General features: G+C 57.0%; 201 protein-coding genes, 8 tRNA genes, 5 pseudogenes and 1 riboswitch (1 of these 215 running past the window's edge). Of the genes and pseudogenes, 92 read left to right on the plus strand and 122 right to left on the minus strand.

Annotated elements, in window-relative coordinates; genetic code table 11:
* Window positions 1-125: 125 nt before the first annotated feature.
* The gene (locus tag DXX3274_RS15835; protein ID WP_042860593.1) at window positions 126-890 is read right to left on the minus strand and encodes a YkgJ family cysteine cluster protein; all 765 of its coding nucleotides are present in this window, start codon (window positions 888-890) and stop codon (window positions 126-128) included.
* 358 nt (window positions 891-1,248) lie between these two features.
* Window positions 1,249-1,923 (minus strand): ATP-dependent Clp protease proteolytic subunit, encoded by a 675-nt coding sequence (locus DXX3274_RS15840; protein ID WP_042860594.1) that lies wholly within the window; start codon window positions 1,921-1,923, stop codon window positions 1,249-1,251.
* Window positions 1,924-2,149: 226 nt separating this feature from the next.
* Between DXX3274_RS15840 and hutC the strand changes: the two genes are divergently transcribed.
* Window positions 2,150-2,899, plus strand: a complete 750-nt coding sequence (gene hutC / locus DXX3274_RS15845) for a histidine utilization repressor (RefSeq protein WP_042860595.1) — start codon at window positions 2,150-2,152, stop codon at window positions 2,897-2,899.
* Window positions 2,900-3,185: 286 nt separating this feature from the next.
* Here hutC and acnB read toward each other — a convergent pair whose 3' ends face one another.
* On the minus strand, window positions 3,186-5,750 hold the full coding sequence (acnB, locus tag DXX3274_RS15850) for a bifunctional aconitate hydratase 2/2-methylisocitrate dehydratase (RefSeq protein ID WP_042860596.1): 2,565 nt from the start codon (window positions 5,748-5,750) through the stop codon (window positions 3,186-3,188).
* 466 nt (window positions 5,751-6,216) lie between these two features.
* Between acnB and DXX3274_RS15855 the strand changes: the two genes are divergently transcribed.
* The 3 genes from DXX3274_RS15855 to DXX3274_RS15865 all read left to right on the plus strand — a co-directional run bounded on the left by DXX3274_RS15855 (window position 6,217) and on the right by DXX3274_RS15865 (window position 10,021).
* Window positions 6,217-7,473, plus strand: a complete 1,257-nt coding sequence (locus tag DXX3274_RS15855; RefSeq protein WP_238556131.1) for a PTS transporter subunit IIC — start codon at window positions 6,217-6,219, stop codon at window positions 7,471-7,473.
* A gap of 218 nt (window positions 7,474-7,691) precedes the next feature.
* Entirely contained in the window at window positions 7,692-9,305 is a 1,614-nt protein-coding gene (locus DXX3274_RS15860) for a sensor histidine kinase (RefSeq protein ID WP_042860598.1), read from the plus strand.
* 23 nt (window positions 9,306-9,328) lie between these two features.
* Window positions 9,329-10,021 carry a response regulator gene (locus DXX3274_RS15865; RefSeq protein WP_042860599.1) on the plus strand — a complete coding sequence of 231 codons (693 nt, stop codon included), beginning with the start codon at window positions 9,329-9,331 and terminating at the stop codon, window positions 10,019-10,021.
* Between the two features lie 87 nt (window positions 10,022-10,108).
* On the opposite strand, the gene hutH is transcribed toward DXX3274_RS15865, so the two are convergent.
* The 7 genes from hutH to DXX3274_RS15900 form a co-directional block, all read right to left on the minus strand.
* Complete coding sequence (hutH, locus tag DXX3274_RS15870) at window positions 10,109-11,611, minus strand: histidine ammonia-lyase (RefSeq protein WP_042860600.1); 1,503 nt, start codon at window positions 11,609-11,611, stop codon at window positions 10,109-10,111.
* Window positions 11,612-11,620: 9 nt separating this feature from the next.
* Window positions 11,621-12,403, minus strand: coding sequence for an ABC transporter ATP-binding protein (locus DXX3274_RS15875; protein WP_042860601.1), 783 nt, complete (start codon window positions 12,401-12,403; stop codon window positions 11,621-11,623).
* The gene (locus DXX3274_RS15880; RefSeq protein WP_042860602.1) at window positions 12,396-13,112 is read right to left on the minus strand and encodes an ABC transporter permease; all 717 of its coding nucleotides are present in this window, start codon (window positions 13,110-13,112) and stop codon (window positions 12,396-12,398) included. Before DXX3274_RS15880 ends, DXX3274_RS15875 begins: the two co-directional genes overlap by 8 nt.
* Complete coding sequence (locus DXX3274_RS15885; protein ID WP_042860603.1) at window positions 13,109-13,831, minus strand: ABC transporter permease; 723 nt, start codon at window positions 13,829-13,831, stop codon at window positions 13,109-13,111. Before DXX3274_RS15885 ends, DXX3274_RS15880 begins: the two co-directional genes overlap by 4 nt.
* 15 nt (window positions 13,832-13,846) lie before the next feature.
* The gene (locus DXX3274_RS15890; RefSeq protein ID WP_042860604.1) at window positions 13,847-14,704 is read right to left on the minus strand and encodes a transporter substrate-binding domain-containing protein; all 858 of its coding nucleotides are present in this window, start codon (window positions 14,702-14,704) and stop codon (window positions 13,847-13,849) included.
* Between the two features lie 255 nt (window positions 14,705-14,959).
* The gene (locus tag DXX3274_RS15895; RefSeq protein ID WP_042860605.1) at window positions 14,960-15,508 is read right to left on the minus strand and encodes a HutD family protein; all 549 of its coding nucleotides are present in this window, start codon (window positions 15,506-15,508) and stop codon (window positions 14,960-14,962) included.
* A complete protein-coding gene (locus DXX3274_RS15900; protein ID WP_042860606.1) occupies window positions 15,508-16,872 on the minus strand; it encodes a formimidoylglutamate deiminase in 1,365 nt (454 codons plus the stop codon). The genes DXX3274_RS15895 and DXX3274_RS15900 overlap by 1 nt, the downstream gene beginning before the upstream one ends.
* 296 nt (window positions 16,873-17,168) lie before the next feature.
* On the opposite strand from DXX3274_RS15900, the gene hutI reads away from it, so the two are divergent.
* A complete protein-coding gene (gene hutI / locus DXX3274_RS15905; RefSeq protein WP_050569892.1) occupies window positions 17,169-18,383 on the plus strand; it encodes an imidazolonepropionase in 1,215 nt (404 codons plus the stop codon).
* Window positions 18,380-19,180: an N-formylglutamate deformylase gene (gene hutG, locus DXX3274_RS15910; protein ID WP_042860608.1), complete on the plus strand. Its 801-nt coding sequence runs from the start codon at window positions 18,380-18,382 to the stop codon at window positions 19,178-19,180. The genes hutI and hutG overlap by 4 nt, the downstream gene beginning before the upstream one ends.
* A gap of 11 nt (window positions 19,181-19,191) precedes the next feature.
* Here the strand turns inward: hutG and DXX3274_RS15915 are convergent, their stop codons facing one another.
* On the minus strand, window positions 19,192-21,132 hold the full coding sequence (locus DXX3274_RS15915) for a methyl-accepting chemotaxis protein (RefSeq protein WP_042860609.1): 1,941 nt from the start codon (window positions 21,130-21,132) through the stop codon (window positions 19,192-19,194).
* Window positions 21,133-21,520: 388 nt separating this feature from the next.
* Here DXX3274_RS15915 and folD point away from each other — a divergent pair, with 388 nt between their 5' ends.
* Entirely contained in the window at window positions 21,521-22,390 is an 870-nt protein-coding gene (folD, locus tag DXX3274_RS15920) for a bifunctional methylenetetrahydrofolate dehydrogenase/methenyltetrahydrofolate cyclohydrolase FolD (RefSeq protein WP_038921072.1), read from the plus strand.
* Window positions 22,391-22,396: 6 nt separating this feature from the next.
* Complete coding sequence (ybcJ, locus tag DXX3274_RS15925; protein ID WP_042860610.1) at window positions 22,397-22,609, plus strand: ribosome-associated protein YbcJ; 213 nt, start codon at window positions 22,397-22,399, stop codon at window positions 22,607-22,609.
* Between the two features lie 125 nt (window positions 22,610-22,734).
* Here the strand turns inward: ybcJ and cysS are convergent, their stop codons facing one another.
* Entirely contained in the window at window positions 22,735-24,120 is a 1,386-nt protein-coding gene (gene cysS / locus DXX3274_RS15930) for a cysteine--tRNA ligase (RefSeq protein WP_042860611.1), read from the minus strand.
* A 408-nt stretch (window positions 24,121-24,528) separates the two neighbouring features.
* The gene (locus DXX3274_RS15935) at window positions 24,529-24,951 is read right to left on the minus strand and encodes a DoxX family protein (protein ID WP_042860612.1); all 423 of its coding nucleotides are present in this window, start codon (window positions 24,949-24,951) and stop codon (window positions 24,529-24,531) included.
* Between the two features lie 340 nt (window positions 24,952-25,291).
* Here DXX3274_RS15935 and ppiB point away from each other — a divergent pair, with 340 nt between their 5' ends.
* The 6 genes from ppiB (at window position 25,292) to DXX3274_RS15965 (ending at window position 31,503) form a co-directional block, all read left to right on the plus strand.
* Window positions 25,292-25,786 (plus strand): peptidylprolyl isomerase B, encoded by a 495-nt coding sequence (ppiB, locus tag DXX3274_RS15940; protein ID WP_038667053.1) that lies wholly within the window; start codon window positions 25,292-25,294, stop codon window positions 25,784-25,786.
* A gap of 10 nt (window positions 25,787-25,796) precedes the next feature.
* Window positions 25,797-26,519, plus strand: coding sequence for a UDP-2,3-diacylglucosamine diphosphatase (gene lpxH / locus DXX3274_RS15945; protein WP_042860613.1), 723 nt, complete (start codon window positions 25,797-25,799; stop codon window positions 26,517-26,519).
* A 222-nt stretch (window positions 26,520-26,741) separates the two neighbouring features.
* Window positions 26,742-27,251 carry a 5-(carboxyamino)imidazole ribonucleotide mutase gene (gene purE, locus DXX3274_RS15950; RefSeq protein ID WP_038919775.1) on the plus strand — a complete coding sequence of 170 codons (510 nt, stop codon included), beginning with the start codon at window positions 26,742-26,744 and terminating at the stop codon, window positions 27,249-27,251.
* Window positions 27,248-28,318, plus strand: coding sequence for a 5-(carboxyamino)imidazole ribonucleotide synthase (purK, locus tag DXX3274_RS15955; protein ID WP_042860615.1), 1,071 nt, complete (start codon window positions 27,248-27,250; stop codon window positions 28,316-28,318). Before purE ends, purK begins: the two co-directional genes overlap by 4 nt.
* Before the next feature lie 468 nt (window positions 28,319-28,786).
* Window positions 28,787-30,070, plus strand: a complete 1,284-nt coding sequence (locus DXX3274_RS15960; RefSeq protein ID WP_042860616.1) for an HAAAP family serine/threonine permease — start codon at window positions 28,787-28,789, stop codon at window positions 30,068-30,070.
* Between the two features lie 62 nt (window positions 30,071-30,132).
* Window positions 30,133-31,503 (plus strand): L-serine ammonia-lyase, encoded by a 1,371-nt coding sequence (locus DXX3274_RS15965; protein WP_042860617.1) that lies wholly within the window; start codon window positions 30,133-30,135, stop codon window positions 31,501-31,503.
* A 59-nt stretch (window positions 31,504-31,562) separates the two neighbouring features.
* Here DXX3274_RS15965 and DXX3274_RS15970 read toward each other — a convergent pair whose 3' ends face one another.
* The 6 genes from DXX3274_RS15970 to DXX3274_RS15995 all read right to left on the minus strand — a co-directional run bounded on the left by DXX3274_RS15970 (window position 31,563) and on the right by DXX3274_RS15995 (window position 38,714).
* Window positions 31,563-32,003: a helix-turn-helix domain-containing protein gene (locus tag DXX3274_RS15970; RefSeq protein WP_042860618.1), complete on the minus strand. Its 441-nt coding sequence runs from the start codon at window positions 32,001-32,003 to the stop codon at window positions 31,563-31,565.
* 254 nt (window positions 32,004-32,257) lie between these two features.
* Window positions 32,258-32,818: a YolA family protein gene (locus tag DXX3274_RS15975; RefSeq protein WP_193747039.1), complete on the minus strand. Its 561-nt coding sequence runs from the start codon at window positions 32,816-32,818 to the stop codon at window positions 32,258-32,260.
* A gap of 460 nt (window positions 32,819-33,278) precedes the next feature.
* A complete protein-coding gene (locus tag DXX3274_RS15980; RefSeq protein ID WP_050569893.1) occupies window positions 33,279-33,728 on the minus strand; it encodes a DUF4879 domain-containing protein in 450 nt (149 codons plus the stop codon).
* Between the two features lie 338 nt (window positions 33,729-34,066).
* Window positions 34,067-34,882 (minus strand): phosphate ABC transporter ATP-binding protein PstB, encoded by an 816-nt coding sequence (pstB, locus tag DXX3274_RS15985; RefSeq protein ID WP_038667030.1) that lies wholly within the window; start codon window positions 34,880-34,882, stop codon window positions 34,067-34,069.
* Between the two features lie 32 nt (window positions 34,883-34,914).
* Entirely contained in the window at window positions 34,915-36,561 is a 1,647-nt protein-coding gene (gene pstA, locus DXX3274_RS15990) for a phosphate ABC transporter permease PstA (protein WP_042860620.1), read from the minus strand.
* Window positions 36,558-38,714, minus strand: a complete 2,157-nt coding sequence (locus tag DXX3274_RS15995; protein WP_042860621.1) for an ABC transporter permease subunit — start codon at window positions 38,712-38,714, stop codon at window positions 36,558-36,560. The genes pstA and DXX3274_RS15995 overlap by 4 nt, the downstream gene beginning before the upstream one ends.
* A gap of 222 nt (window positions 38,715-38,936) precedes the next feature.
* On the opposite strand from DXX3274_RS15995, the gene ppk1 reads away from it, so the two are divergent.
* The 3 genes from ppk1 to DXX3274_RS16015 all read left to right on the plus strand — a co-directional run bounded on the left by ppk1 (window position 38,937) and on the right by DXX3274_RS16015 (window position 43,488).
* Window positions 38,937-41,006 carry a polyphosphate kinase 1 gene (gene ppk1 / locus DXX3274_RS16000; protein ID WP_042860623.1) on the plus strand — a complete coding sequence of 690 codons (2,070 nt, stop codon included), beginning with the start codon at window positions 38,937-38,939 and terminating at the stop codon, window positions 41,004-41,006.
* A 4-nt stretch (window positions 41,007-41,010) separates the two neighbouring features.
* Window positions 41,011-42,540 (plus strand): exopolyphosphatase, encoded by a 1,530-nt coding sequence (gene ppx, locus DXX3274_RS16005; protein ID WP_038667019.1) that lies wholly within the window; start codon window positions 41,011-41,013, stop codon window positions 42,538-42,540.
* A gap of 681 nt (window positions 42,541-43,221) precedes the next feature.
* Window positions 43,222-43,488, plus strand: coding sequence for a DksA/TraR family C4-type zinc finger protein (locus tag DXX3274_RS16015; protein ID WP_013318889.1), 267 nt, complete (start codon window positions 43,222-43,224; stop codon window positions 43,486-43,488).
* A gap of 48 nt (window positions 43,489-43,536) precedes the next feature.
* Here the strand turns inward: DXX3274_RS16015 and DXX3274_RS16020 are convergent, their stop codons facing one another.
* Complete coding sequence (locus tag DXX3274_RS16020; protein ID WP_038667013.1) at window positions 43,537-43,965, minus strand: universal stress protein; 429 nt, start codon at window positions 43,963-43,965, stop codon at window positions 43,537-43,539.
* Between the two features lie 209 nt (window positions 43,966-44,174).
* Here DXX3274_RS16020 and DXX3274_RS16025 point away from each other — a divergent pair, with 209 nt between their 5' ends.
* Entirely contained in the window at window positions 44,175-44,537 is a 363-nt protein-coding gene (locus tag DXX3274_RS16025) for a DUF4186 domain-containing protein (protein ID WP_038667010.1), read from the plus strand.
* Here the strand turns inward: DXX3274_RS16025 and DXX3274_RS16030 are convergent.
* Both DXX3274_RS16030 and DXX3274_RS16035 read right to left on the minus strand, forming a co-directional pair.
* A pseudogene (locus DXX3274_RS16030) lies at window positions 44,534-45,069 on the minus strand (isochorismatase family protein). The gene DXX3274_RS16025 and the pseudogene DXX3274_RS16030 overlap by 4 nt on opposite strands.
* A gap of 155 nt (window positions 45,070-45,224) precedes the next feature.
* Window positions 45,225-45,312 (minus strand) — tRNA-Ser (locus DXX3274_RS16035).
* 226 nt (window positions 45,313-45,538) lie between these two features.
* On the opposite strand from DXX3274_RS16035, the gene yccA reads away from it, so the two are divergent.
* Window positions 45,539-46,195, plus strand: coding sequence for an FtsH protease modulator YccA (yccA, locus tag DXX3274_RS16040; RefSeq protein ID WP_042860625.1), 657 nt, complete (start codon window positions 45,539-45,541; stop codon window positions 46,193-46,195).
* A 171-nt stretch (window positions 46,196-46,366) separates the two neighbouring features.
* Window positions 46,367-46,696 carry a sulfurtransferase TusE gene (gene tusE / locus DXX3274_RS16045; RefSeq protein ID WP_024106754.1) on the plus strand — a complete coding sequence of 110 codons (330 nt, stop codon included), beginning with the start codon at window positions 46,367-46,369 and terminating at the stop codon, window positions 46,694-46,696.
* A 16-nt stretch (window positions 46,697-46,712) separates the two neighbouring features.
* On the opposite strand, the gene yccX is transcribed toward tusE, so the two are convergent.
* Complete coding sequence (yccX, locus tag DXX3274_RS16050; protein ID WP_042860626.1) at window positions 46,713-46,991, minus strand: acylphosphatase; 279 nt, start codon at window positions 46,989-46,991, stop codon at window positions 46,713-46,715.
* Window positions 46,992-47,196: 205 nt separating this feature from the next.
* On the opposite strand from yccX, the gene hspQ reads away from it, so the two are divergent.
* Window positions 47,197-47,505, plus strand: a complete 309-nt coding sequence (hspQ, locus tag DXX3274_RS16055; RefSeq protein WP_013318896.1) for a heat shock protein HspQ — start codon at window positions 47,197-47,199, stop codon at window positions 47,503-47,505.
* Between the two features lie 105 nt (window positions 47,506-47,610).
* Here the strand turns inward: hspQ and DXX3274_RS16060 are convergent, their stop codons facing one another.
* The gene (locus DXX3274_RS16060) at window positions 47,611-48,024 is read right to left on the minus strand and encodes a CoA-binding protein (RefSeq protein ID WP_042860628.1); all 414 of its coding nucleotides are present in this window, start codon (window positions 48,022-48,024) and stop codon (window positions 47,611-47,613) included.
* A gap of 295 nt (window positions 48,025-48,319) precedes the next feature.
* On the opposite strand from DXX3274_RS16060, the gene DXX3274_RS16065 reads away from it, so the two are divergent.
* Both DXX3274_RS16065 and DXX3274_RS16070 read left to right on the plus strand, forming a co-directional pair.
* Window positions 48,320-48,967, plus strand: a complete 648-nt coding sequence (locus DXX3274_RS16065; RefSeq protein ID WP_042860629.1) for a DUF2057 family protein — start codon at window positions 48,320-48,322, stop codon at window positions 48,965-48,967.
* A gap of 127 nt (window positions 48,968-49,094) precedes the next feature.
* Window positions 49,095-49,553 carry a methylglyoxal synthase gene (locus DXX3274_RS16070; protein ID WP_042860630.1) on the plus strand — a complete coding sequence of 153 codons (459 nt, stop codon included), beginning with the start codon at window positions 49,095-49,097 and terminating at the stop codon, window positions 49,551-49,553.
* Between the two features lie 74 nt (window positions 49,554-49,627).
* Here the strand turns inward: DXX3274_RS16070 and helD are convergent, their stop codons facing one another.
* Complete coding sequence (gene helD / locus DXX3274_RS16075; RefSeq protein ID WP_042860632.1) at window positions 49,628-51,685, minus strand: DNA helicase IV; 2,058 nt, start codon at window positions 51,683-51,685, stop codon at window positions 49,628-49,630.
* Between the two features lie 153 nt (window positions 51,686-51,838).
* Here helD and DXX3274_RS16080 point away from each other — a divergent pair, with 153 nt between their 5' ends.
* The gene (locus DXX3274_RS16080) at window positions 51,839-52,285 is read left to right on the plus strand and encodes a YccF domain-containing protein (protein WP_042860633.1); all 447 of its coding nucleotides are present in this window, start codon (window positions 51,839-51,841) and stop codon (window positions 52,283-52,285) included.
* An 18-nt stretch (window positions 52,286-52,303) separates the two neighbouring features.
* Window positions 52,304-54,499, plus strand: a complete 2,196-nt coding sequence (yccS, locus tag DXX3274_RS16085) for a YccS family putative transporter (protein ID WP_042860634.1) — start codon at window positions 52,304-52,306, stop codon at window positions 54,497-54,499.
* Here the strand turns inward: yccS and DXX3274_RS16090 are convergent.
* Complete coding sequence (locus DXX3274_RS16090; protein WP_042860635.1) at window positions 54,496-55,125, minus strand: TfoX/Sxy family DNA transformation protein; 630 nt, start codon at window positions 55,123-55,125, stop codon at window positions 54,496-54,498. The genes yccS and DXX3274_RS16090 overlap by 4 nt on opposite strands.
* Window positions 55,126-55,344: 219 nt before the next feature.
* Here DXX3274_RS16090 and sulA point away from each other — a divergent pair, with 219 nt between their 5' ends.
* The 4 genes from sulA (at window position 55,345) to DXX3274_RS16110 (ending at window position 58,969) form a co-directional block, all read left to right on the plus strand.
* A complete protein-coding gene (gene sulA, locus DXX3274_RS16095) occupies window positions 55,345-55,839 on the plus strand; it encodes an SOS-induced cell division inhibitor SulA (protein ID WP_022634376.1) in 495 nt (164 codons plus the stop codon).
* A 363-nt stretch (window positions 55,840-56,202) separates the two neighbouring features.
* A complete protein-coding gene (gene ompA / locus DXX3274_RS16100) occupies window positions 56,203-57,267 on the plus strand; it encodes a porin OmpA (RefSeq protein WP_038666974.1) in 1,065 nt (354 codons plus the stop codon).
* 853 nt (window positions 57,268-58,120) lie between these two features.
* On the plus strand, window positions 58,121-58,420 hold the full coding sequence (locus tag DXX3274_RS23025) for a spore coat protein U domain-containing protein (RefSeq protein WP_193747040.1): 300 nt from the start codon (window positions 58,121-58,123) through the stop codon (window positions 58,418-58,420).
* A 345-nt stretch (window positions 58,421-58,765) separates the two neighbouring features.
* Window positions 58,766-58,969: a hypothetical protein gene (locus DXX3274_RS16110; protein ID WP_152495273.1), complete on the plus strand. Its 204-nt coding sequence runs from the start codon at window positions 58,766-58,768 to the stop codon at window positions 58,967-58,969.
* Window positions 58,970-59,052: 83 nt separating this feature from the next.
* Here DXX3274_RS16110 and DXX3274_RS16115 read toward each other — a convergent pair.
* Window positions 59,053-60,004 (minus strand): annotated as a pseudogene (locus DXX3274_RS16115) (aldo/keto reductase).
* Window positions 60,005-60,258: 254 nt separating this feature from the next.
* On the opposite strand from DXX3274_RS16115, the gene DXX3274_RS16120 reads away from it, so the two are divergent.
* The 9 genes from DXX3274_RS16120 to yegQ all read left to right on the plus strand — a co-directional run bounded on the left by DXX3274_RS16120 (window position 60,259) and on the right by yegQ (window position 75,375).
* A complete protein-coding gene (locus tag DXX3274_RS16120) occupies window positions 60,259-61,440 on the plus strand; it encodes a NupC/NupG family nucleoside CNT transporter (protein WP_042860638.1) in 1,182 nt (393 codons plus the stop codon).
* Between the two features lie 212 nt (window positions 61,441-61,652).
* Entirely contained in the window at window positions 61,653-62,903 is a 1,251-nt protein-coding gene (locus DXX3274_RS16125; protein ID WP_042860639.1) for an MdtA/MuxA family multidrug efflux RND transporter periplasmic adaptor subunit, read from the plus strand.
* Window positions 62,903-66,043, plus strand: coding sequence for an MdtB/MuxB family multidrug efflux RND transporter permease subunit (locus tag DXX3274_RS16130; RefSeq protein WP_042860641.1), 3,141 nt, complete (start codon window positions 62,903-62,905; stop codon window positions 66,041-66,043). The genes DXX3274_RS16125 and DXX3274_RS16130 overlap by 1 nt, the downstream gene beginning before the upstream one ends.
* Window positions 66,040-69,129 carry a multidrug efflux RND transporter permease subunit MdtC gene (gene mdtC, locus DXX3274_RS16135; protein ID WP_042860642.1) on the plus strand — a complete coding sequence of 1,030 codons (3,090 nt, stop codon included), beginning with the start codon at window positions 66,040-66,042 and terminating at the stop codon, window positions 69,127-69,129. The genes DXX3274_RS16130 and mdtC overlap by 4 nt, the downstream gene beginning before the upstream one ends.
* Window positions 69,130-69,216: 87 nt before the next feature.
* A complete protein-coding gene (mdtD, locus tag DXX3274_RS16140) occupies window positions 69,217-70,620 on the plus strand; it encodes a multidrug transporter subunit MdtD (protein WP_042860643.1) in 1,404 nt (467 codons plus the stop codon).
* A gap of 8 nt (window positions 70,621-70,628) precedes the next feature.
* A complete protein-coding gene (gene baeS, locus DXX3274_RS16145; RefSeq protein WP_042860645.1) occupies window positions 70,629-71,987 on the plus strand; it encodes a two-component system sensor histidine kinase BaeS in 1,359 nt (452 codons plus the stop codon).
* 18 nt (window positions 71,988-72,005) lie between these two features.
* On the plus strand, window positions 72,006-72,737 hold the full coding sequence (baeR, locus tag DXX3274_RS16150; protein WP_042860646.1) for a two-component system response regulator BaeR: 732 nt from the start codon (window positions 72,006-72,008) through the stop codon (window positions 72,735-72,737).
* Window positions 72,738-72,866: 129 nt separating this feature from the next.
* The gene (locus DXX3274_RS16155; protein WP_042860647.1) at window positions 72,867-73,829 is read left to right on the plus strand and encodes a glutathione S-transferase family protein; all 963 of its coding nucleotides are present in this window, start codon (window positions 72,867-72,869) and stop codon (window positions 73,827-73,829) included.
* A gap of 169 nt (window positions 73,830-73,998) precedes the next feature.
* The gene (yegQ, locus tag DXX3274_RS16160) at window positions 73,999-75,375 is read left to right on the plus strand and encodes a tRNA 5-hydroxyuridine modification protein YegQ (protein WP_042860649.1); all 1,377 of its coding nucleotides are present in this window, start codon (window positions 73,999-74,001) and stop codon (window positions 75,373-75,375) included.
* Between the two features lie 185 nt (window positions 75,376-75,560).
* Here the strand turns inward: yegQ and psiE are convergent, their stop codons facing one another.
* From psiE to DXX3274_RS16200, 8 genes are all read right to left on the minus strand, one after another.
* The gene (gene psiE, locus DXX3274_RS16165) at window positions 75,561-75,968 is read right to left on the minus strand and encodes a phosphate-starvation-inducible protein PsiE (protein ID WP_042860650.1); all 408 of its coding nucleotides are present in this window, start codon (window positions 75,966-75,968) and stop codon (window positions 75,561-75,563) included.
* A gap of 200 nt (window positions 75,969-76,168) precedes the next feature.
* Window positions 76,169-76,972: a bifunctional hydroxymethylpyrimidine kinase/phosphomethylpyrimidine kinase gene (gene thiD, locus DXX3274_RS16170; protein WP_042860651.1), complete on the minus strand. Its 804-nt coding sequence runs from the start codon at window positions 76,970-76,972 to the stop codon at window positions 76,169-76,171.
* Window positions 76,969-77,763, minus strand: coding sequence for a hydroxyethylthiazole kinase (thiM, locus tag DXX3274_RS16175; RefSeq protein WP_042860652.1), 795 nt, complete (start codon window positions 77,761-77,763; stop codon window positions 76,969-76,971). The genes thiD and thiM overlap by 4 nt, the downstream gene beginning before the upstream one ends.
* 34 nt (window positions 77,764-77,797) lie before the next feature.
* Window positions 77,798-77,902, minus strand: a riboswitch (TPP riboswitch).
* Window positions 77,903-77,993: 91 nt separating this feature from the next.
* The gene (locus tag DXX3274_RS16180) at window positions 77,994-79,196 is read right to left on the minus strand and encodes a MalY/PatB family protein (RefSeq protein ID WP_042860653.1); all 1,203 of its coding nucleotides are present in this window, start codon (window positions 79,194-79,196) and stop codon (window positions 77,994-77,996) included.
* Between the two features lie 72 nt (window positions 79,197-79,268).
* Entirely contained in the window at window positions 79,269-80,585 is a 1,317-nt protein-coding gene (locus DXX3274_RS16185) for a multidrug effflux MFS transporter (protein ID WP_042860655.1), read from the minus strand.
* A complete protein-coding gene (locus DXX3274_RS16190; protein ID WP_238556053.1) occupies window positions 80,585-81,979 on the minus strand; it encodes a Gfo/Idh/MocA family oxidoreductase in 1,395 nt (464 codons plus the stop codon). Before DXX3274_RS16190 ends, DXX3274_RS16185 begins: the two co-directional genes overlap by 1 nt.
* Window positions 81,980-82,126: 147 nt before the next feature.
* Window positions 82,127-83,833, minus strand: coding sequence for a carbamoyltransferase C-terminal domain-containing protein (locus tag DXX3274_RS16195; RefSeq protein WP_193747041.1), 1,707 nt, complete (start codon window positions 83,831-83,833; stop codon window positions 82,127-82,129).
* 14 nt (window positions 83,834-83,847) lie between these two features.
* The gene (locus DXX3274_RS16200) at window positions 83,848-84,669 is read right to left on the minus strand and encodes a bifunctional 2-polyprenyl-6-hydroxyphenol methylase/3-demethylubiquinol 3-O-methyltransferase UbiG (RefSeq protein WP_042860657.1); all 822 of its coding nucleotides are present in this window, start codon (window positions 84,667-84,669) and stop codon (window positions 83,848-83,850) included.
* Between the two features lie 571 nt (window positions 84,670-85,240).
* Here DXX3274_RS16200 and DXX3274_RS16205 point away from each other — a divergent pair.
* Entirely contained in the window at window positions 85,241-86,437 is a 1,197-nt protein-coding gene (locus DXX3274_RS16205; protein WP_050569895.1) for an MFS transporter, read from the plus strand.
* 9 nt (window positions 86,438-86,446) lie between these two features.
* Here the strand turns inward: DXX3274_RS16205 and DXX3274_RS16210 are convergent, their stop codons facing one another.
* Entirely contained in the window at window positions 86,447-87,343 is an 897-nt protein-coding gene (locus tag DXX3274_RS16210; protein WP_042860658.1) for a LysR family transcriptional regulator, read from the minus strand.
* A gap of 85 nt (window positions 87,344-87,428) precedes the next feature.
* On the opposite strand from DXX3274_RS16210, the gene DXX3274_RS16215 reads away from it, so the two are divergent.
* Window positions 87,429-88,211, plus strand: a complete 783-nt coding sequence (locus tag DXX3274_RS16215; protein ID WP_042860659.1) for an NAD(P)H-dependent oxidoreductase — start codon at window positions 87,429-87,431, stop codon at window positions 88,209-88,211.
* 114 nt (window positions 88,212-88,325) lie between these two features.
* On the opposite strand, the gene DXX3274_RS16220 is transcribed toward DXX3274_RS16215, so the two are convergent.
* Window positions 88,326-88,718: a VOC family protein gene (locus DXX3274_RS16220; RefSeq protein ID WP_042860660.1), complete on the minus strand. Its 393-nt coding sequence runs from the start codon at window positions 88,716-88,718 to the stop codon at window positions 88,326-88,328.
* A gap of 324 nt (window positions 88,719-89,042) precedes the next feature.
* On the opposite strand from DXX3274_RS16220, the gene DXX3274_RS16225 reads away from it, so the two are divergent.
* Complete coding sequence (locus DXX3274_RS16225; protein WP_042860661.1) at window positions 89,043-89,750, plus strand: hypothetical protein; 708 nt, start codon at window positions 89,043-89,045, stop codon at window positions 89,748-89,750.
* A 147-nt stretch (window positions 89,751-89,897) separates the two neighbouring features.
* Here DXX3274_RS16225 and DXX3274_RS16230 read toward each other — a convergent pair whose 3' ends face one another.
* The gene (locus DXX3274_RS16230) at window positions 89,898-90,671 is read right to left on the minus strand and encodes a DUF3750 domain-containing protein (RefSeq protein ID WP_042860662.1); all 774 of its coding nucleotides are present in this window, start codon (window positions 90,669-90,671) and stop codon (window positions 89,898-89,900) included.
* A gap of 244 nt (window positions 90,672-90,915) precedes the next feature.
* Here DXX3274_RS16230 and DXX3274_RS16235 point away from each other — a divergent pair, with 244 nt between their 5' ends.
* Window positions 90,916-91,140, plus strand: coding sequence for a TetR/AcrR family transcriptional regulator (locus tag DXX3274_RS16235; RefSeq protein ID WP_042860663.1), 225 nt, complete (start codon window positions 90,916-90,918; stop codon window positions 91,138-91,140).
* A gap of 65 nt (window positions 91,141-91,205) precedes the next feature.
* A complete protein-coding gene (gene fabV / locus DXX3274_RS16240) occupies window positions 91,206-92,402 on the plus strand; it encodes an enoyl-ACP reductase FabV (protein WP_042860665.1) in 1,197 nt (398 codons plus the stop codon).
* Between the two features lie 110 nt (window positions 92,403-92,512).
* On the opposite strand, the gene DXX3274_RS16245 is transcribed toward fabV, so the two are convergent.
* The 8 genes from DXX3274_RS16245 to DXX3274_RS16280 form a co-directional block, all read right to left on the minus strand.
* A complete protein-coding gene (locus DXX3274_RS16245; RefSeq protein ID WP_042860667.1) occupies window positions 92,513-93,529 on the minus strand; it encodes an AraC family transcriptional regulator in 1,017 nt (338 codons plus the stop codon).
* 26 nt (window positions 93,530-93,555) lie between these two features.
* Complete coding sequence (locus DXX3274_RS16250) at window positions 93,556-94,617, minus strand: NAD-dependent epimerase/dehydratase family protein (protein ID WP_042860668.1); 1,062 nt, start codon at window positions 94,615-94,617, stop codon at window positions 93,556-93,558.
* Between the two features lie 204 nt (window positions 94,618-94,821).
* A complete protein-coding gene (locus DXX3274_RS16255) occupies window positions 94,822-95,862 on the minus strand; it encodes a hypothetical protein (protein WP_042860669.1) in 1,041 nt (346 codons plus the stop codon).
* A gap of 75 nt (window positions 95,863-95,937) precedes the next feature.
* The gene (locus tag DXX3274_RS16260) at window positions 95,938-97,107 is read right to left on the minus strand and encodes an MFS transporter (RefSeq protein ID WP_042860671.1); all 1,170 of its coding nucleotides are present in this window, start codon (window positions 97,105-97,107) and stop codon (window positions 95,938-95,940) included.
* Between the two features lie 159 nt (window positions 97,108-97,266).
* Complete coding sequence (locus DXX3274_RS16265) at window positions 97,267-98,196, minus strand: LysR family transcriptional regulator (protein ID WP_042860672.1); 930 nt, start codon at window positions 98,194-98,196, stop codon at window positions 97,267-97,269.
* Window positions 98,197-98,254: 58 nt separating this feature from the next.
* Complete coding sequence (locus tag DXX3274_RS16270; RefSeq protein WP_042860673.1) at window positions 98,255-98,524, minus strand: hypothetical protein; 270 nt, start codon at window positions 98,522-98,524, stop codon at window positions 98,255-98,257.
* Window positions 98,514-99,521: an NAD(P)-dependent alcohol dehydrogenase gene (locus tag DXX3274_RS16275; RefSeq protein ID WP_042860674.1), complete on the minus strand. Its 1,008-nt coding sequence runs from the start codon at window positions 99,519-99,521 to the stop codon at window positions 98,514-98,516. The genes DXX3274_RS16270 and DXX3274_RS16275 overlap by 11 nt, the downstream gene beginning before the upstream one ends.
* Window position 99,522: 1 nt before the next feature.
* Window positions 99,523-99,729: a hypothetical protein gene (locus DXX3274_RS16280; protein ID WP_042860675.1), complete on the minus strand. Its 207-nt coding sequence runs from the start codon at window positions 99,727-99,729 to the stop codon at window positions 99,523-99,525.
* A gap of 87 nt (window positions 99,730-99,816) precedes the next feature.
* On the opposite strand from DXX3274_RS16280, the pseudogene DXX3274_RS23030 reads away from it, so the two are divergent.
* Window positions 99,817-100,234 (plus strand): annotated as a pseudogene (locus DXX3274_RS23030) (winged helix-turn-helix transcriptional regulator).
* Window positions 100,235-100,641: 407 nt separating this feature from the next.
* Here the strand turns inward: DXX3274_RS23030 and guaA are convergent.
* Complete coding sequence (guaA, locus tag DXX3274_RS16285; RefSeq protein ID WP_042860676.1) at window positions 100,642-102,219, minus strand: glutamine-hydrolyzing GMP synthase; 1,578 nt, start codon at window positions 102,217-102,219, stop codon at window positions 100,642-100,644.
* Between the two features lie 87 nt (window positions 102,220-102,306).
* Window positions 102,307-103,770, minus strand: coding sequence for an IMP dehydrogenase (gene guaB / locus DXX3274_RS16290; protein WP_042860677.1), 1,464 nt, complete (start codon window positions 103,768-103,770; stop codon window positions 102,307-102,309).
* Between the two features lie 171 nt (window positions 103,771-103,941).
* Between guaB and xseA the strand changes: the two genes are divergently transcribed.
* The 3 genes from xseA (at window position 103,942) to DXX3274_RS16305 (ending at window position 106,817) form a co-directional block, all read left to right on the plus strand.
* A complete protein-coding gene (gene xseA, locus DXX3274_RS16295; protein WP_042860678.1) occupies window positions 103,942-105,327 on the plus strand; it encodes an exodeoxyribonuclease VII large subunit in 1,386 nt (461 codons plus the stop codon).
* Between the two features lie 91 nt (window positions 105,328-105,418).
* Window positions 105,419-106,468, plus strand: a complete 1,050-nt coding sequence (locus DXX3274_RS16300) for a M4 family metallopeptidase (RefSeq protein WP_042860679.1) — start codon at window positions 105,419-105,421, stop codon at window positions 106,466-106,468.
* Window positions 106,449-106,817, plus strand: coding sequence for a protealysin inhibitor emfourin (locus tag DXX3274_RS16305; protein ID WP_042860680.1), 369 nt, complete (start codon window positions 106,449-106,451; stop codon window positions 106,815-106,817). Before DXX3274_RS16300 ends, DXX3274_RS16305 begins: the two co-directional genes overlap by 20 nt.
* A 138-nt stretch (window positions 106,818-106,955) precedes the next feature.
* On the opposite strand, the gene DXX3274_RS16310 is transcribed toward DXX3274_RS16305, so the two are convergent.
* The 10 genes from DXX3274_RS16310 to ndk all read right to left on the minus strand — a co-directional run bounded on the left by DXX3274_RS16310 (window position 106,956) and on the right by ndk (window position 117,051).
* Window positions 106,956-107,192 (minus strand): zinc ribbon domain-containing protein, encoded by a 237-nt coding sequence (locus tag DXX3274_RS16310; RefSeq protein WP_042860681.1) that lies wholly within the window; start codon window positions 107,190-107,192, stop codon window positions 106,956-106,958.
* A gap of 85 nt (window positions 107,193-107,277) precedes the next feature.
* Window positions 107,278-108,768, minus strand: coding sequence for a ribosome biogenesis GTPase Der (gene der / locus DXX3274_RS16315; RefSeq protein ID WP_042860682.1), 1,491 nt, complete (start codon window positions 108,766-108,768; stop codon window positions 107,278-107,280).
* A gap of 140 nt (window positions 108,769-108,908) precedes the next feature.
* Window positions 108,909-110,090 carry an outer membrane protein assembly factor BamB gene (bamB, locus tag DXX3274_RS16320; protein ID WP_042860683.1) on the minus strand — a complete coding sequence of 394 codons (1,182 nt, stop codon included), beginning with the start codon at window positions 110,088-110,090 and terminating at the stop codon, window positions 108,909-108,911.
* A 10-nt stretch (window positions 110,091-110,100) separates the two neighbouring features.
* Window positions 110,101-110,721, minus strand: coding sequence for a YfgM family protein (locus DXX3274_RS16325; RefSeq protein ID WP_038666844.1), 621 nt, complete (start codon window positions 110,719-110,721; stop codon window positions 110,101-110,103).
* A 13-nt stretch (window positions 110,722-110,734) separates the two neighbouring features.
* Entirely contained in the window at window positions 110,735-112,009 is a 1,275-nt protein-coding gene (gene hisS, locus DXX3274_RS16330) for a histidine--tRNA ligase (RefSeq protein WP_042860684.1), read from the minus strand.
* Window positions 112,010-112,160: 151 nt separating this feature from the next.
* Window positions 112,161-113,282: a flavodoxin-dependent (E)-4-hydroxy-3-methylbut-2-enyl-diphosphate synthase gene (ispG, locus tag DXX3274_RS16335; RefSeq protein WP_042860685.1), complete on the minus strand. Its 1,122-nt coding sequence runs from the start codon at window positions 113,280-113,282 to the stop codon at window positions 112,161-112,163.
* Window positions 113,283-113,318: 36 nt separating this feature from the next.
* On the minus strand, window positions 113,319-114,326 hold the full coding sequence (gene rodZ, locus DXX3274_RS16340) for a cytoskeleton protein RodZ (RefSeq protein ID WP_042860687.1): 1,008 nt from the start codon (window positions 114,324-114,326) through the stop codon (window positions 113,319-113,321).
* Window positions 114,316-115,071 (minus strand): type IV pilus biogenesis/stability protein PilW, encoded by a 756-nt coding sequence (gene pilW, locus DXX3274_RS16345; RefSeq protein ID WP_152495276.1) that lies wholly within the window; start codon window positions 115,069-115,071, stop codon window positions 114,316-114,318. The genes rodZ and pilW overlap by 11 nt, the downstream gene beginning before the upstream one ends.
* Before the next feature lie 200 nt (window positions 115,072-115,271).
* Window positions 115,272-116,450: a bifunctional tRNA (adenosine(37)-C2)-methyltransferase TrmG/ribosomal RNA large subunit methyltransferase RlmN gene (locus DXX3274_RS16350; protein ID WP_042860689.1), complete on the minus strand. Its 1,179-nt coding sequence runs from the start codon at window positions 116,448-116,450 to the stop codon at window positions 115,272-115,274.
* 169 nt (window positions 116,451-116,619) lie between these two features.
* Complete coding sequence (gene ndk / locus DXX3274_RS16355; protein ID WP_038669379.1) at window positions 116,620-117,051, minus strand: nucleoside-diphosphate kinase; 432 nt, start codon at window positions 117,049-117,051, stop codon at window positions 116,620-116,622.
* Between the two features lie 484 nt (window positions 117,052-117,535).
* Between ndk and sseA the strand changes: the two genes are divergently transcribed.
* On the plus strand, window positions 117,536-118,390 hold the full coding sequence (gene sseA / locus DXX3274_RS16360) for a 3-mercaptopyruvate sulfurtransferase (RefSeq protein ID WP_042860690.1): 855 nt from the start codon (window positions 117,536-117,538) through the stop codon (window positions 118,388-118,390).
* An 81-nt stretch (window positions 118,391-118,471) separates the two neighbouring features.
* On the opposite strand, the gene sseB is transcribed toward sseA, so the two are convergent.
* The 11 genes from sseB to trmJ form a co-directional block, all read right to left on the minus strand.
* A complete protein-coding gene (gene sseB, locus DXX3274_RS16365) occupies window positions 118,472-119,269 on the minus strand; it encodes an enhanced serine sensitivity protein SseB (protein WP_042860691.1) in 798 nt (265 codons plus the stop codon).
* A 432-nt stretch (window positions 119,270-119,701) separates the two neighbouring features.
* Window positions 119,702-120,997 (minus strand): aminopeptidase PepB, encoded by a 1,296-nt coding sequence (gene pepB, locus DXX3274_RS16370; RefSeq protein ID WP_042860692.1) that lies wholly within the window; start codon window positions 120,995-120,997, stop codon window positions 119,702-119,704.
* Between the two features lie 99 nt (window positions 120,998-121,096).
* A complete protein-coding gene (iscX, locus tag DXX3274_RS16375; RefSeq protein WP_013318961.1) occupies window positions 121,097-121,297 on the minus strand; it encodes a Fe-S cluster assembly protein IscX in 201 nt (66 codons plus the stop codon).
* 11 nt (window positions 121,298-121,308) lie between these two features.
* Window positions 121,309-121,644: an ISC system 2Fe-2S type ferredoxin gene (fdx, locus tag DXX3274_RS16380; RefSeq protein ID WP_042860694.1), complete on the minus strand. Its 336-nt coding sequence runs from the start codon at window positions 121,642-121,644 to the stop codon at window positions 121,309-121,311.
* 1 nt (window position 121,645) lies between these two features.
* Window positions 121,646-123,496 carry a Fe-S protein assembly chaperone HscA gene (gene hscA, locus DXX3274_RS16385; protein WP_042860695.1) on the minus strand — a complete coding sequence of 617 codons (1,851 nt, stop codon included), beginning with the start codon at window positions 123,494-123,496 and terminating at the stop codon, window positions 121,646-121,648.
* Window positions 123,497-123,574: 78 nt separating this feature from the next.
* Window positions 123,575-124,093, minus strand: a complete 519-nt coding sequence (gene hscB / locus DXX3274_RS16390) for a co-chaperone HscB (protein WP_042860696.1) — start codon at window positions 124,091-124,093, stop codon at window positions 123,575-123,577.
* 97 nt (window positions 124,094-124,190) lie between these two features.
* Window positions 124,191-124,514, minus strand: coding sequence for an iron-sulfur cluster assembly protein IscA (iscA, locus tag DXX3274_RS16395; RefSeq protein ID WP_033569586.1), 324 nt, complete (start codon window positions 124,512-124,514; stop codon window positions 124,191-124,193).
* A 25-nt stretch (window positions 124,515-124,539) separates the two neighbouring features.
* Complete coding sequence (gene iscU, locus DXX3274_RS16400) at window positions 124,540-124,923, minus strand: Fe-S cluster assembly scaffold IscU (protein ID WP_042860697.1); 384 nt, start codon at window positions 124,921-124,923, stop codon at window positions 124,540-124,542.
* Window positions 124,924-124,947: 24 nt separating this feature from the next.
* Complete coding sequence (gene iscS, locus DXX3274_RS16405; RefSeq protein WP_033569585.1) at window positions 124,948-126,162, minus strand: cysteine desulfurase; 1,215 nt, start codon at window positions 126,160-126,162, stop codon at window positions 124,948-124,950.
* Window positions 126,163-126,219: 57 nt separating this feature from the next.
* Window positions 126,220-126,714 (minus strand): Fe-S cluster assembly transcriptional regulator IscR, encoded by a 495-nt coding sequence (gene iscR, locus DXX3274_RS16410; RefSeq protein ID WP_013318968.1) that lies wholly within the window; start codon window positions 126,712-126,714, stop codon window positions 126,220-126,222.
* A gap of 125 nt (window positions 126,715-126,839) precedes the next feature.
* A complete protein-coding gene (trmJ, locus tag DXX3274_RS16415) occupies window positions 126,840-127,589 on the minus strand; it encodes a tRNA (cytosine(32)/uridine(32)-2'-O)-methyltransferase TrmJ (protein ID WP_042860698.1) in 750 nt (249 codons plus the stop codon).
* Between the two features lie 126 nt (window positions 127,590-127,715).
* Here trmJ and suhB point away from each other — a divergent pair, with 126 nt between their 5' ends.
* From suhB to DXX3274_RS16435, 4 genes are all read left to right on the plus strand, one after another.
* Window positions 127,716-128,519 (plus strand): inositol-1-monophosphatase, encoded by an 804-nt coding sequence (gene suhB, locus DXX3274_RS16420; protein ID WP_038666804.1) that lies wholly within the window; start codon window positions 127,716-127,718, stop codon window positions 128,517-128,519.
* Between the two features lie 163 nt (window positions 128,520-128,682).
* The gene (locus tag DXX3274_RS16425) at window positions 128,683-129,807 is read left to right on the plus strand and encodes an ABC transporter substrate-binding protein (RefSeq protein ID WP_042860700.1); all 1,125 of its coding nucleotides are present in this window, start codon (window positions 128,683-128,685) and stop codon (window positions 129,805-129,807) included.
* A gap of 102 nt (window positions 129,808-129,909) precedes the next feature.
* Complete coding sequence (locus DXX3274_RS16430) at window positions 129,910-130,893, plus strand: iron ABC transporter permease (RefSeq protein ID WP_238556132.1); 984 nt, start codon at window positions 129,910-129,912, stop codon at window positions 130,891-130,893.
* Window positions 130,890-131,681: an ABC transporter ATP-binding protein gene (locus tag DXX3274_RS16435; protein ID WP_042860702.1), complete on the plus strand. Its 792-nt coding sequence runs from the start codon at window positions 130,890-130,892 to the stop codon at window positions 131,679-131,681. The genes DXX3274_RS16430 and DXX3274_RS16435 overlap by 4 nt, the downstream gene beginning before the upstream one ends.
* 142 nt (window positions 131,682-131,823) lie before the next feature.
* Here DXX3274_RS16435 and DXX3274_RS16440 read toward each other — a convergent pair whose 3' ends face one another.
* The 5 genes from DXX3274_RS16440 to glyA all read right to left on the minus strand — a co-directional run bounded on the left by DXX3274_RS16440 (window position 131,824) and on the right by glyA (window position 137,413).
* Complete coding sequence (locus DXX3274_RS16440) at window positions 131,824-132,945, minus strand: ABC transporter substrate-binding protein (RefSeq protein WP_042860703.1); 1,122 nt, start codon at window positions 132,943-132,945, stop codon at window positions 131,824-131,826.
* Between the two features lie 192 nt (window positions 132,946-133,137).
* Window positions 133,138-134,178 carry a nickel/cobalt transporter gene (locus tag DXX3274_RS16445; protein WP_042860705.1) on the minus strand — a complete coding sequence of 347 codons (1,041 nt, stop codon included), beginning with the start codon at window positions 134,176-134,178 and terminating at the stop codon, window positions 133,138-133,140.
* The gene (locus tag DXX3274_RS16450) at window positions 134,169-134,831 is read right to left on the minus strand and encodes a DUF1007 family protein (protein ID WP_042860706.1); all 663 of its coding nucleotides are present in this window, start codon (window positions 134,829-134,831) and stop codon (window positions 134,169-134,171) included. The genes DXX3274_RS16445 and DXX3274_RS16450 overlap by 10 nt, the downstream gene beginning before the upstream one ends.
* A gap of 45 nt (window positions 134,832-134,876) precedes the next feature.
* The gene (locus tag DXX3274_RS16455; RefSeq protein ID WP_042860707.1) at window positions 134,877-136,025 is read right to left on the minus strand and encodes a 3-phenylpropionate MFS transporter; all 1,149 of its coding nucleotides are present in this window, start codon (window positions 136,023-136,025) and stop codon (window positions 134,877-134,879) included.
* Window positions 136,026-136,159: 134 nt separating this feature from the next.
* Complete coding sequence (gene glyA, locus DXX3274_RS16460) at window positions 136,160-137,413, minus strand: serine hydroxymethyltransferase (RefSeq protein WP_042860708.1); 1,254 nt, start codon at window positions 137,411-137,413, stop codon at window positions 136,160-136,162.
* Window positions 137,414-137,748: 335 nt separating this feature from the next.
* On the opposite strand from glyA, the gene hmpA reads away from it, so the two are divergent.
* The 6 genes from hmpA (at window position 137,749) to pemA (ending at window position 146,860) form a co-directional block, all read left to right on the plus strand.
* Window positions 137,749-138,936 carry an NO-inducible flavohemoprotein gene (gene hmpA, locus DXX3274_RS16465; RefSeq protein ID WP_042860709.1) on the plus strand — a complete coding sequence of 396 codons (1,188 nt, stop codon included), beginning with the start codon at window positions 137,749-137,751 and terminating at the stop codon, window positions 138,934-138,936.
* A 511-nt stretch (window positions 138,937-139,447) separates the two neighbouring features.
* Window positions 139,448-140,626: a pectate lyase PelA gene (gene pelA, locus DXX3274_RS16470; protein ID WP_042860710.1), complete on the plus strand. Its 1,179-nt coding sequence runs from the start codon at window positions 139,448-139,450 to the stop codon at window positions 140,624-140,626.
* A 416-nt stretch (window positions 140,627-141,042) separates the two neighbouring features.
* Entirely contained in the window at window positions 141,043-142,245 is a 1,203-nt protein-coding gene (gene pelE2, locus DXX3274_RS16475) for a pectate lyase PelE2 (RefSeq protein ID WP_042860711.1), read from the plus strand.
* Between the two features lie 520 nt (window positions 142,246-142,765).
* On the plus strand, window positions 142,766-143,944 hold the full coding sequence (locus DXX3274_RS16480) for a polysaccharide lyase (protein ID WP_042860712.1): 1,179 nt from the start codon (window positions 142,766-142,768) through the stop codon (window positions 143,942-143,944).
* Between the two features lie 77 nt (window positions 143,945-144,021).
* Window positions 144,022-145,677, plus strand: coding sequence for a pectin acetylesterase PaeY (gene paeY / locus DXX3274_RS16485; protein WP_042860713.1), 1,656 nt, complete (start codon window positions 144,022-144,024; stop codon window positions 145,675-145,677).
* Window positions 145,678-145,759: 82 nt separating this feature from the next.
* Window positions 145,760-146,860, plus strand: a complete 1,101-nt coding sequence (gene pemA / locus DXX3274_RS16490; protein ID WP_042860714.1) for a pectinesterase PemA — start codon at window positions 145,760-145,762, stop codon at window positions 146,858-146,860.
* Between the two features lie 124 nt (window positions 146,861-146,984).
* On the opposite strand, the gene glnB is transcribed toward pemA, so the two are convergent.
* From glnB to purL, 5 genes are all read right to left on the minus strand, one after another.
* Complete coding sequence (gene glnB, locus DXX3274_RS16495) at window positions 146,985-147,323, minus strand: nitrogen regulatory protein P-II (RefSeq protein ID WP_013318986.1); 339 nt, start codon at window positions 147,321-147,323, stop codon at window positions 146,985-146,987.
* An 85-nt stretch (window positions 147,324-147,408) separates the two neighbouring features.
* Window positions 147,409-148,746 carry a two-component system response regulator GlrR gene (glrR, locus tag DXX3274_RS16500; protein ID WP_038666757.1) on the minus strand — a complete coding sequence of 446 codons (1,338 nt, stop codon included), beginning with the start codon at window positions 148,744-148,746 and terminating at the stop codon, window positions 147,409-147,411.
* A complete protein-coding gene (qseG, locus tag DXX3274_RS16505) occupies window positions 148,743-149,540 on the minus strand; it encodes a two-component system QseEF-associated lipoprotein QseG (protein WP_042860715.1) in 798 nt (265 codons plus the stop codon). Before qseG ends, glrR begins: the two co-directional genes overlap by 4 nt.
* Before the next feature lie 2 nt (window positions 149,541-149,542).
* The gene (locus DXX3274_RS16510; RefSeq protein WP_042860716.1) at window positions 149,543-150,976 is read right to left on the minus strand and encodes a sensor histidine kinase KdpD; all 1,434 of its coding nucleotides are present in this window, start codon (window positions 150,974-150,976) and stop codon (window positions 149,543-149,545) included.
* A 721-nt stretch (window positions 150,977-151,697) separates the two neighbouring features.
* Window positions 151,698-155,582, minus strand: a complete 3,885-nt coding sequence (purL, locus tag DXX3274_RS16515; RefSeq protein WP_042862181.1) for a phosphoribosylformylglycinamidine synthase — start codon at window positions 155,580-155,582, stop codon at window positions 151,698-151,700.
* 277 nt (window positions 155,583-155,859) lie between these two features.
* Here purL and mltF point away from each other — a divergent pair, with 277 nt between their 5' ends.
* A complete protein-coding gene (gene mltF, locus DXX3274_RS16520; protein ID WP_038666748.1) occupies window positions 155,860-157,317 on the plus strand; it encodes a membrane-bound lytic murein transglycosylase MltF in 1,458 nt (485 codons plus the stop codon).
* Window positions 157,318-157,328: 11 nt separating this feature from the next.
* Here the strand turns inward: mltF and tadA are convergent, their stop codons facing one another.
* The 4 genes from tadA to DXX3274_RS16540 all read right to left on the minus strand — a co-directional run bounded on the left by tadA (window position 157,329) and on the right by DXX3274_RS16540 (window position 159,973).
* Window positions 157,329-157,832, minus strand: coding sequence for a tRNA adenosine(34) deaminase TadA (tadA, locus tag DXX3274_RS16525; protein ID WP_038919879.1), 504 nt, complete (start codon window positions 157,830-157,832; stop codon window positions 157,329-157,331).
* Between the two features lie 63 nt (window positions 157,833-157,895).
* Complete coding sequence (gene yfhb, locus DXX3274_RS16530; RefSeq protein ID WP_042860717.1) at window positions 157,896-158,540, minus strand: phosphatidylglycerophosphatase C; 645 nt, start codon at window positions 158,538-158,540, stop codon at window positions 157,896-157,898.
* 37 nt (window positions 158,541-158,577) lie between these two features.
* Window positions 158,578-159,501, minus strand: coding sequence for an N-acetylmuramic acid 6-phosphate etherase (gene murQ, locus DXX3274_RS16535; protein ID WP_042860718.1), 924 nt, complete (start codon window positions 159,499-159,501; stop codon window positions 158,578-158,580).
* Between the two features lie 130 nt (window positions 159,502-159,631).
* Complete coding sequence (locus DXX3274_RS16540; protein ID WP_038921083.1) at window positions 159,632-159,973, minus strand: tryptophan synthase subunit beta; 342 nt, start codon at window positions 159,971-159,973, stop codon at window positions 159,632-159,634.
* A gap of 738 nt (window positions 159,974-160,711) precedes the next feature.
* On the opposite strand from DXX3274_RS16540, the gene DXX3274_RS16545 reads away from it, so the two are divergent.
* Both DXX3274_RS16545 and DXX3274_RS16550 read left to right on the plus strand, forming a co-directional pair.
* The gene (locus DXX3274_RS16545; RefSeq protein ID WP_042860719.1) at window positions 160,712-162,898 is read left to right on the plus strand and encodes a type I secretion system permease/ATPase; all 2,187 of its coding nucleotides are present in this window, start codon (window positions 160,712-160,714) and stop codon (window positions 162,896-162,898) included.
* Entirely contained in the window at window positions 162,885-163,733 is an 849-nt protein-coding gene (locus tag DXX3274_RS16550; RefSeq protein WP_042860720.1) for an HlyD family efflux transporter periplasmic adaptor subunit, read from the plus strand. The genes DXX3274_RS16545 and DXX3274_RS16550 overlap by 14 nt, the downstream gene beginning before the upstream one ends.
* A 13-nt stretch (window positions 163,734-163,746) precedes the next feature.
* Here DXX3274_RS16550 and DXX3274_RS16555 read toward each other — a convergent pair whose 3' ends face one another.
* Both DXX3274_RS16555 and pdeH read right to left on the minus strand, forming a co-directional pair.
* Entirely contained in the window at window positions 163,747-165,264 is a 1,518-nt protein-coding gene (locus tag DXX3274_RS16555; protein ID WP_042860721.1) for a bifunctional diguanylate cyclase/phosphodiesterase, read from the minus strand.
* A 774-nt stretch (window positions 165,265-166,038) separates the two neighbouring features.
* Window positions 166,039-166,830, minus strand: a complete 792-nt coding sequence (pdeH, locus tag DXX3274_RS16560) for a cyclic-guanylate-specific phosphodiesterase (protein ID WP_071603976.1) — start codon at window positions 166,828-166,830, stop codon at window positions 166,039-166,041.
* A 348-nt stretch (window positions 166,831-167,178) separates the two neighbouring features.
* On the opposite strand from pdeH, the gene DXX3274_RS16565 reads away from it, so the two are divergent.
* On the plus strand, window positions 167,179-167,439 hold the full coding sequence (locus tag DXX3274_RS16565) for a YfhL family 4Fe-4S dicluster ferredoxin (protein WP_042860724.1): 261 nt from the start codon (window positions 167,179-167,181) through the stop codon (window positions 167,437-167,439).
* A gap of 59 nt (window positions 167,440-167,498) precedes the next feature.
* Here the strand turns inward: DXX3274_RS16565 and acpS are convergent, their stop codons facing one another.
* The 11 genes from acpS to rpoE all read right to left on the minus strand — a co-directional run bounded on the left by acpS (window position 167,499) and on the right by rpoE (window position 176,944).
* Window positions 167,499-167,879: a holo-ACP synthase gene (gene acpS, locus DXX3274_RS16570; RefSeq protein WP_038666722.1), complete on the minus strand. Its 381-nt coding sequence runs from the start codon at window positions 167,877-167,879 to the stop codon at window positions 167,499-167,501.
* The gene (pdxJ, locus tag DXX3274_RS16575) at window positions 167,879-168,610 is read right to left on the minus strand and encodes a pyridoxine 5'-phosphate synthase (protein WP_042860725.1); all 732 of its coding nucleotides are present in this window, start codon (window positions 168,608-168,610) and stop codon (window positions 167,879-167,881) included. The genes acpS and pdxJ overlap by 1 nt, the downstream gene beginning before the upstream one ends.
* 71 nt (window positions 168,611-168,681) lie before the next feature.
* Complete coding sequence (recO, locus tag DXX3274_RS16580) at window positions 168,682-169,416, minus strand: DNA repair protein RecO (RefSeq protein WP_039694066.1); 735 nt, start codon at window positions 169,414-169,416, stop codon at window positions 168,682-168,684.
* A gap of 11 nt (window positions 169,417-169,427) precedes the next feature.
* Complete coding sequence (gene era, locus DXX3274_RS16585) at window positions 169,428-170,333, minus strand: GTPase Era (protein ID WP_038666713.1); 906 nt, start codon at window positions 170,331-170,333, stop codon at window positions 169,428-169,430.
* Window positions 170,330-171,010 (minus strand): ribonuclease III, encoded by a 681-nt coding sequence (gene rnc, locus DXX3274_RS16590; protein ID WP_013319008.1) that lies wholly within the window; start codon window positions 171,008-171,010, stop codon window positions 170,330-170,332. Before rnc ends, era begins: the two co-directional genes overlap by 4 nt.
* 180 nt (window positions 171,011-171,190) lie before the next feature.
* The gene (gene lepB / locus DXX3274_RS16595) at window positions 171,191-172,159 is read right to left on the minus strand and encodes a signal peptidase I (protein ID WP_042860726.1); all 969 of its coding nucleotides are present in this window, start codon (window positions 172,157-172,159) and stop codon (window positions 171,191-171,193) included.
* A gap of 16 nt (window positions 172,160-172,175) precedes the next feature.
* Window positions 172,176-173,975 (minus strand): translation elongation factor 4, encoded by a 1,800-nt coding sequence (lepA, locus tag DXX3274_RS16600; protein WP_042860728.1) that lies wholly within the window; start codon window positions 173,973-173,975, stop codon window positions 172,176-172,178.
* 261 nt (window positions 173,976-174,236) lie between these two features.
* Window positions 174,237-174,707: a SoxR-reducing system protein RseC gene (gene rseC, locus DXX3274_RS16605; RefSeq protein ID WP_042860729.1), complete on the minus strand. Its 471-nt coding sequence runs from the start codon at window positions 174,705-174,707 to the stop codon at window positions 174,237-174,239.
* A complete protein-coding gene (rseB, locus tag DXX3274_RS16610) occupies window positions 174,704-175,654 on the minus strand; it encodes a sigma-E factor regulatory protein RseB (protein WP_042860730.1) in 951 nt (316 codons plus the stop codon). Before rseB ends, rseC begins: the two co-directional genes overlap by 4 nt.
* Window positions 175,654-176,319 carry an anti-sigma-E factor RseA gene (gene rseA / locus DXX3274_RS16615; protein ID WP_042860731.1) on the minus strand — a complete coding sequence of 222 codons (666 nt, stop codon included), beginning with the start codon at window positions 176,317-176,319 and terminating at the stop codon, window positions 175,654-175,656. Before rseA ends, rseB begins: the two co-directional genes overlap by 1 nt.
* Window positions 176,320-176,368: 49 nt before the next feature.
* The gene (rpoE, locus tag DXX3274_RS16620) at window positions 176,369-176,944 is read right to left on the minus strand and encodes an RNA polymerase sigma factor RpoE (protein ID WP_022634480.1); all 576 of its coding nucleotides are present in this window, start codon (window positions 176,942-176,944) and stop codon (window positions 176,369-176,371) included.
* Between the two features lie 358 nt (window positions 176,945-177,302).
* Here rpoE and nadB point away from each other — a divergent pair, with 358 nt between their 5' ends.
* A complete protein-coding gene (gene nadB / locus DXX3274_RS16625; protein ID WP_042860732.1) occupies window positions 177,303-178,904 on the plus strand; it encodes an L-aspartate oxidase in 1,602 nt (533 codons plus the stop codon).
* Between the two features lie 55 nt (window positions 178,905-178,959).
* On the opposite strand, the gene DXX3274_RS16630 is transcribed toward nadB, so the two are convergent.
* Window positions 178,960-179,703: a tRNA1(Val) (adenine(37)-N6)-methyltransferase gene (locus DXX3274_RS16630; protein ID WP_042860733.1), complete on the minus strand. Its 744-nt coding sequence runs from the start codon at window positions 179,701-179,703 to the stop codon at window positions 178,960-178,962.
* Window positions 179,704-179,837: 134 nt separating this feature from the next.
* On the opposite strand from DXX3274_RS16630, the gene srmB reads away from it, so the two are divergent.
* Window positions 179,838-181,190, plus strand: a complete 1,353-nt coding sequence (gene srmB, locus DXX3274_RS16635) for an ATP-dependent RNA helicase SrmB (protein ID WP_042860735.1) — start codon at window positions 179,838-179,840, stop codon at window positions 181,188-181,190.
* A gap of 253 nt (window positions 181,191-181,443) precedes the next feature.
* Here the strand turns inward: srmB and grcA are convergent, their stop codons facing one another.
* Entirely contained in the window at window positions 181,444-181,827 is a 384-nt protein-coding gene (gene grcA, locus DXX3274_RS16640) for an autonomous glycyl radical cofactor GrcA (RefSeq protein WP_033569543.1), read from the minus strand.
* A gap of 429 nt (window positions 181,828-182,256) precedes the next feature.
* Here grcA and ung point away from each other — a divergent pair, with 429 nt between their 5' ends.
* Window positions 182,257-182,943: a uracil-DNA glycosylase gene (ung, locus tag DXX3274_RS16645; protein WP_042860736.1), complete on the plus strand. Its 687-nt coding sequence runs from the start codon at window positions 182,257-182,259 to the stop codon at window positions 182,941-182,943.
* A 148-nt stretch (window positions 182,944-183,091) separates the two neighbouring features.
* Here the strand turns inward: ung and DXX3274_RS16650 are convergent.
* From DXX3274_RS16650 to gltX, 3 genes are all read right to left on the minus strand, one after another.
* Window positions 183,092-183,167, minus strand: a tRNA-Ala gene (locus tag DXX3274_RS16650).
* Between the two features lie 49 nt (window positions 183,168-183,216).
* Window positions 183,217-183,292: transfer RNA gene (locus tag DXX3274_RS16655), tRNA-Ala, on the minus strand.
* Between the two features lie 407 nt (window positions 183,293-183,699).
* On the minus strand, window positions 183,700-185,115 hold the full coding sequence (gene gltX, locus DXX3274_RS16660; protein ID WP_038666680.1) for a glutamate--tRNA ligase: 1,416 nt from the start codon (window positions 185,113-185,115) through the stop codon (window positions 183,700-183,702).
* A gap of 318 nt (window positions 185,116-185,433) precedes the next feature.
* Here gltX and DXX3274_RS16665 point away from each other — a divergent pair.
* The 5 genes from DXX3274_RS16665 to DXX3274_RS16685 all read left to right on the plus strand — a co-directional run bounded on the left by DXX3274_RS16665 (window position 185,434) and on the right by DXX3274_RS16685 (window position 186,603).
* Window positions 185,434-185,509: transfer RNA gene (locus DXX3274_RS16665), tRNA-Val, on the plus strand.
* A 44-nt stretch (window positions 185,510-185,553) separates the two neighbouring features.
* Window positions 185,554-185,629: transfer RNA gene (locus tag DXX3274_RS16670), tRNA-Val, on the plus strand.
* A gap of 53 nt (window positions 185,630-185,682) precedes the next feature.
* A tRNA-Val gene (locus tag DXX3274_RS16675) sits at window positions 185,683-185,758 on the plus strand.
* Between the two features lie 7 nt (window positions 185,759-185,765).
* Window positions 185,766-185,841: transfer RNA gene (locus DXX3274_RS16680), tRNA-Lys, on the plus strand.
* Between the two features lie 327 nt (window positions 185,842-186,168).
* Window positions 186,169-186,603, plus strand: coding sequence for a DoxX family protein (locus DXX3274_RS16685; protein WP_042860738.1), 435 nt, complete (start codon window positions 186,169-186,171; stop codon window positions 186,601-186,603).
* Window positions 186,604-186,690: 87 nt separating this feature from the next.
* Here DXX3274_RS16685 and DXX3274_RS16690 read toward each other — a convergent pair.
* From DXX3274_RS16690 to dgt, 7 genes and pseudogenes are all read right to left on the minus strand, one after another.
* Window positions 186,691-187,644: pseudogene (locus DXX3274_RS16690) on the minus strand (sulfate/molybdate ABC transporter ATP-binding protein); the annotation flags it as partial.
* Window positions 187,634-188,518: a sulfate ABC transporter permease subunit CysW gene (gene cysW, locus DXX3274_RS16695; RefSeq protein ID WP_042860740.1), complete on the minus strand. Its 885-nt coding sequence runs from the start codon at window positions 188,516-188,518 to the stop codon at window positions 187,634-187,636. The pseudogene DXX3274_RS16690 and the gene cysW, both read right to left, overlap by 11 nt.
* A gap of 9 nt (window positions 188,519-188,527) precedes the next feature.
* Window positions 188,528-189,340 carry a sulfate ABC transporter permease subunit CysT gene (gene cysT, locus DXX3274_RS16700; protein ID WP_042860741.1) on the minus strand — a complete coding sequence of 271 codons (813 nt, stop codon included), beginning with the start codon at window positions 189,338-189,340 and terminating at the stop codon, window positions 188,528-188,530.
* A gap of 97 nt (window positions 189,341-189,437) precedes the next feature.
* Entirely contained in the window at window positions 189,438-190,448 is a 1,011-nt protein-coding gene (locus DXX3274_RS16705; protein ID WP_042860742.1) for a sulfate ABC transporter substrate-binding protein, read from the minus strand.
* Between the two features lie 285 nt (window positions 190,449-190,733).
* Complete coding sequence (locus DXX3274_RS16710) at window positions 190,734-191,891, minus strand: CdaR family transcriptional regulator (RefSeq protein WP_038666661.1); 1,158 nt, start codon at window positions 191,889-191,891, stop codon at window positions 190,734-190,736.
* Between the two features lie 173 nt (window positions 191,892-192,064).
* Window positions 192,065-193,516 carry a serine endoprotease DegP gene (gene degP / locus DXX3274_RS16715; protein ID WP_042860743.1) on the minus strand — a complete coding sequence of 484 codons (1,452 nt, stop codon included), beginning with the start codon at window positions 193,514-193,516 and terminating at the stop codon, window positions 192,065-192,067.
* 164 nt (window positions 193,517-193,680) lie between these two features.
* A complete protein-coding gene (dgt, locus tag DXX3274_RS16720; RefSeq protein ID WP_042860744.1) occupies window positions 193,681-195,198 on the minus strand; it encodes a dGTPase in 1,518 nt (505 codons plus the stop codon).
* A 188-nt stretch (window positions 195,199-195,386) separates the two neighbouring features.
* Here dgt and mtnN point away from each other — a divergent pair, with 188 nt between their 5' ends.
* Entirely contained in the window at window positions 195,387-196,088 is a 702-nt protein-coding gene (gene mtnN, locus DXX3274_RS16725) for a 5'-methylthioadenosine/S-adenosylhomocysteine nucleosidase (protein WP_042860746.1), read from the plus strand.
* A 50-nt stretch (window positions 196,089-196,138) separates the two neighbouring features.
* Window positions 196,139-196,957, plus strand: a complete 819-nt coding sequence (gene btuF, locus DXX3274_RS16730) for a vitamin B12 ABC transporter substrate-binding protein BtuF (protein ID WP_042860747.1) — start codon at window positions 196,139-196,141, stop codon at window positions 196,955-196,957.
* Between the two features lie 72 nt (window positions 196,958-197,029).
* On the opposite strand, the gene erpA is transcribed toward btuF, so the two are convergent.
* Window positions 197,030-197,374: an iron-sulfur cluster insertion protein ErpA gene (gene erpA / locus DXX3274_RS16735; RefSeq protein WP_038666648.1), complete on the minus strand. Its 345-nt coding sequence runs from the start codon at window positions 197,372-197,374 to the stop codon at window positions 197,030-197,032.
* 80 nt (window positions 197,375-197,454) lie between these two features.
* Window positions 197,455-198,853, minus strand: a pseudogene (gene clcA / locus DXX3274_RS16740) (H(+)/Cl(-) exchange transporter ClcA).
* 177 nt (window positions 198,854-199,030) lie between these two features.
* On the opposite strand from clcA, the gene hemL reads away from it, so the two are divergent.
* Window positions 199,031-200,311, plus strand: coding sequence for a glutamate-1-semialdehyde 2,1-aminomutase (hemL, locus tag DXX3274_RS16745; protein WP_042860749.1), 1,281 nt, complete (start codon window positions 199,031-199,033; stop codon window positions 200,309-200,311).
* Between the two features lie 55 nt (window positions 200,312-200,366).
* Here the strand turns inward: hemL and fhuB are convergent, their stop codons facing one another.
* From fhuB to hrpB, 5 genes are all read right to left on the minus strand, one after another.
* Window positions 200,367-202,358 (minus strand): Fe(3+)-hydroxamate ABC transporter permease FhuB, encoded by a 1,992-nt coding sequence (gene fhuB / locus DXX3274_RS16750; protein ID WP_071604034.1) that lies wholly within the window; start codon window positions 202,356-202,358, stop codon window positions 200,367-200,369.
* A 20-nt stretch (window positions 202,359-202,378) separates the two neighbouring features.
* Window positions 202,379-203,290 carry a Fe(3+)-hydroxamate ABC transporter substrate-binding protein FhuD gene (gene fhuD / locus DXX3274_RS16755; RefSeq protein ID WP_042860751.1) on the minus strand — a complete coding sequence of 304 codons (912 nt, stop codon included), beginning with the start codon at window positions 203,288-203,290 and terminating at the stop codon, window positions 202,379-202,381.
* An 11-nt stretch (window positions 203,291-203,301) separates the two neighbouring features.
* Window positions 203,302-204,099 (minus strand): Fe3+-hydroxamate ABC transporter ATP-binding protein FhuC, encoded by a 798-nt coding sequence (gene fhuC, locus DXX3274_RS16760; protein WP_042862182.1) that lies wholly within the window; start codon window positions 204,097-204,099, stop codon window positions 203,302-203,304.
* 235 nt (window positions 204,100-204,334) lie between these two features.
* Entirely contained in the window at window positions 204,335-206,836 is a 2,502-nt protein-coding gene (gene mrcB, locus DXX3274_RS16765; protein WP_042860753.1) for a bifunctional glycosyl transferase/transpeptidase, read from the minus strand.
* 104 nt (window positions 206,837-206,940) lie between these two features.
* Window positions 206,941-209,382 carry an ATP-dependent helicase HrpB gene (hrpB, locus tag DXX3274_RS16770; protein WP_042860754.1) on the minus strand — a complete coding sequence of 814 codons (2,442 nt, stop codon included), beginning with the start codon at window positions 209,380-209,382 and terminating at the stop codon, window positions 206,941-206,943.
* Between the two features lie 213 nt (window positions 209,383-209,595).
* On the opposite strand from hrpB, the gene thpR reads away from it, so the two are divergent.
* The 9 genes from thpR to panD all read left to right on the plus strand — a co-directional run bounded on the left by thpR (window position 209,596) and on the right by panD (window position 216,676).
* Window positions 209,596-210,129 carry an RNA 2',3'-cyclic phosphodiesterase gene (thpR, locus tag DXX3274_RS16775; protein WP_038666628.1) on the plus strand — a complete coding sequence of 178 codons (534 nt, stop codon included), beginning with the start codon at window positions 209,596-209,598 and terminating at the stop codon, window positions 210,127-210,129.
* Window positions 210,130-210,141: 12 nt separating this feature from the next.
* Complete coding sequence (gene sfsA / locus DXX3274_RS16780; RefSeq protein WP_038919914.1) at window positions 210,142-210,843, plus strand: DNA/RNA nuclease SfsA; 702 nt, start codon at window positions 210,142-210,144, stop codon at window positions 210,841-210,843.
* A 189-nt stretch (window positions 210,844-211,032) separates the two neighbouring features.
* The gene (gene dksA, locus DXX3274_RS16785; protein WP_012768782.1) at window positions 211,033-211,488 is read left to right on the plus strand and encodes an RNA polymerase-binding protein DksA; all 456 of its coding nucleotides are present in this window, start codon (window positions 211,033-211,035) and stop codon (window positions 211,486-211,488) included.
* Between the two features lie 92 nt (window positions 211,489-211,580).
* Window positions 211,581-212,489 (plus strand): tRNA glutamyl-Q(34) synthetase GluQRS, encoded by a 909-nt coding sequence (gluQRS, locus tag DXX3274_RS16790; protein ID WP_042860755.1) that lies wholly within the window; start codon window positions 211,581-211,583, stop codon window positions 212,487-212,489.
* A 68-nt stretch (window positions 212,490-212,557) separates the two neighbouring features.
* Window positions 212,558-213,961, plus strand: coding sequence for a polynucleotide adenylyltransferase PcnB (gene pcnB, locus DXX3274_RS16795; RefSeq protein WP_071603977.1), 1,404 nt, complete (start codon window positions 212,558-212,560; stop codon window positions 213,959-213,961).
* Window positions 213,958-214,446 carry a 2-amino-4-hydroxy-6-hydroxymethyldihydropteridine diphosphokinase gene (gene folK / locus DXX3274_RS16800; RefSeq protein WP_042860757.1) on the plus strand — a complete coding sequence of 163 codons (489 nt, stop codon included), beginning with the start codon at window positions 213,958-213,960 and terminating at the stop codon, window positions 214,444-214,446. Before pcnB ends, folK begins: the two co-directional genes overlap by 4 nt.
* 159 nt (window positions 214,447-214,605) lie before the next feature.
* On the plus strand, window positions 214,606-215,400 hold the full coding sequence (gene panB / locus DXX3274_RS16805) for a 3-methyl-2-oxobutanoate hydroxymethyltransferase (RefSeq protein WP_040000108.1): 795 nt from the start codon (window positions 214,606-214,608) through the stop codon (window positions 215,398-215,400).
* Between the two features lie 15 nt (window positions 215,401-215,415).
* Window positions 215,416-216,270 carry a pantoate--beta-alanine ligase gene (gene panC, locus DXX3274_RS16810; RefSeq protein WP_042860759.1) on the plus strand — a complete coding sequence of 285 codons (855 nt, stop codon included), beginning with the start codon at window positions 215,416-215,418 and terminating at the stop codon, window positions 216,268-216,270.
* A gap of 25 nt (window positions 216,271-216,295) precedes the next feature.
* Window positions 216,296-216,676, plus strand: coding sequence for an aspartate 1-decarboxylase (panD, locus tag DXX3274_RS16815; protein ID WP_033569519.1), 381 nt, complete (start codon window positions 216,296-216,298; stop codon window positions 216,674-216,676).
* Window positions 216,677-216,748: 72 nt separating this feature from the next.
* Here the strand turns inward: panD and DXX3274_RS16820 are convergent, their stop codons facing one another.
* Window positions 216,749-217,519, minus strand: a complete 771-nt coding sequence (locus DXX3274_RS16820) for an ABC transporter permease (protein ID WP_038666605.1) — start codon at window positions 217,517-217,519, stop codon at window positions 216,749-216,751.
* The gene (locus tag DXX3274_RS16825) at window positions 217,516-218,439 is read right to left on the minus strand and encodes an ABC transporter ATP-binding protein (protein ID WP_038919921.1); all 924 of its coding nucleotides are present in this window, start codon (window positions 218,437-218,439) and stop codon (window positions 217,516-217,518) included. The genes DXX3274_RS16820 and DXX3274_RS16825 overlap by 4 nt, the downstream gene beginning before the upstream one ends.
* Before the next feature lie 127 nt (window positions 218,440-218,566).
* On the opposite strand from DXX3274_RS16825, the gene can reads away from it, so the two are divergent.
* Window positions 218,567-219,208 (plus strand): carbonate dehydratase, encoded by a 642-nt coding sequence (gene can / locus DXX3274_RS16830; RefSeq protein WP_038919922.1) that lies wholly within the window; start codon window positions 218,567-218,569, stop codon window positions 219,206-219,208.
* A gap of 44 nt (window positions 219,209-219,252) precedes the next feature.
* Here can and hpt read toward each other — a convergent pair whose 3' ends face one another.
* Window positions 219,253-219,783 (minus strand): hypoxanthine phosphoribosyltransferase, encoded by a 531-nt coding sequence (hpt, locus tag DXX3274_RS16835; protein WP_042862183.1) that lies wholly within the window; start codon window positions 219,781-219,783, stop codon window positions 219,253-219,255.
* Window positions 219,784-219,932: 149 nt separating this feature from the next.
* On the opposite strand from hpt, the gene DXX3274_RS16840 reads away from it, so the two are divergent.
* Complete coding sequence (locus DXX3274_RS16840) at window positions 219,933-220,385, plus strand: GNAT family N-acetyltransferase (RefSeq protein WP_042860760.1); 453 nt, start codon at window positions 219,933-219,935, stop codon at window positions 220,383-220,385.
* Window positions 220,386-220,541: 156 nt separating this feature from the next.
* Window positions 220,542-220,874 carry a hypothetical protein gene (locus DXX3274_RS16845; RefSeq protein ID WP_042860761.1) on the plus strand — a complete coding sequence of 111 codons (333 nt, stop codon included), beginning with the start codon at window positions 220,542-220,544 and terminating at the stop codon, window positions 220,872-220,874.
* 178 nt (window positions 220,875-221,052) lie between these two features.
* Here DXX3274_RS16845 and DXX3274_RS16850 read toward each other — a convergent pair whose 3' ends face one another.
* Window positions 221,053-222,117 carry an ABC transporter ATP-binding protein gene (locus DXX3274_RS16850; protein WP_042860763.1) on the minus strand — a complete coding sequence of 355 codons (1,065 nt, stop codon included), beginning with the start codon at window positions 222,115-222,117 and terminating at the stop codon, window positions 221,053-221,055.
* 7 nt (window positions 222,118-222,124) lie between these two features.
* On the minus strand, window positions 222,125-223,732 hold the full coding sequence (locus DXX3274_RS16855) for an iron ABC transporter permease (protein WP_042862184.1): 1,608 nt from the start codon (window positions 223,730-223,732) through the stop codon (window positions 222,125-222,127).
* Window positions 223,733-223,970: 238 nt separating this feature from the next.
* Between DXX3274_RS16855 and DXX3274_RS16865 the strand changes: the two genes are divergently transcribed.
* The 7 genes from DXX3274_RS16865 to nrdF all read left to right on the plus strand — a co-directional run bounded on the left by DXX3274_RS16865 (window position 223,971) and on the right by nrdF (window position 230,145).
* Complete coding sequence (locus DXX3274_RS16865; RefSeq protein WP_013319060.1) at window positions 223,971-224,318, plus strand: YacC family pilotin-like protein; 348 nt, start codon at window positions 223,971-223,973, stop codon at window positions 224,316-224,318.
* 108 nt (window positions 224,319-224,426) lie between these two features.
* Entirely contained in the window at window positions 224,427-225,290 is an 864-nt protein-coding gene (gene speE / locus DXX3274_RS16870; protein WP_042860765.1) for a polyamine aminopropyltransferase, read from the plus strand.
* A gap of 29 nt (window positions 225,291-225,319) precedes the next feature.
* Complete coding sequence (gene speD / locus DXX3274_RS16875; protein WP_038666580.1) at window positions 225,320-226,114, plus strand: adenosylmethionine decarboxylase; 795 nt, start codon at window positions 225,320-225,322, stop codon at window positions 226,112-226,114.
* Window positions 226,115-226,365: 251 nt separating this feature from the next.
* The gene (gene nrdH, locus DXX3274_RS16880) at window positions 226,366-226,599 is read left to right on the plus strand and encodes a glutaredoxin-like protein NrdH (RefSeq protein ID WP_042860766.1); all 234 of its coding nucleotides are present in this window, start codon (window positions 226,366-226,368) and stop codon (window positions 226,597-226,599) included.
* Window positions 226,600-226,609: 10 nt separating this feature from the next.
* On the plus strand, window positions 226,610-227,017 hold the full coding sequence (nrdI, locus tag DXX3274_RS16885; protein ID WP_042862185.1) for a class Ib ribonucleoside-diphosphate reductase assembly flavoprotein NrdI: 408 nt from the start codon (window positions 226,610-226,612) through the stop codon (window positions 227,015-227,017).
* Window positions 226,996-229,143, plus strand: a complete 2,148-nt coding sequence (nrdE, locus tag DXX3274_RS16890) for a class 1b ribonucleoside-diphosphate reductase subunit alpha (RefSeq protein WP_042860767.1) — start codon at window positions 226,996-226,998, stop codon at window positions 229,141-229,143. The genes nrdI and nrdE overlap by 22 nt, the downstream gene beginning before the upstream one ends.
* A 39-nt stretch (window positions 229,144-229,182) precedes the next feature.
* A complete protein-coding gene (nrdF, locus tag DXX3274_RS16895; RefSeq protein WP_042860769.1) occupies window positions 229,183-230,145 on the plus strand; it encodes a class 1b ribonucleoside-diphosphate reductase subunit beta in 963 nt (320 codons plus the stop codon).
* Between the two features lie 51 nt (window positions 230,146-230,196).
* Here the strand turns inward: nrdF and DXX3274_RS16900 are convergent.
* Window positions 230,197-230,273 (minus strand) — tRNA-Asp (locus DXX3274_RS16900).
* A gap of 130 nt (window positions 230,274-230,403) precedes the next feature.
* Window positions 230,404-230,686, minus strand: the end of a protein-coding gene (gene dnaQ / locus DXX3274_RS16905) for a DNA polymerase III subunit epsilon (protein WP_042860770.1). It continues 452 nt past the right edge of the window; 283 of the gene's 735 nt are visible here — the last part of the coding sequence; the start codon falls outside the window, past its right edge; the stop codon is at window positions 230,404-230,406.

Below are 230,686 nucleotides of genomic sequence, written 5' to 3' on the forward strand. Positions count from 1 at the left end.
GTGCGATGAAATAGCAAAGAAACGACACCGTTTATCCCGCACGAAATCATTCACTGGTCAAACAGGCATCACCATTCACAAAACACCCTGGCTGTTTGTCAACAGCTGTAAACGGCATTACGCCGTCAGGCGGCTCGCAAGCCGATAAAACCATAATACTGCGACTGCCCGGTGATGGCCTGGGCGCCGGCCTGCTGTAACGACGCCAGCACATCTTCGCCGGAAACATGGAACTGCCATGCCCGGCTGAGCGCCGCTTCGGCATGCTCTTCGGCGGTGAATTGCCCGGCCAGCTCCAGCGCCGACGTAAAGGCGCTCATATCCGGCAGGTAGGCCGTGAAACCATCGCCTTTCAATGCGCTGGTGGCGATCCCCAGCCAGTTGCAAATCGACGCCTTAATGTGAACATCTTCGCGATCCGCCTGACGGGAGCGTTCGATCAACGCCTGCGTCTCGTTGTCCACCAGCCGGTCCGAGACAATCAACGTGTCTCCCTGCAACCAGGCCTCCGGCGGGCAGTCTTTATTGACCTGCCGCAACGGAATATGCGGGTTAATCTCCATCGGGTAAATACGGCACACCAGCGGACGCCGATCATAAATCCGACAGCGCAGATCCTCATCCAGATGCCGGCAGGAATCAGGGTTGTAGGCCGCGAAAGTGATCGCGATAAACGCCCGGGTTTCGCCGCTGATCACGTCACAAGAGCGCGACTGGGCATGCTGGCGCTGTTCCGGCAGGATACCGACGCCATTTTGCAAAAACCCTTCGGCAAGAATAATGATTTGCCCACCGTCCGACGCCCATTCACGGGCTTCAGCCAGTGTCAGGGGTACATGATGCCCCATGCAGCATTTGCCGCATCCTACACAGGAAAACGATGTATCCATTGATGATTGACCCTTATTTAAAACCTACGCGCACAGAACAGGAAGAGACCTGACCGAGGCCGTTTCAGTGAACGGTTGAAACCGATGAAAACGACCTCTCTGATGATGCCTGAAGTCACTATTTAGGCTCAGGATTTCGTAAAGATAACGTCAATATAACGTTAAGGATCGATATTTTGATAAATTTACAAAATGTGGCGCGATACGGCGCAGCTCAGGTAAGTACTGGGCTGCGCCGTATTCGCCGACTCGTGAGAGGATCAGGCAATCGAACGATCGACTGCCTGTAAAATGAAGGGATGGGTAACGCCGCGCCTATCTTAAGCTAAGGCGAAAAACACCGGGCGCGGGCAGGCAATTACCCTTTATTCCTGTCCTGCCCATCACTGATAAAATAGGCAAATTCGGCGGCGTGAATCCGATCTTCGGTCGCGGTCGCTATTCCGATCTTCTCCGCTTCCTGATTGTTCAGAAACAGATGGGCGTCTTCGCTGTATAACGCTTTGTTCATCGCCTCATCGCTCAGGGTCGTGCACTGGCGGTAAACATTTTTCAGCATGCCGACGTAATGTTCGGACCACTGCCGCTTGAGTGCCAGGCTGTCTGGCGCACTGCTTTTCTCATTCTGATTGACGGTCGGCGGATGAATCAGGATAGCGGTATCGGTCAGCATGATCCTATTCCTGGCGCCGCAGAACAGCATGGTGGCGGCAGACGCCGTCATTGATACATCGACGGTGGTGACGGGAATACGCGAACTTTTGATCGCCAGATAGGCGGCGTGCCCGCTATCCAGATCGCCGCCCTCGCTGTTGATATATAGATAAAGATCATGAGCGTTTTTGAAACGCATATTGGCTTCGTCCAGCGCCATCGTCAGCTCGTTAATCTTTTCCTGATTGATATTTCCGTTGAAATACATTTTTACCGCGGTGACGGCATCTGGCGCGATGCCCGGCGTGGTTACCGTTTTCAGATTTGCCATCGCGGTCACAGGTAACAAAGCCAGCAGCAGGCAGAGGCGTTTATTCATGATCTTCTTCCTCGGTGGTTATCCAGGTTATCGCACGCAATACCGTGCCAGACAGCATGTAACTTACTGTGTTACAGGCCGTCTTTCCGTGGAAACGCCAAAACGTAACCGGATGTGATGGACATTTCACGTCAGCGGTTTTGTTGCCGAAGAGAACCGGTTGTCTATACAGGATTGGTCGTTGTTCGCTACACTGCGATCATCTGTTGCCTTTGAGGATGACGCCTTGACCGACCTGCAAACCGCCTCCCAACTTGCCGCCGCCATGAGTGATACCCCCGCGCCGATCTACCAGCGGGTAAAACAGGCGATTATCAGCCAGATTCGCAGCGGCGTCTGGCAGTCGCATCAGCGGGTGCCGTCGGAAAGCGAACTGGTGAATGAACTGGGCGTTAGCCGTATGACCATCAACCGGGCGTTGCGGGAACTGACCAGCGAAGGATTCCTGGTGCGGATGCAGGGCGTAGGCACGTTTGTGGCGGAGCAGAAGGCGCACACCGCCATGCTGGAAGTGCACAACATCGCCGATGAAATCGCCGCCCGCGGTCATCGCCACGGCAGCCGGGTGCTGGTGCTGGAAACCCTTAACGCCGATGGCGATCAGGCCGCGCAACTGGATATCGCCCCCGGCCAGCCGCTGTTTTACTCGCAAATCGTGCATTACGAAAACGACGTACCGGTACAGCTGGAAATTCGTTACGTCAACCCGCAGGTGGCGCCGGACTATCTACAGCAGGATTTCACCCGCGATACGCCGCACAGCTACCTGAGCCGCGTCGCGCCGCTGACCGCCGGCGAGCACCGGGTGGAAGCCGTCGCCGCCGAACCGCATCAGCGCGACCTGCTGGCGCTGGGCGAGCAGGAACCCTGTCTGCTAATCCGCCGCCGCACCTGGCACGGCTCGCGGGTCGTCACCGCCGCGCGTCTGTTTTATCCCGGTTCCCGCTATCAGCTATTCGGCCGTTTTGGCGGCTAGTCGGTATTCACTGATAGTTCTGACCGCTGCAACCCGCCGGTTAAAAAGACAAAAACCTGATTTGCGCCATGCCGTTATCAGCATGGTAAAAATCAGGTTCTGCAAGAAATACCACGAGCGGTAAATCGCGTGATCGATAGTCAGGAAAGCGGGCGGAATCGGCAATGTTGCATCACAAGGGGAGACAAGTTCCACATCAGAGCCAAAACCACCCGCTTTTATTCAGTACCTATTGGTTATCGCTAGCTATGTTATACCGCCGAAATGCAATGTCATGACAACGCCGTTAACGAATATAGCGGTCAATCAAATTGAAGTTCAGATAGCGGTAAGTGTCGTCCGCGGTCTTGTCCACCTGCGCCATGTACTGCTGGTATTCCTCCGGCGTCGGCAGACGCCCCAGCAGCGACGCGACCGCCGCCAGTTCCGCTGACGCCAGATACACATTCGCGCCCGCGCCCAGCCGGTTCGGGAAGTTACGGGTCGACGTCGACACCACCGTCGCGCCATCCGCCACCCGCGCCTGGTTGCCCATGCACAGCGAACAGCCGGGGATTTCGACCCGCGCGCCGCTCTTGCCGAATACGCTGTAGTAGCCTTCTTCGGTCAGTTGCGCCGCGTCCATCCGCGTCGGCGGCGCCACCCACAGCCGGGTCGGCAGCTGCCCTTTGTGCTGATCCAGCAGTTTGCCGGCGGCTCGGAAGTGACCGATGTTGGTCATGCACGAGCCGATGAACACTTCATCAATCTTGTCGCCCTGCACAGCGGACAGCAGACGCGCGTCGTCCGGATCGTTCGGCGCGCACAGGATCGGCTCCTTGATATCCGCCAGATCGATGTCGATCACCGCGGCGTATTCCGCATCGGCGTCGGCTTCCAGCAGTTGCGGGTCCGCCAGCCATTTTTCCATGCCCTGCACACGACGCTCCAGCGTACGGCGATCGCCGTAGCCTTCGGCAATCATCCACTTGAGCAGAATGATGTTGGAGTTCAGGTACTCGACGATCGGCGCCTGGTTGAGCTTGATGGTACAGCCCGCCGCCGAGCGCTCCGCCGAGGCGTCGGTCAGTTCGAACGCCTGCTCCACCTTCAGGTCCGGCAAGCCTTCGATTTCCAGAATGCGGCCGGAGAAGATGTTTTTCTTGCCCTTTTTCTCCACCGTCAGCAGACCCTGCTTGATCGCGTAGTACGGGATCGCATGCACCAGATCGCGCAGCGTGATGCCCGGCTGCATCTTACCCTTGAAACGCACCAGCACCGATTCCGGCATATCCAGCGGCATCACGCCGGTGGCGGCGGCAAACGCCACCAGACCGGAGCCGGCCGGGAAGGAAATCCCGATCGGGAAACGGGTGTGGGAGTCGCCGCCGGTGCCCACCGTATCCGGCAACAGCATGCGGTTCAGCCAGGAGTGGATCACGCCGTCGCCCGGACGCAGCGACACGCCGCCGCGGTTCATGATGAAATCCGGCAGCGTGTGGTGGGTGTTGACGTCCACCGGCTTCGGATAGGCGGCGGTATGGCAGAAGGACTGCATCACCAGATCGGCGGAGAAGCCCAGACAGGCCAGGTCTTTCAGCTCGTCGCGGGTCATCGGGCCGGTGGTGTCCTGCGAGCCGACCGAGGTCATCTTCGGCTCGCAATAAGCGCCGGGACGAATGCCGGCGACGCCGCAGGCGCGGCCGACCATCTTCTGCGCCAGCGAGAAGCCGCGGCTGCTCGGCGCCACGTCTTTAGCATGACGGAACACGTCGCTGTGCGGCAGGCCCAGCGACTCGCGCGCTTTGGACGTCAGACCGCGGCCGATAATCAGCGGAATACGGCCGCCCGCGCGCACTTCATCCAGCAGCACGTCGGTTTTCAGTTCGAAGCTGGCCAGCAATTCGTTGCTGTCGTGGTGACGCACTTCCCCCTGATACGGGTAGATATCAATCACGTCGCCCATGTTCAGCCGGGCGACATCCACCTCGATCGGCAGCGCGCCGGCGTCTTCCATGGTGTTGAAGAAAATCGGCGCGATCTTGCCGCCCAGCACCACGCCGCCCGCGCGTTTGTTCGGCACGTTCGGGATATCGTCGCCCATGAACCACAGCACCGAGTTGGTGGCGGATTTACGGGACGAGCCGGTGCCGACCACGTCGCCGACGTAGGCCAGCGGGAACCCTTTCCGGTTCAGCGCCTCGATTTGTTTGATCGGACCGACCACGCCGGGCTGATCCGGCTCGATGCCTTCGCGGGCGTTTTTCAGCATCGCCAGCGCGTGCAGCGGAATGTCCGGACGCGACCAGGCGTCCTGCGCCGGGGACAGGTCATCGGTGTTGGTTTCGCCGGTCACCTTGAACACGGTGACGGTAATCTTGTCCGCCAGTTTCGGGCGGGACAGGAACCACTCGGCGTCGGCCCAGGATTTGACCACCTGCCGGGCGTGGGCATTGCCGGCGTTGGCTTTTTCTTCCACGTCGTAGAAATTGTCGAACATCAGCAGGGTGTGAGATAACGCGTTGGCGGCGACCGGGGCCAGAGCGGGATTATCCAGCGCTTCAATCAGCGGCTGAATGTTGTAGCCGCCTTGCATGGTGCCCAGCAGCTCGGTGGCTTTTTCCGGGGTAATGAGCGGAGAAACGGTCTCGCCTTTGGTGATGGCAGCCAGGAAACCGGCTTTGACGTAGGCCGCCTCATCAACACCCGGCGGAACACGATTGACTAACAGATCGACTAAAAACTCTTCTTCTCCGGCGGGGGGGGTTTTCAACAATTCCACCAGTGCCGCCATTTGCGAAGCCTCTAGCGGTTTGGGTACGGTACCCTGTCGGGTACGTTCGGCGACATGCTCACGATATTCTTTCAACACAGCACGTTCCTCATAAGCTCAGATAATTCACTCGTAATCGGGTTAATCAGCACGATTCCTGCTGGCGGTTACTCACGTTTTTTAAATAGAAAACACTCAGTCCGTTCACAATAAACCAAAGAATTTTATTGGCTGGCGATTTAGCACTGCTGAAATAAATTAAATAATCATTTCACTTAACATTTTCAGTTATGTCACTTAACATGAAATAGATAAAAGCCGCCAAATTCGAATGCCGGATGACGGTAAATAAAGAAAAATAACAAATCAATGGAATAATAATTAAAAGCATAAAATTCATTTAATTCTTTTTATTTATCCATCAATGTGATCGCCGATCAACTTTCACTGACAGGATCGCAGTTACTTTACCCCGGTCAAAAGATTATGAATAAAGGGGAATCCTGTGTTTCAATTTCTTATCGAGCTACTAAAAGACGCCGCCATATTGGTTAGTCTTTTTACCATGCTGGGAAATATCATTCAAAAGAAGAATATTAACGATATTATTACTTCAACAATCAAAACCTATCTTGGTTTTGTCATTCTTTTCGCCAGTGCAAACCTGCTTATTTCTCCGTCACTGAATAATTTTTCAAAAATATTCCTGACAGCCTTTCACGTTCAGGGCATTGTGCCCAACAACGAAGTTGTTATCGTCGTCGCCATGGAAAAACTGGGCCAGCTCTATTCTTCGGCCATTGCCGCCGGGCTTATCGGCGCTATGTTTTTCAATATTTTGCTGGCTAAAATCACTCCGCTTAAATATATCGTCCTGTCCGGGCATCATGTTTTTTTCATGGTAAGCTGCCTGACGATCATTGCCATGCTGCACGGTATTTCCGTTTCCAACTCAGCTTTACTGGCGACCTTTATTACCGGGATATGGTGTGTTATTTCTCCGGCACTGCTGGTGCGTTATTGCCGTCAAATTGACAACTGCGACGCATTAAGACAATCCGGCGATTTCTCTATCGGCCAGTTCGGCTCCACCAGCTATATGCTGGCCGGCTGGTTAGGGGAAAAGCTGGGCAATAAAGAAAATGATGCGGAAAAACTGGCCATTCCAACCAGTATTGGTTTTTTAAAAGACAAACAGGTTTCGACTTTCTTTGTGATGCTGTTGTTCTTTGTTGTCTCCGCGCTGGTCGCCGGCGCCGATCATGTGCAGGCGATTGCGGACGCAGGCAATAAAGACCACAGCCATACCAATATATTTCTGTTCCTGCTGAAACAATCCGGGCTGTTTGCTGCGGGTGTCTACATGCTGACCCGCGGCGTGCACATGTTTATCGAAGAACTGATTCCGGCGTTTAAAGGCATCAGCGATAAAGTCATCAAGAAATCGATTCCGGCGATTGAAATCTATTCGCTGTTTCCCTATTCCAATAACGCCGTCTTTATCGGTTTCATCTGTTGCACCATCAGCGGCTTCCTGACCATGATTCTGTTGCCGGTGTTTGGTTATCCGGCGATGGTTCCCAGCCTGCTGTTTACGTTTGCCAGCGGCGGCGGCGCGGGCATCATCGGTAACGCCACCGGCGGTATCCGCGGCGCGATAATCGGCGCAGTGGCCTGCGGCATCATCTCCATTGCCGGCTCCGCATTCATTTTCCAGCCGATCCACGACGCCGGCGTCGATGCGCCGACCACCTACTCGACGACCGATTTTACGTTGCTGGGTCTTTCGCTGCACAGCGCGTTATCGTTGTTGAATCGCTAACAGCATTGCTGTTATCACTAAAAACATTGACGTGGCCTGGCGCAATCAGGCCACCTATCTGTTTCAATAGCATCGTGTGACACCCGCAGCGCGTAACACCGTTTTCCTGCGGTTCGCGATATCGGCAACCTTTCCGTCTGGCGATGGTATCTTTGCCCCCTAGCCCCACAGGGTGATGCGGTGTTTACCCCGTGCAACCATGACTGACGAAATCCACCATGTCCGAAGCCATAACCGCCGGCAGCGAGCCGAGCAGTTCTTATAAGTATCAGATAATACTTTACTATTTCATTACCTCGCTGGCCGTGGTGGTGGCGACCGGCTGCGCTGTTTTTCTCGTTATCAGCAACCTGCTCTATAACGACGTGGCGGATAAATCCAAAAACCTGGCGTTGATCCTCTCGCAAGACTCCGCGCTCAAACAGGCGGTCAACGGTCGGGATCAGGCGACGCTGCGTAGCCTGATCGATCAGCGCTACGCCCGCAGCGATGCGGATTTTATCGTCATCAGCGACCCGGATAACATCCGCCTCTACCATCCCGACCCCGCTCAGGTGAACCTGGCCATCAAGGATATCGGCAACATCGCCCTGCTGCGCGACGGGAAAAGCTATACGGTCAACAATACCGGCTACTCCGGCGCCTCGGTAAAAACGCGCGCGCCGTTTATTCTGGATGGCAAATATATCGGCTACGTGTCGGTCGGGTATACGGAAGCGCACCGCAGGGATCTGCTGGCGGACTATTTCTCCCCATTCTTCGGCCTGCTGATTTCCGTATTTATCCTGATCCTGCTGGGCGGCGTGTTTTCCTACCGCCTGCTGAAAAAGCAGATGTCCGGCCTGACGCCGGAAATGATCAACTATAAATATCAGGTGCGCAGGGCCATTCTGCACGCCATTTACGACGGCGTGATCGCCGTCAGCCCGGAAGGGCGCATCATCGCCATCAATAACGCCGCCAAAAAGATGCTCTCCATCGACCATCCTCACGGCCCGCTGACCGGACACAAGATTACTGATTATGTGGTACCGGCCGATTTCTTCTTAACCGCCGAGCGTCAGGAGCGCCACGATGTGGACGTCGCCTTTAACGGTTCGACGTTTATCGCCAACCGGACCATCATCCTCAATCAACAGGATGAGTTTGCCGGTTTTGTGATCAGTCTAAGGGAAAAGACCAATGAAACCCTGATGACCCAGCAGGTCAACCACATTAAACATGAAAGCGAAGAACTGCGAGTTATCAGTCACGAATTCAAAAACCGCCTGGCCGTTATCTACGGCCTGATTCAGTTGGGAGAATATGAGCGGGTCAGTCAGTACGTCGCACAGGAGAATGCCCAGCTACAACAGTTTTATGATGCGATCATCAAATCCTTTCACTGCCCGTGCGTTGCCGGGTTGATCCTCGGGAAAGTGGGGCGCGCGGGCGAACTGGGCATCGATCTGCGTATTGACCCGCTATCCTATTACACCGGCGCGGACGCGCCGCTGAGCGCCGAAGAGATGGCCTGCATCATCGGTAATCTGCTGGACAACGCGCTGGAAGCGACGGTGAAAATGCCCGCCCAGGCGCAATCGATCGAGCTGTATCTCAATGACTGTAGTGATGAAATCGTGTTGTCGGTTCAGGATAATGGTCCCGGTCTCAGCCAGATAGCGGCAGAAACGCTGTTTGAGAAGGGCGCGACCAGCAAACCGGGCCGTCATCACGGCGTCGGGTTGTATCTGGTACAGTCACTGGTGCAGAAAGCGCGGGGCGAGTGTCTGGTCGATGCGGCCGACGATAACGGCGGTGCGGTTTTTTCAGTTTACATCCCCAAGATTTAACAAAGAGTTAGAAGATTGACGCTATGGAAAACAAGATCAGCGTATTTTTGGTTGAAGATAATCACGACATGGCTTTCTTCATTGAAAGCTTCATCAAAAAACACCCAGAATTTTTGCTGTTAGGAAGCGCCGATACCCTTGCCGATGCCCGGATAGCCATCGCCGCCCAAAAACCCGATCTCGTGATGCTGGATAACTATCTGCCCGACGGCACGGGGATCGACATCATGAAACATCTGCGCACCACGCAGCCGGATATCGACGTCATTTTCATCACCGCCGCCAACGACATCGACACGATTAAAACGGCGATACGCCACGGCGCCTGTGACTATCTGGTCAAACCGTTCATGCTGGAAAGGCTGGAAGAAGCGTTAAAAAACTATCTGATGTTCAACAGAAAGGTACGCCAGAAATCGCATCTGCCGCAGGAAGAGATCGACCGGGTAATACGCCAGTCAATCCCCTATAGCGCGCCGACGGGATTCATCTATCCGAAAGGCATCGATGAACTGACGCTCAATCAGGTACGGGCGGCATTTTCCGGCGAAAACGTGCAGCACACCGCCGACAGCCTGAGCGATACGATCGGCATCAGCAAGTCTACCGCCCGGCGCTACCTCGAATACTGCAAAAACATCAAACTGCTGGAAGCGCACATTCAGCACGGCACCGTCGGGCGCCCCCAGCGCTTTTACCGTCTGACATTCAATTAACCGGCATCGCTTGCCGGTTGCCTGCCCTTTCCCTCGTTCCCGCTATCGATTATTCGGGCGTGTCTGCGCCTGCCCGTTCGGGTAGGGCTAGTCGTCCCAACAGAGATCCTGATGCCGCAGCACCTGCACCGCGCTGGCGATATCCGGCGCCAGCCAGCGATCGTCCTGCCAGACGGCGACCTGCTGACGCAACACCTGCCACGCCCGCTGAGTGCCGACGCCGGCATGATCCGGGCCGAGAAAATCCAGCGCCTGCGCCGCCAGCAGATACTCGATCGCCAGCACGTGCCAGACGTTTTCGGCTAGCTTCAATAACTTGAGCACCGCCGGGGTACCCATGCTGAGGTGATCTTCCTGCAGGCCGGAGGTGACAAAGTTATCCACCACCGCGGGCTGCGCCAGCAGGCGGTTCTCGCCGCAAAGCGAGGCGGCCACATACTGGGCGATCATCATGCCGGAATTTACCCCCGGCTGGGCGACCAGAAACGGCGGCAACCCGCTCACCAGCGGATTGATCAGCCGGTCCAGCCGACGCTCCGCCACGCCCGCCAGCTCGCATAACCCCAGCGCCAGACTGTCCGCCGCCAGCGCCACCGCTTCGCCGTGCGGATTTGCCTGCGACACCACCCGCCATTGTTCCGGCGTACCCAGCACCAGCGGGTTATCGGTGGCGGCATTCAGCTCCATCTCGATGCGCTGCGCCGCCGACGCAAACTGATCGCGACAAGCGCCGTGAATTTGGGGGATGGAGCGCAGACTCAGCGCATCCTGCGTGCGAATGCCTTCGCTTTGGGCGATGATCCGGCTCCCGGCCAGCAGAGCGCGCACCCGCTGCCCGACCTGTTGAATGCCTGCGCTCGGTTTTAACGCCAGGACTTCAGGGTCAAACGCCACGATCTGCCCGCGCAGCGCCTCAAAGCTCATCGCGCCGGTCACATCGGCCCAGTCCAGTTGCCGCGCGGCGTCATCCAGCGCCAGACAGGCGAGCCCGGTCATGCACGGCGTGCCGTTGACCAGCGACAACCCGTCTTTCGCCCCCAGCGTCACCGGCGTAACGCCAATGCGCTGCAACGCTTCCGGCGCGGGCAGCACCTGCCCTTGCAGTTCCACCTCGCCGACGCCGATCAGCGCCAGCCCGATATGCGCCATATGGGTGAGATAGCCGACCGAGCCTTGCGACGGCACGCACGGCGTGACGCCCTGATTCAGCAGCGCCAACAGCGCCTGCACGATATCAGGCTGAATCCCCGACTTACCGTGACTGTAATTGGCGATCGCCGCGCACATGATGGCGCGGGTCTGTTCAACGGACAGCCGCGGCCCCACGCCGCAGGCGTGGCTCAGCAAGGTATTGCGCGACAGCCGCGCCAGGTCCGCCGTCGGCAAGGTCACGTTGCATAACGCGCCCAGCCCGGTATTCACGCCATAGGCCAGCGTTTCGCTGTCCACAATCTGTTCGACGATACGCCGCGACTGGCGCATACGCCGCCAGGCTGCGTCGCTCAGGCTCAGGCGCGCGCCGTGGCGCGCTACCTGCACCAGTTCATGCCATGCCAGCGGCGCGTCCCCCCAGCAAACCTCAGTGTTCATGTTGCCCTCCTACACGGTCTGGTGACTGGCGATAAATTGCTGAAAACGCGGTGAGCTGTCGCCGCCGAACATGGCGTCGGGCGCGCCCTCGCAGTCAATCCGCCCCTGATGCATGAACACCACCCGGCTGGACACGTGGCGGGCAAACCCCATTTCATGGGTGACCACCAGCATCGTGCGCCCCTCTTCGGCCAGCCCGCGCATCACTTTCAGCACGTCGCCGACCAGTTCCGGGTCCAGCGCCGAGGTCGGCTCATCGAACAGCATGACCTCCGGCTCCATCGACAATGCGCGGGCAATCGCCACCCGCTGCTGCTGGCCGCCGGACAGTTGCGTCGGATAAAAGTGCCGCCGTTCATACAACCCGACTTTCGCCAGCAACGCCTCGGCCTGCCCGACGCATTCGGCGCGCGAACGCCTGAGGATATGCAACGGTCCTTCGATGACGTTTTGCAGCACCGTCATGTGGCTCCACAGGTTGAAATTCTGGAACACCATCCCCAGCCGGGTGCGCAGCCGTTCCACCTGACGCCGGTCGGCCGCGACCTGATGACCGAGTTTATGGCGCTTCATCAGGATCATTTCGCCGCTGACGGCGACCGTGCCGTCGTCCGGCGTTTCCAGCAGGTTGATGCAACGCAAAAAGGTGCTCTTGCCCGATCCGCTGGCGCCCAGCAGCGAAATCACTTCGCCTTTGCGCGCATCCAGCGAGATGCCTTTCAGCACGTCAAGCGCGCCGAATGATTTGCGGATATCGATCATCGATAAGGTTATGGGGGCGGTTTTATTCATGCTCTCTCCCGGAAGACGTCGGCACGGCGGCCAGATTCGGCGACAAGGCGCGTTCCAGCCAGGCAAACACCCTGACAATAATGAAGTTCAGCAACAGGTAAATCAGCGCGGCGCAGATAAACACCTCCAGCGTGCGGTAGGTGCGCTGGATTATCTGTTGCGCCACGCCGGTGACATCCCACACCGTGACCAGGCTGGCCAGCGCGGTGGATTTGATCAGCAAAATCGCCTCGGTCGACCAGGCGGGCAGCGCGTGACGCAACGCAACCGGCGCGATGATGCGGCGCAGCAGCAGCCAGCGCGACATACCGCACGCCAGACCGGCTTCAATCTGCCCGGCGGGAATGGACAGCAGCGCGCCGCGCAGAATTTCCGCGGTATAACCGGCGGTGCACAGCGCCAGCGCCAGCACGGCGCAGCTGAACGGGTCGCGCAGCACCGGCCAGAACAGGCTGTCGCGGACCGTGCTGAACTGCCCCAGCCCGTAATAGACCAGAAACAGCTGAATCAGCAGCGGCGTGCCGCGAAAGATCAGCATATACAGACGGGCAAACCCGCTCAGCGGCCAGACCGCGCTGACCCGCATCGCCACCAGCAGCACCGAGAGCACCGCGCCGACCGCGAACGAGGAAAAAAACAGCCCCAGCGTCACCGGCAGCGCCGACAGTAATCGCAGGAACGTCTGCGTCAGAAAGGCAATATCGATCATGACGGCTCCTGAATCGTCTTACGGCGATAAGGCTGGGACAAGATCCGCTCCAGACGGGCAAACGCGGTATTGGAAAACACCGTCAGGATCAGATAGATCGCCGCGCCGGAGAGGTAGAACAGAAAATAGTCGCGGGTCGATCCGGCGGCCATCTGGCTGGCGCGCATCAGCTCGACAATGCCGGTTACCGAAACCAGCGCCGAATCCTTCAGGCTCATCTGCCAGACATTGGATAATCCCGGCAGGGCAAAGCGGATCACCTGCGGCAGCAGAATCCGCCACCCGATGCGCCAGCGCGGCATGCCCATAGCACTGGCGGCCTCAAGTTCACCGCTATTCACGGCCAGACGCGCCGCGCGGTATACCTCGCCCTGATACGACGCGGAAATCAGGCCGATCGCCAGCGCGCCGATCAGGAAAGGCGGCAGTTCGATAAAGCCCTCGGCCCCGAACCAGCGCCCAACCTGCGTCAGCACGCCGGAACCGCCGAAATAGAACAGATAGATGATCAGCAGCTCCGGAATACCGCGAAACACGATGGAATAGGTCTCACCCGCCACGCGCCAGAGCCGGCGCGTGGACAGTTTGGCCGCGGCGACTGCGGCGCCGACCAAGGCGCCGATCAGCAACGCCGCCATCGTCAGGCACAACGTGGTCAGCGCGGCCATCGCCAGCAAGCCGCCCCACCCCTGATCGCTGAAATCTAACAGGGCCAACATAGCGTTTCCTCAGTCTCAGGGGGTGACGTCCGTTTTGAACCACTTCTCGCTGAGCGTTTTCACCGTTCCGTCCGCCAGTGCGGTCTTGATGGCCGCATCGAATTTGGCCTTCAGCTCCGGATCGCTTTTACGAAAGCCCAGCGCTTCCCCTTCTCCCCAGATAGGTCCGGTCAGTTGCGGGCCGCCCAGCGTCAGGTTGCTGTTTTCCGGCTTGCTGAGGATGGAGTTGGCGAAGGTGACATCATCAAACACCGCGTCAATGCGCCCGGCCTGCAAATCGAGAATGGCGTCGGCGGATGCGGTGTATTCGCGCACGGTGGCGACGTCCCGGAAGTAGGCGTCGATGAACGGCGTGTAGACGGTGCCGGAGGCGATGCCGATGGTTTTGCCCTGCAACGCGCCGCGCAGGCCGGCTACCGCCGGTTTAATCTGCTCAGGATCATTCGTCAGTTTAATCATCGCCTTATCCGCCTCGACAGGCAGCGCCAGCTTGCCTTTGACGGTAATAAAGCTGGCCGGCGTGGACGCATAGGGAAGGGAGAAATCCACCACCTGTTTGCGCTCCGGGGTAATCACGATGGCGTCCATCATCACATCGAACTTGCCGGCCTGCAGACCGGCGATCATGCCGTCCCAGTTTTGCACCACCAGCTTGCACTGGATGTTCATCCGCTGGCACAGAATCGTCATCAGTTCCGGCTCAAACCCGCCCAGCTTGCCGCCCGGCAAGGTCAGGTTCCAGGGTTCGTAACTGCCTTCCGTCGCGATGGTCACCGACTTCCACTCTTTAGCCTGCACACCCCCGCTGAAGGCGGCCGACGCGCTTACTACACATAAGGCAATTACAGATCGAACCAGTCCGCTCTTTTTCATGTCTTCCCCCTGGTGTTTAACCGTCAAAGTAATTACATGTATATACAACATCAATTAAGCAGCAAGATTCGGGCCATGATTGCAATCGGCAGGCAAATCTCAGCCGGCAAGTCCAGCCAATCCCGCCCGGCAGCGGCAGCCAGGGAATAACGGCACATGGAGAAAACACATTCGACATTGGGAAAACACATTCGAGGCGGCACCGCACAATGGCGGTGCCCAATTGTTGTGCATCAGGGTGATGCACAGAGCAGATTATCGTGCGTGGATCGTGGTCAGGAGCAAGACGGCGTTGTCGTCATCCGGCATCCAGTCCACGTCTGAAGACTGCCACCAGACGCCGTCTTCAGCAGCCAGCCGATGTGCGCCGGATCGCCAGTGACCCGCCAGTACGTACGCCACACCGTCCGCAACCGGCGCTTGTACCGCCGTACCGTTGACGACCGCTATCTCCGCCCGGTAGCGACGGCGATCGACCATGATATTGAAGTCCAGGCTAACGCCGCCGCACAGCCGCGCCGTGATCGCCTGCTCGCCGGCGAAGGCGAACGGCTGATGCAGCGTCAGCCGGTGTCGCCAGTCTTCGCCGCACAGATCCACGCCGTCGCCGGACAGCAGGGTAATCACCCGGTCCACGCCGGGAAAACAGGAAAAATCGCCGTCGCGCTCGATGGTGGCGATACTGGCGCGCCAGGCAAAATCGCCGCCGGGTTCGTCCGACGGTATCCGGCAGATTTCCCGGGTTTCGCCGCCGCCGTTTTTCCAGCGGCTGACCAGTAGGGTATTCAGGCTGAATGTTTGCATCACAGCACCGCCTGTAACGACTGCATCACCTCGACAAACCGGGCGTCATACTCCTCGTCCAGCGCGTGCCGCCCGTCTTCAATCACCGGCTTGCCCGCCACCCACACATCACGGATCTGCTGGCGATCGCCGGCAAATAGCCAGCGGTTGAGCAGGCTGTCGTCAGCCACTGCGCTCAACAGAGCGTCTTCGCGCAGCACCAGCCAGTCGGCGCGCCAGCCGGCGCTCAATTCGCCGACCGGCACCCGGCAGGCCTGGGCGCCGCCCTGCAACGCCTGCGTGTACAACAGGCTGCCCACCGCCGGTTGCTGCGGCGTCGCCACCCGGTTGCGACGACGATCGCGCAGGCGTTGACCGTATTCCAGCCAGCGCAGCTCCTCCAGCACATTCAGCGACACATGGCTGTCGGAGCCGATGCCCCAGCGCCCGCCCTGCGCCACGTAACGGTCGAGCGGGAAAATACCGTCGCCGAGATTGGCTTCGGTGGTCGGGCACAATCCCGCCACCGCCAGGCTGCCGGCCAGCCGGCTTAGTTCCTGTTCATCCAGATGGGTGGCATGCACCAGACACCAGCGGGCATCCACCGCGAAGCGGTTGAACAGCCACTGCACCGGGCGTTCGCCGCTCCAGCTCAGGCAATCGTCCACCTCTTTTTGCTGTTCGGCGATATGGATATGCACCGGCAGGCTGCTGTCGCTGGCCTCCAGCACATCCTCCATCTGGTTCTGGCTGACCGCGCGCAGCGAATGGAAACACAGCCCGTGATTGAGCAGCGGATAAGGCTGAATCAGCGCCGCCAGCGTTTCCTGCTGACTGAGGTAATGATCCACATCCTGAATAAAACGCGCCTGCCCCGGATGCGGCGGCTGCGCGCCGAATCCGCTGTAGCTGTAAAGCACCGGCAGCAGGGTCTGGCCGATGCCGACCCGCTGCGCCGCCGCCAGCAGATGACGCAGCATGTCGTGCTGGCGGTACGGCTTGCCGTGCGGGTCGTGGTGCAGGTAATGAAATTCAGCCACCTGACTGTAGCCGCCCTTGAGCATATCGATATACAGCCGGGTGGCGATCACCCCCACCTGTTCCGGCGTCAGGTTCGCGACCATGCGGTACATCAGGTCGCGCCAGGTCCAGAAGCTGTCCTGCGGGTTCCCCGCAACCTCCGCCAGCCCGGCCATCGCGCGCTGGAATGCGTGCGAATGCAGGTTAACCATCGTCGGCAGCACAATGCCCGGCAGGCGTTGTGCGCCTTCCGGCGCCGCATCCGGCGTCACGGACTGCAAGCAACCCAGTTCATCCACTTCCAGACGCACATTGCGCGCCATTCCCTGCGGCAACCAGGCGCGCGCGGCAAAATAAACGGACATAGCGAAATCCTGTCGGTGATGATCGTTGATGATACTGTTCGTAGAAATACTGCTCGTTGATAACACAGTTCGTTGATAACACAGTTCGTCGACAACAGATGTATAGACATATCTATACACCAAAGTCGACAACACATGGCATAAGGCTTTTTTATTTCGTCGCAGAAACGGGTTAACAGCCGATACTGTGACGGAGAAAGTGAATAAGAAATTCCTATTCCGTCACAGCTTGCTGAAATCCCATAGTGGGGCGTATAACTTGTCTATACAAGACTATAACAGCAAGAGGGAACAGGATGACGATAGCCTGTGACAGTCTGTGGCTGGGCGCCGATCTGGTCACCCTGCGCGGCGGCCGCTATCAGGTGATTGAAGATGGCGCGCTGGCCGTTACCGACGGCCGCATCGTCTGGCTGGGTGCGCGGCAAGCCTTGCCCGCTATCGCGCCGTCGCGCGTCACCGATTTTGGCGGCGGCATCATTACGCCCGGTTTTATCGACTGTCATACCCATCTGGTGTTTGGCGGCGATCGCAGCGGCGAATTCGAGCAGCGCCTCAACGGCGTCAGCTATGCCGATATCGCCGCGGCGGGCGGCGGCATTCTCGCCACCGTCAACGCTACCCGGCAGGCGGACCACGACAGCCTGTTCGCCTCGGCGCTCGCACGTTTGCGGCCGTTACTGGCCGAAGGCGTCACCACGCTGGAGATCAAATCCGGCTACGGGCTGGATGTGGACAGCGAACTGAAAATGCTGCGGGTGATCCGCGCGCTGGGCAGACAACAACCGGTGCAGATCGTCTCGACCTGTCTGGCCGCCCACGCCATCCCGCCGGAGTTCAGGCAGCAACCGGAGGCGTGGCTCGATCTCGTCTGCCGCGAACTGCTGCCGGCGGTGGTCAGCGAAGGGCTGGCCGACGCCGTCGATGCCTTCTGCGAACATCTGGCGTTCAGCCCGGCGCAGGTAGAGCGGCTGTTTCAGGCGGCGCAAACGCATAAGCTGCCGGTCAAGCTGCATGCCGAGCAGTTATCGTCGCTGCATGGCAGCGCGCTTGCCGCGCGTTTTCAGGCGTTGTCCGCCGATCATCTGGAATACGCCACCGAGCAGGATGTGGCGGCGATGGCGGCGGCAGGCACCGTCGCGGTGCTGTTGCCCGGCGCCTATTACCTGTTGCGGGAAACGCAATGCCCGCCGGTCGAGCTATTTCGCCGCTACGGCGTGCCGATGGCGATCGCCAGCGACTGCAACCCCGGCACCTCGCCCGCGCTGTCGCTGCGGCTGATGCTGAACATGGCCTGCACCCTGTTTCGGCTGACGCCGGAAGAAGCGCTGGCCGGCGTAACGTTGCACGCCGCCCGCGCGCTGGGGCTGGAGCAGAGCCACGGCTCGCTGGAAACCGGCAAGGTGGCGGATTTCGTGCACTGGCCGCTGGCGCGCCCGGCGGAACTGGTTTACTGGCTGGGCGGTCAACTGCCCTGCACCACGATTTTTCGCGGAGAACAACGTCCATGACCCCGTTTACCTTTATCGAGGGCGACAGCCCGCTGCTGCTCAGCATTCCCCACGCCGGCACCGACCTGACGCCGGAAGTGGCCGACGGACTCAGCCCGGCCGCGCGCCCGTTGTCGGACACCGACTGGCATATCCCGCAACTGTACGACTTCGCCCGCGGGCTGGGTGCCAGCGTGCTGGCGGCCAACTATTCGCGTTTTGTCATCGACCTGAACCGCCCGGCCGACGATCAGCCGCTGTATACCACCGCCACCACCGGCCTGTTTCCGGACGTGCTGTTCGACGGCACCCCGGCGTTCCTCGCCGACCGCGCGCCGTCGGAAACGGTACGCGCCGGTTATCTGCGCGATATCTGGCAGCCTTATCATCAGCAAATCCAGCAGCAACTGGCGCGCATCAAACAGCGCCACGGCTATGCGCTACTGTTCGATGCCCATTCCATCGCTTCGCGTATTCCACGTTTGTTTGACGGCCAGTTGCCGGACTTGAACCTCGGCACCAACGGCGGCCTCAGTTGCACGCCCGAAATCGAAGCCGCGCTGCGGGAGGCGTGCCAGTCACAGTACCGCTGGAGCTGGGTACTGAACGGTCGATTCCGCGGCGGCTATATCACCCGCGCTTACGGCCAGCCGGAGCAGCATCAGTACGCGCTGCAGCTGGAACTGGCGCAGTGCAACTATATGAGCGAACAGGCGCCGTTCGCCTGGCAACCGGCCAAAGCGCGGGAACTGCAACCCATGCTGGAACGCATCGTGCGCACCTTTATGGATACGGCGGCCAGGCTGCATCACGGCTGACCGCCGGTTTATCACAGAGGCAGACCCACCCGGACATTACCGTTATCGGCCACCACAAAGCGATCGACGGTTTCCTTCATGTCGCCGGCCTGCCTGTCGAGCAATTGGCTGGCGCTGGCCGCCTGCGACACCAGCGCCGCATTCTGTTGCGTCACCTGTTCCAGTTGATTCAGCGCCAGATGCACCTGATCCACGCCAAGCGACTGCTCCCGCGCCGCGGTGGCGATATCGCTGACAAAATCCCGCACCTGCGACGTACTGGTCATGATCTGCTTCATGGTTTCGCTGCTGCGCGTAACCAGCGTCACGCCTGCATGCACCTGGTCGATGCTGCCGGAAATCAGCTCCCTGATACGCTGCGACTCGTTGGCGCTGCGCTGCGCCAGATTGCGCACCTCGGTCGCCACCACGGCAAACCCACGCCCTTGCTCGCCTGCCCGGGCCGCTTCCACCGACGCATTGAGCGCCAGCAGGTTGGTCTGAAACGCGATGGCGTCAATCGCCGCGGTGATTTGCGACATCTGCTCGCTGGACTGGCGAATCAGCGCCATCGTTTCGCTGGCCTGCAGTGTGACCTGATCGGCCACGCCAATCTGTTCTTCCATGGTTTTCATCAGCTCCGACGCCTGGGCGGCGTAATCGGCGGTCTGTTTTACCGCCACGGTAATCTGTTCCATGCTGCTGGCGGTTTCCACCAGCGACGCCGCCTGTTCGTCGGTCCGCTGCGCCAGATCCTGATTACCCTGTGCGATTTCATTGCTGGCGCGCTCCACCAACCCGGCGCTCTGCTTAATGGTACACACCACATGTTCGATATTTTCCAGCGACCGGTTATAAGCCTGATTCAACTGCGACAGTTCATCCTTCCCCTGAACATCCAGTCGACACGTCAGGTCATTGCCCATTTCATCAATGGTTTTCAGCGTCGAGGTCAATTGCTGATAGACATTGCGCGCCACCAGCACCGCCAGCAGCAGCGCCAGCAATAACGCCGCCACCGCGCCGCCCAGATAACCGTACCCGCTCAGCCGGGCCTGTTTTTCCAGCGTGTCCGCCCAGCTCAGCAAATCCGTCGATGCCGCATCCTCGATGGCTTTCAGCTGGTCGATACGCTGTGTCTGCTGTGTGAACCACTCGTTGGCGTCAACCCCAAATCCTCCGGTCGCGGCTTTGGCAAACGCGGCATCGCGCATTTTCAGCGCCGGTTGCACCGCCGCACTGCTCATTGAGTCTTGCATGCGCTGGCTGAGCGCCGGCTGGGCAAACTGATTAAAAACATTGGTGTACGCGTTTTCCATGCCGACCAGTTGGCTGAAACGCTCGTACTGACCCGGCGCAAAACGATCCACAGCGAACACTTCGGACAACAATGCGCGCATGATGCCCGCCTGTTCCTTGATATTCAGCACGTTGTAATAGGCCGCCACGCGGGTTACCAGCCCGCCATTCGTCACCAGATGGCTCATATCTCCCACCAGTGCGATAAGATCGCTGATGTTGGCGGTGTACCACCCCACGACTTGCGACGTGGGCAGCGAGAAACCATCTACCTGAGCGCGCAGCGAAGACCGTGTTTGCAGGCGCTCCTGCAGGCGGCTCAGACGCTGCGCGATCCCCCCGGCGGAGCTGGATAGGGCCAGCGCGGATTGACCTTCCCACAATGCGGCTAATGCTTTATCGGTTTCAACGCGCTGGGTTCGCAGCGGGTCGGCGAATTTCTGCCCCTTGCTGCCGATGAAGCCGGAACTCATGCCGCGTTCGCGTTGCAGGGCGTGGGCGGCATTACCGGCCCGCTGCGCCAGCGACAGCAACTGGGAAAACTGCGCCATGTCCTGCTCCGCCTGACGGCGCTCCAACACGCCGCTGGCGGAAAACCACAGCAGAGCGACCAGTAGCGGCATTAGCGCCAGAGCAAACTTGTAACGAATAGAAAGAGAGGATAATCGAAGCATGTGCCGCCCCTTGTTTGATCCCGGGTGATAGCTTTATCCCGGGTAGTAGTTTGATCCCAGATATGCGTTGATTTCATCACGTCAGAAATAATCAACAAGAAAATTAATAATCCAATTTTCATCGACCTTCGACACTGAAACTTTACTCCTCCTAAAGTGGTACATCGGCCTGGGAGAAACATACCGCAATAATTTGTTCTTATAGTTATAGATTGATATAGCGCTGCTTTACGCCAGAAAACCGTTAAACCGCGCTCATTCCTGAAGCGCTAACGTCATTGACAAGCCAGACATCACAATTAATCACCATACAACGCCTGACAGCCCGCGCCGCTTCTGCCAAAATAGGCGCATTCCCCCCGCATTGAAAATGATGGATTTTCTGTACATGGTTGCAAAAATTATTGATGGTAAAACGATTGCGCAGCAGGTAAAAGACGAAGTAGCCGTGCGCGTGAAACAACGACTGGCCGAAGGTAAACGCGCGCCGGGGCTGGCAGTCGTGCTGGTGGGCGACAACCCCGCTTCGCAGATTTATGTCGCCAGCAAGCGTAAGGTCTGCGAGGAAGTCGGTTTCGTTTCCCGCTCTTACGACCTGCCGGCCACCACCACCGAGCCGGAACTGCTGGCGCTGATCGACGAACTGAACGCCGATGCCGCTATCGACGGTATTCTGGTTCAGTTGCCGTTGCCGGCGGGAATCGATAATACCAAGGTCATCGAGCGCATCGCGCCGGACAAAGATGTGGACGGTTTCCATCCGTATAACGTCGGCCGGCTGTGCCAGCGCGCGCCGCTGCTGCGCCCTTGCACCCCGCGCGGCATCGTCACGCTGCTCGAACGCTATGACGTCAACATGTTCGGCCTCAACGCCGTGGTGGTAGGCGCATCCAACATCGTCGGCCGTCCGATGAGCATGGAACTGCTGCTGGCAGGCTGCACTACCACCGTTACCCACCGCTTCACCAAAGACCTGCGTCATCACGTCGAACACGCCGACCTGCTGGTCGTGGCCGTAGGCAAACCGGGCTTTATTCCGGGCGAGTGGATCAAACCGGGCGCCATCGTGATTGACGTCGGCATCAACCGGCTGGAAAACGGCAAAGTGGTGGGCGACGTGAAGTTTGACGAAGCCGCAGAGCGCGCCGCGTACATCACGCCGGTGCCGGGCGGCGTGGGGCCGATGACGGTCGCAACGCTGATTCAGAACACCTTGCAGGCCTGCGAGGAATACCACGACACAACGGCACAGGCGTAATCACCCATGAACGTATTCCATCTGGATAAACACCCGCACGTGGAACTGTGCGACCTGCTGAAACTGCAAGGCTGGAGCGAAAGCGGCGCCGCCGCCAAACAGGCGATTGCCGCCGGTGAAGTGACCGTCGACGGCCAGACCGAAACCCGCAAGCGCTGCAAAATCGTCGCGGGTCAGGTTGTGAGTTTTGACGGAGAGTCCGTTACCGTTCAGGCATGACACGCCGGTTTTCGTAACGACACGACTTCGTAGCACCCCAATGATGAGAAAAGGCCCGGAAAAGCCGGGCCTTTTCTATTGGAGGAACGCCGTCCGGCGAGCCGCGATTATTTACGACGCCAGGATTACTTGCGACGCCAAATAGTGCCCTGCGGGCCGTCTTCCAGCACGATGCCCATTTCGGTCAGCCGGTTGCGCGCCGCATCGGCCAGCGCCCAGTCTTTGGACTGACGGGCATCGTTGCGCTGTTTGATCAGGGCTTCGATTTCCTGTACTTCGCCGTCGTCGGCCTGCGCGCCGCTTTGCAAAAACAGCTCCGGATCCTGCTCCAGCAGCCCCAGTACGCCGGCCAGCTTACGCAACGCCGCCGCCAGACCGTTGGCCGCCGCCGCATCTTCCGCTTTCAGGCGGTTAACCTCACGGGCCATGTCGAACAGCACCGAGTAGGCTTCCGGCGTATTAAAGTCATCGTCCATCGCGTCGCGGAAACGGCTTTCGAAGTCATCGCCCCCCGCCGCCGGCGCGGCGGCATCGGTACCGCGCAGCGCGGTGTACAGGCGCTCCAGCGAGGCACGCGCTTGCTTGAGGTTTTCTTCCGTGTAATTCAGTTGGCTGCGATAGTGGCCGGAGATCAGGAAATAGCGGATGGTTTCGGCATCGTAGTGCGTCAGCACATCGCGCATAGTGAAGAAGTTGTTCAGCGACTTGGACATCTTCTCCCGATCGACCATCACCATGCCAGTATGCAACCAGTAATTCACATAATCGCCGCCGTGCGCGCAGGTAGACTGGGCAATCTCGTTTTCGTGGTGCGGAAACATCAGGTCGGACCCGCCGCCATGAATGTCGAAATGCTCGCCCAACTGCTTGCAGTTCATCGCCGAACACTCAATGTGCCAGCCAGGACGGCCATTGCCCCACGGCGACGGCCAGCTCGGTTCGCCGGCTTTGGACATTTTCCACAGCACGAAGTCCATCGGGTTGCGTTTCACCTCGGTGATTTCCACCCGCGCCCCGGCTTTCAGTTGCTCCAGATCCTGACGGGACAGCGCGCCGTAACCCGGCGCGGTATCGACTGAAAACATCACGTCGCCGTTATTCGCTACGTAAGCGTGACGACGGGCGATCAATTTTTCCACCAGCTCAATGATTTCCGCCATGTAATGCGTTGCACGGGGCTCTTCATCCGGGCGCTGGATATTCAGCGCGTCGAAGTCGGTGTGCATTTCACCGATCATGCGATCGGTCAGTTGCGTGATGGTTTCACCGTTTTCCGTCGCACGTTTGATGATCTTGTCGTCAATGTCGGTGATATTGCGTACATATTTTACGTCGTACCCCAGATAGCGCAGGTAGCGCGCCACCACGTCAAATGCCACAAACGTCCGCCCATGACCGATATGACACAGGTCGTAAACGGTTATCCCGCACACATACATGCCAACCTTGCCAGCGTGGATGGGTTTGAATTCCTCTTTTTGACGACTCAGGGTATTAAAGATCTTTAGCATCAGGGCATTCCATGGTGTTCGCAGGAGATGTGCATCGTTGTCTGCGGTACGCGTAATAAAGTCGGTTTTTATCCGGTTTTCGGACGTAGAGCCTATCTCAATAGGCGTCATTGGCGCAGCCAGTTTGGACTCGGACAGCGCGGAGAACCCGGAGCGTACACGTAGTACGTGAGGATTTCGAGCACTGCCCAGGGCCAAAATGGCAAGTAAAATAGCCTTATTGGGATAGGCTTCTTAGCTGCGTATTGAAACCTGAACCCTGCCCTATTGCAAGCGGGTGCGCCTAATATTCGGCATCCCCTGTGGTTTCGCGTCCTGAGCTGCCTCTAAACGCACAAACCCGGCGATATCGCCGGGTTTGCATGGCTGCCAGTCGCAGCCGGATAAATCCGTTACCGTCTATCAAGCTTAGCGCCAGCGCGGGTCACTCATTACGGAATATTTACCACTGCCCAGCAACGCAATCACGATACCGGCAAAGAAGTAAACCGCCACGCCTTCCGCGCCCCATGCGCCGGTTTTTTCCAGCATGAACAGCGCCTGCGGTTCAGCCAGCAGCAACGCCGCGATCATGGTGACAGAGAAAATCAGCGCGGCCGGGCGAGTCAGGATGCCGAGAATCATCAGCACCGGCATCAACACTTCCCCCATGAACACGCCGTAGGCGATGAACCCGGGCAGACCATAAGCCGCCAGCATTCCCTGAATAGCGCCGACGCCGCCGATCAGCTTATGAACACCGTGGAACAGCATCAAAATACTGAATGACAGTCGCAAAACCAGCTTGCCGCAATCCGGTTTGTCCAACAGCTGATTAATCCGGTCCAACATAATTTACCTACCTGTATGATTATTGAGTGAGCAACGTGTTAACGAGAGTGACTATCAACTACAACAAGGATAAGTTTAGAAAGTAAAAAAACATATCAAAATGAAACCAGTTATTGATTTAGCGCAACAAAAATATATTTCAAATAAACTCAACTAAATATATCGAGAATCAATGAGTTTATTTGAAGTATTTTCCATACCCGTCTCCACATTTCTCCGCCAGCGTCGCCCCTGTGCTGACTCAGCCATTCACTTATGTTATAAGAGCGCTCTTGGCGACTTGGCGCCTCGGTGAATATCTCTCATCATTCTGTGTACTATGGCTAAGTAAGGTTCATCTATGATTACGTTTCATACCAACCACGGCGACATCGTCATCAATACCTTCCCGGAAAAAGCACCGGTTACCGTGGAAAACTTCCTGAACTACTGCCGCAGCGGTTTTTACGATAACACCATTTTCCACCGTGTGATCAACGGCTTCATGATCCAGGGCGGCGGCTTCGAACCCGGCATGAACCAGAAAGACACCAACGCGCCGATCAAGAACGAAGCCAACAACGGTCTGGGCAACAACCGCGGCACGCTGGCCATGGCCCGCACCAATGATCCGCATTCAGCGACCGCTCAGTTCTTCATCAACGTGGTGGACAACGACTTCCTGAACTTCAAATCTGAAAGCGTAAACGGCTGGGGTTACTGCGTGTTCGCCGAAGTGGCGGAAGGCATGGACGTGGTCGACAAGATCAAAGCCGTCTCCACCGGCCGCAGCGGTATGCATCAGGATGTGCCGAAAGAAGACGTGGTCGTCACCAGCGTAACCGTCAGCGAGTAACGCCTGCTGCATGACCACGCTGTTTATTAGCGATCTGCATCTGAGCGAACAGGAACCGGCGATCACCGCCGGTTTTCTGCGTTTTCTGCGTGAAGACGCGCCCGGCGCCGACGCACTCTACATCCTCGGCGATCTGTTCGACGCCTGGATTGGCGACGACGACCCGGCCCCGTTGCACGCCACGGTGGCGCAGGCGTTAAAGACGCTGGCCGACAGCGGCGTACCCTGCTATTTCGCCCACGGCAACCGCGATTTTCTGCTCGGCGCGCGCTTCGCCCGCCAGAGCGGCCTGCGGTTGCTCGCCACGGAAACGGTGCTTGACCTCTATGGCCGTCGCACGTTGCTGTTGCACGGCGATACCCTGTGTACCGACGATCACGCCTACCAGAACTTCCGCCGCAAAGTACATAACCCGCTCATCCAGCGGCTTTTCCTGTGGCTGCCGTTGTCCCTTCGTCTGCGCATCGCCGCCCGTATGCGCGCCGCCAGCCGGCAGGCCAACCAGCACAAATCCATGACCATTATGGACGTCAACGCCGATGAAGTGATGGCCCGCCTGCGGCACCATCAGGCCACGCTGATGATTCACGGTCATACCCACCGCCCGGCGATTCATCCGATCGATCAGACCGGCGTGCGCGCCGAGCGCGCGGTGTTGGGCGCCTGGCATCAGGAAGGTTCTATGCTGCGGGTGACCGCGGACGACGTCCGTCTGATTTCATTTCCGTTGTAACGCGACGTTTACACTGATTTTCCCCCTTAACGGCCCGTTTCATCGCCACGCAACCGTTTTCCTCCCCTCTGGCTCATGGTATGCTCTACGCCCTCGCGACCTGCGGCTACGGTTTCAGGTCGCCGTTGCACCGCGCAATGACCGCATCATGCACGATTACTGTCATGCACGATCATCGACATGAATCACCACCGTCATGCAAACCACAGGAGCATTACAGGCATGTCATCCAACGCTGCCCCGGCGAAAATCGCTATTGTCATGGGTTCAAAGAGTGACTGGGCCACCATGCAGTTTGCTGCAGAGATCCTCACCACGCTGAATCTGCCCTATCACGTTGAAGTCGTCTCCGCGCACCGCACGCCGGATAAACTGTTCAGCTTCGCCGAACAGGCGGACCAGAATGGCTTTGACGTTATTATCGCCGGCGCGGGCGGCGCCGCTCACCTGCCGGGTATGCTGGCGGCTAAAACCCTGGTGCCGGTGCTGGGCGTGCCGGTGCAGAGCGCCGCGTTAAGCGGTGTCGACAGCCTCTATTCGATTGTGCAGATGCCGCGCGGCATTCCGGTCGGCACCCTGGCCATCGGCAAAGCCGGCGCCGCTAACGCCGCCCTGCTGGCCGCGCAGATTCTGGCGCGTCACGACCGCGAGCTGGCTTCTCGTCTGGCCGCCTGGCGTCAGGCGCAGACCGACGAGGTGCTGAACCACCCGGATCCGCGGGAGGATGCATGAAACCGGTTTGCGTACTGGGTAACGGCCAACTGGGCCGTATGTTGCGCCAGGCCGGCGAGCCGCTGGGCATCGCCGTTTATCCGGTCGGGTTGGATGCGGAGCCGGAATCGGTGCCGGTGCAACACAGCGTCATCACCGCTGAAATCGAACGCTGGCCGGAAACGGCGTTGACCCGCCAGTTGGCGCAGCACCCGGCGTTCGTCAACCGTGATATTTTTCCGCGTCTGGCCGATCGCTACACCCAAAAACAGCTGCTGGACGAACTGAATCTGGCCACCGCGCCCTGGCAGTTGCTGGCCTCGGCGCAAGAGTGGCCGGCGGTATTCGCTGCGCTGGGCGAACTGGCGATCGTTAAACGCCGCGTCGGCGGTTATGACGGCCGCGGTCAGTGGCGTATTCGCCCCGGCGAAGAGCATAGCCTGCCTGCCGACTGCTACGGCGAGTGCATCGTTGAACAGGGCATCGCGTTTTCCGGCGAGGTATCGCTGGTCGGCGCGCGCAACGTAAAAGGCGACTGCGTATTCTACCCGTTGACCCGCAACCTGCATGAAGACGGCATCCTGCGCGCCAGCGTGGCATTGCCGCAACCGCAGCCGCACCTGCAACAGCAGGCGGAACAGATGCTGTCGGCCATTATGCATCGTCTCGGCTACGTGGGCGTGATGGCGATGGAATGCTTCGTGGTGGGCGATCGCCTGCTGATCAACGAGCTGGCGCCGCGCGTGCACAATAGCGGCCACTGGACGCAAAACGGCGCCTCCATCAGTCAGTTCGAACTGCACCTGCGCGCGATTCTCGACCTGCCGTTACCGGCCCCGGTCGTCGCCAGCCCGTCGGTGATGGTCAACCTGATCGGCACCGACGTGAATATCGATTGGCTGGCGCTGCCGTTGGTGCACCTGCACTGGTATGAGAAAGAGGTGCGCCCGGGCCGCAAGGTGGGTCACCTGAACCTCAATCACCCGGATGCCGCGCTGCTGAATCAGACGCTGCGCGCACTGGCGCCGTTGTTGCCGGACGCCTATCAGTCCGGGCTGGTATGGGCCCAGCAGCAACTGAGCTGCTGAGTCATTTAATGATACTGGCGGGCCGGCGTCGGCTCGCCGGTACCTGAAGCAAGATTTTTACGTGACATTATGATGATTGGGTTTATTATTTTCACCGTCTCCAAATTAAATATGTTTCATTGGTTATTTATTTCACCTGTCGCTATTTCTCATGAAATATATTTACGCTTTATTACCCCTCAATTAACCGCATTAACGCATCAAAAAAGATACCGTCGAAAATAAAAAATTTAACGCATCAATCCTGATATTTTATTTTTAATTAATTGAGGTTAAAATAATTGACCTTAATTCATTTGTGTGATCGCCTCACTATTATTCCTCAACGGTCAGGATATAGAATGCAGCCACAAAAAAGATTACCCCGATTCACATGATGTCTCGTGTGACACCTGCGAATTATCTCTGTATTGGCCTGCCGCCGGTACGGTATTTTTTATACTCTGTGTTCACCAAGGAGAAACACGCATGAGCACAATTCAAGACAGCAGTCAGGTACTGGAGCAAGCTTCAGGCTGGCGTAAAAGCGATACCGTCTGGATGCTGGGCCTGTACGGCACGGCAATTGGGGCGGGCGTGCTGTTTTTGCCCATCAATGCCGGTATTGGCGGTCTGATTCCGTTGATTATCATGGCAATTATTGCTTTTCCAATGACCTATTATTCTCATCGCGCATTATGCCGTTTTGTCTTATCCGGCAAAAAAAGCGGTGAAGATATTACCGAAGTGGTAGAAGAACATTTCGGCACCGGTGCGGGAAAATTAATCACCCTGCTCTATTTTTTCGCCATTTATCCGATTCTTCTGGTTTACAGCGTAGCCATTACCAATACCGTTGACAGCTTTATTACTCACCAGCTGCATTTACCGTCGCCGCCGCGGGCGATTCTGTCGCTGATATTGATTCTGGGGCTGATGTTTATTGTCCGTTTCGGCGAAGCCATGATTGTAAAAGCCATGAGCGTGCTGGTTTATCCGTTCGTAGCGGTATTAATGATGCTGGCGCTGTATTTAATTCCTCACTGGAATACCACGGTCTTCCACAATATTTCCCTGACCAACAGCACCACCGGCAACGGCATGCTGGCGACGCTGTGGCTGGCGATTCCGGTAATGGTGTTCTCCTTCAACCATTCGCCGATCATTTCATCTTTCGCGGTCGCCAAACGCCGCGAGTATGGCGACAACGCCGAGAGAAAATGCTCCCGCATTCTGGCCTGCAGCCACACCATGATGGTGCTGACCGTGATGTTCTTCGTGTTCAGCTGCGTACTGGCGCTCTCTCCGGCGGAGCTGATGGAAGCCAAGACGCAGAACATTTCGATTCTGTCCTACCTGGCTAACCATTTTAACAACCCGGTCATGGGGTATATGGCGCCGGTTATCGCCACCATCGCTATCTCCAAGTCGTTCCTCGGCCACTATCTGGGCGCCGGCGAAGGCCTTAACGGCATGATGGTGAAAATGCTGCGCAGCCGCGGCAAGACCGTCTCGACCACCAAACTGAACCGCATCACCGCATTGTTCATGCTGGTCACCACCTGGCTGGTCGCCACCCTTAACCCAAGCATTCTGGGTATGATTGAAACGATGGGCGGCCCGGTTATCGCCTGTCTGCTGTTCCTGATGCCGATGTACGCCATCCGTAAAGTGCCGGCTATGCGCCAGTACAGCGGCGCGCTGAGCAATGTGTTCGTCACCCTGCTGGGTCTGATCGCCATCACCGCCATCGTCTACACCCTGTTCGAGTAATACCTCCGTCCCCTCCCGACGCAGGCGGCCCGACTGCCTGCGTCAGCTGAAAGGAACCCCCTATGGTCAGCGTATTTGATATTTTCAAAATTGGTATCGGCCCTTCCAGTTCGCATACCGTTGGCCCGATGAAAGCTGGCAACATGTTCACGGACGATCTGGTCAGCCTGTCTCTGATTTCATCGGTTGACGCCATTATCGTTGATGTTTACGGCTCGCTGGCCCTGACCGGCAAGGGCCACCATACCGACATCGCCATCATTATGGGGCTGGCGGGCAACCTGCCGGACAGCGTGGATATCGACGCCATCCCGGCGTTTATTCAACAGGTGCAGCATAGCCGCCGCCTGCCGCTGCTCAACGGACAGTACGACGTCAGCTTCCCGCTGGACAGCGCGCTGCGCTTTCAGCCGGAGAACCTGCCGCTGCATGAAAACGGCATGACGATCCGCGCGCTCGACGCCAGCCAGAAGGTGCTGTACAGCAAAACCTACTACTCCATCGGCGGCGGTTTCGTGGTCGATCAGGAGCACTTCGGCCAGCCGATGACGCAGGAAGAGCGCGCGCCCTGGCCGTTCTATTCCGCCCGGCAATTGTTACAGCACTGCCACGACAACTGCCTGTCGCTGTCGGCGGTGGTGATGAAAAACGAAATCGCCATGCACGGCCGCGACGCGCTGGAAGCCTATTTCGCCAGCGTCTGGCAAACCATGCAGAACGCCATTCATCGCGGCATGAACACCGAAGGCGTCCTGCCCGGCCCGCTGCGGGTGCCGCGCCGCGCCTCGGCGTTGCACCGTCTGTTGTTCACCAACGGCCGTTTTTCCAACGACCCGATGGACGCGATGGATTGGGTAAACATGTTCGCCATGGCGGTGTCGGAAGAAAATGCCGCCGGCGGCCGGGTGGTGACGGCGCCGACCAACGGCGCGTGCGGCATCATTCCCGCCGTACTGGCGTATTATGACCGCTTCATCCAGCCGGTAACGCCGGACACCTGCCTGCGCTATTTTCTGGCGGCCGGCGCCATCGGCATTCTGTTCAAGATGAACGCATCTATTTCCGGAGCGGAAGTGGGTTGTCAGGGCGAAGTGGGCGTAGCCTGTTCAATGGCGGCGGCCGGTCTGGCGGAACTGCTGGGCGCCAACCCGGAGCAGGTATGCATCGCCGCTGAGATCGGTATGGAACACAATCTGGGGCTGACCTGCGACCCGGTAGCCGGTCAGGTTCAGGTGCCGTGCATCGAACGCAACGCCATCGCCTCCGTCAAGGCCATCAACGCCGCGCGCATGGCAATCCGCCGCGCCAGCGAACCCCGCGTCTCGCTGGATAAAGTGATTGAAACCATGTACGAGACCGGTAAAGACATGAACGCCAAATACCGCGAAACCTCCCGCGGCGGTCTGGCGATCAAAGTGGTGCAGTGCGAGTAAGCGTTCATTTACAGGCAGTTAAAACAGACTCACGCGCCGGGCTAATGCCCGGCGTTTTTTCAGGAAGGTTTTTTCTCGCTATCCGGCCAGGACCAGATCAGGTTGTTTTCAGCGGCGGAAACATACCAGTCAAGCGCGCTGGCGACCGGTTTGGGCATCGACTCCGGCGCGGCGACCGACGCAGGGGCGTTAGTGTTTTTCTTGCGTATGCGCAACGGCGTACGTGTTTGCCCGCCATTCAGGCGCGCATTGAAATTTTCGACTTCGGTATCAAACAGCACGCCTTCCAGCTGATGTAAGCGATTCAACCCGCGCAGAATCGCCAGCAGGCTGCTCAGGGTAATGGACTCGCCCATTTCCGCCCGCTTGATAGTGGCGATACCAAGCCCGGCCCGCTCGGCCAGATCCACCTGCGACAACCGTTGCTGAATACGCGCGTCTTTTATCCGCCGACAAAGCTCGGTGATGATGTCACCTTCGCTCATGGTGCTGAATCTCATAATGCCTACCGTTTAATACGCGTGAATGAAAACCGACGCTATTTTATCACCGCCGGGATCAATCACACGGATAATTAATGACGCGTATCAATTATTTTGATCCAACACATAAAATGCTGCTCAATACGCCCATTTATCCAACTCAGGTACGTTATTTCCGTCTGATGAATCACGCCTTAAAACAAAACTGTTTAAAACAACAGGCAGCGCATACGCCGCCTGTTGTATGGCACTTACTGAATGTTGCATGGCACTTACTGAATATTGAGCGACGTGCTCAGCGTGCGATTCGGGAAATTGGTCGATGTGGATTGATAACGGAATACCACCGACGACATATTGTCTGCATTGAAATACGCCATCCAACCCGCAACGGTGTAGCCAGCCGGGCAGCTTTCGGTATAACGACCATTAACAATACAAACGGGGTTAACCTGATACGGGCTGGTTTGCCCGCCGTTCAGCCAGCCAATGCGGTTACCGCCATACCCCACTTCCAGCACGGCGATGCGTAGCGTTCCGCCGGCATAACCTGACAGTGTAATGGTATTGGTCGGCACCGCCTGCCAGCCGCCTTTCAGCGAGGAATACACCGCGTACACCTGCACCGAACTCAACGCCGGCGCCGGCGCACGCAGCGCTTTATGTTCGGAAGAGGACACGTCCTGTTCTGAACCGGCCGACAGCGGATGATCGATAAATGGAGAATCGAGCGCGGTAATTACGGTTTGTACCGGCTCATCAGAGGTTTGAGCATAAACTGGCGATAGCGCCGCCACGACCATACCCAGCGTAAAACCTATTTTTATAGACATTCTCATCCTGAGTGGTTCCATTAAAATATGCAGCCCATTGCTGCCATGAAATACTAATCAGCACAAAAAATTGCCTCCAGTAAAAAAATGAGATAACCAACATCATTTAAGAAACAAATAAAAATAAAAGAAAAAATAAATAAAATAAAAATAAAAACCAAACGGGAAATATAAATCAAAACCAATTAGCCAGTAAATATTACCGTTAATTTATTTTTTGTACGACTTGCTATCTTTCATCTCAGGGTAAGATGGCATAATAACGCACGCCTGACACGGAACACGTAAGGATTTTGAATACTGTCTGCAAAAAATAGTCAGTGAGGCGGGCTGTCAGGATGTAAGCCTATCAGGATATAAGCTTGTCAGTACGGCTGTTATTACAACAGGCAGCGTATGTGCTGCCTGTAAGGTGTCGTCTTATCGATACGGTATTTTGAAAAAAATCACCGAATAAATATTACTTAATCGTGAGTGACGTGCTCAATGTTTTATAGGGGAAATTAGCCGACGTCGATTGATAGCGGAAAGTCACTGATGACTGATAGTTCGCACTAAAATACGCAATCCATCCCGCACCTGTCGCGCCTCTCGGGCAATTATCCGTCATCTCGCCTCTCACCAGACACGCCAGTTTCACTGAGTCAGGTTTCTTTTGTTCGCCGTTGATCCAGCCAATACGATTACCACCATACCCGGTTTCAACCACGGCAATCTGCAGTGTGCCGCCCGCGTAGCCCGGGCCTATCGAAACCGCGTTGACGGGTGCATATTGCCAGGTTCCGCCATATACCCCGGATAACACTTTAATACGTAATCCACTCAGTGCAGGCGCAGGCGCACTGTACGCAGAAGACGCCGTAGCCAGAAGTAATCCCAGAGCCAACCCCATTTTTATAGACTTTTTCATCCCTAGCAATTCCATTTAAATAGACAGCCAATTGCTGCGAAAGAAATAGTAATTCACCTAATCAATTCCATCCAGTCAAAAACAGACATAACCAATTTTGGTTAGGCAATAAATAAAATAAAGCTGACACAGATCAAATAAAGGAAATAAGTAAAACTGGCGCTACCGCCGCCACAGAAGAAAATATTTATTTATTGTGGTTTTTCTGCGCTACTTTTTATTTAATTGAAATGTAAGGTTATGAACCGATGAACTTATCGCAGCACAGAACTTATCGCTGCATAACGTAAAGTGAACAAACCGCCTCACGAAAATATCCCATTATCGTGAGGCGCAGCTTAACCGAAACGACCGGTAATATAGTCCTCGGTACGGCGTTCGGCCGGAGCGGTAAACAGCGCGTCGGTCTCGTTATATTCAATCAACCGGCCATGATGAATAAACGCCGTATAATCGGATACCCGCGCCGCCTGCTGCATGTTGTGGGTCACCAGCACCAGCGTAAAGCGGCGTTTCAGCGCGCCGATCAGCTCTTCGATCACCAGCGTCGAGATCGGATCGAGCGCCGAAGTGGGTTCATCCAGCAACAGCACCTCCGGTTCGATAGCGATGGCGCGGGCGATCACCAGCCGCTGCTGCTGGCCGCTGGAGAGCGTCAGCGCATTGTCGCCAAGCCGGTCTTTTACTTCATGCCACAAGGCCGCGGCCCGCAGCGCATTTTCCACCGCTTCATCCAGCATACGCCGGTCTTTCACGCCCTGCAGACGCAGGCCGTAAATCACGTTTTCATAGATGGATTTGGGGAATGGATTCGGGCGCTGAAATACCATGCCGACCCGGCGGCGCAGCGTCGACACATCCACCGCCGGATCGTTGATGGGCATGCCTTGCAGACGGATATCGCCTTCAATGCGGCACGTATCCATCAGGTCGTTCATGCGGTTAAAACAACGCAACAAGGTGGATTTACCGCACCCGGACGGCCCAATCAACGCGGTCACGCGGTGCTTCGGAATACGCAGGGATATATCGCTCAGCGCCTGCTTGTCGCCGTAATACAGATTCAGCCCGTCTACCGACAAGGCCGTTTGATCATCCGTCAACCGGTGGACGTCCATCACGGGGAGTCGTTCCAGCTGTTTAGGCATGCCCATCACTATTTCTCCCACCACGGTTCTCCCGCCACTCAGAGTGACATCGCTCGGTATTTTTCACGCAGCACATGGCGAATGCCGATCGCTGCCAGATTCAACGCCACCACAATCAGCACCAGCAACAGCGCGGTGGTGTACACCAGCGGACGGGCGGCCTCCACATCCGGGCTCTGAAACGCCAGATCATAAATCTGGAACCCCAGATGCATGAATTTCCGCTCCAGATGCAGGTAGGGGAAGATATCATCCACCGGCAGCGCCGGCACCGACTTCACTACGCCCACCAGCATCAGCGGCGCGGTTTCCCCCGCCGCTCGCGCCACCGCCAGAATCAGCCCGGTCATCATCGCCGGCACCGCCATCGGCAACACCACCCGCCACAGGGTTTCCGCCCGGGTCGCCCCCAGCGCCAGCGAGCCATGACGCACCGACACCGGAATACGCGACAACCCCTCTTCGGTGGACACAATCACCACCGGCAGCGTCAGCAGCGCCAGCGTGAGCGACGCCCACAACAGCCCCGGAGTGCCGAACGTCGGGTTAGGCAGCGACTCGGCGTAAAACAGGCTATCCAGCGTACCGCCTACCAGATAAACAAAAAATCCCAGCCCGAACACGCCGTAGACGATCGACGGCACCCCGGCCAGATTCGCCACGGCAATCCGTACCCAGCGCGTCAGGCTGTTGTTGTCGGCGTACTCGTGCAGATAGACCGCCGCCACCACCCCCAGCGGCATCACGATAACCGACATTAAAATAACCAGCAGCACGGTGCCGAAAATTGCCGGAAACAGCTGGCCGGGGCTGCTGTCGTCCGGCTCGAACCGGGTCAGCATGGTGCCCAGCACCTGCAGCGTCTGCTGCGCTTTCTCAGGGATTGTCATCGCATTCGGGTACCAGGCCCGGTCGATCATCCTAACCGGAATGGTATGCCGTTGTCCTTGCGCATCCCGCAGCAGCACGGCGCTCCGGTTGATGTCGACATTGAACGCTATCAGTTGCTGATTGAGCTCGTTGAAATGACGCTCCAGCTCGGTGCGTTCAGCTTTGAGGCGCGCCTGCGCCTGATCGCCCAACCGGTTTTCCCGGCGCAGTTTCTCTTCCTGCAGCCGCAGCGCGTCGAACTGCTGGTTAACCCGGTTCATCTCCCCCAGGCGCAGAGTCTGAGCGCGCGCCATCAATTGCCGCACCTGCAAAATGCGTTGTTGCAGCGTCGACGACAGATTGTCGGACACCAGCGGCTGCCCGTCCTCGGTCATGCCGTCAAGATAACCATAGGCCATACCGTTGGTGGTGCGGCGCACCGCCAGCACGTCAGCAGGCTGGCGGGCATCCGTCACCGACGTGGACAGCAATGTCTGAAAGCTCTGACCGTAAAACTCCCGCCACCCGGTCTTGAGCAGATAACGGGTAGCGCCTTCGGCGGGCGCATTCACCACGCCGGCATCCGTCAGCTGTTGCCGGGTCAGACGCTGCGCGTCGTAGCGCTCGCCGATCAATTGCCGCGCACTGCCCTGCGAATCCTGCAGGCTAAATAGCCACACCGGCTGCGGCCACAGATAGCGCGCGCTCTGCCCGACCAGCAGCACAAATACCGCGATCATGGCAATCAGGCTGAAGGTAATGGCGGACGCCGTCAGCCATACCCAGGGCGTTCCGGTGCCGAACCAGCGCTTCATGACAATTCTCCTTCATCGCGATAGCGGCGACGCAGACGCTGGCGAATCACCTCCGCCAGCGAATTGACCACAAAGGTAAACACAAACAGCACCAGCGCAGCCAAAAACAGCACCCGATAGTGCGCGCTGGACATCGCCGCTTCCGGCATTTCGATGGCGATATTGGCCGCCAGCGATCGTAACCCCTGAAACAGGCTGTTGTTCATAACCGGCGTGTTGCCGGTCGCCATCAGCACAATCATGGTTTCGCCCACTGCACGGCCGAAGCTGAGCATCAGGGCGGCGAAAATACCGGAACTGGCCGACGGCAGCACCACCCGCCACAGCGTTTGCCACGCCGTCGCCCCCAGCGCCAGCGAACCCTGACTCAGCCGTGTCGGCACGCTGAACAGCGCATCCTCCGCCAGCGAAAAAATCAGCGGGATCAGCGCAAACCCCAGCGCCACCCCTGCCACCAGCGTATTACGCTGGCTGAAATGATCGCCCATCCACTGCCAGAGCGGCTGCCCCAGCAGGCGCATTTCCAGCCACGGCCCCAGCCAGCAGGCCAGCGCCAGTATCAGCAACATCGCCGGTATCAACAGTAATGCATCCCAGCCCGCCGACACGCCGCGTCGCCAGCGCTCGGGCAGTTGCTCCAGCAACCAACCGCATCCCAGCACGGCCAGCGCCCACAGCGGCGGCAGCAACAGAATAGCGGCCAGATAGGCGGCCATGTGCGGCGCCAGCCAGAGCGCGGCAATCAACCCGATCACCACCGTCGGCAACGCGCCCATGATTTCCATCGCGGGTTTAACCCAGCGCCGTAGCGCCGGCGCCATGAAGCAGGCGGTGTAAATCGCGGCGGCCAGCGCCAGCGGCGCGGCGAACAACATGGCGTAGAGGGCGGCTTTGAAGGTGCCGGTCAACAACGGGACCAGACTGAATTTGGCCTGATAACTGTCGTCGGCGGCGGTCGGCTGCCAGACATAATCAGGATCGGGATAGTTTTCATACCAGAGTTTCTGCCATAGCCCGCGCCAGCCGATATCCGGGTAAGCGTTGTCCAACTGATAGGGTTGCCAGCCAGCGTCCGTTTCCACCAGCAGCGCCCGTCCGCGGGGAGAAAACGCCGCCAGCCTGGCCTGTGGCGTCAGCAAGGCGCTCATCAACTCACCGGATTGTTTGCTGGCGAACAGCGAGAAATGCCCCTGTGGGTCGAGGGTGGCGAAAACGCGGCGACGCGGTTCGATCACCAGTTGCAACTGCCGTCCTACCGTGGGGAAAGTACGAATCTCACTCAGGCGCGGCCCTTGTGCCGCCGGGGTATCGAACCACTGACTGACCCGCCCATCGGCGGACTTCACCAGCAACGAATGGCCGCCCGCCAGCAGCGATAACGACAACGGCGCCGTTCCCGGCAACGTCACCGTTTCGCGGGCGGTAAGCGCTTGCTCTCCACGTTGCCACACCGTCAGGCGATTGCCGTTCAGGGTATAGAGCTGCTGCCCGTCCGGCGTCAGCAGCAGTTGCTCTGCCGGCTCGTTCAACACGACCTGCCCGGCGGACTGAGCGCCAGCGGCCGTCAGCGAATAGAGTTGCAACCGGTTATCGCCGCCAATCATCGCCACCCGCAGCACATCGCCAGACTCAGCAACCGCCAGTTGCCGCAACGGCGCCGCCGCCCCGGCCGGCAGCAGCGGCCGCTCACCCAGCGGATATCGCCACTGCGGCGCACCAGCGCCGGACAGCGGCATTTCCGGACGCACCACGCTCAGCGCGCCGTCAGCCTGCCCCAGCACCAGTAGCGGGCGCTCACCTACGCTCATCGCCGCCAACGTTACCGACGGCGCTAATGGCACGCGTTCTACGGACTGGCCGCGCTCAAGCGCGATGAATTCGCCGTAACCGGCCGTATCCACCCGGAAAGCCCAACGGCCGTTGTCGCTGATGCCAAGCGCTATCGCCGGCTCGCGGGTATCAACCGCCACCGGCGCCAGCGGCCGAATCGACGCAGAGGAAAACAGCGGGATCACCACATACAGCAGATAGAAAAAGATCAGCAGCAGCGCCAGCAACACCAGCCACCCGCTCCCCACCACAATCCGGCGCGTCAGCCGGTCGATAAACGCCCGCTGTCTGTCCCGGTAAGGTAAATTGCCTGTGTCTGCCATGCGTCGCCGTTGTTCCTACCGTGTCGTGAATCTGTCTTTCCCCTTGCGTAAATGAAGAGGAAGTTAAATTCCCCGTCACTGACGGGGTAACATATGTTGCCTTTACGCCTGTAATATGACAATGGTAAGTCGATACGCGCATTCGCTTTTATCGTCATTTGCGCGCCATAATGAACGTGGATATTAGCTACACTTAAGTCAAAATAGTGTAACGGAGCGACAATGAGTCAGGACAAACTCTACATAGAAAAAGAGTTGAGTTGGTTATCCTTTAATGAGCGTGTGTTGCAGGAAGCTGCGGACAAATCCAATCCGTTAATCGAACGGATGCGGTTTCTCGGTATCTATTCCAACAATCTGGACGAGTTCTACAAAGTTCGCTTTGCCGACCTGAAGCGCCGCATCCTGATCAACGAAGAACAAGGCTCCGCCGGCGAACTGCGCCACCTGCTCGGTAAAATTCAGGCCCGGGTGCTGAAAACCGACCAACTGTTCGACAACCTGTACAACGAACTGCTGCTGGAAATGGCCCGCAACCAGATCTTTCTGGTGAACGAACGTCAGGTTTCCCCCAACCAGCAGATCTGGTTGCGCGAGTACTTCCGGCAAAATCTGCGCCCGCATATCACGCCGATTCTGATTCTGCCGGAAACCAATCTGGTGGAATTTCTGAAAGACGATTACACCTATCTGGCGGTGGAAATCATCCGGGGCGAGAAGACCGATTACGCGCTGCTGGAAATCCCGTCCGACAAAGTGCCGCGTTTCGTCGACCTGCCGCCGGAAGCGCCGCACCGCCGCAAGACCATGATTCTAATCGACAATATTCTGCGCTATTGTCTGGACGATATTTTCCGCGGCTTTTTCGATTTCGACGCGCTCAATGCCTATTCGATGAAAATGACCCGCGACGCCGAATACGATCTGGTCACCGAAATGGAATCGAGCCTGCTGGAACTGATGTCCTCCAGCCTGAAACAGCGTCTGACCGCCAAGCCGGTGCGCTTCGTCTATCAGCGCGACATGCCGGACGCGATGGTGGAGTGCCTGCTGAACAAGCTGGATATCTCCTCCTACGACTCGGTGATCCCCGGCGGCCGCTATCACAATTTCAAAGACTTCATCGGTTTCCCGAATATCGGTCGCGCCAATTTGGTCAACAAACCGCTGCCGCGCCTGCGTCATAGCTGGTTCAGCCAGTTCCGCAACGGCTTTGACGCCGTCCGCCACCGCGACGTGCTGCTTTACTATCCGTACCATACTTTCGAGCATGTACTGGAGCTGCTGCGTCAGGCCTCTTTCGACCCGAGCGTGCTATCGATCAGGATCAATATCTACCGCGTGGCGAAAGATTCCCGCATCATCAACTCGATGATCCACGCCGCCCACAACGGCAAAAAGGTCACGGTAGTGGTGGAATTGCAGGCGCGTTTTGACGAAGAAGCCAACATTCACTGGGCCAAACGGCTGACGGAAGCGGGCGTTCACGTTATCTTCTCGGTGCCGGGGTTGAAGATTCACGCCAAACTGTTCCTGATTTCCCGCAAGGAAGGGGACAACATCGTGCGCTATGCCCACATCGGCACCGGCAACTTCAACGAGAAAACCGCGCGCCTGTACACCGATTACTCGCTGCTCACCGCCGACGAACGCATCACCAACGAAGTGCGACGGGTGTTCAACTTCATTGAAAACCCGTACCGACCGGTCAGCTTCGACCATCTGCTGGTGTCGCCGCAAAATTCCCGCGCGCGTCTCTATCAGATGATCGATCAGGAAATCGCTAACGCACAATCGGGTCAGGAAGCCAAAATTACCCTGAAAGTCAACAACCTGGTGGATAAAGGACTGGTAGACCGTCTGTACGCCGCTTCCAGCGCCGGGGTAAAAATCAACCTGCTGGTTCGCGGCATGTGTTCGCTGATTCCAGAACTCCCCGGGATCAGCGATAATATTCGTGTCATCAGTATTCTGGACCGCTATCTGGAGCACGATCGCGTCTATGTGTTCCACAATGGCGGCGACCATAAGGTCTTCCTGTCGTCCGCCGACTGGATGACACGCAATATTGATTACCGTATCGAAGTCGCGGTGGAAGTGCTTGATCACAGGCTTAAGGGCCGGGTGCTGGACATTCTGGATATTTTGTTCAGCGATACGGTAAAAACCCGTGTGGTAGACAAGGAGCTGAGCAATCGCTACGTCACCCGCGGCAACCGGCGCAAGATACGCGCCCAGAATGCCATCTATGACTATATCAAGGCGCTTGAGCAACCCGGAGAACAGGCCTGACCCAATGCCTTTAACGAATCACAATACCGAACAACCCCAGGAATTCGCAGCTATCGACCTGGGGTCCAACAGTTTCCATATGGTGGTAGCCCGCGTCGTCAATGGCGCACTGCAGGTACTGAGCCGCCTGAAACAACGCGTGCATCTGGCCGACGGGCTGGACAGCCAGAACCGGCTGAGCGAGGAATCCATCCAGCGCGGGCTGAGCTGTCTGGCGCTGTTTGCCGAGCGACTGCAGGGCTTTCCCGCCACCAACGTGTCGATTGTTGGTACTCATGCCCTGCGGCAGGCGGTAAACGCGCAGGATTTTCTGCGCCGCGCCGCCAGGATTATCCCCTACCCGATCGAGATCATCTCCGGCCATGAAGAAGCCCGTCTGATCTTCATGGGGGTGGAACACACCCAGCCGGAAAAAGGCCGTAAGCTGGTGATCGACATCGGCGGCGGTTCCACCGAACTGGTGATCGGCGAGGACTTCGAACCCATGCTGGTGGAAAGCCGCCGCATGGGTTGCGTCAGCTTCGCCCAGCAGTTTTTCCCCAACGGCGAAATCAGCGAAGCCAACTTCCGGCGCGCCCGGCTGGCTGCGGCTCAGAAGCTGGAAACCCTGGCATGGGAATACCGTATTTACGGCTGGGACTATGCATTGGGCGCTTCCGGCACCATCAAGGCCACTTGCGAAATCCTGGTGGCGATGGGGGAAAAAGACGGGCTGATCACCCCGGAACGGCTGGAAATGCTGCGCGAACGCATCCTGCAATTCAAAAATTTCCGTGCGGTCAGCCTGCCCGGTCTGACCGAAGATCGTCAGAGCGTGCTGGTGCCGGGCTTCGCCATCCTGTGCGGCGTGTTTGACGCGCTCGCGATCAAGGAACTCCGCCTGTCGGACGGCGCTCTGCGCGAGGGGGTGCTGTACGAAATGGAGGGCCGCTTCCGCCATCAGGATATCCGTATCCGTACCGCGCAAAGTCTGGCCAGCCACTACAATATCGACCGGGAGCAGGCTAAACGCGTACGGGAAACCGCTGAACAGCTTTACGCCCAATGGGCGCAGCAGAACCCGTCGCTGGTGCATCCGCAACTGGAAGCGTTGCTGAAATGGTCGGCCATGCTGCATGAGGTAGGGTTGGGCATCAACCATAGCGGTATGCATCGTCATTCAGCCTATATTCTGCAAAACACCAACCTGCCGGGTTTCAATCAGGAGCAGCAGCAGTTGCTGGCCCTGACGGTTCGGCTGCATCGCAAAGCCGTCAAGCTGGAGGAGTTGCCGCGCTTCAACCTGTTCAAAAAGAAACAGTACCTGCCGATGGTGCAGCTGTTGCGCCTCGCGACTCTGCTGAACAACCAGCGCCAGGCAACCACCACGCCGAAAACGTTGCGCCTTATCGCCAGCGAAACGGCGTGGACGCTGATCTTCCCGAACGGGTTCTTCAACCAGAACATGCTGGTTCAGCTTGATCTGGAACGAGAACAGCAATACTGGGAAGACGTTAGCGGCTGGAAATTGCACATCGAAGAAGAACTGGTCTGATTGTTTTCCAGGCCGGCAGCGCCTCCGGGTTTGCTGTCCGGCCTGTTATTACGGTGTATTTGCTTTTTTCCGTGACATCAATCACAGAATCACCGTCAACTGCACGTCTGGCTACCCCACTCCGCGCTTTTCGCCCCACTCACATTGACCATCCCGCAGGCTTGTGCCTAAATAAAATACAGCGAATATCCGCGATAACAGGAAATCCAAGAGTCATGTCCACCATTATCCACAAACGGCGCATAGCCCTGCGTCAGCGACGACGATCCGGTACGCGCATAGCCCGTACTGTACTGATGATTAGTTTTATTATTCTGCTTGGTCGTTTTGCCTATTCCGCCATCGGCGCTTTTCTCCATCACCAGAACACACAGCAACCACGTGTCGAACAACCTGTCGCCTCAACGAGTGTGACTACTCCCCAACGCGAATAGCATCTCGTTGATGCTGTTGATGTCGTGACGAATGATAAAAGCTATTGCACCCTGTGCCGTAGCCTAGTGACGTTATGCTTTTTTACGCCCCCACGCCTTCCCCCGTCATTTCATGCCATACTCAGAATGTGGTTCCATGCTGCAGGTTTCATACTGGCAATAGGTTTCATACCGACAATCGGTTTCACACTGACAATCGGTTTCACACTGACAATAGGGTCACATACTGACTATATAGAGGTGCGTCATGGCCAGTGGTTGGTCTAATGACGGTGCAGTGCAGGAGCAAATCGACGCGACGGTGGATGATGCCATCGCCCGCGCCCGTAGCCTGCTGCATCAGGGCGACAGCGCAGAGTATTGCGAGGAATGCGGCGAAGCCATCCCGCAGGCGCGCCGTCTGGCGCTACCGGGTGTTCGCTTCTGCGTGCAGTGTCAGGAAAAGCTGGATAAGAAACAGGCCGTCAACAGCGGTTATAACCGCCGCGGCAGCAAAGACAGCCAGTTACGCTGAAAGACGAGGCCGCCAATGCCGGCGTGACACCGGGCCTCGCCAGCCGGTTTACCTCACCACCAACACCGATGTCTGGGCATGGCGGACAATCGCCGCGGCGTTCGACCCCAGCAAGTAGGTCTTCACATTCGGACGACGCGAACCAATCACAATCAGATCAGCTTCAATTTCCTGAGCCAGCTCCAGCACTTCATCGCGCGGAATACCGAAACTGATACTGTGAGACAGCTTATCCGCCGGCAAATCGATGGTTTTCATCAAGGTATGCAGCTTCTCATCCGCTTTGATCACCGCCTCATTCTCAAATTCCTTGATGCCAAACGAGTACGCCGACATGAACGCCGAAGCGTCAGGCAGCGCATGAAACAGGTGGACGGTAGCGCCGGAATGCCTGGCCAGAGCCACGGCGTGTGACAACGCCTTTTGGGTCAACGCTTCTTCGTCAATATCCACGGGTACTAAAATGGTCTTGTACATCATGCCCCCTTGAGTTAGCCACCGCTGTATTGAAAGCGTAGTCCCGTTTGCGGTCGCACGACGTCGTTTTTGAGGTATTTGTGAAGCGACGCCGGATTTACGCCGTAATATTACCAATACAATACAAACGGTTATCCTGCAGGTCTTGCCCTCATCAGGTGTCGGGAGTAGTCTTGGCCCACTCAGACCATTACCCACAGATTTCGGGCATGACAACACTTGATGAGCTGTTTTCCCGGCTGTCACGCTCCCGTTTCCGTCAGCGTTTTCATCTGGGCGCCAAAGAGCGCGACTATTGCTTCAGCAAAGGCAAGACGCTGATTGCGTCTCACGCCGCCGACTTTATCGCCCAACGGCTGGCGCCGGCGGAACCCGCCAACGACGGCAAGCAAACCCCGATGCGCGGCCATCCGGTGTTTATCGCTCAGCACGCCACCGCGACCTGCTGCCGGGGCTGTCTGGAGAAATGGCATCGCATCGAACAGCATCGCCCACTGAGTGATGACGAACAGCGCTATATCGTCGAGGTGATTCTGCGCTGGCTTGAAAACGATCTGCTCAGTTCGCCTTAAGCGCACGCATCAGGCCGAGCCCGCCACTCGCGCAGGATAACCTCGGTGTCTTCCACCCGTAGCGTATTGCCGGGAATGATGAAATCGCGCCAGACATCATTATGCTGGGCAATCAATTGTACCGCGCTAACCGTCCGACGGTCCGCCGTGGTATGGCATCGCCCGCTACCGTCTGGGCATAGCCGCGGCTGGCGGCGTTTTTGATGGTGGCATCGACGCAATAATCGGTAGCGCAGCCACAGACGGTGAAACATCGAACATCAAGACGGTTCAACGTATCTGCCAGTTCGGTGCGATAAAACGCATCACAGGCGGTTTTGGTGACAGATATCGCGTTCACGGGACGATGCAGCGAGGGCAACAACTGCCATGCTTCGCTGCCGGGCGGCATATCTGCGTCCGCATGCTGAATGAAAATGGTCTGATCCGCCGCGTCAATCAACCGATTGATGCGCTCAACCACGATATCCTGCTGATAACGCGGTGTGGCGAACACCCCGTTCTGCATATCAACAACGATTAGCACCTGCATGTTTTTCTCCAGAACCCATAGCGCAAGGCACTATCATACTGCGTCACCGGGCAGGCTGGCATAACGACATGAGCGGAAATTGGAAGCGGGATCGAAGACTGGAACATCGGCGCAAACGAAAACGGGCCAGCATAATGCTGACCCGTTAATAATTTTGGCGGAGGAGTAGAGATTCGAACTCTAGAACGCTTTCGCGTCGCCGGTTTTCAAGACCGGTGCCTTCAACCACTCGGCCACTCCTCCGCAACGACGCGAACTATAAACAGTGTGCCGGATATTGTAAAGCGACACATTGCTCAATCGACTGAAAAACAGGCAGCAACCGATTGAAAGCATACAAAATCGCCATCAGGCTCAAACTTTTATCGTCAACAGCGTAAAGAAGGGTAAAACGGCTTTAATAACACAATGCAACTACTTACTCTCTTTAAAGACAACAATGGCCCCCTTAACAGAGAGAGTCGTTATTATGGACCGCATTATTGCCTCCAGCACTCGCGAGCAGTCGCTGCTCAGTACCCACAAGGTACTTCGTAATACCTATTTCCTGCTGTCGCTGACGCTGGGTTTTTCCGCCGTCACCGCCACCCTTAGCACCGTACTGAACCTGCCATCGCCGGGTCTGATCCTGACGCTGGTCGGCTTTTACGGCCTGATGTTCCTGACATATCGTCTGGCGGACCGCCCGGCGGGTATTCTGGCCGCGTTCGCGTTGACCGGCTTTATGGGCTATACCCTCGGCCCATTGCTGAGCACGCTGATCGCTGCCGGCGCCAGCGACATTATCATGCTGGCGCTGGGCGGCACGGCACTGGTGTTCTTCTGCTGCTCCGCCTACGTGCTGACCACCCGCAAGGACATGTCATTCCTGTCCGGCATGCTGATGGCCGGCTTCGTGGTGCTGCTGGTGGCGACGATTGCCAACCTGTTCCTGAATCTGCCGGGGCTGCATCTGGCTATCAGCGCGATGTTTATCCTGTTCTCCGCCGGTGCGATTCTGTGGGAAACCAGCAACATCGTCCACGGCGGCGAAACCAACTACATTCGTGCGACAGTCAGCCTGTATGTCTCCATCTACAACCTGTTTGTCAGCCTGCTGAGCCTGTTGGGGATGTCACGCGAGTAATCGGACGTCAACACCAGACATCGTCAGACAAGGCGCCTTCGGGCGCCTTGTCGTTTTTCTGCGGCGCGCTCAAACAGCACGGTACGTTTCAAACAAGCGCCTTGCATCATCTTCTGTGTGCGCTGCAAAGTTTGCTAGACTAGGCGTGTTTTCACGTCATACCGAGGCAATATGTTAGTGTTTGAAGACCGGGTCATCGATACCGATGCCCAGGGATATCTGAAAGACAGCAGCGACTGGCAGGAAGGCATGGCCCCCATGCTGGCGGAACAGGAAGGCATCACGCTTACCGATGCGCACTGGGAAGTCGTACGCTTTGTCAGGGCGTTTTACATCGAATTCAATACCTCGCCCGCCATCCGTATGCTGGTTAAAGCAATGGCCCAGAAATACGGCGAGGAGAAAGGCAACAGCCGCTATCTCTACCGTCTGTTTCCCAAAGGTCCGGCCAAGCAGGCGACCAAAATTGCCGGGCTGCCGAAACCGGTGAAATGCATCTGAATATTCAGGCGCGGGTTCAATAGCGAATGGTAAAATCGCGCTCATCGGTGGCGGGGTGCGGTTCCATCAGCACCTTGTCCACCCGGGCATGTCTCGGCCCTCCTTGCTTCAGCCAGGCCGCCAGTTGCTCTACGGCATGCGCCTCGCCGCTGGCGACGATTTCCACGCTGCCGTCATCGCAATTTCTGACGTAGCCGCGTACCCCCAGCTGACGAGCCTGCAGTTGGGTGTGATAACGAAATCCCACCCCTTGCACCATTCCGTAGACCCAGGCAATTACGGATACCGTCGACATCGCTTTACCCCTCAATAGCCACCGCATGCTGTGTAAAAATGCATCAGAGTTAACGCATTTTTGCCATCGTTCAGCCTATTATTAATACAATAAAGAGACCGACTGACTAAGCCGTCCTGATGAAGATCGCCACCGCACCTGATGACTTGAAAACCACGCGCCATCCCCCCATTTAGGGTACGTAATACGTTTCTCGGGAGGTCATATGATTAACTGTAAATTCACCATCGGACAGCAGATTCGTCATAAACTACTGGGGTACCCCGGCGTCGTCATCGACATTGATCCTGAATACTCCCTTGAACAACCGAAGTGGGAGGAGCTTGCGGTCAATGACACCCTGCGAACGGCGCCCTGGTATCACGTGGTGATGGAAGATGAGCAGGGCCGTCCTATTCATACCTATCTGGCGGAAGAGCAACTGGTCAATGAAGACCCCAACCCTTCCGAGCATCCATCGCTGGATGAACTGGCCGCCACGATCCGACGCCGCGCCCCGCGCCTGCTGCACTGACATGTAATGATTGCGGCGCACGTTTGCCGCCAGCCGCGCGTTTACCAGTGTTGTTCCCTACCGGGAAACCAGTGTTGTTCCCTACCGGGAAACGAGGTATGCCGCTTATTTTTCCAGCCCCAACCGGGGAATTTCAATTTTCGGACAACGATCCATCACCACCGTCAGTCCCGCGTCATGCGCCAGTACCGCCGCGGCCTCGTTGATGACGCCAATTTGCAGCCACAGTACCCGCGCACCGATAGCTATCGCTTCCTGCGCGACTTCAAACGCGGCGTCCGGCTGGCGAAAAACATCAACCATATCAACCGGTTGTGTAATATCGCTCAGTGACGCATAAGCGGTTTGCCCCAGCAGGGTTTGCCCCGCCAGACGCGGGCTGACCGGAATTACCTGGTACCCTTGTCCAAGCAGATAAGCCATCACCCCGTAACTGGGGCGCGAAGGGTTCTCGCTGGCCCCGACCAGAGCAATGGTTTTCACCTGATTCAGCACCGCTTTAATATCGCTGTCTTGCATGATTGCCTCCATGACCGTTGACCCGACGAACGCCCGTTCTCAGACATGATGCCGGAAAGCCGAAGGCGCCGGAGCATTGCCTGCTATCAGTGTAACGCAGAATACCAGCGCCGATACGTCGTGCCGGCAAAATCCATCGGCAGGCTCATCACAAGCACGTCGTGCTGTCTTAGTACATATTAATAACGACGTATTAGTCACTACGCATTAATAACCAAATATTTCATTTTTAAAATTTTGACACATTCTGTTCATTACTGAACAATACGGCGATCAGATCCGTAATGAGGCATGTATGAAAACAATTCCCGCTATCGCCGCCACGCTGTGGTTGCTCACGCTCAGTTCTCTGGCGATGGCGACGACGCTGAAACTCAGGCCCGATATTGAGCTGATGATGGTCGACGGGAAAAAGGTCTCCGGTTCGCTGCTCAACGGCGCAGACAGCCTTGAACTGGAAAAGGGGTATCATCAAATCGTTTTCCAGGCGCTGCGAACGGTTGGGTCATCCACCGGGGCAAAACAGACTTATCGTTCGCCCGGTCTGATTGTCGTATTCGACGCACACAACCTCAACGAGGTTTCGATCCGCCTTCCAGATCTGGAAAGCCCGAATGCGCAGCGGGATTTCAGCCAGTCACCCGATTATCAGCTGGTGGACAGCAAAAATCTGCCCATCCCGATCCGCACCGATGTGTTGCGCGCCGGCGAAGCGGAACTGTCCGGTGAAATCGAAAAACGCATGGCTGACTACAACCGTTCGAGTCAACCGGCGGCTGTCATCACCTTCGCGCTTCAATCCCCTACGAAGGCCTCAGCCACTACCAACGCGTCAGCCAATCCGCTGGATCCGCTCGGCATCATGCAGTACTGGTTTCAGCAAGCCGACAAAGGAACGCGCCAGCGATTTCTGGAATGGGCGAGAGAAAGAGAAGCCCAATAAGTATGCTGATTTTACAGACAAAAAACGCTGTTTTTGGAAAGATGCTCGCATTTTTTCAGTCTGCCGCTTTCCACTGAAACCGTGTTTCCGTAATCTGTAAAAACTATACTGTTCGAAGGATGTCGTCATGGAGTACACCACCCGCACAATCGAGGTGCACAAGCACATTGCTCTGGTTGCGCATGATCACTGTAAAGAATCGCTGCTGGAATGGGTTACCGCCAACAAAACCCAACTGGCGGAACACCATTTGTATGCTACCGGCACCACCGGCAACCTGATTCAGCTGCATACCGGCCTGCCGGTCAGAAGCATGTTAAGTGGGCCGATGGGCGGTGATCAGCAGGTGGGCGCCCTGATCTCCGAGGAGAAAATCGACATGCTGATTTTTTTCTGGGATCCGCTGAACGCCGTGCCGCATGACCCCGATGTCAAAGCGCTGTTGCGCCTGGCAACGGTGTGGAATATTCCGGTCGCCACCAACCGCTCCACGGCAGACTTCCTGATTAACTCCAGCCTGTTCCGCCAGCCGGTTTCCGTCACGATTCCGGATTATCAGCGCTACCTTCAGGGCCGTCTGAAGTAACCGCCGTTTTTTCCTCAGGACTGGCCGGTTGCCGGCCAGTTTTTCCTCCCGAATGTAAACAGACGGCGTTGCCGTTAGCCCGGTTTGCGCTGCATCGGTACGCCCAACTGATGCAAATCGTCTACAAACACCGAGGGTTCATCACGATCGTACAGCAGCCACACCTGATGTTTCGCCCGGGTCAACGCCACGTATAACAATCGGCGCTCTTCCGCATCCGGGAAAGGCTCCGGCCGCGGCAACAGCACCGCTTCCAGCACCGACTCGCGCGGCGGCGCGGGGAAACCATCACGCCCTTCATGCAGCCCCAGCACAATCACATAGTCCGCCTGCTGCCCCTTGCTGGCATGAATAGTCATGAAATCAAGATGCAAATGCGGCCAGCGGGTCTGCGCCTTTTCCAGCGCATCAGGCCGCAAATGGTGGTAACGCGCCAGCACCAGAATGCGCGCTTCCGCTGTCACATACCCGCTCATTTTATCCAGCAAAGCATCAAGCTGTTCCTGCGGCAACAACACCACCGATTTTTTATTGCCGTCCCGCAGGCTATTGAGTGCTTTTTTCAGTTGGGCCGGGTTTTGTTGAATAAAACGGCTGGCGATATCCCCGATACGGTGATTAAAGCGGTAAGTGGTATCCAGCACGCACTGCGCGCCTTCGCCGAAGTGCTGTTCAAATGCCGTGGTGAGCGTCAGCTCAGCGCCGCTGAAACGATAGATCGCCTGCCAGTCATCGCCGACCGCAAACAGACTGCTATCGGGAGCCTGCCGTCGCAACGCATCCAGCAGACGGGCGCGCTGAGGAGAAATATCCTGAAATTCGTCAACCAGAATATGCCGCCACGGACTGACAAAACGGCCTTTGTCCAGGTAGTTGACCGCCTGATGGATCAGGCCGGAAAAATCCACCGCCCCTTCGTCTTTCAACGCTTTTTTCCAGGCTTTCAGCAATGGCGCCATTAGCCGCAACCGTTGCTGAAACAACGGGCGCGTTTCGTCATCGGCCAGCGCCAGCATTTCGCTCTGGGTGCCGCCTTGCATCCGCATCAGCCCCAGCCACCGCTCCAGCCGGCCGGCCAGCCGCGACGCAATCGCCGCATCCTGCCAGAAACTCCCCTCCGGCAGAGTCCACTCCAGTTCTTCGGTCAGCCACTGCCGCCATCCTTTCGCCTGGGTTTTCTTTTCGTCACACTGCTGCTGCCAGTGCTCAATCAGAAATGCGCGCCGGTGCGCACCGTCGGTTTCCAGTTGGCTGATCACCGGCGCCTTACGGCTGCACTGCTGAATGATGTGCAGCGCCAGCGCATGAAAGGTCTTGGCCTGAACCTCGTCGTTATGCAGCCGCTCACGGATACGACTGTTCATTTCATCCGCGGCCTGCCGCCCAAACGCCAGCAGCAGGATCTGTTGCGCCGACGCCTCAGCCCGATGCAGCAACCAGGCGGCACGCGCCACCAGCACCGACGTTTTACCGCTGCCGGCGCCGGCCAGCACCAGCACGGCGTTTTCGCCATTCACCACCGCCTGACACTGGCTGAGATTCAACGGCGAACTTTCCACCGTATCGAAAAACGTTTTCTGCTCCGTCAGGATCGTTTCCGTCCAGCGCTGGTTAGCTTGCTGGCGCAATGCGTCCCCCTGCTCCAGCCAGCGCAGACAACGCTGATAATTGTCCCGACAATGTTCAAATTCGTCCAGACGCGCCAGCGGCAACGGCAGCGCGGCGAACCTCGCCCGGATATCCTGCTGCACGCGCGTCAGCGTCTGACGGCTGAACCAGCCATCCGCCGTTTCCTGCTCCGCAATTGCGTCCACCAACTGTTGCAATACGTCTTTGCAGACCTCGCTCATCTCCTGGCTCCAGCTCTGCCAGGACTTGAACAGATGACGAAAAAACTGCTGGGTCTCCTGCCACTCCGTACCGTGCAGGCGCACCACCTTGTTTTCCGGCAACTCGAATTCCAGTTCGCCCCAGATCAACCCTTTCTTGCAGCGAATCGCCAGCAACTGATTAAACGGAATGAGATATTCATGCCGATCACCGCTGACATTGACGCCGGCATTCAGCAATTGCACACGGTTGTAGGGATGCTGCGCCAGATGCTTACCCAACGCGGTCGATTTCAGTTCCATGAGCCTTGCGCCATTTTCAGAAGAAATGTTCAAAGTTGTAGTGTAACCGCTATCCGACTTCGCGCTCTAGCCAGAAAAACACGTTAGAATAACCCGGCTAATAATGTGATAATTCGTTTCCCATCATAGGGTTTGACCGAGGGTAGTCATATCATGCGAGCCGTACTCAATATCCTGAATTTCGTACTGGGCGGTTTTTTCACGACGCTCGCCTGGCTGCTGGCCACCGCCGTCAGCATTGTGCTGGTATTTACCCTGCCGCTGACACGCTCATGCTGGGAAATTACCAAACTTTCTCTGCTGCCATACGGTAATGAAGCCATCCATGTCGATGAGCTGCGGCCGGAGCAAAAAAGTTCGCTGCTCAACGCCGGCGGCACCCTGCTGAATGTTTTCTGGCTGATCGTTTTCGGCTGGTGGCTGTGTCTATCGCACATCATCAGCGGCATCGCCCAGTGTCTGACGATCATCGGCATTCCGGTTGGGATCGCCAATTTCAAGATTGCCGCCATCGCTCTCTGGCCGGTGGGACGTCGCGTGGTGTCGGTGGAAGAAGCACAAGCCGCCAGAGAAGCCAACGCCCGCCGGCGTTATCAGTAATCGGAACGGACCAACATCGTGCAACTGAGCGTTTCGACCAACCTGCGTCGAGTCATCTACAACAGCAGTTGGCTGTATAACCTGCGGATCCTGATCGCACTCAGCGGCGTGGCGATCCTGCCCTGGTGGCTGGGGGTGCCCACCAGCACCATTCCCCTGACGCTAGGCGTGGTGGCCGCCGCCCTGACCGACCTCGATGACCGGTTGTCCGGCCGTCTGTTTAACCTGCTGATTACGCTCGCCTGCTTTCTGATCGCCTCGGTGTCGATAGAACTGCTCTACCCGTACCCCTGGTTATTTATCATCGGCCTGGCGATCTCGACCTGGAGCTTTATTCTGCTGGGCTCGCTGGGGCAACGCTACGCTACCATCGCTTTCGGCGCGCTGCTGATCGCCATCTATACCATGCTGGGCATTTCGCTTTACAGCGACTGGTATCAGCAACCGTTCCTGCTGTTGCTGGGCGCGTTGTGGTATAACCTGCTGACGTTGCTCGGCCACCTGCTGTTCCCTATCCGGCCGCTGCAGGACAATCTGGCCCGCTGCTACCAGCAACTGGCTCACTATCTGGAAACCAAATCCAACCTGTTCGACCCCGATATCGACGATAACGATCAGCCGCTGATCGACGTGGCGATAGCCAACGGTCAGTTGGTCGATACGCTCAATCAGGCCAAGGCGTCGCTGCTGACGCGGCTGCGCGGCGATCGCGGCCAGCGCGGCACCCGGCGCACGCTGCACTATTATTTTGTCGCGCAGGATATCCACGAACGAGCCAGCTCGGCGCACATCCAGTATGAGCAACTGCGCCACACGCTGCGCTACAGCGATGTGCCTTTTCGGTTCCAGCGTTTGCTGTTCATGTTGTCCCGCGCCTGCCTGCAAGTCTCGCAGTCCATTTTGCTGCAGCAGAAATACCTGCATGATTACCGTATCGAGCGTGCCTTCTCCCATCTGGACGCCGCTATCGACAGGCTGGCTTTTCAGGGCGCGGAAACCTTATCCATCAAGGCATTACGCCATCTGCTCAATAACCTGCGCGCGATTGACGCCCAGTTAATCAATATTCAGTCCGAACAGACGCTCGAACGCCATAATCACCATCTCCCGGCAGAAAACCGATTATCGGACGATAAAATCGCCGGCTGGAGCGATATCAGGCTGCGTCTCAACCGTCATCTTACGCCGCAGTCGTCGCTGTTCCGTCACGCGGTGCGCATGTCGCTGGTGCTGTGCGTCGGGTACGCCATTATTCAACTGGCCGGCTTGCACCACGGCTACTGGATTCTGCTGACCAGCCTGTTTGTCTGCCAGCCGAACTACAACGCCACTCGCCGGCGTCTGGCGCTGCGTATTGTCGGCACGCTGGGCGGCGTGCTTATCGGCGTGCCGCTGCTGTATATCGTTCCGTCACTGGAGGGGCAACTGGCGCTGATTGTCATCAGCGGCGTACTGTTTTTCGCGTTCCGCACCGTGCAATATGCGCAGGCTACGCTGTTTATCACCCTGCTGGTGTTGATGTGTTTCAATCTGCTGGGCGAAGGACTGGAAGTCGCCATTCCCAGAGTGGTCGATACGTTGCTGGGCTGCGGCATTGCCTGGGCAGCGGTCAGCTTTATCTGGCCGGACTGGAAATTTCGCGGTCTGCCTGCGGTGATCGACAAAGCCATGAACAATAATTGCCGTTATCTCGACGCCATCATGGTTCAGTATCATCAGGGCAAAGACAACGGGCTTCCTTATCGGATTGCCCGCCGCGACGCCCACAACAGCGATGCGGAGCTGGCTTCGGTGGTGTCCAATATGTCCGCTGAACCGCACGCCCGACCGAACACGCTGGAAAACGCCTTCAGATTGATGTGCCTCAATCACACCCTGTTGGGGTATATCTCCACTCTGGGCGCACACCGCGAGCACATCCGATCGGCCGAAACCCTGCAGTTGCTGAATGATGCCGTCTGTTACGTCGACGACGCCTTGCATCAGGACAATGGCGACCAGGCCGCGCTGGACAGAGAACTGGAGGCGCTGAAAAACCGCATCCATGCCCAGGCACCAGAGCAGGACAGTAAAGAACAGTTGGTATTACAACAGGTTAATCTAATCATTGGCCTGCTGCCGGAACTGACGCAGCTAAAAAACCAGATGATTGCCGACGAGAATCGACCACAGGAGCCGATGCATCGGAATCGACAACAGACCTCGATGCACTAATTGAGCCGGGGAGGCCTGAAAGCACGCGGGCTCGTGTTCTCGAACCATTCAATCAGTTCGCTGCGCATGCCCTGCGGCAGCGCGGCCTGATGGACGCCGCAGATGGCGCCGGCCAGCGCCAGCAACACATTAACGCTCAGATTCTGGCTGACGGAACGCAGTTTAAGGTAGCTGGTTTTTGCCCCGAGCCGGTGCAATTCATCGATATTTCTAATCCCTACTTTCCAGAGCAGCCGTTCCAGATCGTGATTGATATTCGGCAGGTCTTTCAGCCTGATGCAGCGTTTTTTGGCGGCTTTATCCTGCCGGGCGCCCTGAAGGGACTGCGATGCCAGCTCCAACAGTCCCGGCTCATCCCGCCAGAGCACCTCGCCCACTAAATAGTAATTAAGCGGCACCGGCAGGCCGCGCTTGGTATAAATCAGTTTGGGCGTCTGCCGGTCAAGGAAAAAGTCCTCGTTATGCTGCGCCGCGCGCAAATAGAGTTCTCCGCTGGAGACAAGCGCAAAAATCACGCCGTCCGCTGCAATGCTGTAACCGCCGAACTGCGATCGGGAGAGGATATTTCCCAGCGGAGCAAACACGGCTTTTGCCTGCAAAATCCTTTTTTCACATAGCCATTTCATTACTTCTTCCTTGTATTGAACGTTTTTTCCTGTTTACCAGAGACATCCGTAACTGGAACAATTAATTAAACACAGCAAAACTGCGTCTTCAAATACAAAAAATGTTATGCAGGCAACGACATACCGATTATGCGAAGCGCTTTCAGAAATTCCGGTTGATCTTTGCTCACACAAAAGATACTGTACACACATACAGTAATGCTGTGAGGTAAAGAAATCATGCGTACTCAAACCATCCGTTCCCGCCATGTCTGCCACTCGTCACACCTGGGCCATAACGCGATGCCGAAAACCGCCTCCAGCGGGTTCATCAGCGAAATTGTCTATGGTGATGATCATCCCATGCTGACGCCGCTGTTGCTTCCTCTGTTACAGCAACTGGGATCGCAGTCGCGCTGGTTGCTTTGGCTTTCCCCACAGCAGAAACTCAGCCGCTTGTGGCTGCAGCAGGCAGGATTGCCACTGGAGAAAATGATTGAACTGCATCGCATCAATCCGGTATCGACCGTTGACGCAATGGAGAAAGCATTACTGACGGGTAATTACAGCGCCGTATTGTGCTGGCTGCCAAATGAGCTGGATAATGAACAAAAAATGCGGTTGCAAAGAGCGGCACAGCATGGAAATACCTATGGATTTATTATGCGTCCAGAGGAAAAAACAATCACAAGACCATTTTCCACACTAAAAATTCACTCAAGATTGTATCATTAAATGAATATTAGGACTTTTCTTACAGGGATGTAGCAGGCTACCCGTAGCCCCCGGAAATACAGTGCCCGGAATGTTATTGCGAAGTGTTAATATCAAGAGAGATCGGGTTAATCTGACAAAATCGTCCATTATTTGTTAGTAATTATGTATGAACGACTGATTTTTTCATGGTGCCTGTCACATCATACTTGTAACTTTCTCACCACGTTGTAGACTTTAGCTCGCTGGAGTTGCCCTTTCATAACGTCAGTTCACTGGCAGCAAGTAATTAGACCAAGGGCAATATCTCCGAGAAAGGATTTTAACCAAAGGCTGATTAGCTTTCAGAGTTAATTGCCGATTTGGATGATAATGAGGCGTAAAATGAAAAAAACAGCTATCGCGATTGCAGTGGCACTGGCTGGCTTTGCTACCGTAGCACAAGCCGCACCGAACGATAACACCTGGTACGCGGGTGGTAAACTGGGTTGGTCCCAGTACCACGATACCGGCCTGACCGGCAATGGTTACAACGTGACCAACGCTGCGCAGAGCCAACTGGGTGCAGGCGCATTCGGTGGTTATCAGGCTAACCCGTACCTGGGTTTTGAAATGGGCTACGACTGGCTGGGCCGTATGAAGTATAACGGCGGCAACCAGGGCAGCTTCAAAGCTCAGGGCGTTCAGCTGGCAGCTAAACTGAGCTACCCGATCGTTGACGATCTGGACATCTACACCCGTCTGGGTGGTTTTGTATGGCGTGCAGACAGCCACGACAACTCCGGCCTGAACGACCACGACACTGGCGTTTCTCCGCTGGCAGCTGTGGGTGTTGAATACGCTATCACCAAAAACTGGGCAACCCGTCTGGATTACCAGTGGGTGAACAACATCGGCGACGCCTCCACCGTTGGCGGTCGTCCGGACAACGGCCTGCTGAGCGTGGGCGTTTCTTACCGTTTCGGTCAGGAAACTGCTGCTCCGGCTCCGGTGATTGCTCCAGCTCCGGCCCCGACTCCGGCTCCGGCTCCGGTTGTTCAGACCAAACGCTTCACCCTGAAGTCTGACGTACTGTTCAACTTCAACAAAGCGACTCTGAAACCGGAAGGTCAGCGTTCTCTGGACCAGCTGTACTCTCAGCTGAGCACCCTGGATCCGAAAGACGGTTCCGTAGTGGTTCTGGGCTTCACCGACCGTCTGGGTTCCGACCAGTACAACCAGACTCTGTCCACCAAACGTGCACAGACTGTTGTTGATTACCTGGTTCACAAAGGCATCCCGGCTAACAAGATCTCCGCTCGCGGTATGGGCAAAGCTAACCCGGTTAGCGGTTCTACCTGCACTAGCGTGAAAGCTCGCGCTGCACTGATCGATTGCCTGGCACCGGATCGTCGCGTAGAGATCGAAGTGAAAGGCATCAAAGACGTAGTGACTCAGCCTCAGGCTTAATCGCCGCTGAGATTGCGCTTACAAGAGGTACGGTAATCTTATAAGGTTGCTGTTACTTCCACAGAAAAACAGTCTCTGTTTTGCAGAGGCTGTTTTTTATTTCCGCAAATAAATACTCCCCAACAGTAACGTTATCCTACCCCGGGGATTTCGCTTTTCCCTCATAGAATAAATCAATGACATGAATGTCATTATGATACCAGGCGAGTGGTGTGTTACTCAGCAAATGCGTCTTCTTCATTCACGAAGGAATGCCGATAGATATAGCGTTGCCATGCTTAGATCAGATTATTTTGGCTAAAGCGAGATTTTATGCATGCTTACTTAAGCCAGATATAAAATTGACGCAAAATGATGTTTCCCGTCATCGAAAAACGGATTCTGTTCACTTTCTCCTCTCAGGATTGCAGACAGGCGGTCAGTCTCAATACTGAATTTTACAGACAATATTTTTCTATTGAAAAATAATAAATCGACTTTATCAGCACATCAGATAATTTCATCAATTACCGATTTTATACGTGCCCAGGTGAAATCATGAGGAGGTTAGTCATTAAGAGTGAAGACAATGGATAAAATACACAGCATATAAATATGCATATCATGCTGACGCCCGAATTTTAGGGTTAAGACGTCAGAAGGAAATAGTTCAATATTAAAAACCCGGTGTGCTCTGTGAATATGCGCAGATAAAAGCGCATCGAGGCATACCGATATTATTCAAATGAGGTCACAGTTAACATGAGAGAAAAGATATTACCCATACTCCTTTTTTCTTCTATTACTGTTATTCCAGGTCAGGCGCTGGCAGCCGGTACACTAACCAGCGATATTGGTGTGAAATTGGTGATTGGTGAAGGAGGTACCGTCTCCAGGCTCGTTTATCACCATCGCACTCGATTACCGCCAAAATGGCGGCAGCAGTTCCGCTCGCTATCTGAAAAACACGAATACCGCAGGTAAAATTGCCTACCAGCGTTATCAGCTCGCCAATTACTCCGCTATTGGGGGAGCCGGTGCGCTGGCATATAGCGTGAATTCACTCCCTGAAACAATACAGCGAAATACCGGTTATGCCCGGTTATTTTGGCAAACCCAGAAACCCGTCATAGGCACCTATACGGATAAGGTGACGGTAACCATTTCATATTGAATCAGAGAAAACATGAAATGAATGATAATAATATTATTACTTGTTTTGATGTTTATCCCCCACGCCAGTCTGGCAAGCAGCTCTATTCTGGTCTGGCCGATTTATCAAGCTATTAAGGCGAAGCAACGCGGCACCACCGTCTGGCTGGAAAATAAATCGCGTCAGGATGAAAAATTACAGATACAGGTTGTAGCCTGGAATCAGGAGAATAATCACGATGTTTATCGTGACCAGAATGACGTCATCGCCTACCGGCCAGCAAAAAACCTATCGCGTTATTATTGATGAAGTGCCGGATGATTCCCCCGCAGACGGCACGCTGGCGGTAAATTAAATATGGTGGTAATGAAGGACTGTTTGATCGTCAGCGCGCTGGATGTCGATTTCGGTTCGGCTGCCTTCCCGTCGGCATTCGCTTCCGTCAGCGGCAACATCATCGCCAGTCAGGTGCCGGCAAGAACGCATACCGATACCGTAACGATCACGCTGACTTACCAGGCTGTCCCCCATCAGTTCAGGGCAGCAGGGACACGCATTCCGATCGGATAAAGACCGAAACAAACAGGGCGGGGAACCGCTGCCGGCTCCCCGCCCTGTCATACCGCGCCGCCACAGCGGCGTATGCCCGTCGATCAAGCGCTGGCGGTATTCAGTTGTTCAATCTCCTGAGACGTCAGCGTCAGCCGGGTAGCGCTGGCCAGCTCCGCCACCTGTTCGACCGACGTGGCGCTGACTATCGGCGACGTCACGCCGGGCCGGGCAATCAGCCACGCCAGCGCTACCTGACCCGGCGTGGTGCGGTGCGCCTCGGCCACCTGATCCAGCGCCTCAAGAATCGCCAGACCGCGCGGGTTGAGATAAGCCCTGACCACGCGCGCTTTTCGCGGCATCGGCCGCCGAGCGGTATTTGCCGGACAAAAAGCCGCTCGCCAGCGAATAATACCCAATCACGCCCAGCCCGTTGGCCTTCACCACCGGTTCCAGCGTGGTTTCATAGTGCTGGCGATCGTACAAATTGTACTCCGGCTGCAGGGTTTCATAACGCGCCAGATGGTTATCCTTGCTGACCTGCAACGCCTGCGCCAGACGTTCGCCTTCATAATTGGATGCGCCGATGGCGCGCACCTTGCCTTCGCGGATCAGCGCATCGAACGCCGACAGCGTCTCTTCCAGCGGGGTGCTTTTATCATCATCATGGGATTGATACAGGTCGATATAGTCGGTCTGCAGGCGACGCAGCGAATCTTCCACCGCCCGACGGATGTAGGCCGCCGACAACCCGTGCCGGTCGCCGCCCATGTCCTTGCCCACTTTGGTGGCGATAATTACCCGATCGCGGTTTCCACGCTGTTTCAGCCAGTTGCCAATAATACTTTCCGACTCGCCGCCTTTATTGCCCGGCGCCCAGGTCGAATACACATCAGCGGTATCAATAAAGTGCAGCCCTTGATCCAGCAGGGCGTCCAGCACCCGAAACGAGGCTGACTCGTCAATGGTCCAGCCAAACACGTTGCCGCCAAAAGTCAGCAACGGCACCCGAATTCCTGAATGTCCCAGTTCTCGTAATGCGTCAGACGCAGGCATTGTCATCTCCTTGTGTTGTTTCCCAGCCCGGCGAGGTTGCCGGCGGGGAATCTTCATCACAGCATTTTCCGGTCAGACATGATGAAATCGTCCCGACATCACCCAGACAGAAGTGAATGCTATGAGACCCACGCTTTAGTTTAGGTTATTTTCCGCGATATAATCTCGCTTTTGCGCCTTACGTCTCATTTTAAGCGCAATCGTTACATAAAATGACGACCAAAAATCGGCCCCTATCATAATTTGGAGCAAACATGTCCAACATTCTGCAATTTATTCTGGCGTTACTCGTTGTCGCCGGCCTGTCACTGCTGGTGTGCCGCGATCGCAAAAGCATTCGCGTCAGGTATATTGTTCAACTTTTAGTCATTGAAATTCTGCTTGCCTATTTCTTCCTCTATTCCAGCGCAGGCTTGGGTTTCGTAAAAGGCTTTGCGAGTCTGTTTGACAAGCTGCTCAGTTTCGCGGGCGAAGGCACTACCTTCGTCTTCGGCAATATCGGTAACAACAGCTTCGTGTTCTTCCTGAAAGTGCTGTGCCCGATCGTGTTCATTTCCGCGCTGATCGGTATTTTGCAGCACATCAAGGTCCTGCCGTTCATCATCCGTCTGATCGGTACCATCCTGTCCAAAGTCAACGGCATGGGCAAACTGGAATCCTTCAACGCCGTCAGCTCGCTGATTCTGGGCCAGTCTGAAAACTTCATCGCTTATAAAGACATTCTGGGGCAGATGTCCGAGAAGCGGATGTACACCATGGCCGCCACCGCCATGTCCACGGTATCGATGTCAATCGTCGGCGCCTACATGTCGATGCTGGACGCCAAATACGTCGTGGCGGCGCTGGTGCTCAACATGTTCAGCACCTTCATCGTGCTGTCGCTCATCAACCCCTACGACACCAACGAAGAGAAAGAGCTGCACCTGAGCAACCTGCACGAAGGTCAGAGCTTCTTTGAAATGCTGGGCGAATACATTCTGGCGGGTTTCAAGGTTGCGGTGATCGTCGCCGCTATGCTGATCGGTTTCATTGCGCTGATCGCCGGCATCAACGCCCTTTTCAGCGCCGTGTTCGGTCTGAGCTTCCAGGAAGTGCTGGGTTATGCGTTCTATCCGCTCGCCTGGGTGATGGGCATTCCGAAAGCCGAAGCGCTGCAGGTCGGCAGTATTATGGCGACCAAACTGGTATCCAACGAATTCGTCGCCATGATGGAACTGCAGAAAGTGGCCGGTCAGCTGTCGCCGCGTAGCGTGGGCATCCTGTCGGTCTTCCTGGTGTCTTTCGCCAACTTCTCGTCGATCGGCATCGTGGCCGGGGCGATCAAGGGGCTGAACGAAATGCAGGGCAACACCGTTTCCCGTTTCGGCCTGAAGCTGGTGTACGGCTCCACGCTGGTCAGCCTGCTGTCCGCCGCCGTCGCCGGGCTGGTGCTGTAATCCCGCCGTCTTGAGAATGACATCTCGCTGACACATCCGGCACCTCATCCCCGGCGTTCACCGCGCCGGGGATTTTTTTTCTACAAACCCTGACATATCTTCCATATTTCCTCCATTTTTGTCCTCCGTTCACTGTTTAAACTAGTATCATAATATTCAGTGTTTCATGGGCTTATCTTGGCCTGTGCTGATTGGAGGTTCCTTCCATAGCTATGAACGCCACACGCTTATTTCGTTTCCTGATACTGGCTGTTGTTATTGCCGCCATTTTTTTCGCCTGGCGTTATTTCCATCCATCACAATCAGAACCCGCCAACGGGGGGACCACCACACAGCAAGCCGCCCATCAGGGACAAGGGCAAGGCCGGAGCGGCGGGCGCCGCGGCGGCTCTTCAGCGCCGCCGCCGGTACAGGCCGCGCTCTCTTCGTCGTCCTCCGTGCCTTATTACCTGTCGGGTCTGGGTACGATTACCGCCGCCAATACCGTCACGGTGCACAGCCGGGTCAGCGGCCAGCTGATGGCGCTCCACTTCCAGGAAGGGCAACAGGTCAGGGAAGGTGACTTGCTGGCGGAGATCGATCCGCGCCCGTTCGACGTCGCACTGACGCAGGCGCAGGGGCAACTGGCCAAAGATCAGGCGCTGCTGGTCAATGCCCGTCAGGATTTGGCCCGCTACCGGCAACTGTCCAAAACCAGTCTGGTTTCCGGCCAGCAACTGGATACCCAGGAATCGCTGGTGCGCCAGTATGAAGCGACGGTGAAATCGGATCAGGGCTCGGTCGCCAGCGCGCAGTTGCAGTTGGATTACAGCCGCATCACCGCGCCGTTTAGCGGCCGCGTCGGCCTGCGGCAGATTGACATCGGCAACTACGTCACCAGCACCGATAATCTGCTGGTGTTGACGCAAACCCACCCGATCGACGCCGTTTTCACCGTGCCGGAAAGCGATATCGCCACCGTGCTGAAAGCGCAGAAATCCGGTCAGCCGGTACTGGTGGAAGCCTGGGATCGCGCCAATCAGCACATTCTTTCTCAGGGCCGACTGCTGAGCATGGATAACCAGATCGACGCCACCACCGGCACCATCAAGCTGAAAGCCCGCTTCGACAACACCGACGATGCGCTGTTCCCCAACCAGTTCGTCAACATCAAGATGAAGGTGGATACCCTGCAAAATGTGGTGGTGGCGCCGTCATCCGCGATCCAGATGGGTAACGAAGGGCGCTTTGTCTGGGTACTGAACGACCAGGATCAGGTCAGCAAACACCTCGTCACCACCGGTATTCAGTACGGCCAGCAAACCGTGGTTTCGACCGGGTTGAACGCCGGCGAACGGGTGGTCACCGACGGGATCGATCGCCTGACCGAAGGCGCGCGCGTTGAAGTGCTGGCGCCCGCGGCGGCGGATGCCAAATCCACCGCCGGCACGGAAAAACGTCAGCATAAAGCGGAGAAATCCTGATGCAGGAGACGACGCCGTTACAGGACGCCGCGCCGCTTGACGGCGGCGGGCCGTCGCGCCTGTTTATTCTCCGGCCGATCGCCACCACGCTGCTGATGATCGCCATCCTGCTGGCCGGGATCGTCGGCTATCGCGCATTGCCGGTTTCCGCGCTGCCGGAAGTAGACTACCCGACGATTCAGGTGGTGACGTTGTACCCCGGCGCCAGCCCGGACGTGATGACCTCGGCGGTCACCGCGCCGCTGGAACATCAGTTTGGCAGCATGTCCGGCCTCAAGCAGATGTCGAGCCAAAGCTCCGGCGGTTCATCGGTGATCACGCTGCAGTTCCAGCTTTCGCTGCCGCTGGACGTAGCGGAACAGGATGTGCAGGCGGCCATTAACGCCGCCACCAATCTGCTGCCCAGCGATCTGCCTTTTCCGCCCACCTACAGCAAGGTCAACCCGGCGGATCCGCCGATCATGACGCTGGCGGTCACCTCCACCGCCCTGCCGCTGACGCAGGTGCAGGACATGATCGAAACGCGCATCGCACAGAAAATTGCCCAGGTGGAAGGCGTCGGGCTGGTTACGCTGGCCGGCGGGCAACGGCCGTCGGTGCGGGTCAAACTCAATCCGGGCGCGCTCGCCGCCTATGGGTTAAGCAGCGAAACGGTGCGCACCGCCATCACCGCCGCCAACGTCAACACCCCCAAAGGCAGTTTTGACGGCCCAACGCGCGCGGTCACGCTATCCGCCAACGACCAGATGCGCTCGCTCGACGACTACCGTCAGTTGATCATTGCCTGGAAAAACAACGCGCCGGTGCGGCTACAGGATGTCGCCACGGTGGAACAGGCGGCGGAAAACACCCACCTGGCGGCGTGGGCCAACCAGAATCAGGCGATTGTCCTCAACATTCAGCGTCAGCCGGGCGCCAATGTGATCGCCACCGCCGACCATATCCGCAGCCTGCTGCCGACGCTGAAAGCCAGTTTGCCCAAGTCGGTGGACGTTGCTCTGCTCACCGACCGCACCACCACCATCCGCGCATCGGTGGACGATGTGCAGTTTGAGCTGATTCTGGCTATCGCGCTGGTGGTAATGGTGATTTACCTGTTTCTGCGTAACGCGGTGGCGACGCTGATCCCCAGCATCGCGGTGCCGCTGTCGCTGGTGGGTACCTTCGCCGCCATGTATTTTCTCGGCTTCTCGATCAACAACCTGACGCTGATGGCGCTGACCATCGCCACCGGCTTTGTGGTGGATGACGCCATCGTGGTGATCGAAAACATCGCCCGTTATATCGAGAAAGGCGAAAAACCGCTGCAGGCGGCGCTGAAAGGCGCGGGGGAAATCGGCTTTACCATCATCTCGCTGACCTTTTCGTTGATCGCGGTGCTGATCCCGCTGCTGTTCATGGGCGATATCATCGGCCGCCTGTTCCGCGAGTTCGCCGTTACGCTGGCGGTGTCGATCCTGATCTCCGCCGTGGTGTCGCTGACGCTGACGCCCATGATGTGCGCTCGCCTGCTCAGCCACCAGTCGCTGAGTCGGCAGAACCGCTTTACCCGCGCCAGCGAACAGTTCTTTGATTGGGTGATCGCGTGGTACGGCCGCGGCCTGACGCGGGTGCTCAGTCATCCGTGGATTACCCTCGGCGTCGCACTGAGCACGCTGGTGCTGACCATTCTGCTGTATATCGTGATCCCCAAAGGCTTTTTCCCGATACAGGACAACGGCATCATTCAGGGTACCGTGCAGGCGTCGCAAACCATCTCGTTCACCGGCATGGTGGACAAGCAGCAGCAGGTTACCTCGCTGATCATGCAGGACCCGGCGGTGGAAAGCGTCTCGTCGTTTATCGGCGTCGACGGCACCAACCCGTCGCTTAACAGCGGCAGATTGCAGATCAACCTGAAGCCGCTGGATAAACGCAGCGACCGTATTCAGGCCGTGATTGAACGGCTGCAACAACAAACGTCCGCCCTGCCCGGCGTTCAGCTTTATCTGCAACCGGTGCAGGACCTGACCATCGATACCCAGGTCAGCCGTACCCAGTATCAGTTCACCCTGCAAACCATGTCGCTGGATGAGCTCAGCACCTGGGTGCCGAAGCTGACCGCCGAGCTACAGAAGCTACCGCAGTTGCAGGATGTCAGCAGCGACTGGCAGGACGGCGGCGCGGTGGCCTACCTCAAGGTCAACCGCGACAGCGCCAGCCGCCTCGGCATCACCATGTCGCAGGTGGACAGCGCGCTGTACAACGCCTTCGGCCAGCGGCTGATCTCCACCATTTATACCCAGTCCAACCAGTACCGGGTGGTGCTGGAGCAGCGCCACGACAGCAGCGACGGACTGGCGGCGCTGAACGATATCCGGCTGATCAACAGCAGCGGCGGCGTGGTGCCGCTCAGTAGCATCGCCTCGGTGGAAGATCGTCAGGGGCCGTTGTCGATCAACCACATCGATCAGTTCCCCTCCACCACCATTTCGTTCAACGTGGCGCCCGGCTACGCGCTGGGGGATGCGGTGAAAGTCATTCAGGAAACGCAGCAGCAGATGCAACTGCCCAGCGACATCATTACCCGCTTTCAGGGCAGCACGCTGGCGTTCCAGTCGGCGCTGACCAGCACCATCTGGCTGGTGGTGGCTGCGGTCGTGGCGATGTATATCGTGCTGGGCGTACTGTATGAAAGTTTTATCCACCCGGTCACCATCCTGTCCACCCTGCCGACCGCCGGGGTCGGCGCGCTGCTGGCGCTGATGATCGCAGGCAGCGATCTGAACATCATCGCCATCATCGGCATCATTTTGCTGATCGGCATCGTGAAGAAGAACGCCATCATGATGATCGATTTTGCGCTGGCCGCTGAACGCGAACAGGGCATGACGCCGTATCAGGCCATCTATCAGGCCTGCCTGCTGCGTTTTCGCCCGATCCTGATGACGACGATGGCGGCGCTGCTCAGCGCCGTACCGCTGATGTTCAGTACCGGCGTAGGCGCGGAACTGCGCCGCCCGCTCGGTATCTGTATGGTCGGCGGGCTGGTGATGAGCCAGGTGCTGACGCTGTTCACCACGCCGGTGATTTACCTGCTGTTTGACCGCCTGGCGCATCGTCTGCGTCGCCGCCAGCCGCAGGAAGGGGAAGCACAGTGAAGTTCTTCGCGCTGTTTATCCATCGCCCGGTCGCCACCACGTTGCTGGCGCTGGCGATAGCGCTGTGCGGCCTGCTCGGCTATCAGTTGCTGCCGGTGTCGCCGCTGCCGCAGGTGGACTACCCGGTGATTTCGGTCACCGCCACCCTGCCCGGCGCGTCGCCGGAAACCATGGCGTCGTCGGTGGCGACGCCGCTGGAACGCTCGCTGGGCCGCATCGCCGGCGTCAATGAAATGACGTCGATGAGTTCGCTGGGCAATACCCGCATCATCCTGCAATTTGCGCTGGAGCGCGACATCAACGGCGCGGCCCGCGACGTGCAGGCGGCGATCAATGCCGCGCAGAGCCTGTTGCCGAGCAGCATGCCGAGTCGCCCTTACTACCGTAAAGTGAACCCGTCCGATGCGCCGATCATGATCATGACGCTGACATCGGACACCTACGGTCCCGGCCAGTTGTACGACTACGCCTCCACCCAGATTGCCCAGCGCGTCTCGCAGATCGACGGCGTCGGCGACGTCACCATCGGCGGCAGCTCGTTACCGGCGGTACGGGTGGCGCTCAACCCGCAGGCGCTGTTCAATCAGGGCGTATCGCTGGACGCCGTGCGCCAGTCGATCGCCCAGTCCAACGTGCGCCAGCCGCTCGGCAGCGTCGACAGCGGCAGCACTCACTATCAGATTCAGACCAACGACGAGCTGAAAACCGCCGACGCCTATCGCTCGCTGATCGTCCACTACAACAATGGCGCGCCGGTGCGCCTGAGCGACGTGGCGACAGTGAAAGATTCGGTGCAGAACGTGCTCAACGCCGGGATGACCAACGCCAAACCCGCCATTCTGGTGATGATCCGCCGCGCGCCGGACGCCAATATCATTTCCACCGTCGATGCCATCCGCGCCTCGATGCCGGAACTGCAAGCCCTGCTGCCCGCGTCAATCACCCTGAATGTCGCGCAGGACCGCTCGCCCACCATTCGCGCCTCGCTGCGCGATGTCGAGCGCTCGCTGACCATCGCCGTGTCGCTGGTGATTCTGGTGGTGTTTCTGTTCCTGCGTTCCGGGCGCGCCACGCTGATTCCGGCCATCGCCGTGCCGGTGTCGCTGATCGGCACCTTCTCCGCCATGTACCTGTGCGGTTTCAGTCTGAACAACCTGTCGCTGATGGCGTTGACCGTCGCCACCGGTTTCGTGGTGGATGACGCCATCGTGGTGCTGGAAAACATTTCCCGCCATATCGAAGCGGGCATGAAACCGCTGCAAGCCTCATTGCAAGGGGTGCGGGAGGTCGGTTTCACCGTGGTGTCGATGAGCCTGTCGCTGATCGCGGTGTTTATCCCGCTGCTGTTCATGGATGGCCTGCCGGGGCGCTTGTTCCGAGAGTTCTCGATTACGCTGTCGGTGGCGATCCTGATTTCATTGCTGGTGTCCATCACGCTGACGCCGATGATGTGCGCCCGGCTGCTGCGCCCTCACGCGCCCCGCAGCCAGCCGCGCACCCGCGGCTTCAACCGGCTCCTGCTCGGGCTGCAACAAGGTTACGGCCGCAGCCTGCGCTGGGTGCTGAACCACTCGCGCTGGGTGATGATGGTGCTGCTGGGCACTATCGGCCTGAGCGTCTGGTTGTACATCAGTATTCCCAAAACCTTCTTCCCCGAGCAGGACACCGGCCGGTTGATGGGGTTTATTCAGGCCGACCAGAGCATCTCCTTCCAGGCGATGAAACGCAAACTGCAGGATTTCATGACCATCGTGCGCGCCGACCCGGCGGTGGATAACGTCACCGGTTTCACCGGTGGCATGCGCACCAACAGCGGCTCGATGTTCATCAGCCTGAAGCCGCTGGCCCAGCGTGACGTCAGCGCCCAGCAGGTGATAACCCGGCTGCGCGCCAACCTGGCGAAAGAGCCGGGCGCCAACCTGTACCTGATGGCGGTGCAGGACGTACGCATCGGCGGGCGCGAGTCCAACGCCGGTTACCAGTTCTCGCTGCTGTCGGATGATCTGTCGGTGCTGAGAACCTGGGAGCCGAAAATCCGCGACGCCCTGAGCAAGCTGCCGCAACTGGCGGACGTCAGTTCCGACCAACAGGACAAGGGCGCCGAGCTGACGATGGTGTACGATCGCGACGCCATGGCGCGCCTCGGCATCAACGTTTCCAGCGTCAACACGCTGCTGAACAACGCCTTCGGTCAGCGCCAGATCTCCACCATCTACCAGCCGATGAACCAGTACAAGGTGGTGATGGAGGTGGATTCAGCCTACACCCAGGACCCGAGTTCGCTGGATAAGATGTTTGTAATCAACAACGACGGCAAGCCGATACCGCTGTCGTTCTTCGCCCGCTGGCAGCCGGCCAACGCGCCGCTGGCGGTCAACCATCAGGGGCTGTCGGCCGCCGCCACCCTCTCCTTCAACCTGCCGGAAGGCGCCAGCCTGTCGGACGCCACCACCGCCATCGAGCGCACCATGACCGCGCTGGGGGTGCCGCCCACCGTGCGGGGCCAGTTTGCCGGCACCGCGCTGGCGTTTCAGCAGTCGCAGCATTCGCAGGTGGTGCTGATCATCGCGGCGATCCTGACGGTGTATATCGTGCTGGGGATACTGTATGAGAATGTCGCCCACCCGCTAACCATTCTCTCGACCCTGCCGTCCGCCGGGGTCGGCGCGCTGCTGGCGCTGGAGCTGTTTGACAAACCGTTCAGCCTGATCGCGCTGATTGGTATCCTGTTGTTGATCGGCATCGTGAAGAAAAACGCCATCATGATGGTGGACTTTGCGCTGGTGGCGCAGCGAGAAGGAAAACTGCCGGCGCGCGAGGCGATTTTCCGCGCCTGCATGTTGCGTTTCCGCCCGATCATGATGACCACGATGGCGGCGCTGTTCGGCGCGCTGCCGCTGGTACTGAGCAGCGGCGACGGTTCGGAGCTGCGCCAGCCGCTCGGCATCACCATCGTCGGCGGGCTGGTGATGAGCCAGTTGCTGACGCTGTACACCACGCCCGTGGTGTACCTGTTCTTTGATCGCCTGCAATGGCGCCGCCGCGAACGCACTGACGCGACCGCGCATACCGAACCGTCGGCCTGATGCCGCGCCAGCCGTACCTGTAACAATTCGCCGGGGTTCGCCCCGGCGCCTGTAAGGGACAGGATATTCCCGGGAGTAACACCAAGCATGATCAATCAGCCCGCCTCCGTTCGCTGGCAGTTGTGGATTGTGGCCTTCGGCTTTTTTATGCAAGCGCTGGACACCACTATCGTCAACACCGCCCTGCCCTCCATGGCTGTCAGCCTCAATGAAAGCCCGCTGCGTATGCATGCCGTGATCGTGGCCTATGTGCTGACGGTGGCGATGATGCTGCCCGCCAGCGGCTGGCTGGCGGATCGGCTAGGCGTGCGGAACGTCTTCTTTTCCGCCATCGTGCTGTTCAGCCTCGGCTCGCTGCTGTGCGCTCGCTCCACCACCCTGAACGAACTGCTGTTTTCCCGCGTGCTTCAGGGGGTCGGCGGCGCGATGATGGTGCCGATCGGCCGGCTGACGGTGATGAAGCTGGTGCCGCGCGCTCAGTACATGGCGGCGATGACCTTCGTCACGCTGCCGGGGCAGATCGGCCCGCTGATGGGACCGACGCTCGGCGGCTTTCTGGTGCAGTACGCCAGTTGGCACTGGATTTTCCTGATCAATATTCCGGTGGGTCTGGTCGGCGCCCTCGCCACCTGGTGGCTGATGCCCAATTTCACCATGCCGCCGCGCCGTTTCGACCTGCGCGGCTTTGTCTGTCTGGTCATCGCCATGGGCGCCCTGACGCTGGCGCTGGACGGCCAGAAAAGCCTCGGTTTGTCGGCGCCGGCGCTGAGCGCGCTGGTGCTGACCGGCCTGCTGGCGCTGCTGGGGTATTGGCTGCACGCCAGAAACAACGAGCAGTCGCTGTTCAACCTGCGTCTGTTCGACACCCGCAGCTTTACCATCGGGCTGTTCGGCGGCTGGCTGGCGCGCATCGGCAGCGGCATGCTGCCGTTCATGACCCCGGTGTTTCTGCAAATCGGGCTGGGGTACACGCCGTTTCACGCCGGCATGATGATGATTCCGCTGGTGCTGGGTAACATGGGGATGAAACGGCTGGTGGTGATTATCGTCAACCGGCTCGGCTACCGCGCGGTACTGATCGCCTCCACCCTGACGCTGGCGCTGGCCACCCTGCTGTTTGCGCTGGTGGCGCTAATGAGCTGGCACTGGATGATGCCGGTGGTGCTGCTGTTGGTGGGCATGGTGAACGGCATTCGCTTTTCCACCATGAATACCCTGACGCTCAAGGACCTGCCGGACGATCTGGCCAGCGGCGGCAACAGCCTGCTGTCGATGTCGATGCAGTTATCCACCAGTATGGGGGTGACCATCGCCGGCCTGCTGCTGGGGATTTTCGCCAACCAGCATCTGGTGAGCGGCGCGCCGGAAACCCACACCGTTTTCCTTTACACCTATCTCTGCATGGTGGTGGTGATGGCGTTCCCGGCACTGATTTTCAACCGGGTGCCGCCCGATACCGTTCAACAGGCGACGCTGACGCGTTCCTCATGAGGTGAATGATGAGATTCGGTATTACCGCCCGACTATTTCTGGCGATTTTCTCCACCTGCATGCTGGTGCTGGTCATCATGCACTTTGGCGTCCGGCTCAGTTTCGAGAAAGGATTTATCGACTATATCCGCCACGGCAACGAGCAGCGGGTGGTGCAAATTCGCGGTTGGCTGGAAGAGCAATACCAGCAGTACGGCAACTGGGATTTTCTGCACAATAACGAGCGCGGCATTTTCCCCATGCTGCGGTCGATGGAACAGAACAACGACGAAGCGATGCAGGGCTGGCGCACCCGGTTTTGGATCATGGACGAGAACCGCCGCCGCCTGATCGGCCCGCCGATCCCGATGCCCGCCGGCAGCAGTTGGCAGCCGCTGACCGTGAAAAAACAGACCGTCGGCTGGCTGGTGGCCGCGCCGGTGGAAGGGTTGACCCGCAGTGCCGATATTAATTTCGATCGCCAGCAACAGTTCACCAGTTGGCTGATTGTCGCCTTTACCACCCTGCTGGCCGCGGTGGTGACCTGGATGATGTCGCGCGGCCTGCTGGCGCCGGTCAAACGGCTGGTCAACGGTATCCACCAACTGGCGGGCGGCGACTTCAGTACCCGGGTAACGGCTGGCGGACGCGACGAACTGGACCGGCTGGCGCAGGATTTTAACCAATTGGCTTCGGCGCTGGAGAAAAACGAGCAGTCGCGCCGCGCGTTTATGGCGGATATCTCGCACGAACTGCGTACCCCGCTGGCGGTGTTGCGCGGCGAACTGGAAGCGTTGCAGGACGGGGTGCGCCGGCCGGACGCCGCGGCGTTCGGCTCGCTACAGTCGGAGGTCGCGTTGCTGACCAAACTGGTGGACGACCTGCATCAGTTATCGCTGTCCGATCTGGGCGCGCTGGCTTATCGCAAAGCCGCCGTCAACGCCAGCGCCCTGTTGCAGGTGTCGGTGGCGGCGTTCAGGGAGCGTTTTCAGCAAAAAGGCATCCGGCTGACCACCCGCCTTCACCCCGAGGCCGTGGTGTTTGGCGACCCGGACCGTCTGAATCAACTGTTCAACAACCTGATGGAAAACAGCCTGCGTTATACTGACAACGAGGGCCAACTGGAAGTGGAAACCGAACTGCGCCAGCAACGGCTGATTATCCACTGGCGTGACAGCGCCCCCGGCATCAGCGATGAACAGTTGGCGCTGATCTTCGAGCGCTTCTACCGCGCGGAAAGCTCGCGTAACCGCGCCAGCGGCGGCTCGGGTCTGGGATTGTCCATTTGCGCCAATATCGTTGAGGCGCACGATGGACGCCTGTATGCTGATCATTCCGCGCTCGGCGGCGTGCAAATCACCGTCGAGCTTCCGTTGCACCTATCCTGATACAGGCAGGTAACCGACATGACAGCATCGTCTCCTGCAACGGCTGGTGATGAAAACCTGCCGGTGCTGATCGTTGAAGATGAGCCCAAACTGGCCCAGTTGCTGGTGGATTACCTGCAGTCGGCGGGTTACCGTACCCACTGGCTGACGCAGGGCGAAGAGGTTGAACCCTGGGTGCGGGAACATCACTGCCAGCTCATCCTGCTGGATTTGATGCTGCCGGGCCGCGACGGCCTGACGCTCTGCCGCGCCATCCGCGGTTTTTCCAACGTGCCGATCATCATGGTGACCGCCCGCACCGACGAAATCGACCGGCTGCTGGGGCTGGAAATCGGCGCCGACGATTACATCTGCAAGCCCTACAGCCCGCGCGAAGTGGTCGCCCGGGTAAAAACCCTGCTGCGCCGCTGCCGCTGGCAGCATGAGCCGCTGCCGGGCGATGCGCTGCCTGCGCTGCTGATCGACCAAAACCGTTATCAGGCCAGCTACCTCGGCCGCCATCTGGAGTTGACGCCCGCCGAATTTCGGCTGCTGAAAACCCTCTCCGCCGAGCCGGGACGGGTCTTTTCACGCGAACAATTGCTCGACCATCTGTATGACGACTACCGGGTAGTGACCGACCGCACCATCGACAGCCACATCAAGAATCTGCGCCGCAAGCTGGAAATGTTTGATCAGGAAACGTCGTTCATCCGCACGGTATACGGTATCGGTTACCGCTGGGAAGCGGCCGCCAGCCAGGAAATGTAGGCGGATTTGCCGTTACATTCGGCAAGCCGTCAAAGAAACTGTCCGACTCGGTTAAAAATTTGCAATTTTCTCTCTGGCGTTTGGCTGCTAGCATAATCATTGAACATAATAATCATGATGAGGGTAAGCATGTCGGGATTAGTGAATGGCAAGTGGGTCGATGGCGAGGTAGCGGCCGAAGAAATCAAAGGCGGCGCATTTCACCGTCAGGAAACGATGTTTCGTGCAACGTCGCTGGTGCCGGAAGCCGGACGGTATCAACTGTTCGTCTCGTACCTTTGCCCGTGGGCATCCCGCACGCTGATCTACCGTAACCTGAAAGCCCTGCAGGACGTGATTCAGCTGTCGGTGGCGGAACCCTGCATCGGCGAACAGGGTTGGGAATTCAGTACCCCGCAGGATGCCGGCGACAAAGTGGCGCCAGTGCGTTATCTGCACCAGCTCTACACCGCCAGCGATGCGCACTACACCGGTAAAGTCTCGGTACCGGTGCTGTGGGACCGCAAAGAAGGCCGTATCGTGAATAATGAATCGTCGGAAATCATTCGCCTGCTCAACCACGCCTTCAATGATCTGACCGGCAATCGGCTGGACTTTTACCCGGCGGCGCTGCAACCGGAAATCGACCGCTGGAACAGCCTGATTTACGACAACATCAACAACGGCGTGTACAAAACCGGCTTCGCCAAAACCCAGGCGCATTACGACCAGGCGGTAACCAATCTGTTTGCCTCGCTGGATACGGTGGAAGCGCATCTGGCTGACCACCGCTATCTGGCGGGCGATACGCTGACCGAAGCCGACTGGCGGCTGTTCGTGACGCTGGTGCGTTTCGACGCCGCTTACCACGGCGCGTTCAAATGCAACATCCGCCGTCTGGAGGATTACCCGCACCTCTCGGGTTATCTGCGCGAGCTGTATCAGTGGCCGGGAGTCAAAGAAACGGTCAAGCTGGATCACATCAAAGCCGGTTACTACAGCATCCGTTGGCTCAACCCCACCGCTATCATCGCGAAAGGGCCGCAGGTGGACTTCGAACGCCCGCACCAGCGCGAACTGGCGGGCCCATCCGCCGGTATCCGTACCGCCTGACGCCGTAAACGGCCGGGCTGTTGTCCGGCCGTCGACAGCCCGGCGCGCCAATAGGCTTACTTTTTGTAAGCTGACTACTGATTTTTCCCGCCGTTGGCGTTAGAATCTGCCGCCTTTACTGTTCCCGCCCGGGAACAGCCTGACCTGTGATCAGACTTGAGAAAACACCATGTTCAAACCGGAATTACTCTCTCCGGCCGGTACGCTGAAAAATATGCGTTACGCCTTTGCCTATGGCGCTGATGCGATTTATGCCGGCCAGCCCCGCTACAGCCTGCGCGTGCGCAACAACGAATTCAACCACCAGACGCTGGCGCAAGCCATCAGCGAAGCCCACGCGCTGGGCAAAAAATTCTACGTGGTGGTTAACATCGCACCCCATAACGCCAAGCTGAAAACCTTCCTGCGCGACCTGCAACCGGTGGTCGAGATGAAGCCGGATGCGCTGATCATGTCCGACCCGGGTTTGATCATGCTGGTGCGGGAAAACTTCCCGCAGATGCCGATCCACCTGTCGGTACAGGCCAACGCGGTAAACTGGGCGACGGTGAAATTCTGGCAGCAGATGGGGTTGAGCCGGGTGATTCTGTCACGCGAACTGTCGCTGGAGGAAATCGAGGAAATCCACACCCAGGTGCCGGAAATGGAACTGGAAATCTTCGTCCACGGCGCGCTGTGCATGGCCTATTCCGGCCGCTGCCTGCTGTCCGGTTATATCAATAAGCGCGACCCGAATCAGGGCACTTGCACCAACGCCTGCCGCTGGGAATACAACGTGCAGGAAGGCAAAGAAGACACGGTGGGCAACATCGTGCACATCCACGAGCCGATTGCCGTCACGCAGCTCGACGCCGCGCAGGTGGAACCGACGCTGGGCATCGGCGCGCCTACCGACAAGGTCTTCATGCTGGAAGAGAAGCAGCGTCCGGGTGAATACATGAGCGCGTTTGAAGACGAACACGGCACCTACATCATGAACTCGCGCGACCTGCGCGCCATTCAGCACGTGGAACGCCTGACCAAGATGCAGGTCGCGTCACTGAAAATCGAAGGCCGCACCAAATCGTTCTACTATTGCGCCCGCACCGCGCAGGTGTATCGTCGCGCCATTGACGATGCCGCAGCGGGCAAGCCGTTCGACCCGACGCTGCTGCAAACGCTGGAAGGGCTGGCGCACCGCGGTTACACCGAAGGCTTCCTGCGCCGTCACGTCCACGAGGATTACCAGAATTACGACTACGGTTACTCGGTGTCGGACCAGCAGCAGTTTGTCGGGGAGTTTACCGGCGAGCGGCGCGACGGGCTGGCGGAAGTGGCGGTCAAGAACAAGTTCTCCCGCGGCGACAGCGTAGAAATGATGACGCCGGGCGGCAACGTCCAGTTCACTATCGAGACCCTGTTCAACACGAAAGGCCAGGCGATCGATGTCGCGCCGGGCGACGGCCATACGGTGTATCTGCCGGTGCCGGACGACATCGCGCTGGAATACGCGTTGCTGCTGCGTAATCTGCCGGGTACCAACACCCGCAACCCGCACGCGAAATAACAAAAAAGTGACAGTATGGTGCCAATTGTGACATTTTTTAGAATCAGATCACATCAATGGCCTGGCTAACTGGTTACTATTGCAGCGCTGAGAAAATACAAAACGAAAAATAAGCGTAGTTATGCTACTAGGAACCACCTCCTTGGCCAGCTCAATCTCCCTTGAGCTGGCTTTTTCTTTTCTGGTTATTCCCGCTTCAGGCGCGGGCTGTTGACCAGATAGAGCGTGATCACCAGTATCAGAATCGCCCCGGCGTAGGTGAAGGTATCCGCCGGGTTTTTATGGTCGACGATGATCAGCCGCACGATGGCGGTAATGCCGATGTAGATAAAATAGCGCAGCGGGAAGTGATAGCCGGACAGGAAATACTTCACGATCAGCGCCAGAAACTCGAAGTAGAGAAAATAAATCACCAGGCTTTCGATCAGCATGTAAGACGATTCTTTCTCATTGCTGACCAACAGTACCGTAGCCAGATGCCAGGTTTCCTTGCCCAGAAAGATAACCAGAATCACCGCCAGCACCAACAGGCCGCAATTGAGTATGGTCTGCAGCCCTTTGGCAATCATGACCGCACGCGCTGAACCCGCCATGAGTATCTCCTCAACAATCTCACTCAGAGAAAAACGACCATTCAGAAAAAACATCACCCCAAAATCCGGTGATCGGTAGCCCCAGCCGCAGGCAATAATCTGACGTAGATCACAAAACTACCGGGTCATGGATGGGCTGTCTATGCAATATTTTTTACTATTTATCTGATTTTCTTATAGCTTGTATCGATAGATGACATTTACCACCAGCGATGAAAATGGTGTACCGGGCCGATGCCGTGGCCGACCTCCAGCGAATCCGCCTGTTCCAGCGCGCCTTGCAGATACGCCCGCGCGGCGGACAGGGTATCCGGCCAGTTGTCATAACGCGGGCGCAACGCCGCCAGCGCCGCCGACAGTGTGCAGCCGGTACCGTGCGTATGCCGGGTGTTGACGCGCGGCGCGCTCAGCCGCACCGGTTCCGCATCCGGCATGAACAGCCAGTCCGGGCTTTCGCTATCGCTCAGGTGACCGCCTTTCATCAGCACCGCCTGGCAGCCCATCGCCAGCAGCGCGTCCCCCTGCCGACGCATGCCCCGTTCATCGTCGGCGGGCGCGCATTGCAACAGCGCCGCCGCTTCCGGCAGATTGGGGGTAATCAGCGACACCCGCGGCAGCAGCAGCTGTCGCACCGCCGCCACCGCTTCCGGCGCCAGCAGCGGATCGCCGCTTTTCGCCAGCATCACCGTGTCCAGCACTACATACGGCACCGGGTAACGCTGCAGCCGGTCCGCCACCGCTTCCACGATATCCGTCTGCGCCAGCATGCCGATTTTGGCGCTATCGATACGGATATCGCTCAGTACCGAATCCAGCTGGGCGGCGACAAACGCCGGTTCAATGCGATAGACCGACTGCACGCCGCGCGTATTCTGCGCCACCAACGCGGTAATCACGCTGGTGCCGTAAGCGCCCAGCGCCGAGAACGTTTTCAGGTCGGCCTGGATACCGGCGCCGCCGCTCGGGTCGGTGCCGGCGATAGTCAGCGCGTTAAGACGTTTCATGCCAGCGCCTCCCGGTTCAGGGTATAGAGCGCATCCAGAAACGCGGGGATGAAACTCCCCGGCCCGCGCGCCTGCGCCGCGGCCTGCTGCCCGCAACGCGACATTACCGCACAGGCGGCGGCGACATGATTGAGTCGGTCACCCTCCAGCGCGCAGAAACCGGCCACCACCGCCGACAGCGCGCACCCGGTGCCGACCACCCGCGTCATCAGCGGATCGCCGCCGGGTACGGCCAGCACCCGGTCGCCGTCGGTCACGTAATCCACCTCGCCGGTTACCGCCACGCAGGTGGCCCAGCGGCGCGCCAGCGTAACGGCTGAAGGCAGCGCCGCCAGCACATCGTTGCCGCTGTCCACCCCGCGCCCGGCCGAGCGTTCGCCGGCCAGCGCCATGACTTCGGAGGCGTTGCCGCGGATCGCCGCCGGCTTCATCGCCAGCAGTTCAACAGCAAACTCGGTGCGAAAGCGCAGGCCGCCCACCGCTACCGGGTCCAGCACCCACGGCGTACCGGCCTCGATGGCGCTGGCGACCGCCGCGCGCATCGCCTGCGCGCGATCGGCTTCAAGCGTGCCCAGATTAATCAGTAAACCATCGGCCAGCGCACTAAACTGCGCCGCTTCGCCCACGTCCACCACCATCGCAGGCGAGGCGCCCAGCGCCAGCAGCACATTAGCGGTAAACCCCTGCACCACCTCATTGGTGAGGCAGTGCACCAGCGGCGCGCGCAAACGGAAAGCATCAAGGGAATCCGCGACGGACGCGGCAGGGAAAAGTACAGGTCGAGCGTTCATAAACCTCCCAACCGGCGTGAAAGAAGGCGGTACCGGCGGGATACCGTGACTTCCCTACGCTGGCATAATCCAGATCAGGTAATACGGGTATATCTCAGCCGTTTTCAATGACAGGAAAGCGGCACCCCGAGTCAACGAACGCCATTATTGGAAGCATTGGCTAAAAAGGTCAATGGCGGAAAAAACGACGCCGACGGCGATAGGTCACCCCCTCACCATGCCGTGCCTCGCTATACCGGCCCTCCTGTTTCCCCCCTCGCCGTAAACATATCGGCTAATTTCGCCAGCGCGGAATCCAGCAGGGCGCGTCGGCAGGCAAAATTAATCCGGGCAAACCCGGCGTACGCCGCGCCGAATTTCGCGCCATCATCCAGCCACAGCCCGGCCCGGTTAAGCAAAGTCGCCTGTAAATCGGCCGGCGCAATACCGCTTTCCCGAAAATCCAGCCAGCCAAGATAGAGCGCATCGGCGTCGACCAGCCGGACCGGTGAGCCCGGGCCAAGGCTTGCCCGCAACAACGCCCGGTTATCGCGCAAATAGTCCAGCAACGCGGACAACCACGGTCCGCCATGACGGTAAGCCGCTTCGCAGGCCGCCAGCCCCAGCATATTGGGGATATATAATGAACAACGCGCATAGGTTCGTTTCAGCGCGTCGCGTATCGTCTTATTGGGAATGAACAGATTGGAAGTATGTAATCCCGCCAGATTGAAGGTTTTACTCGGCGATGTGCAGGTGATGCTGTGGTCGGCGAATTCGTCGTTAATGCCGGCAAACGGCTGATGCCGTTTCGCCGGATTAATGATCAAATCCTGATGAATTTCATCGGAAACGACCATCACGCCATGACGCCGGCAGATGTTGCCCATCGCCAGCAGCTCGTCCCGGCTCCAGACATGTCCGGTCGGGTTGTGCGGGTTACATAAAAAAAACAGCCGCGTCGTCGGCGTGATCGCCTGTTCAAAGGCATCAAGATCCAGCGTATACCCTGATGCCGTTTCGGTGAGCGGCGCCGTCACCACCTGACGGTCGTTCATCGTTACGCTGTGATAAAACGGCCCGTAAACCGGCGGCTGGATCAGCCACCCCCTCCCCGGCTGGGTAAACGTCTGCACAATCATGCTCAGGCTGTTCACCACCCCCGGACTTTGCACAATCCAGTCTTCATGAATTCGCCAGCCATGATGATGCAACTGCCATTGGATAATGGCGTCAAACAGGGTTTCGCTGGCTCGCGTATAGCCAAAAACGCCCTGGCTGACAGCGTCGTGCAGCGCCTGTTGCACTTCATCCGGGCACCTAAAATCCATATCCGCAATCCACAAAGGCAGCGGCGGCCGTGAGGCGGGGTGCGGCAGATACGGAGAAGGGTATTCCCATTTCAATAAATGAGAATGTGAAAAATCGATAACCTCATCGAAACGGCAAGCCATACCTCACTCCAATCCCATATATCATCCCGATGCCATATATCACCCCCATGCCGGACATGACGCCGGCGGGGCTCAATTCGAATTCGGGGAAGACTTTTCGAGAACCGTCGGCTCCGACTGATGCCGTCTGACACGCGTCATCCGGTAAGCTTGCAGTTGCAGCAGCAGCGCCGCGGCCAACAGAAAATAGGCGGCAATCATCGGCGACCAATCATCGCGCCAGTTGTTCATGACGGCCCAGGCAACCAGCGAAGAGAACGACATCTGTATCGCCGCCATCAACGCGGAGGCCTGTCCGGCCAGCGACTTGAACGGAGACAGCGCCACCGCCGCCCCGGTCGCAATCAGTACGGCGAACCCCAGGCTACCCAGCGTGGCTGAAAGAAGATAAGGCCAGACCGACACGGTCAGCACATGAACCGTCAGAATAAAGCCGCTCATGGCCAGTAAAATCAGCACGGCACCGCCATACAGAATCACGGTCTCTTTCACTCGCCCCAGCAACCGGGCGGTCAGCAGGCTTCCGCCGGTGATAGCCAGAGCGTTAACGGCAAAATAGTATCCAAATTGATCCACCGGGATATGCAACGTCTCGATCAGTACGATGGGTGAACTGGAAAAGAAAATCAGTTGCGTGGCGAAACCGAAGCTGGCGGCAAAACATCCCAACCGAAACTCGGGGTGCCGAAAAACAGTCAGATAGCCGGAGAAAACGCTTAACGACGGTGCCGGGGACGGCGCGCCATCTCGCGCCCTGCCGCACGCAGCCGGCAGCGGTTTCCACAACACCAGTACACCGCACAGCAGCGCGAAGACGCCCAGCGCATAAAAGCTGGAACGCCAGCCATAGTGTACGATCAGCAATCCGCCTATCACCGGCGCCAGCACCGGAACCAGGCTTATCACGCCGTTAAGCAGGCTGAAGACCTTCCCGATGACCGCGCCCTGAAAGCGCAGCGGCACGCTGGCCGACGCGGCAACCGCCATCGCGCCGGCCCCGCATCCCTGCACCAATCGCAGCGCGATGAACCAGGCGATCGTATCGGTAAAATACACGCCGATTGCACCCAGCGCGTAAACCAGGCTGCCGCACAGCAAAACGCATTGCGCGCCGAGGCGGTCGACCAGCGGCCCGAAGAAAAGCTGGCTGAGGCTCAAACACAGCACGAATCCGCTGATAATCCATTGCGTCATCCCCGGCATACTGCCCAGTTCACGGGACATCAGCGGCACGCCGGGGAGGCAAATATCCAGCCCCAGCGGCGCGGCGATCACCAACGGAAACAGGCCGGCGACTCGCCCCATATTCCCTTTTTGCAACCCCATACTTCCTTTTTGCAACCCCATATTCCCTTTTTCCAACCCCATACGCTCTTTTTTCAACCCCATCACGGTACGAGCGCCGCTGCCCGTCGAACCGCTTCCCGGCTTTTGAAACGACGATTAATCAACGGATTCAGCCGATGGTAGCGATGGCTGATCGACTGGTAAATCGCCGACGTCAGCATCGCGCCCACCTCATGTTTACTGAAATCAGACACCATATCGCCCGCCGCAATCTCGCCCCGCATGCCGGCAATGAACTCATAAAACGCCTTGGCTTTGGATTTTCCTTTCAATCCTTTTCGTCCGCCTTCCATCGCAATAATGTCGTCGATATCGAACACTTCGACATGTTTTCCGCCAAGCATTTTGTCATTGCGGAAAATATAGATTTCCAGATGCTCTTTCGTGCCGACATGATGCCGCTCGCCCGACTCATCGCTGGGCAACTCATCCGATTTATAGGAATGAAAGTGAATCGACTGGAACGGCCCTTGCTGAAAAATATGTGATTCATGAGAAACGCGGCCATTGCCTTTATAGAGATCCCTTCCCGCCGCCGTTACCCAGTTTCGCTGCGAATAGCCGTTATGGCACAGGTTAATGGACGCCGCGGTCAGCGTCCTGTCGCCGCATTTAAAACAGATATTGCTGCTGCAATCCACTTCGCCAAATGTTCCCAGCAACAGCCCCAACTGTTTTTCATCATAATGGTTGGATTCGTCGAAGCGACGTTGCCCAAACAGCGCACGATAATCATCGAGCGCCAGTTGGCTGAGCACATCATCCGGCCGGATCGCCATCGAGAAGACGTCAATATTATCGAACTGTTTGCCTTCGCCAAATCCGGCTTCCAGTACAAAAGGCACAATATCGAAATAGTGATAACCGCTGTGCGAGCATTTTCCATACCCCTGATTGTAAGGATGGTAATGCTGCTCCACCATTTCCGTCGGCATACGCCACTGACCGTCCGAATGAAAGGTCTGCACATTGGTTACCGGGCAATGGGTCTGTGCAAAGCACTCGGCAATATAACGCTTGATCAGATTAAACGACGTCTGATAGCGCCGCTGCGCCATGAGAGAAAACACCTGACAAGAATTATCACGCCGCTGTTTTTGATACAGGGTATTCAGCGCATGATAATCTTCGGCAATCTTTATCGATTTCTCAATTGAGGTGGAAATACCTTCATAAGATGAAATCGGTTTATCCATCAGAACAGACAAACCGGACTCCAGCGCCCAGCGGGCATACGGCGTATGGGCCAGCGGCTCGGTGGCGATGATCACGCCATTAATCGCGTATTTTCTCACCACGTCATCCAGACGTTTTCTGACATCGGCGCCTAATTCAGTCTGGCTGTTATCACTGTCATTAAAATAAAGGATTTCCGGCTGTAGCCGTTTGCCCGCAAGATACGCCTCTATCCCCCGCTTTGCTGAAATAAAATCCACCGCGGCGCATAAGTTTAATGCGGGATCATCACCGGATGCCTCCAGCAGCGGATAATATATTCTTTTGGCGTGAGGCCCGAACCCGATTAGCAGCAAATTGACAACGCTATTATTCGTCAACATAAGATAGTCGCTCAAATCCTTGCATTAATGGTTCTGTTTCTTTTCCAGCAGATAATTGCCGATAAACAAGGCATCCATACCAACGGCATGCCTGAAACAGTCAATAGCATCATCCGGCGATTCAACGATCGGCATTCCGGCCAGATTAAAACTGGTATTGAGCACCACAGGCACGCCGGTCAGGTTCCCCAGCGCCTTAATTAGCTGGTAGAACTTTTTATTGGATTCAGCAGAGACGGTCTGCAATCTGGCCGTGCCGTCGACATGAATACAGGCGGGCATATCGACTTTGGCCTGAGTTTTCACCGGCGCGACTTTCATCATGTAAGGGACCGGCGACAGCATATCGAAATACTTATCGGCGGCTTCTTCCAGCACCACGGGAGCATAAGGGCGAAACCATTCGCGCAATTTTATCTGACTGTTGAGGATTTCCTTCGTCCAGCTATTGGAAGGAGAAGCAAGAATACTGCGGTTGCCCAACGCTCGTGGCCCGTATTCACTGCGATCCTGGAACCAGCCGATAATTTTTCCTTCCGCAATCAGACGAGCGGCCTGATATTCCGGTTCACTAACACGTTGGATGCTGAATTCATCGTCACAGGCACGCAGACTACCGGCAATATCCGCTTCGGAATAAACCGGCCCCAGATAAGGGGAACTCTCAAATTGGGGAACCCGGCGATCTTTCTTCCAGAAATATTCCGCGGCGGCGCCCAGCGCCAGGCCGGCATCTCCCGGAGAAGGCGGTACGTAAACCGCAATGCCCAATTCCTCTTCCAGTTTACGGTTCATCACGGAATTCATGGCTACGCCGCCCGCGACGCACAACGTATCGATGTGGTATTGCTCAATCAGTGCCTTCGCCCGCCGAATAATCGATTTTTGCAGCTGATCTTGCGCCCAGGCCGCCAGATGCATATCAAACGGACGAATAACTTCCCCTTTACGGCGCCGCTCCGGAATATCCAGGCCCTGCTTTTTAAACCATGCCTTCAGGTCCTTGGTGCAATCATCGGCATAGCGTTCATCTTTCAGCGCGGATATTTCTCCGGCCGGCGTTTCAATAAACGGCGAATAGCTTGAAAATACCGCCGGATCGCCGAAAGAGGCCAGCCCCATGGTTTTGCCCGACTCCCGATAACTGTCAAACCCCAGATAACAGGTAATATCGCCATAAAACCGGCCATATCCCTGATCGCAAGGTTGCGCATTATCCTGAGCGAGGAGGGTCAAATCATTATTCTCGTACAAATAATAGCTGACTTGCTCCGCCGCATTATTTTCCAGCACCACCGCATCGGCTCTTTCGCCAATAAGATTCCCCGTATGGTCGGCCACCACGATCAAGGCGCGTTTGACATCCGTCTGGCTGACCGCGCTTAACGCATGAGCCGAATGATGCGACGTCACGGCGTGAATGTTATCAAACCCCGGAAATAACGCGTCGATCTCCTGTTTAAGCTTGCCGTCAAGCCCATGCGCGCCATTCATCGGCTGCCCAAAGCTAACGACGGAGATAGCGGAAATATCACTCAGCGCCAGTTTATTGCGTTGCAGAATTTCCCGGACGGCACAGGTTACCCGGCCATCATACTTTTTCCTTGAAACCCGCTCCTCTGCAATGGCGGTAATCACTTTGTCCCGGGTCGCCAGTACCACATTGCCATCGTAAGTTACTGTTCCATCAGCCAGTACCGGAAGATTTACTGCTAAAATTAGCTCTTGCATAACCATCCTTTTTTCTAATGCTTTTTTGCCCGCAATAAAAACGTCAACGGAATAGCTGAAAGCCCATTATTGAAGCGCCACCAGCCGTCTTCATGCTGCGATAGTTGAGAAAATGCTTTGTAGAAACCTTTATCGAATTCCCGGAAAGCCGTTATACACAAGCTCTCGTTGGTCAGACTGGTGATAATTTCAGAAAGGCTATGAAACCAGACATATTGCTCCTGGTTCTCTATCTGGCGATGGTCATTGGCGTAAGAGTATTTATAATTTGCTTTTACAGGCGCGCCAGACTGAATGGGGGAGAATAAGGCATTGCTATCAAGCGGTGCATTATCCTGATGAGGATTACTGAACATTTTGGCGACCGGATGCTCGTCAATCAGCAGTAATTCACCGCCGGGTTTCAGGTGTGAAGCGATAGCGGTCGCCCACAAATTTAAGTGCTGAAGCCAGACCAAAACGCCGTAAGAGGTAAAAACCAGATCGAATTCGCCCAGGTTCAGCGCGGAAATGTCATAGACACTGGCACAATAAAAATTAGATTTAAGACCAAATTTACGTTTTATTGCATTCGCGGTTTCAATAGCTTCCGCTGAATAATCAATTGCGGTAACCTCCGCTCCCATTATTTCAAGGGCAAAGCTATCCAAGCCAATATGACATTGCAGATGAAGTACTTTTTTATTATGTAAATCGCCTAGTTCAGACAATTCGATATCTTTTAGCTGATATCGCCACGGGTCATAATTGCCAATATCATAATCGGATTGCCCGGAATGAATTCGGGCCAGCTCATCCCAGAACTGAATATTCTTACTATCATAAAAGTTTTTCAACTGATAATTCCTTTTATTGAAATAAAAGAATGAAACATGAAAAACTATAATTCGCCGGGGATGGTAGTTTACGAAATCATAGATGTCAACGAATGTTATTTATGGGAACACGCTATTAATTATAATGCTCACAATTTAAAAAATAGACTATAGACAGTGACAACCTATATTTCCACCAAAGATGATTAACGAATCGGCTTACATTTAATGCGTTGCATTCACAATACATCACTATATTTTTCACTCGGACCATTTATTAGTGATAATGCACAAATTTAAAAATTAGAATATTCCCACCGACTCACTGCACGATATTCACACCAAAACGATAATGATAATTAAATTCATAATATCTCCGTCACATCGTTATCTGTCAGCATAAAGCCAGGAAAACCGGGGAATCCCGACAATTCACGTCATGACTACGTGAATTATTATTACCGGCCTCTCATGCATAAATTACCTGTTGGCGAAAGATGTTCGCTCCCATCGCGCCCTTCCTGCACTTGCGTTTGCCTTTGTTCAACATTGCATTTACTTTTTATTTACCACCCTTCACTGCCGCTACCTGATGGATACCACACCGCACATGAGCGCCGGGCAACGGCTGAAAGCCGCGCTGTTCGGCATGACCATACTGACGCTGGGCATGGGCATTGGCCGCTTTCTGTTTACCGCTTTGCTGCCGGTAATGATCAGCGAAAACCGGTTCACCTTCAGCCAGCTTTCCTATATCGCCAGCGCCAACTACGCGGGCTACCTGTTCGGCAGTCTGCTGTTTTCGTTCAGCCGTCTGGGGCGGACATCTCATCCGGCGTTGATGCTGTTCATCGGCGCGGCGGCCACCGGCGTGTTGATTTTCGCTATGGCGCTCGACCTGCCGGTGATGCTGGCGGTGGTGATTCGCTTTCTGGCCGGCGTCGCCAGCGCGGCGGCGATGATCTTCGGCTCGATGCTGGTTTTGCAACACACGCACGACAGCCGGGTGATCGCCTCGCTGTATGCCGGGGTCGGCGTCGGCATTCTGTTCGGCAACGAATATGTGATTATCGGCCTGAAACAAGGGCTGACCGCCAGCGGGTTATGGTGGGGCGCAGGTCTGTTGTCCGTCGCGCTATTGTTGCTGCTGTGGCTGCTCTATCCCCGTCAGGCGGACAGCGCCGCCCGGCACACCGCGCCGCCGCCAACCGACCCGGCGCTGAGCTGGTGGCAACTGGCGACGCTGTACGGACTGGCGGGGTTTGGCTACATCATCGTGGCGACCTATCTGCCGCTGATGGTGAAAACGCAGGGCGCGTCGCTGCTCGCGGCGCATTTATGGTCGCTGGTCGGGCTGTCGGTCGTTCCCGGCTGCTTTTTCTGGCTGTGGGCGGCCCGCCGCTGGGGCACCTTGCCTTGTCTGTCCGCCAATTTGCTGGTTCAGGGCGGATGCGTACTGCTGACGCTGTTTAGCGACTCTCCGCTGCTGATCATCAGCGGCCTCGGCTTTGGCGCTACCTTCATGGGCACCACGTCGCTGGTGATGCCGCTGGCGCGCAGGCTGCACGCGCCGCATAGCATCAATATGCTCGGACTGGTCACCCTTACCTACGGCGTCGGGCAAATTATCGGCCCGCTGCTGACCAGCGCCTTGCAGGCATCCAGCCATGCCGTATCGATGGCGATCGTTTGCGGCGCCGTAGCGCTGTTCGCAGCGGCGGGCATCAGCCAGCTTAGTCATCTTGCCCGGCAAAAATCGGCGCCGTCGTCCCCTGAGCCTCGTGCCTGAAACGGGTGTTCACGCCACCGCCTGGGCAATCAGCCCCCGCAGCCATTGATGCGCGCGATCGCGGTGCCAGCGCTCATGCCAGTACATCGCCATTTCAAACCCCGGAATCTCGATCGGCGCCGCGGCAACCTGCAGGCCGGGCTGGTCGCGCAGCAGCCGGGACGGCAGCATCGCCACCAGATCGGTGGTCGCCAGCACCGATATCATAAACAGGAAGTGCGGCACCGATAGCACCACCTTACGCGCCAGCCCTATCGCCGCCAGCGCTCCATCCGTTGCGCCGTGAAAGCCGCCGCCGTCCGGCGATACCATCACGTGCTCAAGCCGGCTGAACTGGTCCAGCGTCAGCGGATGGGCCAGATGCGGGTGCCCGGCCCTGCCGGCCAGCACATAGTGTTCCCGGAACAGTATCCGGCGACGCATTCCCGACGGCGCCATGTCGCTGGTGTGCAGCGCCAGATCGATATCGCCCTGTTCCATTAGCCGCAACATGGCGGACGGCGGCGTTTCCAGAATCGCCAGCCGGGTATGCGGCGCCTCGCGGCGTAGCTGGCTCAGCGCCGGCAGCAAAATAGTCGACTCGCCGTAATCGAATGCGGACACCCGCCACGTATTATCGGCGGTTGCCGGGTCGAAAGCCGCGGAAGGCGCAATGGCGTGCTCCAGCGACTCCAGCGCCTGTCGCAGCGGTTCCCGCAGTTCATCGGCCCTGGCGGTCGGCTTCATGCCTCTGGGGCCGGGCAGCAACAGGGGATCGTCGAAAATCTCCCGCAGCCGGGCCAGTTGTACGCTCACCGACGGCTGCGATAGGTTCAGTCGCCGCGCCGCGCGGGTAACGTGATGTTCCGCCAGCAGCGCGTCCAGCGTCAGCAGCAGATTCAGATCCAGTCTTCTGATATTGTTCATGACTATGCCTGATATAATGAACATTCATTTCAACTATAACAGACCGCCTCCTATGCTGTGCTTCTGTCAACAAGGAGACGATGTGATGAAAGTTTTACTGGTTTATGCCCACCCCGAACCTCGCTCGCTCAACGGCTCGCTGAAAAATGTGGTCGTCAGCCATCTGGAAAACACCGGTCATCAGGTTCAGGTATCCGATCTGTACGCCATGCAGTGGAAAACCACGCTGGATGCCTTCGATAACACCGACCGGCAGGCGGATGCCCCGTTCAACCCGTCGCTGGATTCACAGCGGGCGTTTACTCGGGGGACACAGTCGCCGGATATCGCCCGCGAGCAGGACAAACTGCGTTGGGCCGATACCGTCATTCTGCAATTCCCGCTGTGGTGGTTCACCATGCCCGCGATTCTCAAAGGCTGGATCGACCGGGTATACGCCTACGGTTTTGCCTATGGCGTCGGGGAACATTCGGAAACACACTGGGGGGATCGCTACGGGGAGGGATCAATGCAAGGCAAGCGCGCCATGTTGCTGGTCACCACCGGCGGCTGGGAATCGCACTACGCTCCGCGCGGCATCAATGGGCCGATCGACGATTTGCTGTTTCCCATCCAGCACGGCGTGTTGTATTACCCAGGCTTTGAGGTGATGCCGCCGTTTGTGGTCTACCACACCAGCCGGATGGATGACGCGCGCTACGCGCAAACCTGCGATGTGCTGAAACAGCGTCTGGATATGCTGTGGCGCGACGAACCGATACGTTTTCGGCAACAGAATGCCGGCGACTATGCTATCCCGGCATTAACGCTGAAACCGGACATCCAGCCCGACCGTAGCGGCTTTGCCATCCACATCGACCGCGCCTGATCTTTCGTTTTTTGGGGAATCCGTTTTTGGGAAATCCGCTTTTGGGAAGAGGGAACGTCTCCCCCTTCCCGTCACGGTTTTGACCGGGGTAGCCTGCGGCAGGCCGTCTGTCCGTTACGGCGCGCGGTGATACACCGCTTCGATGTTGTAACCGTCCGGGTCGCGCACAAAGGCGGCGTAGTAATCAGGATGGTATGTGGCCCGCACGCCGGGCTGGCCGTTATCCTCGCCGCCCGCCGCCACCGCCGCGGCGAAAAACGCATCCACCTCCGCTCTTGATTCTGCGCTGAAGGCAAAATGCACCGGCGGACGCGACGCCACCTCGCCCTGAAAAATCCAGAATTCGCCGCCAGGATCGGAAGACTGGCCGTACCCCATCAACACGCCGAAGCTAACGGCGAATTTCATGTCTTTGACCTGCTCATACCCTAATGGCTTTAACGCCTGTTCATAAAACCGCCGGCTACGACGCAGATCCGACACCGGAATACTCAAATGATCCAGCATGTTCCCTCCCTGTGGCGATTGAATTCTGTGGTTTTCCGCCCCGATTCACATCACGTTCGACGGAGCGGAATGACCAACATAGTCGCGTTGCCTTTGGGAAAAGATGATCCAGATCTATAAGCCAACGCTTAGTTATTCATTAAAAGTGATTTTTTATTGGCTCGCGCCCGCGTGGAGTCGGTATAAAACCATCGGGTAATAATAAAGCGAAGAAAATAAATACCGCGCTATTGTCCCTCATCCCGCCCAGGTTTCTTCCCCCGTTCGCCGATAGAGTCACAGCTCCAATCCACAATTCACACCTTAGGTGTTATGGAGTAAACAATGCCAATCAATGGCTGGTATACCGGTGATGCTGATAATGTGATGGATAATGGCAATATCAACGGCTGGGCGGATCAATCAGGCCAGGCGTTTGGTAGCAATCTGGGCGGCGGCGTACATAGCTACCAGTTTGGCCCCGTCATTAATCACTATGGAACCTGGGGACAACTGATTTATGTCAATCAGGCCAGTTTAGTCCCCCCGGACTGGAACAATCCCTCCGGTCTAAACGGCTGGATGCCTGCAAACCCCGCTCCGGACAACTCAATCTGGATTCAGGGCCATTTGGTCAATGGCGAATGCGGCGGGCAAAGCAACCACGCCGCCTATCTGACCCCAATATCCCATAACGTCAACATGTGGCACGCAGGGTATGAAGCGGTGCTGCAAAGACTGGTTAATCGGGGAGCCGCCACTGGCGTCACCGTCTCGCAATTTAACCCCAACGGCCTCGCAAATTGCAGGATCATTTATCGTACTCATGGATTACCCCCCCGCGCCGGCAGTCAGGTGCCCGATGGTATTTGCGTCAGTCTGGGCATCGTCATCAATGGGGTAATGAAAAACGATGCGGAAGTCACACAGGAATTTGCGCATGGTACTGGTAAGCAGCGCTGGTTTGCTGACCGCTACTACACGTCGGCAGGTAAGGATGACCGTAACAAAATCATTGAAATGGTTGGGGGGACAGAGATTAAGTACCCCTAAAAAAGCGTCCTGATACGTATGCCGAGTGGGAACTGAACGCGAATGTATCCACACTTTACCCGTGGATACATTTTACCCGTGGGTACATTTTACGCGAATGTATCCATTTTATTACCCGTGGTATACATTCGAGGTCAGGCATGGCTGTCACCCTTCGTGCGTTTTGGTATTGTCATACCCCAGGCGGCCGATAAACGGCAGACGCAGCGCCGGCGGGTTGAAATCCACCCCCAGGCTGGCCCCCAGAATGTTGACTTCAACGCCCTCCTCCACGCCCAGCGTCAGGCCCAGTACGCCCAGCAGCGACACCTGCACGCCTCTTCCCGAGGGCGGCAACCCGACCGGATGCGTTAACGCCCGAAAATCCTTACCGATGGCGTTGGCTGGCAGATCCAGTTTTAGTTCCGGCACTTCCCGGCCGATATGCGCCATAAACGTATTACTGTTGGGGCCGGGCCAGGCGTGATAGGTGTGCGGCCAGGGGTAGCTTTTGATCGCCGCTTCTATCTTCGGGATCATCTCTGCCGCGCTCGCCCCGCGGTGTTCAACCAGCAACCGCGGCGTTGAACCGAACCAGAACCCGTCAGGGACGGTATAGTTACGGCGAATTACATCATCGCCGCCCCAGCCGATCACCTCGTAACGCTGGTAGCGGGTTTCCCCGGCTTGTTTGACGATGATCCAGGGATGAACCGCCACCAGCCCGCGCCAGCCGTAGGTGGGCGCAGTATAAACCTGCACGATCGCGGTATCGCGTAAGGCCGCTGGATCCGGCGCCACGCCGGCCGAATCGCGCCGCGACGCCCAGATGCTTTTTCCGGACAATCGTTCTGTGCCCCACGTGGCCTGAGCCAGGCTTTGTCCAAACGACAGGATCAACACGCCGATAAAAACCAAGCCCACGACTTTGAGGTAGTGCATTGATGGGGTTTCTCCATGAAACGCAAGGGAATTAAAGCAGATTAAGCCTATCGCGCCGCGCTGTCTAACCACAACAGCAGAGGATGGCATCGCCTCCGCGCCTCGCTATGGCACGGCGTGCATTGAATCGAACTAAACGGTACGGTACGATCCGGAAATTCCGTGTTCAGCGAGTCATGTTCAACTGTCCGTGGTCAATTATCCGTGTTCAACGCTCTGAGAGGGCAGAATGGAAACCCCCAGTATGCAAACCGATGCAGCCAATCCACATGGCGTTAATACACGGGCCAATCACGGCGAGCGTCGTCCTAAAGCGTGGAAAGTTCTGGAAGCCGCACGCAAAATATTCCTGACCTATGGTTTCAGCGCCGCCACGACAGACATGAGCCAGCGCAAGGCGCATGTTTTCAAATCAACCGTTTATGCCCATTACCAAAATAAAGAACCCCTGTTTATCGCCATGCTGTAGGCATGACGACTGTCGGTTTCTTTTTTAGTGATAAGACAATATCTAAATTACTCAGGAGAACATCTATGGTTATCAAACCACGGATTAAAGGTTTCATCTGCATTACCGCCCATCCCGCTGGATGCGAAGCCAACGTCAAACAGCAAATCGATTATGTCACCGCCAATAATCCTGTCTCGAATGGCCCCAAGAAGGTGCTGATTATCGGCGCCTCTACCGGATATGGCCTGGCGGCGCGCATCACCGCCGCGTTTGGCGCCGGCGCGGACACCCTCGGCATCGCATTTGAACGCCCGGGAAGCGAGAGTAAACCGGGAACCGCAGGGTGGTATAACACCGCCGCGTTTGAAAAGTTTGCCCACGAGAAAGGGCTTTATGCCAAAAGCATCAACGGGGATGCGTTTTCTGATGAGATAAAGACGCTAACCATCGACACCATTAAACGTGACCTCGGCCAGGTCGATTTGGTGATTTACAGCCTCGCCGCGCCCAGACGCACCCACCCCAAAACCGGCCAGGTCTATTCATCCGTGTTAAAACCGATCGGAACCGACATTCGTTTACCGGGAATTGATACCGACAAAGAACTGGTAAAAGAATTCGCGCTCGAAGCGGCAACCGCGGAAGAGATCGAGAATACGGTAGCGGTAATGGGGGGCGAAGACTGGCAAATGTGGATAAGCGCGCTCAATGATGCCGGCGTATTGGCACATGGCGCCAAAACAACGGCGTTTACCTATCTTGGCGCTGACATCACGCATGCCATCTACTGGAATGGCTCCATTGGCGCCGCTAAAAAAGACCTGGATAAAAAAGTATTAAATATCAGAGAAACGCTAGCTGATATCGGAGGGGATGCCTACGTATCCGTATTGAAGGCCGTCGTTACCCAGGCCAGCTCGGCGATCCCCATCATGCCGCTTTACTTGTCATTACTTTTCAAAGTGATGAAAGAAAAGGGAACGCATGAGGGATGTATCGAACAGATTTACGGGCTTTTCAGCGATTCGCTGTATAGCGCCGCCCCGGTTATTGACGCCGAAGGCCGTCTGCGTACCGACTATAAAGAACTGGCCGCGGACATTCAGGCTTACGTCAACCAACACTGGCACAATGTGACTGCCGATAATCTTTATCAGGTCACCGACTTTGCCGGTTATAAAGAAGAATTTCTGCGGCTGTTTGGTTTTAATATTGACGGGGTGGATTACGCTGAGGATGTCAATCCGAACGTCCTCATCCCCAGCCTGATCGAGAAATAATCTGTTTCCGACAGTCTTAAATCGGGGCGACGCGGCTATGCGAGAAAACCGTCGAACCCCGTCAGACGCGATGTCATCCCGGTTGCCGTTGACGTGCAACCGGGCTGTAATCAAGCATTCTTCATCGCGCCGGCAGCCACGCGATACCGATACTCCCCCGGGGGCACGCCAGTCCACACCTTGAAGGCGCGGATAAACGAATTGGTATCCCGAAATCCAAGCAGAAAGGCAATTTCGCCTTGCGAAATGCTAAGGTGACCGAGGTAGTGCTGCGCCAGTTGCTGGCGGGTGAGGTTCAGAACTTCGGTGAAACTGGTCGATTCCTCGCTCAGTTGCCGCTGCAACGAGCGGCGGCTGACCGCCAGACGTTTTGCCACGACGTCGATCGAGTACTCTCCGGCTGGCAAACTTTCAAGCAGCATCGCCTTGACGCGGTCGCGCATCGTCGCCATCGCGTCCAGAGACGACAACCGCTTGCGTAAACCGGGTTCGAAATGCTTCCACATCGGCTCGTTCTCGGTAAGAAACGGCCGAACGCCATCCTGATGCGAAAAAGAGACGCAGATCGCCGCCCCTTTGCGCGGCAACACACCAAAATAATCGACATAGTCATCAAGGCGCTCAGGAACGGCCGGCAGAATCACCTCTCGCGGAACCACCCGATGACGCGAGCCAAGCCTGACCAGTTGCGTGATGAAGACCAGCTCGCCGAGCGCCAGGCTTTTCGGAATCTGGCCCTCGTTCCCGTAGCACTCCAGAGTTACGGATGTCTGTACTTCGCCGATATCGACCGTCAGGATCAACGGACCGACAAGTCTCTTGAACGCAGAAAGGCGTTGCATAGCGACATTGAGATTGGGGCTGCACAGGCTTGCGAAAATCGGGGGATCGAAGGCTTCGACGGAAATCGCCTGCCCAACCTTGAGCGGCAACGCAACCGCCCCGGCCGAATCCTCAAGGGCTTGCCACAACTGAAAATATTGTGCGGCGGTGATGCTTGCCTCCTTACGGGAAAGCAAGTCCGCCGGAAGGCCGGCCAGACGCAGCACATGATCGGGATTAAACCCCATATCACACATCAGCAATCGCCAGCCGGGCTGAACATAAAAGTGCGTGGCGCGTTTCATCTCTGCTCTCCCCAAACAACGGACACTTAATACCCAGGAATCTGGTGGCTATCGATCATCTGCTGAAACATATCCTGAATCGATATCTGCAGCGGCCGGTAAACCATCATAAGCTCGCGAACGCTCTTATCGTTATCCGCCTGCCATGAATATCCAACGTTGCGGGACACGAACTTGCGCGTGGTGCTCTTGTCGGCCAGCGGGGCGACCAGCCAGACCAGCCATTTGGGCAGGATACGGCGCGGAATGGGGTAAGCCTGGTACTTCGGCAGCAGCGCGCGGGCAACCTCAGGAAGCGAGGTATTGTGCCCGGAAATGATGAACCGCCCCCTGGCGCCGGGCAGGTAAGCCGCCCGCAGGTGGGCTTCGGCCAGATCCCGTACATCAACCACGCCACAGCCGATATCGGGAATACCGGCTTTCATTCGCCCGTTCCCCAACTGTCGCACCACATTGAAACTCTCCGAGGTGCCATGCGGATTGGTCCCCGGGCCGATAACCAGGCTTGGATTGATGACAACCAAATCCCAGCGCACCTGTTTTGTGACGATATCCCAGGCTTCACGCTCGGCAACGGTTTTGGAATAAGAATACGGAACATGTTCCAGCGACGAACTGGTATTCCAGACCTCCTCCGTCAGAATGTGATTCGGCGTCTTTTCGATATCGGCATTATCGCCGTAAATCGCCGCGCAACTGCTGGTCAGGACAACACGTCTGACTGACTCGACGTTGTTGACGGTTTCCAGCACGTTTCGCGTCCCAAGCCGGGCCGGATCAACCAGTTCCTTTTGGGGATTACGAATGTCGAGCTTAAACGGGGATGCGGTATGAAACACGATACCGCATCCCTTCATGGCTTGTGCATACGACCCCGCTTCAAGCAAGTCCGCCTTGAAGAAGCGAAGCGTACCGGGTTTGCCTGCCGCCATATCATTCAGATGCCCGATCTTCCGGACATCGTTAGGGTCCCGCACGGCGGCGTGAACGGTGACGCCTTCTTCCAGCAGACGTTTGACGAGCCAGCCGGCGACATAGCCCGTTGCGCCGGTCACCATAACGGGTTTGGTTTTATCGATGTCGAGCATGATGAATTCCTCATAGTGTGATGCATGCCAGGCGTCGTGTGTTAGCCGGCAAATTCTGAGGACATTCTCTCCCGTAATACGCGCCAGAACACTCGCAGTCCGCGCCAGGTGATATGCAATACGCGCCAATATTCTTCAGCGCGACCATGTCTTAAATCAGATGACTGTGTTTGTTACCCGGCGTGAATGACCACGCAGGGGGCGTCATAGGTTTCGATAAATACTGGCGATACGATGAAACGCCTTCTTGGGCGCCCACGGCGGCATCCGCCTGGAGCGGGGGTCGGCTTCCGGGAAAGTTTTAACCAGTGAAAAACTCATCATGTCCATATCCGTGGCGCCTTCGCCCAGACGGTAGGTTGGGAAAGAGAAAACATAGATGAACACGCCTTCAATACCGGCGTTTTTAAGCAGCGCCAGTTGCTCTCCCACATAATCTGCCTGCTCCTGTTCACTGCGCACAGGAACAACGCCTCCTGCAAACTTTCCGGTACCGTCAGGATTCTGCCCTTCCAGAAGCATGAATCCCCCGGCGCCTTTTGCTGCCGCGCCCACATAGCTGCAGCAGCCAACCTCCATTACCACAAGCGGCTTGCTAGTCCGGTAACACGCCAGACCTGCCACGTATTCCTCTGCTGATTCATCGTACCGGTAATAGTCGACGCCGGTTATATCAAAGCGTGACCAGTCCACATTCTCCCAGCTTCCGGCTGCATACGTCATTTGCCCGCCGTAAACGTCTCTGACAGCACGGGCAACGGATCTGAGGACTTCATTCAACAGCCCTGATTTTTGGTCCATCTCATGATTTACTTCAGAGGAGGTACTATTTGCGGACTGCGTTCCAAGCCAGGCCGCGCGTTCCATCACCGTCTCGCCGGGAAAGATCCCCTGATTGAACAGGGTCATCTCACAGCCACACACCAAAACAATATCCAGCCCCTCCTTTCTGAGGATCTCGGCCGTCCGTGCCGCTTCCCTGAAGTACGCAGGAAGCTCATCAACCGGCACATTCATCTTCCAGGGATTAAAAAAGACGGTAAGTCCGGCTTCATGTGCCATCCTGGATGCGATCGCCAGACGCTCGGTTTCTTCTCCTTCAATTCGTATGGCATTAGCATGCATTTCACCGGCAATGGCATTAATGTCATACCGCACCAGCGCTGGATCAAACGACGCCACTGAATAGGGATGTCCGGTAACAAACCGCAGACCTACATCGTAAACGACGCCTCTGTATTTCATATGGTTAGCTCCTTTTCAGTCGTGAAAACGCTCGTCCGGGTCAGCGCCGCCAGAGCAGCGATTCCGGCGGCGTCTTCAGTACTGCTCGGCAGTATGACCTGTTTTATCCGTCAGGCCGGATAAAACGGCAAGGATAAGCGCGATGGCGGAAAGCACTGCGCCGGCCCAGTTCGGTGACTGCAGACCAAACCCGGCGGCGATGACGGCTCCGCCAAGCCATGCGCCAACGGCGTTCCCGAGGTTGAAAAGCCCAATATTGACGGCCGATGCGAGCGTCGGCGCTCCTGCCGCTCTGGCTTTATCCATGACCAGTTTCTGGATAGGCGAAACGGTCGCGAACCCGAAAGCCGCCATCAGAAAAATACAGACAGCAGAGATTATCTGGCTGTGAACGCTGAAATTAAAAATCGCCAGCACGACCGCCTGAGCCGCCAGCGTTACGTAAAGCATGGGCATTAAGGCGCGATCGGCATATCGCCCGCCCAGTTGGTTGCCGACAAACAACCCCAAACCGAAGAGCAGCATCAGCCAGGCCAGGTTGCTTTCACGGTATCCGGCCAGCTCTGTCATCATCGGCGCGATGTAGGTGACGGAGGTGAAAAAAGCACCCGGTCCGAAAATGGTGATCCCCATTGCCAGCAGCACGTTGACGTTACGAAATGCATAAAACTCCTGAGCAAAGTTCTGGTTCTCCGGCCGGGGCTGATGCGGAATAAGCGTAACCACGCTGATAGCCGTTATCGCCCCGATCACAGCAATAACCATAAAGGAGTCACGCCATGAAATGTGCTGCCCAATCCACGTCCCGGCAGGTACGCCTATCAGGTTAGCCAGCGTCAGCCCCATAAACATAAATGCGATGGCCCTGACGCGTTTAGAGGGCGCAACCATGTCTGCGGCGATAATTGAGCCAATACCAAAGAAGGCGCCGTGCGTCATGGAGGTGATAATCCTGCCCAGAATCGCCATGCTCATGGAAGGGGCAAAGGCGGTGACGAGGTTGCCCGTTACAAACAGCAGCATCAGAAAAACGAGCATGGCTTTTCGCGGTACTTTGGCTCCCAGAACAATCAGTGCCGGGGCGAAAACAAACACGCCCAGCGCATAGGCGGTTGCCAGATTGCCGGCAACGGGAATACTTACGCTAAATTCTTTGGCTATCACGGGGAGCAGGCCGGCAATAATGAATTCAGTCGTTCCGATACCGAATGCACCTATCGCCAGAGCCAGAAGAGCTAATGGCATAACAAATATCCTGTTCAGAAAAAAACTGCCTGTACCGACACGCGGGGTGACATACCGGTAAACCGGCGTGTCGGTGCAGGCAGCAACGGAAATGACAGAGTAGAAGTTTATCTAAAGGTGATAAACATCCCAAAAATCGCCTGAGTGTAGACATGAGTTCTACCTTAACGGTCCGAAGTGTCCGTCTTCAGCTTTTTTAAGTAGCTCATCGACGATAAGCCGTATCTTTGGGAAAAGGTGTTTTGTTCTGGGCCAGACGATGTTTAGTTCGACGGGCTCGGGAGTGTATTCAGCCAGGAGGGGAACGAGAAGGCCCTGCTCAAGAGATCGGATAACCATAGCCTCCGGGAACTGAGCTATTCCCGCGCCGGCCAGGCAAGCCTGAAGTTTCGCATCCCCGTCGCTGATCTCATGGGCCGTGGCTGACACGAAACGAATTTCCCGCTGGTCTTCAGCTCTGAAACGCCAGGCAAGCGGTGCGCCCCGCCGATATCCCATAATACAACTGTGCTTTTTCAGGGACTCTACGTCGGCAGGTTCCCCGTAACGTTCAAGATAGGCGGGCGCGGCGCACAAAATGAGCCTCTGCCTGCTGAGACGCCGTGCAACCAGTTCATCGGTACTTTGCAGTTCGCCCAGGCGCAGAGTCAGGTCAATCCCCTCCTCCACCGGGTCAATCAGCCGATCGTTAAAAGTAAGAATGAGTCGCAGAGCAGGATAGCGGGCCAGAATATCCAGCAGCACCGGCATCATCAGATTCCGGCCAAATGAGGCCGGCATGTCTATACGCACCGAGCCTGCAGGAACTTCCTGCTTTCTGCACAGCGCGTGTTCAGCGGAATCCAGAATATCCAGCGCCGACAGGCAACTTTTCAGATAAGCCTCTCCGTCACTCGTCAGGCTCAGCTTGCGCGTGGAGCGGTGAAAGAGCTGAGTACCCAGTCTTTCTTCAAGCCGGGCGATGCTTTTTCCCACCGCAGATTTGGTAATGCCCAAGTGTTCGGCAGCTTCAGTAAAACTACGGGACTGTGCCGCGATAACAAAGTTGGTAATACCCCGCAGGGACTCTGCTGAAAACAAGGTAGCCATAAAGTTGACTCATTGATGGAAAAGCGTGAGTTTATCAATGTCTGACTCTACACCAGGCTTAAATCATCGTGGGATTGTGCTGGATCATTTCCTTACCCCAGAACGTTTCAACCTTCCCCAGATCCCGCTCGACAAACAAGGCATGCATATAATCGGCCACGCGCTGCTTGTTGCTAGCGGATTGACTTGCTTTCACTGACGGAGACACTGTCGACGCCGGCGGTTCACCGGCTTGCGCTACCCCACTGAACATGCTGGCAAACGACATGATGATGATCATTTTTTCATCAACGAATGTTTCACTGCAGTAACGCCCATCAGATTTCAAGGACAATCTTGCCAAAGTGACCGCCTGCCTGCTGCAAACGGAAGGCATCGGCAATATTTGCCAGCGGGAAAGTACGATCGATGACAGGCTTGACGCCAATCACGTCAATCGCACGCACAAGATCCTGTTGATGCTGACGGTTGCCAACGATGAGCCCTTGCAGGCGTTGCTGACGAATCAGCAACTCGGCAGTCGGCACCACACCGTTAGTGCCACTCAACACGCCAATCAATGCAATATGCCCACCGACACGCCCAGCCTGGATGGATTGCGTTAAGGTTCCGGCACCGCCAACTTCAATAACGTGATCAACGCCTCGCCCATTGGTGATGGCCTGTACGCTCGTCCCCCACTCGGGGTCATTGCGGTAGTTGATCAGATGATCAGCTCCCAACTGCTGCACACGGGCCAGCTTTTCATCGGACGACGACGTTGCAATGACCGTGGCGCCCAGCGCTTTGGCAAACTGCAACGCGAAGATTGAAACGCCCCCCGTACCCATGACGAGGACGCTGTCGCCAGCCTTGATCTGACCATTAACCACCAGAGCACGCCAGGCAGTCAGGCCTGCGGTGGTCAGCGTCGCCGCTTCAACATGACTGTAACCCAGAGGAGCGCGGGTAAAAGCGGTGGCTGGCATGACGACGTATTCACGCGCAAAGCCATCGACACCATCTCCCGGCGTTGTCGCAAAACCTGCGACGGTGGGCACTCCATCCAGCCATTGGGGGAAAAACGTTGAGACCACGTGGTCACCCACGGCAAATTCAGTCACGCCGTCTCCGACAGCCTCCACGATACCTGCTCCATCAGACATGGGAATACGGTTATCCGCTACCGGCATATGACCACTGACGACACCGAGGTCATGGTAATTGAGCGAACTGGCGTGGATACGGACCCGGATTTCACCCGAGCCTGGCAATCCCGGATCGTCCATCTCCACAATACGCAAGCCATCAAGTCCACGTGCTGCATTAGAAACAACTACTTTCATGTCAGAGCTCCCCCAACCAGGTTTGATTAGCATTCAGCCAGTCACTGAAAGTTTGCGGTGCGATTCCGGTGATTTGCTGGAAATCGTCCGTGACCGTAGCAACACGACCAGCGGCAACGATGCCGGAGATCGGAATGGTAAGTGTTTTACTAAGATGATGAAGCACCCGTTGACCAAGATGGCCGGAGGCGCCAGTAACCAGAATCATGATGCGTTCCTGTGTGGTTGTTTTGACTGAGGCGCAAGTGTATATTCCTCACTAACTTTTAGAAAGTACGCACAAAAAGGTAAGTATATGAGTGATTTGCCAGTTTTTCAGACCGATGGCCTGCAACCTTCATTATCAGAGCAAGTCCGTCGAGGCGAATTGCAAACCGTGGATTGCCCTTCAAGAGAAGTACTGAAGCACATGACGAGTCTGTGGGGGGGTACTCATCCTGCTGGCTTTACGCGGTAGCACACTGCGCTTTAGTGAGCTGCGACGGCGTTCACCCAAAGTGAGTGAGAAAATGCTGGCGCAAACACTGCAATGCCTGGAGATGGATGGATTCATCCACCGTGTTTCCTATCCAGTCGTGCCGCCTCATGTCGAGTACAGCCTGACGCCTCTAGGTTCAGAGGCCGCAGAGCAAGTGTCGGTTCTTACCGACTGGATAGAAACTCACTTGCATCGTGTGATGGACGCCAGACGGTCAAATGGTATAGGGGAATAAAGCGAAGCCCAGACTAAAACCGCCAGGTCAACGCAATGCTATGTCACGAGAGGAAATGGACGGCTCGCTTGTCAGGGGGTGATGGTACCGGCAGTCGATACCATGACATACATGCCGTTCCGGTCGGAAACCTTTACGGACTGGCTTTGGGCTTGAGAGTACGCAGTGCGGCGTCGGAGAGCATCACGCCTAACTTCGGGAGGGAATTTTTACCGTCACGACTGAAACAGAATCAATCATCAACGGCAGGGTGTTAATCCGGTCTTTTGGCTTACCATCGCGTCTACCGCCAGCCGGCTCTGCTGGCTGGCGATAGCTACCGATAGTCACCACAATCAATTTAATTAAAAATCAAACTGTTGTGGTGATTTCTCGATAGTTGGCGATAGTTTCTGAAGAAACTTGGATCATTCCCACTCAATCGTAGCCGGCGGCTTGCCGGACACGTCATAGACGACCCTTGAAATCCCGTCGACTTCGTTGATGATGCGGTTGGAGACGCGGCCGAGGAATTCGTACGGCAGGTGCGCCCAGTGCGCGGTCATGAAGTCGATGGTTTCAACCGCGCGCAGTGAAACGACCCAGTCGTATTTGCGGCCGTCGCCCATTACGCCGACGGAGCGCACCGGCAGGAACACGGTGAACGCCTGGCTGACTTTGTCGTACAGGTCCGCTTTGTGCAGTTCTTCAATGAAGATAGCGTCAGCACGGCGCAGCAGATCGCAGTACTCTTTCTTCACTTCGCCCAGCACGCGCACGCCCAGACCCGGCCCCGGGAACGGATGACGGTACAGCATGTTGTACGGCAGGCCCAGTTCCAGGCCAATCTTGCGCACTTCGTCTTTGAACAGCTCTTTCAGCGGCTCAACCAGCCCCAGCGCCATGTCGTCCGGCAAACCACCGACGTTGTGGTGCGATTTGATGACATGCGCTTTGCCGGTAGAGGAAGCGGCGGACTCGATCACGTCCGGATAGATGGTGCCTTGCGCCAGCCATTTCACGTCGGTCAGCTTACCCGCTTCTTCATCGAACACGTCCACGAATACGCGGCCGATGGTTTTGCGTTTGGCTTCCGGGTCGTCAATGCCCGCCAGTGCGGACAGGAAACGCTCTTCCGCCGGTACATGGACAATGTTCAGGCCGAACTGATCGCCGAACATCTCCATCACCTGCTCGGCTTCGTTCAGACGCAGCAGACCGTTGTCTACGAACACGCAGGTCAGGCGATCGCCAATGGCGCGGTGCAACAGCAATGCGGTCACCGAGGAATCGACACCGCCGGACAGGCCGAGAATCACCTTGTCTTTACCCACCTGTACGCGGATGCGCTCAACCGCGTCGTCGATGATTTTTGCCGGGGTCCACAGCGCCTCACACTGACAGATGTCGCGCACAAAACGCTCCAGCATACGCTGGCCCTGACGGGTGTGGGTCACTTCCGGGTGGAATTGCACGCCGTAAAAGCGTTTTTCTTCGTTAGCCATGATGGCGTACGGACAGGTGTCGGTGCTGGCAACGGTCACGAAGTCAGCCGGGATGGCGGTGACTTTGTCGCCGTGGCTCATCCACACATCCAGCAACGGCGCGCCGCTGGCGCTGACGGCATCCTGAATGTCGCGGATCAGCGCGCTGTTGGTCTTGACTTCCACCTGCGCATAACCGAACTCACGCTCGCTGGAGCCTTCTACCTTGCCGCCCAGTTGCATCGCCATAGTCTGCATGCCGTAGCATACACCCAGTACCGGCACGCCTGCCTGGAAAACATATTCCGGCGCGCGCGGGCTATTGAACTCGGTGGTGCTTTCCGGGCCGCCGGAAAGGATGATGCCATTCGGGTTGAACTCGCGAATCTGCGCTTCGGTGACATCCCATGCCCACAGTTCGCAGTATACGCCCAACTCACGCACGCGACGTGCCACCAGCTGCGTGTATTGCGAACCGAAATCCAGAATAAGAATGCGATGTTGATGAATGTTTTCTGTCATGAGAGGCGTATTCCACTACGGAGCGAAAGAAAAATTGAACCCGGCAAGTTTACCGGGTTCGTAACATTAAATCAGCCGGTAACGCGCTTAGCCCATGCGATAGTTCGGCGACTCTTTGGTGATGGTCACATCATGAACGTGACTTTCCTGAATACCGGCGCCGCTGATACGCACAAATTCGGCTTTGGTGCGCAGCGCGTCGATGGTCGGGCAACCGGTCAGGCCCATGCAGGAGCGCAGGCCGCCCATCTGCTGGTGCACGATCTCTTTCAGGCGGCCTTTATAAGCCACGCGGCCTTCAATACCTTCCGGCACCAGTTTGTCGGCGGCATTGTCAGACTGGAAGTAACGGTCGGACGAACCTTTGGACATCGCGCCCAGAGAGCCCATGCCGCGGTAAGACTTAAACGCACGGCCCTGATACAGTTCGATCTCGCCCGGCGATTCTTCGGTGCCGGCCAGCATCGACCCCACCATCACGCAGGCGGCGCCGGCGGCGATGGCTTTGGCGATGTCGCCGGAGAAACGGATACCGCCGTCGGCAATCACCGGAATGCCGGTGCCTTCCAGCGCGTCAACCGCATCGGCAATCGCGGTAATCTGCGGTACGCCCACGCCGGTCACGATACGAGTCGTACAGATGGAGCCAGGGCCGATGCCCACTTTCACCGCGCTTACGCCGGCTTCGGCCAGGGCGCGTGCGCCGGCGCCAGTCGCCACGTTACCGCCGATGATTTGCAGCTCCGGGTATTTGGCGCGGGTTTCGCGGATACGCTGCAATACGCCTTCGGAGTGACCGTGCGAGGAGTCGATCAACAACACGTCCACACCGGCGGCGACCAGCGCGTCGATACGCTCTTCGTTGCCGGCGCCGGCGCCTACTGCTGCGCCTACGCGCAGACGGCCGTGTTCGTCTTTACAGGCGTTCGGCTTACGTTCAGCTTTCTGGAAGTCTTTTACCGTGATCATCCCGACCAGACGGAATTGCGCATCCACCACCAGCGCTTTTTCGATGCGGCGCTCGTGCATTTTCTGCAGCACCACGTCGCGGGCTTCGCCCTCTTTTACCGTCACCAGACGTTCTTTCGGGGTCATTACCGCGCTGACCGGGCGGTCCAGATCGGTGACGAAACGCACGTCACGGCCGGTGATGATACCGACCAGCTCATTGCCTTTCGTTACCACCGGGTAACCGGCGAAACCGTTGCGTTCAGTGAGTTCTCTCACCTGACGCAGCGTGGTTTCCGGGGTTACGGTCTGCGGGTCGACCACCACGCCGCTTTCATGGCGCTTCACGCGGCTGACTTCTTCCGCCTGGCGCTCAATCGGCATGTTCTTGTGAATAAAACCGATGCCGCCTTCCTGCGCCAGCGCAATAGCCAGCCCGGACTCAGTCACGGTATCCATTGCGGCGGACAGCATGGGAATGTTCAGACGGATGCGCTGAGTCAGTTGCGTGCTCAGATCGGCCGTGTTGGGCAGAACCGTGGAATGGGCTGGAACGAGGAGAACATCATCGAAGGTCAGAGCTTCTTTAGCGATACGTAACATGGCAATATCTCACCGGAAATGGGATGGGAATTAGACAAAATATTGCCGCGGCATTATACAGGGCGAAATCGATTGCCTCCAGTATTTTTTTATAAAAATGCTTGCGAACCGCACACTGACCGGTAGTATTGATGGATTAACTCTCTGTTTTACTATTTGATCCGGGTCACAATGTCCTCATTGCCGTCATCCGCCATATTTACCGTCAGCCGCCTGAATCAGACGGTAAAACAGTTGCTTGAAGGTGAAATGGGCCAGGTCTGGCTCTCCGGTGAAATATCCAATTTCTCCCAGCCCTCCTCCGGTCACTGGTACTTTACGCTGAAAGACGAGCGCGCCCAGGTGCGTTGCGCCATGTTCCGCACCAGCAACCGGCGGGTCGACTTCCGACCGCAAAACGGGCAGCAGGTGCTGATTCGCGCCACCATCACGCTGTACGAACCGCGCGGCGACTACCAATTGCTGGCTGAAAGCATGCACCCGGCAGGCGACGGCCTGTTGCAACAGCAGTTCGAGCAGTTGAAACAGCGCCTGTCGGCGGAAGGATTGTTCGACCAGCAATACAAGCAATTGCTGCCCAAACCGGCGCGTCAGGTTGGCGTCATTACCTCCGCCAGCGGCGCGGCGCTGCACGATATCCTGCATATTCTACAACGGCGCGACCCTTCGCTGCCGGTGGTTGTCTACCCGACTGCGGTGCAGGGTGTGGATGCGCCGGCTCAAATTGTGCGGGCCATTGAGCTAGCCAACCTGCGTCAGGAATGCGATGTGCTGATCGTCGGCCGCGGCGGCGGATCGCTGGAAGACCTGTGGAGCTTCAACGATGAACGGGTGGCGCGAGCTATCTTTGCCAGTCGCATCCCGATTGTCAGCGCGGTCGGTCACGAAACCGACGTGACCATCGCCGACTTCGTGGCGGATCTGCGCGCGCCGACGCCTTCCGCAGCGGCGGAACTGGTCAGCCGCAACCAACTGGAGCTGCTGCGGCAGATTCAGTCCCAGCGTCAGCGGCTGGAAATGGCGATGGACTACTATCTGGCGCAACGCCAGCAGCAATTCGTCAGGTTGCAGCATCGGCTGCATCAGCAACATCCGCAACTGCGTCTGGCCCGCCAGCAGACGCAATTACTTCGCCTGCGCCAGCGTCTGGACGAAGCCATCCAGTTGCAACTGCGTCAACAGACTCGCCGTCAGGAACGTGTTGTCCTGCGGCTACGGCAGCACCAGCCGCAACCCCGCCTGCACCGTGCGCAGCAGCAGGTACAACAGTTGCGCTACCGCATGCAATCCGCGCTGGAAAAGCAACTTAATCAGCATAAACAACGATTTGGCGAAGCCTGTTCCCATCTCGAAGCCGTCAGCCCACTGGCAACGCTGGCCCGCGGCTACAGCGTCACCACCGCGCCGGATGGCAAAGTCATGAAACACACCGCTCAGGCCACCAGGGGCGATATCTTGAAAACTCGGCTGCAGGATGGCTGGGTAGAGAGTCAGATCACTGAAATCAAAAAAGAATCTACTAAACCGCGCGCAAGACGCCAGACGAAAAATATTTAGTGATTAGGCTATACTTATCGTGTCATAACTGTGGTAGATCAGTGTTGACAATATGTTGCAAACCATACTGCAAGGCATAAGGAGATGAAGTATGCAATCCGCCCGTAACATCATTCCGCCCTATATTCTGCATCGCATTATTAACAATGGATCGGATGAGGAACGTCGTTGCGCGCAACAAACTCTGATGCACGTGCAGTCACTGATGGTGGCCCCGGTCATCCATCCCGATGAGCATGAGGAACACCCTGCCGGCAAGATACAGCGCGATATTTACGACGCAGAGCACCAGCAGACATTGCCGGGCAAGCAGGTACGGACGGAAGGTCAGCCGGGGAATGGCGATATCGCTGTTGATGAAGCCTACACCCATCTGGGCATTACCTATGACTTCTTCTGGAAAATCTTCGGTCGTAACTCTTTGGACAACAAAGGTTTGTCGCTGATCGGCAGCGTTCACTACGGCAAGGATTACCAGAACGCGTTCTGGAACGGGCAGCAGATGGTGTTTGGCGACGGCGACGGTAAAATCTTCAATCGTTTCACCATCGCGCTGGATGTGATCGCCCACGAGCTGTCGCATGGCGTGGTGGAAAGTGAAAGCAACCTGCTGTATTTCCGCCAGTCCGGCGCGCTCAACGAATCACTCGCGGACGTGTTTGGCTCTATGGTCAAACAGTACTACCGCAACCAGAAGGTACAGCAGGCGGACTGGATTATTGGTGAAGGACTGCTGGCCGACGGCATCGACGGCAAAGGCCTGCGTTCCATGGCGCGTCCCGGCACCGCCTATGACGACCTGCTGCTGGGCACCGACCCGCAACCAGCCCATATGCGGGATTTCGTCAATACCCGCGAGGACAACGGCGGCGTGCACCTGAACTCCGGAATTCCCAACCGTGCCTTCTATCTGGCGGCTATGGCGCTGGGCGGCTATTCCTGGGAAAAAACCGGTCGTATCTGGTACGACGCCCTGTGCGACAAAGAGCTGCCGCAAAATGCGGATTTCTCCATCTTTGCCAGATTTACCGTGGAGCACGCCAAAAAGCGCTTTAATGAAGCGGTAGCTGACGCTGTGCTGCGTGCCTGGCATCAGGTCGGGGTCGATACGGGAATTCTTAATGAGCACGAACAGGAATAGCCTGCCCGATTTGACGGATGATGTGATTATTGAACTGGCGCGCGAGGGCGGTTTCGCCTGGCTCCCCAGACTGGCCGGCCTGCGCCGCTTCGCGCTGGCCGAGGTTTCTGACGCCAAGAAGGAGAAGCTCTGCGCCATGCTGCGTGATGTTCTGCCGGCCGCGCAGGAACCCGGTCAGCCAGACTCTCCCGGCCGCGGTGACCAGTTCTACTACCGTATCCATATTCACTACTGCAATACGCCGGATACCCGCCAAACGGACTGGGTATTGCTGATCCCCGAGCAGAGCGCGCCATCGGAACTGGAAGCCTTGTGGCGCAATGGTCTGGATGACGATCAAACCTCCTGACGGCTACTTCGAACCTATCCCAATAGGGCTATTTTACTTGCCATTTTGAACCTGGCAGTGCTCGAAATCCTCACGTACTACGTGTACGCTCCGGGTTCTCCACGCTGTCCGTGTCCAAACTGGCTGCGCCAATTACGCCTATTGAGATAGGCTCTTAGGCTGGTAACGAATGACCACGCGGGAACGTGAAATCAGCCCGTGACCGCCGGCGCACAGATAACTTTCCGCCCCACAGGCACGCAATACCTGCAACGGCTGTTCGCATTGCGGACACAGCGTCAAACGCAACAAACCCCGCAGGCAACCCTCACAGCGGTACTGTTCATCGCCGCGCCATACCATCGGCTGCTGACATTCGGGACAATAAGCGTCCATCTTCCTTCTCCGGATCACACATAAAAAACGGGGCAGAATCGCTCCTGCCCCGATATAACGACTCATTTTCCACCGCTACTGATGCTTACTTGCCTTTCTTGAGGTGCTGCATCAGGCGTTTACGCTTGCGCAGCTGATTCGGCGTCAGCGTGTTGCGTTTGTCGGCGAACGGGTTTTCCCCTTCCTTGAACTGAATACGAATCGGCGTTCCCATAACATCCAGCGAACGCCGGTAGTAGTTCATCAGGTAGCGCTTGTAGGAATCCGGCAGATCTTTGACCTGATTGCCGTGGATCACCACGATCGGCGGATTGTATCCCCCAGCATGGGCGTATTTCAGCTTCACGCGACGGCCACGCACCAACGGCGGCTGGTGGTCGTCCGCCGCCATCTGCATGATGCGGGTCAGCATCGCGGTTCCCACACGACGGGTGGAACACTCATAGGCTTCGTTGACGGATTCAAACAGGTTGCCCACGCCGCTACCGTGCAGCGCCGAAATAAAGTGAATACGGGCAAAATCGATGAAACCGAGGCGCAGGTCGAGGGTTTCCTTCACCTGCTCCCTGACCTCCTGCGACAATCCATCCCACTTGTTCACCACAATGACCAGCGAACGGCCGGAATTGAGGATAAAGCCCAGCAGCGACAGATCCTGATCGGAAATCCCTTCGCGGGCGTCAATCACCAGCAGCACCACGTTAGCGTCTTCGATCGCCTGCAATGTCTTGATCACCGAGAACTTCTCGACGGCATCGGTAATCTTGCCGCGTTTACGTACCCCGGCGGTATCGATCAGCACGTAGTCGCGGCCATCGCGCTCCATCGGGATGTAGATACTGTCGCGTGTGGTGCCCGGCATGTCGTACACCACCACCCGATCTTCCCCGAGAATACGGTTGGTCAACGTTGACTTACCGACATTCGGACGGCCGACGATAGCCAGTTTAATCGGCAACCCTTCCAGATTCAGCGCATCGTCTTCACCCTCTTCGCCATCGCTGTCGCCTTCACCGAGCTGTTCCGCCCAGTAAGCCGCGTTCGCTTCTTCTTCGGTCAGCTCACGCGTTTCCTGCACCGGATCGACGGCAAACGGCAGCAGTACCTTTTCCAGCAGAGAAGCGACGCCACGACCATGCGATGCCGCAATCGGATACACCTCTCCCAGCCCGAGCGAATAGAAATCGGCAATACCGGTATCGATATCGATACCATCGACTTTGTTGGCAACCAGAAACGTGTCTTTTTCACGCATACGCAAATGCTGAGCAATGGCGTGATCCGCCGGCATCAGGCCATCGCGGGCGTCCACCAGAAACAGCACGATATCCGCTTCTTCGATCGCCAGCAGCGACTGCTCGGCCATGCGCGTTTCCACGCCATCTTCATTACCGTCGATACCACCGGTATCGATAATAATGAATTCATTTCCCTCCACCTCGGCACGACCATACTTGCGGTCACGCGTCAGCCCAGGGAAATCCGCCACCAATGCGTCACGGGTACGCGTTAAGCGGTTAAACAGCGTGGATTTCCCCACATTCGGGCGCCCGACCAGCGCGACGACAGGTATCATTGTTACAACCTCATTGCTTATATTTCAATTCGTTACAGCAGAAAGGACTGCTGATGATAAAAGACGAAACGGCCCCTGACAGTATCAGGAGCCGTTATGGGGATGGCGGATACACCGCCCGTCCCGGTCATGCGAAGCGGTTAACGGGTAAAGGCGTAAACCTCGCCGCCTTTAGCCTGCACCAGCAGCTTGTCGCTGGCGACCACCGGTTTGCTCAGCAGACCGGAGCTATCCACTTTCTGCTGAACCACAAAGCGGCCGTCAGTCGTGTTGACCCAGTGCAGATAGCCTTCGGCATCGCCGACCACCAGGTATCCATTATACAACGCCGGCGCCGTCAGGTTGCGGTGCAGCAGATCGCCCTGCCGCCAGATCACCACGCCGCCGTTGGTGTTCAGCGCCGTAATGCGATCGTCCTGATCGACCAGATAAATACGATCGCCATCGACGATGAAATCATTCACCGAGCCAATTTCGCGCTTCCAGCTAATCTGCCCGGAACGCAGATCCAGTGCGGTCAGGTTGCCATTATATCCCAGCGCATACACCACGTTGCCTGCCACGACCGGCGTGGTGTCGACATCGTTCAGACGAGCGATTTCAGTCGCGCCGCCCGGCTGGGAGATGCGCTGCTGCCAAATCAACTGACCTTGATTGATCATTACCGCGCTGACGCGTCCGTTGTCGCCACCGACAATCGCCGCGCCAAACGCCGTCGTCGGCGCAGACTCGCCGCGCAGCGACAGCGACGGCATATCCAGATTCACGGTCCATTTGATGGTGCCGTCAGACTCGCTGAGCGCCTGCAACATGCCGTTGCTGGTATGAATGATCACTACGCCATCGCTGACCACCGGGCTGGACAACACTTCACCCGCCACTTTGGTCTGCCACTGCACAGTACCGTCGTCGGCATTCAGGGCGAACAGCTGCGCGCGTTCGCTACCGACATAAACGTGATTGCCCGACACCGCCACGCCGCCCGACAGCAGCGCCGGCCGGTTGCTGGACAGCAGGCCGGTTTTCTCCGCCAGATCGGCGCGCCACTTCTCTTCGCCGCTATTAAGATCCAGCGCTTTTACCGTACCGTGACGATCGGCCGCATACACGCGGCTGTCCTGCCAGGTCGGATGCAGGTTGGAGTAGAACTCACCGGTACCGTCTCCAACGGAGCGACTCCAGACTTTGGTGGGGGTAAACTGGTTGGTCACCTGCGGCAGCGGAGACATTTTGACCACGTCTTCCTCGCGATCAAACAGCGAACAGCCGCTCAGCAGGGTAACGGAAACCAGTCCGACCAAAAGTGTTTTACGCAGTTGCATGAAGTCCCTCTTAGCTGGGCAGATTGTTCAGTTTGATACGCAACAGGGATTGCAGCCCCTGAGAAGGTTTCGCCGCCATGCCTTTGTTGTAGGCATCACGCGCGCCCTGATTGTCGCCTTTGCTCGCCAGCACGTCGCCGCGAACATCGGCCACCATCGCCGTCCAGCCTTCCAGCTTGATGGCATCGAGCGTTTTCAACGCATCATCCGGCTTCTTCTGCTGCAACAGTACGCGAGCCAGGCGCAGATTGATCAGCGCCTGCAAATCGCCATCTTTGGTCTGGCTCAATGCCTGACGGAGCTGCTGCTCGGCTTTGGCGATATCATTTTTTTCAACGAACTGGTGCGCCAGCGCCAGTGAAGCCAGCGCGCCGTAATTGCCATGATCGCCGGTGACAAACTTTTCAGCGCCGGCAACGCCTTCCGGCGTACCGGCAGACAGAGATTCGGTCACTTGCTGATAGGCAGCGGAAGCCGCCATCGCGTTGCTTTCCTGATGGTTTTGCCAGAAACGCCAGCCTACCAGGGCGCCGATACCCAGCACCACGCCGATAGCCAACGCCTTGCCATTCTCGATAAAGAAGCGGCGAATCGCCTCAACCTGCTCGTTTTCAGTGCTATAGACTTCCACGCTGCCTTTCTCCTTAATTCAGTAACGCCGCCAGACGCGCCGCCACATCCGCCTGAGCCAGGGTTTCCTGCTCGCCGCTGGTCAGGTTTTTCACCACCACCTGCCCGGCAGCCACTTCGGTTTCACCCAGCACCAGCGCAACCCGCGCCCCGCTCTTGTCCGCGCGGGCAAACTGTTTCTTGAAATTACCGCCGCCGTAGTTGGTCATCAGCTTCAACTGCGGCAGCGCGTCGCGCACTTTTTCCGCCAGCTGAATCGCCGCATGCTGCGTGCCGGCACCGGATGAAATCAGGTACGCGTCTACGCCAGGCTGCGCCGCAAACGCCGGATTGACGGTCTGCACCAACAGCACCAGACGCTCTAGCCCCATGGCAAAACCCACCGCCGGCGTACTGGAGCCGCCGAGCTGTTCAACCATGCCGTCATAGCGACCGCCGCCGCACACCGTCCCCTGAGACCCCAGACTGCTGGTAACCCATTCGAAAACGGTACGGTTGTAATAGTCCAGTCCGCGAACCAGCCGCGGATTAACCTTATATGGGATGCCGGACTGGGTTAAAAGTTCACACAATTCATCGAAATGCGCGCGAGAGTCGTCATCCAGATAATCGGTCAGCACCGGTGCATTATCCAGCAACGCCTGTACCTGGGCATTCTTGGAATCGAGCACACGCAGCGGATTGGTATACATGCGGCGCAGGCAGTCTTCATCCAGTTGATCTTTGTGCTCTTCCAGGAAGGCAATCAGCGCTTCGCGGTAGCGGGCGCGGGCGTCCAAAGAGCCGATCGAGTTCAGTTCCAGACTGACGTGCTGATCGATCCCCAGCACGCGCCACCAGCGGGCGGTCATCAGAATCAGTTCCGCATCCACATCCGGTCCTTTCAGACCAAACACTTCGCATCCCAACTGATGGAACTGGCGATAACGCCCTTTCTGCGGACGCTCGTGGCGGAACATCGGGCCGATATACCACAGGCGCTGCTCCTGGTTGTACAGAATGCCGTGCTCGATTCCGGCGCGGACGCACCCTGCGGTGCCTTCGGGACGCAAAGTCAGGCTGTCGCCGTTGCGGTCCTCAAAAGTGTACATTTCCTTTTCAACCACATCGGTTACTTCGCCGATCGCACGTTTGAACAGCGAGGTCTGCTCGACGATCGGCATACGGATTTCGCTATAACCGTACCCGCGGAGTACCTGTTTCAAGCTGTCTTCAATACGCTGCCACAGTGCCGTTTCGGCTGGCAGGTAGTCGTTCATGCCACGGATGGCTTGAATATTCTTTGCCACGTCAGTTCTCTATGCGTTTTCAGAAATTAATGCGCTTTAAAAAATAGACCCGATTATAGGAGCAACGACGCAATATCTTCAATGTCGCTGCCGCTATCATCGGGCGCTTCAATTCAGGAATTGGTGCCGGATCGCATTCATGCAATCAGAATCACTTATCCACCATATTGACGGCGATACGCTGTTTTTCATCCAGCATAGACGCCTTGGCGCGGATCTTGGCTTCCAGTTGGTCGATCATATCGTCGTTGTCAAAACGCTCTTTCTGGCGGACACCGTCTTCGTAAAAACCGCTCTTCTTGTTGCCGCCGGTTACGCCCAGCGTCGATACCAGCGCTTCGCCAGGACCGTTGACCACGCAACCGATGATCGATACATCCATCGGCGTGACGATGTCTTCCAGCCGCTGTTCCAGCGCATTCACCGTGCCGATCACGTCGAACTCCTGACGAGAGCAGGTCGGGCAGGCAATGAAGTTGATGCCGCGGGAACGAATACGCAGAGACTTGAGAATATCGAAACCGACCTTGACCTCTTCCACCGGATCGGCCGCCAGCGAGACGCGCAGCGTATCGCCGATGCCTTCGGAAAGCAGCAATCCAAGACCGATGGCGGATTTCACCGCGCCGCTGCGCGCGCCGCCAGCTTCGGTGATCCCCAGATGCAACGGCTGATCGATACGGGACGCCAGCAAGCGGTAGGACTGCACCGCCAGGAACACGTCCGACGCTTTGACGCTGACCTTGAAGGCGTGGAAATTGAGGCGATCGAGAATATCCACATGGCGCATGGCGGATTCCAGCAGCGCTTCCGGCGTCGGTTCGCCGTATTTTTCCTGCAGATCCTTTTCCAGAGAACCGGCGTTCACGCCAATGCGGATCGGAATATTTTTGTCACGCGCACAGTCCACCACCGAACGGATACGCTCTTCGCTACCGATATTGCCGGGGTTGATGCGCAGGCAATCGACCCCGTATTCCGCCACTTTCAGCGCGATACGGTAGTCAAAATGGATATCCGCCACCAGCGGCACATCCACCTGTTGCTTAATCAGACGAAATGCTTCGGCGGCGTCCATAGTCGGTACCGAGACGCGTACGATGTCCACGCCAACCCTTTCCAGCGACTTGATCTGCCTGACCGTGGCGTCAACATCGGTAGTGCGGGTATTGGTCATCGATTGCACTGCAATCGGCGCGCCATCACCGACAGGCACCTTGCCGACGTAAATCCGGGTTGATTTGCGGCGGTTGATGGGTGCGGGGTTATGCATCACTTCTTCTCCACAATTGCCAGTGCGACGGCACGATTACTGAGCCGTCAGCGTAATACGAGCCACCTGATGGCTTTTGACAAAACGGCTCAAATCCACCGGTTTGCCCTGAAACTCGACCTGTACCGCGCCCGGCGCGCCGATTTTTAACCGGTACGGCGCCTGACCGGTCAGATTCAGCACATTGCCGTTACGCTGTACGCCGCTGAACAGTTTCTTGCCGGCCGCGTCGACCACTTCCAGCCAGCAATCCGCGGTAAATCGCATCACGATAGCACCCGGCGCGTCGGAAGCATCAGCCGCTGGCGCAGCACTGGCCGGCGCGGTGGCCGACTGATTCAGCAACGGCGGCTCTGAAGCCTGAGCCTGACGCTGAGGCGCCGCGCTGGCGGCGGCAGGCGCGTTAGTCGTCGGGGCGACGGGCGTAGAAACGGCAGGCTGTGACGGCGCGGCAGCCGGCGGATTAAGTGCGATAGGCTGCCCGTTGCCGGACGGCGCGCCCGCCACGCTTTCATCGTTATCCACCGGTTCCGGATCGCCGTTCACATCGGCGGCCTGCCCGTCTTTACGGTTCTGGGACGCATTGGCGTGATCCACCATCGAATTGATTTCCTGTTGCTGCGCCTGATGGTTCTGCCACCACCAGGCCACCGTCAGGCCCAGTACGCCAAGCAGAATCAACCAGGTGAACAGCATCAGCCAGCCATCACGCTTCTTGCGGCTTTTGCCCAACGCCAGGCTCTGCATCGGCGCCACATTAGAGACGCGACTCGGCACGATCTGTTTTTCCAGCATCGGCAGCAATTCGTCTTCAGGGAGGTGGACCAGTCGGGCATAAGAGCGGATATAACCGCGCAGAAAGGTAGGAGCAAGGCCAGCGGGCGTATTGTTGTCTTCTATTTCGCGAACGGTCGACACTTTCAGGCACAACCGTTCTGCAACAACCTGTTGCGTCAGTCCCAACCGCTCGCGCGCTTCACGCAAACGTTCGCCAGGGGTCATTATCGTTGCTGCAGTATTATCTTGAGTGGCTTCAGTATTCATTAGCTAAGAACTGCTGGTACTGTTTGGATTGTGGAAAACTTCGCGCCAGCAATCCGCCATAACGTGTTACCTCGTCATGATGACCCGCCAGCGCGGCGAAACGAATCTGTAGCCACAAGCTTTCGGCGTTTGCCGTAAGCAATGGCTGGTAAATATTCAGGAGCAATCGCGCCTGATCATAGCGCCCGGCGGCAAAGCGGCTGTTCGCTTCCGCCAGAAGCCGGTTTCCCCTGGCGGGATCGTATCTCAGCGCACGGCTGAGCCACTGACTCGCCTCATCCGGCTTACCGGCATTGAGGAAACAATATCCCGCGTTCTCAAGTGCATCGGCAACCTGATGGTAATCAGGGAGTTGCGCCGCAGCTGCGAACTGCCGTTGCGCCGCTACATACTGCCCTAAACCACAGAGAAACGCACCGTAATTATTCATTACGCCGCCGTTGGCGGGCACCTGCCGCAGCAGGCGACGATAACGTGTCTCAGCGGCCTGATTCTCGCCGATGCGCTGCTCGTACAACGCCATTCCCAACTGGGTTCGGTAATCATCCGGCGCGAGTTGTTCCGCTTTTTGCAGATTGTCGCGCGCGGCATCAAGATTATTACGAGCCAGATACTCCAGCCCCAGTTGCAACCGCGTCTGCGCCGCCGCGGGACTAACCTGTTGCGATGGCGTTTGCGCGCATCCAGCCAGCAGTCCCATGCCAGCGGCCAACGCCACGGCTTTACCCAGTAACATCCGTTTCATCCCTGACACTCCTCTCGCGAGCCATCCTGGCTCGTCGAATCCGTGACATGTTACCGCAATCTGCCACCCGTGACAGCCCGCCACCGATGGCGGCCTACCCGGTGCAGTTGTAGGTCATCAATGACCACACCGTATGATAAGCCCCGAAAACGCATTTATCACCTGCTTTCCTGAGAAGGCAGGTTGATTTGACATCATTTTCAGACGGTTTTTACCGCAATCGTGTCGCGCTGCATCTTTTTCTTCAACGTACGTTTGGTGCGATCCACCACTTCTCCCGCCAACTGACCGCAGGCGGCATCGATATCATCGCCGCGGGTTTTACGCACGATGGTGGTGAAACCGTACTCCATCAGCACCTTGGAAAAACGATCGACACGGCTGTTGGAACTGCGGCCGTAAGGCGCGCCGGGGAACGGGTTCCAGGGAATCAGGTTGATCTTGCACGGCGTGTCTTTCAGACACTCGGCCAACTGGTGGGCATGCTCGGTACCGTCGTTGATGTGATCCAGCATCACGTATTCCACGGTCACACGCCCCTGATTGGCGTTGGATTTATCCAGATAGCGACGCACGGCGGACAGGAAGGTTTCGATATCATACTTTTTGTTTATTGGCATGATTTCGTTACGAATTTCATCGGTCGGCGCATGCAGGGAAATCGCCAGCGCCACGTCGATCATGTCGCCGAGCTTATCCAGCGCCGGCACCACGCCGGAAGTCGACAGCGTCACGCGGCGCTTGGACAGGCCGAAACCAAAATCATCCAGCATGATTTCCATCGCCGGCACCACATTGGTCAGGTTCAGCAGCGGTTCGCCCATCCCCATCATCACCACGTTGGTGATCGGGCGCTGACCGGTCACTTTAGCGGCGCCGATAATTTTCGCCGCGCGCCATACCTGCCCGATAATTTCGGATACGCGCAGGTTGCGGTTGAAGCCCTGTTGCGCCGTAGAACAGAATTTGCACTCCAGCGCGCAGCCGACCTGCGAGGAGACGCACAGCGTGGCGCGATCTTCTTCCGGGATGTACACCGTCTCCACGCGCTGACCGTCAACCAGAATCGCCCACTTGATGGTGCCATCGGAAGAGCGTTGTTCGTCAACCACCTCGGGCGCCCGAATTTCCGCAATCGACTGCAGTTTGCCGCGCAGCACCTTATTAATGTCGGTCATCTGGTTAAAATCATCACAGCAGTAATGATAGATCCATTTCATGACCTGATCGGCGCGGAACGGCTTTTCGCCCAGTTCGGCGAAAAAAGCACGCATTTGCTGACGGTTGAAATCCAGCAGGTTGATTTTTTGATTGCTGTTGGCGGCAACGGCGATAGCGTCAGACATAGCGACGACGGGAGATACGGTTTGCTCAGACATAAATTGACTCATGGCCTCGTTGTTACACGTTATGGCGCGAAAGGGAAACGGATAAAGAAACGCCCCGGCTGAGCGCGTGCTCAGCCGGGGCGCGGCATTGTACAAATTTTATAACACCCGCGCTACCTCAGCCGCATTTTTTACCGGGGAAGGCGGTGTTTCGCCAGAATTAGCGGGTACGCGGGAAAACTTCGTCCGCGCTGAAGAAATAAGCGATTTCACGCTCGGCAGACTCCACGGAATCAGAACCGTGCACCGCGTTTTCGGTGAAGCTGTCGGCGTAATCCGCACGCAGCGTACCAGCCAGTGCGTTGGCCGGGTTGGTGGCGCCCATGATATCGCGGTTACGCTGTACCGCGTTTTCGGCCTGCAGTACCTGAACCATGATCGGACCGGAAGTCATGAAATCCACCAGACCGTCAAAGAACGGTTTGCCCTGATGCTCGGCGTAGAAACCTTCCGCCTGCTCACGGCTCAGGTGCAGCATTTTAGACGCGATAATGGTGAAACCCGCGCTTTCAAAACGGGCGTAAATCGCGCCGATTGCGTTTTTGGCAACTGCGTTCGGTTTGATAATAGAGAAGGTACGTTCTACCGTCATATTGGCCTCATCCAACAACATGTCATAACAGCTGGTTATACCCTAAATAATTCGAGTTGCAGGAAGGCGGCGACGCTGGCGTGTTGCTGGGCGCTTACGTAAGTTAGTGCCCTTTGTGAGCGAGGCTCATTAGAGCCTTGTAACGCGGCGACGCAGCGAATCCCTGGGAGCTTACATAAGTAAGTGACCTGGGTGAGCGAGGAAAGCCAACGCATCTGCAACATGAAGTATGACGGGTATAGATAAAATTATAATACCAGCCAGTGCAAAGTGGCGCAGATTATAGAGGCACCGCCATGACTTTCCCATCAGGAAAATAACATTTTCGTAAAAAAAATTTATCCTGATTACCCATACGTATATAACAGGATTGATCCAAGCGCGGCGTTAACGTCAGACGTCTTGCCCAGGTCAAAAAAATTCCAGACAATGCAATATCTTGTCTTACTCGGGGCCGAAGAACCGGCCCACACGGGGAGGTTTTATGTCCACATCCGCCGCCGGACTGTTTGTTAGCGCGTCCTGGCTGAACGACCATCGCCACGATGCTGATATCGCCCTGATTGACGCCCGTATGTTGCCGCCGGGCAATGATACGCGCGATATCACCGCCGAATACCGAGCGGAGCATCTGCCGGGCGCCGTATTTTTCGATATTGAATCCCTTTCCGACCACCAGACTCCGCTGCCGCACATGATGCCGGACATCGCCGCCTTTGCCGACACGCTGGGCAAACTGGGGTTGAACGAGCAGCAGCATCTGGTGATTTACGACGAAGGCAACCTGTTTTCCGCGCCGCGCGCCTGGTGGATGCTGCGGCTGGCAGGCGCTCCACGCATCTCAATCCTGAGTGGCGGTCTGGCAGGCTGGAAGCAGCAGGGGCTGCCGCTGGAGCAGGGCGATATCTCGCCGACCGCCCAGGTATTTCACGCCCGGACGCCCGCCGCCGGCGCTATTCGTGCGCTGGACGATGTGCTGACCCTGTGCCAAACCGGCGACGAGCAGATTGTCGATGCCCGCCCCGCTCCCCGTTTTCTCGGCGAGGTGGACGAGCCGCGGCCGGGGCTGCGCCGCGGTCATATTCCGGGGAGTTTCAACGTTCCGTGGAACTTGCTGGTTGAGAGCGGCGCGCTGAAACCGGCAGACGAACTGGCCGCTATCTTTCATCAGGCCGGCGTCGACATCCGGCGCCCGATTGTCGCCAGTTGCGGCTCCGGCGTGACGGCATCGGTGGTGATGCTGGCGCTGTTTGTGCTCAACGCGCCGCAGGTCTCGCTCTATGACGGTTCGTGGAGCGAATGGGGGGCGCGGGACGACGTGCCCGTCGTCACCGGGTGAGTTCGCCGGTAAAAAAAACGGCACAGGGCAAATCCGCCCGTGCCGTTTTTTTATTCGTTTCGCTCCGCCTTTAGCCGTGAGCTATGCCTGGCCGCTATTCTTGAACTCGCGCAGGAAACTGCCCCACTTCCGCTCGTAAAACGGCGTGGTATGGCGAATCAGGAAGTGGCTGATGCCGGGTTGCTCATTGCTCACCAGACAGAGATCGATCGGACGATCGTCCGGCTGGGTATCGGTCGCCACCGATCCGGCCGCCTGAATCAACTCGTCTAAGTCGTCGCCATCAGCATCCAGACCGATCAGCAGGTGCGGCTGATCTTCATCCGGTTCCTGAATCTGCGCCAAAAACGCCCGTTTTACGTTACGGTGTTTGCTGAACAGCTGGGTCAGAGAATCGATCATCTGCGCCGGCATCTCGGCCGGAATACCGATTTTCAGTTCGGTGCCGCCGTCCAGAATGTGCTGCTGCACCAGACTACTGCCCTCGCCGGACAACAGGTGTTCGATCTCCTGCGGCAGAAATTCTTTGCCATACGGCAGCTTGGGGTTCAGAAACAGCGTTGCGCCACGGGTGATATCAAACAGCGTTCTGACCGGCAACGCCAGAAACGCTTGCTCGTCGGTCACCGCCAGTTGCAGCGCCTCCAGCGACGAGAAGAACGGAATCGCGGAATGGCCGTCCGGTTTTTCCCAGTGCTGCAACTGCAGCCCGCTGCCTGCCTGCAGGCTGCCTTCGCCAAACGTTTGGTCTTCTTCGCTGTGGCCCAGCACATACACCGTGGCCTCCAGCAGTTCGCTGAAAAACTCGGGCCGGTGCGCCGGTTCCGATGCGGCCAGCTTTAACACCTCTTCCAGCCGATTGTGGGGTGAAAACTCCATAACTCTCCTCAACGCTTAACGTTAGCGGTAAGCACACACCTGGGGCAGCATTTGCTCCCAGTGAAGCTGTAGACAAACAGCCGTGTTGTCTTGCGAACGGTGAATTTTGTCTGGTCAGTGAATAGTTTCGTGCGGGATAAACGGTGTAGTTTCTTTGCCATTCCATCGCACGCACGACAAGGAGAGGCTCAAACGCCGCCTCTCCTTGACCACTGGCTGGTGGCTAAACTGTGCCGCTGACGCGGCGCCTTCGGCGTTCGACTTCGCTGTTCGGGCCGCCCGTCCATGCGGCTCACCCGGCGAAGTCGCTCACCTCAGCACAGTTTTTGACGCCGGAAAAACCCTTCATTTTTCACTTATAGGGTTTGCCTGCAACCTTACAGACAGCGTCCGTTCCCTGTTTTAGCATCTCTGCCTGTCTGAACAGATGGCTCAACCCGCTTTGCTTAGCAGGAAGTCGGCCAGCGTGCGCACGCCCAGACCGGTTGCGCCGGCAGACCACTGTTCTACCGCCGACTTGCGGTAGGTTGCGGAACAGTCAATATGCAGCCAACCTTGCTGATAGTTTTTCACAAAGTGAGACAGGAACGCCGCCGCCGTACTGGCGCCCGCAGTATGCGCCGCGCCGGCCACGTTATTCAGCTCGGCGAAATTGGACGGCAAATGCTGGCGATGGAATTCTTCCAGCGGCAGGCGCCAGAACGGTTCGCCTTCGCGGCGAGCGCTATCCATCAGTGAATCAATCATCGCGTCGTCGAAACTGAACAGCGCGTGGTAATCATTGCCCAGCGCGGTCTTGGCGGCGCCGGTCAGGGTCGCGCAGTCAACAATCCACTGCGGGTTCTGTTCAGACGCGTCAATCAGGCCGTCAGCCAGCACCAGACGCCCTTCGGCATCGGTATTCATCACTTCGACGGTTTTACCGTTGCGATAGCGGATGATATCGCCCAGGCGGAACGCATTGCCGCTCACCATGTTGTCGGCGCAGCACAGGTACAGTTTCACACGCTGCTGCAGGCCGCGAGCCGCCGCCAGCGCCAGCGCGCCGGTCACCGTCGCCGCACCGCCCATATCGGACTTCATGGAATCCATGAAACTGCTGCCTTTCAGGCTATAGCCGCCGGTATCAAAGGTGATGCCTTTGCCGACCAGACAGGCCAGCACCGGCGCATCCGCCTTGCCGCTCGGGTTATAATCCAGCGCCAGCAATACCGGCGAACGTTCGGAACCGCGCCCTACCGTGTGCAGGCCGGCGTAGTTCTGCTCACGCAGATCCTCGCCTTTGGTGATGCGGTAAGAAATCGCCTCGCCCGCCACGCTGCACAGCAGGTCGATAGCGCGGGTCGCCAGCTGTTCCGGCCCCAGATCTTCCGCCGGCAGGTTGATGGTATCGCGCACCCAGTCAACGATCTTCAGACGGCGATCCAGCTCCTGCCGCTGCGCGTCCGCCAGTGTCGCCCACTCCACCGTGCGTTTGCCTTTCGGACCGCGGTATCCCTGCCAGAACGCCCAGCTGCTTTCCAGATCCCAGCCTTCACCGGCCAGCTTGACGTGTTTAATGCCCTGCCCGTCGATTTTGCGGGCGGCGCGCTGGATGACGGCCAGCGGTTTGTCGCCGGACAGATGAATGGTAAATCCCTGCTCATTGGCGGTTAACGAGGCTTTCTCACCCCAGCGGGCGTCCGCCGGCTGATGGGAAAGCGTAATCAGCATCGCTTCAGTTGTCATACATCTACTCCAGATTGGGCCTGGTTATCATCAGCCCATTATCGCCATGATAAAAAAGAGAAAACGGGCCGCCTCAAGGCAGCCCGTTGACCAGTTCGGTTACTCGGCTTCGTCCAGCCACACCAGCAGGATCGCTTCCAGGATTTTTTCGTTAGAGGCTTCCGGCTCGTCGTCAAACTCATCCAGTTCGCAAATCCAGCGGTGCAAATCGGTGAAACGCACGGTCTTCGGATCGACATCAGGATAGAGATCGTACAGCGCTTCGCCGATTTCACGGCTATCGGTCCACTTCAGTCCCATGACTCCCCCTATCAATGTTCGCGTGCGTGGTTAATGGTATAACGCGGAATTTCCACCACCAGATCTTCATCGGCGATACGCGCCTGGCAACCCAGACGGCTTTCCGGTTCCAGCCCCCAGGCTTTATCCAGCATGTCGTCTTCATCTTCGGTGCTTTCCGCCAACGAATCAAATCCTTCACGGACGATACAGTGACAGGTGGTGCAGGCACAGGATTTTTCGCAAGCGTGCTCAATCTCGATGCCATTGCGCAACGCCACGTTCAGAATGGTTTCACCACTGCTCGCTTCCAGAACTGCCCCTTCCGGACACAGGTCCTGATGCGGCAGAAAAACAATCTTGGGCATGTTATACCTCGTCCACGGAATGCCCCGCCAGCGCGCGGCGGATAGACTCATCCATACGGCGGGCAGCGAATTCCTGGGTTTGTTGATCTAATGTTTTAATCGCGGCCTCAATGGCTGAGGCGTCGGTTTCCTGCGCGGCCCGTTGCAGTTGAAGGCTGGCGGCGTCGATCGCGGCTCGCTCTTCGTCGTTCAACAAGGCGGCATCCGTCGCCAGCGCACTGTTGAGGCTTTCCAGCACTCGCGCCGCTTCCACGCGCTGCTCGGCCAGCATACGCGCGCCGATGTCGCTCTGCGCGTTCTGCATGGAATCGGTAATCATGGCGGCGATCTCGTCGTCGCTCAGACCGTAGGACGGCTTCACCTGGATGGAGGCTTCCACCCCGGTGGATTTTTCCATCGCGGTCACGCTCAGCAACCCGTCGGCGTCCACCTGGAACGTCACCCGGATATGCGCGCCGCCGGCAGGCATCGGCGGGATGCCGCGCAGCGTGAAACGTCCCAGCGAACGGCAATCCTGCACCAGCTCGCGCTCGCCCTGCAATGCGTGGATCATCATCGCGGTCTGGCCGTCCTTGAAGGTGGTGAATTCCTGCGCGCGCGCCACCGGGATGGTGGTATTGCGCGGAATCACTTTCTCGACCAGCCCGCCCATGGTTTCCAACCCCAGCGACAGCGGAATCACGTCCAGCAGCAGCATTTCGCTGTCGGGTTTGTTGCCCACCAGAATATCGGCCTGAATCGCGGCGCCGATAGCCACCACCTTGTCCGGGTCGATAGACGTCAGCGGCGTGCGGCCAAAGAATTCGCCTACCTGTTCACGCACGAGCGGCACACGGGTAGAACCGCCGACCATCACCACCTCTTTCACCTCATCCGCGTCAACGCCGGCGTCTTTCAGCGTGCGACGGCAGGACAACAGCGTGCGTTTAACCAGCGGCGCAATCAGCGTGTTGAACTGTTCACGGGTGATGTCGCCTTGCCAGCCCGCCACCGATACCGGCACGGTTTGTGCGTCGCTCAGGGCAATCTTGGTCTGTACGGCGGTATTGAGCAGCACCTGCTGCAATTGATGATCGTCGCGGGCCGTGATCCCGGCCTGCTCGCGAATCCACTCGACCAGCAAGTGGTCGAAATCATCGCCGCCCAGCGCGGAGTCGCCGCCAGTGGCCAGCACTTCAAACACGCCGCGGCTAAGACGCAGAATAGAGATGTCGAAGGTACCGCCGCCCAGATCATACACGGCGATCACGCCTTCCTGGCCGGAGTCCAGCCCGTAGGCAATCGCCGCCGCGGTAGGTTCGTTCAGCAAACGCAGCACATGCAGACCGGCCAGCCGGGCCGCGTCTTTGGTGCCCTGACGCTGAGCGTCATCAAAATAGGCCGGCACGGTGATCACCACCCCGTCAGGCAGACCATTCAGCGCCTCTTCGGCACGCCGGGTCAGCGCCGTCAGGATATCGGCCGACACCTGGATCGGGTTGCGTGGACCGGAGGCGGTCTGCAACACCGGCAGGCCGTTTTCACTGGCTTCAAACCGATAAGGCAAATGGGGATAACGCTGACGGATATCGGAGAGCGAGCGTCCCATCAGCCGCTTGACGGAACTGACGGTGTTGACCGGGTCGGCCGCCGCCTGCTGGCGCGCTTCCCAGCCAACGGTCAGCCCGTCGGCATGGTAGTGGACGACAGACGGCAACAGATCGCGTCCGTCATGATCGGGCAGCGTTTGCGTCTCGCCGCTGCGGACGGTGGCGACCAGGGAATGGGTGGTTCCCAGATCAATCCCGACGGCCAGACGACGCTGATGCGGCGCCGCACTCAGCCCCGGCTCACTGATTTGTAATAAGGCCATATTGAGCTTCCATCAATTGGCGGGCGGGCGACGATACGGCCATATGGCTAACGACGGTCCCGCCGGATTGAATTTTACTTATCGTTCCAGCAATTGTTCTTCGAGTTGTTCAACCTGCTGCCGGAGTCGATCAAAAAAGCGCAGTTTACGTACCGTATCCGCCGCATCTGACCAGGATTCCTCATCCAGCTCGCGCTGCATTTGCTCGCTGCGCTGACGGAGCATCCCTTTCAGACGCTGTGCAAATGCCGCCAACGCGGTTTCCGCATCCGGACGACGTTCAATCTCGTCCAGCTCTTCGCGCAGTTCCATCTGCTCCATCAGGAATGCGGTGTCATGAAGCGTATGCTGCTCGTTGCTTAAATCAAAACCGTGCAAAGATAACATATACTCCGCGCGTTTCAGCGGATGTTTCAGCGCCTGATAGGCATTATTGATGGTCGCAGCCTGTTGTAACGCCATCATGCGTTCACGTTCCGGGCTGGCGGCGAAGCGGTCGGGATGAAACTGGCGCTGCAGTTCCTGAAACCGGGAAGCAAGCAGGCTGCCATCCACGTTATAGCGAATCGGCAGCCCGAATAAAGTAAAGTAATCCATAGTGTGCTCTGAGTTCGCAGACAATCAATGCGCGCCCGCCGCTTTACATGCCGGAGCACACAAAGCGGCGGGAGTCGGTCAACAGGCCGACCAGCGGTCAGACATTAAAGCTTTCGCCGCAACCGCACTCGCTGGAAACGTTAGGGTTATTGAATTTGAAGCCTTCGTTCAGCCCTTCCTTGACGAAATCCAGTTCGGTGCCGTCAAGGTAGACCAGGCTTTTGCCATCAATAATGACCTTCACGCCCTTGTCTTCAAACACCACATCATCGGTGTTCAGTTCATCAACAAATTCCAGCACATACGCCATACCGGAACAACCGGATGTTCTCACACCCAGACGCAGGCCGATGCCTTTGCCGCGATTGACCATAAAGGCATTGACGCGTTGCGCAGCGCTGTCGCTCAGGGAAATCGACATAGCAAACCTCTAATTCATCTGCCCGTTATTTGTCGCGTTTGCTCTTGTAATCGGCGATGGCGGCCTTGATGGCGTCTTCAGCCAAAATCGAGCAGTGGATTTTCACCGGCGGCAGTTCCAGTTCTTCGGCGATCTGGGTGTTTTTAATGGATTCGGCTTCGGTCAGGCTCTTGCCCTTCACCCACTCGGTCACCAGCGAGCTGGAGGCGATAGCGGAACCGCAACCGTAGGTTTTGAAGCGGGCATCTTCGATAATTCCCTGCTCGTTAACCTTGATCTGCAGCTTCATGACGTCGCCACAGGCCGGTGCGCCTACCATACCGCTGCCGATGCTCGGATCCGACGAATCAAACGAGCCGACGTTGCGCGGATTTTCATAGTGATCAATTACTTTTTCGCTGTAAGCCATAATATGCGTCCTGATTCCTGCGAATTAATGATGCGCCCATTCGATGCTGCCGATATCCACGCCCTGCTTGAACATTTCCCACAGCGGAGACAAGTCGCGCAGGCGGCCGATGGATTTACGAACCAGATCGATGGTGTAGTCAATTTCTTCTTCAGTAGTGAAGCGGCCCAGTGAGAAACGGATGGAACTGTGCGCCAGTTCATCGTTCATCCCCAGCGCGCGCAGCACATAGGAAGGCTCCAGGCTGGCGGAAGTACAGGCCGAGCCGGAAGACACCGCCAGATCTTTCAACGCCATGATCAGCGATTCGCCTTCCACGTAGTTGAAGCTGACGTTCAGGATATTCGGCGCGCCCTGTTCCAGGTCGCCGTTCAGGTATACTTCCTCGATATCGTTGATACCGTTCCACAGGCGATCGCGCAGGCTACGCAGGCGTGCCGCTTCTTCCGCCATTTCTTCTTTGGCGATGCGGTAGGCTTCGCCCATGCCCACGATCTGGTGCACCGGCAGGGTGCCGGAACGCATGCCGCGCTCGTGGCCGCCGCCGTGCATCTGCGCTTCGATGCGCACGCGCGGCTTGCGACGCACATACAGCGCGCCAATCCCTTTCGGGCCGTAAATCTTGTGGCCGGAGAAGGACATCAGGTCGACTTTCAGCTGGCTGAGGTCAATCGGCAGTTTGCCCACGCTCTGGGTCGCGTCGACATGGAAAATGATGCCGCGACTACGGCACATTTCACCGATGGCGGCGATATCCTGCACCACGCCGATTTCGTTGTTCACATGCATAATGGACACCACAATGGTGTCATCGCGCATGGCGGCTTCCAGCTCTTTCAGGTCGATGATGCCGTTACGCTGCGGCGCCAGGTACGTCACCTCAAACCCTTCGCGCTCCAGTTGGCGGCAGGTATCCAGCACGGCTTTGTGTTCCGTCTTGCTGGTGATGATGTGCTTGCCTTTCTTCTGGTAGAAGTTCGCCGCGCCCTTGATAGCCAGGTTGTCGGACTCGGTGGCGCCGGAAGTAAAAACGATCTCACGCGGATCCGCGCCGACCAGTTCGGCAATCTGGTTACGGGCAATATCCACCGCCTCTTCCGCCTGCCAACCAAAACGGTGGGAGCGGGAAGCGGGGTTGCCGAACGTGCCGTCCAGGGTCAGAAACTGCATCATTTTTTCAGCCACGCGCGGGTCGACCGGCGTCGTGGCGGAATAATCCAGATAAATCGGTAACTTCATTGCTCTTAAACTCCGTACATCACTTCAAAACGTTCAAGGCGTTTTGTTCTTTTTTTTTCAGGCACGCAAGTTGACGTTAATGGTTTCTTGTATGCGTCCGTTGGCGGTACGACGCACGTCAGCATCCTGACGATCCGCGACGTCCAGAATCTCTTTGTTATTAACCAGTTCATCCAGGGTGATGTTGTTGAGGAACTCGCTGATGCGGTCGCTCAGATCGCGCCACAGCGTATGGGTCAGACAGCGATCGCCGCCCTGACACCCTTCTTTCCCCTGGCAGCGGGTGGCGTCCACGGATTCATCCACGGCGGAGATGACCGAACCGACAGCGATTTCGGCGGCATCTTTACCCAACAAATAGCCGCCGCCCGGGCCACGCACGCTGGCAACCAACCCATGCTTACGCAGGCGAGAAAACAGCTGTTCCAGATAAGAAAGCGAAATACCCTGACGTTCAGAGATGTCAGCCAGTGGAACCGGGCCTTCTTTTGAATGCAGCGCCACATCGAGCATGGCGGTAACGGCGTAGCGGCCTTTAGATGTCAGTCTCATGTTAATGGTATCCGTAAGATAAACATGTATTATTAAGACAAGTATTATGAGTCAATCATACATAGCACAGTCATGAGTCTGACATTCCCGAGTGTTTCAGTCAACTATTTAACCGAGTAAATAACTCAACTATTGTCCTGCGGCTTGTCCGTCGACGAGGCGGTCTTGGTGATCGCGCTCAGGATGCCGCGCAAAATATTGAGTTCCTGGGTTTCCGGACGGGCGCGGGTAAACAACCGACGCAGCTTGTTCATCACCTGCCCCTGATGCGCCTGGCGAATGAAACCGGTGTGCAGCAGCGTCTCTTCCAGATGCTGGTAAAAACGCTCCAGATCATCCGCCAGCGGGTATGGACTCTCCTCATGCGCCGGCTCGCCCTGCTGCTGGCGATCCAGCCAGGCGACGCGAACCTCATAGGACAGGATCTGTACCGCCATCGCCAGATTGAGCGAGCTGTACTCCGGATTAGCGGGGATCGCCACATGGTAGTGGCATTTTTGCAGTTCCTCATTCGTCAGCCCCACGCGCTCGCGACCGAACACAATCGCCACCGGCGCGCGCTGCGCTTCCTGAATACTGCGCACGCCGCACTCGCGCGGCTCCAGCATCGGCCAGGGCAAGGTACGGGAACGGGCGCTGGTGCCCACCACCAAACCACAGCCTTCCAGCGCCTGATCGAGAGAATCAACGATAGTGGCGTTGCCAATGACATCACTGGCGCCGGCAGACAACGAAATGGCCTGCGAATCGGGTTTAACCAGCGGATTAACCAGCCAGAGATTGGTCAACCCCATGGTTTTCATCGCCCTGGCCGTTGACCCCATATTGCCGGTATGTGAAGTTTCCACCAGCACAATGCGTATATTCTGTAACATGCGGACTCTGTCATATGAAACGAAAACCGGCGTATGTTAACACAAACTTCTCTGTTTTCTCTTTCTCCCGCTATCTGCTATACTCCGCGCCGTTTTCTGTTCTTTAACATTCTTGTGGACGATACCATGCATCCGATGCTTAACATCGCCGTGCGCGCAGCGCGCAAAGGCGGCAACCTGATAGCTAAAAACTATGAAACGCCTGACGCCGTTGAGGCCAGCCAGAAAGGCAGTAACGATTTTGTCACCAACGTTGACCGTGATGCAGAACGCCTGATCATCGAGGTCATCCGCAAAGCCTATCCGCAGCACACCATTATTGGTGAAGAATGTGGTGAACTGGTTGGCGAAGATCAGGACGTACAATGGATTATCGATCCCCTGGATGGCACCACCAACTTCATCAAACGTCTCCCCCATTTTGCCGTTTCCATCGCTGTTCGCGTCAAAGGCCGCACCGAAGTGGCCGTGGTTTACGATCCGATGCGTAACGAGCTGTTCACCGCCACCCGCGGTCAGGGCACCCAGTTGAACGGCTACCGTCTGCGCGGCAGCAACGCCCGCGATCTGGACGGCACTATTCTCGCGACCGGTTTCCCGTTCAAGCACAAACAGCACAGCGCCAGCTACCTGCGCGTACTGGAAGCACTGTTCGGCCAGTGCGCCGACTTCCGCCGCACCGGTTCCGCCGCGCTCGATCTGGCTTATGTAGCAGCTGGTCGTGTGGACGGGTTCTTTGAAATCGGCCTGAAACCGTGGGACTTCGCTGGCGGCGAACTGCTGGTGCGTGAAGCCGGCGGCATCATTACCGACTTCATCGGCGGTCACAACTACCTCGCTTCCGGCAACATCGTCGCCGGTAACCCGCGCGTGGTGAAATCTCTGCTGTCGACCATCCGCGAGCAACTGAGCGACGCGCTGAAGCGTTAATCCTTCCTGTGGGCATGTCGTCTGGCATGCCCTTGTTGTTATTTTTCTTTACAACTCAGCCCTGTTGAGTGAAAGTTTAACTTTATATGATAATAATTATTAAACTCATTCATTTGCATCGGGGATCATCCCCGTCTATCAGCAGTTCATGACAGGAAGAATCATGTTAAAGAAATCATGGCGCCACCTTTTGCTGGCTACCACACTGACCACCTCCTTCACCAGCTTCGCCACCCAATATCCCCTCACCGTTACGGATATCGACGGACAAAGCGTCACCATCAAACAGGAACCTCAGCGCATTGTGCTGCAGGACGGCCGCGATATCATGGCGATGGCGTTGCTGGACCGCGATAACCCGTTTAACCGTCTGGTCGCCTGGAACAATCTGCCGAAAAAACAGGACTCCGCTACCTGGGACCTGCTGAAAGGCAAATGGCCGCAGTCTGAAAGCATTCTGGACATGGGTTTCAGCGACAAGGGTGAAGTGGAACTGGAAAGTATTCTGGCCAAAAAACCGGACCTGATGATTGCTCAACTGCGCGCCAAACCGGCTCTGATGGAAAACGGCGTGATCGGCAAGCTGAACGCGCTGCACATTCCGCTGGTGTTTGTGGATTATGAAATCAACCCGGCCAAAAATACCGCGCCCAGCGTCGATCTGCTTGGCAAGGTGCTGAACCGTGAAGAAAACGCCAAAGCGTATACCGACTTCTACCGCCAGCACTTTGACAACATCCAGAAGGTGACCGCAGGCATCGCCACCAAGCCTAACGTGTTCATTGAGCCTATCGCCGGCAACACCGATGCCTGCTGCTTTACCCATTCCCACAGCGGTTGGGGCGGGCTGCTGGAAGCCATCGGCGCGAAGAACATCGGCTCCGGGCTGTTGCCGGGCGCGTCCGGCTTTGTCTCACTGGAAAAAGTGATCAGCGAAAAACCCGATACCTATATCATGACCGGTTCCAAACGCGGCAACGGCACCAGCAAGATTCTGCCGTTCGGTTATGACGCCAGCAACAGCGACATTCAGGACAAAGCCAAAGCGCTGCTGAACCGCACCGGCGTCGACCAGATCCCTGCGATTAAAGCCGGTCAGGTTTACGGGGTATACCACCACTTCTATAACCATCCGTACAACATCGTCGGTATGGAGTATCTGGCTAAAGCGGTGTATCCGAAGCAGTTCAGCACGCTGAACCCGGACGATACCTATCACTATATCGTTCGCCATTTTACCACCCTGCCTGACAACAACTTTGTGTTTGCCCGCAAACTGGCCGAGTAATTCATGAGTGTAACCACCGAATCCCCTATCAGCCGTGTCGGCACGGCTGAAGACAGTGCGATAACCCACTATCGGCATATCATTCGCCATCGGCTGGCGGTGATGGCGGTGCTGGCCGTGGCGATTGTCGCCTCCCTGCTGCTGGACTTTGTGCTCGGTCCTTCCGGCCTGCCGCTGGATGTGCTGTGGCAAACGCTAACCGACCCCGCCAACGCAGACGCCGGCAGTCGCGTCATCGTCTGGGACATCCGCCTGCCGTATGCGCTGATGGCGGTAGTGGTAGGTCTGGCGTTGGGGCTGGCGGGCGCCGAGATGCAAACTATCCTGAACAACCCGCTGGCCAGCCCGTTCACACTGGGCGTGTCCTCCGCGGCGGCATTCGGCGCGGCGCTGGCGATCGTATTGGGGATCGGTATTCCGGGTATTCCGGCGCAATGGTTCATTTCAGCCAACGCCTTCCTGTTCGCGCTGCTGGCGGCGCTGCTGCTCGACGGCATTACCCGCTGGACCAAGGTAGCGACATCCGGCGTGGTGTTGTTCGGGATCGCGCTGGTGTTCACCTTTAACGCGCTGGTGTCTATCCTGCAATTCATCGCCAACGAAGATACGCTGCAAGGGCTGGTGTTCTGGACCATGGGCAGCCTGGCGCGCTCATCCTGGGAAAAACTCGGCATTCTGCTGGCGGTGCTGGCTATCGTGATGCCGTTATCCATGATGAGCTCATGGAAGCTGACCGCGTTGCGTTTGGGCGAAGATCGCGCCATCAGTTTCGGCATCAACGTGCGCCGCCTGCGTCTGGCCACGCTGCTGCGTATCAGCTTCCTGTCGGCACTGTCGGTAGCGTTCGTCGGACCGATTGGCTTCATCGGTCTGGTGGCGCCGCATATCGCCCGCATGATTTTCGGCGAGGATCACCGCTTCTATTTGCCGGCCAGCGCCCTGACCGGCGCGCTAGTACTGTCGCTGGCATCCGTTGTGTCCAAAAACCTGCTGCCGGGCGTCATCATTCCGGTAGGGATAGTCACTTCGTTGGTAGGGGTTCCTTTCTTCCTCAGCATCATTCTGCGTAACCGGGGGAACGTATGAGTCACAACGGACTGGCGATTTCTCGTTTTTCAGCGGGCTACCCCAAACGAACCGTCATTAACGATCTGTCGGTTCCGCTGCTGCCGCGCGGCAAGATCACCGTACTGCTGGGGCCGAACGGCAGCGGCAAGTCGACGCTGCTGCGCGCGCTGGCCGGGCTGGGGCAAGCGCAGGGCGACCTGCTGCTGGATGATGTCAACCTGATGCAGTTGCCGTTCGCCAAACGGGCGGAAAAAGTGGTGTATCTGCCGCAGTCATTGCCTGCCGGCGTGCATCTGCACGTGCTGGAATCGATTATCGTCGCCCAGCGCGCGTCCGGCGGGTTGCATCACAGCAGCAACGAAGACGAGGTGCTGACGCTGCTCAGGCAGTTGGGCATTTCGCATCTGGCGATGAGCTATCTGGATCAGCTTTCCGGTGGTCAGAAACAGCTGGTCGGGTTGGCGCAGTCGCTTATCCGCCAGCCTTCGCTGCTGTTACTGGATGAGCCGCTCAGCGCGCTCGACCTCAACTACCAGTTCCACGTAATGGATCTGGTACGTCAGGAAACCCGCAAGCGTAATATCGTGACGGTAGTGGTGGTGCATGACATCAATATCGCGCTGCGTCACGGCGACCACGTGCTGATGCTCAAAGACGGCAAGCTGATCGCCGATGGCGAACCGGCCGAGGTAATCAGTGAAGAGAGCCTGGCGCAGGTATACGGCGTTCGCGGCCGCATTGAACGCTGCTCTCGCGGTATTCCGCAGGTGATGATTGACGGACTGGTTGCCGAGCCGACGTTGTAAATCAGCCTTGCCACGCAACACATAAAAAACGCCCCGGTCATGCAGATGATCGGGGCGTTTTGTTATTCACGTTTTTTCTTCACGTTTGGTTATTGCCGTTCTGTTGCAATCAGCCGCCCGATAAAGGCGGCATCATCGCGGGTCAGGGTTTCGCCGGCAGCGTCACCCAATAACCCGGCTGGTAAGGCAGCGGCAGGAATTTCTCATGGAAGGTACGGAAGGTGGCATCCGGATCGATATCTTTGAACAAGTCCGGGTGCAGCCACTTCGCCATCACCTGAATCGCCACAAACTGATACGGGCTGTCATAGAACTGATGCCAGATGGCATGCGCCTTGCCGTTGGTGGCGACCGGCAGCGTTTTGAATGCGGAGCGTTCCATCAGCTTCTGCAAGCGCTGCAGCGCCTGTTGCTGGTCGGCCCCCGGCCCTACGCCAACCCAGCCGTTGGCGGTGTTGTAGTTCTTCCAGTTGGCGCCGGTGACGATCACCACGTCCGGACGCGCGCTGATGATCTGCTCCGGGTTCAGGGTGCCGAAAGTGCCGGGGATAATGCCCTTGGCGATATTGATGCCGCCCGCGGCTTCCACCATTTTCCCGAAGTTTTCATTGCCGAATGACATGCAGCACTCTTCGTCATAGCCACCGGCGCGGTCGATCATCACCTTCGGACGCGGACCCTGATAGTTCTTCAGGCGCTCGGTCACGATATCAATCTGCTGACGGCGGAACTGCACGATCTCTTCGGCGCGCGCCGGTTTACCCAGCAGCTGGCCCATGATGCGGATGCTTTTCTCGGCGTTTTCAAACGGCTTTTCGCGAAAGTCGATAAACACCACCGGAATGCCCAGACCGCTGAGCTTTTCAATCAGTTTGGCTTCATCGGTAGCGGCTTTCGCTTCCAGATTCATCAGCACCAGATCCGGCTTCAGGTTCACCGCCTGCTCAACGTTGAAAGTACCGTCTTTGGCGCCGCCGAAGGTCGGCAATTGTTTAATCTGCGGATATTTATGTTCATAAGCCAGATAGCCGTCATAGTCGGCTTTCGGCAAGTCGTCACGCCAGCCGACCACGCGCTGGAACGGCGCATCGGTATCAAACGCCGCCAGCAGATAAATCTGCCGCCCTTCCCCCAGAATCACGCGCTTAACTTCAGACTTGATCTCGACTTTTCTGCCGCTAACGTCTTCCACCACAATGGGGGCAGCCCTGACCGCCGAAACCAGCCCCAACGCCATGCCAACGGCACACAACCACTTTTTCATTCTATTATTCCCTGCCAGTTTTACGGATAATGAGAGTCATTATCATTCAATGTAAATAATAAAGTTCCGGTTACATTCGGGCAATCTTTTTTACATGAAAAGACAGGATATTTATCGATACGTGATGGTGATCGAACGGCGGAAACATCGCCGCCGTAGAGCCACGAAATAAGCTTGATTTGCGGCGGGACGCTACCCCATCAGCGGCCGAATCCCGCCCATCGCATCCGGTTGCGTGGAGAGGTAAAGCACAATGCCGGCAAAGGTCAGCGCCACGCCGCCCGCCAGCGACAACGCTGACCAGACAAGCGCTTGCCAGCGTGGAGAAGACGCCGCGCCGGCGCGGCTTAAGCGTTCCAGTTGACGGCGGCAGAACAGCACCGCCACGCCCAGCAGCGAGACGGTAAGCGCGGTCCCCAGCGCCATAGTCAGAGCCGAGATCACGCCCCAGACAAACACATCCAGCACTTTGGCGAACAGCAACACCAGTATCGCGCCGGAACACGGGCGCAATCCCATCGCCAACACCACCATCAAACGGGTGCGCCAGCCATCGTTGTGGTTGAGCACCTCTGCCGACGGCACATGTTGATGACCGCAACCACAGTGTTCATCGTGTTGATGGCCGATGGCAGGCGTCAGCCGGACGCCGGACGCCGACGCATCAAGCGGCGTTAATGAGCGGATACGCGGTTTGCCGCGGGAAAACAGCAATGCCCGCAGGCGTCTGAATGCGCGCAGGCACAGCCAACCGCCGAGCCCAGCCACCAGCACAAAGCTGCTTTTCTCCATCCAGAAACTGCCGATGTGCAACGCCCGGCTGGAAAGCTGCAACACCGCCAGCACCAGCGTCACCAGTACGATCGCCACCGTCCCTTGCAACAAGGCGGAGGCAAAGGTCAGTTGCAAACTGCTTTTCAGCCGGGACGGGTGGGTTGCCAGATAGGTAGCGATCACCACTTTGCCATGACCAGGACCAACCGCATGCAATACGCCATACGTCAGACTGAACATCACCAGCGTCCAACCGGCCTGATGAGGTTGCGCCCGCACCTGCTCCATCAAATCCGACATCTGCTGATGCAGCGACCTTTGCCACTCAATGCTTTGCATCAGAATCGACGGCCACCAGACCATTGCCTGCCATGCGGCCGCACCTATCAGCAGTAAAAACAGCGCCAGCGGCCACCAGCGCAGATAGTGTCGGGTCACGTGCACATGATTTATCGGCATTGCAACGTGACCTGTTGAGCAAACTGTTTTCCCAATTCCACGTCTTTGGTCGGTTTGGCGTTCTTGTCCAGCGACAGCGCATAGGATTGGAGCGACGCATCCGGTTTGGGCGTCATGAGCGTGGTTTTACAACGCGCGGCCAGCGCAGCGGCGACCTGAATCGCTTTATCGTCCTTATAGGACATATCCACGAAATAGGTGGGATCATAGGTGGAAATCAGTAACGGCGCGCCCGCCAGCGATTGCGGGTGAGCCAGCGGCAACACGAATTCCAGCACTGCTTTGTTGCCTGCGCGGGAGAGGTGGTATTCCGTTGGCAACGGCTGGTATTTCACCGGCTTTCCATCCCGATAAATATCCGTAAAGTAGTGCTGCCCCAGCACATTCGCCATCACCTCGGCGGCCAGTTTTTTCCACACCTCCGAGTCTTTGGAAGCATTGCCGGCGTCGTACAGCAAATCGGCGGAAGTAATAGGATCCATAGTCCAGTTCATGCGCAATCCGGTTATCTGATCGTCTTTCCCTTCCACGGTGGTTTTCATATCGATAAAACTGTGCGGATGGGCCAGCGCCGGGCCGGATACCGCCACCGTGGTCAACAGCAGGCAGCTTACCCAACGGAATGAAAAGCCTAAATTGTTATAATGTAACATTTTCTATCCTGACTGTTTTTGCCTGTCACTGATGCGCCGTCTTACTCAGCGCGAGCGAGTGCTCACCTGCGGGCGCAGCATGAATGACGGCAGCACCAGCAACGCCATCACCCAGAAGGTTCCGCCCTGAAGGTACTCAAACAGAAAGCCGGACACCACCGTCATTACGGCAACCGCCCCTCCGGTGCCCAGCGCGGAATACGCCGCCTGCAAGCGCAGCACGTCCGCATCGTTGCGTGAGGAGATAAACCGCATGGCGGCCAGATGGCAAACGGTAAAGGTGCCGCAATGTAAAATCTGCATCACGATAAGCCACGGCAGCGACACCGTCGCGCCCATCAGGCTCCAGCGCACCACGCCGCACAGCGCGGACAGCAGCAGCAACCCGGACGCGCTCCAGTGCCCGAACAGACGCTTGCTCAGCGCAAAAATGACAATTTCCGCCACCACGCCCAGCGACCACAGATAACCGATAACCGCCGCCGAATACCCCGCCTGCTGCCAGTAAATGACGCTAAAGCCGTAGTAGGCGGCATGAGCGCCCTGCAACAAGGACACGCTCAGCAGAAAACGCCAGACCGCCGGTTCGCGCAGCAAAACGAGCCACGGCGTGGCGGCCGCCTGCGTCTGGTGTCGTTTGACTGAGGCAGGCATTACATGCGGCTGCAACGCCATACCCAGCAGCATCGACAGCAGCCCCGCCGCCAGTGTCGCCAGAATCGCCTGATGCCCCCAGACCGCCACCAATTGCCCGGTGACGGCGGAGCCAATCACAAACGCAACCGACCCCCACACCCGCACCCGGCCGTAATCCAGGGTGATCTGTTTTTGCCAGGTCGCGGCCAGCGCATCCGTAAGTGGAATCAATGGCGCGAAGAACAGGTTGAAGCCGATCATCACCAGCATCAGCCACAACCAGGCGCTGCCCAGCCAGAATCCGATGGAGGTCAGCACTGACAACAATGCCAGCAACCGCAGTACGGTAATCAGCCGGGCGGGGTCTTTCACCAACGGGGTAATGAACAGGCTACCGGCAAACCGCGCCACCAGCCCGGCGCCAAGCAGGATACCGATCGCCTCGGCGGATAGTCCCTCGCCTTTGAGCCAACCGCCCCAGAATGGCAGAAAAATGCCATAGCTGAAGAAATAGGTGAAATAGCCGAGCGCCAGCCAGTACGTTGATTGCAGAACCATATTGCCTCTCCTCTACGGTCGGTTACTCTGTCAGAGAGCCGGAGCGTAAGCAACGGGAAGCAGAAAAACAAACGCCAGCCCGAAGGCTGGCGTTGGCGGCGCGCCCGAGCAACTCGGACGCATCAGGCAGGCTATCAGGCGTAAACCGGGAAACGGGCGCAGATATCCAGCACTTTCTGTTTGACGCGCTCAATAACGGCTTCATCGTTGATGTTGTCCAGCACATCGCAGATCCAGCCGGCCAGTTCGCGCACTTCCGCTTCTTTGAAACCGCGACGGGTTGCCGCCGGCGTACCGATACGGATACCGGAGGTCACGAACGGGCTCTTCGGATCGTTCGGCACGCTGTTTTTGTTTACGGTGATGTTGGCGCGGCCCAGCGCAGCGTCAGCGTCTTTACCGGTCAGGTTTTTGCTGACCAGATCCAGCAGGAACAGGTGGTTATCGGTACCGCCGGACACTACGTTGAACCCGCGGGACAGGAACACTTCTACCATCGCTTTGGCGTTTTTCGCTACCTGCTGCTGGTAGGTTTTGAATTCCGGTTCCATCGCTTCTTTCAGCGCCACGGCTTTACCGGCGATGACATGCATCAGCGGGCCGCCCTGGCCGCCCGGGAATACGGCGGAGTTCAATTTTTTGTACAGATCTTCATCGCCGCCTTTAGCCAGGATCAGGCCGCCGCGCGGACCAGCCAGGGTTTTGTGGGTGGTGGTGGTCACGATGTGAGCGTGCGGAACCGGGTTCGGATAAACGCCGGCAGCGACCAGACCAGCGACGTGCGCCATGTCGACGAACAGATAAGCGCCGATGCTGTCGGCGATTTCACGCATTTTCGCCCAGTCGACGATGCCGGAATACGCGGAGAAGCCGCCCACGATCATTTTCGGCTGGTGAGTGCGAGCCAGTTCGGCCATTTCGTCATAGTTGATCTTGCCGCTGTCATCGATACCGTAAGGCACGACCTTATACAGTTTACCGGACAGGTTGACCGGAGAGCCGTGAGTCAGGTGGCCGCCGTGCGCCAGGTTCATGCCCAGAATGGTGTCGCCCGGCTGCAGCAGCGCGGTGTAGACAGCGAAGTTAGCCTGAGAGCCGGAGTGCGGCTGTACGTTGGCGTAGTCGGCGCCAAACAGTTCCTTGGCGCGATCGATAGCCAGTTGCTCAACCACGTCAACGTATTCGCAACCGCCGTAGTAGCGTTTGCCCGGATACCCTTCGGCGTATTTGTTGGTCAGCTGAGACCCCTGGGCCTGCATGACGCGTGGACTGGTATAGTTTTCTGACGCAATCAGTTCAATGTGCTCTTCCTGACGCACCACTTCTTGCTGCATTGCTTGCCATAGCTCGGCATCGTAATCGGCAATGTTCATTTCACGCTTTAACATCCGCATCTCCTGACTCAGCTAACTTGCTTCTTTATTAAAAATCACCCAGAGGGCCGTGGGCACATAGTGTAAACCGTTTTGGACTGGCGATGATAGGGCTTGACAGAGGTTTTTACGCAAACGATTAGCTACAGGCTACGCAAGGCTTTCCGTCTTTCCGGGATTAGCCATTCTGGCTGACTTTTTCTCATCCGCAACCTGCATTTTTTTCATGCGCCGTTCCCCTTGCTCGTTACCCCGACCCCATGCCTGACCCCCCCAGGGAATTTACAGGCGACACCCTTTTCAATAAAATGTATTTTAAATACAACTTAAAGACAACAATGAGGTTCACCATGCTGGATCAACAAACCATCGCCACCATCAAATCCACCATTCCCCTGCTGGCCGAAACCGGCCCGGCGCTGACCGCTCACTTTTATCAGCGGATGTTCCGCCATAATCCGGAACTGAAAGATATCTTCAATATGAGTAATCAGCGCAATGGCGATCAGCGTGAAGCATTATTTAATGCCATTTGCGCCTACGCGACGCATATCGAAAACCTGCCGGCGCTGTTGCCCGCGGTAGAGCGCATCGCCCAAAAGCATGCCAGCTTCAATATCCAGCCGGAACAGTACCAGATAGTGGGCACTCACTTGTTGGCAACGCTGGAAGAAATGTTCCAGCCCGGTCAGGCGGTGCTGGATGCCTGGGGCAAGGCCTACGGCGTGCTGGCGGATGTGTTTATCCAGCGGGAAAGCGACATTTATCAGCACAGCGCCGGACAACACGGCGGCTGGCATGGCACACGACCGTTTCGTATCGTGGCGAAACAGCAGCAGAGCAGCCTGATCACCAGCTTTACGCTGGAACCGGTGGATGGCGGCCCGGTCGCCGCATTCCGTCCCGGCCAGTATCTGGCGGTATACATCCGCGACAAACGCTTTGAATATCAGGAGATTCGTCAGTACTCACTAACGAATGAACCCAACGGGCGCCATTACCGTATCGCGGTCAAGCGGGAAGCGATGGGCAGCGTATCGGGCTATTTGCACGATGTCGCCCGTGAAGGCGATGTGATTGAACTGGCGGCTCCGCACGGCGATTTCTATCTTGAGATCGCGCCAAAAACGCCGGTGGCGCTGATTTCCGCCGGTGTTGGTCAAACGCCGATGCTCAGCATGCTGCATAGCCTGAAAAATCAGCAACATCAGGCGGACATCTTCTGGTTGCACGCGGCTGAAAATACAGCGGCGCATGCCTTCGCCGATGAAGTCGCCGACGTCGCCGCGGCGCTACCGCAGTTACAATCCTATGTCTGGTATCGGGAAGCATCATCGGAAGCAGCACCTTCCGCGCATGTTTTTCACGGATTGATGGCGCTGCAGGATCTTCCGGAACCACTGCCGGTGGCAAATCTGCACTGTTATTTATGCGGCCCGGTCGCCTTTATGCAATTTGCCACCCGGCAGTTGCTGGAATTGGGGATTACCGAATCGCAGATTCATTACGAATGCTTTGGTCCGCACAAGGTAATATAACCGGTAAAAGGTTATATTTATTCACACCAGCAGGCCGCTAATTCGGCCTGTTTTATTTTCCATTTATTTCCCAAAAATAAATGCCGGGGCAAAAATAACCTGATGGGTTAGCCACCGCTGTTTCGTAATCGTTTCATTTATTATCCCGTCATGCTGACAAATAAAAACCAGTCATGAAAAACAACGCCCCCTGCCCCTCTGCTCGCTTTTTATTCCCGAACGAAGAAATAGTTAAGCCAATTTTTATAAATAAGAAATAAAAAACACAATGTTACATTTAAAACACCGTTTCATTATCAACAGATATTGAAAAACAAATAAATAGATCGTATTCATTGGCGGCCCTTAAGTGGCAGCATCGCCGATACTTCAATATTTATAATAAAATATTATTAATAGGTGATGAGACGCATAACAGGCTGCCATTGGGGGCAATAAATAAAAATAACCCATCGATGTATATGGAAATTATTTTTAACAATCAACACAGGATTCTAGTAAGGAAAATACGATGAACAAAGCATCAGGACGTTCTTTTACCCGCTCCTCAACATGTCTGCTGGCTGCACTGATCGCTGGCGCCATGACCTCTGGCGTTTCCGCCGCCGAACTGGTTAACAGCAAAGCGCTGGAATCTGCGCCCGTCGCCGGCTGGGCATCGCAAAACGGTTCCACCACCGGCGGCGCCGCTGCAACCAGCGATAATATCTACGTCGTTACCAATATCAGCGAATTCACCAGCGCACTCAGCGCCGGCGCCGTCGCAAAAATCATCCAGATCAAAGGCACGGTCGATATCAGCGGCGGTACGCCCTACAAAGATTTCGCCGACCAGAAAGCCCGCAGCCAGATCAACATTCCGGCTAACACCACCGTGATCGGGATTGGCGCCGACGCCAAATTCATCAACGGTTCTCTGATTATCGACGGTACCGACGGCACCAATAACGTCATCATCCGTAACGTCTACATCCAGACGCCAATTGACGTAGAACCGCATTACGAAAAAGGCGACGGCTGGAATGCCGAATGGGATGGCATGAACATCACCAACGGCGCTCACCATGTATGGGTCGACCACGTCACCATCAGTGACGGCAGCTTTACCGATGACATGTACACCACCAAAGACGGCGAAACTTACGTCCAGCACGATGGCGCGCTGGATATCAAACGCGGTTCCGACTACGTTACCATCTCCAACAGCCTGTTCGATCAGCACGATAAGACCATGCTGATTGGTCACAGCGACACCAACTCCGCTCAGGATAAAGGCAAGCTGCACGTCACGCTGTTTAACAACGTGTTCAACCGCGTAACCGAGCGCGCGCCGCGCGTACGCTACGGTAGCGTCCACAGCTTCAACAACGTCTTCAAAGGCGACGTGAAAGATCCGGTGTACCGTTACCTGTACAGCTTTGGTATCGGCACCAGCGGCAGCGTGCTGTCTGAAGGCAACAGCTTCACCATCGCCAACCTGAGCGCCAGCAAAGCGTGCAAGGTTGTGAAGAAATTCAACGGCTCCATTTTCTCCGACAATGGTTCCGTCCTGAATGGCAGCGCCGCCGATCTGTCCGGTTGCGGTTTCAGCGCCTACACCAGCGCGATTCCTTACGTTTACGCCGTTCAGCCGATGACCACCGAACTGGCGCAATCCATTACGGACAACGCAGGTTCAGGCAAGCTGTAATTTCCCATTCTTTTGTTCCCAACGGCTGCCTACGGGCGGCCGTTTTTACATATCCTCCATAGGCTTCATCCGCCTGACGCTTGCGTATTCATTTCGTGCTAACGCCTTCGCTCTAAAACATCATGATTAATTAACTATCCCTACCCCAACCACTGAAGTTAAAAACATAATTTGTTGATTTTAATTAAAAATTAAAAAAATACACGTAACACAAAGTTACAAATACAGTCAATAGGTTATTTTTTATTAATAAACACCATTACTATCATCGTGACTCAGCTCACAAAATAGACACTAAAAGCGCATAAATATTCGCCAAGACAAAAGATGAAATGGTATTTCGTTTTTAGACACACGAGTAACAAATAGACACCATTGGATCGCTCCCTGAGCACACAAGGAAAAGGAACATTGTCATGAACAACTCACGTTCAACACAGAAAACAACAGGACGTTCAGCCCTGGGAACCAAAAGCGCGCTGGCGGTAATTATCGCCACCACCATGATGGTTTCCGTGGCTTCCGCCGCTAGCCTGCAAACCGCCAAGGCGACAGAAGCGGCCTCAACCGGCTGGGCGACGCAGAGCGGCGGCACCACCGGCGGCGCCAAAGCGTCATCATCCAAAATCTACGCGGTGAAAAACATCAGCGAATTCAAAGCGGCGCTGAACGGAACCGATTCGTCGCCCAAGATCATCCAGGTAACAGGGGCTATTGATATCAGCGGCGGCAAAGCCTACACCAGCTTTGACGATCAGAAAGCCCGCAGCCAGATCAGCATTCCGTCCAATACCACCATCATCGGTATCGACAGCAAAGGCAAATTCACCAACGGTTCGCTGGTGGTGAAAGGCGTCAGCAACGTTATCCTGCGTAACCTGTATATCGAAACGCCGGTAGACGTGGCGCCGCACTACGAAGATGGGGATGGCTGGAACGCAGAATGGGACGCAGTAGTGATTGACAGCACAGACCACGTCTGGGTTGACCACGTCACCATCAGCGACGGCAGCTTCACCGACGACAAATACACCACCAAAAACGGCGAAAAATATGTCCAGCACGACGGCGCACTGGATATCAAACGCGGCTCCGACTATGTGACTGTTTCCAACAGCCGTTTCGAACTGCACGACAAAACCATCCTGATCGGCCACAGCGACAACAATGGTTCGCAGGATTCCGGCAAACTGCGCGTGACCTTCCACAACAACCTGTTTGACCGGGTTGGCGAACGTACCCCGCGCGTACGCTTCGGTAGCGTCCACGCTTACAACAACGTTTACGTTGGCGACGTCAACCACAAAGCCTACCGCTATCAGTACAGCTTCGGTATCGGCACCAGCGGTAGCCTGCTGTCTGAGTCCAACGCGTTTACCATTGATAATCTTAAGAAGATCAGCGGACGCGACAAGGAATGCAGCGTGGTCAAAGCGTTTAACGGTAAGATCTTCTCTGATAAGGGTTCGATCATCAACGGCGCTTCGTACAATCTGAATGGTTGCGGCTTTGGCTTCAGTTCATATACCGCCAAGATCCCGTACAAATACTCAGCCCAGACCATTACCACCAGCCTGGCAAGCAGCATCAGCAGCAACGCGGGTTACGGTAAACTGTAATTTCCGCTCAATCGCAAAGGCCACTAGCAAGAGTGGCCTTTTACTCTCTCTTCTCCCCTGATTTTCACCGCAACACCTCGTTATACCGCCCTCGCTAGCCTCTCATGTTCCCGCCCTGCATCGGCATTCTGCCGGGAGCCAACTCGTTTTCGCCACAAAAAATAGGGCCCTCCCGCGATTAGTAAGATAGCCGGATTAATAAAATACTATTTAATAAAAAGCGAATCAGTTGTTAATAGTTTTAGTTATTTCAGATAAAAACACCTAAACATACCACTGAATTTAAAAGAAAATTTAATTCAATATCTATTATATATAAAGTTATCGGTCTCGATCACACTTTAGACAAATTTAATCACCCTCATAAAAAAAACGAGATTTTGATCACAAAATAAACAATCAAAAATGCTTAAAAATCCGCCTTGCCAAAGGACAAAATGGCATTTCATTTTTTTCACAAACACTTTTTAATTTTCAACAATGCAATTGGATTAGCGCCTATAGCGCAAGGAAACGGTCTATGAACAACACTCGTGTGTCTTCTGCAGGAACCAAAAGCCTACTGGCAGCCATCATCGCCACCGCGATGATGACTTCCGCAGCCCACGCAGCCAGCCTGCAAACCACCAAGGCGACAGAAGCGGCCTCAACCGGTTGGGCGACGCAGAGCAACGGCACCACCGGCGGCGCCAAAGCAACCTCAGCCAAAATCTATGCAGTAAAAAGCATCAGCGAATTCAAAGCGGCGCTGAACGGTACGGATACCGATCCCAAGATCATCCAGGTAACAGGGGCGATTGATATTAGCGGCGGCAAAGCCTACACCAGCTTTGAAGACCAGAAAGCCCGCAGCCAGATCAGCATTCCGTCCAACACCACCATCATCGGTATCGGCAGCAACGGCAAGTTCACCAACGGTTCACTGGTGGTGAAAGGCGTCAGCAACGTTATCCTGCGTAACCTGTATCTCGAAACGCCGGTGGACGTAGCGCCGCATTACGAAAAAGGAGATGGCTGGAACGCCGAGTGGGACGCGGCGGTGATCGATAACTCAGACCACGTTTGGGTTGACCATGTCACCATCAGCGACGGCAGCTTCACCGATGACAAATACACCACCAAAGATGGTGAGAAATATGTGCAGCACGACGGCGCGCTGGACATCAAGAAAGGGTCCGACTTCGTTACCATTTCTTACAGCCGCTTCGAACTGCACGACAAAACCATCCTGATCGGCCACAGCGACAGCAATGGCTCGCAGGATTCCGGCAAACTGCGCGTGACCTTCCACAACAACGTGTTCGACCGCGTTACCGAGCGTACTCCGCGTGTCCGCTTTGGTAGCATCCATGCTTACAACAACGTGTATCTGGGCGACGTGAAGAACAGCGTCTACCCGTATCTGTACAGCTTCGGTCTCGGCACCAGCGGCAGCATCCTGTCTGAAGCCAACTCCTTCACGCTCTCCAACCTGAAGAGCATCGATGGCAAAAAACCGGAATGCAGCATCGTGAAAGCCTTCAACAGCAAGGTGTTCTCTGATAAAGGCTCGCTGGTCAACGGTTCGTCAACCACGAACCTGGATACCTGCGGTCTCACCGCTTACAAACCGACTCTGCCGTACAAATATTCGGCTCAGACCATGACGAGCAGCCTGGCTAGCAGCATCAACAGCAACGCAGGCTACGGCAAACTGTAATTTCTCTGCCGGCAACAACGGCCACTTGAAAAAGTGGCCGTTTTTTGCATCAATCGCAGGGAGAAGAGGTCATCATCATGCTAATAATTACCTTGAAACGTACCCTTTTTCTTGGTTCCCTGCTTTGTCTGCCCATCTCTTTTGCGCAGGCTGAAAGCACCGCGCCAGAAACATCTGTTACTCCTTCGAACCCGACACTCAATGTCGCTACCCTGGCACCCAATACCCTGATTAGCGGTAGAGTGGCCTACCGCGACATACGGTTTCCCGCCACACTGCTGATCAAAGACCAGCGCGGCGTGCAGCGCCAGGTAAAAACCGACATTCAGGGGCGATTTTATGCCGACGTGTCTTCGCTGGTTGCGCCTCTGCGCCTGTCCGCCATCGAAGCTGGCGGGCAAAACTGTCTTGCCAGCAACCAGCTTCGCGCCGTCTGCCTGAGCGCACTGGTCCCACAATTACGTGATGGTCATGAAAATCACATTAATATCAATCCGCTGACCGATCGCATTCTGTCTGACGTTGCCGCGTCGGCGGGCTATATTGGCCCGCAGCAACTGATCGACGCCACTGCCTTGCCGGCATTGTCGGCCGCATCCTGGGAAACCGCCTACCGCGAATTCCATGCCGGTTTCGATGATGCGCTGAAGCAGGCCGGTATTGCCGTTCCCGCCCAGTTCGATCCGTTAACCTATCCGGATACGCAGACCCCGGCTTTTACCCAGGTTTTGCAGGTCATCAATCATGCCCGCAATTACCACAATGACAGCGGCCAGGCTGGCCACACCGTGCTGACTGACATCGCATTTCGTCCGATTATCGGGCTGAATGCCTCCGGCAGTTACGAGCCATTGGATCTGACCAGCGCCAGTCAGCATCGCAAAGCGCTTGAGCGGGCGCGTACCCGAATTTTCATCGTCAGCGATTCGACCGCGGCAACCTATGAGAAAGCACGCTTTCCCCGGATGGGATGGGGACAGGTATTTGAACAGCAGTTCCGACCCGGCAGCCAGATCGCCATCGCGAACGGCGCCCGCTCCGGACGCAGCTCACGCGATTTCTACTACGAAGGCTGGTTCCGTCAGATGGAGCCGTTTATGCGGCCGGGCGACTATTTGTTTATCGGTATGGGACACAACGATCAGAACTGCGATAGCCAGAAAGCGGTTCGCGGCGCGGCGGATGTCGCCAACCTCTGTACTTACCCCAATAGCGCCGACGGCAGACCGCAATACCCGCAGGGCAAACCGGATATGTCTTTCCAGATCTCGCTGGAACGCTACATTCGCTACGCGCGAGCGCATCGAATGATACCGGTATTGCTGACCCCGACGGCGCGCGTCAAAAACGCCGAAGGGAAGAACGGGACACCGGCGGTCCACAGCCACCTGACAAAACAGAACAAAGCCGGCGGTTATGCCTTTATCGGCGATTACACTCAGACCATCCGCGATACAGCCAGCAAGAACAAGGTACCGCTGCTGGATGTGGAAACCGCGACGCTGGCGCTGGCCAACCAGGGTGACGGCCAGCAATGGCAGCAATACTGGCTGGCGGTCGATCCGGAGCGCTACCCCTATTACCGCGATCAGGCAGGCAGCCTGACTCAGCCTGACACCACCCACTTCCAGCAGAAAGGCGCGCAGGCGGTCGCGGCGATAGTCGCCGACCAGATCAACGCGACGCCTTCGCTGCGGGAACTGGCGGGCAAGCTGCAACCGACTGGCCGGTAATGCTGTGAAATAGGTTTTATAGGACGTTACTCGTGCATGAAGCACCTGGACTTCTGTCACCCACCACTAAAGGAATATGTGTATGTTAAAAACGATCTCTGGAACCCTTGCGCTGTCGCTGATTATCGCCGCCAGCGTACATCAGGCACAGGCAGCGACAACCTACAACGCTGTGGTGTCAAAATCCGCCAGCGACGGCAAAACCTTCAAAACCATTGCCGATGCGATTGCCAGCGCCCCGGCGGGCAGCACGCCATTCGTCATTCTGATCAAGAACGGCGTCTATAACGAACGCCTGACGATTACCCGCAGTAACCTGCACCTGAAAGGCGAAAGCCGCAGCGGTACCGTCATTGCCGCCGCTACGGCGGCGGGCACCCTGAAGTCGGACGGCAGCAAATGGGGAACGGCAGGCAGCAGCACCATCACCATCAGCGCCAAGGATTTCAGCGCCCAGTCGCTGACCATTCGCAACGACTTTGATTTCCCGGCCAATCAGGCCAAAAGCGACAGCGACAGCAGTAAAATCAAGGACACGCAGGCGGTAGCGCTTTACGTCAACAAAAGCGGCGACCGCGCCTACTTCAAAGACGTCAGCCTGATCGGCTATCAGGACACGCTGTATGTTTCCGGCGGCCGCAGCTTCTTCTCCGATTGCCGTATCAGCGGCACAGTTGACTTTATCTTTGGCGACGGCACCGCGCTGTTCGACAACTGCGATCTGGTTTCCCGCTATCGCGCTGATGTGAAAAGCGGCGGTATCTCCGGTTACCTGACCGCGCCCAGCACCAACATCAATCAGAAGTATGGTCTGGTGATCACCAACAGCCGCGTGATTCGGGAAAGCGACTCGGTACCGGCGAAAAGCTACGGGCTGGGTCGCCCCTGGCATCCGACAACGACCTTCTCTGATGGTCGTTACGCGGATCCGAACGCTATTGGTCAGACCGTTTTCCTGAACACCAGTATGGATAACCATATTTATGGTTGGGACAAGATGTCCGGCAAGGACAAGAACGGCAATACCATCTGGTTCTATCCGGAAGATTCTCGTTTCTTCGAGTACAAATCCTATGGTGCGGGAGCTGCGGTGAGCAAAGACCGTCGGCAACTGACCGACGCACAGGCGAAAGAGTACACCCAGAGCAAAGTGCTGGGCGACTGGACGCCAACACTACCCTGACGGATGACCATTCTGATGCAACAATCGCCGCTTCCCCAGGAGGTGGTTTACGGCTGACAACAAAACAGCCAGCCGCTAACGGCTGGCTGTTTGTCTTTCCGAAACACGAAAAGCACAATCGCTGTCAGATGGCGGCTTCGTCCTCTTCGCCGGTGCGGATACGGATTACACGAGCCACGTCAAAGACAAAGATCTTGCCGTCGCCGATCTTGCCGGTCTGCGCGGTGCTCATGATGGTCTCCACACAGGTATCGACGATATCGTCGGACACCACGATCTCAATTTTCACTTTCGGCAGAAAATCCACCATGTACTCCGCGCCGCGATACAGCTCGGTATGACCTTTCTGGCGTCCGAATCCTTTTACTTCCGTAACCGTCATCCCGGTGATGCCAACCTCGGCTAACGCTTCGCGTACATCATCCAGTTTGAATGGTTTAATAATCGCATCAATTTTTTTCATGGTGAAATCCTAATCATCACTATGTAGCGGCCAGAGCCAGCACGGCGAAATCATGATCGGCCATGCAATTCACAATAACTTAACACTATTCTTTAAAATCGTTGGCGTCCAGTTCATGCCGCGCCAGCAATTTATAAAATTCCGTACGGTTTCGCCCCGCCATACGCGCCGCCTGCGTCACGTTACCTTTGGCGATCTGCAGTAATTTGCGCAGGTAATTGAGCTCAAACTGGTTACGCGCTTCGGCAAACGTAGGCAGCGCCGTATTTTCCCCTTCCAGCGCCTGTTCCACCAGCGCATCGCCAATTACCGGCGCACTGGTCAGCGCGACGCATTGCTCAATCACATTGACCAGTTGCCGCACGTTGCCCGGCCAACTGGCCGCCATCAGGCGTTTCATAGCGTCCGTCGAAAAACTGCGTACAAAGGGTTTGTGTCGTGCCGCCGCTTCGCGCAGCAAGTGGTTGGCCAATAGCGGAATATCTTCAGCTCGCTCATTCAATGCAGGCAGTTTGAGGTTCACCACATTGAGGCGATAGTAAAGATCCTCACGAAACTCCCCTTTCTCCATCGCTTTGGGTAAATCACGATGGGTGGCGGAAATAATCCGCACATTGATGTCTATATCCCGGTTACTGCCCAGCGGCCTGATCTTACGCTCCTGCAATACGCGCAACAGCTTCACCTGCAACGCGAGCGGCATGTCGCCGATTTCATCCAGAAACAGCGTACCGCCTTCCGCCGCCTGGAATAACCCCTCGCGCTGGCTGACAGCGCCGGTAAAGGCCCCACGGGCATGGCCGAATAATTCGGACTCCAGCAAAGGTTCCGGCAATGCGCCGCAGTTGATAGCGATAAACGGCCTTCCCGCCCGGGGGCTGGCGGCGTGAATCGCCTGTGCCAGCACCTCTTTCCCGGTGCCGCTCTGACCGTTAATCAATACGCTGACATCCGACTGCGCCACCATTTTGGCCTGTTCGAGCAGGCGCAGCATAATCGGACTGCGCGTCACTACCGCGGCGCGCCAGCTCTCATCGCTTGCCGGCGGCGACAGCTTAAGCGCATCATCAATCGCTTTGTATAGCGCGTCGCGATCAACCGGCTTGGTCAAAAAGCTGAATACGCCCTGCTGCGTTGCCGCCACCGCTTCGGGGATAGAACCGTGCGCAGTCAGGATAATCACCGGCATTCCCGGCTGATTTTTCTGGATTTCGGCAAACAAGGCCAACCCATCCATTTCATCCATGCGCAAATCACTGATCACCAGATCGATTTTTTCCCGCAGCAACAACCGCAACGCGTCCTGACCGCTGGTTGCCGTGGTAACGGTAAACCCTTCACTGGTCAGGCGCATTCCCAGCAATTTCAACAGGCTGGGATCATCATCCACTAACAGCAGGCTGGCGGATTTTCGGGTGGTCATTCGCTTTTCATTCCTTTTTTCACCACTGCGGGCGGTGTTTCGCTTTCACCGCTTTTTACCGACCGACGCCCTTCACCATCCGGCAAATCGCTCTGGACCGGCTTACGCGATGAGAGCTGACGTTCGATATCGGTCAGATTTTCCAGTTTACGCGTCGTGGTTTCCAACTGGGATTGCAACTGATTCTGCTGTTCATGCATAACTTCCAGCTGTTTGTCACTGTTTTCCTGTGTCCGCTGGAAACGCTGACGCTCATCAGCCAGGGTCAACATCAGGTTCTGTTTATCCAGCCAGACCTGGAACAGCGGCAGCAACGTCAGCGGCACGTTCAGCCGATGACGGTTCAGTTGTTCAATAATCTGGCGACGCTCCTGCACCGTGGTTTCGGCGTTATCCAGCAAGATGGCCTGACGGAACAAACCGCTCCAGTCATTCTCTCCCACCAATAGCGTCTGCTGCCGCGCCTGCGCCGGCGTCATGCGCGCAGCGCAATCCATCACGCGTAACCAGTACAGCGCGTTGTTCATCGCATCGGTGTTATGGAGTTGCCACAACCGCCCACAGGACATGGTGCGGTAATCCGCCACCTGCTCTTTAGGCGGACTGACTATCTCTGTCCCTCGCCGCTCGGCGGGGGTATTGTCGTTATCCTGAGCGCAGCCAGCCAGTAAAACAGCCGGTAAAAATAGCCATGGCAGGATCAGCCGCTTTTTCAGCGCGGCAACCACCTCCGGGCCGGACAACGACATCACCGGACCTCGTAACGACAGGAGGCTTAACAACCGTGCAATCATGGTTAATTCTCAGTGTTCAATGGTAATTCAATACGGAAACAGACATCGGCGTAATCCACCGTGACCAGATTCAGCTCCCCTTGCATACGGCGGATGCAGTCCTGCGCAATGCTCAATCCCAGGCCACTCCCTTTTACTGCGCCCTTGCGCTGGTGAGTTCCCTGATAAAAAGGCTCGAATATCATGCTTTTATCCGATTCAGGAATCGGTGTGCCGCTGTTGGCGACATCGATCTGAACCCGGCCCTCGACCTGACGGCTGCGGATCCAAATGTTACCGGATTCCTGCCCGTAGTGCACCGCATTGGAATAGAGATTATCCATCACCCGCATCAACAGCGTGGTTTCCGCCCGACACGCCTTCGCATCCAGTTCAATATGCGTTTGCATCAGCTTGCCACGCGCCGGCAGGCTGTGAGCAGAGACAACCATATTGACGATATCGTCGATATCCACCTGTTCCAGCCCGGCCGGCGCATCCGCCAGTTTCCGGTTATAGTCGAGCAATTGCTCAATCAGCTGCTGCAGATGGCGACTGCTGTTATCGAGAATCGCCACCACCTCTTTCTGGTCAGCCGTCAGCGTGCCGACCACTTCGTCCGCCAGCAACGCCGCCCCTTCACGCAGGCTCGCCAGCGGCGTTTTCAACTCATGGGACAGGTGGCGCAAAAACTCGTGACGCTGTGCTTCCAGCCAGGACAGACGCTCGCTCAGCCAGATGATTCGCTGCGCCAGAGAGCGAATCTCCGTCGGCCCTCTGAAACTGGCGATTCGGCCCAACGGACGGCCTTCTCCCAGCCGGTTGATCATGCGCTCGACGCCTTTCACCGGCCCGATAATCATCCGGGTAAACAGCATCACCAGCAGCACGCTGACCAGAAACAGCACCAGCGCCTGCCAGCCGAAAAAACGGCCTCGCTCGGCAATGTCTTGTTGCAACTGCTGCCCGCGCGAAAAAATCACTTCGCGGGTTGCCTGCACCATTTGGGCATTCGTGCGGGAGAAATTATCCAGTACCGTGGCGGATGCCGCCGCCGGACCATTATTCTGACAACGGATATCCGTCAGTTGCGTCAGGTATTGCCGCAGATTTTGATAGTAGGAAGGGTCAGGCAGAATCGGCGCATGGGCGTCAAGCATCTGTGAATACTGCTTACGCTGGTTTTGATACAGCTGCGATAAGGTTTGATCCCCCAGCACGCAAAACTGGCGGTAGCTGCGCTCCATGCTAACGGCGGTGCTGGTCATGGCTTCGCTGCGCCGGGCATCGGCCAGTGTGGTGTTATTGATTCCGGCAGCCTGCTCGCTGAGGTGATCCAGACTCTCGTAAGCTTGATAAGCCAGCACCAGCAGCGGCAACAAAACCAGCAGGAATGCCATAATGACCAACTGCCGCAAAGAGCGTGGAAAAAAACGCCAACGTTTCAACGAAATCATATCGTTACCTGCCAGAACAGTCCGCTTGATACATCGCTCGCAATAACGCGCCATTGTACGCGTTATCCGCATCACCTCAAAAGCAGACCGTCAGGATCGCGGAAAACCGCACGCAATCATTCCATGCAGCAATGCAAAATCCGGCCGCAAAGCATGAGCCGGCTCGCAAAATAGCGTCAGACAGATCATAAAGCGGCGGCTCCAAAAAGCGAAACCCGGTCACACAGTAACTGTCTGACCGGGTCTCTGAATAGGCGGTGCCTCACTCAACGTGTCGCCCGATGTGCGATAAAGCCCGAAGGCAGTTATCAATAAAGCTGGACGATAGGCACCTTATCTTTTGGCATCATTCCGGATGTTATGAGCATGAATATGACGTTCACCATGCCATCATAACCAGTTGAATGAGCAGCGACATCATTATGCACTTACCGTGCCAATGATCAATTAAAAATAAACAAGATACTGAAATACAAATAAAAATAAAATAATCACATCAAAAATCATCGAAGCGGCGATCCAGAAGGCACATCAACCCGGCGGAAATTTAGCGTTTTGTCGCTAAAAAAAGACATCCTGATGGGCAACGGAAACAACCATTAAAAATCAAATAGATAAATGTCACCTTTTAGCGACAGGCTAACGTGGCGTTGTCGTTGATTTGAGACAAAAAAATAAAGGGACCGAAGTCCCTTTATTATCAATGCATTACTTTATCGCATCACCCCAACTGACGGCGTGCGTTACGGAACATACGCATCCACGGGCTGTCCTCGCCCCATTCCTCCGGGTGCCAGGAGTTGCTGACCGTACGGAACACGCGTTCCGGATGCGGCATCATCACCGTAGCGCGGCCGCTGACGCTGGTCACCGCGGTGATGCCGTTCGGCGAACCGTTCGGGTTAACCGGGTAATCTTCCGTGACCTGACCGTAGTTGTTAACGAAACGCAACGCCACCAGCTGATGTTGTTCCAGGGCGGCCAGATGACCGTCGTCACGCACTTCTACACGACCTTCGCCGTGAGACACGGCGATCGGCATACGGGAACCGGCCATATCTTGAAGGAACAGTGATGGGCTGTTGGTCACTTCCACCAGGCTGAAACGCGCTTCAAAACGGTCTGACTTGTTGCGCACAAAACGCGGCCAGTGTTCCGCCCCCGGAATCAGTTCACGCAGGTTGGACATCATCTGACAGCCGTTACATACGCCCAGCGCCAGTGTTTGCGGACGCAGGAAGAAAGCGGCGAATTCATCACGCACCCGATCGTTGAACAGGATTGATTTCGCCCAGCCCTCACCGGCGCCCAGCACATCGCCGTAAGAGAAACCGCCGCAGGCGACCAGCGCCTGGAAGTCCTGCAGGTCACGGCGACCAGCCAGCAGATCGCTCATATGAATATCAATGGCGTCAAACCCGGCGCGATGGAACGCCGCGGCCATTTCCACATGAGAGTTGACGCCCTGCTCGCGCAGTACCGCCACCTTCGGGCGCGCCTGACGGCTGATGAACGGCGCGGCAATGTCTTCGCGCAGATCAAAGGTCAGCGCCACGTTCAGCCCCGGATCGTTGTCATCGGATTTGGCGTGGTGTTCCTGATCGGCGCACTGCGGGTTATCACGCAGGCGCTGCATCTGCCAGGTGGTTTCAGCCCACCAGTTGCGCAGCGTAGTGCGGCTTTCGTGATACACCACATCGTTGCCGCTGTGAATGATGAAGTGGTTGCCGACTTCCGCCTGTCCCAGATAATGCACGCAATCCGCCAGGCCATGCTCAGCCAGCACCTGTTCCACTTCAGCACGGCGGGAAGCTTCGATCTGGATAACGGCGCCCAGCTCTTCGTTGAACAGCACCGCCAGCGCATCTTCGCCCATGGAGCCGATGTTCGCTTTAACGCCGCAATGCCCGGCAAACGCCATCTCCGCCAGCGTGACCAGCAGGCCGCCGTCTGAACGGTCGTGGTAAGCCAGCAGAGCCTGATTCGCCACCAGAGCCTGCATCGCATTGAAGAAACCCGCCAGTTGGGCCGGATTACGCACATCCGCGGTTTTACGACCCAGTTGGCGATAAACCTGCGCCAGCGCCGTAGCGCCCAGCGCGTGATGCCCGGCGCCCAGATCGATCATCAGCAGTACGTTATCTTTGTCGGTACGCAACTGCGGCGTGACGGTATGACGCACGTCTTCCACACGGGCAAAGGCGGAAATGACCAGCGACAGCGGCGCCGTTACCGATTTGTCTTCGCCGTTTTCCTGCCAGCGGGTTTTCATCGACATGGAGTCTTTGCCCACCGGAATGGTCAACCCCAACGCCGGACACAGTTCTTCGCCCACCGCCTTCACGGCTTCATACAGACCCGCGTCCTCGCCCGGATGCCCGGCCGCCGCCATCCAGTTGGCGGACAGTTTCACCCGTTTCAGGTCGCCGATATGCGTCGCCGCAATGTTGGTCAGCGCTTCCCCGACCGCCAGCCGCGCCGAAGCGGCAAAGTTACGCAGCGCCACCGGCGCACGTTCGCCGATGGACATGGCTTCACCGTAGTAGCTATCCAGACTGGCGGTAGTCACAGCACAGTCCGCCACCGGCACCTGCCACGGCCCGACCATCTGGTCGCGCGCCACCATCCCGGTTACCGTGCGGTCGCCGATGGTGATCAGGAAGGTTTTTTCGGCCACCGCCGGCAAGTGCAGCACACGTTCAACCGCTTCCGCCAGATAAATACCTTCGCGATTCAACGGCGTGCCTTCCACGTTTTTACGCTCAACATCACGCAGCATCTTCGGCGTTTTGCCCAGCAGCACGTCCAGCGGCATATCGATCGGCTTGTTATTGAAATGGCGATCGCCGAGCGTCAGATGCTGTTCTTCCGTGGCTTCGCCAATGACCGCATAAGGCGCGCGCTCACGACGGCAGATTTCATCAAACTGCGCCAGTTGTTCCGGCGCTACCGCCAGCACATAACGCTCCTGCGACTCGTTACACCAGACTTCCAGCGGGCTCATGCCCGGTTCGTCATTCAGGATATCGCGCAGCTCAAAACGGCCGCCGCGTCCACCGTCGCTAACCAGTTCCGGCATGGCATTGGACAGGCCGCCGGCGCCGACGTCATGGATAAACAGAATGGGGTTTTGTTCGCCGAGCTGCCAGCAGCGGTCGATCACTTCCTGACAGCGACGCTCCATTTCCGGGTTATCGCGTTGTACCGAGGCGAAATCCAGATCCGCGTCAGACTGGCCGGAGGCCATAGAAGACGCCGCGCCGCCGCCCAGACCGATGTTCATCGCCGGGCCGCCCAGCACGATCAGCTTGGCGCCGATGCTGATTTCGCCTTTCTTCACATGATCGGCGCGAATGTTGCCGATACCGCCCGCCAGCATGATCGGTTTGTGATAACCACGCACTTCAACGCCGTTATGGCTGTCCACCACTTCTTCATAAGTACGGAAATAACCGGTCAGCGCCGGACGGCCGAATTCGTTATTGAACGCCGCGCCGCCCAGCGGGCCGTCGGTCATGATGTCCAGCGCGCTGACGATACGGTCCGGCTTGCCGAAATCCTGCTCCCACGGCTGGATAAAGCCCGGAATGCGCAGGTTGGATACTGAGAATCCCACCAGACCGGCTTTCGGTTTTGCCCCCCGTCCGGTGGCGCCTTCATCGCGGATTTCGCCGCCGGAACCGGTCGCCGCGCCCGGCCACGGTGAAATGGCGGTCGGGTGGTTGTGAGTTTCCACTTTCATCAGGATATGCGCGTCTTCCTGATGGTAGCCGTAAGCGCCCTGCGGATCAGGGAAGAAACGGCCGACAGCCGACCCTTCCATCACCGCCGCATTATCCTTATAAGCAGACAGAACATAGTCCGGCGTATGCTCAAAGGTGTTTTTGATCATCTTGAACAGCGACTTCGGCTGCGTCTCGCCATTGATGATCCAATCGGCATTAAAGATTTTGTGACGGCAGTGCTCGGAATTCGCCTGCGCAAACATGTAGAGTTCGATATCTGTCGGATTGCGTCCCAGTTTGGTAAAAGCATCCAGCAGATAATCCATTTCGTCGTCGGCCAGCGCCAGACCCAAACGCAGGTTGGCCTCCTCCAGCGCGGGGCGGCCCTGCAGCAGAATTTCCACCCGTTTCAGCGGAGCCGGCTGATGCTGGGAAAACAGCAGATTGGCCTGTTGCAGGTCGTCAAACACGCTTTCCATCATGCGGTCATGGAGCAGCGCGGCCAGTTCCCGCCACTGCGCATCGCTGAGCGTCGGCGCGTGGATGTAAAACGCCAGACCGCGCTCCAGACGACGGATTTTCGGCAAACCGCAATTGTGTGCGATGTCGGTCGCTTTGGAAGACCAGGGAGAAATGGTGCCCGGACGCGGGGTCACCAGAATCAGCCGCCCGGTAGGCTCGTGCTCTGCGAGAGAAGGGCCGTATTTCAGCAGTCGGCTCAGTCGTGACTGTTCTTCATGGTTTAGCGGAGCGTTCACATCGGCGAAGTGGACGTATTCGGCATAAATGTCGCTGACGGGCAGGTGATACTCTTTGCACCGGGCCAACAGTTTATTGATACGAAAAGCCGATAAGGCGGGTGAACCACGCAGTATTTCCATCATCTAAATTTCTCTCGTCTTCGAGGCACCGGAGACAGTGCGTCAGGGCGCTACAGGGGGGAAACGCGCGTTATTATAGAGAATAGTGGCGCGCGACGAAACCGTTTGCGTAGCGATTGTTAAACATTGAGAGCACCTTGCGGTCAAACAGTAGGCAAACTAATAAAAGTTGCACACTGGCGGTTTGTTAAGCAAAATGCCCCCCGACTCTGGGACAGATGCATAAGAAACTGCCGTTACAGACAGACAGGCCAACCGGCCGCCGAGAGACAACTCATTGAAGCGTTTAACGATAAATTATGTTTTCATCGGGGTAATCGCTTTGCTGTTGACGCTGGCACTGTGGCCAAATATTCCCTGGCGCAGTCACCAGGATGTTCAGCTAAGGCAAATCCTTTCACGTGGCGAGCTGCGCATCAGCACCGTGACCTCTCCGCTGACCTATACGCTCAGCAACGGTTCCCCCACCGGACTGGACTACGAACTGGCCAAACGATTCGCCGACTACCTCGGCGTGCGGCTGGTGGTATCGGTGCGCCAAAACGTCGACGATTTATTCAGCGATCTGGATAACGACAATGCCGACCTGCTGGCCGCCGGTCTGATTTACAACCGGGAACGCCTGAGCCGTTTCCGGGCCGGTCCTTCCTATTATTCGGTGTCGCAGCAACTGGTCTATCGCATGGGCACGGCTCGCCCCGGCGCGCTGGACAAATTGCAGGGTAAGCTGACCGTGTTGTCCGGTTCGGCGCACGCCGCCACGCTGCGCGATTTCAAAGCCGGTAAATATCCGCAGCTGAGTTGGGAGGTCGCCACCGATCTGTCCGAGCTGGACCTGCTAAAACAGGTAGCGGAAGGAAAACTGGATTACACCATCGCCGACTCAATAAACATCGGCCTGATGCAACGTATTCACCCGCAACTGGCGGTGTCGTTCGACCTCAGCGACGAAGAGCCGGTCACCTGGTATATGCGGCAAAACCACGACGATAGCCTTTCCGCCGCGCTGCTCGACTTCTTCAGCCAGATGATGGAAGACGGCACCCTCGCCCGTCTGGAAGAGAAGTACCTCGGGCATGTCGGCGAGTTCGACTACGTGGATACCACCACCTTCCTCAGCGCCATCGACAATACCCTGCCGGGCCTGCGTCCGCTGTTCGAGAAATACGCCAGAGAAATCGACTGGAAACTGCTGGCGGCCATTTCATATCAGGAGTCGCACTGGAATCCGCTGGCGACCTCGCCGACCGGGGTGCGCGGCTTGATGATGCTGACCCGCAATACCGCCGAAAGCCTGGATGTGGCGGATCGACTCAACCCGGAAGAAAGTATCCGCGGCGGCGCCAGATACCTGAATCAGATGATGCAGCAGGTGCCGGCCACCATCCCGACGGACGAACGTATCTGGTTTGCGCTGGCCGCCTATAACATGGGGTACGCCCATATGATGGATGCCCGCAAACTGACGGAAAAACAGAAAGGGAATCCCGACAGTTGGGCCGACGTCAAAATACGCCTGCCGATGCTGAGCCAGAAACGCTACTACGCCCAGACCCCCAACGGTTACGCCCGCGGTCAGGAGGCTTACAACTACGTGGAAAACATCCGGCGCTATATGGTTAGTCTGGTCGGGTATCTGTCGGAGAAAGAAAGCCGGGCGTTACAACAACAACTGGCCGCCAGCGCTTATCCCGCCGTACCGCCGGAACAGCTAACCGCCAATCCTTCCCGCTGACGAACCGCCGCTCAGTCGGACGAGTCCCGTTCGGCGGAGCGCGCGTCGCGTTGCTGCTGACGACGCATACGGAAAAAACGGCTCAGTAGATCAGAACACTCATCCGCCAGTACCCCGTCGGTAATGGCGATATGATGGTTCATGCCCGGGTGGCGCAGAATATCCACCAATGAACCGGCCGCGCCGGTCTTGGCGTCGGCCGCGCCATATACCAGCCGGTTGATGCGGCTGTGAATCATGGCGCCGGCGCACATCACGCATGGCTCCAGCGTGATGTACAGCGTGGTATCCAACAGGCGGTAGTTTTGCAGCGCCTGTCCGCCCTGCTGTAATGCCATGATTTCCGCATGGGCGGTGGGATCGTGCCGGCTAATCGGGCGATTCCAACCTTCGCCGATGATCTTGTCTCCCTGCACCAGCACGGCGCCGACCGGCACCTCGCCTTCGTCCCAGGCCCGTTGCGCCAGCGTCAGTGCATGACGCATCCAGAATTCATCATCCATTGGATTACTCATCATTCCTCTTGGCTTCCGCCCTCATCACGTGCGGCGCGCATTATACATGCCAGCGGCGGCGAGTCATTCCAGTTGCTGCAGATGGCCGGCCGGCGTCACGCGCCAGCGATGCGCACAGAAAAAGAGTAGCGAGTTATCCTGCCGGCTGTCGCTGTAGCCGCTGTAAAGCTCAAGCGGCGTCCCCAGCCGACGCTCCATCTGCACGACTTTTTCGTGCCCCAGACAGCGCAGGCTCAACCCCCAACCGCCCCAGCGCCGCATCATCTGGCTGCCGATCAACTGGACCTGCGGCAGAAACGACGCATCGCTATAGACTTGTTCAACCAACCGCTGCGGCGAACCGGTCACCAGCCAGACCTGCGACCGGCTGTCGGCCAGATAACGTTCCAGACGCTGGCGAACCAGAGGAAAAGGAGTGACCCGCTGGCGGAACCAGACCACAAACGCCTGCTCCAGCTGCCGCAGCCGCGCTTCACGCCGCCCCGCCGTGATCGCCCACAGCAGCAGGCTAACCGGCCAGCGAGCAGTACGGCCATTTATGGTCAATCCTGCCGCCAGCAAAGGCAACAAAGGGACAACCAACAACAAATTCAACGGTAAATGGCGGATCAAGAACCACAGAAAGCTGCCGAACAGATCCTGACGATGCAATGTGCCGTCCAGATCGAAGAACACAACGCGCATGACCGTCGGCGATGAATTCAACATGCACGCTCTCCGGTGGTTCGAGTCAGTGTTGGTGGCATCAGGTCCTCTCCACGCCCAACGCATCGCGCAGATAGCCGTCTTTCTCGGCCAGCCGTTGTCTGGCCTGTTGCACATCGCAGCCGGTCACCACCATCACTATCGCCGGTTTAACCTCATAATCGGTCTGCGCCAGACAGCGCTGCGCCGTATCCCGATCAACGCCGGTGGCGTCCATCAGGATACGGCAGGCGCGATCCACCAGCTTCACGTTAGTGGCTTTCACATCCACCATCAGGTTCTGGTACACCTTGCCCAAACGCACCATCGCGCCGGTGGAAATCATGTTCAGCACCAGTTTTTGCGCCGTGCCGGATTTCAGCCGGGTGGAGCCGGTCAACACTTCCGGACCCACCAACGGGGAAATGGCTATCTCCGCGGCCTGCGCAATCGGCGAATGCGGGTTGCAGGAAATGGCGGCGGTACGGCAGCCCAAAGCACGCGCATAGCGCAAGCCGCCAATCACATAGGGGGTTCGCCCCGACGCGGCAAGGCCGATGACCATATCCTGAGAAGTTAGCGTCAGCGCGATCAAATCCGCTTCGCCTAACGCCGGGTTATCTTCTGCGCCTTCAACCGCCTTCAGCAAGGCTCCGGGGCCGCCGGCAATCAATCCCACCACCAATCCGTGCGGCACGCCAAAGGTAGGCGGACATTCCGACGCATCCAGTACGCCAAGACGGCCGCTGGTACCGGCCCCCAGGTAAATAACTCGTCCGCCGGCCTTCAGGCAGCCAGCCGCGGCATCCACAGCCTGAGCTATCGCCGGCAAAACCTCACGGATCGCCTCCGGCACCCGGTGGTCCTGCTGATTGAACAATGACACCATCTCCAGCGTAGACAGCTGATCCAGATTCATGGACGCCGGATTACGCGTTTCCGACACCAGTGCGCCGAAATCCATACTTTTTTCGTCTTCTATCATTATTCAGTCGCCTTGCTCATCAAGCCGCGTCAATCGCCGCCAACCGGCGCTCATCGGTAACGCGCTGCCGAACCAATAAAAAACGGCTTGCAAGGTAACTGGCAAGCCGTTTTGTCAGTACTTCTCAACATCAGAATATTTTGTCCTCATCTTCGCGGATTAGCGAATCCAGATCACCCAACGCTTCACGCGCCTGTGCCCGGTTGATGAGTTTAAGCTGCGCGGCCGCCGGGAAATCCGTGATGTTAATCTGACCCTTGGTGATCAACACCTGAATCAGATCTTCCAGTACACGCACCATTTCCAGATCGCTGCTGCGCAGTCGCTCGATGTTAGCCAGAATAGCCTGCTGATTATTCAGCCATGCCATTGCTTCAACAGAACCATCCGGCAGTTCGCCGTTCATTTCGGGAAACGGCGATTCTTCTACCCTGATAAGATGGCCGTTGCTGTCACGCAAAATATAAAACATACCAAGCCCTTTTTTATTTGCAAAAGAGAACTCACCTGGCAAGGCGGCTCTCTACTCCTGATTAGGATTTCATATGTTACCGCGCACGGTAACCGCATGTCCGGCTACCGGCAGAGGACGACCACGCTAGCACGTCTCAACGCACACGCACGCTTCTGCCAGGGAGCGCCGGCATCGGAAACCCATCGTCTCCATCTGCTCCCGGATGGCACGTCTGATGCCGATGCACCGCCTGCCATCTGTTGGGTGGAATCAGTGCCGCCACGTGGGCGTACTACCGCATGTACCGCACGACGGGGCCTGAACAAGCTCGCGATCCCTCATCGGCACATCACGTCAGGCCACCCGCCAGCATGGCATTTTCACCACTGCCGGGCAAGCTATCCACGTGATTCTCTGCCCGATCTCCGCGTTTACGACAGGTTGAATCGCGTGCAGAGCGTTATCTGCTTACTGATTACCAAACGTATTATGTCGTATCAAAATGTCAGTTATATTGACCGCCATGAATGATTTCCAGCCAGGGCGGAACGACGGGACGGCCTCAAACCCGGCATGACTCTGACAGGCGACTTTGAAATGAAAGGTTGCGTCCGGCAAGGTTCGCCATGAATAATGCTTGCCAGTCAAAACCTGAAAAAACAACAAAATCAGGCCATATTGCTCACTTTTTTCTATTTTTTATCTGTGATCGCGTTGCCTGCAGGCGGTCACGATGGCTAAGGAACGCGCAGCGACATGAATACACACCATGAGCAGCCACCGGGCGGCGAGGAATATCATCATTCCCCGCAACATCAGGATCCCCGCATCCGCCACGACGACCCTTTGCTTGACAGCCTGTTGGTCCTGTGTCGGCTGCAGGGAAAGCCGACCAGCCGCGCTACGCTGACCGCGGGGTTACCGCTTGAAGACCTGCGTTTACCCGCCAGTTTGTTGCCGCGCGCCGCGGCTCGCGCCGGTTTGCGGGCCCGGATACTCAAACGCTCGCTGAATGCCATTCCGGCGATGTCGCTGCCCGCTATGCTGTTACTGCGCGAAGGGCGCGCCGCCATCCTGCTGGGCTGGACGGCAGACGGCAACGCCCGCCTGATGACGGGTGAAACCGAAGGCGGCGAAATTACGGTCGACCACAATACCTTGCAGCAAAACTATCTGGGGCTGGTGATGTTCGCCCAGTCGGCTCATCGCTTTGAAGCCTCTCCGACAGCCCTGCTGCCGCGAAGCAAGGCCTGGTTCCGGGACACGCTGAAGCTATCGCGCAGTCTGCATCTGGATGCCGTGGTCGCCAGCCTGCTGATTAATATCATCGCGTTGTTTGTCCCGCTGTTCGTCATGCAGGTCTACGATCGGGTAATCCCCAATCAAACCACCACCACCTTGTGGGTGCTGGCTTCCGGCGTCGGCATCGCCCTGCTCTTTGACCTTATCCTGAGGATATTACGCAGCATTTGCGTCGATATCGCCGGGAAAAAGACCGACCTTATCCTTTCCGCCGCCTTGTTTGAACGCCTGACCGGCATGATGCTGTCGGCCTTTCCGGCACGAACCGGCGCGGTGGCGCACCGGGTACGGGAATTTCAGGCCTTGCGCGATACGTTATCGTCGCTGACGTTGGGAACGCTGATCGACTTTCCGTTCACGCTGCTGATGCTGATTCTGCTCGGCATGCTGGGTGGTCCGCTGGTCTGGATACCGTTGCTGACGCTGCCGCTGGTCCTGCTGATCAACGGGCTGTTGCAACAGCCGATCACGGCGGCGCTGGCCCATTCCCGGCGTCTGACTGACGAACGGCAGGCGCTGCTGACCGAAACGCTGGGCGGGCTGGATGTCATCAAAATTAATAATGCGGAAGGCGAACGCCAGCGCCAGTGGGAACAAATCAGCGGCGACATCAGCCGGCTGGACTCGCGGGTGAAAACATTATCGGCCATCGCCACCCATCTGACGCAATCGTGCCAGCATCTCGCCGGCATAGTCGTGATTGTCTCAGGAGTATATCTGCTGCTGGACAGCCAACTGACCCTGGGCACGCTGTTCGCTTGTTACCTGCTAAACAGCCGGGCATTGATGACGCTGGGGCCGTTGTCCGAGCTGTTTACCCGCTATCAGCAGGCGCGGCTGACGCTGGAAGAAACCCGGCGTCTGATGGAATTACCGCAGGAACGGGGCGAACAGCCCTACCCTCTGAAACGGGAAAGCATTCAGGGCAGCATCGAGTTTCGTGATGTCACCTTCCGTTATCCGGAACAGAAAAATCGCGCCCTGATTGATATCAACCTGTCGATCCGACCCGGCGAAAAAGTCGGCATTATCGGCCGCACCGGCTCCGGTAAAAGCTCGCTGGAAAAGCTGGTCGCCAGCCTTTATCAACCGACCAACGGCAACCTGCTGATCGACGGCGTGGACGCCCGTCAGCTCGATATCGCCGATGTGCGTCACCACATCGGCTATGTGCCGCAGGATATTCAGCTGTTCAGCGGTACGTTGCGGGACAACCTGATTTGCGGCGCCCGCTATGTAGAAGACGACGCGATGCTGCGCGTGGCGGATATCGCCGGCGTGAATGATTTCGCCCGGTTGCACCCGGACGGTTATAACCTGCAGGTCGGCGAACGGGGTATGCAACTATCGGGCGGTCAACGGCAGGCAGTAGCTATTGCGCGCGCGCTGCTGCTTGATCCGCCAATTCTGGTGATGGACGAGCCCACCAGCGCGATGGACAACAGCAGTGAAGACCGGTTTAAGCAGGCTCTGCAAACCTGTCTCGCCAACAAGACGCTGCTGCTGGTGACGCACCGGGTTTCCATGTTGACGCTGGTCGATCGGCTGGTGATCGTGGACAAAGGGCGCATTATCGCCGATGGTCCCAAAGCCATTGTGCTGGATGCATTAAAGAAGGGGCAGATCAATGCGTCTCGCTAAGTTCGTGCAACATCTCAACACGTATTTCTCCAGCCATCACCAGCAGGATCCACTGGCGCTGCCGGACGTGGGTCAGGCGCTGGTGGAAGATACGCCCCGCATCATCCGGCTATCGATCTGGATCATGCTGGCTTTTGCGGTCTTTCTGGTCGGTTGGGCGGCGGTTGCCGAAATTGATGAAGTTGTGCATGCGACAGGGAAAACGGTCAGTCAGTCGCAGCGCTATCGGGTTCAGGCGCAGGAAACGGGCGAACTTAGCGACATGTATATCCGCGAAGGGCAGATCGTTAACGTCGGCGAGCCCCTGATGCGGCTGGAGCATGTCCAGCCCTCCAACCCGAACACGTCCGACGCCGGTGAAAACAAGGTGGATAAGCTGTCGCTGGTAGTGTCTCCCGTGCGGGGCATTATCAGATACATTCTGGTCGATGCCACTACCGGGCAGATTTCTCCCGGCCGTACGCTGGTGGAAATCACGCCGCTGGATGACAAGCTACTGATCGAAGCGCGGGTCAGGCTGCAGGATATGGCGTTTTTGCGCCCCGGTCAGGAAGCAATGATGACGTTCACCGCGTATGACGACACCACATTTGGCGGGTTAAAAGGTTATATCGATCAGATCAGCCAGGATATGGTGACAGATCAGGCCGGCAACAGCTTTTATCTTGTTAGGTTGCGTACGGAGAAAAACTATCTGGGGAGTATCGACAAGCCCCTGCTGATCCTTCCCAGCATGGTCGCCAATGTGAATATCATTACCGGCAGGAAAACATTGCTCAGCTATCTGTTGAAACCGATTCGGCAAGCTCGGGCGGAAGCGCTGCGGGAAAGATAACGCGAATCGGCGTTTACTGGTGGGTGTTCAAGTCATGATAGATCTGGGTCTGGCTTCGTCCCAATGCCTTCGCCTGATACATCGCCGCGTCGGCATTGATAGCCAGCGTCAGCGAATCCGTACCGTGCTCCGGATACAGCGCAATCCCGATGCTGCATGAGATATCCAGCTTCTTGCCCTCGATATAGAAAGGTTCATTGAGGGCATGGTGGATCTTGTCCGCGACATACAATGTGTTCTCAACCTCTTTGATCCCCTGCAGCAGGATGATGAATTCATCGCCGCTGCGGCGATACACCGTATCTGTTTCACGCACGGCGCCTCGCATACGCGCCGCGGCTTCCTTCAACAGCAGATCCCCGGTCGCATGGCCGAAGGTATCATTAATCTGCTTGAACTTATCCAAATCGAGGAACATTAACGCGATCTTGCGGTGGGTCTGGCGAGACAGCTGGATAGCCTGCTCCATTTGCTCGGCAAAAGTCAGCCCATTGGCCAGCGAAGTCAGAGAATCATAATGCGCCAGCTGTCGATAGTGCTCTTCACTGCGGCGCAGCATATCAATCGCCCGGTAACGCTCGATCGCCACCGCCACCAGTTGCGCTGACTTCTCGATCGAAGCGATTTCGTCCTCCGTCGGGGAATAAACCTTGCGGTGATAAACGCTCAACACCCCAAGAATTTCCTTGTTCTGCCCGAAAATAGGTTCAGACCAGCAGGAACGCAAGCCGGCGTACAACGCCAGACCTTTATACAACGCCCAATGGGGATGCGTGGAAATGTCTTCCGCAATCACGCGCTTGCCGGAGTAGGCGGCCGAACCGAACGAGGCGGCGCCGTCGGCAATTTTCACATTATGGATAGCGTTCTTGTAAAAGCCGGGCAGGCTGGGAGCCGAGCCAAGGGTCAGGCACCGCTTCTCCTTGTCGACCAGCAGAACGGAACAGACAATTCTCCCGGGGTTTTTCTCCTCTACGCTGAAGATGATCGCATCCAGAATATCCTTCAGCGGCGCGCCGCTCGACAGCAGCTCCAGTGCGCGGTTGTAGGAGTTGTCGTGGTGTTCCTGAGTCTTGCGCTCAGTGATATCCATTTTTATGCTGACATACTGAACCGCATCGCTGGCTTTATTATATATTTTGACGATGCTGGCTTTTTCCCAATATAACTGTCCGTTTTTCTTACGATTAATAAACTCGCCGTTCCAAATCTCGCCTTTATTCAGGGTGGACCACAGTTCCTCATACACGCTGGCGTTGGTCATACCGGAACTTAATATATTCGTCTTGCGCCCGATCACCTCTTCCGCTTCATAACCCGACATCACGGTGAACTGCCGGTTCACGTACACGATTTCGCAGCTTTCATTAGCGATCATAATGGATGATGGGCTGTATTCGGCGGCAAAGAACACCATGTTCAGGAAGTCCTGCTTTTTTTGTTCCGCGTTAGCTTTTTCCTGGAATTTGCGGCTCCTTGCAGAAGAAATCCCTAAGAGTACTATTAATAGGGTTATTATAATTTCATACACAATAACACTCTCCTCAGGCCCGGAACGGTCCTGATCGAACAAATCGCATCACTGAAGACGAAAAATCCCGGTAATAACTCCCCTCGTATGGATTTTCAGGGTTGGCACATTTCCGGAGAGTAGAAAGGATGAATGAAAAAACTATCCAGCTCTGCAGGACAGGTTCATAGCCATAAAAACGACAGCATAAAGCCTCCATTATATCGCCGTGTGCAGACCTAAATAATAGAATCAAGAGAATTAGCTTAATCAGTTATATTAATGATAGTTATAGACATAAGCCTGGCTAATATTTTGATACAGCTCTTTACAGATTTCGTAGCGCAGTATTTTGACTATCAATTTTTCGTAAGCAAATCAATTATACCGATAAGTCCCACCATTTTAATCAAAAATAACTATCACCAGTCGTTTTTTGATCGTTGGTAGCAAACATTAATTTTTTTGTCTTTATAAATCAAATAATTGCATCAGTAAAATCAACCAGTTCTTTCTCTTATGGTTGCTGTTTTTTTCGACTACCGTCACAGTTTACTTGTTCAGCAAACAGAACCTCGGCCACATAAAACACTATATTTATATAAAAAACAAGGCATAAAAAATGAAAAGTCCATGACTAGCAATCTAATCATTTATTTTATACTGTATATTGATGGAGTATGAATTTTTCTTTTACCCTCAACGCGCTAACGAGAACGCCGGCAGGTTTCCGGAGAGTCTGAATGCATTGCACACCCGGGTAAAAGCAACAAAGCGGCATAAAAGAAGGGATGATTACAGCTCTGACCGAAGATCTTCCAAATTTTCAAACGGTTGAGGTCGGGACAAGAAATACCCCTGAGCTGCCGAGGCGTTAGATTGTCTGACAATTTCCCACTCTTCTTCAGTTTCAACCCCTTCAATGACGACATCATTACAGTAAGTGGCAATCAGAGTGACCAGTGACGGAAACAGCTGCCGCCCCTCTTTGCTCTTAAGCAACATAATGAAAAGCTCGCGGGCGATCTTGATGCAGTCGTACCTTGCCGGCGCCAGCGAGGAGAAATTCGCCACGCCGCAGCCAAAATCATCCAGCCAGAGCCGCCCCGCTTCAGGCAATGTCGCCAGCGTGTCGTGAGGCAGAACCGCCAGACTTTCAACCAGTTCAAAACGCAACCAGGGCATGGTCGTCAGCAGTTTTTTGGCTTTGCGGTTTTCCTGTAACGCCAGCAACGTCAGCCCATCAATATTGACGGATGCGCGCAGCCCGTCCTGAACAAAACGGTCATGCCACTGGCTCAGCAGTTGTAATTGTTCAATAACGATATTTAAGCGTTCTTCGACATTGAGGCGGGCAAAGTAGTGTTCAGGAGATAAAAATTTTTGCGGCATGGACGGGTGAAAAACGGCTGTCAGCAATTCAATTCCCATTAGGCGACCGGTAGTACGGTAAATGGGTTGAAATCTGTACCGCCTGTGGCAGCTGTGCCAGTAATCAGCGTCTGCAAACTGTGCCTCCCCGGTGATGGAGGCTTCAGAGCCGGGCTGATTAAAGTGACTATTTTGCTGCACTATATGTTCCGCCATTGAAGGATATGCTTACGAATAAAAGTATACCACATGCATACATGAGTTTATCGACCTTGCCCTGACAATCTTTATCCGGGCCAACTGTAATGCGAGCTACAGTACAAAGCGAATATGACGGACACATTGCATGGGAATATTTGTTTTTTTATATCAAAAAGCTATGAGAAATTATGCATTACAATCGCATAATAGTGATTAATGTCTTCGTCGTATAGTCTCTCAATCCAACGAATAGGCTGTTTTTTTTAGCCCTTCTCCGCCTGCACCGTTTATGCCGCAACCAGGCTGTGTAACCGGCTCGCAGAAGAGTATAATCGGCGGCTGATTTATGAAAGGAAAGAAAACATGGCGCTGCTGATTACCGCGAAATGCATTAACTGCGATATGTGTGAGCCGGAATGCCCCAATCAGGCGATATCGATGGGGGATGAGATCTATGAAATTGACTCGTTACGCTGTACCGAGTGCGTCGGGCACTACGATACGCCAACCTGTCAGAAGGTCTGCCCGATAGACAACACCATTCTCAAAGACACTAACCACCTGGAAAACCACGATCAACTGTGGGAAAAATTTGTCCTGCTGCACCATGCCGATCAATTGTAGTTGCCGATCAATTGTAATTGTCGAACATTGAATATCGGCCAGCTCGATACCACTCAATTTTAATTTTCAATAATCACGGTAGCACAGGCGTAGTGGCGCTCATCCGCCAGCGAAACATGCACGTGCCGGACACCCATTGTCTCGGCCAGTTCGGCGGCGCGCGCCAGAAACCGTAAGCACGGTTTACCCAGCGGATCATTCGCGACTTCGAACTGCGCAAACGCCAAACCATCACGAATGCCGGTGCCAAATGCCTTGGCGGCGGCCTCTTTGACCGCAAAACGCTTGGCCAGAAACCGAACCGGCTGCGAATGGGCCTGATACTGCAACCACTCCTGTTCACTGAGCACGCGGCGAGCGAGACGATCACCGGAACGACCGGTGATCGCTTCAATACGGGCGATTTCGACGATGTCCGTGCCGAGACCCAGAATCGCCATCAGCGGCGAGCGTCCCGCATCAGGGTTTTCATTTCCGCCACCGCCGACGACAGGCCGCTCATCACCGCACGTCCGATAATAGCGTGGCCAATGTTCAGCTCGTGCATTTCCGGCAGCGCCGCAATCGGCTGGACGTTATGATAGGTCAGACCATGACCAGCGTTGACCTTGATGCCCCGACCCGCAGCATAGGTCGCCGCTTCACGGATACGCTCAAACTCCTGCTGTCGGGCAGCGTCATCTTCTGCATCGGCATAAGCGCCGGTATGAATTTCAATATAAGGCGCTCCGCTGGCTACCGCCGCGTCGATCTGGGCGTGGTCGGCATCGATAAACAGCGACACCTGAATACCGGCCTGGCGCAATTGCGTCACCGCCGCGGTAATACGGTCGAGCTGGCCGGCCACGTCGAGCCCGCCTTCCGTCGTCACTTCCTGCCGTTTTTCCGGCACCAGGCAACAAAAATGCGGTTTCAGTTCGCAGGCTATCGCCAGCATTTCATCCGTTACCGCCATCTCCAGATTCATGCGGGTCTGGATGGTCTGGCGCAGCAGGCGCACATCGCGATCGGTAATATGGCGTCGATCTTCACGCAAGTGTACGGTAATACCGTCCGCTCCCGCCTGTTCCGCCACAAATGCCGCCTGTACCGGATCGGGATACGCCGTGCCACGAGCATTACGCAGGGTGGCGATATGGTCAATATTTACGCCCAACAACAACTCAGCCATGATCCATCCTTCAACAATAAATGACCGCCGCAGTGTACACCCCGGCTGCGCATGACGATACCCTGCCGGTACTAGATCTTGCCGTCCGGCGACGCCTTATAGGGCTTTGGCATAAATTGCCGAAATAATTCGCGGCTTTTCAGTGGTTTGCCGCCAAGGTAGGGTTTTAGCGCCATGCGGGTAAAACGTTTGGCGGCGCGCAGGGTATCGATATCAGGAAACTCCCTTGACGCCAGCGCCTGCAGCTCGCGTCCGGTGAAACTGACGTTATCCACCACCAGACTGGCAATGAAGCCTTTTTCCGCCCGATAACGGTAGGTCATGGTATCGGCAACCGGTTCGCCGCTACCGGCACAATGCAGGAAATCCACGCCATAACCGAGATGCTCCAGCAACGCCAGTTCGAAGCGGCGCAAGGCTGGCTCAGGCGAGCCGCTGGCGGCAGCCAACTGTTGCAAGCAATGGAGATAATCGAAAAACAGAGCGGAATAATCGGTTTCCAGTTCCAGCACCCGCGTCAGCAACTCGTTCACGTACAAGCCGCTGTATAACAACGGGCCGCTCAGCGGTAACGCCAGAGAAACCGGTTCGGCATTACGCAGGGTTTTGACTTCGCCGCGCCCGCCCCACCGCACCAGCAGCGGCGTAAAAGGCTGGAGAGCGCCTTTTAGACTGGAGCGCCGCGCCCGGGCGCCTTTCGCCAGCACCCGTACGCGACCTTCATTTTCAGAAAACAGATCCAGCAGCAGGCTGGTTTCGCTGTAAGGTCGCCCATGCAAGACAAACGCGCGCTGCCAGCCTTCCATCGGCGCACACCTTACAAATCGTCGATATAACCCAGGCTACGCAGCGCACGTTCATCGTCTGCCCAGCCGGATTTAACCTTCACCCACAGTTCCAGATGAACTTTGGCCTCAAACATCTGTTCCATGTCCTGACGCGCTTCGATGCCGATGGTTTTAATCTTGGCGCCTTTGTTACCGATCACCATCTTCTTCTGGCCTTCACGCTCCACCAGAATCAGGCCGTTGATGTCGTAACCGCCGCGCTCATTGGCAACGAAACGCTCGATTTCCACCGTAACCGAATACGGCAACTCTTCGCCCAGAAAGCGCATCAGCTTTTCGCGGATAATTTCCGACGCCATGAAACGCTGTGAGCGGTCGGTAATATAGTCTTCCGGGAAATGGTGAATGGCCTGCGGCAGATGTTTGCGCACAATCGCGGCGACGGTATCGACATTGGTCCCCTTCTCAGCAGAGATCGGCACCACATCGAGGAAATTCATCTTTTCGCTCAGCATCTGGATATGCGGCAGCAACTTGGTCTTGTCCGCCACGTTATCCACTTTGTTGATGGCTAGCAGCACCGGCGTTTTTTGGTCGCGCAGTTTGTTCACCACCATTTCGTCATCGTCTGTCCAGTGGGTACCTTCCACCACAAAGATGATCAATTCCACATCGCCGATCGAACTGCTGGCCGCGCGGTTCATCAGGCGGTTGATGGCGCGCTTTTCTTCAATGTGCAACCCAGGCGTATCCACATAGATAGCCTGATACGGCCCCTCGGTATGGATACCCATAATACGGTGACGCGTCGTCTGCGGCTTGCGGGAGGTAATGGACACCTTCTGTCCCAGCAGCTGGTTCAGCAAGGTGGATTTACCGACATTCGGCCGGCCAACAATCGCGACAAAGCCGCAGTAGGTCTGTTCTTCGCTCATTCAAGCTCCAGCTTTTTCAGGGCCTGTTCCGCCGCAGCCTGTTCAGCTTTACGACGGCTTGACCCGGTACCCACTACCGGCTCGCTAAACCCGCTGACCTGGCAATGAATGGTAAATTCTTGATCGTGCGCCTCGCCACGCACCTGCACTACCAGATAGGTAGGCAACGGCAGGTGGCGTCCCTGCAGGAATTCCTGCAGGCGGGTTTTCGGATCTTTTTGCTTGTCGCCCGGGCTAATCTCATCCAGACGAGTCTGGTACCACTGGAGAATCAACCGCTCTACGGTCTGGATATTGCTGTCCAGAAACACGCCGCCAATCAACGCTTCCACGGTATCCGCCAGAATCGACTCACGACGGAAACCGCCGCTTTTCAATTCGCCGGGACCAAGACGCAGGCATTCGCCCAGTTCAAACTCTCGGGCAATCTCCGCCAGCGTATTGCCGCGCACCAGCGTAGCGCGCATTCGGCTCATATCGCCTTCGTCAACACGCGGAAACCGGTGATACAGCGCATTGGCGATAACGAAACTCAGGATAGAATCCCCCAGGAACTCCAGCCGTTCGTTATGTTTACTGCTGGCACTGCGGTGAGTCAGCGCCTGCAATAAAAGGTCATATTGTTGGAAAGTATAGCCCAGCTTTTTTTGTAAACGATTTATCAGGATGGGATTCATGTGTTACCAATAGATCTATAATGCCTTTTTAAACAACAGCATACGGAACAGCCCTGCCTTGCCACTAAAAAGTCAAAACTGTTTCGTTTGCAGTGGCTCCCGCCCGGGAGCCAGCATTTATTATTCAGAAATATTCTACAACGGAAGTCGCAAATATGCTGCGAGTTTATTTACATTCAATTAATGAATTCCACCGATACGGCTTAAACGCACACCGGTAGGCCATTCACCTTCTTGTTTTTCAAAACTCATCCAGATAGCCGTCGCCTTACCCACCAGATTCCGTTCCGGCACAAATCCCCAATAACGGCTGTCCGCGCTGTTATCACGGTTATCGCCCATCATGAAGTAGTGACCGGCCGGCACCACCCAGGACCCCAGCGACTGACGCATCTGTTGGTAATAAAGCCCAAGCTGATCCTGAGCGCCCGGCACGGTGAGGATATTGTGAGTGACCTCGCCCAGCGTTTCCTTGCGAACAGCCATGCGAATGCCTTCACTCTTCTGACCAACCGGAATCTGGTAGAAACCGCTGGTCATCTCGCGCCCGGTTCCGCTGAACGTCTGCACGAAATCACTGGGTTCCACATTGCTGTAGGTCACCGGCAACGCGCTGCCGCAGCTCGGCTTGTCGCCGCACCCCGGCTGAATGGTGACCTGCTTGGCGATCGGGTCGTAACTGACTCGATCCCCCGGCAGACCTACAACACGCTTGATGTAATCCAGACGCGGATTTTCAGGGTATTTGAATACCGCGATATCGCCGCGTTTCGGGTGCCCGGTTTCAATCAAGGTGGTCTGAGTTATCGGATCCTTGATGCCGTAAGCAAATTTTTCGACCAGAATGAAATCCCCGATCAACAGCGTCGGCATCATCGAACCGGAAGGAATCTGAAACGGCTCGAAAATAAATGAACGCACCACAAACACCAGCGCCAGCACCGGGAAAACCGACGCAAACGTCTCGATCCAGCCCGGCTGTTTGATGCTGTTAGCCAGCGTTTTCCCGTCGACAGCCCCATTAACCTGCTGACTCAGCGCGGAAATCTTGGCGCGCCGCGCCGGCGCCCATTTGAACCGTTCCAGACACCAGACAATGCCGGTCACCAGCGTCGCCAATGCCAAAATCAGGGCAAACATATTGGCCATGCCAACTCCTCAGGGTTTATTTGCTTTCTTTTCCAACATGCAGAATGGCCAAAAACGCTTCCTGCGGCAGCTCGACGTTCCCTACCTGCTTCATGCGTTTCTTCCCTTCCTTCTGTTTCTGCAACAGTTTTTTCTTACGGCTGACGTCACCGCCGTAACACTTCGCCAGAACGTTCTTGCGCAGCTGTTTCACGGTGGAGCGGGCAATAATATGGTTGCCGATCGCCGCCTGAATCGCGATGTCGAACTGCTGACGCGGGATCAGGTCTTTCATTTTTTCCACCAGCTCACGGCCGCGATACATCGAATTATCACGGTGGGTGATCAGCGCCAGCGCATCCACGCGCTCGCTGTTGATCAGCACGTCCACACGCACCATGTCCGATGCCTGGAAGCGTTTAAAGCCGTAATCCAGCGAGGCATAACCACGAGAAGTGGACTTGAGGCGATCGAAGAAGTCGAGTACGACTTCCGCCATCGGAATTTCATAAGTCAGCGCCACCTGATTGCCGTGATAGACCATATTGGTCTGCACGCCGCGTTTTTCCACGCACAGCGTGATCACGTTGCCCAGATACTCCTGCGGCAGCAGCATGTGACACTCGGCAATCGGCTCGCGCAGTTCTTCGATATTATTGACCGGCGGCAGTTTGGACGGGCTGTCGACATAAATCACGTCGTTGCCGGTGGTTTTCACCTCGTACACCACCGTCGGCGCGGTCGTGATCAGGTCGAGATCGTATTCACGCTCCAGACGCTCCTGAATGATCTCCATGTGCAGCAGACCAAGGAAACCGCAGCGGAAACCGAAGCCCAGCGCAGTGGAGCTTTCCGGTTCGTAAAACAGCGACGCATCGTTCAGGCTGAGTTTGCCCAGCGCATCGCGGAAGGCTTCATAGTCGTCGGAACTGATCGGGAACAGACCGGCGTACACCTGCGGTTTAACCTTTTTAAAGCCCGGCAGCGGCTTTTCAGCCGGTTTACGCGCCAGCGTCAGGGTATCGCCCACCGGCGCGCCCAGAATGTCTTTGATGGCGCACACCAGCCAGCCTACTTCGCCGCATTGCAGCGCGTCGCGGTCCACCTGCTTGGGCGTGAAAATCCCGAGACGCTCGGCGTTGTACACCTGACCGGTGCTCATCACCTTGACCTTATCGCCTTTGCGCAGCGTGCCGTTCTTGATACGGATCAGCGACACTACGCCCAGATAGTTGTCGAACCAGGAGTCGATGATCAACGCCTGCAACGGCGCGTCCGGATCGCCTTCCGGCGGCGGAATCTCACGCACCAGACGCTCCAGCACATCCGGCACGCCTACGCCGGTCTTGGCGGAACAACGCACCGCGTCGGTGGCATCGATACCCACGATATCTTCGATTTCCTGGCTGACGCGATCCGGATCCGCGGCCGGCAGGTCAATCTTGTTCAACACCGGCACCACTTCCAGATCCATTTCGAGCGCGGTGTAGCAGTTGGCCAGCGTCTGCGCTTCGACCCCCTGCCCGGCGTCCACCACCAGCAGCGCCCCTTCACAGGCGGCCAGCGAGCGGGAAACTTCATAGGAAAAGTCAACGTGACCCGGGGTATCGATAAAGTTCAGCTGATAGGTTTCGCCGTCAGAAGCTTTGTAATCCAGCGTCACGCTCTGAGCCTTGATGGTAATACCGCGCTCGCGCTCCAGATCCATGGAGTCCAGCACTTGCGCCTCCATTTCACGTTCGGACAAGCCACCACAAATTTGAATGATGCGGTCAGAGAGCGTCGACTTACCGTGGTCGATGTGAGCAATAATGGAGAAATTTCGTATATGCTTCATTATAAAAGTTTTTCTACCTTGGTATTTCTGAAATTCTTGCCGAACGGCACGCGCAATGTGATGACAGCCATAGCCACTGTCATATACCTGAATCGCAGCATTCTACATGCCAGACGGTGGAAAACCTAGTCATGGCGCACCGAATCAATTCCTTGATTATGGCAAGGTTGCGAATGAGAAGATGAAAGCAGAGGTAAAAAGTCATTAAAAGCGAAAAATCGGGAGGCGGACAGGCCGGCCAGCCTGCAAGCCGCCTGCGTTTCAACGCCCCGGCGTCACATCGGTGCGCAACAGATTTTCGGGCAGAGAAACCTGCAGAATCACCGGCTGATAACGCTGATTATTGACGATTTTCGCCGATAACCGCTTTACAGCAGCGAAACTCACCGCCACGCCGGCAAATGCCCCCGCCACGGTCGCCGGTTCGCTGCCCAGCCAGTATTGCATCAAGGCGGCGCCCAGCATCAGCCCCAGCAATGGCAACAGATAGACCAGCATCGCCGAACGCAGGAGGCTTGATTCCGCCAGGCCGATTTCCACCCGTTGACCAGGAAGTAGCGGCTGCGAATACGGGACGGTCAGTTGATGCGTTGCCGCTCCGCCAATCTGGTTCAACACGCCGGTGCCGCAGGACGAGCGAGACTGACAGCTCTGGCAACCGGAACGCTGTTCACAATGCAACACAGCGGTGCCGGACTGCCATGAAACCACCGTGGCCCACTCTTTAATCATGGTTGCGCCTTGAAGATCACGTTATCCGCGATGCGTTTGGCTGTCGCCAGCGGCAGTTCGCCAATCACGGTGATTTCCCGGTTATCCCGCACTTCGGTATGGATCGTTTTACGGCCCAGCGATGCATTCTGATCAGGATGATTTTCCCCAACCGGGCTGATATTAACGGAGAAACTGAACAATCCATCGCTGTAAAGACGCGATTCCGCCAGACCGGTAACCCCCGGCAACGGCCGCTGACTGCGTGACACTTCTTCCACGCCAACCGGCAACCACTCCGTCACCCAGTTGAAATTAGCGGTCGAGGTGGTGGGAATGCTGAGCAACGGCGGCTGGCTGACTTTATCCATCGGCTTCATGGCAAGCTGCACATTTTTATCCACCGTTACGGAAATCGCCCGGTACTGTTCAAGCAGATCGCCATTCTGATCAAGCAGGTCAACCCGCAACGGCAAACGCGACTCCGCATCAAGACAGACGATATAACTGAAACGGGTGCCGTCCCGGGAGACGATTCTCACCACATCGCCCTGACGATCCGCCAGACGGATACGGCCGGTAGGAATAAAATCGTAATAAGCGGACAGCCGTTCCACATTGGCAAAAATCAGGGCCGGCAACGAGTCGACAATATGGTCGCCCGACAGGGTAAACGGTTCGGCATCCGCTTCGAAATAGCTGATGTCGCTGCCGCGCTGAATCACTTCACGCTTCGGCCCGTCCAGATGGATCAGCTCGGCCAGCGTCTCGCCACTTTGCACCGAATGACGGTAGCGTAATGACTCAATGCCCTGCCGGGAAACGCTGATGTAGTAAATCTCGTAGTTCAGTGATCGGCTGGCGCTGCTCATCTGCTGCAACAACGCCCCGGAATCGCTTGCCGGGGCGAGGGAGGAATAAGACAGGCTGCCTAACAATATGCATGCGGCAAACCAGGAACGCTTCATTACTGCGGCTGAATTCCTAATGACTGAGTACCGGGCACCTGTACGGCGGCTTGCTGTTGACTCCCCTGCTGTTGCAGCTGGAGTTGATCGGAATGCACACGGCGTTGCAGTTCATAATCCTGCAGCAACGCATTGATGCGTTCATGCTGCGCCTGCATCTGACGCTGCCCGGTATGCGCCACGCTGTTCTCGGCCGGCACGCTCAGGCTGACCGGAGAAGCCGAACCGCCCATCACAGGCAACGTGCTGAGCGCTGGCGTCGTATCCGCCACACTGTCGCTCATCGCATTGTTTTGCTGGTAATGCTGCACACCGACAATCACCGCCAGCGAAACACAAGCCGCCACGCCAATCTGCGTCAGATGGCTGACCAGAGGACGAACCTTGTGCCAGAACGACAGCGCCTGCCAGGTGCGGGGATGAGGCTGGGATTCCGGCACCGCCTGCGGGTTGAACTGCACCGGTTCCTGTTCGAGGGCGGCGGCCACCCGAGCGGCGATATCAACATTCATCAGCGTTTCGCTGACATCGCCCCGCAAAGTGTCACGCACCAGATGATAGCGCTGCCAGCTTTGCTGCAACTTGTCGTCTTTCGACAAGGCGCCCAGCAGTGCATTGTCCACTGCCTCACCATCCATTAAAGCGGAAAGTTTTTCTTTCTGCATAACTTCACCTTACCTTGTCAAACCCGTCATGAGTAACGTTAAGAACAAGCTAACGCTGAATAAGCGGTTGCACTTTATTATCAATCGCTTCCCGTGCGCGGAATATACGCGAGCGGACAGTGCCGACCGGGCAATCCATGATGGCGGCAATTTCCTCATAGCTCAGCCCATCCAGTTCACGCAGCGTAATTGCCAGACGCAAATCCTCAGGCAATGACTCGATAGTATGGAAAACGATCCGTCGTAATTCCTCAGACAACATTAAGTTCTCAGGGTTCGATATTTCTTTCAACGCGCTGGCATTTTCGTAATTTTCCGCGTCGTTGGCGTCCACATCGCTGGACGGCGGACGCCGCCCCTGAGCCACCAGATAATTCTTCGCCGTGTTGACGGCAATACGGTACAGCCAGGTGTAAAAGGCACTCTCGCCACGAAACGATTCCAGCGCGCGATAGGCTTTGATAAACGATTCCTGCACCACATCGGGCACGTCCCCGGCGGGAACGTAACGCGATACCAGGCTCGCCACTTTATGCTGATAACGGACGACCAGTAAGTTAAACGCCTTTCTGTCGCCTTTCTGGACCCGCTCAACCAGCACCTGATCCGCTAACTGCTCGCTCATCCGAGATCATGTCTCCCCAAAACCGTGTCGCCACGCCTAAGTCATGTACTGCCAGCCATATATCTGAAATCGAGCAAGCACCGGGTTGGAGTCTTTTTACGTCATAAAGTTCCGTTGCATGAAGCATTTTTTGCATCCTGCCGGATACCCGTCGCATACCACCGTGCCGCCCTGCGGGGTTTTATTCTCATTGCTGCCCCGTACAACCGCGAAAATCATACGTCAAAAGCCTGCGGCTGGCACCCCGTTCTACTGTTTTGCATCAGCCTTGTTTAATTTATAAAACAAAAAACTGCATTTAAGATAAATTACGTGCTAAATTCAAAAATACGGTTTTATAAATTAAACAAAAACGATTATGTCGTCTCTCAAAGACTACCATTGTGATGTGCTGATCATCGGCAGCGGCGCCGCCGGGTTATCACTGGCGCTGCGTCTGGCTCCTCATGCCCGCGTGATGGTGCTCAGCAAAGGACCGCTCAGCGAAAGCGCCACCTTTTATGCACAAGGCGGGATCGCCGCTGTGTTCGATGAAACCGACAGCGTCGACGCCCACATCGACGATACCCTGATTGCCGGCGACGGCTTGTGCGATCGGGAAGCGGTATCGTTTATTGCCCGTAACGCCCGTCATTGCGTGCAATGGCTAATCGATCAGGGCGTTCGGTTCGATACCGAAACCGCGCCGCACGGCGAAGCGCGCTATCATCTGACGCGCGAAGGCGGTCACAGCCATCGCCGTATCCTGCACGCCGCGGACGCCACCGGCAAAGCGGTGGAAACCACCCTGGTCAGCCAGGTGAGACAGCATCCCAATATTGTATTGCTGGAGCGTTGTAATGCGGTGGATTTGATCACCTCCAGCAAGCTCGGCCTGCCCGGCCACAAACGGGTGGTAGGCGCTTACCTGTGGAACAGGGAAAAAGAGCATGTCGAATCGTGCCGCGCCAAAGCCGTCGTGCTCGCCACCGGCGGCGCGTCCAAGGTCTACCAGTACACCACCAACCCCGATATTTCTTCCGGCGACGGCATCGCCATGGCCTGGCGTGCGGGTTGCCGGGTAGCGAACATGGAATTCAACCAGTTTCACCCCACCTGTCTGTACCATCCGCAGGCCCGCAATTTTTTGCTGACCGAAGCGCTGCGCGGCGAAGGCGCCTGGCTGACGCGTCCGGACGGCAGCCGCTTTATGCCTGCCTTTGATAAGCGTGCGGAACTGGCGCCGCGGGATATTGTCGCCCGGGCGATAGACCACGAAATGAAACGACTGGGCGCAGACTGTATGTATCTGGACATCAGCCACAAACCGGCGGATTTCATCACGCAGCATTTCCCCACTATCCATGAAAAACTGCTGTCGCTGGGCCTTGATCTGACCCGCGAGCCGATTCCCATCGTCCCCGCCGCGCACTACACTTGCGGCGGCGTAGTGGTTGACCAACAAGGACGCACCGACCTGGACGGCTTGTACGCGATTGGCGAAGTCAGTTATACCGGCCTGCATGGCGCCAACCGCATGGCGTCCAACTCGCTGCTGGAGTGTCTGGTGTATGGCTGGTCCGCCGCCGGGGACATTCTGCAACATTTGCCGGAGAAAACGCTGGTGGAATCGTTGCCGCGCTGGGACGAAAGCCAGGTGGAAAACTCGGATGAAAGAGTCGTGATTCAGCACAACTGGCACGAACTGCGGTTATTGATGTGGGATTACGTCGGTATCGTGCGCACGACGAAAAGACTGGAACGCGCGCAACGACGTATCACGCTGCTGCAGCAGGAAATCAGCGAGTATTATGCCCACTTCCGTCTTTCCAACAATCTGCTGGAGTTACGCAATCTGGCTCAGGTGGCGGAATTGATTGTACGCTGCGCGCTGGCGCGCAAAGAGAGCCGCGGGTTGCACTACACGCTTGATTATCCGCAGCGGGCGGAAAAAGCGCATCCCACGATCCTGCATCCCTGATGGATGTAATGCCGGGCCAGCGCCCGGCCGCCTTCGACAAATCCCATGAACACGCTCACATGGATAAATAAAAATCCCGCGCCAGCGCCTGAAACGACGCCGAATAGCGACGGTTGTCGTCACGGATGATTAACGACGTCCGGTCCAGCGTCGCGGGCTGTCGCCCCAACGACAATAGCACCCGGTTTACCGGACGGGCCGCATTATCCGCGACCTCAACCCAGGCGTCGGCATGCCACGCCAGTTGCTGCGCCAGCGTCACAAAGTTGTCCGCCGCCTGTACCGGCAACACCACGCAAAATCGCCCGTCTGACGTCAGCAACCGACTGGCGCAATCCAACAGCGTCTGATGAGTCAGCGTAGCGGTATAACGCGCCTGCGCGCGCTGGGCTGAGGCGCAGTCGACGCCGGGGGTAAAATAAGGTGGATTACTGACAATCAGTGAATAGCGCGCGGCGGCAGTGCGGGCATACGCAAGAATATCGGTCTGATGAATCCGTATACTCTCGGCCCAGGGCGACGCCGCCGCATTGTCTGCCGCCTGCTCGCTGGCGGCAGCGTCCAGCTCGACCCCATCCACCGGAACGCGCCCACCGCTGCGCTGCGCCAGCATCAGAGCAATCAGGCCGGAGCCGCAGCCGATATCCAGAATCCGCGACGCCTCCCGCAACGGCGCCCACGCGCCCAGCAGCACGCCGTCGGTGCCGACTTTCATCGCACAGCGGTCGTGCGCCACAAAAAATTGTTTGAAGGTAAAACCACCCGCGCGTAACGCTGGTGTATGCTGCAGAGACGTCATTGTTGTGCCATTTATTGCTAAACCGGGGTTAGCATAGGAGAAACGCCAGCCCTAGAAAAGTGGTCGAGGCCGCTTAAACAGATGAACAACCCCGCCAATGCGTCTATAATCAGCGCCCCGAACAGAGGTAGACCATGACTGCGACCAATTTTTCCGAGTTTGATCTTGACGATAGCCTGCTTGACGCCCTGCGCGACATGGGCTTCAGCCGCCCGACCGCCATTCAGGCCGAGGCTATTCCCCCGGCGATGGAAGGACGGGACGTACTGGGCTCTGCGCCGACCGGAACCGGTAAAACCGCAGCCTATCTGCTGCCGGTATTGCAGCATCTGCTGGATTTCCCACGTAAAAAATCCGGCCCGCCGCGTATCCTGATTCTGACCCCGACCCGGGAACTGGCGATGCAGGTGGCGGATCAGGCTCGAACGCTGGCCGCCCACACGCATCTGGACATTGCCACCATCACCGGCGGCGTGGCCTACATGAATCACGCCGAAGTGTTCAGCGAGAATCAGGATGTGGTGGTCGCCACCACTGGTCGTCTGTTGCAATACATCAAAGAAGAGAATTTTGACTGCCGCGCGGTGGAAACCCTGATTCTGGATGAAGCCGACCGCATGCTGGACATGGGCTTCGCTCAGGATATCGAGCATATCGCCGGAGAAACCCGCTGGCGCAAGCAGACCATGCTGTTCTCCGCCACGCTGGAAGGCGACGCCATTCAGGATTTCGCCGAGCGTCTGCTGAACGATCCCATCGAAGTGGAAGCCGAACCGTCGCGGCGCGAACGCAAAAAAATCCTGCAGTGGTACTACCGCGCCGACGATGTTCAGCACAAAACCGCCCTGCTGAGTCACCTGCTCAAACAGCCGGACGTAACCCGTTCGATCGTGTTCGTGCGTAAGCGCGAGCGCGTGCATGAACTGGTGGACTGGCTGCGGGCGGCGGGCATTGAGTCCTGCTATCTGGAAGGGGAAATGGTGCAGGCCAAGCGCAATGAAGCCATCAAACGGTTGAGCGAAGGCCGGGTAAAAGTGTTGGTCGCCACCGACGTCGCCGCCCGCGGGCTGGATATTCAGGACGTCAGCCACGTGTTCAACTTTGATTTGCCGCGCACCTCAGACGTTTACCTGCATCGCATCGGACGTACCGGTCGCGCCGGTCGTAAAGGTTGCGCCATCTCGCTGGTGGAAGCACATGACTACCTGCTGCTGGAGAAGATCGGCCGTTATTTGAATGAGCCGCTAAAAGCGCGTGTGGTCGATGAACTGCGCCCAACGACTCGGGCACCGAGCCCCAAAACCACCGGCAAGCCGTCTAAAAAAGTGCTGGCCAAGCGCAAAGAGCTGAAGCAAAAAGAGAAAGAAAAACAGAAAGCGAAGGTCAAGGTGCGCCATCGCGACAGTAAAAATATCGGTAAACGCCGTCAGCCCAGCGCCCAAACGCCGGCGGAGCCGCAGAAAGAAAAACCGGCGGATAACAGCTGAATCTGACCTGCTGATACTATGATCTGTTGATACTCTGACCTGTTGATACAAAAAAGGGAGCCAATTGGCTCCCTTCTCATTATCGCTAAGAAGCACGTGCGTCCTAATGTCACAGCACGTTCCCTTCTTCAAAACCAATACCGCTCCGCGCTATCAACCACAGCTACCGGAACTCACTCCCCAGAAAAAACAATGCCGGACACCTTAGGTGACCGGCATTAACCAGACAGTGGTCTTTTTTACCGACGCGCGCTTACAGGCTTTCGGTAAATGTACGGGTGATCACGTCGCGCTGCTGTTCCGGCGTCAGCGAGTTGAAACGCACAGCATAGCCGGACACACGGATGGTCAGCTGCGGGTATTTTTCCGGATGTTTAACCGCATCTTCCAGCGTTTCACGACGCAGCACGTTCACGTTCAGATGCTGGCCGCCTTCGACACGCACTTCCGGTTTGATTTCCAGCGGTACTTCGCGATATTCAAACTGACCCAGATCGCTGACGGCAACGATCTGATCTTCGTTGAAATCGGATTTAGCGCACACGCAACGCGCCTGAGATTTCTCTTCATCCAGCAGCCAGAAAGAGTTAACCAGGGCATTGTTATTTGCTTTGGTGATTTGAATACCTGTAACCATTATTGCCTCCGTTAAGCGGCGTCTTATTGAACCGAATACAAAATCCACGGTTGGCAACAAATCGCCAACGGCATTAACGCCAGCGCAAAACCAACCGAATCTGATTACCTGTATACCAGTCCTTTCCCGACCACTCTTTGATATAAGTCAATTTTAGCCAGGCGTAATTTTGCGTGAAATCCATAATCGTTTGTTTTATATCAATTTACACTCAAAACACGAATGCAATTATTTTTGTAAATTTTAAAAAAAATCAGCAAAATACGATTCATCGCCTGCCAAACGCGGTTAATGGTTTTCCCTGTTCAGCTTTGACGGTAAGCTTACCCATCAGGACTGACTAATCAGGCTGCGCTTTCGCCAGATGGTATTCAGGCGGCGGCCGACTAGCGCATTGAACTCACTACCGTATTGAACAAAGAGCCTCCCATGACCACTTCCCTGACCTGGCACGACGTGCTGGCCCAAGAGAAAGAACTACCCTATTTCGTCAATACGTTGTCGTTCGTTCATCAGGAACGTACAGCAGGCAAGGTGATCTACCCGCCGCAGAAAGACGTCTTCAACGCCTTTCGTTTTACTGAATTTCACGATGTCAAAGTGGTGATCCTGGGACAGGACCCGTATCACGGCCCGAATCAGGCGCATGGGCTGTCGTTTTCAGTTCGCCCAGGCGTGCCGGCACCGCCGTCGCTGGTCAATATCTACAAAGAGCTGGCTAACGATATCCCCGGATTTGAAATTCCGTCTCACGGCTTTTTGCAGAGCTGGGCGCAGCAGGGCGTGATGTTGCTCAATACCGTGCTGACGGTGGAAGCAGGCAAGGCGCATTCGCACGCCAATCTGGGCTGGGAAACCTTCACCGACAAGGTGATCGAAAAGCTGAACGCGAACCGGGAAGGGATTGTATTCCTGCTGTGGGGATCGCACGCGCAAAAAAAAGGCAGCATTATTGATACGCAGCGGCATCATGTGTTGAAGGCGCCGCATCCCTCGCCATTATCTGCCCACCGCGGTTTTTTAGGGTGCCGCCATTTCTCCAGAACCAATCAGTTGCTGGAACAACAGGGCGATTCGCCGATCGACTGGACACCCCGCTTGCCGGAAAATTCATAATACGCCGCGTCATTGTCTTTGCTGGCCAGAGGCTTTTAGCTTGTCGTAGACAATGACCATAAACTTTATGTGTGAAATCGGAAAACGAAAATCTGGAATAAACGTCAGAGAGATAACAAGGAAAATACTGCGAAAGGAAAAAGGAATTTGGTGGAGCTAAGCGGGATCGAACCGCTGACCTCTTGCATGCCATGCAAGCGCTCTCCCAGCTGAGCTATAGCCCCACACCAGATGATACCGTCAAAAACCAAATACTTTATGGGATGGAAGATTTGGTGGAGCTAAGCGGGATCGAACCGCTGACCTCTTGCATGCCATGCAAGCGCTCTCCCAGCTGAGCTATAGCCCCGTATCGACACTGTATCGTGTGAACGGGTCGCATGATATGCAACGCCCCCAACCCTGTCAACGCCAAAATCCATTTATCCGATCAACCGCTGAAAAAGCCGTCAAAGTGCGGCGAGAATGGCAACATACGGAAAAAAGCCGCGTACTCTCAGGCGTAAAAACCACCGCTAATCAAGCCGGTTTGAGATTAGCTTATGACAAAAAAGTTTTTCTTATTTTTCACGCACCAACAATGCGTAACCAATTCTATTTGCTTAGGTTTTCAAAACATGAGCGATAGCTCAAGAACAGGCCGGAGAGCTGGCACGAGCGCTGCACGCCTGATATCACCAGGCCAGGCTGAAAAATAGAAAACAAAAAACCCTGGCAAGCCAGGGTTTTCGTTAATAACAGCTTCGTTCGAAGCGATTATTGCTGGGCTTCACGCTCGCTGATAAACGCCAGCGCCCGATCGATGCGCGTCAGCGTACGCGACTGACCAATGGCATGTACCGTCACATCAACGCCCGGAGACTGGCCGGCGCCGGTTACCGCCACGCGCAGCGGCATCCCGACTTTCCCCATCCCTTGCTGCAGCTCGTCGGCGGTGCCCTGAATGGCATGGTGGATATTTTCCGGCGTCCAGTCGGTGATAGCCGCCAGCTTGCTACGTACCAGTTCCAGCGGCTGACGCGCTACCGGACGCAGGTGTTTCTTCGCCGCATCGGCGTCAAACTCGGCGAACTCTTCATAGAAGTAACGGCAGGACTCGGCGATTTCCTTCAGCGTCTTGCAGCGTTCGCCCAGTAACGTCACCAGCTCGCTCAGTTGCGGGCCGGTACGGGTGTCGATGCCTGCCTGTTCGATATGCCAGGACAAGTGGGTCGCCACATATTCCGGCGGCAGGTGATTAATATAGTGGTGGTTCAGCCACTGCAGCTTCTCGGTATTGAACGCACTGGCGGATTTGCTGACGGCATCCAGCGAGAACAGCTGTTTCATCTCATCAATAGAGAAGATTTCCTGATCGCCGTGAGCCCAGCCCAGACGCACCAGATAGTTGAGCAGCGCTTCCGGCAGGTAGCCGTCATCGCGATACTGCATCACACCCACCGCACCGTGGCGTTTGGACAGTTTCTTGCCGTCATCGCCCAGTATCATGGAAACGTGTGCGTATTCCGGCACCGGCGCGCCCAGCGCTTTAAGAATATTGATCTGCCGTGGCGTATTGTTGATATGGTCTTCACCGCGAATAACGTGGGTGATGCCCATATCCCAGTCATCGATCACCACACAGAAGTTATAGGTCGGCGAGCCGTCGGTACGACGGATGATCAGGTCATCCAGTTCAAGGTTGCTGAATTCGATAGGGCCACGAATGCGATCGTCAAAGACAACCGAACCGTCTTGCGGGTTACGGAAACGCACCACATGCGGTTCATCATCCGCGTGATGTTCGTGGGAGTCGCGGCAACGGCCGTCATAACGCGGTTTGTCGCCGTCAGCCATCTGCTGCTCACGCAGGGCTTCCAGACGCTCTTTGGAGCAATAGCATTTATACGCCGTGCCATTTTCCAGCATCTGGTCGATAACCGCGTTGTAGCGGTCAAAACGTTTGGTCTGATAGTACGGGCCTTCATCCCAGTCCAGATTCAACCAGTTCATGCCATCCATAATGGCGTCAATCGCCTCTTTGGTCGAACGCTCCAGATCGGTATCTTCAATACGCAGAACAAACTCGCCGCCATGATGACGGGCAAACAACCAGGAATACAGTGCGGTACGGGCACCGCCAACGTGAAGATAACCAGTCGGGCTGGGCGCAAAGCGGGTTTTGATTTTCATTGGGATTACGGCCTTCATTAGACAGCAACGGTCGGTCAACACCAACCAGGATTCCGGACTGTGCCCCGCCATCAAGGGTGAGCGCCGTCAGCGCGCGACACAGCCTGCTTAAAGTGGGCAATATTCTATCACTCCCCCCCGATTCCTCAACGCTATAACCGCGCCGACTCAGGCTTAACCCCGGTAAAATGCGCAGGGATTCAACGATAACGCCCATAAATACGGCACATCGCCTAATTTTACAACGAACGACTATTTTCGTTTTAAAAAGCGTTGACTCATATTCAAGTATCCCTATAATGCGACTCCACACAGCGGGGGTGATTAGCTCAGCTGGGAGAGCACCTCCCTTACAAGGAGGGGGTCGGCGGTTCGATCCCGTCATCACCCACCACTCTTTAGAGTGCCGCGCTGTGTAAAGTAAGAAGAATTGAGATTGGGTGATTAGCTCAGCTGGGAGAGCACCTCCCTTACAAGGAGGGGGTCGGCGGTTCGATCCCGTCATCACCCACCAATCTCATACCAGCTGTCTTCTTATGACAATGAAGTACAATGAAGTACAGAAGTGGGTGATTAGCTCAGCTGGGAGAGCACCTCCCTTACAAGGAGGGGGTCGGCGGTTCGATCCCGTCATCACCCACCACTTCTGCGGGTCGTTAGCTCAGTCGGTAGAGCAGTTGACTTTTAATCAATTGGTCGCAGGTTCGAATCCTGCACGACCCACCAATTACCTCGACCAGTCCGGTCATGTCCTCAAGAATCATGAAAACCGTGTGCGCTACCGCGCAGGGTAATTTCTGATTTCCCGTGCCGTTTTTTTTTAATTTCTGCTCCCGTCGCCTTCAGATTGTCCTCTCGCTACGAACAACATGCTTTATCACCACCCGTGTTCAAACACCCGCCAGACCGTATCTGCTCTCGCCAATGTTCAAAAGTTCGCCATGCATCACGCAAAATTTTTGATAAGGAACGTCAAATGTATTGGTTTTTTATTCCGTCGCCAAAAGACGACACTAGCATCGTAATAAAACGCATTCCTATAAGGGTAAGACGATGATAGCTAAAGCCAATAAATTCTTTACCGGTTTAACCGACCATCCGGACGGCGGCAAACTGTTGCTGCGTTTGACCGTCGGCATTCTGCTGCTGTTTCACGGCGTCGCCAAAATCGAAAACGGTGTGGGTTGGATCGCCGGCATGCTGGCGCAGCACGGCCTGCCCGGCTTTATCGCCTACGGCGCCTACATCGGCGAAGTCCTCGCCCCCATCCTGATTGTTTTGGGCGTGTTGACCCGTATCTCTGCGGCCGTGGTAGCGTTTAACCTGCTGGTCGCGACGTTGCTGGTCACAATGGGCAAATTGTTTACCATCACCAATGTGGGCGCATGGGGGCTGGAAGGGGAAGCGTTCTACTTCCTGTGCAGTCTGGTGATTATGCTGGTGGGCAGCGGCCGTTACTCCGTGGTCTCTAACGAAGACTACCGTTAATCTCCGCATGCTCTTGAAAAAAACGCCCTTACGGGCGTTTTTTTATGGTCAGATTTCCCAGTCGTGGTTATAGCGTTTCGGCTTGAACTGTACGACATCGCCGCGGTGCAACCCGGCCAGCACCTCGTCATCATGCGCTACTTCCGCTTCGATCAATTCATTGTTGCCGTCAACCTTCAGCACCAGCCGAGTCAGCGCGCCCAGCGGACGGATATCCTTGACCACCACCGGCTGAAAGTCAGCCTGCGTCTGTTTCGACAGCGTCACCTCATGCGGGCGGAACTGAATAGCCTGATCATGGCCGGCCAGTTTCAATCGGTTGCTGTCCCCCAGGAAGTTGTAGACAAACTCGGTAGCCGGGCGGTTATACACCTCATCAGGCGTGCCAATCTGCTCGATGACGCCCTTGTTCATCAATACGATGCGGTCCGCCACCTCCATCGCTTCCTCCTGATCATGGGTGACAAACACCGATGTCAGGTTAATTTCTTCATGCAGACGCGACAGCCAGCGGCGCAGTTCTTTACGCACCTTGGCGTCCAGCGCGCCGAACGGCTCGTCCAGCAACAAAATACGCGGCTCCACAATCAGCGCCCGCGCCAGAGCGATACGCTGGCGCTGCCCACCAGATAACTGCTCCGGGTAGCGATCCGCCAGCCATTCCAGTTGCACCATATTCAGCAGTTCGCGCACCTTGCTTTCGATATCCCGCTTTGACGGCCGTATCGCTTTCGGTTTCATACGCAGCCCAAACGCTACGTTATCGAACACCGTCATATGCCGGAACAGCGCATAATGCTGGAACACAAAGCCGACATGACGATCGCGCACATCGTGTCCCGACACATCTTCGCCGTGGAACACAATATTGCCGCTGTCCGGCGTTTCCAGGCCGGCGATAATGCGTAACAGCGTGGTTTTGCCGCAACCGGACGGCCCCAGCAGCGCCACCAGTTCGCCGCTCTGGATCGATAAATTGATCTGATTGAGGGCCCGGAACTGACCAAACTGCTTGTTAACGTTGTGAACCTCAATGCTCATTACCGGTCAGCTCCTGTTGTTTCTCTTGTTGTTTCGACAAATGCGCTTCGCTCCACTGGCGCAGCAACAGCACCACCAGCGACATCACCAGCAGCAGAATCGCCACGCTGAACGCCGCGACGATGTTGTATTCGTTGTAAAGAATCTCGATATGCAGCGGCAAGGTATTGGTCAAGCCGCGAATATGGCCGGACACCACCGACACGGCGCCAAACTCGCCCATTGCGCGGGCGGTACACAACACTACGCCGTAAATCAGCGCCCATTTCACATTCGGTAATGTGATGTGCCAGAACATCTGCCAGCCGTTCGCACCCAGCAGCCTGGCCGCCTCCTCTTCCTGACTGCCCTGTTGCTCCATCAGCGGAATCAGCTCGCGCGCCACATACGGCAGGGTGACAAACATGGTCGCCAGCACGATGCCGGGCACGGCATAGACGATTTCCAGATTATGTTCGGTCAGGAACGGATACAGCTTGCTCTGAGCGCCAAACAGCAGCACATACATCAAGCCGGTTACCACCGGCGACACTGAAAACGGCAGGTCCAGCAATGCCAGCAGCAGCGATTTGCCGCGGAATTCAAACTTGGTGACGCTCCAGGCGATCGCCAACCCGAATACCATATTCAGCGGCACTGAAATGACCGTCGCCAGTAGCGTCAGCTTGAGCGCAGACACTGCATCCGGTTCGGTGATCGCATTCCAGAACGCGCCGATACCGTTATGCAATCCCTGGGTCACCACCATGATCAGCGGCAATACCAGAATCAGTAAAAATACCGCCCACGCCAGCGTGGTGAGCACATAAAAGGCGACAGGGCGTCTGACGGAGGACGGACGCACCGTCACAGGCGCAGAAATACTGTGATCCATGCTCATCCTTTATAACTTCGGTTGAATGCGCCGTTGCAGCAGGTTGATCAGCAACAGCATGATGAAAGAGACAACCAGCATGAACACGCCGATACCGGTCGCGCCCTTGTAATCGTACTGGTCCAGTTTGGAAACAATCAGCAGCGGCAGGATTTCCGTCTTGAACGGAATGTTGCCGGCAATGAATACCACCGAGCCATACTCCCCCACGCCGCGAGCGAACGCCAACGCAAAACCGGTAAGCCAGGCGGGCAAAATGGCCGGCAGCAGGACATGGCGGAAGGTCTGCCACGGGCTGGCGCCCAGACAGGCGGAAGCTTCTTCCACTTCTTTGGGAATATCGGCCAATACCGGCTGCAACGTGCGCACCACAAACGGTAGCGTGACAAAAATCAGCGCCAGCGTGATGCCAATCCCCGTGTAGGCGATACGGAAAGGAAACAGCGAACCGATCAGCCCGTTCGGCGCATACAGCGACGTTAGCGCAATCCCCGCCACGGCGGTAGGCAAGGCAAACGGCATATCGATCATCGCGTCGATAATCTTCCTGCCGGGAAAGGTATAACGCACCAGCACCCAGGCCAGCAACGTCCCCAGAACGCCGTTGACGAATGCCGCCGTCAGCGCGGAACCAAAGGATAATTGCAGGGAAAACAGTACCTGGCGGCTGGTGATCAGTTCCCAGAACTGGATCAGCGTCAACTGACTGGCGTACAGAAACATGGCCGCCAGCGGGATCAGGACAAGCAGCCCCAGATAGGTAAGGCTAAAGCCCAGAGTCAGACCAAAACCGGGAATGACCGGTGAAATACGTCGCGACATAACAAGCCTTTCAATGATGAAACACGGATTGCCGACTCAGACAACCAACGTGGCAAAACCGCCCCGATGGAGGCGGTTTTAACGCTCAGAATACAACTTATTTATTAATCTGTTTGAAGATAGCGTCGAACACCCCGCCATCATCGAAGAATTTAGGCTGCGCGCTTTTCCAGCCGCCGAACTCTTCATCGATCGTCACCAGTTTCACCGGCGCAAACTGAGATTTAAATTCTTCAGCGATTTTGGCGTTGCGCGGACGATAGAAGTTTTGCGCGATGATACGCTGCCCTTCGTCGCTGTAGAGATAGTTCAGATAGGCTTCCGCCTGTTTACGCGTCCCCTTGCGATCCGCCACTTTGTCGACCACCGCTACCGGCGGCTCCGCCAGAATGGACAAGGACGGCGTGACGATTTCCAACTGATCGCCGCCCTGTTCTTTCAGCGACAGATACGCCTCATTTTCCCAGGCAATCAGCACATCGCCCAGTTGACGCTGAACAAAGCTGATGGTTGCGCCACGCGCGCCGGTGTCCAGCACTGGCGCATGCTTGTAGAGTTCGGTCACGAATTTCTGCGCGCTTTCATCGGTTCCGCCCGGCAGATGTTTGGCATAAGCCCAGGCCGCCAGGAAGTTCCAGCGGGCGCCGCCGGAGGTTTTCGGGTTCGGCGTGATGACCTGCACGTCAGGTTTAATCAGGTCATCCCAGTCCTTGATATGTTTCGGGTTGCCTTTGCGCACCAGAAATACAATGGTGGAGGTATAAGGCGTGCTGTTATCCGGCAGACGCGCCTGCCATTTAGGGTCGATCAACGGCTGATTGAGATTGAGCGCATCGATATCGCCCGCCAGCGCCAGCGTCACAACATCCGCCTGCAGCCCGTCGATCACGGAGCGTGCCTGCTTGCCTGAACCGCCGTGGGAGTTTTTGATAGAAATCGTTTCGCCGGTCGTCTCTTTCCAGTGTTTGATAAACGCCGCGTTATATTGCTGGTAAAATTCGCGGGTTGGGTCGTAAGACACATTCAGCAGTTCCGTGGCAGCCGAAGCCATACCCGAAAATAACAACGCGGCAGTAGCCAGCGACCATCCCAAACGACGCATTGACATTATTATTACTCCCCTCAAAGTCTGCCCGTTGCCTGCGCGAGCGATCAAAAGAGCCCCAGAGTCCGGCGGCCTGTCATCATGCAACCGGAACAGCGGCTAAACGACGCAACTGTATCCGGTTTTATCTATGGAAGGGACAATAGTGGATAAGGCGGGAGGGAAAAAATACTGTTTCGAGATAATTTATACTCTCGGGTTATATTATTGACGGCTTAACAGTGCATTTGAATCTAAGGTAAGCGGCAGGCCAATCGCCCGCCCTTATCGTCGTCATCGACACGAGAATTACTGCTCTTCATCCAGTTGCAGCGCGACATACAGCAACAGCCGATCGTCAAAATTGCCCAGATCCAGTCCGGTCAGTTCGGATATACGGTTTAACCGGTATTCCAGCGTATTGCGATGTACAAACAGCGCCTTGGCGGTCGCTCCCGGCTGCACATTGTTGCGAAACCAGGCGTTAAGGGTACGGCGCAACAGGCCATTGCTGTCCATCGCCTTCAGCCTGGCCAGCGGGCGCACCAGTTCGTTGGCCTGCCAGCCGCCGCGCAGACTATCAAGCAGCACCGGCAGCATCAGGTCCTGATAGAAGTAACTGCGCTGCGCCGGCATTCGCTGTTTGCCGACGCTCATGGTGGTTCGGGCGGTACGGTAGGAACGCGCGATGCTGCCGGGACCGGTGAAATAGTTGCCCAGCGCCACCCGCACCCGTAACCGGCTGCTCTCCTCCATACGCGACAACAGCGTATCGACGCGGCGGCGATGCTCTTCCGCATCCCAGCGGCCGTGATTGTTCAGCGCCGGTTTCAGCACCACCATCTCCGTCAGCGAGACAATCGCAATCAGATTGTTGCGCTCCGGCGTCGTCAGCAACGTCTGCAATTGCTGTAATTCGGCCATCGCGCTGTCCACCCCTAGCTGACCGCTGTCAACCTCCACCACCGCCGCCACACGCGGCTGATTGAGGTCAATGCCGAGGCGCTGCGCCCATTCCATCAGCGCCGGCGACAGATCATCGGTACGGATCAGGTTCAGCACCAGTTCTTCCCGCAAACGGCTGTCCTGCGCCAGCATGTGCAGCAGTCGCGCCTGCTCCAGCATCATCTCGGCCGTCATGCATACCAGTTCGCCGTACTGGCGCAACTGACCAGGATTGCCGGTCAGGCCAATTACGCCGACGATTTCACCGTCGATTTTCAGCGGCAGGTTGATGCCCGGCCGGACGCCGTGCAGATGCCGCGCCACCGCGTCATCGATATCCACCACCCGTCCCTGCGACAGCACCAGCAGCGCGCCTTCATGCAATTCCCCAATACGCTCCCGATCGCCGCTGCCGATAATCCGCCCACGCGCGTCCATCACATTGATATTACTATCAATGATTTTCATGGTACGCGCGACGATCTCCTGTGCCAGTTTGTTATTCAGGTGGTATGACGCCATTTCAACCTCGAGGGATAGAGACAACCGCACCAGCATAACGCCGGGTATCGCGTCATACATTGTGCAAATGAACAAAAACCGGGGAATCACACAGAATCTGTGGAAGAACTCACAAAACAGGCGGGAAATGGCATGACCGGATGTCGAAGCGTCCGGTCATGCCCATAGTCAGGTTATTGAATCAACAGGTAGAGATCGCTGTTGCCGCGTCGGATGCTCAGCGCCAGCACCGGAGGTTTACTGTCGATGATTTTGCGCAGCTCACCAATATTTTCTACCGGCTGCTGGTTCACGCCGAGGATGACATCATCAGGCTTCAGGCCGATTTTCGCCGCCGCAGAATCCGGTTTCACCTTATCAACCTTAATGCCTTTCTGGCCGTTGATCTGGGTATTGCTCAACTCAGCCCCTTCGATCGCAGAATTCAGATTGCCGGACGCCACCTGCGATTGCGTGCTCTGTTGCAGGGTCACCTCCACCGTCACCGGTTTCCCTTCACGAATCAGCCCCAGCGTCAGTTTGCTGCCCACCGGCAGCGACCCAATCTGGGCACGCAGGGCGGAGAAGCTGCTGATGGGCTTGCCGTTCATCGACACAATCACATCGCCGGCCTTGATACCGGCTCTGGCGGCGGCGGAATCCGGTTGCACCTGGCTAACGAACGCCCCGCGCTGGGCATCCACTTTCATCGCCTTAGCGATATCGGAATTCAGCTCAGTGCCCAAAATCCCCAGTTCGCCGCGTTTGACCTCACCGTATTCGACAATCTGGCTGACCAGGTTTTTTACGATATTACTGGGAATGGCGAAACCGATGCCGATGTTGCCGCCGCCCGGCGCAAGGATCGCGGTATTCAGGCCAATCAGTTCGCCATTCAGGTTGACCAGCGCGCCGCCGGAGTTGCCACGGTTGATGGCGGCGTCGGTCTGGATAAAGTCTTCATAGTTTTCAATATTCAGCCCGCTGCGACCCAACGCGGAGACAATCCCCGAGGTGGCGGTTTCCCCCAGACCATAAGGGTTGCCGATCGCCACCGCGTAATCCCCCACGCGCAGTTGATCGGAGTCCGCCATCTTAATCTCGGTCAGGTTACGGAAATCCTTCAATTGGATCAGCGCCACATCCGAGCGCGGATCCTTACCGATGACCTTGGCGTCGAACTTGCGGCCGTCACTGAGGCGAACCTGAATCTTGTCGGCGTTTTCCACTACGTGGTTGTTGGTCACCACATACCCTTTGGCCGCATTGATAACCACCCCGGCGCCCAGCGCCTGGAATGCCTGCTGCGGCGCGCCTTCCCCACCGCCCTCGCCCTCGTCATCATCGTCTTCACCCTGACACATCGGCGAAGACTGGAAAGGCGATCCTTCCTGACAGAAAGGCGAGTTTTCGCCGAAGAACGGTGGCAATTGCTGTTGCGCCGCGCCACGAGTGGCGGTGGTATGCCCTTCAACAGAAATATTGACCACCGACGGCATCACCTTTTCCAGCATCGGCGCCAGGCTGGGCAACTGCGCGCCAGACGCCGACACCGATTCTGCGGCGGCGGCGGTACCAGGCAGCGTCCCCACGGCCATCGCCAGACTTAATGCCAGCGCGCTCAGCATCAATGATTTTCTTTTCATAGCGATATGTCTCACATTCAGTCAACGTGCAAACTCTGACGGCTACATTCAGCGGTCAGGCGGAATGAAATCACTATGCGCAGCAGCGCACGTTCTGTGCAAGATGGTGAAGAGTAAGGAAATATTGACCGTATTTACAAAACATTCCCTCTCGTCAACCGCTCTCAATCCACCGCCATCAGCCGACGGTATTCATCGTAGGCGTATAAGTCGGTCATACCGCTGATGTAATCGAGAATCAGCCGGGCGCGGTAGTAATACTCCCACACCTCCTGTTCGGCGTCGGCTAATGCCGTCAAGTCGCAAGTCGCCTCGCGGTAGGCGTGGCAATGCTTGCTGGAGAGCTTGTGGTACAACCGGGTTTCGATCGGATAGCGCTTGTGGGTATCGTCATTCACCAACTGGCAAAAATCGTGGTACGGCATGTTCAGCAACGGACTGTAGATCTCCAGCAGGCCGCTGATGATGCGATCGCCCTGCAGTTCCAGTTGTTCAACTTCGTGGTGATTAAAAACGAACTTTCTGGCGACATCTTTAAAGATCTTTAATAATCGCCCGTAGTCGTCCTTGTCCTCTTCCAGCAGCGAACGGTTGAAGCTACCGTTATAAATCGCCGGCAAGTGCTCAATAAAACGCCGCGTCACGTATCCCACCATCGTGTTGACCGTGTTCACGCGCAGTTTCATGAAAAACTGGTCACTCTCGCTGCGCCCTTGCATATGCTGCCGTTCGGTGTACGCCCGTTCGATGGTACGGCTGAACACGTCCTTCTCCGCCCGCGATCCCCAGGCGTCCCCCAGCCGTTCGTACAGTTGCTGGTAAGTCACGATCTTCTTCTCCACCGCATCTTCCAGATCGGCGATGCAATAGGAGATATCATCCGCCGCTTCCATAATGTAGGTCAGCGGATGACGGTGAAATTCGCCCATCCCCAGTTCGCTGCGCAGTTGCCGGACAAACGTCTCTTCCGACAGGTAAAACCCGGCTTTTTTCATCAGGTAGCTGTAATCGTGCGGGATGGGCTGCGCCCAATAAGCGGGTTTGGTGTATTTCAAAATGCAGCCGACCTGGGCATAGGTCAGATTAAGCTTGAGCAGCGAATGCACTAATCGGATCGCCTGGGCATTGCCTTCGAAGTTGCTCAGATCATGGCGGATACGGCTGCGCAGCGCGTTCAGTTCCGCGTCCCCCTCGTCATCCAACCGCAGACAGGCCACCTGACAGAGATCTTCGCTGGCGCCCGGCGGTTTACCTTCCGGCGCCAGCCGCTGACTGAACCAGTTATTGATCGCCGCCTCGCCAAAATGCCCGAACGGCGGATTGCCGATGTCATGCATCAGGCAGGCCATTTCGATCAGACTTTCAAACGGCGTTTCCAGCGTTCCCAGCCCCAGCGCGCCCAATTGCCCGTTTTTGCGCAATTGCCCTAGAATTTCCTTGGCGATATAGCGCCCGACCTGCTGCACCTCCATCGAGTGCGTCAGACGGGAACGTACGGCGGCGTTGCGCTCCAACGGGAAAACCTGGGTTTTTTGCTGTAACCGACGGATGGCGGCGGAATTGATGATACGCCCGCGGTCGCTTTCGAACTCCCTCTCGATGGCGTAGGCATCTTTTTTGTCTTTCGGTTTACTGAAAGGCCGCTGAAAACTGATTTTCTTCGAAAAATCGATATCAGACATACTGCTCTCCATGTAATGCCCTGATTAAGCGGTGCCCCGCGTCTGAACGTCGTACCGCGAGCGTTGATGCCAACAGGCGGGGCGCCGACTCAGTCATAGCACGTCCCCGGCGGGGGCACAATCGCTGCACGGCCTAAGCCGTGATAGACTAAACTTTTGTGACTTTTGACAAATCGGTGGGGAACCCTATGAAAGTTGGCATTATTGGCGCAATGGAACAAGAAGTGACGCTGTTGAGAGAACAGATCCAGAACCGCCAGACCTTCCAGCGCGCGGGCTGCGAGATCTACAGCGGCCAGTTGCACGGCGTGGAGATCGCGCTGCTGAAATCCGGCATCGGCAAAGTATCGGCCGCGCTGGGCACCACGCTGCTGCTGGAACACTGCCAGCCGGACGTGGTGATCAATACCGGTTCCGCCGGCGGTCTGGCGTCTTCACTCAAAGTGGGCGATATCGTGGTGTCCGACGAAGTGCGCTACCACGACGCCGATGTTACCGCATTTGGCTACGAACCCGGCCAGATGGCGGGTTGCCCGGCCGCGTTTGCCGCCGATGAAAAACTGATCGCGCTGGCGCAGGACGCCATCGGCCAGTTGCAGTTGAACGCCGTTCGCGGGCTGGTGGTGAGCGGCGACGCCTTTATCAACGGTAAAGAGCCGCTGGCGCGTATCCGTCAGACCTTCCCGCAGGCGATCGCTGTGGAAATGGAAGCCACCGCCATCGGCCACGTCTGCCATCAGTTTGGCGTACCGTTTGTGGTCGTGCGCGCCATTTCCGACGTGGCGGATCAGGAGTCGCACCTCAGCTTTGACGAATTCCTGGCGACCGCCGCCAAACAATCCACCCGCATGGTGGAAACCATGCTGCAGTCACTGGCGCAACAGCGCTAATCCATCCCAGACCGGGGTTACGGCCCCGGTTGCTTAACGGGAGACGCTTTTTGAAGCCCTGGTATTTTCACGCTCTGTGCTGTCTGGCGCTGCTGTGGCTCGTCCCCTGTCGGGCGGAGCCGGTGGCGCAGCGCGTCGTCAGTCTGGCGCCGCACGCCACCGAAATGGCGTTTGCCGCCGGGATGGGCGAGCGGCTGGTGGGCGTCAGCGCCTGGTCCAACTATCCGCCTGAAGCCGGGCGCATCGAGCAGGTCGCCACCTGGCAGGGCATCAATCTGGAACGCATTCTGGCGCTGAAACCGGATCTGGTGCTGGCCTGGCGAGAGGGCAACGCTCAGCGGCCGCTGGAGCAACTGGCGTCATTCGGCATCCGCATTCTGTACCTCGATCCGGCCACGCTCGACGACATTCCGCGCCAGTTGGAGATGCTGGCGCAGTACAGCCCGCATCCGGAACAGGCGCGGGAAGCGGCGCAGCAATTCCGCCAGCAGCAACAGACGCTGGCGCAGCAGTACGGGCAGAGCACGCCGGTGCGGGTGTTCCTGCAATTCGGCAGTCAGCCGCTATTTACCTCATCGCGGGCGACGCTGCAAAGCCAGGTGGTCAGCCTGTGCGGCGGCGACAACGTATTCGCCGACAGCCCAATGCCCTGGCCGCAGGTGAGCCGCGAGCAGGTTATCCGGCGCCAGCCGCAGGTCATCGTCATCAGCGGGCCGCCCGGCGCGGCGGAGCAGGTCACGGCATTCTGGCGACCGCAACTGAACCCTGAGGTGATCGCAGTCAACGAAGACTGGTTTAGCCGTACCGGCCCGCGGCTGATGCTCGCCGCAGAGCAACTGTGCCGGCAATTCGCCGCGTGGCGACGCTGACGCGCTGTTAGCCAGACATAAAAAAACCCGTGCGCCGGTCAGGCCACGGGTTTTTCTTAACGCAGAATACCGTCAGATGCTGAAAGAGGAACCGCAACCGCAGGTAGTTTTCGCGTTCGGGTTGGTCACGACAAAGCGGGAACCTTCCAGCCCTTCGGTGTAATCCACCGAACCACCGATCAGATATTGCAGACTCATCGGGTCGACCACCAGGGATACCCCTTGTTTTTCAATGGTCATATCACCGTCGTTAACCTGATCGTCAAAGGTAAAACCGTACTGGAAGCCGCTACAGCCGCCGCCAGTGATGTAAACCCGAAGTTTCAGTTCCGGATTATCTTCATCAGCAATCAGGAGTTTCACCTTGTTAGCCGCCGCATCCGTAAACTGCAGGGGCAGTGCTACATCATCGCTCATTTTTTTACTCCCAATCCAATATCGGGCGGTATTCAACAGCCCTCGTTATCGTTTTATTATCCAACAGCCCCCGGCAACGTTCAAGATTTGATGCCGACGTTCGGCGCGATGACGGAAGCTTCCTGTTGCGCCTGACGTGCCAACGTGCGCGCCAGAATACAGGAATAGAGCGGCTTGCCGCCGAGAAATTGCGCCACCAGCGTAGCGCCGAGGCAGGTGATGATCATTGGCAAAATCAGCTGGTAGTTATCGGTCATCTCCAGCACCAGTACGATGCCGGTCAACGGCGCGCGGACTGACGCGGCGAACAGCGCCCCCATGCCCGCTACGGCAAACGTACCGGCCCCCAATTCCCAGGCCGGAAACAGATGCGCGCACACCATGCCGAACGCCGCGCCCAGCAACGTGCCCAGCGACAGCATCGGCGCAAAGATGCCGCCCGGCGCGCCTGAGCAGAAGCAGAGCAACGTCATGCCCACCCGCGCCAGAAAAATCGTCAGCAACATCCCCACGCCATAGTGTTCCGCCGCCGCAATCGGGATCAGCGCAAAACCGCCGCCGGTCGCATCGCTGAACGCCAGCGTCATCAGCCCGGACACACCGCCGGCCGCCAGCCCGACCAGCAGAAAACGCGGCATTGAATGGCCGTGAAAACGCAGGAAACGCGCCTGCGCCCCCAGCACCAGCGCATTGAACAAGACCCCCACCGCGCCGAATAAAATACCCAGCAGCAAATACAGCCACAGCGTACCGACCGGCGCGGACGGCAGCCGACCGACATCGATCACCGCCTGATCGCCCTCCAGCAAGCGATAAACCACACTGGCCATGATCACGCCGATAAACACCGCTTTGATGGAAATCAGGCTGTAACGAAACTGCGGGCGCATCTCCTCAATGATGAACAGAATCCCGGCCAGCGGCGCATTAAAGGCTGCCGATAATCCCGCCGCTGCGCCGGTCGCCAGCAGCGAATGGCGCATTTTCCGTTTTCCGCCCCGGGAACAGATCGGCCACCATGCCGCCGATATTGCCGCCCAGTTGCACCGTCGGCCCTTCCCGCCCCAGCACCATGCCTGCGCCCAACGTTCCCATACCGCCGAAGAATTTCACCGGCAACACCCGCCACCAGCGCACCGGGCGCAAATCTTCCAGCGCGCCCTCGATTTCCGGAATACCGGACCCCCCCGCCTCCGGCGCGAACCGCCGCACCAACCCGTAGCCGATCGCCGCCAGCAAGGCTGAGATCAGGATACTCAGCGGCCATACCCAGTCGCTCGCCGACAAGGCCGACAGCGAAGTCAGTCGCCAATGTTGCACCACATTGACCGCCTGATTGAATCCTACGCCGACCAAACCAACCAGCGTGCCGGTCAGGGCAGCCATCAGCAGGATATACACCGGTGTTTTGTCGCGGCGAACGAGTTGTCGGATAGCGGCGTTGCGTACCGTAGCCGGTAAAGAAAAGGAAGAAGGCATGACAGCAATATCAGGGTTAGCAGACAGACAAGGCGACCATTCTAGTCCCGTATCCGCTGCCTTGCCCAGCCTGAATCCCGGCCGCGGCGGCCTAAAATGTGTCTGACGATTTCATAACGTGGGTCAGATCATTAGAATGGACGCCACTCGCTATGCAAATCCAATCAGGAAGCCGCAATGAATAAATCTGAAAGTCTGTATGCCGCCGCCCGTCAACTGATTCCCGGGGGAGTCAACTCGCCGGTGCGCGCATTTAACGGCGTAGGCGGCGTGCCGCTGTTCATCGAACGGGCGGAAGGCGCCAGACTCTACGACGCGGATGGCAAATCTTATATCGATTACGTGGGATCCTGGGGGCCGATGATTCTGGGCCACAATCATCCCGCCATTCGTCAGGCGGTGATCGAGGCGGCTGAGCGCGGCCTGAGCTTTGGCGCGCCCACCGAGATGGAAGTCAATATGGCGCGGCTGGTCACCTCGCTGGTGCCGGGCATGGAGATGGTGCGTATGGTTAACTCCGGCACCGAAGCCACCATGAGCGCCATCCGTCTGGCGCGCGGCTTCACCGGCCGCGACAAAATCATCAAATTCGAAGGCTGCTATCACGGCCACGCCGACTGCCTGCTGGTGAAAGCGGGTTCCGGCGCGCTGACGCTGGGGCAACCCAATTCTCCCGGCGTACCGGCCGATTTCGCCCGCCATACCCTGACCTGTACCTACAACGATCTGGCCTCGGTACGCGCTGCGTTCGAACAATACCCGCAGGACATCGCCGCGATTATCGTTGAACCGGTGGCCGGCAACATGAACTGCATTCCGCCGCTGCCGGATTTCCTGCCGGGGCTGCGTGCGCTGTGCGATGAGTTCGGCGCGCTGCTGATCATCGATGAGGTGATGACCGGCTTTCGCGTGGCGTTGGGCGGCGCGCAGGCGCACTACGGCGTGCGTCCTGACCTCACCTGTCTCGGCAAGATTATCGGCGGCGGTATGCCGGTGGGCGCGTTTGGCGGCCGCCGCGACGTCATGGAAGCGCTGGCGCCGACCGGTCCGGTGTATCAGGCGGGTACGCTGTCCGGCAACCCGATTGCTATGGCCGCCGGTTTCGCCTGCCTGAGCGAAGTCGCTAAGCCCGGCGTCCACCAGAAACTGACCGAACTGACCACTCAACTGGCGGACGGCCTGCTGGCGGCGGCGAAAACGCAGCAGATCCCGCTGGTGGTGAACCACGTCGGCGCGATGTTCGGGATTTTCTTTACCGATGCCGCTCGGGTGACCTGCTATCAGGACGTGGTGAAGTGTGACGTGGAACGGTTCAAACGTTTCTTCCACCTGATGCTGGAAGAAGGGGTCTATCTGGCGCCGTCGGCGTTCGAAGCGGGGTTCATGTCGCTGGCGCACAGTCAGCAGGATATTGAGCACACCGTTGACGCCGCCCGTCGCTGCTTCGCCAAACTGTAAGCTCTCTCCCTGTGCCGGTGGGACCACCTTGCCCCACCGGCTATTCCTCCCCGCTTTACCGCGCCTGACGCCGCAGTAGCCAGATAAAATAGGGCGCGCCAATGAAGGTCGCCAGTAAACCGGCAGGAATCTGATTCGGAAACAGCAGCATCCGGCCGCACCAGTCGGCCAGCACCATTAAACCACCGCCGATCAGCGCCGAGCAGGCCAGCTGCGGGATCACGCGATTGAACCCCAGCATGCGCGCCATGTGCGGCGCCATCAGCCCGACAAAGCTCATCGGTCCCACCGTCATGGTCGCCACCGCCGTCAATATCGCGGCCAGCAGCAGGATCAGCAAACGCACCGGCGTCACCGCTACCCCCAGCGACCGGGTCGTGGTCACGCCCAACGGCAGCATGCGCAGCCAGCGCTGACACAGCGGCACCACCAGCAACGCCAGCAGCGCCACCGCCGCGGACATCATCGCCTGCGCGCCGGTCACCTGATAGGTCGAGCCGGACAGCCAGGTCAGCAGGCTTCCGCCGCGGGGATCGCCGCTGGCCAGCAACAGGCTGATTAACGTGGTAAACGCGGTACCCAGCGCAATCCCTACCAGCAGCATGCGTTGCGTCGAAAAACCGCCGCGCCCGGCCACCATCATGATCAGCAGCAGCGTGACCGCCGCCCCGAACGTACCGGCCGGCAGCATCCAGTCCGTGACGTTGCCCGTTACCAGAAACAGCAACGCCACCACACCAAACGCCGCGCCGGCGCTGATCCCCAGCACTTCCGGACTGCCCATCGGGTTACCGGTTAAACGCTGAATCAGGCTGCCGGCCATCGCCAGCATCACCCCCGCGGTCAGCGCCGCCGTCACCCGCGGCCAGCGCCAGGGCAACAGCGCCGATAACTCCTGGCCGCTCGCCCAGTACCAACCGGCGGGTTCGCGCCCCAGAGACAGCGCCACCGCGACCACCGTCAGCAGCAAAACCAGCCCCGCCAGCCACCATCCGCCCCAGTTGGCGCGTTCGGTCAGCGCTTTCTGCCCGTCTTGCAGCACCGGCGGCGCGGTAGAGCGCAAACGCGGCAGCAGCCACAACAATAATGGCGCGCCAATCAACGCAGTGGCGGCGCCGGTCGGCACCTCGCGCCAGACGCCCGCCAGCCACAGTAAGATCTGATCGGTCAGTGTCAGCAGCAACGCGCCCAATAACGGCGACAGCCACAGGCGTTGCCCCAATCGGCGCGCGCCCAGCATTTTCGCCATCAGCGGTGCAAACAGGCCGATAAACCCGATGATACCGGCAACGTTGACCCACTGCGCGCTGAGGAAAATCGCCAGCAGCAATGTGCCGACGCGGGCGACTGACAGGCTCAGCCCCAGATTGCGGGCGACGCCGTCATCCAGCCCCAGCAAAGTCAGCGGGCGCGCCAGCAATAGCGTCAACACGACACCGGCAACCAGCACCGGCAGCACCCGCATTACGCTCTGCCAGTCTTGCTGATTGAGCGAACCGCTGCTCCACAGAAACAGGTTGGTCAACTGCTCGTAGTGAAACAGCGCCAGCAGTTGAGTGACGGCGCTGCAATACAAACTCAGCACCAGCCCGGCCAGAATCAACGTGACCGGCGACAGGCGCTTGCCCCAGGCTACGCCAAACACCAGCGCGCCCACCAGCAACGCGCCCGCCATCGCCGCCAGTTGCGACGTCAACCAGCCGCCGGGCAATGCCCACAGCGTCGCCGCCGTCAGCCCCAACTGCGCGCCGCTCGCCACTCCTAGCGTTGACGGCTCGGCCAGCGGATTGCGCAATACCTGCTGAAACAGCACGCCCACCAGCCCCAGCCCGGCGCCGATCAGCAACGCCAGCGCCAGGCGCGGCAGCAGGCTGTAATGGAACAGCAACTGACGCAGGTCGGCGACGTCGGGCGACAGCGCGCCCTGCCGCCATAGCGCCAGCGGCAACTGCTGACGCAGATTATAGAACGCCATCAGGGTAACCAGCAGCGACAGCACCGCCACTACCCCCGCCAGCAAACCGGACGTCGACGCACGCGTTGGCATATTCACGGCCTTCTCCACGGTCATGTCAGCCGCTCCATCGCCTCGTCCAGCAGCCGACAGAAACGCATCGCCGACAGGGTGGCGCCATACAACCAGACAGCCTCGGTACGCTGCCATCGCTGGTCACGAACAAACGGCAGCGACTGCCAGACAGGATTAGCGCTGACCCGCGACATCAACCCCTCGTTGCCATGTTCGAAGCAAATGGCATTGGCATGACCGACTGACGCCAGTTGTTCCATGCCAATCACCGTACTGCCCCAGAAATTGGTGCTGCCCTGCCAGGCGTTTTCAATGCCAAGCTGATCCAGTACGTCCTGAAACAGGCTGTTTTTTCCTACCACCAGCACATGACGCTCATCCAGCACCGAAAACAGCAACAGCGGACGGCGGGTATAGGGCTGTAATCTGACGCGGGCTTCCGCCATAAACTGATCAAACGCCGTCAGATGACGTTCAGCGGCGGCGTTCATCTCCAGGCGTTCCGCCAGCGTCGTCAGCGACTGTCTTGCGACCTGCAACGGCTTGCCGTTGCCGTCGCTAAACGCAAAGCCCAGTGACGGCGCAATGCGCTCAAGCTGTTCCGCCGCCGGGCCATACCCCGACGAATAAAGCAGCAGCGAAGGGTTGAGCCGCGCCAGCAGTTCGAGGTTGGGTTCGGTGCGCAGGCCGACATCCACGACGCTGGCCGGCAACGCCGGCGCTTGCACCCACAGACGGTAGTTGTGGATATCCGCCACGCCCATAGGCATGACGTCCAGCGCCATCAATAATTCTACCGGCAGCCATTCCAGCGCCACGATGCGCTGGCTATCCACCGCGGCCGCGCGAGTATCAAAAGGAGAAAACCACGGGGCAACCAGCATCGCCGCCAGCAGACGGCGCCGGAGCGCATCCGGTTTGTTCGGGTTACCCATCATCTTGTTCAGCATACGACACTCATTCAACACACAAAACTGACCGGCGTCCCTTCGACCGGATGGGGCAATACCCCCATCGGGATACCGTAAATAGCCTGCAGCACTTCCGCCTGCATCAGCGATTGCGGCGTTCCCTGCGCCACCACCCGACCCTGACGCAGCGCCACCAGCTCGTCGCAGTAACGCGCCGCCATGTTGATGTCGTGCAACACGGCAATCACCGTGAGACCGCGTTGCTGGCTCATCCGCCGGATCAGCGACAGCACCTCCACCTGATGAGCGATATCCAGCGCCGATGTCGGTTCGTCCAGCAGCAGACAGCGGCTGTCCTGCGCCACGGTCATCGCCAGCCAGGCGCGTTGCCGCTCGCCGCCGGACAGGCTGTCCACCAGTCGGTGGGCAAAGGGCGACAGCCCCACCAGTTCAATGGCGTCATCCACTTTCTGCTGGTCGGCCGCTGCAAAACGCCCCAGCGCGCCGTGCCACGGGTAGCGGCCAACCGCCACCAGTTCGCGCACCGTCATGCCGTCGGCGGCGGGCAATTGCTGCGGCAGGTAGGCGACCTGACGGGCGAACGCCTTACCACCCCACTCCAGCAGCGGTTTTTCCGCCAGCCACGCCGAACCGCCGGAAGGCGCCTGATGGCGTCCCAGCATTTTCAACAGGGTGGATTTGCCGGACCCGTTATGACCGAGCAAGCCGCAGACTTTTCCCGCTGGAAAAGTCAGTGTCAGCGGATACAGCAGTACCCGATCAGCCACGGAAAAGCTGACCTCGTTCAGCCGGAAGGTGATCTCCGGCGGCATCATAGCTTTTTGCATCATGAGTTCGTGCGTTGAAGGTATTCGGTTCGTCCGCCAGTTATCACGGCGGGCGAATATGAAAACGATAATGATTCTTATAAAGATTGAATGATAGGCGTAAGCCGAGGCTATCCGCAACCGATTTAGACGCAGGCGAATGAAATACGGGTGCCGGGAAAATAGCGGAGGAAGGAAGGAAGGAAAAAAGCACGCCCGGCGAACCGGGCGTGGGTATTGACATGTCGGCAGGCGTTTACTGCCCGAACATCTGCTTAATCCAGTCGGGAACGCTGCCGCCTTCCTGCTGATTTTGTTGTGGCTGACCGTTCGGCGAATTGGCCGGCTGCTGCACCGCTTGCTGGCTGGCCTGGCACAACGCCTGCGGGTTATCCGTCCACACCGGCAATGCCCGACCGGCGCTGCCGTTACAGATAAAGTTGCCGCTGCCGTCCATCGTCATGGTGGTAATGCCTTCCGGCGGCGTCAGCATCAGCGGCAACGGCGTCTGGTTTTCCAGATAGCGACGATAAATAGTCAGCGCGCCGTTGGCGCCGGTCAGTTTCGCCGGGCCATTGTTGTCGCGTCCAACCCAGGTGATCACCACTTCCTTGCCGTCGACGCCGGCAAACCAGCTGTCGCGCAGGTCGTTGGTGGTACCGGTTTTCCCCGCCAGGTGGTAATTACCGAATTTCACCATCAGCGAACGCGAGGTGCCGCGCTCCACCACCTGTTGCATACCGTACAGCGTCAGGTAGGCGGCCTGTGACGGCACGGCCCGTTCAGCCTGCGGGAAGCTCTGATACAGCACCTTGCCGTCTTCGGCGATCACCGAACGCAGCGCAGAGAGCGACGCGCGGTTACCGCCGCTGGCGATAGTCTGGTATTCCTGCGCTACTTCCATCGGCGTCAGGCTGATGGCGCCGAGCAGCATCGCCGGCACCGCCTGAATCTGGTTCTGCGGGATCCCCAGCTTCTGCAATGTATCGCTGACCTGATCCAGCCCGACCGCCATCCCCAGATTGACCGTCGGCACGTTGAGCGAATTCGCCAGCGCGTCCACCAGCATCACCCGACCGCGGAATTCGCGATCGTAGTTTTTCGGTTCCCAGATCGTACCGTTCGGCTGTTTGAGCGAAATCGGCTCATCCGCCAGAATGGTATTGAGGCGGTAGCGATCCGGCATACTGAGCGCCGTCAGGTAAGTAGGCGGTTTCGCCAGCGAACCGACCGAACGGCGCGCCTGCATGGCGCGGTTGAAACCGGCGAACTGCGCGTCGGAACCGCCCACCATCGCGCGAATCTCGCCGCTAAAGCGATCGACAATCACCATCGCCGATTCCAGATCCTTGACGCCGCGCGCCGCGCGCAGCGCCGGAATGCCGTCTTCCACCGCTTTTTCCGCCGCATCCTGCGACACCGGATCCAGCGTAGTGAAGATTTTCACCCCGGACAGATCGTTCGCCTTGTCGCCCAGCCGCTGTTGCAACTCCTGCCGCACCATCTGCATGAACGCCGGCTGCGGGCTGATCACCCCGCCTTTCGGCTGAACGCCCAGCGGACGGGCGCTCAACATGTTGTAAAGATCTTCGTCGATGACCTGCTGGTTCTGCAGCAGTTTCAGCACCAGGTTACGACGCTCCAGCGTCACCTGCGGGTTGCGCCACGGGTTATAGAGCGACGCCCCTTTCACCATCCCCACCAGCATCGCCTGCTGGTCGAGGCTCAGCTCGTTTACCGGCCGCCCGAAATAGTAAAGGCTGGCCAGCGGAAAACCGCGGATCTGATCGTTGCCGCTCTGACCGAGGTACACCTCGTTCAGATACAGCTCCAGAATACGATCCTTGCTGTAACGGTAATCCATGATCAACGCCATGTAGGCTTCGTTGGCTTTGCGCCATAGCGAGCGTTCGTTGGTCAGGAACAGGTTTTTCACCAGCTGCTGGGTTAGCGTACTGCCGCCCTGCACCGCCCGGCCCGCCGTCAGGTTGGCGATCAGCGCACGGCCGATGGAGTAGAAACTGATGCCGTCATGCTCGTAGAAATGGCGGTCTTCGGTGGCGATCAACGTTTGCACCAGCAGGTCGGGGAAACCGGAACGCTGCACAAACAGTCGCTGTTCGCCGTTCGGCGACTGCAACATGGTGATCAGTTTCGGGTCGAGCCGGAAGAAACCGAAATTGCGCTGATTATCCATGTTCTGGATCTGCGACAGCCGGTCGCTGCTGAAGATCATTTTGGCGTGGATTTGGCCTTCCTTGCCGTCCGGAAAGTCAAAAGGACGACGCTGGATTTCGATGCTGTTGGCCTGCACCGTGAATTCGCCCGGCCGGGTAATGCGGCTGACCTCGCGGTATTGCATCCCTTCCAGCAGATTGACCATCTCTTTCTTGCTGTAGGCCATGCCCGGCTCAAGGTTGACCATGCGGCCATACACCGCCGCCGGCAGTTGCCACACTTTGCCGTCGATACGACTGCGAATTTCTCCGTCGAGGTAAACGCCATAAATCGACATCACCACCACGAAAATCAGGAATAGCCGGATCAGCAACCCCAGCCAGCGGCGTTTTTTACGCGGCCGCTTGCTCATGACTTCTTCCTCGTCATCCTCATCGTCGTCATAGTCTTCTTCGTACTCTTCTTCATAATCGTCGTCGTAGTCATCATCCCTGCGACGGCGCGTCGCTTGCCTGCGAGGGGGAGTTTGTCGTGACGCACTACGTTTGCGCCCGATAGGTTCGCGGTCATCCCGAGACATTACAGTGACATCTCCATCAGGTTACTGACGACCGTCGGATTACCCGCCGTGGCCGTCTACTCTGTGTCTCCCACGCTGCGCAAGGAAGGGGGAAACATCTGAAATTAGGTATTCTGGTATTTTCTGGTGCGCCGGGTCGGCACCGTATTCGCCGGATCATCCGGCCAGACATGCTTGGGATAGCGCCCTTTCATTTCTTTCTGCACTTCCCGGTAGGCGCCGTTCCAGAACGCCGCCAGATCACGGGTGATCTGCAACGGCCGCATCGCCGGAGACAGCAGTTCCAGCACCAGCGCCACTCGACCTTCAGCCAGCAACGGGCTGCTCTGCTCGCCGAACATCTCCTGCAGCCGCACCGCCAGCACCGGCGGCTGGTCGGCATCATAACGGATCGACAAGCGGCTGCCGCCGGGCACAGTGTAATGGCTGGGCAGCGCACTATCCAGCCGCTGGCGCTGCGACCAGTCGAGCAAACGCCACAGCGCGTCGCTCAGGTTGATCTGATTAAGCGTGCGACGATCCCGCACGCCGTTGAGCGACGGCAGCAACCATAGCTCCAGCGACGCCAGCAGGTCGGCGTCATCCACCGCCGGCCACGCCACCTCCGGCAACCACTGCCGGGCGCACAGCAACCGCTGGCGCAACTGCAACGCCGGTTCGTCCCAGTTCAATACCGACAGCCCCTGCTCACGCAGCCAGTTAAGCATCGCCTGCTGCAACGCCTCGTCCGACGGTTTGGCTAATGGCCGGGACGACAGCGTCAGGCTGCCGATCTGCGTTCGCAAGCTGGCGCGCAGGGTACCTTTTTCTTCGTCCCAGTGCATCAGATTCTGCTCTGTCACCAGTTCCGGCCGCTGCCGCGCCAGTTGGTCGATATCAATCGGCAGCGCCAGTAAAATACGGGCGTCGGCGCTGTGCGGGCTTTGCATGAGAGCCGGGGCCAGCAGCCATTCCGACGCCGCCAGCGCCTCTTCCGGCGGCAGACTGGCTCCGGATCCGTTCGCCAGTTGATAACGCCCATCCTGACCACGCCGCCGGGCGATGCGATCCGCGAAGCCCGCCGACAACAACCCTGCGGCCAGACTTTCATTCACCTTGCCCGATGTCTTGCCGGCACGGCGCGCCAGCTGTTGCGCCCGACGCTGCCAGTGGCCGGCGGGACGATGCAGGGCGTCGGACAGATTCGGCGACCCGGCGCGCGGCGGCTCTTCGATGATCGCCGCCAGCAACGCCGCCGTCGCCAGCGCATCCGCATCCTGCCCGGCGGCATGCAACATCGCCGCCAGTCGCGGATCGCTGCCCAGCGCCGCCATCTTGCGCCCGTCCGCCGTCAGCCGTTGCTGCGCATCGCGCATACCCAGTTGCGTCAGCAAACGGTCCGCCGCCAGCAGCGCGGGTTGAGGCGGCGTATCCAGCCAACAGAGCTGCGCGACGTCGTTGCAGCCCCATTGCAGCAGGTCCAGCCGCACCCCGGACAGATCGCTGTGCAGAATTTCCGGCTCGCTTTGCGCCGCAGCGCGTTCAGCCTGCTCGCGGGCGAACAGATGCCAGCACACGCCCGGCTCCAGTCGCCCGGCGCGTCCGGCGCGCTGCACCATCGATGCCTGGCTGATACGCTGCGTCGTCAGGCGAGTCAGCCCGGTTTTGACATCAAACAGCGCCACCCGCTCCAGACCACAATCCACCACCACCCGAATACCTTCGATGGTCAGACTGGTTTCCGCGATGTTGGTCGCCAGCACTATTTTGCGCCGCCCGGCGACAGCCGGCAGAATCGCTTTCTGTTGTTCCGCCAGCGTCAGAGCGCCGTACAACGGGCAGATATCCACCTCCGCCGGCACCGCATTTTCCAGTAGCGTCTGCAACCGTTTGATTTCCGCCACGCCCGGTAAAAATACCAGCAACGAGCCGGTTTCGTCCTGCAACAGACGGTAAACGAGCCGGGCCGTCGCCTCCTCCAGCCGCTCCTGCGAGCCAACCGGCTGGTAATGCCGTTCCACCGGCCAGGAGCGCCCTTGCGACGACACGCTGAGCGATTGCGGTAATAAAGAAGAGAGCCGGGAATTATCCAGCGTAGCGGACATGATCAGTAGCTTGAGGTCATCGCGCAGCCCCTGCTGGACATCCAGCAGCAGCGCCAGCGCCAGATCGGCCTGCAAACTGCGTTCGTGAAATTCGTCCAGCATTACCAGCGAAACGCCATCCAGCGCCGGATCATGCTGCAGCATCCGGGTCAGAATGCCTTCCGTCACCACTTCCAGCCGGGTCTGGCTGCTAACCCGGCTTTCCGAACGCATACGGTAACCGACGGTCTGCCCCGGCGTTTCCCCCAGCCACTCCGCCAGCCGGAAAGCCACGCTTTTAGCCGCCAGCCGACGCGGTTCCAGCATAATAATGCGACCGGGAAGCCCGCCCTGCTGCAACAGTTGCAACGGCAACCAGGTGGACTTTCCGGCGCCGGTCGGGGCATGCAGCAACACCTGCGGCGCGGTATGCAACGCCTGGATGACCTCATCCAGTACGGCGCTGACGGGGGGTAGACTCACACAACTCTCCGTAATCATGGCTGAATCCGGCGGCACAGCAATACAGCACAATAACTGCACAACACTAGCCGGACGTTATCGAAAGACATTAATTCAATAAATAGAAAAGCGGCGCGCCGGCCGGCGTCTGAGCACGGCGAATAGCGGAACGCAACCTTAACTTTATCCGGCGGGCATTGTAGCATCGGAACCCCGCAGAACGGAGAGATTGCCATGACCCCGACCCGCCGCCTGTTTTTTGCCTTGTCGTTGCCGGACGCGATCGGCCAGCAGATCGTACACTGGCGCGCCGCGCAATTCGCCCCCGAGGCCGGGCGCCCGGTGGCCGCGGCCAATCTGCACCTGACACTGGCCTTCCTCGGCGAGGTCAGCGACGCCAAAATGCAGGTTTTGCAGACGCTGGCCGGCCGTATCCGCCAGCCGGCGTTTACCCTGACTCTGAACGACGCCGGCCACTGGCCCCGACCTGGCGTGGTGTGGCTCGGTTGTCGTCAGGCGCCGCGAGGATTGCTGCAACTGGCGGATATGTTACGCTCGCAGGCGGCGCGTAACGGTTGTTATCAACCCCCTCAGCCGTTTCATCCGCATATCACGCTGCTGCGCGGCGCCACCCGCCCGGTGCCGGTGCCGGCCGCCACGTTCGGCTGGACGGTGCCGGTCGAGCGTTTTTTTCTGTACGAATCGCGCGCCGACGCGGGGCGAACCCATTATCACCCCATCGCCCACTGGCCGCTGCTGACTTCCTGAGAGACATCATTCATGCAATTTTCCCCACGCCTGCAACCCGCCACGCTGCTCAAACGTTACAAACGATTTCTGGCGGATGTGGTGACTCCCGACGGAAAAACCCTGACGCTGCACTGCCCTAATACCGGCGCGATGACCGGCTGCGGCGCGCCGGGCGATACCGTCTGGTACTCCACCTCGGATAACCCGAAACGCAAGTACCCCCATACCTGGGAACTGACGCAAACCACGCAGGGACACTGGATTGGCGTAAATACCCTGCGCGCCAATCAGTTGGTGCTTGAGGCGCTGCACGCAGGCCGGCTGGCCGATTTCACAGGTTACACCACTATCCGCGCCGAAGTGCGCTATGGTTCGGAAAACAGCAGGATAGACGTGTTATTGCAGGCAGAGGATCGAGCGGACTGCTATATTGAAGTTAAATCAGTCACATTATTGCAACACGGATGTGGTTACTTTCCCGATGCGGTAACGCTCAGAGGGCAAAAGCATCTGCGGGAACTGCAACAGGTGGCGGCGCAGGGTCGTCGTGCCGTATTGTGCTTCGCCGCGCTGCACTCCGGTATCGACCGGATTTCGCCGGCGCAACACATTGACCGACATTACGCCGAATTATTACAACTATCCCGGCAGCAGGGGGTTGAAATTCTGTGTTACGGTGCCCATATCACCCCTGATGGCATGACGCTGGGGCAATTGTTACCGTTTCAATAACGTGACGACAGCGAGCTAATTCTGCCGCACGTTATGTATTATCTGATGGGATTATGCCGTTTCTCACACTTTGTCAGGCCGGTGTCGGGAATCATTGCCAACCTAACTTCCATCTGTTATTTATAGCGGCCTGTTTTTCCCCCCTGGGGGAGTCGATACTGCGTGTCGTGTTTATGTAGGAGAAGCAACATGCAAGAAGGGCAAAACCGTAAGACATCCTCTCTGAGCATTCTCGCGATTGCCGGAGTGGAGCCATACCAGGAGAAGCCGGGCGAAGAATACATGAACGACGCTCAGCTGGCTCATTTCAGGCGTATTCTTGAAGCATGGCGCAATCAACTCAGGGACGAAGTAGATCGAACCGTATCGCACATGCAGGATGAAGCCGCTAACTTCCCGGATCCGGTAGACCGTGCCGCGCAGGAAGAAGAATTCAGCCTTGAACTGCGCAACCGCGATCGCGAGCGTAAGCTGATCAAGAAGATTGCCAAAACACTGCAGAAAATCGAAGACGAGGACTTTGGCTATTGCGAGTCCTGCGGCGTGGAAATCGGTATCCGTCGTCTGGAAGCCCGCCCCACCGCCGATCTGTGCATTGACTGCAAAACATTGGCCGAAATCCGCGAAAAGCAGATGGCCGGATGATATCAGCCCGGCGGGAGAGCAAACGCCCTACCGCCGGGTTTTCGCTTCTTATGACCAGTCAGCATCACCTTCAACCGGCATGATATCGCCGTATGCCTGAATCACGCCCTTACGTCGGACGCTTTGCGCCTTCTCCGTCTGGCGATCTCCACTTTGGTTCCCTGATTGCCGCGTTGGGCAGCTACCTGCAGGCCCGCGCCTGCCACGGACGCTGGCTGGTGCGTATCGAGGATATCGATCCGCCGCGCGAAGTGCCCGGCGCCGCCGCACGCATTCTCCGCCAACTGGAACAGTATGGCCTGCTCTGGGACGGCGACGTGGTGTACCAGTCCCGCCGCCACGATCTTTACCGCGCGGTGCTGGCCGACCTGCAGCGTCAGGGGAAATGCTACTACTGTACTTGTACCCGACAACGCATCCAGCAGATTGGCGGCCACTATGACGGTCACTGCCGCGATCGCGGTCTGCCGTCGAACCAGGCGGCGTTGCGCCTGCGCCAGAGCCAGCCGGTTCTCAGCTTTCACGATCGCTTGCGCGGGCAGATTGATGCCGACCCGATGCTGGCGCGAGAAGACTTTATTATCCATCGCCGCGATGGTCTGTTTGCCTACAATCTGGCAGTCGTGGTCGACGACCACGATCAGGGCGTTACCGAAATTGTACGCGGCGCGGATCTGATCGAACCGACGGTGCGCCAGTTATCGCTGTACCACCAGTTGGATTATCCGGCTCCGACCTACGTGCATCTGCCGCTGGCGCTCAATGGCGACGGCAATAAGCTCTCCAAGCAGAACCACGCTCCGGCGCTGCCGGATGGCGATCCGCGGGCCGTGCTGGCACAGGCGCTGGCCTTTTTGCGCCAGCCATTGCCTGCGCACTGGCGGGACCTCGATCGGGACGCATTGCTCGCGTGGGCCATCGCGCACTGGTCGTTGGCTACGGTCCCCGTCGAAGCCGCTCTTACATCGCCGGAAATAACATCAGCATTCTCAAAGGGCTGAGGGTGAGCTATGATTAGCCGCTATTTTTTGTTGTGCCGTTAATTTTCCAATGATTATCGAGGTGTATTATCTTTACCCGGGTAGCTAATTTTTGCCGCAAGGTACTGAATCGTGAGAATGAGCCCGCCAGGGCGGACAATCCGCCGCAGGCGATGACGGTCGTTCCCCGTGACCAGCACGCCATTTCACGTAGCGACATTAGTGAGAATGCGCTGAAAGTACTGTATCGCCTGAGCAAAGCGGGCTATGAGGCTTATCTGGTGGGCGGCGGCGTCCGCGATCTGCTGTTGGGCAAAAAACCCAAAGACTTCGATATCACCACCAACGCCACCCCGGAACAGGTCCGCAAGTTGTTCCGCAACTGCCGGCTGGTGGGCCGCCGTTTCCGTCTGGCGCATGTGATGTTCGGCCCCGAAGTCATTGAAGTCGCGACATTCCGCGGCCACCACGAACAGCATCAGGAACAGGAAACGAAAAACGCCGCCCAGCAAGGCCACAACGGTATGCTGCTGCGCGACAACATTTTCGGCACCATCGAGGAAGACGCCCAGCGGCGCGACTTCTCCATCAACAGCCTCTATTACAGCATCGCCGACTTCACCGTTCGTGACTACACCAACGGCCTGAACGACCTGCGTCAGGGGTTGATTCGCCTGATTGGCGAACCGGAAACCCGCTACCGCGAAGACCCGGTGCGCATGCTGCGCGCCGTGCGATTCGCCGCCAAACTCAGTATGCGCATCAGCCCGGAAACCGCCGAGCCGATTCCCCGTCTGGCCTCGCTGCTGCACGATATTCCGCCGGCGCGGCTGTTTGAAGAATCCCTGAAACTGTTGCAGGCGGGCTACGGCTATCCGACCTATCAGTTACTATGCGAATACCAGCTGTTTCAGCCGCTGTTTCCGCTGATCAGTCGTTATTTCACCGCTAACGGCGAAAGTACGATGGAGCGGATGATCGTGCAGGTGCTGAAAAACACCGATCAACGCATCCAGAACGACATGCGCGTCAACCCGGCGTTTCTGTTTTCCGCCATGCTGTGGTACCCGCTGGTGGAACACGCCCAGAAACTGACGCAGGAGAGCGGGCTGGCCTACTTCGAGGCGTTCGCCTTAGCCATGAACGACGTACTGGACGAACAGTGCCGCTCGCTGGCGATCCCCAAACGCATTACCTCGCTTGTCCGCGATATCTGGCAATTGCAGTTGCGTCTGTCGCGCCGTCAGGGCAAACGCGCCTTCAAGCTGATGGAACACCCGAAATTCCGCGCCGCGTATGACCTGCTCTGCCTGCGTGCGGAAATCGAAAACCATCAGGAGCTACAGCGCCTGGCGCAGTGGTGGGGAGAGTTTCAGGTCGCCGCGCCGCCGCGTCAGCAGGTGATGTTAAACACGCTGGATGACGGCCCGACGCCGCATCGCCGCTCTCGTCGCCCGCGCAAGCGCCCTGCCCGCCGGGACAACGCCCGGTGATCCGGGTTTATCTGGCGCTGGGCAGCAATCTGTCCGAGCCATTGCAACAGGCGCGCGCGGCGCTAACCGCGCTGGACGCCATTCCGCACACCCGACTGGCGCGCTGTTCGTCATTTTATCGCAGCCGCCCGCTCGGCCCGCAGGATCAACCTGATTATCTCAATGCGGTCGCCGAGTTACAGACCGCGTTGCCGCCGGAAACGCTACTGGACCATACCCAGCGCATTGAGCAGGAACAAGGACGAGTACGTAAGGATCACCGCTGGGGACCGCGTACTCTTGACCTCGATATTCTGCTGTTTGGCGACCTGACGCTGCATACCGAACGGCTCACGGTACCGCACTATGACATGAAAAACCGTGAGTTCATGCTCTACCCGCTGGCTGAACTGGCGCCGGAACTGGTGTTTCCCGATGGAGAAGCGCTGGCGACGCGGTTACAACAGGTGCCCCGCAACGGCCTGACCCTGTGGGCCGACCAATAACCATCCCGCCATTCTCCTGCTGACCGCAACGCGCGGTTGGCGCCGGATAGGTACCAATCTCTTGTTTTACAAATAGAAATAGATCGCTGTTCCTGATGTCTGGCTTCCATTAGAATGATTCACCCTTAACTGCCCTTGAGTTGACTCAGGAAGGTTGCCATGAAAGCGACGACTATTTCTCATCTGCGCCAGTGGAAACAGGAACAGAAAAAGTTCGCCACACTGACCGCTTACGACGCCAGCTTCGCCCAATTGTTTTATGAACAGGGTATCCGCGTAATGCTGGTGGGGGACTCTCTCGGTATGCCCGTACAGGGCCACGACTCAACCCTGCCCGTCACCATTGACGACATGGTTTATCACACCCGCTGCGTACGGCGCGGCGCGCCGCATTGCCTGCTGTTATCCGACCTGCCCTTTATGGGCGCCGCCACGCCGGAGCAAGCCTGCCAGCAAGCCGCAGCGTTGATGCGCGCCGGCGCCAATATGGTCAAGATCGAAGGCGGCAGTTGGCTCGTGCCGACCGTGCGCATGCTGACCGAACGCGCCGTCCCGGTGTGCGGACATCTGGGGCTGACCCCGCAGTCGGTCAATATCTTTGGCGGCTATAAAGTCCAGGGGCGTGACGAAGCCGCCGCCAGCCAACTGCTGGAAGACGCACTGGCGCTGGAACAGGCGGGCGCCCAGTTACTGGTGCTGGAATGCGTGCCGGTATCGCTGGCCCAGCGAGTGACCGAAGCACTCAGTATTCCGGTCATCGGCATCGGCGCCGGCAATGTCACCGACGGCCAGATTCTGGTGATGCACGACGCGCTGGGCGTGACCGGCGGCCATACGCCGAAGTTCGCCCGCAATTTCATGGCGGAAGCAGCGGATATCCGCGCCGCCGTTCGCCTGTATGTGCAGGAAGTCGAACAGGGAACCTTTCCCGACGAGAAATACAGTTTTGTTTAACACAGGAGCAAGCGTGTGTTGATTATTGAAACGCCGGTGCTGCTGCGCCGCGAACTCCGCCGCTGGCGTCAGGAAGGAAAACGCATCGCATTGGTGCCCACCATGGGCAACCTGCATGACGGCCACCTGACGCTGGTGGACGAAGCCCGGGCCAGGGCCGACATCGTGGTAGTCAGTATTTTTGTCAATCCCTTGCAGTTTGACCGGGCGGACGATCTGGCCCGCTACCCGCGCACCTTGCAGGAAGACTGCGAGAAGCTGACGCGGCGCGGCGTTGACCTGGTGTTCGCGCCCGCACCCGACACCCTCTACCCTCACGGCCTGCAACAGCAGACGTTCGTGGAAGTCCCGGGGCTGTCGCAGATGCTGGAAGGTGCCAGCCGTCCGGGGCATTTTCGTGGCGTCGCCACCGTCGTCAGCAAGCTGTTCAATCTGGTGCAGCCGGATGTCGCCTGCTTTGGCGAAAAAGATTACCAGCAACTGGCGCTGATCCGTCAGATGGTGGCCGACATGGACTACGACATCAGCATCGTCGGCGTGCCTATCGTGCGCGCCAAAGACGGCCTGGCGCTCAGTTCTCGCAACGGTTACCTCACCGCCGAAGAGCGCCAGCAGGCGCCGCAGCTTCGCCGCATCATGAACGAGGTGGTAGAGCAATTATCCAACGGCGACCGGCAAATTGATGATATGCTCGCCAAAGCATCGGAGGCGCTGCGCGAGGCCGGATTCACGCCCGACGAGCTATTTATCCGCGATGCCGCAACGCTGCAGCCGCTGACCATCGACAGCAACTGTGCCGTGGTGCTGATGGCGGCCTGGCTGGGCAAGGCGCGCCTGATTGACAACCAGCAGGTGGATTTGACCACCTGATTTTTCCAACCAGAGTGACAGACCGATGATTCGAACCATGCTGCAAGGTAAGCTGCACCGGGTGAAGGTAACCCAGGCAGATTTACATTATGAAGGGTCCTGCGCCATCGATCAGGATTTTATGGACGCCGCCGGTATTCTTGAATACGAAGCGATCGACATCTACAACGTGGACAACGGCCACCGTTTTTCCACCTACGCGATCGCCGCTGAACGCGGCTCCCGCATTATTTCCGTCAACGGCGCGGCCGCGCGCTGCGCCTGCGTCGGCGACAAGCTGATTATCTGTTCCTATGTGCAGATGCCGGATGAGCAGGCGCGCGAGCACCGCCCGAAGGTCGCCTATTTTGGCGACAACAATACGTTGCAGCGCACCGCCAAAGCCATTCCGGTGCAGATCGCCTGAATCATCGCGCCGATTAAAAAAAAAGCGGGACGGCACATGCCATCCCGCTTCACATCCGACAACACCGCCTGATTAACTGCGCAAGCCGCGCCCACGCTCAATCAACCACCAGCTCAGCCCGTAGAACACCGCGATAAACGCCAGCAGCACCGCCAGCGTCAGTGGCAGCGGCACATCATGAATGCCCAGGAATCCGAAGCGGAAGCCGCTGATCATATAAACGATCGGGTTCAGTTTGGACACCGCCTGCCAGAACGGCGATAGCAACGATAGCGAATAGAACACGCCGCCCAGATAGGTCAGCGGCGTCAGCACGAAGGTAGGAATCAGGCTGATGTCGTCGAAGGTTTTGGCGAACACGGCGTTGATCAGCCCCGCCAGCGAAAACAGCATCGACGTCAGCAACAACGTCACCACCACCATCCACCAGGCATGGACGTGCAGCGGCACAAAGAACAGCGACACCGCCGTGACCAGCACGCCGACGCAGATGCCGCGCGCCATACCGCCGCCGACATAACCGGCGATAATGATGTGCGTCGGCACCGGCGCCACCAACAGCTCTTCGATATTGCGCTGAAATTTGGCGCTGAAAAATGACGACGCGACGTTGGCATAGGCGTTGGTAATTACCGACATCATGATCAGCCCCGGCACGATGAACTGCATGTAACTAAAGCCGTTCATCTCACCGATGCGGGTACCGATCAGATTGCCGAAAATAATGAAGTACAGCGACATCGTAATCACTGGCGGCACCAGCGTCTGGATCCAGATCCGGGCGAAACGGTTGACTTCCTTGCTCCAGATGCTCTGCAACGCTACCCAATATAACCCCATCATGCTTTATCTCCGTTGTTATTGAGCAGCGCGACAAACAGTTCTTCCAGGCGATTAGCCTTGTTGCGCATACTGAGAACCTGAATGCCTTGCGCGCTGAGCTGGCTGAAAATGCCGTTCAGCCCCTGCTCGCGTCTCACCTCCACTTCCAGCGTAGAGGTATCCACCAGTCGGTGCTGATAGCCTTCCAATCTGGGAAGGGCGCTCTTCGCCGCCAGGTCGAAGAAAAAGGTTTCCGATTGCAGCTTGGCCAGCAACGCCTTCATCGAGGTATTCTCCACCAGTTGCCCGGACTGGATGATGCCGATATTACGGCACAGCATTTCCGCCTCTTCCAGATAATGGGTGGTCAGGATGATGGTGGTGCCCTGCCCGTTGAGTTCTTTGAGGAATCCCCACATTGAGCGACGCAATTCGATGTCCACCCCGGCGGTCGGCTCGTCGAGAATCAGCAGTTTGGGTTCATGCATCAACGCCCGGGCAATCATCAGCCGGCGCTTCATACCGCCGGACAACATGCGGGCGCGCTCGTTGCGCTTACCCCACAGGTCGAGCTGGTTGAGGTATTTTTCGGCGCGCCGCAGCGCTTCCTGCCGGGGAACGCCATAGTAACCGGCCTGATTGACCACAATTTGCATCACGGTCTCAAACGGATTGAAGTTGAACTCCTGCGGCACCAGCCCCAGTTGCCGCTTGGCGTTTACGATATCCCGGTCCAGATCGTGGCCGAACACCTGAATTCTGCCGTCGGTCTTGTTAACCAGTGAACTGATGATGCCGATGGTGGTGGACTTGCCTGCGCCATTAGGGCCCAGCAGAGCATAAAAATCCCCGGCTTCAACGCGCAGGTCGATACCGCGCAGCGCGCGAACGCCCCCCGGGTACGTTTTGGTCACATTCATCAATTCCAGTGCATATGTCATAGCTGAAAGCGTGCCTTATTATCAGTTGAGCGAGTCCTGGTCGGACCCAGTTTTCGATTTCAAAACCCCTGTGATTGCTCTATATTACCCCTCACCGCCCTTTTGTTGTTACAGGTCCTTTACTTTCATGAAAACAATAGAAACGCTGATCGCCAATAACCAGCAATGGTCTGAAACGATAGTGAAAGAAGACCCTGATTATTTTGAACGGCTGGCATTAGCCCAGCGCCCCCGCTTTCTGTGGATTGGCTGCTCGGACAGCCGGGTTCCCGCAGAAAGCCTGACCAGCCTCGAACCGGGCGAACTATTCGTTCACCGCAACGTGGCTAACCTGGTGATCCATACCGATCTTAACTGCTTGTCCGTAGTGCAGTACGCCGTTGAGGTTCTGGAAGTGGAGCACATCATCATTTGCGGCCACTATGGCTGCGGCGGCGTGCAGGCCGCGGTTGAAAACCCGGAACTGGGGTTGATCAACAACTGGCTGCTCCACATCCGTGACCTGTGGTATAAGCACAGCTCATTACTGGGAGAATTGCCACCCGAACAGCGAATTAACAAACTGTGTGAAATCAACGTAGTGGAACAGGTGTACAACCTGGGCCACTCCACCATCATGCAGTCGGCCTGGAAACGCGGCCAGAAGGTGACGATTCATGGCTGGGTCTACGGGATTCAGGATGGTCGTCTGCGTGACCTGGAAGTCACCGCCACCAGCCGTGAAACGCTGGAGCAGCGTTACCGTCGGGCGGTCTCGTCGCTGCTGTAATCATTCCCATCGCGCCCATGCCGGCATGGGCGCGATTTCACGCTTTACTGCGGAATCACCTTGCCGATAAACGGCAGATGGCGGTAACGCTGGGCATAATCGATGCCATACCCCACCACAAACTCGTCAGGGATGGAAAAACCAATCCATTCTACCGGCACCTGAACTTCACGGCGTGACGGCTTGTCCAGCAGCGTACAAATGGCCAGCGACTTCGGCTCGCGCAGTTGCAGAATTTCCCGCACCTTGCTCAAGGTATTGCCGGAGTCGATGATATCTTCGACAATCAGCACGTCTTTGCCGCGGATATCTTCATCCAGATCCTTCAGAATCTTCACGTCGCGGGACGAGTTCATGCCGCCGCCGTAGCTGGAAGCGGTCATAAAATCCACCTCGTGGGAAAGGTCAATGGCGCGGCACAGATCGGCCATAAACACAAAGGAGCCGCGCAGCAGTCCCACCAGCACCATATCGCTGCCGCTGTTGCGGTAATGCTCGCTGATTTGGCGTCCGAGTTCGGCCACCCGCGCCTTGACCTCTTGCTCGGAGATCATGACGTCCACCGTATGTTTCATCATACTGACAACTCACAGAAAAAAGGTATCCAGTATCGGCCTCTGGGGCCATACTCCGATGCTGACACACAGCCAGGCTGTGCCGCAATTCATCACGGCGCGCAGTATAACAGAAAGCCTGGGTTCACCCACCCCATAGCGGAGAGAGCATGACACCCTTATCGTCTTCAATGGCTGACAGCGCCATCACCTATAAAGTGAATGACCCCATCAATGTCGATCAGTTTATCCACCTGCTTAACCGAACCTCGCTGGGCCCGAGACGACCGTTGGATCAACGGGATACCCTTGCAGGCATGCTAACCGAAACGGACCTGCTGGTGACGGCATGGCGCGGCGATGAACTGGTGGGCGTGGCGCGCAGCGTGACGGATTATCACTTTTGCTGCTACCTGTCCGACCTGGCGGTGGATGAAACTTGTCAGCATGGCGGCATCGGTCGTCAGCTTATCGCGCATACCGTACAGCAGCTCAAACCACAGTGTCGTCTGATTCTGATTGCCGCGCCTCAGGCCGTGGATTATTACCCCAAAATCGGTTTTGAGGCACACCCCAGCGCCTGGCACATTCTGGCGGGCGATTTTCTCGCGCTGAAGCGCTGAGGTCTGTGCGAGGTTTGCCGAGTGTGGTGAAAATATCAACATATTCGCAAGAGAGTCAGGATTTCGTTATCGGCAGATAAAAGAGGGTAAAACGCGTTGCGCTGCATCAGTACAAGGTTTTTCATATGTCATGACCAACCTATGGAGAGGTGTAACATGACATCACTATCGAAAATTTGCCGTACCGCGGCGTTCATCGCCGGTATTTCACTGATCTCCGCCGTATCCGTGGCCTCTGCTCATCCGGAAGGCGCCGAGCCGCCGGCATTCGGCAAACCGGGTGCATTTCCACCACCGCCCGGATTCCCGCCGCCGATGCCCGCGCTGTATCAGGCGTCGCTGCAGGCAACCGACCCGGTGCAGGCGGTCAACAAGCTGGTCGCCAACGTGCCGCAAGGCAATGGCAAAACCTATGAAGTCAGCATCAGCGTGCGGGAAATTCCCCCCATGCCTCAGCCTGAACCACACGCGCCGAATGCAGCCAAATAGCATCGCGCGTACGCGTAGTGATAGTACCGAATATGATAGTACCGAAACTGACAGTACCGAAGCACTGATGACCATGCCGGTAGCCCGGAGAAAGCAGCAGAACGGTGAGCGCCTGTGTTGAACAAGGTCGTTAGCAGGCACTCCCGGCATTCAATGGACGAGGCGGGCCTGACGCCCGCTACTCCTGCGAACTGACCGCCGCTTCCGGCGGAAACAGAACCGGTTGATCGGTGCGAATACTGAGCCGGACCGGCTGCCCCGGTTCAAACCAGTTGCCGCTTTGCACCTGAAGCTCCAGCTCATTAACCCGCACGCGGTAAAAATTGCTGGTTCCCATAAACAACCGATCTTCGATTACGCCCGAGCCTTCCTCATCCAGCGCCAGCGCAATTTCCTGCGGACGAATCAGCCAGTCATAACGTGCGCCATGCGGCAGTTTCAACGCTCTCGTCGCCTGATGCTCGCCGAGAAAACTCTGCCATTGACGGTCACCGCTGATCTTCACCGGCAGGTAATTAGTGTTGCCCATAAAACTTGCCACATAGCGGTTGACCGGTCGGTAGTAGAGATCGGCGGAAAAACCCTGCTGCACAATACCGCCGTCATGGATCAGGATCAGGTGATCGGCGAAGGCAAAGGCGTCCTCGCGATCGGACGTCGCAAACAGCGTGGCTATCTGACGCTGCCGCAGAATCTGGCGCAGCTCGCTGATCAAGCGGTAACGGATTTGGCTGTCAACGGAGGAAAAAGGCTCATCCAGCAGCAACAGTTTAGGCTGACACGCCAGCGCACGGGCGAGCGCCGCCCGCTGATTCTGCTCTCTGGACAGTTCATGAGGATAACACCGGGTAAAGGTTTCCAGTTGCATCAACCCTACCGCATCCATCGCCAGCGTGCTGACCTCTTCCGATGACCTGCCGCGTAGTCCGAAGGTAATGTTTTCCATGACCGTCAGATGGGGAAACAGCACATCATCCTGAAACACCATCCCCACGACGCGCGGCGGCGACTCGGCGTCCTGCGCCTGAGCATCCGCCTTCTGACCGGCGATGGCTATTCTGCCTTGTTCCTGCGGCAGCAGACCCGCTATCGATTTCAGCAGCGTAGTTTTACCATCGCCGCTGGCCCCAAGCAGGCACACCATTTCGCCTTCATGCACCGAAAAACTCACGTTCTCCAGCACGGAAAGTTGCGGATAGCGGCAACTGAGCGAGGCTATCGTTAATATCTCCGGGGTCGCCATAACGTACCTATCCTTCCATTCTCATCAATCGGGTTATCCCAAACAGCGGGATCATCCCCACGCCCACCAGCATCAGCGCGGGGGTCGCTACCAGCGGCAGCCGTTCATCCATCATGAAACGGAACACATAGGTCGCCATGGTTTCCACTTCAAACGGCTGCAACAACAGCGATGCATTCAGCTCACGCAGGCTTTCGGTAAACACCAGCAATACGCCGACAATCATGCAATGACGCAACTGCGGCAGATAAACCCACAGCACCTGTAGAGCCGGCGTGTAGCCAAGCGACTGGCTGACATGAGTCATGGCGCCCGACAGGCGGGACATGCGGATTTGCAACCGATCAATCAGCAAACCGCTAAAACGCATACAGTAGGCCAGAATCAGCACCAGCACCGACCCCGCCCAAGGGTCGTCCACCACACCGCCGGCCGTGGCATACCAGGCATCCAGCCCCAGAAACGGCACCAGCAGTCCCATACCCAACGCCGTCGAGGGCAATAACCGATTGAGATTCAGCCAGCGCAACGGATTGCGGTAAGCCGGATTGCCAATTGCCTGGAAATCAAACGTACACACGACCGCCAGTCCGATTACCAGCAACATCGCGCAGGAGGCCGCCATGAAGCTACTGGTAAACGCCAGCAAAAACGGCAAACTCCAGATCGGCGCTTCGGACAATATCGCCCACCCCACCAGCCGACCGACCGGCACCACAAACGCAATCACCACCAGTGCGCCGCCAAACAGCATCGTCAGAAAACGCGGCCACCCACGCAGCACCGGTAAATTGTTCGGGCATACTCCGCAGTTTTTCTGGTAACGCAACTGACGGGCGCGGCTACGACGCGCCTGAAACCATATCAGGAACACCAGCGGCAACAGCAACGACATTAATAATGCCGCCGTACCGTGCTGCGCCTTGTCGCGCCACAAGTCCAGACCGGCCGTGGTGATAGTTTGCAAAGAGAAGTAAGCGGAAATACCGTAATCGCCGAGCGCTTCCGACGCCATCAGCACCATGCCCAGCGCGATCGCCGGGCGAGCCATGGGAAAAACGACACGCCAGAATACCTGAGCACGGGTCTGGTTCATCAGCCGGGCAGCCTGTTGCAGGCTGACCGGTTGCGACATCAGCGCCGTTCGAACCAGCAGGTAGACATACGGAAACAGCACCAGCGCCAGACACAGGCTGGCGCACGCCACCATCAGCGTCTGTTGCCAGAATGTCTGGGGCGCAACGTCCGTATCAAATGACAGGGCGTACAGCGTTTGCTTAACCGGCCCTTCGTACCCCAGCGCGTCGCCATAGACCGCGGCCAGCAGATAACCGGGCATCGCCAGCGGCAGCAACAGCGCGCGATGCAGCCACACCTGACCGGCGAAACGGTAGCGCGACATCAGCCAGGCCAGCGGCAACGCAAACAGCAGGCTGAACAGCACGCAGCCCGCCACCAGCATCAGCGAGTTCGTTCCATAAACGGGCAGAGCATGCCATAACGCCGACACCGCGTCGCCAGGAGCAGACAACGCCATCCCGACCATGGTCACCAGCGGGAATAGAAGTATTCCTGCTAACAGCACGCTACTAATGCGCCAGATACCTGAAGTCATGAGAAATCGTGAGATAAATTTAAACTGCACTATTAATATCAAAGCCAGACGCTGACGTCATGGTGTCAATCGCTGATAAATAGCAGGTAATTGCGCCATTGAACATCCCCCCCTCCGTTTGCCCCGCCCGGTGCGGTTCTCCGCCGATTGCGGATATCACGCCGATCTTAATAAAACTTGAAATCCGGGCCGGTAACTGTGATAACGTCATCTGATGAAAGATGAAACAGGTTGAATTATGAAACATTCCGCGCTGGTGCTGCTCCTGCTTTCGCTGTTGGGCTTCTCCTCCGCCAGTAAGGCATTGAATGATTTCGAGGCTGAAGACCTCGCCGATCTGACCGCCATTTTTGTTTATCTGAAAAACAACTGTGGTTACAAAGATCTCCCCAACGAGCAAATCCGTCGGGCGCTGGTGATCTTTGCCCAGCAAAATCGCTGGGATTTGAGCAACTACAATCAGTTCGATATGATCGCCCTTGGCGAAGCCAGTTACCGCGACCTGAGCGGCATCGCCATCCCCACGCCAAAGAAATGCCAGTATCTGGCACGAAATTCGCTCAGTTTACTCGCGAATACTCAGTAAAGCGTAAAATCCTCCGCATTGCGTGAAATTTGACCGTGCAAGCACCATGAGAGTTAGCTATCATAGCGCGCCAATTTTCATGGCTGTTATCGCGGAGGAAGCCCTAACATGTCCCGGAAAGAAATTTGGTATGAGACCCTGCATGCCAACTTTGGTCAGTATTTTTCGATAGACCAGGTGCTCTATCATGAAAAAACCGACCATCAGGATCTGATCATCTTCGAAAACGCTGCGCTAGGCCGAATTATGGCGCTGGATGGCGTCGTGCAGACCACCGAACGCGACGAGTTCATCTATCACGAAATGATGACCCATGTTCCGCTGCTGGCCCACGGCAACGCCAAACGCGTGCTGATCATCGGCGGCGGCGACGGCGGCATGCTGCGCGAAGTCTGCCGTCACCGTAACATAGAACAGATCACGATGGTGGAAATCGACGCCGGCGTGGTGGCGTTCTGCCGTCAGTATCTGCCCAATCACAGCGCCGGCGCCTACGATGACCCGCGCTTTCGTCTGGTGATCGACGACGGCGTTAACTTCGTCAACGCCTGTCAGGAAAAGTTCGATATCATCATTTCCGACTGCACCGATCCTATCGGCCCCGGCGAAAGCCTGTTTACCTCGGATTTTTATCAGGGATGCGCGCGCTGCCTGAATGATGGGGGAATCTTCGTGGCGCAGAACGGCGTCTGCTTCCTGCAGCAGGATGAGGCGGTCAACAGCCATCAGAAACTGAGCAGCTATTTCAGCGACGTCAGTTTTTATCAGACCGCCATTCCAACTTACTACGGCGGAATCATGACCTTTGCCTGGGCCAGCAACAACCCGGCATTGCGTACGATCGATCAAAATAGCCTGCAGCAGCGGTTTGACGCCGCGGGAATCGAATGCCGCTATTACAATCCGGCCATTCATACCGGCAGCTTTGCCCTGCCGCAATATTTACTGAATGCCCTGTCAGCCGCCCGCTGACCACGGCATCCATAAGGGGGTGAATTAAATTGCAAAAGCTGAAACTACATGGCTTTAACAATCTGACCAAAAGCCTGAGTTTTTGTATCTACGATATCTGTTACGCCAAAACGCCTGCCGACCGCGATGGCTATATCGCGTACATTGATGAGCAGTACAATGCGAACCGTCTGACAGAAATCCTGAGTGAAACCTGTTCCATCATTGGCGCCAATATCTTGAATATTGCCCGTCAGGATTATGAACCGCAGGGCGCCAGCGTCACCATTCTGGTCAGCGAGGAACCGATGGACCCACGCGATGTGGATACCTCCGAACATCCCGGCCCGCTGCCGAACTCCGTCGTCGCGCATCTCGACAAGAGCCATATCTGCGTGCACACCTACCCGGAAAGCCACCCCGGCGGCGGCCTGTGCACCTTCCGGGCGGATATCGAAGTGTCTACCTGTGGGGTCATTTCGCCGCTCAAAGCGCTCAACTATCTGATTCATCAGCTGGAATCGGACATCGTGACCATTGATTACCGTGTGCGCGGTTTTACCCGCGACATCAACGGCGTCAAGCATTTCATCGACCACAAAATCAATTCGATTCAAAACTTCATGTCCGACGACATGAAATCGCTCTATCACCTGATGGACGTAAACGTTTACCAGGAAAACATTTTTCACACCAAAATGCTGCTGAAGGATTTCGACCTGAAGCACTACCTGTTTAACGTCAGCCCGCAAGAACTGAGCCCGGAAGAGCGCAAACGTATTACCGATTTGCTGTATCGCGAGATGCAGGAAATCTATTACGGCAGAAACATCGCGACCGTTTGACCATTCACCTGAGGGCGCCCGCCCTCAGGTTTCCTTCGCCACCCTATTCCTTTCCTGGGTTCATCTCGCCAAAACCTCTATATATTGCGTGGTTGATATTTTAAAACACAATATCTAGTATTTGTTGTGAGGCGGACAGCAACGGCTCGCCCGTATGCATTGATCCATGCATTAATCCATAGACTAAAAACCGGCTCACCCAAAGAGCGCTCTGGCTCTCTCACTCTTGATGACAAAGGTAAATACGAATCATGATTATTAGTGTTTACAGTAAAGCGAACTGCCCCCAATGCGACGCCACCTGCCGCACGCTGGATAGCTATGGCGTGACCTACCGCAAGATCGATATCGCCAGCGATGAGCAGGCGCGGGAGCATGTACTGGCGCTCGGCTACCGTCAGGTGCCGGTAGTGGAAACCAACGGGGCGCACTGGTGTGGTTTCCGCCCGGATAAACTCCGCTCGCTACGCGCCGTCACAGCCTGAGACAACGATGATGAATCCGATCATCTATTTCTCCAGCCAGTCGGAAAACACGCATCGATTCGTCTGTCGTCTGGGGTTGCCGGCGATGCGGATACCACTGCAGGCCGAAGCGCTAATGCCGGATATCGCCAGCCCCTACATTCTGGTGGTGCCCAGCTACGGCGGCGGCAGTACACACGGGGCGGTGCCCCGTCAGGTCATCCACTTTCTGAACCAATCATCGCGTCGTGCGTTGCTGCGCGGCGTCATCGCCGCCGGGAACCGCAACTTTGGCGCCGCCTACGCCATCGCCGGCGACATTATCGCCGCCAAATGCCAGGTTCCCTGCCTTTACCGCTTTGAACTGTCCGGCACCCCGGAAGATGTAGACAACGTACGCAGAGGAGTGACCCAATTTTGGCTACAGCAGAATTCCTGACCGAAGCGCCTTCCAGCCAGCTGGATTACCATGCGCTCAACGCCATGCTGAACATCTATGACGCCGATGGCCGCATTCAGTTTGAACAGGATCGGCAGGCGATTCAGGCCTATTTCCGCGATCACGTGCTGCCGCGCACCCGCCGTTTCCCGTCTCTGCAAGAGAAACTGCGCTGGCTGCAACAGGAAGGGTATTACGAACCCCGGGTGCTGACGCGCTACCAGCCTGACTTCATCGCCGATCTGTTCCAGCGCGCGGCCGAACATCGCTACCAGTTCCAAAGCTTCCTGGGCGCCTTCAAGTTTTACACCAGCTATGCACTAAAAACCTTCGACAGCAGCCAGTATCTGGAAAGCTATGACGATCGAGTCTGCATGGTGGCGCTGACGCTGGCGCAGGGCGACACTCAACTGGCGCAACAACTGGTGGATGAAATGATGAGCGGTCGTTTCCAGCCCGCCACGCCGACCTTCCTCAATTGCGGCAAACAGCAGCGCGGCGAGCTGGTGTCCTGCTTTCTGCTGCGTATTGAGGACAACATGGAGTCCATCGGCCGGGCGGTCAATTCCGCGCTGCAACTCTCCAAACGCGGCGGCGGCGTGGCCTTTATGCTGACCAATATCCGTGAAACCGGCGCGCCGATAAAACGCATCGAAAACCAGTCATCCGGCATCATCCCTATCATGAAAATGCTGGAGGACGCCTTTTCCTACGCCAATCAGCTCGGCGCCCGGCAAGGGGCCGGAGCGGTTTACCTGCACGCCCATCATCCGGACATTCTGCGTTTTCTTGATACCCGCCGGGAAAACGCCGACGAAAAAATTCGCATCAAAACCCTGTCGCTGGGGGTAGTCATTCCGGATATTACGCTGCGGCTGGCCCGCGCCAATCAGGATATGCACCTGTTTTCACCCTATGACGTTGAGCGGGTGTATGGCATGCCGCTGTCGGAAATCAGCGTCAGCGAAAAATACGACGAGCTGGTCAGCCACCCCGGAATTCGTAAGTGGGCCATCAACGCCCGTCAGTTTTTCCAGACGCTGGCCGAGATCCAGTTTGAATCCGGCTATCCCTACCTGATGTTCGAAGATACCGTGAACCGCCATAACCCGGTGGCCGGGCGTATCACCATGAGCAACCTGTGTTCGGAGATTCTGCAGGTCAGCCGCGCCAGCGAGTATCAGGAAGATTTGAATTATCGTCAGGTCGGGAAGGACATTTCCTGTAACCTCGGGTCGCTCAATATTGCCCGGGTGATGGACGGCGGCAACCTGGCCCGTTCAGTGGAAATTGCCGTGCGGGCACTGACAGCCGTGTCCGATATGAGCCATATCGGCGCGGTGCCGTCTATCGCCAACGGCAATACTGAGTCTCACGCCATCGGGCTGGGGCAGATGAACCTGCACGGCTATCTGGCGCGTGAAGGGCTGTTTTACGGTTCGGAAGAGGCGCTGGATTTTACCAACCTCTATTTTTATGCCGTGACCTATCACGCCTTGCTCACCTCCAGCCAGCTGGCACAAGAGCATAACCAAACCTTCACCGGTTTCGCCGATTCTCAGTACGCCAGCGGCGCGTTTTTTGATCGTTATCTGTCGCAGGAGTGGCGACCGTCCACGGGACGCGTGCGTGACCTGTTCGCTTCCGCCGGCATTGCGCTGCCCTTACGGGAAGACTGGCTGGCGCTGAAAGCGCAGGTGATGCGCCACGGGCTCTACAATCAAAACCTGCAGGCGGTGCCGCCCACCGGCTCGATATCCTATATCAATCATGCCACGGCGAGCATCCACCCGATTGTTTCGCGCATCGAAATCCGCAAGGAAGGCAAACTGGGACGGGTCTACTACCCGGCCCCGTACATGACCAACGACAACCAACGCTTTTATCAGGACGCCTATGAAATCGGCCCGGAGAAAATCATCGACACCTATGCCGTGGCGACCCGCCATGTCGATCAGGGGCTGTCGCTGACGCTATTTTTCCCCGATACCGCCACCACCCGCGATATCAACAAAGCGCAGATCTACGCCTGGAAAAAAGGCATCAAGACCCTGTACTACATTCGCGTACGCCAAAAAGCGCTGGAAGGTACCGAGATTCAGGGCTGTGTGTCCTGCTCGCTCTAATACACGCTGATGCACCACATGAACAACGGAGATAACTGCATGAGTCCGCTTTCGCCCCTGAAGGCCATTAACTGGAATCGCCCGCAGGATGACAAGGATCTGGAGGTCTGGAACCGGCTGACCACCAATTTCTGGCTGCCGGAGAAAATCGCGCTGTCCAACGATATGCCGTCCTGGGCGCAATTGAGTGATATCGAACGTCAACTCACGCTGCGCGTGTTTACCGGCCTGACGCTGCTGGATACATTGCAGAATACCCAGGGCGCACCTGCTCTGATGGCCGATGCGTTGACGCCGCATGAGGAAGCCGTGCTCTCCAACATCGGGTTTATGGAAGCGGTCCACGCCCGCTCTTACAGCGCCATCTTTTCCACCCTGTGCCTGACCAGTGAAGTGGACGACGCCTATAGCTGGAGCGAACGCAACCAGCCGTTGCAAAACAAGGCGGCGCTGATTCTCTCGCATTACCAGCACGACGACCCGCTGAAAAAGAAAATCGCCAGCGTTTTTCTGGAGTCCTTCCTGTTTTACTCCGGTTTTTACCTGCCGATGTACTGGGCCAGCCGCGGCCGGCTGACCAATACCGCCGACCTGATTCGCCTCATCATCCGCGACGAAGCGGTGCACGGGTATTACATCGGCTACAAATACCAGCAGGGGTTAAAACGCGTGGATACGCAACAACAGCGAGATTTGCAGGCCTTCGCCTACGATTTGCTGCAAACCCTGTACGACAATGAAGTGGATTACACCCACGAACTGTATGACGGCGTCGGCTGGAGCGATGATGTGGTGAAGTTCCTGCACTATAACGCCAACAAAGCGCTGATGAATCTGGGCTATGAAGCGCTATTTCCTGCCAGCATGACCGACGTCAATCCGGCTATTCTGGCCGCCCTGTCGCCGGGCGCGGAGGAAAATCATGATTTCTTCTCCGGAGCAGGCTCATCCTATGTGATCGGTAAAGCGGTGGAAACCGAAGACGAAGACTGGGATTTCTAGGGCCGGAAACGAAGAAGCCCTGAATCAGATGATTCAGGGCTTCGGAATGATTGGCGGTGCGGACGGGACTCGAACCCGCGACCCCCGGCGTGACAGGCCGGTATTCTAACCGACTGAACTACCGCACCGCGCTGTGCTCAGTGAGCGAGGTGCATACTACGGGGCGCCATCGGTTGCGTCAATGCTTTTTATCACTAACTGCTTCTGTTTGCTTACATTTTCAGCGTAGCGCCGTCTTTGTCATCAACGGCCATAAACTCAGTTACGCCACAGGCAACTGCCGCCTTTTTTCATAATCAAATCCAGACGTTGCTCATGCGCCACCAGTTCTTCGTCACTGGCATACAATACCGCCAGAGCCGACGCCGGGCGTGAAATACGCTGGATGGTTTCCGCTTGCGCCGCCTGCTGCTGGGTATCGCCCTCCGTCGAAAAGGCCAGCGACGTCTGACCGCCGGTCATCGCCAGATAAACTTCGGCCAGAATTTCAGCATCGAGTAACGCGCCGTGCAACGTACGCTTGCTGTTATCTATCTGGTAA

It is taken from the genome of Dickeya sp. NCPPB 3274 (assembly GCF_000406205.1).
In the GTDB taxonomy this organism is placed as follows: Bacteria; Pseudomonadota; Gammaproteobacteria; order Enterobacterales; family Enterobacteriaceae; genus Dickeya; species Dickeya fangzhongdai.

Bases quoted from the DNA above. Each gene is read 5' to 3' on its own strand.
- DXX3274_RS15860 (WP_042860598.1), top strand. From the start codon at position 7,692: ATGTCCGAAGCCATAACCGCCGGCAGCGAGCCGAGCAGTTCTTATAAG.
- bamB (WP_042860683.1), bottom strand. From the start codon at position 110,090: ATGCAACTGCGTAAAACACTTTTGGTCGGACTGGTTTCCGTTACCCTG.
- pemA (WP_042860714.1), top strand. From the start codon at position 145,760: ATGTTAAAAACGATCTCTGGAACCCTTGCGCTGTCGCTGATTATCGCC.
- tadA (WP_038919879.1), bottom strand. From the start codon at position 157,832: ATGAGTAATCCAATGGATGATGAATTCTGGATGCGTCATGCACTGACG.
- DXX3274_RS16070 (WP_042860630.1), top strand. From the start codon at position 49,095: ATGGAGTACACCACCCGCACAATCGAGGTGCACAAGCACATTGCTCTG.
- DXX3274_RS16020 (WP_038667013.1), bottom strand. From the start codon at position 43,965: ATGTACAAGACCATTTTAGTACCCGTGGATATTGACGAAGAAGCGTTG.
- qseG (WP_042860715.1), bottom strand. From the start codon at position 149,540: ATGATTGCACGGTTGTTAAGCCTCCTGTCGTTACGAGGTCCGGTGATG.
- ndk (WP_038669379.1), bottom strand. From the start codon at position 117,051: ATGACGGTAGAACGTACCTTCTCTATTATCAAACCGAACGCAGTTGCC.
- DXX3274_RS16130 (WP_042860641.1), top strand. From the start codon at position 62,903: ATGCAGGAGACGACGCCGTTACAGGACGCCGCGCCGCTTGACGGCGGC.
- recO (WP_039694066.1), bottom strand. From the start codon at position 169,416: ATGGAAGGCTGGCAGCGCGCGTTTGTCTTGCATGGGCGACCTTACAGC.
- srmB (WP_042860735.1), top strand. From the start codon at position 179,838: ATGACTGCGACCAATTTTTCCGAGTTTGATCTTGACGATAGCCTGCTT.
- DXX3274_RS16210 (WP_042860658.1), bottom strand. From the start codon at position 87,343: ATGAACAATATCAGAAGACTGGATCTGAATCTGCTGCTGACGCTGGAC.
- speE (WP_042860765.1), top strand. From the start codon at position 224,427: ATGTCCCGGAAAGAAATTTGGTATGAGACCCTGCATGCCAACTTTGGT.
- DXX3274_RS16015 (WP_013318889.1), top strand. From the start codon at position 43,222: ATGGCCAGTGGTTGGTCTAATGACGGTGCAGTGCAGGAGCAAATCGAC.
- mdtD (WP_042860643.1), top strand. From the start codon at position 69,217: ATGATCAATCAGCCCGCCTCCGTTCGCTGGCAGTTGTGGATTGTGGCC.
- DXX3274_RS16195 (WP_193747041.1), bottom strand. From the start codon at position 83,833: ATGCAAGAGCTAATTTTAGCAGTAAATCTTCCGGTACTGGCTGATGGA.
- DXX3274_RS15915 (WP_042860609.1), bottom strand. From the start codon at position 21,132: ATGCTTCGATTATCCTCTCTTTCTATTCGTTACAAGTTTGCTCTGGCG.
- DXX3274_RS16265 (WP_042860672.1), bottom strand. From the start codon at position 98,196: ATGGCTACCTTGTTTTCAGCAGAGTCCCTGCGGGGTATTACCAACTTT.
- folD (WP_038921072.1), top strand. From the start codon at position 21,521: ATGGTTGCAAAAATTATTGATGGTAAAACGATTGCGCAGCAGGTAAAA.
- DXX3274_RS16565 (WP_042860724.1), top strand. From the start codon at position 167,179: ATGGCGCTGCTGATTACCGCGAAATGCATTAACTGCGATATGTGTGAG.
- DXX3274_RS16025 (WP_038667010.1), top strand. From the start codon at position 44,175: ATGACAACACTTGATGAGCTGTTTTCCCGGCTGTCACGCTCCCGTTTC.
- DXX3274_RS16260 (WP_042860671.1), bottom strand. From the start codon at position 97,107: ATGCCATTAGCTCTTCTGGCTCTGGCGATAGGTGCATTCGGTATCGGA.
- thiD (WP_042860651.1), bottom strand. From the start codon at position 76,972: ATGAAACGTCTTAACGCGCTGACTATCGCCGGCACCGACCCGAGCGGC.
- yfhb (WP_042860717.1), bottom strand. From the start codon at position 158,540: ATGTTGAATTCATCGCCGACGGTCATGCGCGTTGTGTTCTTCGATCTG.
- hmpA (WP_042860709.1), top strand. From the start codon at position 137,749: ATGCTGGATCAACAAACCATCGCCACCATCAAATCCACCATTCCCCTG.
- DXX3274_RS15960 (WP_042860616.1), top strand. From the start codon at position 28,787: ATGAGCACAATTCAAGACAGCAGTCAGGTACTGGAGCAAGCTTCAGGC.
- DXX3274_RS16080 (WP_042860633.1), top strand. From the start codon at position 51,839: ATGCGAGCCGTACTCAATATCCTGAATTTCGTACTGGGCGGTTTTTTC.
- glyA (WP_042860708.1), bottom strand. From the start codon at position 137,413: ATGTTAAAGCGTGAAATGAACATTGCCGATTACGATGCCGAGCTATGG.
- yccA (WP_042860625.1), top strand. From the start codon at position 45,539: ATGGACCGCATTATTGCCTCCAGCACTCGCGAGCAGTCGCTGCTCAGT.
- DXX3274_RS16225 (WP_042860661.1), top strand. From the start codon at position 89,043: ATGCCAATCAATGGCTGGTATACCGGTGATGCTGATAATGTGATGGAT.
- era (WP_038666713.1), bottom strand. From the start codon at position 170,333: ATGAGCGAAGAACAGACCTACTGCGGCTTTGTCGCGATTGTTGGCCGG.
- psiE (WP_042860650.1), bottom strand. From the start codon at position 75,968: ATGGCGGGTTCAGCGCGTGCGGTCATGATTGCCAAAGGGCTGCAGACC.
- DXX3274_RS16110 (WP_152495273.1), top strand. From the start codon at position 58,766: ATGAAGGACTGTTTGATCGTCAGCGCGCTGGATGTCGATTTCGGTTCG.
- DXX3274_RS16845 (WP_042860761.1), top strand. From the start codon at position 220,542: ATGACATCACTATCGAAAATTTGCCGTACCGCGGCGTTCATCGCCGGT.
- dgt (WP_042860744.1), bottom strand. From the start codon at position 195,198: ATGTCTGATATCGATTTTTCGAAGAAAATCAGTTTTCAGCGGCCTTTC.
- baeR (WP_042860646.1), top strand. From the start codon at position 72,006: ATGACAGCATCGTCTCCTGCAACGGCTGGTGATGAAAACCTGCCGGTG.
- cysS (WP_042860611.1), bottom strand. From the start codon at position 24,120: ATGCTAAAGATCTTTAATACCCTGAGTCGTCAAAAAGAGGAATTCAAA.
- DXX3274_RS16310 (WP_042860681.1), bottom strand. From the start codon at position 107,192: ATGGACGCTTATTGTCCCGAATGTCAGCAGCCGATGGTATGGCGCGGC.
- DXX3274_RS15890 (WP_042860604.1), bottom strand. From the start codon at position 14,704: ATGAAAAAGAGCGGACTGGTTCGATCTGTAATTGCCTTATGTGTAGTA.
- DXX3274_RS15895 (WP_042860605.1), bottom strand. From the start codon at position 15,508: ATGCAAACATTCAGCCTGAATACCCTACTGGTCAGCCGCTGGAAAAAC.
- DXX3274_RS16685 (WP_042860738.1), top strand. From the start codon at position 186,169: ATGATAGCTAAAGCCAATAAATTCTTTACCGGTTTAACCGACCATCCG.
- iscR (WP_013318968.1), bottom strand. From the start codon at position 126,714: ATGAGACTGACATCTAAAGGCCGCTACGCCGTTACCGCCATGCTCGAT.
- DXX3274_RS16180 (WP_042860653.1), bottom strand. From the start codon at position 79,196: ATGGCTTGCCGTTTCGATGAGGTTATCGATTTTTCACATTCTCATTTA.
- ppiB (WP_038667053.1), top strand. From the start codon at position 25,292: ATGATTACGTTTCATACCAACCACGGCGACATCGTCATCAATACCTTC.
- purL (WP_042862181.1), bottom strand. From the start codon at position 155,582: ATGGAAATACTGCGTGGTTCACCCGCCTTATCGGCTTTTCGTATCAAT.
- DXX3274_RS16125 (WP_042860639.1), top strand. From the start codon at position 61,653: ATGAACGCCACACGCTTATTTCGTTTCCTGATACTGGCTGTTGTTATT.
- thpR (WP_038666628.1), top strand. From the start codon at position 209,596: ATGACCCCGACCCGCCGCCTGTTTTTTGCCTTGTCGTTGCCGGACGCG.
- DXX3274_RS16065 (WP_042860629.1), top strand. From the start codon at position 48,320: ATGAAAACAATTCCCGCTATCGCCGCCACGCTGTGGTTGCTCACGCTC.
- cysW (WP_042860740.1), bottom strand. From the start codon at position 188,518: ATGGATCACAGTATTTCTGCGCCTGTGACGGTGCGTCCGTCCTCCGTC.
- glnB (WP_013318986.1), bottom strand. From the start codon at position 147,323: ATGAAAAAAATTGATGCGATTATTAAACCATTCAAACTGGATGATGTA.
- sulA (WP_022634376.1), top strand. From the start codon at position 55,345: ATGCGTACTCAAACCATCCGTTCCCGCCATGTCTGCCACTCGTCACAC.
- DXX3274_RS15855 (WP_238556131.1), top strand. From the start codon at position 6,217: ATGCTGGGAAATATCATTCAAAAGAAGAATATTAACGATATTATTACT.
- DXX3274_RS16440 (WP_042860703.1), bottom strand. From the start codon at position 132,945: ATGAAAAAGTGGTTGTGTGCCGTTGGCATGGCGTTGGGGCTGGTTTCG.
- suhB (WP_038666804.1), top strand. From the start codon at position 127,716: ATGCATCCGATGCTTAACATCGCCGTGCGCGCAGCGCGCAAAGGCGGC.
- hemL (WP_042860749.1), top strand. From the start codon at position 199,031: ATGAATAAATCTGAAAGTCTGTATGCCGCCGCCCGTCAACTGATTCCC.
- DXX3274_RS16120 (WP_042860638.1), top strand. From the start codon at position 60,259: ATGTCCAACATTCTGCAATTTATTCTGGCGTTACTCGTTGTCGCCGGC.
- gluQRS (WP_042860755.1), top strand. From the start codon at position 211,581: ATGCCTGAATCACGCCCTTACGTCGGACGCTTTGCGCCTTCTCCGTCT.
- ppx (WP_038667019.1), top strand. From the start codon at position 41,011: ATGCCTTTAACGAATCACAATACCGAACAACCCCAGGAATTCGCAGCT.
- DXX3274_RS16850 (WP_042860763.1), bottom strand. From the start codon at position 222,117: ATGGCGACCCCGGAGATATTAACGATAGCCTCGCTCAGTTGCCGCTAT.
- DXX3274_RS16840 (WP_042860760.1), top strand. From the start codon at position 219,933: ATGACACCCTTATCGTCTTCAATGGCTGACAGCGCCATCACCTATAAA.
- DXX3274_RS16545 (WP_042860719.1), top strand. From the start codon at position 160,712: ATGAATACACACCATGAGCAGCCACCGGGCGGCGAGGAATATCATCAT.
- panD (WP_033569519.1), top strand. From the start codon at position 216,296: ATGATTCGAACCATGCTGCAAGGTAAGCTGCACCGGGTGAAGGTAACC.
- pelE2 (WP_042860711.1), top strand. From the start codon at position 141,043: ATGAACAACTCACGTTCAACACAGAAAACAACAGGACGTTCAGCCCTG.
- DXX3274_RS15875 (WP_042860601.1), bottom strand. From the start codon at position 12,403: ATGAATAAAACCGCCCCCATAACCTTATCGATGATCGATATCCGCAAA.
- helD (WP_042860632.1), bottom strand. From the start codon at position 51,685: ATGGAACTGAAATCGACCGCGTTGGGTAAGCATCTGGCGCAGCATCCC.
- rseB (WP_042860730.1), bottom strand. From the start codon at position 175,654: ATGAAGCGTTCCTGGTTTGCCGCATGCATATTGTTAGGCAGCCTGTCT.
- lpxH (WP_042860613.1), top strand. From the start codon at position 25,797: ATGACCACGCTGTTTATTAGCGATCTGCATCTGAGCGAACAGGAACCG.
- can (WP_038919922.1), top strand. From the start codon at position 218,567: ATGAAAACAATAGAAACGCTGATCGCCAATAACCAGCAATGGTCTGAA.
- DXX3274_RS16705 (WP_042860742.1), bottom strand. From the start codon at position 190,448: ATGTCAATGCGTCGTTTGGGATGGTCGCTGGCTACTGCCGCGTTGTTA.
- guaA (WP_042860676.1), bottom strand. From the start codon at position 102,219: ATGACAGAAAACATTCATCAACATCGCATTCTTATTCTGGATTTCGGT.
- DXX3274_RS15980 (WP_050569893.1), bottom strand. From the start codon at position 33,728: ATGAAAAAGTCTATAAAAATGGGGTTGGCTCTGGGATTACTTCTGGCT.
- pdxJ (WP_042860725.1), bottom strand. From the start codon at position 168,610: ATGGCTGAGTTGTTGTTGGGCGTAAATATTGACCATATCGCCACCCTG.
- ompA (WP_038666974.1), top strand. From the start codon at position 56,203: ATGAAAAAAACAGCTATCGCGATTGCAGTGGCACTGGCTGGCTTTGCT.
- hutH (WP_042860600.1), bottom strand. From the start codon at position 11,611: ATGAACACTGAGGTTTGCTGGGGGGACGCGCCGCTGGCATGGCATGAA.
- rodZ (WP_042860687.1), bottom strand. From the start codon at position 114,326: ATGAATACTGAAGCCACTCAAGATAATACTGCAGCAACGATAATGACC.
- tusE (WP_024106754.1), top strand. From the start codon at position 46,367: ATGTTAGTGTTTGAAGACCGGGTCATCGATACCGATGCCCAGGGATAT.
- hscB (WP_042860696.1), bottom strand. From the start codon at position 124,093: ATGGATTACTTTACTTTATTCGGGCTGCCGATTCGCTATAACGTGGAT.
- DXX3274_RS15965 (WP_042860617.1), top strand. From the start codon at position 30,133: ATGGTCAGCGTATTTGATATTTTCAAAATTGGTATCGGCCCTTCCAGT.
- sfsA (WP_038919914.1), top strand. From the start codon at position 210,142: ATGCAATTTTCCCCACGCCTGCAACCCGCCACGCTGCTCAAACGTTAC.
- rnc (WP_013319008.1), bottom strand. From the start codon at position 171,010: ATGAATCCCATCCTGATAAATCGTTTACAAAAAAAGCTGGGCTATACT.
- fhuC (WP_042862182.1), bottom strand. From the start codon at position 204,099: ATGCAAAAAGCTATGATGCCGCCGGAGATCACCTTCCGGCTGAACGAG.
- lepA (WP_042860728.1), bottom strand. From the start codon at position 173,975: ATGAAGCATATACGAAATTTCTCCATTATTGCTCACATCGACCACGGT.
- DXX3274_RS15835 (WP_042860593.1), bottom strand. From the start codon at position 890: ATGGATACATCGTTTTCCTGTGTAGGATGCGGCAAATGCTGCATGGGG.
- iscU (WP_042860697.1), bottom strand. From the start codon at position 124,923: ATGGCTTACAGCGAAAAAGTAATTGATCACTATGAAAATCCGCGCAAC.
- trmJ (WP_042860698.1), bottom strand. From the start codon at position 127,589: ATGTTACAGAATATACGCATTGTGCTGGTGGAAACTTCACATACCGGC.
- DXX3274_RS16510 (WP_042860716.1), bottom strand. From the start codon at position 150,976: ATGATTTCGTTGAAACGTTGGCGTTTTTTTCCACGCTCTTTGCGGCAG.
- DXX3274_RS16540 (WP_038921083.1), bottom strand. From the start codon at position 159,973: ATGTTTTATATTTTGCGTGACAGCAACGGCCATCTTATCAGGGTAGAA.
- DXX3274_RS15885 (WP_042860603.1), bottom strand. From the start codon at position 13,831: ATGTTGGCCCTGTTAGATTTCAGCGATCAGGGGTGGGGCGGCTTGCTG.
- DXX3274_RS16435 (WP_042860702.1), top strand. From the start codon at position 130,890: ATGAGTCACAACGGACTGGCGATTTCTCGTTTTTCAGCGGGCTACCCC.
- DXX3274_RS16255 (WP_042860669.1), bottom strand. From the start codon at position 95,862: ATGAAATACAGAGGCGTCGTTTACGATGTAGGTCTGCGGTTTGTTACC.
- iscX (WP_013318961.1), bottom strand. From the start codon at position 121,297: ATGGGACTGAAGTGGACCGATAGCCGTGAAATCGGCGAAGCGCTGTAC.
- DXX3274_RS15865 (WP_042860599.1), top strand. From the start codon at position 9,329: ATGGAAAACAAGATCAGCGTATTTTTGGTTGAAGATAATCACGACATG.
- DXX3274_RS16305 (WP_042860680.1), top strand. From the start codon at position 106,449: ATGAGCACGAACAGGAATAGCCTGCCCGATTTGACGGATGATGTGATT.
- DXX3274_RS16630 (WP_042860733.1), bottom strand. From the start codon at position 179,703: ATGACGTCTCTGCAGCATACACCAGCGTTACGCGCGGGTGGTTTTACC.
- purK (WP_042860615.1), top strand. From the start codon at position 27,248: ATGAAACCGGTTTGCGTACTGGGTAACGGCCAACTGGGCCGTATGTTG.
- DXX3274_RS15970 (WP_042860618.1), bottom strand. From the start codon at position 32,003: ATGAGATTCAGCACCATGAGCGAAGGTGACATCATCACCGAGCTTTGT.
- hspQ (WP_013318896.1), top strand. From the start codon at position 47,197: ATGATTAACTGTAAATTCACCATCGGACAGCAGATTCGTCATAAACTA.
- fhuB (WP_071604034.1), bottom strand. From the start codon at position 202,358: ATGCCAACGCGTGCGTCGACGTCCGGTTTGCTGGCGGGGGTAGTGGCG.
- DXX3274_RS15880 (WP_042860602.1), bottom strand. From the start codon at position 13,112: ATGATCGATATTGCCTTTCTGACGCAGACGTTCCTGCGATTACTGTCG.
- rseC (WP_042860729.1), bottom strand. From the start codon at position 174,707: ATGATTAAAGAGTGGGCCACGGTGGTTTCATGGCAGTCCGGCACCGCT.
- fhuD (WP_042860751.1), bottom strand. From the start codon at position 203,290: ATGCTGAACAAGATGATGGGTAACCCGAACAAACCGGATGCGCTCCGG.
- pilW (WP_152495276.1), bottom strand. From the start codon at position 115,071: ATGAAACGGATGTTACTGGGTAAAGCCGTGGCGTTGGCCGCTGGCATG.
- pstB (WP_038667030.1), bottom strand. From the start codon at position 34,882: ATGGGCATGCCTAAACAGCTGGAACGACTCCCCGTGATGGACGTCCAC.
- DXX3274_RS16185 (WP_042860655.1), bottom strand. From the start codon at position 80,585: ATGGGGTTGAAAAAAGAGCGTATGGGGTTGGAAAAAGGGAATATGGGG.
- erpA (WP_038666648.1), bottom strand. From the start codon at position 197,374: ATGAGCGATGATGTAGCACTGCCCCTGCAGTTTACGGATGCGGCGGCT.
- DXX3274_RS16235 (WP_042860663.1), top strand. From the start codon at position 90,916: ATGCAAACCGATGCAGCCAATCCACATGGCGTTAATACACGGGCCAAT.
- DXX3274_RS16060 (WP_042860628.1), bottom strand. From the start codon at position 48,024: ATGCAAGACAGCGATATTAAAGCGGTGCTGAATCAGGTGAAAACCATT.
- ppk1 (WP_042860623.1), top strand. From the start codon at position 38,937: ATGAGTCAGGACAAACTCTACATAGAAAAAGAGTTGAGTTGGTTATCC.
- hutI (WP_050569892.1), top strand. From the start codon at position 17,169: ATGACGATAGCCTGTGACAGTCTGTGGCTGGGCGCCGATCTGGTCACC.
- DXX3274_RS16455 (WP_042860707.1), bottom strand. From the start codon at position 136,025: ATGGTTCTGCAATCAACGTACTGGCTGGCGCTCGGCTATTTCACCTAT.
- baeS (WP_042860645.1), top strand. From the start codon at position 70,629: ATGAGATTCGGTATTACCGCCCGACTATTTCTGGCGATTTTCTCCACC.
- der (WP_042860682.1), bottom strand. From the start codon at position 108,768: ATGATACCTGTCGTCGCGCTGGTCGGGCGCCCGAATGTGGGGAAATCC.
- murQ (WP_042860718.1), bottom strand. From the start codon at position 159,501: ATGATAGAAGACGAAAAAAGTATGGATTTCGGCGCACTGGTGTCGGAA.
- DXX3274_RS16220 (WP_042860660.1), bottom strand. From the start codon at position 88,718: ATGCTGGATCATTTGAGTATTCCGGTGTCGGATCTGCGTCGTAGCCGG.
- DXX3274_RS16280 (WP_042860675.1), bottom strand. From the start codon at position 99,729: ATGATTCTGGTTACTGGCGCCTCCGGCCATCTTGGTCAACGGGTGCTT.
- ispG (WP_042860685.1), bottom strand. From the start codon at position 113,282: ATGCATAACCCCGCACCCATCAACCGCCGCAAATCAACCCGGATTTAC.
- pepB (WP_042860692.1), bottom strand. From the start codon at position 120,997: ATGACAACTGAAGCGATGCTGATTACGCTTTCCCATCAGCCGGCGGAC.
- DXX3274_RS16450 (WP_042860706.1), bottom strand. From the start codon at position 134,831: ATGTTACATTATAACAATTTAGGCTTTTCATTCCGTTGGGTAAGCTGC.
- dksA (WP_012768782.1), top strand. From the start codon at position 211,033: ATGCAAGAAGGGCAAAACCGTAAGACATCCTCTCTGAGCATTCTCGCG.
- acpS (WP_038666722.1), bottom strand. From the start codon at position 167,879: ATGGCGATTCTGGGTCTCGGCACGGACATCGTCGAAATCGCCCGTATT.
- rpoE (WP_022634480.1), bottom strand. From the start codon at position 176,944: ATGAGCGAGCAGTTAGCGGATCAGGTGCTGGTTGAGCGGGTCCAGAAA.
- yccX (WP_042860626.1), bottom strand. From the start codon at position 46,991: ATGTCGACGGTATCCGTAATTGCCTGGGTCTACGGAATGGTGCAAGGG.
- DXX3274_RS16445 (WP_042860705.1), bottom strand. From the start codon at position 134,178: ATGCCGATAAATCATGTGCACGTGACCCGACACTATCTGCGCTGGTGG.
- DXX3274_RS15900 (WP_042860606.1), bottom strand. From the start codon at position 16,872: ATGTCCGTTTATTTTGCCGCGCGCGCCTGGTTGCCGCAGGGAATGGCG.
- mtnN (WP_042860746.1), top strand. From the start codon at position 195,387: ATGAAAGTTGGCATTATTGGCGCAATGGAACAAGAAGTGACGCTGTTG.
- pstA (WP_042860620.1), bottom strand. From the start codon at position 36,561: ATGAAGCGCTGGTTCGGCACCGGAACGCCCTGGGTATGGCTGACGGCG.
- sseA (WP_042860690.1), top strand. From the start codon at position 117,536: ATGTCCACATCCGCCGCCGGACTGTTTGTTAGCGCGTCCTGGCTGAAC.
- DXX3274_RS16090 (WP_042860635.1), bottom strand. From the start codon at position 55,125: ATGAAATGGCTATGTGAAAAAAGGATTTTGCAGGCAAAAGCCGTGTTT.
- DXX3274_RS16855 (WP_042862184.1), bottom strand. From the start codon at position 223,732: ATGACTTCAGGTATCTGGCGCATTAGTAGCGTGCTGTTAGCAGGAATA.
- mrcB (WP_042860753.1), bottom strand. From the start codon at position 206,836: ATGTCTCGGGATGACCGCGAACCTATCGGGCGCAAACGTAGTGCGTCA.
- iscA (WP_033569586.1), bottom strand. From the start codon at position 124,514: ATGTCGATTTCCCTGAGCGACAGCGCTGCGCAACGCGTCAATGCCTTT.
- DXX3274_RS16550 (WP_042860720.1), top strand. From the start codon at position 162,885: ATGCGTCTCGCTAAGTTCGTGCAACATCTCAACACGTATTTCTCCAGC.
- degP (WP_042860743.1), bottom strand. From the start codon at position 193,516: ATGAAAAGAAAATCATTGATGCTGAGCGCGCTGGCATTAAGTCTGGCG.
- fabV (WP_042860665.1), top strand. From the start codon at position 91,206: ATGGTTATCAAACCACGGATTAAAGGTTTCATCTGCATTACCGCCCAT.
- hpt (WP_042862183.1), bottom strand. From the start codon at position 219,783: ATGAAACATACGGTGGACGTCATGATCTCCGAGCAAGAGGTCAAGGCG.
- purE (WP_038919775.1), top strand. From the start codon at position 26,742: ATGTCATCCAACGCTGCCCCGGCGAAAATCGCTATTGTCATGGGTTCA.
- DXX3274_RS16215 (WP_042860659.1), top strand. From the start codon at position 87,429: ATGAAAGTTTTACTGGTTTATGCCCACCCCGAACCTCGCTCGCTCAAC.
- DXX3274_RS16480 (WP_042860712.1), top strand. From the start codon at position 142,766: ATGAACAACACTCGTGTGTCTTCTGCAGGAACCAAAAGCCTACTGGCA.
- hscA (WP_042860695.1), bottom strand. From the start codon at position 123,496: ATGGCCTTATTACAAATCAGTGAGCCGGGGCTGAGTGCGGCGCCGCAT.
- iscS (WP_033569585.1), bottom strand. From the start codon at position 126,162: ATGAAGTTACCGATTTATCTGGATTATTCCGCCACGACGCCGGTCGAC.
- panB (WP_040000108.1), top strand. From the start codon at position 214,606: ATGAAAGCGACGACTATTTCTCATCTGCGCCAGTGGAAACAGGAACAG.
- grcA (WP_033569543.1), bottom strand. From the start codon at position 181,827: ATGGTTACAGGTATTCAAATCACCAAAGCAAATAACAATGCCCTGGTT.
- nrdI (WP_042862185.1), top strand. From the start codon at position 226,610: ATGAATCCGATCATCTATTTCTCCAGCCAGTCGGAAAACACGCATCGA.
- guaB (WP_042860677.1), bottom strand. From the start codon at position 103,770: ATGTTACGTATCGCTAAAGAAGCTCTGACCTTCGATGATGTTCTCCTC.
- DXX3274_RS15935 (WP_042860612.1), bottom strand. From the start codon at position 24,951: ATGTTGGACCGGATTAATCAGCTGTTGGACAAACCGGATTGCGGCAAG.
- DXX3274_RS16430 (WP_238556132.1), top strand. From the start codon at position 129,910: ATGGCGGTGCTGGCCGTGGCGATTGTCGCCTCCCTGCTGCTGGACTTT.
- yegQ (WP_042860649.1), top strand. From the start codon at position 73,999: ATGTTCAAACCGGAATTACTCTCTCCGGCCGGTACGCTGAAAAATATG.
- DXX3274_RS16275 (WP_042860674.1), bottom strand. From the start codon at position 99,521: ATGAAAGTAGTTGTTTCTAATGCAGCACGTGGACTTGATGGCTTGCGT.
- DXX3274_RS16250 (WP_042860668.1), bottom strand. From the start codon at position 94,617: ATGCTCGACATCGATAAAACCAAACCCGTTATGGTGACCGGCGCAACG.
- DXX3274_RS16820 (WP_038666605.1), bottom strand. From the start codon at position 217,519: ATGATGGGGTTATATTGGGTAGCGTTGCAGAGCATCTGGAGCAAGGAA.
- fdx (WP_042860694.1), bottom strand. From the start codon at position 121,644: ATGCCCAAGATTGTTTTTCTGCCGCATCAGGACCTGTGTCCGGAAGGG.
- DXX3274_RS16825 (WP_038919921.1), bottom strand. From the start codon at position 218,439: ATGACATATGCACTGGAATTGATGAATGTGACCAAAACGTACCCGGGG.
- nrdF (WP_042860769.1), top strand. From the start codon at position 229,183: ATGAGTCCGCTTTCGCCCCTGAAGGCCATTAACTGGAATCGCCCGCAG.
- DXX3274_RS15995 (WP_042860621.1), bottom strand. From the start codon at position 38,714: ATGGCAGACACAGGCAATTTACCTTACCGGGACAGACAGCGGGCGTTT.
- DXX3274_RS16425 (WP_042860700.1), top strand. From the start codon at position 128,683: ATGTTAAAGAAATCATGGCGCCACCTTTTGCTGGCTACCACACTGACC.
- glrR (WP_038666757.1), bottom strand. From the start codon at position 148,746: ATGACCACCCGAAAATCCGCCAGCCTGCTGTTAGTGGATGATGATCCC.
- ung (WP_042860736.1), top strand. From the start codon at position 182,257: ATGACCACTTCCCTGACCTGGCACGACGTGCTGGCCCAAGAGAAAGAA.
- cysT (WP_042860741.1), bottom strand. From the start codon at position 189,340: ATGTCGCGACGTATTTCACCGGTCATTCCCGGTTTTGGTCTGACTCTG.
- DXX3274_RS16300 (WP_042860679.1), top strand. From the start codon at position 105,419: ATGCAATCCGCCCGTAACATCATTCCGCCCTATATTCTGCATCGCATT.
- paeY (WP_042860713.1), top strand. From the start codon at position 144,022: ATGCTAATAATTACCTTGAAACGTACCCTTTTTCTTGGTTCCCTGCTT.
- DXX3274_RS16155 (WP_042860647.1), top strand. From the start codon at position 72,867: ATGTCGGGATTAGTGAATGGCAAGTGGGTCGATGGCGAGGTAGCGGCC.
- nrdH (WP_042860766.1), top strand. From the start codon at position 226,366: ATGATTATTAGTGTTTACAGTAAAGCGAACTGCCCCCAATGCGACGCC.
- DXX3274_RS16230 (WP_042860662.1), bottom strand. From the start codon at position 90,671: ATGCACTACCTCAAAGTCGTGGGCTTGGTTTTTATCGGCGTGTTGATC.
- DXX3274_RS16205 (WP_050569895.1), top strand. From the start codon at position 85,241: ATGGATACCACACCGCACATGAGCGCCGGGCAACGGCTGAAAGCCGCG.
- ybcJ (WP_042860610.1), top strand. From the start codon at position 22,397: ATGAACGTATTCCATCTGGATAAACACCCGCACGTGGAACTGTGCGAC.
- pdeH (WP_071603976.1), bottom strand. From the start codon at position 166,830: ATGGCGGAACATATAGTGCAGCAAAATAGTCACTTTAATCAGCCCGGC.
- DXX3274_RS16350 (WP_042860689.1), bottom strand. From the start codon at position 116,450: ATGTCTGAGCAAACCGTATCTCCCGTCGTCGCTATGTCTGACGCTATC.
- lepB (WP_042860726.1), bottom strand. From the start codon at position 172,159: ATGGCCAATATGTTTGCCCTGATTTTGGCATTGGCGACGCTGGTGACC.
- hutG (WP_042860608.1), top strand. From the start codon at position 18,380: ATGACCCCGTTTACCTTTATCGAGGGCGACAGCCCGCTGCTGCTCAGC.
- DXX3274_RS15840 (WP_042860594.1), bottom strand. From the start codon at position 1,923: ATGAATAAACGCCTCTGCCTGCTGCTGGCTTTGTTACCTGTGACCGCG.
- xseA (WP_042860678.1), top strand. From the start codon at position 103,942: ATGTCCTCATTGCCGTCATCCGCCATATTTACCGTCAGCCGCCTGAAT.
- pelA (WP_042860710.1), top strand. From the start codon at position 139,448: ATGAACAAAGCATCAGGACGTTCTTTTACCCGCTCCTCAACATGTCTG.
- DXX3274_RS16865 (WP_013319060.1), top strand. From the start codon at position 223,971: ATGAAACATTCCGCGCTGGTGCTGCTCCTGCTTTCGCTGTTGGGCTTC.
- gltX (WP_038666680.1), bottom strand. From the start codon at position 185,115: ATGAAAATCAAAACCCGCTTTGCGCCCAGCCCGACTGGTTATCTTCAC.
- DXX3274_RS16245 (WP_042860667.1), bottom strand. From the start codon at position 93,529: ATGAAACGCGCCACGCACTTTTATGTTCAGCCCGGCTGGCGATTGCTG.
- DXX3274_RS16710 (WP_038666661.1), bottom strand. From the start codon at position 191,891: ATGGCGTCATACCACCTGAATAACAAACTGGCACAGGAGATCGTCGCG.
- DXX3274_RS15975 (WP_193747039.1), bottom strand. From the start codon at position 32,818: ATGTCTATAAAAATAGGTTTTACGCTGGGTATGGTCGTGGCGGCGCTA.
- nadB (WP_042860732.1), top strand. From the start codon at position 177,303: ATGTCGTCTCTCAAAGACTACCATTGTGATGTGCTGATCATCGGCAGC.
- sseB (WP_042860691.1), bottom strand. From the start codon at position 119,269: ATGGAGTTTTCACCCCACAATCGGCTGGAAGAGGTGTTAAAGCTGGCC.
- rseA (WP_042860731.1), bottom strand. From the start codon at position 176,319: ATGCAGAAAGAAAAACTTTCCGCTTTAATGGATGGTGAGGCAGTGGAC.
- thiM (WP_042860652.1), bottom strand. From the start codon at position 77,763: ATGAACGCTCGACCTGTACTTTTCCCTGCCGCGTCCGTCGCGGATTCC.